Here is a 226,320-nt window from a genome sequence, read left to right on the forward strand (position 1 = left end):
TGGAGGATCGGCGGCATTTCGCGGATGCGGCCTCGGCCGTCCCTCGACAGGTCCCCGGACTTGAGCGCGGCCCTCGGAACCGAGCGGTCGGATGCGGTCGCGGTGCCCATCACGCGTTCCCCTGTCCGGCGGCCCTGATGGCAGCCGTCGCCCCGTAGGCGGCGAAGTCAGCGACGTCCTGGAACAGGCCCGCGATCTCGTGGAACGCGCTGCGGTCCGGCTCGTCAGGCATGAGCTCGTCCAGCTCGCCCAGCAGGGCGAGAACGATCACGATCGCGTCGCGCATCTTCCGCGCATCCGCGAGACCGCCCGCGCGCCGCACGAGTTCTTCTTCCAGGCCTGCCCGGTCGAGCACGTCGTTGGCAGCCTCGCGGCAGTTGCAGTCGAGGCCTGCCTCGGCGAGGCCCCGCCGCAGCCGCTCGACGACGGTTTTGTTGCCCGCAGGCAAGGTTTCGGCGAGCGAGGCCCGCAATCTCGTTCTCATGGCATGTTCCTTCAGGCGGCGTCGTGCATGGCGGAGCGGAAAGCGCCGCGCAGCCAGTTCCTTGCCTTGGCGATCACCGAATCCTCGTCGCGGACGAGACGGAAGCCCAGGTTCTCCGGCGGCGTGCCGACGGCACAGCCGCCGCTCTTTCCGTCGCGGACGAAGTTCGACATGTAGGCGCGGTGCCGTCCCTCGAGCACGTGCACCCCGCAGTTGTCCGTGATGCTTTCGATAGAACCGTCGGCGGAGAGCGTGGTCCGCGCATAACAGGTCGCCGTCCACTCCCAGACGTTGCCGCCGAAGTCCTCGATGCCGCGGGTGTTCGGGCCGTAGTGGCCGCGCGGCTTCGGTTGCGGATCGGCGGGTCGTTTCGCCGCCGCCTCCTCTCGGTAGCGCCGCAGCCACCGCACGGAAGGATTTGCGGCATCGTCGGCCGCCGCCGAAAAGGATTCCCCGCCAAACCGTTCGGCGGCCGCGGCGGCGGCCTCGACCGCCGACGGCAGCCGCCAGGTCTGCCCCGTGGCTTTCGAATACCAGCGGGCATAGGCCTCGGCGTCGAGGAAGCTGACCCCGGTGACGGGCACGTCCGCGTGTGTCGGGACGGCATCCGCCGGATCGCATGCGCCATCGGCGACGCAGACGCCGTAGTCGGCCAGGCTCACCTGCTGCTTCATGATCAGGAATGCCGGGACAGCCTTCTTTTCCACGGGAGCTGCTGCCGGAGTTCCGCCCGCGAGGAACTCGCCGGGCAATGCAAAATCGAGGACCGTCTCCACGATCTCCACCGTGGGGCGCACCTCGTGCAGGGAAAGCCTTTGGGGTTCTGCGCTGATGCCCATGATGGCCGCAGGCACCGCAAGGGCTGCCGCCGCGCCGACGGCCGCTTCGTAGAGATGGAGATGCATGACCTTGTCCTCGATGGGCGGCCCGGACATCCGGACCGCCGCTCGCTTGAGGTTCGGTTGGCGAAGCTCAGTTCACCGGGATCGGCCCGGGCGCTTCGACCTGCTTCATCAGGTCGTCGTTCCACTCGCCTTCGACCAGGAAGTGCGCGGTCGCTCCGAGTTCCACGGCCTCGATGAGGTTGTGGTTCACGTAGGCGTAGACCCCCGGCTGGAGGAAGGTGTAGAGCGCCGCTCCCGCCGAGCCGCCGCGGATGAACCAGGTCTCCAGGTCCTTGGCGGGCGGGTTGGCGAACTTGCCCTCTTCCCAGACATAGTCGCCATGGCCTCCGATCAGGTGGGGCCGCGTGTCGCGGTTGGCCTGGCTGTGGACGATCAGCACCGTCTCTCCGACCTTCGACTTCATGGCATTGTCGCCCGTCAGCGCCCCCTTCGCGCCGTTGAAGACGACGTGGGTGGGGATCAGGCCTTTCATCACCTCGAGCGTGTCGGCGTAAGAGTCGCCGTGGCTCTCGTAGGTCTTGAAGTTGCCGTCCTCGTCGCGGGGCACGTAGAAGTCGTTCTCGCCGATGTAGAACGCCCGGTCGTAGCGGACCGGCTCGCCCTTCTCGTTCTTCAGGCCGTCGCGCGGCAGCACCATGATCGTGCCGCTCATGCCCGACACGACGTGCCAAGGGATCATCGCGCCTTCGGGAGCGCAATGGTAGACGAAGGTGCCGCTGCGGGTCGCCTTGAAGCGAAGCTTCACCTGCTCGCCGGGATTGATCAGCGTCAGCGCTCCGCCGCCGAGCGCGCCTGTGGCGGCATGGAAGTCGATGTTGTGTGGCATCGAGTTCGTCTCAGGGTTAATCAGCGTCAGTTCGACGTAGTCGCCCTCGTGCACGACCATCATCGGGCCGGGCATCGAACCGTTGAAGGTCATGGCCTGGAACTCCGTGCCCTCGTCGTCGATGACGACCTTCTTCTCCACGATCGGCATGGTGAACTCGACCACCTTCGGCCCGCCCGTGGCGACCTGCTCGTGGGCGTGCACGTAAGGCGGCGCGACGAGCGTGACCTTCTCGCGCGGAAGTCCCGCGATCTCCGATTCGTTGGCAGCGGCTGCGAGGGGCGGCATGGCTGCCAGCATCGCGGCGGCGGCCGCTCCCAAGAGTGCCTGGCGACGCGTGAACATGGCGGTTCTCCTTTTCGATCGTTCGTTGTCGATGAGGAGAGGCTACGCCCGGGCAAGCTCGCGATCTTTGCGCTTCCACAAACTGGCCGCACTTTCCAAGTCGGGACGCACTAGGAAGTTGTCGTCGCGTAAGACTTCTTCATATGACGCGGTAGGTTGGACAGGGAAGCCGACGGATCGACTGGGCGCGCGACAGGCGGGAAGCCCCTTCGCCCTGCAACTATTTTTGGAGACCCCATGAACAAGGTAATCTCGCTCGCGGCGATGTGATGCTGGCAACAAGCCTGGCCGCCGTTACCTTCGAAATTGCAACGCCGGTCGATCGAGAAAGTCGTTCCCGCTAGGCGGCAGCGTGGCCTATCTCGCCCGCTCCCGGTTTTGTTTGTCCAAGGAAGTGAGCAAGTGCCGCCTTCCTGGAATCTCTATCGAGCGCATAGGCTGTGTGCGTGAACGCGACGCCGGCCAGCAGACCCTGAATGTAACCAGCGATGCTGTCAGCCGCCATGATGAGAGCAGTGTCCACTGTATGAATATAACGGCTGGTCACCGAGCCTCGTGAATGCCCAATCAGGGCGGCGATGGTTGCCTCGGTGAACCCAAGGTCATTGCCGATGCTGGCGAAGCTGTGCCGCAGAACATGCGGCGTGATGTCGGCCAAGTCAGTGTCCTTGAGCAACTTCGTCCACTGTCTCGGGAAGCTCCCAAATGGAGTGCCATCCTCCCAGCCGGGAAATACGAAGTCCTCAGCATCCTGCTCCTCTTCGCGGCGCGCCTCGAGATATTCCAAGACTGGCAGGCCGGTCGGACGCACCGACGCTCCCTCCTTGCTGTCTGCCAGACGCAGGCAACTGCCCTCGATATCGACCTCGCCCCAACGCAGACCGATGACTTCGCTACGCCGGCAGCCTGTCAGGGCAATCACCCGGATCATTTCTGCAGTAGTCTCGTACTGCCTGTTCTCGAGCGCCTTTCGCAGGACATCACCGAGCGTGCGGTATTCCTGCTCGCTGAGACGGCGGGCGTTGACCTGGTCCTTGGGCTTGCGCACGCCATGCACTGGGTTCTGGTCGATGATGCCGAGTTCCACCGCATAGGTAAGAATGCCGCCGAAAAGACCGATCGTCCGGGCTGCCGTGCCGGCTCCACCGCGAACGATTGCGCGCCCGCGCAACTTGTCGGTCTTGACGTTCGCACGCGTCTTGCCCGCCATGATGTCCTTCATGGCCTGCGTTATGTCGGACTTGGCCAGGTCTCGTACCCTTCGGTTGCCGAGCAGGGGGATGATGTGCCGCACGATGCGTCCCACATCGGTGGAGATCGTCGTGGCCTTCTTCGGTCGCCCTCGCTTGCCGAGCACAAGGCCGTTCCCCAGATCTTCGAGGTAGCGGGTGCATAGCTCCTTGACGGTGATCGCCTCGCGATCCAGCTTGCGTTCCTCGGCGGGATTTCCACCCTTAGCGACCTGACCGAGCAGAACTTTTGCCTCACGCCTGGCTTCCTCGGGCGTCCAAACGCCATGCAGGCCGATCGTGTAGCGACGCGAGCGACCGGCAGCGCGATACTGTACAACATAGCTTCGCCTCCCCGAGGCGAAGACGCGCAACCCGAAACCTGGCAGTTCATCGTCCCAGATGACGTAGTCCGAGGATTTGACTATAGAGGTATCGACGGTTCGTTTGGTCAGCTTCGCCATGCTCGGGCGCCTCCTTGAAAGATTCCGCGCGTAAGCAAAGCGTAAGCACGGCAGGGTAGTGTTTCGGCCACCCCGTCGTAGTCCTTGCGGTAGTCGAATTCAAATTTGCTTTGTAAATTCAGTGACATAGCGCGCAATCGGATAGAATTGGATAGTTTCGGCGGAACCGATTATCCATTCTCCGAAGGCAAAGGTCACAAGTTCGAATCTTGTCGGGTGCGCCACTTCGGAACACATCTGCGAACGTCGGACACGGAACGCTGGTCCGCCAGCGACTGAGCTAAGGCCGAGCGCTCGCCCTCGATGCGGATCGTCTTCTCGCCGACGACCACGCGTGCGATGAGCGTCTTCAGGTAGCGCTTGCGCAGCGAGATCTCGCCCTCCGAGATCTTGCTGCGCATCAGATCCGCGAAGCGCGCGAGAACGTCGTCGGTAAAGGAAAGTTCGGCCGGCGCAGCGTCGAGCAGTCCGGCCAAGCCCGGCGCTATGTCGCGACGATCTTCCTGAAAAGCGGGGAGGAGCGTCTATTGGTGCTTTCGCACATGCTGGTCGACCGTGCCGAGAATTTCTTCGTGTCGCCGGCCCATCTCGAGTGCTGGCCGGCCGCTAAGCGCAGGCAGATCGAAGAAGCGTTCGTCGGCACCGTCATCCGCAGCGAGGCGGTCAATCTGTCACCGAAGCTGATGCTGTTCTGAAGTCGCCATAGGCGCCAGCATGGTGTGGTACGCGACCGCAACTGCGGAAATCGGCCACGTCGTCCGGGCCCGAGAGGCGGATTGCGTCTCGTTCGACCCCAAACGATGTCTTGCGAAGAGGCCACCGCGCGCGCCGTCCACGCTTCTCCATACCACGCAAGTAAAGACGCGATCATTTCGCGTCTTGGGTATCGCTCTTCCTCGTTTCGCGATGCCTGCCCCAACAAACTTTCGTTGGATCGAACAGCTCATGTCAGCCCTGCCGGGAACACGTTAAGTCCGGGTAGTAATGGAGGAGGTGTGCGCATCCCGCAAACCTTTAGGCAGCGCGTCTCGTTCCTGCGCCGTTCGGTGTCGAACTTGGTGAAAAACCCGCCAGGTTCCACGACCCCGCTGCCAAAGTTGTGTTAAGTCAGTTGAGCCCCATATATGTCTGCCTGACGTCCTTGTTGTGCAACAGCGTTTGGGCGCGGTCGGACTTAACGATACGACCATGATCGAGAATATGTGCGCGGTCGGCGATTTCGAGCACTTCGGTCACGCGTTGTTCGACAATCAGGACCGTCAGGTTTTCTTCCTTCGCTAGCCGTGCCACGGTTTCGAGCACACGTTCCGTCATCAGCGGCGACAGGCCGACGGACGGCTCGTCCAGCATCAGCATGCTTGGACTGCTCATCAGGGCCCGGCCGATCGCGCACATCTGCCGCTCGCCTCCCGACAGGCGGCCGGCCAGTTGGTCCCGGCGTTCCTTCAGGATCGGGAAGATTTCACAAATCTCCTCCATGCGGCTGGCAATCGCCCCGCGCGCCTTTGGCGTGTAGGCACCCAGCGTCAGATTTTCGGCGACCGTCATGAACGGGAACAGTTTTCCGCCTTCCGGCACCAGCACCAGCCCGCGTTCCGGCAGATCGTGTGCACGATGGTTTTGTATCTCGGTGCCATCGAATCTGATTTTTCCCGTCGTCGGGCGAACCAACCCGGCGATGGTTCCCAGAAGCGTCGACTTGCCCGCACCATTGGCGCCGACGATTGCTGCGATTTCGCCGGTTTCCACCGCGAACGACATATCGTGGAGCACGCTCGCCGCGCGATAGCCGGCATTGACGCCGGACAATTCCAGATGGACGGTCCCGCTCATGCGCGTCGCTTTCCGACATATGCCTCAACCACTTCCTCGTTGCCGAGAACCTCGTCTGCGCTTCCTTCAGCCAGCATCTTGCCGCGGTTGAGCACGATCACACGGCGCGAAAATGCCCGGACGACCTTCAGATTGTGCTCGACGACCAGAAAGGTCGTGCCGCCCGCATTGAGGCGAATGACGAGGTCGAGAACCTCCTGCACCTCGGTCTGGTTCAGACCGGCCATAACCTCGTCCAGAAGCACCAGCTTCGGGTCCATCGCCAGTGCGCGCGCCACCTCCAGCCTGCGCCGTCCGCCAAGCGTGAGTTCGCCGGATTTGCGCCCGGCATGCTGTTCAAGCCCGACCATTTCGAGCGTCTGGCGTGCACGCTCGGCTGCGTCACGCACACCCCTGTGGTGGAGAAAGCCCCCGACCATCGCGTTTTCGAGGACGGTCATCGACATCAGCGTCTGCGAGATCTGGAACGTGCGGCCGAACCCCAGCCGCGCCCGATGGTGCGGCTTCAGCTGCCCGATATCCTCGCCGAGATACTCGATGCTTCCCGAGGTCGGCACCAATTGCCCCGTCAGGAGATTGAACAGCGTCGTCTTGCCGGCGCCATTCGGCCCGATGATCGATATGATCTCGCCCGGCGACACATCGAAGCTGACGCTGTCGACGGCGCGCAGGCCGCCAAAGGCCTTGGAGACGTCCCGAACCTGCAACAGGGGCGCACTCATTGGCGTTTGCTCCGCCAAGAGCCGACAAGCGATGACGCAGCCCCGAAGACACCCTTCCGCAGGTAGAGCGCCGTGACGACAAGAATCGCACCGAGGACGATGAGATTGCTGCCCGGAAACACGCCACCCATTTCGGCGCGCAGGTAGTTTTCAAGCGGAATGATCAGCAGCGCGCCGAGCAGCGGGCCGTAGGTCGTGCCAATGCCGCCGATCAGCGCGATCAGCGCGATCTTCACTCCGACATCGAAGAGCGAGAACAGCGACGGCGGATCGACCACCCGGACATACATGATGTAGAGGCAGCCGCCTGCCGCGGTCAGCGCAGCGCTGATCGCCATGGCGACAAGCTTGCTGCGCAGCACATCGATACCTGCGGCCTCAGCCGTATCCTCATTGTCGCGGATCGCCTGCAGGGAATAGCCCAGCCGGCTGTGGCGGATGATGGCGAAGACCAAAAGCGTCACAGCAAGGAAACCGAGCATCAGGAACGCGTAGCTCATCCGGTCGCGGAAGATCATGTTGGCGAAGCCGAGCTTGAACGGGATCGACAGTCCGGGCGCGCCTCCGGTGATCGACTCGAAATACATCGCCAGCGCCAGCATGACCTCGGTCAGCGCCATGGTCGCGATGGCGAAGAATGGTCCGCGCAACCGGAACACCGGCCACGACACGGCTGCGCCGAATGCGGCGGCCATCGCCATCCCCGGCACCAGCGCAAGCCATGGCGACAAGGCATAGCCCAGGACGACGTTTCCGGTCGTATAGGCGCCGATGGCGAAGAAGACGCTGTGGCCGAGCGAGAACTGCCCGCCCAGCCCGCCGATGATGTTCCAGGCAGTCGCCAGACCGCCGAAGAGGAAGGCGGTCGCAAGTATGTTGAGGGCGAAACTGTTGCCGGTGAATGCGAATGTCAGCGCGAGGCACCCGGCGACGGCCGCCGCCAGCCATGGCAGTTCGGTCGCCAGCGTAGGCACATTGATGTCGGACGCGCGCGGCGGCGCATGGGCAGCGATGTCAGTGTTGCTCACGGAGGCCCACCTCTTCCGCGCCTGCCACGCCGAACAACCCGGACGGGCGAACGACGAGAACTGTGATGAATACAAAGAACAGGACCGCATGCTTGAGCGCCGGGTCGATGTAATAGCCCGCAAACGCTTCCGTCAGCCCAACGATGAAGCCGCCGACAAACGCGCCGGCGACACTGCCCAGACCGCCCAGCACCACAACGGCGAAGGCCGGCATGATGAAGTTCATGCCGATCTGCGGCGACATCGTATAGAGCGGCGACAGCAGGCAGCCGGCGAGACCCGCCAGTGCGGTTCCGATGCCGAAGGTCAGCACATAGATCCGCTCGACATTGATGCCCATCAGACGCGCGGCTGTGCGGTCTTGCGCGACGGCGCGTATGGCCTTGCCGTTCAGCGCGGACCGCAGATACCAGCCTAGCGCGAAGGTGACGATGGTCGCAGCCGCCAGCACGAGAAGGCGCGGTAGGCCGACGAAGACGGGGCCGATCTCGACCGCTATGCCGGTCACGACCGAATCCACGCTGTAGGTGATGCCGCGGGTCACCGCGAGAATGGTGTTTTCGAGCACCATCAGCAGGCCGAAGGTCGCAAAGACCTGCATCATCGGTTCACCTTGCAACGGGCGCAGGATGACGCCGTAGATCAGGCATCCGAGCAGGAAGAGCAGAGGCACGACGACGATCGGCGCGATATATGGGTCGAGGCCGGCCGCGAGTTGCGCGGCATAGGCCCCATACATGCCCAACATGACGAATTCGCCCTGCGCGAAATTGACGACGCGGATGACGCCGAAGATTAGGTTCAGGCCCACGGCCACGAGGGCATAGATGCCGCCCAGCAGCAGCCCCACGGCCAGGATGTTCAGCAATTCGGTCATTGCGTTCCCACTTCGAACCTCGGCATTCGTTCCGGAAAGGACATGCGCCACGCGGAGGCGGCGCATGTCGAGGTGAGGGTCAAGCCCTTGGGAGATTGACGATCGAGGTTCCTTCCGCCGCCGCTTCGACCGGGTAGATCGCCTTGACGGCCCCGCCCTGCCATTGCGCAATGACCGGCAGCGCGCGAACGTTCTGCATGGTGTCATCGAACTTGACGCCATAGCCCGTCTCGTAGGAGCCAGCCGGCTGGTCCAGTGTCTTCGCCGCTTCGATGATGGCGTCGAACTTAGTCGACTTCGCGGCCTCGATCGATTCGAACAGGATCTTCATGCCGACGAAGGCGTTCATGCCCTGCGGTGCGATCGGGTCGCGGCCATAGGCTTCCTTGTAGAGCTTCAGGAACTCGGCTGCGCCCTTGCCATAGGCCGGATTGACGTCAGGCCGCGCATAGGAGACCAGCAGCACGCCCTCGAGATATTCCGCGCCGAGCGCGTCACGCGTCTCCACCGTGTCGCCAACGCCCATCAGCATGATCACCGGCGGCTTGAAGCCCTGATCGCGCGCCGCGCGAAGCAGAAGGTTGGTATCGCCGACATAGCCGGTGTTGATCCAGATGTCCGGATTGGCGCCCTTGGCGCGCAGGATGCTGTCCGTCACATCGATGGCCTTGGCGCTGTGCGCGCCGACGGTCGGCTTCAGTCCCGCCTCCTCGAACAGACGCACCTGTTCCTTCATGATCGAGGTGCCATAGGCGCTGTCTTCATGCTCGATGAAGATGTTAAGATCCTTCGCCGCCTTTCCGAGCTTTTCAGCGACCAGCTTGCCGACGGCATCGACCGAAACGGCAGCGAACTGGTTGCTCGACGGACCCGAACGCGCATAGTTGGGCAGACCGCGCTCAGTCAGGTTCAACGCAAGAGCGTTGGTCTCCCAGTAGAGCTTCTCATAGATCAGCGCGCTCTCGCTCGCGGCATTGGAAATGGCGCTGACATAGGTGCCGACGAGCATGTCGACCTTGTCGCGACCGACCAACTGCTCGATCGCGCCGATCGCTTCCTGCGCGGACGTGGCGTTGCCGCGAACGATTTCGATCTTCCGCCCAAGCACGCCGCCCTTGGCGTTGACCCAATTGGCGGCGAGTTCATAGCAGCGAGTTACCTCGTCGCCATATTGCGCCATCGCGCCAGAATACGGGTTGACCGCTCCGATCTTGATCGGGCCGTCCTGTGCCAATAGCGCGGTGGGGGCTATGGTGGTTGCGAGACTCGCCAGTGCGAGCCCGCCAAGCTGTCTGCGATTCATTTTCATGCTGTTTCCTCCCGTTAACAACGTAACTTCAATGCATGCTCAAGCTGCGGTGCGTCGGCTCTCCCTGTGCGCACGGGTCGCCTCGCCATCGACGCGGTAAACTGTCCGATCGAGAATTGTTCGGGTGTCGGCAACGACCACGCCGTAGATGTCGCAGGCAGTTTGAAGGTCGATCAGCCCGTCGTTCAAATCGTCCTCGATCAGGCGCGGGTCGCGCAGCATCGGGCTTCCAAAGCCCCCGCCGCCGGGCGAGCCAAGATGCATGGCGTCGCCCTTGTGAAAGTTGACCTTGGTCGCCTTGGAGCGCATCGGCGGAATCCAGGTCTTGCCATCCGTCCGCAGCTCGACCTTGTTCGGTGCCGCTGGTCCCCCGCCCTGCACGCCGAACGGCGCATGATCGACGCGGTCGCCGAGGATTGACACGACCGCGTCCGCGTCTGTCGCAATGCCATAAGCGGTGCCGCAGCCGCCGCGATGCTCGCCATGTCCAGCGGACCCTTCGCGGATCGCGAAATACTCGAAATGCACCGGGTAGCGATGTTCGGACATCTCGACAGACATGAACTTCGCCATCGAGCCGGGCGGCGTTCCATTGACGAGGCCGTCAGACGCGCGCGATCCGCCATAGCCGCCCGGATAGGGATAGACCGCGACGTAGTAGCGGCCGCTGTCAGGATGGTGCCCGGAGACGCTCACAACACCGGTCGTGCCGAACGGAGCCGCCGGCGTCTTGTCGGGAATGGCCTGGGCAAGGGTGCCGAACACGAGATCGACCACACGCTGCGTCACGTCGGTCGTACCGCCGACGGCCGACGGGTAGCTTGCAGCCAGGATCGAACGATCCGGGATGGTGAAGCTTGTCGGTCGGAAGGCACCACCATTGACGGGAACCTCCGGGAAGACGTGCTTCAACGCCACGAAGCAGAGCGAACGCGTCGTCGCGTCGGAGATGTTCATCGGGCCGACGGCCGGACCGACCGTGCCCGTGAAATCGAAATGTAGGTCGGATCCCTCGACGACGAGCTTCAGCTTGACCTCGAGCCGCTGGTCGACGACGCCGTCATTGTCGAAGTAGTCGATCAGTTCATACGAGCCGTCGGGAATCTCGGCGATGTAGGAGCGCATGTCCGCTTCGGACCGCGCCATCATCTCCGCGATGCACACGCGAAGGGTGTCGACGCCATACCGCGCGACAAGATCGTCCAGACCGCGACGGCCGATTGCAAACACATTGATCATTGCCGCCATGTCGCCGAGCAGTTGCTGCGGCAGGCGCACATTGGCGGTAATCATGGCGACGACGCCATCGTTGCGACGCCCGCCCTCCAGCAGCTTCAGCGGCGGGATCACGATCCCCTCCTGATGGATTTCCGTCGCGGTCGGGACCCATCCGCCAGGGGCTGAGCCGCCCATGTCCATCCAGTGCCCGGTATTCGCGAACAGGGCGAACAGTTCGCCGTCGACGAAATGCGGGGAGATCAGGATGACGTCGTTGAGATGGGTTCCCGACAGATATGGATCGTTAGTGATCCAGATATCGCCTGGCTTGAACCCGCCCGCCGCCTCGACCACAGGGATGATACGCTGGACGGTGAACTGCATGTTTGCCAGGAACATCGGCAGGCCGTACCCACCCTGCGCGATCGTCTCGCCGGTCCTGGCGTCATAGAGTCCGTGCGCGCAGTCATTGGTTTCCGAAATGATCGGGGATAGCGCTGCATGGATCAGGTTGAGATCCATCTCGTCTACGATCTGTTCAAGGGCGCCGCGCACGACGGCAAGCGTCACAGCGTCCATCATGCCACCTCCACAAGCACGTTTGAGAAGCGGTCGACGACGGCTGCCATACCTGGCTCGATCACGGTGGTCGTGTCGGCCTGTTCGATGATCGCAGGGCCGGTCAGGGTCATGCCCGGCTGGAAGCTGGCGCGATCATAGATCGGCGTGCGCATCCACTTGCGGAAATGGACATTGCGATGGCCTGTTGGCTCGGCCGGACGCTTTATCTCTGTCTCAGCCACTTGATTTGCGGGCTTATGCCGAATGCCCTCGACCGTCGTCATCGCCCCGACCAGTGCGACCGGAATGTCGCCGAGCGTCGAGCCGTTCTCGGCGCGGTAGGTTTCCTCGAATGCCTCGCGCAGTCTTTCTAGCGACCAATCGGCCTCGACGGCAACCCGCAGGCTGTGAATCTGACCGACATATGACATGTTGACCGCATGGCGGATGACGGTGCTGGCCATGTCGACGCCGCTGTCAGCGATCTGCTTGAGACCTGCCGCTCGCTGTTCGGCAAAGGCCGATCGCAGGGTTGTCGGATCGACTTCAGCCAGCGGACGTTCGACCGTCAGGGACAAATCATAGCGCATGTCGGCGACAGCGCAGCCAAGCGCGCACAGCACGCCGGGATATGGAGGCAGGAGCATGGTCCGGATCCCAACTTCCCGCATCACTGCCGCCCCGTGGAGTGGACCCGCACCGCCGAAGATGACGAGCGCGAAATCACGCGGGTCGAGCCCGCGCTCGATGGTCAGAAGGCGTGTGCGGCGCGCCATCACATGGTTGACCAGCGTCAGCACCGCTTCGGCGGTTTCCTCGACGCCGAGGCCAAGCGGTTCCCCGAGGCGCGCCAAGGCCTTACTCGCCGGCTCGATATCGAGCCGGGAGAGATGCTTGAGACCAATCGGATGATCGGCATTGATGCGGCCGAGCACGGCATTGCAGTCGGTCACCGTCGGCTCGGTGCCACCGCGTCCGAAGCAGATCGGCCCCGGCACGGCGCCCGCGCTGCGCGGGCCAACCTGCAGAATGCCGCCACGGTCGAGATAGGCAATCGACCCACCTCCCGCGCCGATCGTATGGACGTCGATCATCGGCAAGCGGAGCGGAATGCGGAAGTCGAGCTCAGTCATATCCGCGATCTGCGGGACACCATCGACCACGACTGCGACGTCGTAGCTGGTGCCGCCCATATCGCCCGTAATGACCGAGTTGAAACCCGCCTCGCCAGCAATCCTGGCTGCGGCCATCACGCCTGCGGCAGGACCTGACCGGACCATATTCGCAGCCTTTGCCGACAGCTGGCGCAGCGGCACGAGGCCGCCATTGGATTGCATGACGAGGGTCTGCCGGTCGAAGTTCTTCTGCGCCAGCTTGGCGCTGAGATTCTTGGAATAGCGCGACACGAGCGGCTGCAGATAGCCCTGGACCGTCGCCGTGCTGGTCCGCTCGAACTCATAATACTCCCGCACGACCTCATGCGAGGTGATGACTTGCCAGTCCGCGCTTTCCTCAAGGAATATCCGCTTGGCGGTAATTTCGTGCTCGGGATAAGTGTAGGAATGCAGGAAAGAGATGACGACGGCTTCGAGGCCTTCGCCCTTCAATGCACGCGCCAACGCCCGCACTTCGTCGTCGTTCAGTGGTGTGATGACCTCACCGTGATGATTGGTCCGCTCGGAGATCTCCCAGCGCATTCTGCGCGGAATAAGCGGGTCTTGCGTTCCGGTCAGCCCATACATCGCGCGGCGATCACGGCGACCGAGTTCAAGGACATCCCGGAAGCCCTTCGTCGTCACCAATGCGCAGCGTGCTCCGCGCCGCTCGATGACGGCGTTGGTCGCAATCGTCGTTCCGTGCAGGATGACATCCAGGTCGGCGGCAGTCAGGCCCGCCGCATCGATCGCGTCGATCAGGCCTCGCGACGGATCGTCCGGGGTGGAAGGGACCTTAAGCACTGATATGCCGTCCGGCCCTGAAAAGAACAGGTCGGTAAACGTTCCGCCGACATCGATGCCTACGATTCCAGCCATCGATCCAATCCTAGGACTTGCGTGATGCATGCGCGGGGACGGGCAAGTCGCCACCGGCGAATTCCTCGACCACCGCGTCGGTGTCTCGGCCAAGCGCTCGGCTCGGTCTCAGCTCGACCAGCGGCGAGTCGGCGTAGCGCATGGGTGAATGCTGGACGACAATACGACCCAGATCAGGATGGTCCTGCCACTGCAATGCGCCGCGCGCATGCATGTTGGGATCGTTCATGACCTCGTCGAGATTGCGCACGGGCGCGCAGGGCACCTTGTTGTCCATCAGGATACGGAACGCGTCAGCCTTGGTATGGATCGACGTCCAGCCGCTGACGATCGCGTCGACTTCATCCATGGCCGCGACCCGCTGTTTCAGGCCGGCAAATCGTGGATCGGTCGGCAGATCGGGCCGCCCCATCGCATGTGCAAGGTTCGCCCAATGCACGTCGCCGACGCAGATGATGGCGATGTATCCGTCGCTGGTCGGATAGACATTGTAGGGGCTCTCGGCCATGCCGCCGTGCCGGTTTCCTGTGCGCGGCGGCGGCGCATTCTGCTTGCCCTGGTTGCCCCAGTGCATACCGAGGCTGGAGCTCAGCGACGCGTAGACGGCATCCTGCATCGCCACTTCTAGACGCCTGGCGACGCCCGTGCGTTCGCGCTCAAACAAGGCAGTCATGACCGCGCCATAGAGATGTACGCCTGCGAAGAAATCGCATAGAGCGGGCCCGGCCTTGACCGGCGGGCGATCGGGAAAACCGGTCGTGTCCATCACACCCGACATCGCCTGGACGGTCAGGTCCATCGCCGGATATTTTGCATAGGGTCCATCGCTGCCAAAACCCGAGCTCGACGCGTAGATCAGTCGTGGATTGAGGGCCTGAAGCGTCGCCGAACCAAGGCCCAGACGGTCCATCGTGCCCGGGGCGTAGTTCTCGACCAGCACATCGGCCTGACGTACCATCGCCAGCAAGGCGTCCTTGCCCGCCTCGCTCTTGAGGTCCAGCACAACGCACTCCTTACAACCATTCAGCATCGCGAACGGCAGCGCAGCGCCACCGACTACGCCACGACGGCGCAGAGGCTCGCCGCCAGGCGGCTCGATCTTGATCACCCGCGCCCCCGCGGCCGCCATCAGGAACGTCGCGTAAGGTCCGTTGTAGATCTGGCTGAGATCCACAACCGTCACGCCGACCAGCGGCTGGCCCTGGATGTCTGGCATGACGCTCAAGACACGCCTCCCGCCCTGCGCGCGTCGCGGCGCATGGCAGACCATGCGTAGACCGGCCACATGTCTTGGTCCTCGCCATGGCCGGTCTTGCCGTTGATCGACCACTCGATCAGACCGTTGGAATCGATGAAGGAGTGCCGGTTCAGGACGATGCCGGACAACCGCTTGCCGACCGCGTGCAGGTCGCGGCCGAATTCATCGCGTCCTTCGATAGTGATGTAGGTGACATATCCGGTCGCAGGATCGCGCGTCACGCTGCGCTTGCCGGAAACGATGTCGCCGATCTTTCCGTCCCTGATCATGAAGCCGTAGGAGATCGCGTAGTTGGGATCGTTCCATTTGGTGACGGCCAGAAAGGCGTCGTCCGGCGAGGCGATGCCGGTCACATAGGCGCTCTGGCCCGGCCGATGCTCGGGACGTGGACCCCAGCTGCGGTCACGGATCGCATAGCAGTCGATATCGATCACCTCGCCGTGGAGCTTGATCGAGCCGGTCACGCGACCGAACTGGTCGAAATGGCTGAGCTTCTGGAATGACGAGTCCGGCTTGCGCATCGGGCGCGGCGGCATGACGGCATTATAGGTCAGGTCGATCGATAGACGGTCCTCATCCTCGAAGCCGAGCTTGTATTTGGTCAGCGGGACGAGCGTCTTCAGCCTCACGCCCGTCGGCAGCGAGATATCGTTCAGATCGGCATTTTCCGGGATGCGCAGCGCCGTGTAGTTGGCAGAATACGGCACTTCCCACGGCACGCTCGCCGTGTCGTCCCAGACCCACGCTCCCCCGGCGATCGTGCCGATATTCGGCCGGAACATGTTGTAGATCCAGCCGCCGAGCTTCCGCTCTGGATTGCAGAAGGCGAACCACGCGGTCTCCGTGATCCACCAGCGATCGCTCATGTCCGCGAAATGCAAGCCGTCGTCGCGGGCGCTGACACCCGTATCTGCTGCGGCGGTCATGTAGCACTCCTGAGTTTGCTGAGGTCCGGCAGGTGACGCGACGCGAGGCCGCCTGACGCCAGGGCCGCCATCTGATTGTCGCGCGTCACGATATTGTGGAAATAGCTCAAGGCCGCGCCGAACGGGATGTCCTTACCGCGGAGTTTCGCCAGCAACTGCGCCCGCCCTATCGCAACATTCTCGACCGGCTCTCCGAGTGCGGTCTGAAGCGCCGCACGTTCGTTTGTCTCGACCATCGGGCCGAGCCGATCCACTTCCCGCAGATATTTGATGACTTTGGCATTGTTCTTGGCTGCCGATCGCACGGATGCGTCCATGGATACGTCCGCCACGTCATCGCGCAGAGACTGGATCACGCCGTCGTAAAACTCACCCTGTGCTGTCTCCTCGACGTTCAGCGGAGGCAGCTTTGGCAAGTCGGTCTGCATTGCTTCCGCCAGTGCATCGACCAGAAGCCGCCTGTTCAGCGCCCGGGACACGATCGAATTTCCGGGAAGTCCAGTCACGTTGCGGTGGCGGATAATGACGACGCGCGCCGACACGAAGACGCGGTGATAGAGGATGCGCTGCAGATCGACTGATCGCCGCGCCAACTTCTCATACTGGCGCACGCAGGCGATGAAATCAGGCACGGGTTCCATGACACTTCGCATCGAGAACCATGCGAGGTCTTCCATCGGATCGCCCGCATGGGCGAGTTCCCAGTCGATCAGACCGGTCATACGTCCGCCGTCGAACAGGAAGTTTCCGGGACCAGCATCGCCATGGACAAGCACGGGCCGTTCGTCGGGATCAGGCAGATTTCCATAGAGCCAATCGAGCGCGAACTCGGTGAGCGGATCGGGTTGGGCGACTTCCGAATACATGGCCGCCCACACATCGAGTTCCGCGCGGACGCAGTCGCTCATGCTCATCCCCGGCCGGAAACCCGGGATCGGCGACTGGGCCAAGTCAATTCGGTGGATCGCGGCGAGCGCGGCAACAAAGTCAAAGGCGATCGCCTGCTTTTCCCGGTCGTCGCGCAGTGACCGAAAGTCGGCCCGGCCCGGCTTCAGTTCGGTTATGATGGCCTGGTGGCGGTCGTGAACGCCAAGCAGTCGAGGTGCAACCACGTCGGACCCGTTAAGCGCCCTGTAAATCTCAGCCTCGCGCCATACCGTATATGGTTCGGCCGACGGCAGACGCGGCGCCTGGTAACGCAGATAAACCGACGCTGCGCCATTGAGCTTCACTGCCCAGGATCTGGCGCGGTTTCCACCCGAAATCTGATGCCAGTCGGCAATGGTGCCGCCCGTCTCGGCCTCGACCCATGCGGCCAGATCGCGCTCTACAGTGAGCGCAGCCGAACCTGCAGCATCCGAGACACCGGCATCTCTCATCGGTCGTGATTTCCACCCTGATTAAGCTTTGACACCTCATAAACCGCTCGACACGTGGGATCAACTAAAATATTAGACCATTTATTACGTAAGACCGATTGGGAGGATTTTGAATGGCTGGCGTGTATTTTGACGAGCTCGTCGTGGGCCAGACCTTCAAGCATGAGATCCGCCGCACGGTGACAGAGACCGACAATGTCTGGTTCAGCGCGCTGACCCATAATCCAGCCTATCTGCACCTCGACGAGGAATATTGCCGGACTGAGACCGAGTTCGGCCAGCGCATCGTGAACAGCGCCTTCCTCCTTGCACTGATGGTCGGCATTTCGGTCGGCGAAACAACGCTCGGCACGGCGGTCGCCAATCTGGGCTGGGACGAGGTCCGTTTCCCGAAGCCGACATTCCACGGCGACACGATCCGCGTCGAGACGGAGGTCATCGACCTGCGCGAGAGCAAGTCGCGTCCCAACCAGGGCATCGTCACCTTCCTCCATCGCGCCTACAACCAGCGTGGTGAACTGGTCGCGCACTGCAAGCGCAGCGGCCTGCAACTGAAGAGGCCTGCATGACCCTACGTTCGTTCCTGTTTGTCCCCGGTGACAGCGAAAAGAAACTCGCTAAGGGCGCGGGTTCCGGCGCAGACGCGCTGATCCTCGACATCGAGGATTCGGTCGCTGTCGAGCGTAAGCCGCTGGCGCGCAGCATGGTCGCCGACTATCTGGCCGCCAATGGCGGCACGCGCGCGAACGAGCTCTGGGTGCGCGTCAACCCGATGTCCGAAGGCGGCCTCGACGACATCGTCGCGGTCGTCCGCGGCAGGCCCGACGGGCTCGTTGTTCCGAAGGTCGATCATCCGTCCCAACTGGAGCGGCTCAGCGCCATGCTCGACGTGCTCGAACGCCGCGACGACGTCGAAAAGCCGATCCGCCTGATGCCTGTCGCGACTGAGACGCCGCTCGCGCCATTCGGCCTGGCCGACTACGCGAAAGCCGACCTTCCGCGCCTCTACGGAATGACATGGGGCGCAGAGGACCTGTCCACCGCGCTGGGCGCAAGCACGAACAAGGGCCCTGACGGGCGCTGGGCGTTCACTTATCAGATGGTGCGATCGAACTGTCTCATCACCGCCAAGGCGTGCGGCGTCGCGCCGATCGAAACGCTCTATGCCGATTTCAGCGACGATGCGGGCCTGCGGGGTGACTGCATGGCGGCATTGAAGGAGGGTTTTACCGGCCGCATCGCCATCCATCCGGCACAGGTTGCAGGGATCAACGAGTCCTTTACGCCGTCAGCATCCGACATCGAAACTGCGCGCCGGGTCGTCGCCGCGTTCGAGGCTCAACCGGGAACCGGCGTCGTCGGCATCGACGGCAAGATGTACGACATCCCTCACCTGAAGCAAGCACGACAGGTGCTGGCGCGCATGGCCGCGATCGACGAGCGGGCGGCTGCAAAATGACGACAGCGGCGGCGCGCATCATCTCAAGCATCCCGCACGGATCGAGCGTCTTTCTCCCCGGCTCAGCGGCGGAGATACGCTCGCTGTCCACGGCGCTTGTCGCGCCGGACGCGCCACCGCTTCATCTGACCACCAGCTATGTGCCCGGCATCAACCCGACGCTCGCCGGAAAGCTGCCTAATGGCGGGCGACTTGCGGGCCCATTCGCGGCGGGACCACGCGGGGTGCAGGCATCGGGCTCCATGAACCACCTGCCGATGTCCTACGGCACGTTCAGGCGTCATCTCCCGTCAGCGAATTTCGACTGGCTCGTGGTCCACGTCGCGCCGCCTGACGGAAATGGCCGCGCGTCTCTTGGCCCATCGGTGGAATTCACGCCGATCGTTCTGAAGCGCGCGGCAAGGCTAGCTGTCGTCGTCAATCCGAACATTCCGGTGATACCGGGAGCGAGCACCATCGACATCAGCGCCGCTGACGTGGTGACCGAGATCGATGAACCGCTGGTGGAATATGACGTCGGCGCGCCCTCGCCCCAGTCGGACGCGATCGCGCGCGCCGTCGCAAGCCTGATCGACGATGGCGCGGCTTTGCAGATCGGCCTCGGCAAGGTGCCGGATGCGCTGCTGCGCCTGCTTGCTGACAGGCGGTGCCTGCGCCTGCAATCGGGCATGCTGTCCGACGGAACGAGATTGCTGCAAGAAGCTGGCGCCCTCGATGCCGACTTCATACACACCAGCTGCGTGCACGTCGGCACACGCGCCTATTATGACTGGCTGGCGGGGCGCGACGGCCTGGCCGTCCTCGGCTGCGATCACACGCATTCGCCGGCCGTGCTTGGCTCGGTCGATCGGCTGATCACGGTCAATTCCGCCCTGTCGGTCGACCTCTTCGGGCAAGCAAATCTGGAAATGCTCGACGGCCGCGCCATCAGTGGCGTCGGCGGCGCAGCAGATTTTTCCCGTGCGGCGAGCCTCTCGCCCACCGGCATCAGCATTGTCGCATTGCCCTCCGTCTCCAATGACGGAGCGATCTCGCGCGTCGTCGGCTCCATCGATGGAGTTGTCTCGATCCCTCGGCACGACATCGACGTGATCGTCACCGAACACGGCATCGCAGATCTGCGGGGCGCAACCACTATCGAACGCGGCGAGCGGCTTATCTCGGTGGCTGCCCCTCAGCACAGGGCAGACCTCGAAACAGCCTGGCGTCAGATCGCCGGACGACTTTGACCAACAGGGAGTGAATTCGACATGAGACGTGCCGACAAGGTCATCATCAGCTGCGCCATCACGGGCTCGATCCACACGCCCACGATGTCGCCTCACCTCCCGGTGACGCCGGACCAGATCGCCCAGAACGCGATCGGCGCCGCAGAAGCGGGTGCTGCCATCCTGCATCTTCACGCACGCGAGCCGGAGACCGGCCGCCCGACGCAGGACCCGGAGGCCTTCAAGCGCTTCCTGCCGCAGATCAAGGATGGCTGCGACGCCATCGTCAACATCACGACCGGCGGCGGTCTCGGCATGACGATGGATCAGCGGCTGGCCGCCGCGAAATGGGCGGCTCCCGAGATCGCGTCCATGAACATGGGCTCGTTCAACTTCAACATCTCCGGCGCGGCCGGCCGCATCCGCGACTTCAATCACGAATGGGAACAGCCCTACCTCATGATGACGCGCGACTTCATCCTCTCGAACACCTTCACGCAGATCGAGCGCGCGATGACCGAACTCGGTGATTTTGGAACGCGCTTCGAATATGAATGCTACGACGTCGGCCATCTCTACAATCTGGCGCATTTCGCCGACCGGGGCATCGTCAAGCCGCCCTTCTTCGTCCAGTCCATCTTCGGCATTCTGGGCGGCATCGGAGCCGAGCCCGAAAACCTGATGACTATGAAGTCGACCGCCGACCGGCTGTTCGGCAACGACTACTATCTGTCGATCCTAGCCGCCGGGCGGCATCAGTTCCCCTTCGTCACCATGGGCGCGATCCTCGGCGGCAATGTTCGCGTCGGGCTTGAGGACAATCTCTATCTCGGCAAGGGCGAGCTCGCTCCGTCGAATGGCGCTCAGGTCGCGAAGATCAAGCGCATCCTGCAGGAACTCTCGCTCGACATCGCCACGCCGGACGACGCGCGGCGAATGCTCGAGACCAAGGGTCCGAAGAACGTCGGCTTCTGATCGTCAGGGGATCGCCATGGACATCCAGCTCACGCCGGAACATGAGGCCATTGACCAGAGCGTCCGTGACCTGTGCGCCAATTTCGATGACCAGTATTGGACCGACTGCGAAGAAAATGCGCGCTTCCCGGTCGAATATTACGACCTTTTGGCCAAGAATGGCTGGCTGGGCATCACAATGCCCGAGGAGGTCGGCGGCGCAGGACTGGGCGTGACGGAAGCCGCGATCATGATGCATGCGGCGACATCAAGCGGCGGCGGCTATTCAGCCGCCTCCGCCATCCACATCAACCTGTTCGGGCCTCATTCGATCGTCGTTCACGGCTCACCCGAGCAGAAGCAGCGGTGGCTGGTGCCGCTCCTTCAAGGCAAGGAAAAAGCCTGCTTCGGTGTCACCGAACCCGATGCCGGCCTCGACACGACCTCCATCAAGACCTTCGCCCGGAAGGTCGATGGCGGCTACATGGTCCGGGGCCGCAAGATGTGGACGTCGACAGGCCAGGTCGCCAATAAGATCCTGCTCCTGACCCGGACGACCCCGAAGGCGGAGTGTAAGCGCCCAACCGACGGCATGACGCTGTTCTACACCGATCTCGACCGCGAGAAGATCGAGGTGCGCCGCATTCACAAGATGGGCCGCAATGCCGTCGATTCGAACGCTGTGTTCATCGAGGATCTTTTCATCCCCGAAGAGGATCGCATCGGCGACGAGGGCAAGGGCTTCTACTACATCCTCGACAGCCTAAATCCGGAACGCATTCTGGTCGGCATCGAGGCGATCGGCGTGGGCCGCAATGCGATCGACCGCGCCGCCAAATATGCCCGCGAGCGCGTCGTTTTCGGGCGACCCATCGGCCAGAACCAGGGTATCCAGCACCCACTCGCGGAAGCCTGGACCTATCTCGAATCCGCCTACTGGATGTGCCTGCGGGCGGCCTCGCTCTATGACAATGGCAAGTCCTGCGCCGCCGAGGCCAACGCGGCGAAATTCCTGTCGGGGCGCGCGGCGTTCGATGCCTGCACCAAGGCGGTGATGACGCATGGCGGCATGGGCTATGCACGCGAATTCCAGGTCGAGCGGCTGTTCCGCGAATCGATCCTGCCGCGCATCGCACCGGTGACCGAACAGCTCATCCTGTCGTTCATCGCCGAGAAAGTTCTCGGCCAGCCGAAATCATACTGAGCATGGCTCGAACGCCGGACGCTGATACGCGCCACCAGCCCGCCAACCTTTGGCTAGCTATGCGGTCTTTTCGTCCAGCATCCCCTCTGCGCCGCCAACCGCGATCTCGTGATAGGCGGCCACATGCCGGTGCATGCGGCGGAACGCGGACTTCGCGTCACGGCGACGGATGGCATCGAGTATCTTGGTGTGCGCGGCCACGGCCGTCCGGCGCAGTTCGGGCGTCGTGACGTGCTGATAGTCCTGCGCGTCCTTGATCGGCATGGCGATCGCCTCCATCAGCGCAACCAGCGGCTCGTTTCCGCTCGCCCGCGCAATGGCCAGATGCCACTGGAGATTGACGCTCTTGTAGCGCGGGACATCGTCAACCACGGCGACGAACTGCTCATGCAGCGCCTCCATCTCGGCAAGCTGCGCCTCGGTCCGGTTCTCAGCGGCCAGTTCAGCCAGCGTCGGCTCGACGGCGACCCGGCACTTCAAAAGCGAATCCAGCCGGATGCCATGCGTGCGCACGAACAGTTCGAAGGATTTCGCCGCCGCCTCGCGCCCCGGAAGCGTGACCATGGAGCCGCCCGAGCGGCCCACCTTGGTCGTAATCAGGCCTTCCGATTCGAGGATGCGAAGCGCGTCGCGCACCGATGTGCGGCTGAGACCCGAATCGGCGACGAGCTGCCGCTCGGTCGGCAGAAAGCTGCCCTGCAGCAGCTTGCCGCTGACGATCATCTCCCGCAGTTGCGCCGCCAGGATGTCGGCGGCCTTCGGCACCTGGACCGGCGTAATGGTTGGAACATTTCGGTTGTTCATTCAGATGACCAAATCGCGGTATGGAATTATCGCACATCTTATGCCGCGCCATTGAGCAGCGATAGCGGCAATCGCGACAGGTTGGCGTCGCCACCTCTCACAGTTGCAGTTCATCAACAGGAAGCTTCGGCTCAATAACCGTGCTGGCCGCGACTTAGCCGCCAATGTCTACGCATGGAGGAGATTGCGATGACCAATGATGTCCTTTCACTCGAAGGAAAGATTGCTGTGGTTACGGGCGCAGCGAGCGGAATCGGCAGGGCCGGCGCGACCGCCCTTGCTGCCGCCGGTGCTCGCGTGGCGATCCTGGATTGGGACCGGGCTGGCATCGCCAGCCTGGCAGACGAGATCAGCGCGGCCGGCGGTGACGCGCTGGCGCTGGAATGCGATGTGTCGAGCGAGGCCGCCGTCCGGGCAACTGCCGGAGAGGTGGCAAGCCGGCTTGGCCCCTGCGACGTGCTGGTGAACAACGCCGCGATCATCCGCGCAGGCTCGCTCGACGAGCTCACGCTGGCGGACTGGAACCTCCTCTTGTCGATCAATCTGACCGGATATTTCCTGTGCGCCCAGGCTTTCGGCAGGCAGATGCACGCCAGGGGTCGAGGCTCGATCGTCAATGTCGGGTCGGTGGCGGCAAAGCATGCGACGCCTTTCGCGGGCGCCTATTCTGTGGCGAAGGCAGGCGTCCAGATGCTGTCGCGGCAGATCGCCGTCGAATGGGGCGAGCAGGGCATCCGGTCCAACTGCGTCAGCCCCGGCTTGATCCTCACATCCCTATCGGAATCCATGTATGCGCGCCCCGGCATTCGGGAGGCGCGGGAGCAGATGATCCCCTCGCGCCGCATCGGCAAACCGGAGGACATCGCCAAGGCCGTCCTGTTTCTCGCCAGCGATCTCTCCGACTACGTCAACGGCGAGGAACTGACGGTCGATGGCGGTTTCGTGCGCAATCTGCTGCGTCTCGTGCCGCGCGCCGGCTACGAGAAGGACACGTCTTGAGTGCACGGACACGATGGTCCGGCGCTTCGTGCCGGACCTTCGCCTCAGTGCACCGCAGCGAACATGATCCGCTCCTCGGTCGCCTCACGCGGCGTGAATTCCTCGACAACCCGGCCCGAACGCCACACCAGGATTCGGTCCGAGAGATTGAGGATTTCCGGCAGGTAGGACGAGATGACAATGACGGCATGGCCTTCGTCCGCCAGCCCGTTGATCAGCTGATGGATTTCGGCGATCGCGCCGACATCGACGCCGCGTGTCGGCTCGTCGAAGATGATCAGGCTCGGCTTCTGCACAAGGGACTTGGCGATGACGACCTTCTGCTGATTGCCACCTGAAAGCTCGATCACCTTGGCGTTGTTGTTGATCGCGCGGATATTCAGCGCCTTGCTCCATTCGGCGGCAAGGTCCTTCATCTCCTCCATGCTGATCACGCGCGTTGAATCGAAACCTGCCGCGAGCTTGCCCATGTGCACGTTTTCGGCAATCGACATTGTCTCGAATAAGCCCTCGATCTTTCGATCTTCCGTAACGTAGACGATGCCGTCGCGAACCGCCTGTTTCGGCACGCGGTAGCGCACCTGCCGGTCATGGACATGGATCTCGCCGCCATTGAAGAAATTGCGCTTGAGCACGCCGGCGATGATCTTGGCGGTTTCGGTTCGGCCGGACCCGATCAGCCCGAACATGCCCGTCACCTGACCGGAATAGATCGAAAACGACGAGTTGCGCACGACCGATCCCATCGAGACGTTCTGCACGCTCAGCACCTTGCGTCCCGCCTTCCGCAACCCCTGCCCCGTCTGGTGACGGTAGAGTTGGTCTGACAGCGTACGCCCCACCATCGCCCGGATGATCTTGTCACGATCGAAGCTTGAGGTGACGTCGCTGCTCACGAGTTCGCCGTCGCGCAGGATCGTGATCCGGTCGGAGATTTGCAGCGCTTCTTCCAGCGCATGCGAGATGAAGATGATCGATACGCCGCGCAGTTTGAGGCGACGGATCAGCGCGAAGAAATGGTGTTTTTCTTCAGGCGTCAGCGCAGCGGTCGGCTCGTCGAAGATGATGACGCGGACGTTCTTGCGCACGGCCCGCGCAATCTCGACCATCTGCTTGTGCGCAGCGCCCAACGTCGAGACAACTGCCGTCGGCGGAACGTTGAAGTTCAGCGACTGCATGAAAGTCTGCGCCGAGATGTTGATGCCGCGGATGCGGTTGAACCATTTCTCGTCACCGAGATAGAGGTTCTGCGCCACAGTCATCGACGGTACCAGACTGGTCTCCTGAAAGACCATCGCGACGCCATTCTCCAGCGCCTCGGCTGGACTTGAGAAGCTAACTTCCTTGCCGTCCAGCAGCATCGTGCCGTGTGTTGCCTGCGTCACGCCCGCCATCAGTTTTGTCAGCGTGGACTTGCCCGCGCCATTCTCGCCGAGGATCGAGTGGATTTCGCCCTCTTGAAGCGTGAAGTCGACCTTGGAGACCGCGGGAACGCCGCGATATTCCTTGGTCACCTGACGCATTTCGATCAGCGCGGTGCTCATGCGACCTCCGTTGATTCCTCGAGCCGAACAATCGCGTCTGCACCCTTGCAGGCAACCAGCGCGCCGCTTGCATGGTCGACCGCGCTGGTGACGCCATGACGCCGCCCGTCGGCGCGGCTGTGATAGCTCGCGATTGGCGCAAAATCGGCGGCGAGCCGGATCAATAGCCCGTATGAACATGACGGCGCCCATGGCTTGAGAATGCCGAGATGTTTCAGCGCGCCGCCCTGCAAAGGTTCCAGGAACGTCGTCGAGGCCCTGAGACTCGGCGCGATCCAGTGGTCGGGCGATGTCTCGTTCATCATCGCACGCCTGTAGGCCGGTTCGCGCTGCAAGAGTTCGATCAATTGGCTGCGCGGCACAGGAACACACAGCCAATAACCCTCGCCGGCTGCCGGCACGAGCCGCGACGGATATCCGGGGAGGTCGGACAGAACCGGCTCCGCCTTGCCACCTGCGGAAACTGTGATCACACGATGACGCCAGCTCTCCGCGACGGCTACACGCCCGTCTTTCAGTGCCACGATGCCCGCCGGCCAGCCAAGTCCGGATGCGAGCTTTTCCGCGCGTCCGGAGGCTAGGTCGATTTTCCAGACCACGCCATCCGCTCGCCGTTCGAGCAGGTCGCGTTTCCAGTCAGAGAGCGACGCTTTCGATGATCCCTCACAAGCCAGAAGATTGCCGTCGGCATCGAAGGTCAGCGCGGTCAGGCACCTGATCGGCGCAGCCGAGCCGACGATCTCCCGCTCACTGCCATCACCGGCACGCAGCAGGATCGCGCCTGTCTCAAGGCCGATCGCAATCGTCCCGTCGCGCGCCGCCATAGCGGCAATCGGGCTCGAATAGGCTGCGACCTGCACCGCAGGCTTTCCGCTGTCTTCCGAGCGCATCAGCCGCGCACCGCTCGAAAAGTGCACCACGCCACCCGATACCACCAGGTTGTCCGGCGCGGTTTCGCCGGCGACCAGCGCCGCCTCCTCGATCGCCTGATTGGGTCGCAGCACGCCGTCCATTGGCGGCACGGTCACGGCCGCGTCGCCGCTGCCGCGAAATTCGTCCCATTTTCTCCGCAGCGCGCCGATCATGATTTCTTGCCCCAATAGTCTTCGAGGGCGACCCAGTTCTGGTCGGCGCCGGGGATCGTGTAGCGCCCGATCCGATTGTTGTAGGCACCACCGAGGAACAGCTTGCCCTTGTGCTCACGGATGGATGTCAGCATCGGATGCGCCTCGCCGCCGAGATCCCACAGACAGTCGAGCACATTTCCCTGCTCGTCGAAGCGGATGACGCAACCCGTGTTCATGTTCGGGTAGAGCCATTCGTCCGGCGGGATCTTCAACACCATCCGCCGGCGGAATTTCGGGAAGCGCATCGCCACGTCGAATGCGGCTGAACGCATGCCGGTCAGCGCACACCAATAGGTGCCATCGGAACCGCGATTGATGTTGTCCGGATAGCCCGGAAGATTGTCGATGACGATTTCCGACTGACCCTTCTTCGGCCCGTCGAACCACCACCGCGTAATGCGGCAACCCCAAGTCTCGGCAAACAGCAGCGACTGGCCGTTGCGCTCTACGCAGATGCCGTTCGGCAGTTGGAGATTGGACACGACGGTCTTAGTGGAATTGTCGCGCGGGTCGTAGCAGATGATGCGGCCATTGCCCCGCGCTTCGAGCGCGTCCACCATCCACTCGTAGACCTCGTAACGCACGGTCGCTTCCGAGAAGAAAATCCGGCCGTCCGGCGCGATATCGAGATCGTCCGCCAGCCTCAGGCGCGTGTCGTCGATGACCGACAGGCGACTCCGGTTCGTCTCGTCAGTCAGCTTGACCACCTCGCGCGCGGGATCGGGTGTAATCTTGTAGAGCCCCATCCCGGCTACGCAGGAATAGATGTTGCCCTGCGCATCGCAGGCCATGCCGAGCGGCGTTCCGCCGATATGGGCAAACACCTCCCAGCGTTTGTAGTCCGGGGCGAAGAAGCGGATGATGTCGCCGTGGCGGCTGCCGCAATAGACGTTCTCCTCCCAGTCGAGAACCATGTCCTCCGGTCCGTCCAGATCGCCCAGCCCGATTGCCTCCACGCCCTTTAGCTTGTCGTTCATCGCATAAGGCGAACTCGAGCCGAACGCAGTCTCCGGCAATGGCGGCAGGCGGAAATAGGTCGGCGAGACATAGGCGCGCGACAGCACCTTGTGGCGGTTCTTCAGCCAGCGCACGTCGATGGCGACGGCGAGCAGGAGGATGCAGCCAAGGACCGTGGAACTCGCGCCGCTGCGCAGTCCCATGCGGATCAGCGCATTTTGGACGAGCACGACAATGATCGTGCCGAGCACAGCCTTGACAATCGAGCCGCGCCCGCCCCCAAGGCTTACGCCGCCGAGCACCACCGCTGTGAGCACGGTGAATTCGAGCCCCAGCCCGACATCCGAGCCTGCGTTGAGCTGGCGCGCCGCGTAGAAACATGCGGCGATGCCGACCATGACACCAGAGATGACATAGGTCAGGCAGACCGTGCGGCGCACATGGATGCCGGCATTGTAGGCCGAGCGGCGCGATCCGCCGACGGCCATCACGTGCCAGCCGAAGCGGGTGCGTGTCAGCACGACATGCAGGATGACGGCCGCAACTAGCGCGAAAATCAGGACGCCGGGAATGCCGTAGACAATGCCGACCGCCATGAATTCCCATGCGGCTGACTGGTTGAAGCCGCTGGTGAACACGGTCGGATATTTCTGCAGCAGCAGTTCGACCAGCGACCGGACGAAGATGAGTGTCACCAGCGTCGTCAGGAACGCGCGCAAGCGCAGGTAGCCAATGGCGATGCCGTTCACCAGGCCGACCAACCCGCCGATCGCGAGCACGATCGGCAACGCCATAACCAGCGGCATCTCGTAATTGTTGATCAGCGCCAGCGCCGCCAGGTTGCATAATGCCAATGTCGAGCCGATCGACAGATCGATGCCGCCTGCCATGATGACGATTGCGAGGCCGATGGCGATGAACAGGTTCTCGCCGAACACGCGCGACACATCGGACAGACCCGCCGACGTGAAATAGCCCGACATCAGGATCGCGAACGAAACGACCACGATGCCCAGCAGCAGCGTCGGGATGGCATTGTCGATCCACGGCTTTGCCAGGATCTCGCCGACGACATGGTCAGGGACGAGCTTGTAGCGCCAGCGCGAGTAGGATTCCGACAACGACATCTCGACACCTCAGTGAAGGATTTGCCGGCCCCGTTCAGGAGCCGGCAGCGCAGGATTTATGGATCAGCCGCCCGAGCGCTTCAGCTCGTCGAGCGTCCAGCAGGAAGACGGGGCGAGGTTGTCCTTCGCGATGCGCTTGATCGGCGTATAGAGCGCGAACGGCGTCGAGCCGGGCTTCGGTTTGGTCTGCAGCAGCATCTTCACGGCCGCATTCAGGTCGCGCGTCTGGCCAGGCACGTCATAGCTGAAATAGGCGCCGAAATTGCCGTTCTCGACATTGTCACAGGCCGCCGACTTTGCACCACCGCCGGAGGTGACGATGTGCAACTTGTCGAGCATGCCGGCATCGCGCGCAGCGGCCGAAATACCGATATCCTGACCGTCCCAGATGCCCATGACACCGCAGAGATCCGGGTGCTGCTTCAGCAGCGTCGCGGTGATGCCCTGCGCCTTCGTCGCATCATAGTCGGCCATCTGCTCGGCAACGATCGAGATGCTCGAATCTTGCTTGAGCACCTCGTTGTAGGCCGCGATCGAGGTCTCGACCCCTGGCGTGTTCGGGCGGCCGAGCACATAAGCGACCTTGCCGTTCTTGCCGCTGCCCTGCCCGCAGGCCTTGACCATGTCCTCGGCCATCAGTGTCGCGATCTGATACCAGTCGGCCCCGACATAGACGTCGCCGTTCGCAACCGATTTCAGGTTGATCTGGATGACATTGATGCCTTCGGCCATCGCGCGCGGCACGATGCGGTTATAGGCTTGCCGATCGAGCGGGTGCAGAACAAGCACGTCCGGCTTTTCGGCGATGAAACCGTTTGCGGCCTGCGTTGCCGCCTCGGTGCTCCAGTTGGGATCGCGCACCTCGACCGTATAGCCGAGCGCCTCGGCCTGGTTCTGCATGCCCGCAAACCAGCCTTCGGTCAGGTCGAAGCCCATGGCGACGGGCACGAACGCGACCCGTTTGCCCTTGAGCGATTCGTAGTAGGTCGCCGACTGCCCGTCATCCTTGACGTCCTGTGCGACCGCCAGGCCGGCGCAGCCAAGCACGGTCGCGACGGCAAGCGAAATGATCTTCCTCATGCGTACCCCTCCTTGTTCTGGTCGCGGAACGCGCCAGCGTAAAATTGCTAGATGTCGCCGCTCTGCGCGGTCTGCTCATCCCGGGGATTGAGGATCTGGTCGATCACGATCGCCGCCAGAAGGATGAGGCTCTTGAACATGTTCTGGGCCGTGTAGCCGAGGTTCATGATCGTCATGCCGTTGAGCAGCACGCCGATCAGAAGCGTGCCGACGATGACGTTCCGAACCCCGCCCTTGCCGCCGGCCAGACCGACGCCGCCGAGCACCACGACGAGGATCACGTCATAGACCAGCGTCGACAGCGCGACGCGCGTGTTCATGCTCGACACCGCGGTCGCCATGACGAAGCCCGCGATCATCGCAAGCGACGCTGTCATGACATATTGCAGCACGATCAATGGACGCGTTGGCAGGCCTGTGATGCGCGCAGCGAGCGGATTGTCACCCGCGCCATAGAGGAACCGGCCCCATTTGGTGTAGCGCAGGAACAGATAGACGACCGCGCTCACCACGCCGAAGACGATGACAGGCGCGGGAATGCCGAACAGCCGGCCCTGCCCGAGAGCCCATAGCCACCCGCCCTGCGCCGGCAGATAGACGACATCGAGATCGACCATCCAGGTCCGGCCGACGCCATAGACAACGGTGCCCATCGCCAGCGTGGCGAAGATCGCGGGGATTTCGACGTAGGCGATCAGGATACCGTTCGCGATGCCGACAAGCAGGATGAAGCCGATCGCCAGCAGCACCGATGAGGTCACCGGCATTCCGCCATTGACCAGTTGGAACGCCCAGCCGACCGACATGACCATGATGCTGACCATCGACAGATCGATGCCCCGCCCGATGATCGAGATCGCCATACCGACGCCGAGGATGCCGAGGATCGAGACGCTCTGGATCAGCGAGACGATGTTGCCGACCGAGGTGAAGCCCGGAAGCGTCAGCGCGAATGACACGAACAGCACGACCGCGATCGCGGCCACGACGTGCTCCTGGCTGATCCGTTCCAGTCTCATGATCCCCTCCCGTGCTGACTTGGCGCTTGCCCCAGCGGAATCGGAAGTTTTGATCTACCTTATTTATTATGTTGTCAATATAATGGACGACCATTAATACATCTTGATCATGCGGCGCGGATTTTCAGCACATCCGGCTGAATGGCGCGGCGCTATCGCGCCGTGAACCCGCCATCAATCACAAGGTCCGCCCCGGTAACGAAACGGGATTCGTCCGACGCCAGATAAAGCACGCCCCAGGCGATATCGTCCGGCACGCCCATATGCCCGACAGGCTGCAGCGCATCATATTTGCGCCTGAGATCATCCGGGTCCGACGAGCGGGCAAAAGACCGCTGCACCATCGGCGTGTCGGTGAAGCCGGGACAGACCGAATTGACCCGCACCGCCACGCCCTTCTGCGCGCATGACAGCGCGACGGATTTCGTCATCAGGCGAACGCCTCCCTTCGACGCGTTGTAGGGAGAGACATCGGCCAGACCGACCATGCCCATGACGGAGGCAATGTTGATGATGGACCCTTGCGCCGGATCGTTGCGCTCCATCAGGGCGAGCGCGTGCTTCGTCCCGAGAAACACGCCGTCGAGATTGACCGCCATCACGGCGCGCCAGTCTTCGAGAGAGAGTTCGGTCGGATAGATTCTGGGTATGCTGACGCCAGCGCAATTGACCGCGATGTCGAGGTGACCAAACCTCTCGGCGACCTTTTCCATAGCTCGCCGCCACTCCGCTTCTGATGTCGTGTCGAGGCGAATGGCGAGGCCCGTGCCGCCTGCTTGCTCGATCTCCTGCAACTGCTGCTGAGAGCCGGCCTCGTCCAGATCGGCAAGCACAACCCTGGCGCCCTCACTGGCAAGCAATCGCGCGCAGGCCGCGCCGATACCATTGGCTGCACCGGTGACGACTGCCACCTTTCCGTCGACCCGCCCCGGCTTTGTCGTCTCAGGCATTGAGCGTCCCGCCATCGACATTGATCGTTTGTCCCGTGACGTAGGATGAGCCGGGTCCGCACAGGAACGTCACCACCGACGCGACTTCTTCCGCCTCGCCGAACCGCCCCAATGGTATTCCGGCAAGCAGCGCGTCCGACCGATGTTTCAGCACATCCACTGTCATCGATGTGAGGATCGCGCTCGGCGCAACGGCGTTCACCAGCGTATGCGGCGCAAACTGCCGGGACAGGCTGCGGGTCAGGCCGACGATGCCGGCCTTGGCCGACGCGTAGGCGACATAGCCTGCCGTCCCGCGCCTATAGGCGGTCGATGAGCAGAAGACGATTCGCCCGACCTGTGACGTGTCGCGTCGGCTCTGGTAGGCAACCGCCAGATCGTAGGCATTGGTGAGGTTCGCCGCCATGGCGCGGTCCCACACATCGTGCCTATCCGCGTCGAGCGGATCGGGCTCGAAGACGCCTGCCATGTGGACAAGGCCGAACACAGCTCCGCCCGCTGCATCGAGCACGCGCGCCGCTTCGGCCGGGCTGTCGATCGCCGAGACCACAATGTCAGCCGACCCCGTGGGGAAGCCATCGCGCACACGTTCCAGCCGCCCTTTGTCGATGTCGACGAGCGTCACCTTGGCGCCAAGTTCGATCAGCTGCCGCGCACAGGCGCTGCCGATGCCTCCCGCACCACCTGTGATTACAAATCGACGCTCGGCCATTCTCAATTCCATTTATCAACCAAGCATAATGATAAAATGGTTTGACCAATGTGTCGAGCATGCTAGATGCATGGCGTGTTTCATGGTTGAACGCATGTCGCAGCAATCTCCGCAGCCGTCAGATATGGCCGCGCCCTCAGGTCGGGCGATCAGGATCGGTTGTGGCGCGGGTTTCTCCAACGACAGGATCGAGCCCGCCCGCGATCTCGCCGAGCGCGGAGAACTCGACTTCCTCTTCTTCGAGTGCCTTGCCGAGCGAACACTGGCGCACAGCCATCTGGCCAGGCGTCGCAACCCGTCGGCGGGCTACATTCCGATGTTGCGCAAGCGCCTCGAAGCCACGCTGCCGGGCTGTCGCGCAGCCCGCACGCAGATCATCACGAACGCAGGCGCGGCCAATCCCGCCGGCGCCGCCGAATGCGCGGCCGACGTCGCGCGCCAACTGGGCATGACGGGACTGCGCATCGCCGTGGTCGAGGGCGACGACGTGCTGGACCTTCTGGAGCCGGCAACGCCGCTGCTCGAAGGCGGCCGCCTTGGCGACCATACCGGCGAGCCCATCTGCGCCAATGCCTATCTCGGCGCAAATGTCATCGCTGACGCGCTGGACGCGGAGGCCGACATCGTCATCGCGGGCCGTGTGGCCGATCCCTCGCTGGTGCTTGGCCCACTGATCCACGCGCATGGCTGGAGCCAGTCAGACTGGGAAAGGCTCGGCGCCGGCACGCTCGTCGGCCATCTTCTGGAATGCAGCACGCAGGTGACCGGCGGCTATTTCGCCGATCCGGGCGTCAAGGAGGTCAGCAACCTCGCCTTTGTCGGCTTTCCCATCGCCGAGGTCAGCCCGACCGGCGCAGCGACGATCACCAAGCTGAACGGAACCGGTGGCTGTGTCACACGCAGCACGGTCATCGAACAGCTCTTCTACGAGATGCATGACCCGTCTGCCTATCTGACACCCGATGTCTCGGCGGATTTCACCAGGGTCGCCATCACTGACCGGGGCAATGATCGCGTCGACGTCAGCAATGCGGCTGGCCGGCGCGCACCGGACAATTACAAGGTAACAATCGGCTTTGACGGCGGCTTCTTCGCCGAATCCGAAATCGGTTATGCGGGCCATGGGGCTGCCAATCGCGCCCGCTATGCAGCCGAAATCTTGTGCGAACGGATGGCTGTGCTGCATGGCATTCGCGACATGCGCATCGATCTGATTGGCGTCGCTTCACAACACGCAACCGCAAGACCTGACGATTGCAACGCTGATGGGCGTGACGTGCGGATGCGCGCAGCCCTGCGAACGTCCGACAAGGATCTTGCAGAGGCCCTGCTGATGGAAATGGAGACGCTCTGGATCGCAGGGCCGGCCGGCGGCGGCGGCGTTCGCGGACGCGTCTTGCCGTCGATCGTCACGCGATCGGCGCTTGTTCCGCGCGAGCGTGTGAAGCCACGGTTCACCATGATGGTCTCATGACAGAGACCCGGCTCGGTGACATCGCAACCGCGCGCGCAGGCGACAAGGGCGACACCTCCAACATCGCCGTGTTCGTGAGAGACCTTGCGCATTATCCAGCCGTCGAGCGTCAGCTCGACGCGGACCGGGTGGCCGCGTCCTATCCCGATCTCTTTCGCGGACCCGTGACACGCTATTGCGTGCCGCATCTCGGTGTCCTGAATTTCGTTATCGAAAACGGGCTTGAAGGAGGCGTGAATTCCTCCCTCAATCTCGACGCGCATGGAAAGTCGTTCTCCTTCCTGCTGCTCGACTTGACGGTCGACCTGCCGGACGGAGCTGGTTGATCATTTGGGAGGAAATACAATGAGACTCTGGGCCGTCGTCAAGAATGGGCAGCCGCTTGAATGTCTGGAGGTCGCGACCCCCGAGCCGAAGGGCACCGAGGTCGTACTCGAGGTGACGTATTGCGGCGTCTGCCATTCGGATTTGCACTTCTGGAAGGGAACCTACGATCTCGGCGGCGGCAAGGTGATGACGCTCACTGACCGCGGCGTTCAGTTGCCGCGTGCGCCCGGTCATGAACCGGCCGGCCGCGTGGTCGCCGTCGGCCCGGACGCCAAGGGCGTCGCGATCGGCGACCGTTGCGTGATCTTCCCGTGGATGGGTTGCGGCGAGTGCTGGCGCTGCAAGAGCGGCGACGAAAACCTCTGCGACAAGCCGGCCGCAATTGGCGTCATCCGCCACGGCGGCTTCGGCTCACACATCGTCGCGCCGCACCCGCGCTATCTGTTCGACTATGGCAATGTCGATCCGGCCAGCGCGGCGACCTATGCCTGCTCGGGCATCACCGTCTATTCTGCGATCAACAAGTTCCGTCCGCTTCACAAGGACCGCCCGATGCTCCTCATCGGCGCAGGCGGTCTCGGTCTTGCGGCCATGGCCATGCTGCGCGCACTCGACCACACCGGCGACATCATCGTCGTCGACATCGCCGAGGACAAGCGGCAGGCCGCACTCGACGAAGGCGCAGTGGCTGCCATCGACGGCCGGGCGCCGGACGCGGTCGCGCAGGTCCAGGCGGCAGCCGGCGGCGCGCTTCTTCAGGCGATGGACTTCGTCAACAATGGCGCGACGGTGACGATGGCGATGGAGGCGCTCGGGCGCGGAGGCCAGCTCGTGCTCGTCGGCGTCGCGGGCGGCGAGATTCCGCTCTCCGTCTCCAGCCTCATCTTCAGGCCGCGTGCGATCATCGGATCGGCGACCGGAAGCCTGAACGACCTCAAGGCCGTGCTCGATCTCGCCAAGTCGGGCAAGCTCAAGCCGACACCGGTCGAGCGGATGCCGAAGGACAAGGCCAACGAGGCGATGGAAAAACTGCATTCCGGCCATGTCAAGGGTCGGTTGGTACTCGAGGGCGCCTGAGAATGCGTCTTTTGCGGTCGGGCCGAGCTATTCGCTCGACCGCAGGATGGACGAATAGGCGGTGAGATGTTTCTCCATGCCGCGTGCCGCCGCCGCCTCGTCCTGCCGCTCGATCGCCGCCATCACTTCGGCATGCGCCATGACGGCCGCCCTGCGCGTTTCGGGCGTGGTCACGACTTCATAGCCTGTCGCCTCATAGACCGGGGTGGAGATCGCCTCCATCAGTGCCGTCAGCGGCTCGTTCCGGCTCATGCTCGCCACCGCCAGATGCCACTGGAAATTGACGCGCCTGTAGCGCTGGATGTCGTCGGTCGACGCTTCGAATTTTCGATGCAGGTCGCGCAGGATATCCAGTTCCTGCTCGGTGCGGTTCCGCGCGGTCAGCTTGGCGAGCATCGGCTCCACCGCGATGCGGCAGTCGAGCAGCGCCTCGAGACTGACCCCGTTGGTCCGCACGAACAGTTCCGTCGAACGCGCCAGATCGGTGCGCTTCGGCACCGTCACGCGCGCGCCGCCGGAGCGCCCTGCCCTGATCTCGATAAGTCCTTCGGTCTCGAGGATCTTCAGCGCCTCGCGAACCGAACCCCGGCTCAATCCCGATTCGGCGACGAGGTCGCGCTCGGGCGGCAACAGATCGCCGGAGGCGAATTCGCCCTGAATGATGAGGTCGCGAAGCCTAGTTGCAAGCAGGCCCGACGCCTTTGGAACCACGACGCGATCGATCTGATATTCCGAGGTCATCCAACTCTCAGCTTTGCACATTGGGTGTGCGTGGATGTGTCCATACAGCCGCAAGCGGTTGATGCGCAATGGTCTAGCCGAAAACACATTTCCATAACCAGCCGCTCAATCGGTTACAATTTCGGCTTTCCACGAAAAATGGTCCCCAATCGCCGAATCCGACTGGACCTCGCACGGCGCAATGTATTAAATGTCAGACCAACAGCAAAAATAAATCATTTACATATCGTGCCATTCTCTGGGAGGAGCCAATGCACATCGTGAAGACCACCCTGGCGGCGCTTGCTTACGCTGCTTTTGCCACCACAGCGCAGGCTGAAACGCGCCTGTCTCTGACATCAGGTTTCCCGCCCGGATCGATTCCGCCGGTCGCGCATCAGCAACTGGCAGACTGGCTGGCCGCAAACAGCGACCTCAAGCTCGACGTGACGGCCATGACCCTCCTGAGCCTTCCGGAGACGTCGGCAGGCCTTCGCGACGGCATCGCCGACATGGCCTACATGCTCACGCAGTACTATCCAGCCGAGTACAAGGAATCGAACCTTGCCGGCGACATGACCATGCTAACCACGGTTGGCACCAAGACGGACGTGCCGGGCCTCGTCATGTCAGCCGCATTCGCCGAATACGTCGCGCTGAATTGCGATGGCTGCCAGACCGAATTCAAGGCGCAGAACCATGTGTTCCTGGGTTCGGGTGCGAGCTCGGCCTACGCGCTAGTCTGCCGCTTGCCGATCAACACGGTCGCCGATCTCAAGGGCAAGAAGTTCCGCGTAGGCGGTGGCAATTTCGGCCGCTGGGCGGAGTATTTTGGCGGCACGAAGGTAACGATGCCCGGCGCCGAGATGTTCGAGGCACTGAGCCAGGGGGTGGTCGACTGCTCGACACTTTCCACGCCTGAATTGGTCAACTGGCAGCTGTTCGACGTGACCAAGGCGGTCGTTCTCGGCGCACCCGGCGGCGTCTACGGCGCGGTCGCATCCAACAACATCAACCGCGACAAGTGGAAGAGCCTGACCAATGAGGAGCGCACGGCTCTGCTCAAGGGTGCAGGTATCGTCACCGCCGGCGTGGCGATTGGCTACCAGCAGCAGGCGGCAGCCGCCGAGAAGATTGCCAAGGAAAAGGGCATCCCTGTTGAGCCGGCTTCGGCTGAGCTGCAAGCGGCGTCAGACGCATTTGTCACGGAAGACATGAAGGCCGTCGCCAAGCAGTTCACCGACACCTACGGCCTCAAGGAGGTCGACGCGAAGATGAAGACCATCGGCGACCTCATCGAGAAGTGGAAGGGCAAGCTGCAGGGCGTCGATATCTCGACCAACCAACCCTATGCCGACCTCCTCTGGACCGAGATCTACTCGAAGCTCGATCCCGCCACCTACGGCATGGACTGACACGCATTGCCGGGGTGCGCCACCGCACCCCCGCCCACGCCTGCAAATATCAATCGGAACATTGATCATGCGTCGCATCGCCATCACGTCGACCCTCGCCCTGATGACTGCCCTGACCACGTCGGCCATGGCGCAGGACAAGCCGCTGAAGCTTTCGTCCGGCTTCCCGCCGGTTGCCGTGCCGCCGATCGCCTACAAGACGGTTGCGGAATGGCTTGCGGCCAGCTCGGCCTTCAAGGCCGAGGTCTTCTCGATGACGCTGCTCAGCCTGCAAGAAACATCGGCCGGCATCCGCGACGGCATCACAGACGTCGGCTATGTGCTGACGCCCTATTCGCCTGCGGAGTTCTCGGAAATGAACCTCGCGGCCGATATGTCGATGCTGGTCACGACTGGAACGCAGGCGCCGAACATGGCGATGTCAGGAGCGATCGTCGAATATGTCACACTGAATTGTCCGGATTGCCAGGATGAATTCACCGCCCAGAACCAAGTGTTCCTGGGTGGTGGCGCATCGACCGCCTATTCGCTCGTCTGCAAGGATCCCATCAACACGATCGCCGAGATTCGCGGCAAATCGATCCGCGTCGGCGCGCCGGTGTTCGGGCGCTGGGTGGAAAAGTTCGGCGGCACCAAGGCCTCGATACCCGGCTCGGAAATGTTCGAGGCGCTGAGCCAGGGCGTTGTCCAGTGCACCATGGTCGGCACGCCCGATGTCGTAAACTTCCAGCTTCAGGACGTTGTGAAGTCCATCATGGTCGGCGCGCCCGGCGGCGTCTTCGGCGGCACCGCCTCGATGAATGTGAACCTCGACCTGTGGCGCAGCCTTACCGACGAAGAGCGCAGAACGCTCATCCAGGCGGGCTCGCTCATGACGGCTGAAGTCAATGCCGGCTACAACCGCCAGGCAGTCGATGCCGAGAAGTCCATCCGCGACAAAGGTATCGCGATGGTCAACGCCACTGACGAGTTCGTCGCCGCGACGAATGACTTCGTCAGGGAGGACATGAAGACGATCCGGCAGCAGTTCACCTCCCTCTACGGCGTCAACGATGTCGCGAAGAAAATGGCCACTATCACGACGCTGGTCGACAAATGGAAGGTCAAGCTGGAGGGGGTCGATCCCACGGACGGCGAGGCTTACCGCAAGCTCCTTTGGAAGGAGATCTATTCCAAGCTCGATCCCGCCACTTACGGGATGAAGTAGCGATGGAAGACGTCGTTCCCGGCGAAAACACGCCTGAACCGCCACGGCCCGCAGCCTTTCCCGTTCGCATACTCGGTCGCCTCATCGACGTTACGACCGTCGTCGGCGCAGTCGCTGTCGCGCTGATGATGACGCACATCGCAATCGACGTGTTAGCAAAATACGTGTTCGGCATGCCGCTGCCCGGCACGATCACCGTCGTTTCGAACTATTATATGATTGTTGTCGCGTTCCTCCCGTTGGCATTCACGGAGCGGGTCAACGGGCATATCTCCGTCGAAGTCTTGACGGAGCACTTCCCGATGGGGCTCCAGCGCGCGCTCAACATCGCTGCGATGTTGATGGCGGCCTTCATTATTGGCGCCCTCGCGTGGCAATCCTGGCTCGATGCCGAGCGCGCCAGGGACATCGGCACCTTCGAGATCGAACACGACGCGAAGCTGCTGACCTGGCCCGCGCGCTACCTGTTGCCCATCGGCTGCGCCCTGATGGCGCTCACGTTCGTCGCCAAGATTCTGCTGGCGCTGCGGCGTGGCGCGGCCCAGCCGCTCAACAGGCCCTTCTTCTAAATACTATAGTCTCGGACCGGGAGGACGGTTTGACCAACATTGCGATCGGCTATGCCGGGATTGCCGCCCTCCTTGCGCTGATCGCGCTTCGCGTGCCCATCGGCATGTCGCTCATAGGCGTGTCCTTCGTGGGGATATGGTCGATCGTCGGGCCTCGCGCCGCGTTCGGCGCGTTGGGAACGATCCCCTGGAACTTCACTGCGACCTGGCAGATGAGCTCGGTACCGATGTTTCTCCTCATGGGGTTTCTGTGCTTCCACGCGGGGCTGACGAAAGGCCTGTTCAACGCGGCCCGGCTGTGGATGTCGCGCCTGCCGGGTGGAGTTGCGATCGCATCGGTTTTCGGCGCAGCGGGGTTCGCGGCGGTCACCGGCTCGTCGGTTGCCTGCGCCGCAGCGATGGGTCGTATCGCCATCCCCGAAATGATGCGCAACCGCTATGACGCCGCCTTCGCGACAGGCACGCTGGCGGCGGCCGGCACGCTCGGCGCGCTGATTCCGCCGTCGATCCTCTTCATCCTCTACGGCATCATCGCCCAGGTTCCGGTCGGACAGTTGTTCATGGCCGGCGTCGGCGCGGGCCTGCTCACGGCCGCGGGCTATGTCACGGTCATCATCATCCGGGCCAAGCTCAATCCCGCGCTTGCGCCGCCGCTGACGGAGAAGCCCACAGCAGCAGAGCGTCTTGCGGCGCTCGGCGAAACCTGGCCGGTCACAGTGCTGATGGCGGGTGTGCTCGGCGGGCTGTTCTTCGGCATTTTCACGCCGACGGAAGCGGGCGGCGCAGGCGCAGCCTTCTCGCTCATCATCGCTCTGGTTCGCCGCTCGATTAGTTGGCGCGGCTTCTACAATTCGCTTGTCGAGACGATGCAGACATCGGCCGCGTTGTTTATCATCGCCATCGGCGCAAACATGCTTACGCGTTTCATGGCGATCAGCGGCGCCGGCAACGACCTTGCTGCCTTCATCAATGCCCTTGGCGCGGACCCTGCCGTGCTCATGATCGGCATCACCATCGTCTACCTGCTGCTCGGCATGTTCCTGGAGCCGATCGGCGCGATGCTGCTCACGCTGCCGATCCTGCTCCCTGTCCTCAAGAGCGCGAATATCGATCTGCTTTGGTTTGGCGTCATCCTCGCCAAATATCTGGAGATCGGCATGATCACCCCGCCGATCGGTCTGAATGTGTTCGTCATCAAGAGCGTGGTCGGCGACCTCGTATCGACAGGCCGCATCTTCTACGGCATCACCTGGTTCCTGGTGGCAGATCTTGTCGTTATCACGCTGCTGATCGTGTTCCCGGAGATCATTCTCTGGCTACCTTCGATGATGCGCTGATGCTGCCCCTCTTCACCGGCGTCAAACAGGTCTGCGTCGTTGTCGAGGATCTCGACGCGACCATCCGCAGCTATTGGGAAACGGCGGGCATCGGCCCCTGGGCGGTGTGGACGCCCGCGCTGACCGGCATGCGAATCCGCGGCGAGGACACGCCCTATTCGATGAAGCTCGCCATGGCGTGGACCGACGGCTTCATGTGGGAGGTGGTACAGCCGCTCAGCGGACCGTCGATCTATCGCGAGCATCTCGATCGATACGGCGAAGGCATGCATCATGTCCTCGTGCAGACAGGCAATCACGACTACGATGACATGATCGCGGAAGCGAGCCAGCGGGGCTGCGCGCCTCTGATGGAGGGCAACTGGAACGGCACCCAGTTCGCCTATCTCGATACAATCGGGCCGTTGAAGATGGTGCTGGAGGTCTTCCGGCGGCCACCGGCTTACAAACGACCAGAGCCGGACTACTGCTACCCGCGCCGCCCCGAGAACATGCCTCTGTAGGTCTCGACTTTCGGGACCTTGGGCCGCAGCTTATTCCGCTGCGGGCTGGACGCTCGCGGCGGCGCGCTCATCGCGCAGGACAAACCCGCGATAGCCGTCACGCACAATCTCATCGCATTTCTCGCGATAAACATTGACGCCGATATACGGCATGAACACGCGCGGCTTGCCCGGAATGTTGGCGCCCATATACCACGAGGCCGCGCGCGGGTAGAGCGTCTGGCTGGCGACCTCGTTGACATGCGCCACCCATTCGTTCTCGGCCTCCTGCGAGGCGTCGATCCGGTCGATGCCGGCTCTTCTCATATGCTCGAGACAATCGCTGATGAAATCGACATGCTGCTCGATCGAGACGATCACGTTGGACAGCACCGAGGGGCTGCCGGGACCAGTCATCATGAACAGGTTAGGGAAACCCTGGCTGATCAGGCCTAGATATGCGCGCGGTCCCTCAGACCATTTGTCCTTCAGTGTGCGGCCGCCAAGCCCGACAATGTCGATCGACGTCAGCGCGCCTGTGATGGCATCAAAGCCGGTGGCGAAGACGATCGCATCGAAGTCCCGCTCGCCATCGGCCGTGTGGATGCCCGTGGCCGTGATTGTGTCGAGCGGCTTCTTGCGCAGATCGACGAGCTCGACATTATCCCTGTTGTAGGTCTCGAAATACTCGGTATCGACGCAGATGCGCTTGGTGAAGATCGGATAGTCATAGGGAGACAGCGCCTCCGCCACGGCGGGGTCTTTCACGGTCTCGCGAATTTTCGCGCGCACGAAATCGGCCGCCGTCGTGTTGGCGGCTTCACTGATCGCGAGATCGTTGTAGGAATGCATGAAATTGGCGCCGCCCTTTTGCCAGCGCGCCTCGTATTCGCCGGTCCGCTCCTCATCGGACGCATCCAATGCCGACTTCACCGGGAAGTCATAGATCGTGCCAGACCGGGTCTCTTCGCGCGCATATTTGCGCAGCTGTGCATATTGCGATTTCCAGTGATGAATCTGCGCGTCGGTCAGCGGCGCATTGCGGGCCGGCAGCGAGAAATTCGGCGTCCGCTGAAAAACGGTCAGCTGTTTCGCCTGCTTGGCGATTTCGGGGATCGCCTGGATGCCGGACGACCCGGTCCCGATGAGCGCCACGCGCAGCCCGGTGAAGTCGACGCCCTCACGCGGCCAGTCTCCGGTGTGGTAGAACTTGCCCTTGAAATTGCCGAGCCCCGGGAGATCGGGCAGCCGCGGCGTCGACAGGCAACCGGCAGCCGACACGACATACTGCGCATGGAGAAGCTCGCCCTTGTCGGTCTCGACCTCCCAGCGGTTCGATGCATCGTCAAAACGCGCCGCAACGATCCGGGTGTTGAAGGTAATGTCCCGACGCAGGTCGAAGCGGTCTGCGACGTGATTGATGTAGCGCAGGATTTCTGGCTGCGTCGCAAAGCGCTCGCTCCAGTTCCACTCCTGCTGAAGCTCTTCGTCGAAGGAATAGGAATACTGCATGCTTTCGACATCGCAGCGCGCGCCGGGATAGCGATTCCAGTACCACGTGCCGCCGACATTGTCGGCCGCTTCATATGCGTGAGCCTTGAAGCCGGCCTTACGCAGCCTATGCAGCATGTAAAGCCCGCCAAAGCCAGCGCCGATCACGAGGACGTGCAGCGTCCCATCACCCGGCTGGGTCTTTGCAGCTTCGCCTTGCCTCATATCCTGCCTCCCATTCAACGAGCATCGCGTCATAACAATCGATTCTGTTTTGGTCAAACCATTTGACTTGTCTGACATGCAAACTATTTTACATTGCGGAGGAGGAGACTGACATGCCGCTGCACCCGTTCATGATCGAGCTTCTGCAGAAGCTCGCTGGACGCCCCGCCCTATCGGCCGGAACCCCCGAGGACGGTCGACTGATGGTCGCGGCAGGCCGCGCCGGTCTTGGTCGTGGACCGGGCATGCACCACGTGAACGACGTCACTGTCCCCTCACGCCGGCGCAGAACGCCGGGGCGCCTGTTCTATCCGTCTGCCATACCCGACGGTCTGATCCTCTATCTGCACGGCGGCGGCTGGGTGCTCGGCGCGCTGGATGACTACGACACCTATGCGCGCACGCTCGCGGCCGAGACGAACTTCGCCGTCCTCCTGCTCGACTACGCGCTCGCGCCCGAACATCCCTTTCCCGCCGGTCTCGATGATTGTGTTGACGCCATCACCGCCTGCATCGACGGCACCGTGCCCGGCATGACGGTCAACCGCCCGTTGGTCGTGGCCGGCGATAGCGCAGGCGCAAATCTCGCGACCGTCGCGCTCGGCAAGGTCGCGCGCCGAAAAGAGGTCGCGCTGCAGGTTCTCTACTACCCCGTCACCGACTGCGATTTCGGCACCGGGTCCTATGCGGCGCATGGCAAAGGCCTTCCGCTCACCGGCCGCGACATGCGCTGGTTCTTCAAACACTATGCGCCGTCGAACCTCTGGGCATCGCCGGATATATCGCCGCTGAAGTCGAACAATCTTGCCGACATGCCGCCGGCGATCATCGCCACTGCGGAATATGATGTTCTGTGCGATGAGGGCGAAGCCTATGCACAGAAGCTTCGCGATGCGGGCGTTCCGGTCACGCTGCGCCGGCTCGATGGCCTGGCGCATGGCTTTGTCCGCTTGCACAACCTTTTCGACGCGCCAATGGACGAACTGCGCAAGGTGGCTGCAGAAATTCGGGCGACGCGCGCCCCTCAACATATTTCGGGAGATTAGATCGTGACTCAACCAATTCGCGAGATCGAGGCCGTGGGTTTTCTGTCGGACGGCAAGGCCAAGGGCCACCTCATCGGCGGACGTCAGGTGCCGTCCCAGTCGGGCAGGGTCTTCGACACATTCAATCCGGCCAATGGCAAGCGCCTCACCCAGTTGTCGGAAGGCAGCGCTGCAGACGTGGACGCGGCCGTTCGTGTCGCTCGCGCAGCTTTTGAGGGCCCTTGGAGCCGCTGGACGCCCTACCAGCGACAATCCTTGCTAGTGAAGATACGCGACCTGATCGAAGCCAATTTCGACGAACTGGCGATGATCGAGACGCTCGATATGGGCGCTCCGCTCAGCAGGACAAAGAACCTGAAGGGTCCGATCCTTCAGATGATCATGTATTTCTCCAGCCAGACCATGGGCGCGTCGGGCGAAACGCTCGGCAACTCCCTCCCCGGCAATGTCACGACCATGACCATCAAGGCGCCGGTCGGCGTCGTCGGCGGCATTATCCCATGGAACGGCCCGCTCATCAGCCAGTGGTGGATTCTCGGTGCTGCGCTCGCGACCGGCTGCACCGTGGTCATGAAGCCGGCCGAAGACGCCTCGCTCAGCGTGCTGCGTGTCGTCGAGCTGCTGCATGAGGCCGGCATGCCCGAAGGTGTGGTCAACGTGGTCACCGGTTTCGGCGCGGAGGCTGGCGAGGCGCTGGCGCGGCATCCCGACGTCGATCGTGTCGCCTTCACCGGCTCCACGGTGACAGGTCGCAAGATCGTCGAGGCGTCGGCGGTCAACATGAAGAAGCTTCAGCTTGAGCTTGGCGGCAAGTCGCCTGATATTGTCTTCGCCGACGCCGATCTGGACAAGGCCGTGCCCGGCGCGGCTATGGCCGTCTTCACCAATTCCGGCCAGGTCTGCTACGCTGGCACGCGCCTGTTCGTCCAAAGGTCCATCCAGGAGGAGTTCACGGCGCGGCTGGCGGAGTTTTCCAAGACCCTGCGGGTGGGCGATCCGCTCGACGCCAATGTCCAACTCGGCCCGCTGATCTCGCAGAAGCAGCTTGACCGGGTGCTCGGCTATGTCGAAGGCGCGCCCGGCGAAGGCGCCAAGCTCGCTAGCGGCGGCGCCCGAGTGGGCGGAGACCTTTCGTCGGGTTACTTTGTCGAACCCACCATCTTCACTGACGTCACCAACTCTATGCGCATCGCGCGCGAGGAGATTTTTGGTCCTGTTATCTCGGTCATTCCCTTCGACACCGCCGAAGACGTGCTGACCATGGCAAACGACACCGAGTATGGTCTGGGTGGCGCAGTCTGGTCCCGCGACATGTCAACCGCATTGAAGATGGTGCACGGCCTCCACTCGGGCACGGTCTGGGTCAACTGCTACGGTATGGTCGACCCGAATGTCGGCTTCGGTGGCATCAAGATGAGCGGCTACGGCGTCAAGGGCAGCCGAAACCACATCGATGCCTACCTCTACGCAAAAAGCGTTTATATTGCGGGATAGAAAGCTCAGCGGCCATCGTTTGCTCAGGTGCTTCGGCGACCGCTTCGACACGCTCCTGAAGCGGCAGCCGTTGTCGCAGCGGGCCCTGATGGTAATCGCCTTATGTGCGAGGCTCTTGGCCACGTGCATCCGCCCCATGGGCATCCGGCCGCCCGGCATTTAAGCCGTTCCGGCTATTCGAGCCGCGCGTGACCTGTGACGTTGCCCCCTCGATCTAATCCGGATTGAAGTTCGTTTTGGCCCATTGAGGGGACCAGGACATGAAGCGCAGCCGCTTCTCTGAAGAGCAGGTCATCGGGATTTTTGAAGGAACACGAGGCCGGGGTTTCGGTCGCCGACCTGTGCCGCAAGCACGGGGTCAGCGACGCCTCGATTTACAACTGGAAGGCTCGCTTTGGCGGGATGGACGTCTCGGAGGCGCGGCGCCTGAAGGCGCTGGAGGACGAGAACACGCGGCTGAAGCGTCTGCTGGCCGACGCCATGCTCGACAATGCGGCGCTGAAGGATCTCGTGGGAAAGAATGTATGGTCCGCCCCGTCCGTGCAAGGGTTCGCGACATCGTCGACGACGATTCCAGTTGCATAAATGTATCCGGCCTCTCGCGAGTGGACTGCTGTTGCAGCCAGGCCATGATGAGATCCGCGCACGCCGTTCCCAATAAATGGTTCGGGCACGAAGCCCGCTTTTTTGCACAGCGCTTACGGCATGCGGATCCACTGTTTCGTCATCGCTGTTCCCGAGCCTTGCAATCGAGCCGGAAGCTTCAGGCGAATGCAGGATCCCTGCGTTCGTAGAGTGCTCCTGGCTTGGTCAGGACAACCCAGACAATGCGCGCCATCTTGGCGGCGAGTGCGACAACGGCCTTGTTCGGATGCATTCGGCTCTGCAGCCCGTTGAGCCAGCTTCCAAGGCGATCCCGGGTTCGATCAAGATGTCGGAAGCAGGATCGCGCGCCATGAACGAGAAGCTTGCGGACGTAGCGGTTCCCGCGTTTGCTGATGCCGAGGAGCTTCTGCTTGCCTCCGGTGGAGTGTTCCCGCGGAACAAGACCCAGCCAGGCAACCAGATCGCGGGCCTTCTGGAACTGGCGTCCGTTGCCGACGGCCGCAAGAACGGCGGTAGCGCCCAGTGTCCCGATTCCGGGGATCGTCATGAGCCGGCGGGCAACATCTTCCCGGTCCGCAATCGCGGCGATCTCTCTCGTTACCTGGTCGATGCGCTGCTCCAGCCGGCGCAGGTCGGCATGTCCGTCGTCAGGGATTTTGGGACAATTGGCGGTTTGAGCTAACGGAGGCTCTGGTCCATCAGGGTTTTGATATTAGGCGACTGCTTCTCGGTGAAGCAAGTGGCGGTGTCTGATGGTTTCGCGTTTGATCCTTTCCCTTTCCAGGATGATGATGTCGCCGCGCCCGAAGTAGACGTCGGCGGGTGTGAGATTGCCGATGCTCTCGTGGTATCGACGGTAGTTGTAATGATCGACGAAGCCGGCAATCTGCCGCTCGAGATCGCCCGGCAGGAAGTAGTTTTCGAGCAGGATGCGGTTCTTGAGCGTCTGGTGCCAGCGCTCGATCTTGCCCTGGGTCTGGGGATGACAGGGTGCACCGCGGGTGTGATCCATGCCCTTGTCGGAGAGCCATTCGGCAAGGTCGGACGAGACGTATGACGGGCCGTTGTCGGACAACAGCCGCGGCCGCTGCATGACCTTGGCGCTGTCACAGCCGGACGCTTGCAGCGCCATGGTCAGCGTGTCGGTGACGTCCCCGGCCTTCATCGTGGTGCACAGCTTCCAGGCGATGATGTATCGGGAGAAGTCGTCGAGCACGGTCGACAGATAGAACCAACCCAGCCGATGACCTTCAGATATGTGAAGTCGGTCTGCCAGAGCTGGTTGGGCGCTGTGGTCTTGTCGTGGAACTCGTCGGCGGTCTTGATGACGATGAAGGCTGGGCTGGTGATCAGGTCATGGGCCTTGAGCAGGCGATAGACCGAGGATTCCGAGACGAAGTAGCCCTTCGTGTCGGTGAAGGTGACCGCCAGTTCCCGGGGCGACAACTCCGGCTCATTCAGCGCCAGTTCGATGATCTGGTCGCGCGTTTCCTCAGGAATGCGGTTCCAGACCCGGTTGGGTCGGGGTCTGCGATCTTCCAGCGCATCGACGCCGCCGGTGACATAGCGATCATACCAGCGATTGAACGTCGACCGGGGAATGCCGAGCTTCTGCAATGTGCGCCGCGCCGACAGGTGAGAGTTCTCGACCAGCCGGATGATCTCCAGCTTCTCGGATGCGGGATATCTCATTCGTCGTCGCCCCCATCCGCGATCATGCTTTTTTTAAGTATCCGCAGTTCCAGCGCCTGCTCGGCGACGACTTCCTTGAGATCGCGCGTCTCCTTGCGCAGCATCTTCACCTCGTCGCTGGTGGCGGCACGCGCCGTGTCTCCGGCCAGCCGCTTCTTGCCGGCTTCCAGGAATTCCTTCGACCAGTTGTAATACAGGCTCTCGGCGATCCCCTCGCGCCGGCAAAGCGCCGCGATCGATTCCTCGCCGCGAAGGCCTTCCAGCACAATGCGGATCTTCTCCTCCGCTCCATAGTGCTTGCGGGTCGCACGGCGGATGTCCTTGATGACCTGCTCCGCAGGCGCTTTCCCCGTCCCGGATTTCTGTCTCATCTTCGCTCCTTTGAAGGGCTACGATGAACCAGAAATCTTCCGCTCCCAGTTAAGCCTGTTTGGTCCCATTACCGCTGACGCCGAACAGGGATCGCCCTCGGTGCCGGAGGTGTAGAGCAGCAGCGCGTCCGCATCGGGATGCGCGTCGGGCGCGGCGGCATGGCTGCCGAGATGCGGCGAAAGGAAGTCCTCTAACGCGACCGCGCCGTCGCGCGGGCCGCCGCAGGACACGATCGTCGCGGACGGTCCGGCCAGCTCGACCATCATCCGCGCATGCGCGAAGCCGCGATAGGAGGCGGATGCGAAGACGATCGCGGGCCTTGCCTGCGCGACGATGAAGGAGACCTCCTTGCGGCGATAGATCGGGATGACCGGGTTGGCGACCGCGCCGATGCGCAGCGCGGCGAGCGCGACCAGGATAGCCTCGATGCCGTTGGGCAACTGGTAGGAGACGACGTCGCCGGTTTTCACGCCCGTCGCGAGGAGGGCCGCCGCGAGCGCCTCGGCGCGCGCGGCGAGATCGGCATAGGAGAGGCGCGTCGCGCCGTGAACGACGGCGGTGCGGCCGCCCGCCTCCGCCTCCGCCGCGGCGCGCCGCAGATGCGTCCACAGCAGCGGCGCTGCCTCGTTCGCCGCACCGGTCGCGGCGCGCATGATCTCGCGCGGCGTCATGCACCAGTCCTGCTGTCGAACGCCGATCGCGGCATCCGGGCGGTGGTCAATGTCACGCGGGCTCCTCCCCGGCGAATGGCAACCGACCATTCGGTAGGTAAAATAGAACAGCAGTTAGAAACCGGAGTCAACCGCGCCGGCAAGAAATTCTATCAGGTGTTCAGAAGTCGGCCGGATATCTGCGCCGCCGAGGAGGCGCGCATGGCGCGGATCGGCGCGGTGAGGCCGCCGTCGGCGAGGATGACCTGTCCGGTGAGGAACGAGCCCCAGCCCGATGCGAGGAACAGCGCGACCGAGGCGATGTCCGACGGCACGCCAGAGCGCTGCAGCGGCGTGGCATCCTCGATCTCGTCCCATTTGTCGTCGTCGAACCGGTCGAGCATGCGCGGCGTGCGCACATAGCCCGGCGCGACGGCGTTGACGCGCACGCCGAGATGGCCGAGCTCGGCGGCCGACGAGCGGACGAAGTGATGCAGCGCCGCCTTCGCCGCGCCGTAGAGGGCCTGCTTCGGCAGCGCCGAGATGCCGGCGATGGAGCCGACGAGCGTGACGCAGCCGCCGCCGTTCTCGGCCATCAGCCGCGCGCCAACCTGCACCGTCAGGATGGCGTGCCTGAGATTGATGTCGAGGTTCCGGTCGATCAGCTCGTCCGTGGCGTCGAGGACGGTGGAGCCGAGCGAGGCGCCGACGATGTTGACGATGCCGTCTATCCTGCCCAGCTCGCGGCGGGCCTGATCGATCAGGCGCTCGACCTCGGCGCGCTTCGTCACGTCGGCGCTCATGGCGACGCCGTTAAGCTCGGCCGCGACTGTTTTGGCGCGCGAAAGGTCCATGTCGACGCAGACGACGCGCGCGCCGGCCTGCGACAGGGCATGCGCGCATTGCCGGCCGATGCCGCGCCCGGCGCCGATGACCACATGGCCCTGGCCGCCAAGGCGGGCGAGCGCCATGTAGTCGGGCACGGAATCGGGATCGCGGTCCGCAGGGTCGGCCATGGTCATTTATCCGGCAGGAAGCCGCGGATGATCAGGGCGGCATAGGCGGAGGCGATCTCCTCCGCGCTCTGCGGGCCGCCGGGCTTCCACCAGCGCGCCATCCAGTTGAGGCAGGAGATGATGGCGCGCGCGCCGAGCAGCGTGTCGAGGGGCCGGAACTCGCCGGCGTCGATGCCGGCCTGGATGATGTCGCGCAGCTTCTGCTCGTAGCCGGTGCGCAGCGCGCGCGCCTTGCGCTTCACCTCGGGATCGGTGATCGACTTGTAGCCCATCGCGGCCGAGATGTAGAAATCGCCGTCGCTCGCCAGGAACTCCGCATGGGCGCGGCAGAAGGCGTCGACCCTGTCGGTGGCCGTCGCGCGGGCGGCGACGCGCTCGTCGACCAGCCAGCTCAGGCGCTCCAGCGCGATCAGCACGACGGAGGAGTGGATCTCCTCCTTGTCCTTGAAGAAATGGTAGAGCGATGCCTTGGTGATGCCGACGGCCGAGGCGAGGTCCTGCATCGAGGCGCCGGCGAAGCCGCCGGACGCGAACAGCTTGGCCGCGTGCGCGAGGATCTCGGAGTAGCGTCCGCCATCTCCGAAGCGTCCGGCCGCAGCGGACGGCTGGCGCTCCACGGGCTCAGGCTTCTTCGCGGTCTGCGCTGGCAAGGTCCGTCTCCGGTTTCAGGCAGCCCTTGATGACAGCCGCACGCTCGCCGGTCAACGGCAACCGACCGTTTGGTAGGCTGAAATCCCCGCTTTCACTGCGGCGGAGCGGGGATTTCTACCGGAGTGCCTGGTAGAGCGCCGTCCCGCTGCCGGCGGACACGTCGGCGACGGCTCCGAGCCGGACGAGGTGGTTCACGTGCGCCAGCGTCTCGCCGAGCGCGAAGCCCATATTGTCCGGTCCCTCGATGTGCGGGAACATCGACTTCGAGAGATCGAGCGGCACGCGCGGTGTTCGCAGGAACTCGACCGTGGCGGCCAGGCGCTTGTCGTGATGCTCGCGCAGTTCGAGGATGCGTTCGGAGATGCCGTAATAGGGCGTGTCGTGCGACGGCAGCACCAGCGCGTCCGGCCGCACGTCGGAGAAACTGGGGAAGGACTCGAGATAGTCGCCAAGCGGATCGGCCTTCGGCATCATCTCGTAGACGGCGATGACCGGCGTGATCTTCGGCAGGAGGTGGTCGCCGGCGATCAGGATATTGGCCTCCTCGTCGAGGAAGGAGGCGTGTTCGAAGGCGTGGCCGCGCGTGACGATGACCCGCCAGGACCGGCCGCCGAGGCGGACGGTCTCGCCGTCGCGGATCTCGGTGATCCATCCAGGTATCGGCGACGACAGGTTGATGAAACGGTGCCGGCTCTTCACCAGCTTCTGCGCCACCGCATCGTCGAAGCCGTTGCGCACGAGGTAGTAGTGATGCGCATCGTTCGAGCCCGGCACGTCGTGCATGTGGCTGACGCGGGCCCACATCCATTCGGCGAAGGTGCCGACATAGTCGGCGTCGAAGCGCGACACCATCCAGCCGGAGAGACCGATATGGTCGACATGGCCGTGGGTGGCGACCACCCGGCGCACCGGCCTGCCGCGCATCGGCCCTGCGAGCAGTGCTTCCCAGGCGGCGATGATCTCGGGCGTGGCGCAGCCGGTGTCGATGACCGTCCAGCCGTCGTCCTCCTCCAGCAGCCAGACATTGACGTGGTTGAGGCGGAACGGCAGCGGCAGCCGCGCCCAGAAAAGGCCGGGCGCGACCTCGCGCGCCTCGCCGGGCGGAGGCGTGTCCGCCCAGGGAAATTCGAGCTTGCCACGCTTTGCCAGCATCCTGCCTCCCCTCAGCCCGCTCCGCGCGGGACAAGCACCCAATAGTCGAGATCGAGCAGGACCGAGGGCTCCGCGTCGCTGCCGGGCGCCGGATGCGCGGCGCAGGGCAGGTCCCTGGTGGCGATGGTGCGGACGCGCAGCGCCCCGACGTCGGTCCGATGCTCGAAGGCGTGGCGGTCGATTATCTCTGACCATGCGTAGACCGTATCGCCGCCCGCGACCGGATTGACGTGCCGGCCACCATTGATCGCCGCGATGAACGGCGCGTTGGCCAGCCCATTGAAGGAGAGCCCGCGCGCCAGCGAGATGACGTGGCCGCCATAGACGATGCGCCGGCCGAAGCGGCTCGACTTCTGCGCCAGGCCGTCGAAATGGCCCTTGGCGGTGTTCTGGTAGAGGCGCGTGGCGATCTGGTGCTCGGCCTCCTCGATCGTCATGCCGTCGATATGGTCGATCTTCTCGCCGACCTGGTAGTCGTCGAACAGGAACGGGCTGCCGGCAAGCGCCGGGTCGTAGGCGGAGAAGTCCAGGCCTTCGGGAATGACGAGATCGCTTCCGGAAACCGCGGCCGCGGTCTGCGGGATGACGACTTCCGGTGCCGGCGCGGACTGGTCTCGCTTGTTGACCATCACCCAGCGGACGAAGGTAAGCACTGGCTTACCGGACGAGTCGTAGCCCGTCGAGCGGACATAGACGATGCCCGTCTTGCCGTTGGCGTTCTCGCGAAGGCCGATGACCGTCGAGCGCGCGGTGAAACTGTCGCCCGGCCATGCCTGTTCGAGGAAGCGGCACTCGGCATAGCCGAGATTGGCGACCGCGTTGAGCGAGATGTCGGGCACGGTCTTGCCGAAGATGACGTGGAACAGGAGCAGGTTGTCGATCGGCGCGCGCCTCAGCCCGAGCGACTGCGCGAAGGCGCCCGACGACTGGACCGCGAAGCGCATTCCGTAGAGGGCCGAGTAGAGGGACACGTCGCCGGTCGTGACCGTGCGCGGCACGGCGTGGACGATCTCCTGGCCGAGGCGGAAATCCTCGAAGAAATTGCCGGTGGAAGACTTGGCCATCGGTCAGAGTCCGGCCGAGGGCTTCATGCCGGCGAGCTCGGCCCGGTCGATGACGCGCTGGACGAGTCGCACCGTGGCGACGTCGACCATCTGGCCGTCGACCTGGATGGCGCCGAGGCCCTGCGCCTGCGCCTCGCGATAGGCGGCGACGGCCTTGTAGGCGCGGTCGACCTCGGCCTGCGACGGGCTGAACACCTCCTGCGCGATCGCCACCTGGCTGGGATGGATCGCCCACTTGCCGACGGCGCCGAGCTGCTGGGCGCGGATGCATTCGGTGCGAAACCAGTCGCCGTCCTTGAAGTTCACGAACGGCCCGTCGACGGCGTCGAGGCCGTAGGTGCGGGCGGCGACGATCATCTTGTAGCGGGCATAGTGCCAGATATCGCCGGGATAGCCGGAATCGCCGGCGATGGCGCGCGGATCTATGCCCTGCGAGGCGGAATAGTCGCCCATGCCGAAGATCAGCGCCTCCAGCCGGTCGGACGCGCCCGCGATCTCCTCGACACGCATGATCGCCTCGGCCTCCTCGATCAGCACCTCGATGCCGATGCGGCGCGTCAGCCCGAGCTTGCCTTCGATCTGGGAGAGCAGGCGGTCGACGAAGCGCACGTCGCAGGCGGTGCGGACCTTCGGCACCAGGATGGTGTCGACGTTCTGTCCGGCGCCTTCCACGACGGTGATGACGTCCTCGTAGGCGTAGTGCGTGTCGAGGTCGTTGATGCGGACGCAGCGCACGGAGCTGCCGAAGTCGAGCGTGTTGAGGGCGTTGACGATCTGGGCGCGCGCGCCGACCTTCGCGCCGGGCGCGACAGCGTCCTCGAGATCGAGGAAGACGTGGTCGACCTCCATCGCGGCGGCCTTGGCCATCATCTTGTCGCTGGAGCCCGGCACTGCGAGCTGGCAGCGGCGGAGGCGTTTCGGTCTGGCGTCGGCCATGTTCTCTCTCCCTGGCTGCGCGGCGGCGCGACCCTGTCTCGGAGGTCGCCGTGGTCCTGGGAATTGACCGCGCAGCGATGCATCCTATAATCTAACCAACGTTAGAATCCTAGTGAGGCAAGCGTAGAATTTTTCCCTGCCCGGGTCGATGGCGCTTCGAGTGGAGGTCTACGTTTCCCGCGGGGGAAAGACACGCGCCGGTTCGCCTCGCGGCACGTCGGGGATATCGGCGCGGAAGGGGGCCATCGATGGCCTCGGAAGCCCGATCAAAGGGATGTGAGCGGACTGCAATTTCGAACACATGTTCGCTTCTTATATGTGTATTTTCAAACACTTGATTGGCATTTGACGAAATTCCGAGAACGATGGTGACAAACTTTCGAACAAGTGTTAGAGTTTTGAAAATGCTCCGGACGGCAACAGGTCGAACCGAGGGGCGGGAGGAAAAACCGATGTACCCAGCAGGCTCACTGATCGATGTCGCGCGCCCTGAGGGCACGCTCTGATCATGCTGCACGTCGACGACATCCAGCTTGCATTCGGCGGCGTCAAGGCGCTGTCGGGCGTCAGCGTCCACGCCGACAAGGGCAAGATCACGGCGGTGATCGGACCCAACGGGGCGGGCAAGACCAGCCTGTTCAACGTCATCTCAGGTTTCTACCGGCCGCAGAGCGGCAAGGTGACGCTCGACGGCGAGGACATCTCGCCGCTCAAGCCGCATGCGCGCGCCTATCGCGGCATGTCGCGCACCTTCCAGAACATCGCGCTGTTCCACGGCATGACCGTGCTCGACAACATCAAGCTCGGCGCCCACACCAACCTCAGGAGCGGCGTGATCTCCGCCGGCCTGCGCCTGCCGCTGACCCGCAACGAGGAGGCGAAGCTCGACGAGGAGATCCAGCGCGAGGTGGTCGGCCTGCTCGAACTCGACCACGTGCAGCATCATCACGTCGAGGATCTCGCCTACGGCCTGCAGAAGCGGGTGGAACTCGCCCGCGCCCTCGTCATGAAGCCGAAGATCCTGCTGCTCGACGAGCCGGTGGCCGGCATGAACCGCGAGGAGAAGCGCGAGATGAGCCGTTTCGTGCTCGGCGTGAAGAAGGACTGGAACACGACCGTGCTGCTGATCGAGCACGACATGAGCATGGTGATGGGTATCTCCGACCATGTCGTCGTGCTGTCCTTCGGCAAGCCGATCGCCTCGGGCACACCGGACGAGGTCCGCGCCAACCCGGATGTGATCAAGGCCTATCTCGGCGGCGCCGACGAGCCCGCCAGGACTGCGGCGTGAGGTAGACCATGAGCCCGCTGCAGCAGTTCATCGAATACTCCATCGTCGGCATCGCGGCCGGCGGCATCTATGCGCTCATCGCGCTCGGCATCATCCTCATCTTCAAGTCGTCGCGGACGTTCAACTTTGCGATGGGCGAGATGATGATGCTGTCGGCCTATTTCTTCTACGCCGCCGCCGTCACCTTCGCGCTCGGACCCGTGCTCGGCATGATCGTGGCGCTGATCTGCTCGATCGTCGTCGCGCTCGTGATCGAACGCGTGGCGATCCGGCCGATGCTCGGCCGTCCGTTCATCGCGGTGGTGATGGTGACGTTCGGCATCGGCTCGATCATCCGCGGCATCGTCGGCATGATATGGGGACCGAACGACCTGCAGATCCCGGCGATCCTGTCGCGTTCGCCGGTAATGCTCGGCGACATCTTCGTGCCCGGCAAGACGGCGCGGGCCTTCGCCATCGCGGTGGTCATCGTCGTGGGTCTCATTGCCTATCTGCGCTACTCGCGCGCCGGCGTGGCGCTGCGCGCGGCGGCGGCGGACGCGGTGACCGCCTACTCGATGGGCATGGACGTGCGCCGCATCATTTCCTTTACCTGGGTGCTGGCGGCGATCACCGGCTGCATCAGCGGCGTGCTGATGGCCAACGTCAATACGCTCACGCCGCATCTCGGCCTCGTCGCGCTCAATGTGCTGGCGGTCGTCATTCTCGGCGGCATGAACTCGATCGGCGGCGTGCTGATCGCAGGCTTCATCATCGGCTGGCTGGAGGCGGTCACCGGCTTGTTCCTGCCCACCGAGTTCCGCGAGATCACGCCCTACATCCTGGCGCTCGTCGTGCTGCTCGTGCGGCCCACCGGCCTGTTCGGCACCAAGGAAATCGAGAGGATCTGATGGTATCGACCGTGGACACCTCGCGCGTTTCCCTGCCGTCCGGCGCCTCGACCGGCACCTGGATCTGGAACGGCCTGCTGATCGCCGCCCTGCTGGCGCTGCCGCTGGTCGCGCCGCGCTACTGGATCTATTTCGCCGGCCTCCTGGGCATCAACATCATCGCCACGCACGGCCTGAACATCATGATGGGCTATACGGGCCTGTTGTCGCTCGGCCATGCGGCGTTCGTCGGCGTGGGCGCCTATACGGTGGCAATCCTGCAGACCTATTTCGGCCTGCCGTTCTGGATCACCGTGCCGATGGCCGGCGTCTCGGCGGCGGTGATCGGCGTGGCCTTCGGCTTGCCGTCGCTGCGCATCAGGGGGCTCTACCTGGTGATCGCGACGCTGGCCGCGCAGTTCATCCTGACCTTCGTCTTCGTGCACTGGCAGTCGGTGACCAATGGCGACGTCGGCCTGCCGGTGCGGCCGGCGACCGTGTTCGGCTATCCGCTCAACAACGAGACGCGCATCTACTACCTCATCCTTGCCGCGGTGGTGTTCCTGACCATTTTCGCGCGCAACGTCATCAAGTCGCGCGTCGGCCGCGCCTTCATCGCGATCCGCGAACGCGACCTGACGGCGCAGGTGCTGGGCGTCGAGATCGTCACCTACAAGCTGATCGCCTTCGCGCTCGGCTCGTTCTATGCCGGCGTGGCGGGCGGCCTGCTCGCCTATTTCAACCAGTTCGTGAACCCCGAGCAGTTCGGCCTGCTCCTGTCGGTGTTCTTCCTGTCGGCAGTCATCGTCGGCGGCATGGGCTCGATCCTCGGCGCGATCCTGGGCGCGGCGTTCATGACGCTTCTGCCCGAGATCCTGCGCGAGAGTTCGCTGCTGTTCGGCGAGATCCTGAAGGTCGACCTCGGCACCGTTCTGACCCCGCTGCGCGAGACGATCTTCGGCCTGCTGATGGTGGCCTTCCTGATCCTCGAGCCGCGCGGCCTCGCCCAGCTCTGGAAGCGGGCAAGACAAAAGTTTTCATCCGGCAAGTCCGGCTGAGGGACTTCGCCGGCCGCGGGCCGGCGCGGGACGCAACCGCGATCGATCCGATCGCAGAACGTGGAGGAGACTATGTTCAGCAGACGCAAATTCCTGAAGGCGGCCGGCGCCACCGCGGCGGCTGGCGCCGTCAGCGGCTTCAACATCAACATCCTGCGCGCCCAGTCGGCGGGTGACCTCAACTGGAGCATCCACTGCGACCTGACCGGCCCGGCGGCCGAGGGCGGCAAGTTCCAGGGCGAGGGTTTCACCGAATATGCCAAGTGGATCAACGAGCAGGGCGGCATCCGCGGCCGCAAGATCAACCTGACGGTCAACGACACGACCTTCAAGGTGGACGTCGCCGTCGCGAACCTGAAGAAGGCGCTGGCCGCCGGACGCGTCGACTACATGTTCGGTGAATCGACCGGCATGATCCAGGCGATCTCGCCGGAGAACAACTCGACCAACAAGATCTTCATGACCTCCGGCTCCTTCGCCTCCGAACTGGCGGACGAAAAGAACTACCCCTACCACTTCGTGCCGGGCGCGACCTACGGCGCCCAGCTCAAGATGCTGGTCGACTACATCAAGACCTCGAAGGGTTCGAACCCGGCCAAGCTTGCGATCGTCCATTCCTCGACGGGCATGGGCCGCGACGGCATCGAGAACGCGGTCGCATATGCAAAGGAGAACGGGATCGAGGTGGTCCTCGTCCAGCAGACGAAGTTCGTCGAGACCGACGTGTCGGCCTTCGCATTGGCCATCCGCCAGGCGCAGCCGACCCATGTCATCCACCACGGTTATTCCTTCGCTGTGTGGCCGGAGATCGTCCGCCTCGTGCGCGACTACGGCATGGATGATGTCGTCTTCCTCGGCACGATCTGGCAGAGCGAGCGCGAGAAGGTGGTGGCGATGCCGGACGTCGCCGAAGGCCTGATTGGCATCAAGGTGTGGAACGACGACACCAACAAGCCGGCCGGGAAGACGATGGAAACCATCGGCGGCATCCTCAAGGCCAAGGACCCGAACTGGAAAGGCTATGTCCGTCTCGGCTTCCTCGACGCCTGGATCAGCAGCATGATGGCGACGCGCGCCTTCGAGATCGTCATCGACGCCGGCCAGGAGATCAACGGCGACAACCTCGCCGCGGCGCTCCGCACCGTGAAGGACTGGGATACGGGCGGCCTGATCGACGTGCCGGTGACCATCCAGAACCAGCAGATCGGCCTCGGCCGCATCATCCGCTATTCGGCGGCGAACAACTGGGACATGGAACAGGTGACCGACTGGATGAGGGTCTGATCCGATGGCGGCCGCTCTCGAAGTCAAGGATCTCGAAGTCGTCTACCAGGGCGTGATCCAGGCTCTGACCAGCCTGAGCCTCACGGTTCAGGAGGGTGCGATCGTCACGCTGCTCGGTGCCAACGGCGCCGGCAAGACGACGACGCTCAAGGCGATCTCCGGTTTCCTGCCGCTCGAGAACGGCCGCGTCACCCGCGGATCAATCACGATCGGCGGGCAGGACCTGCTCAGGCTCGCGCCGCACCAGATCGTGCGGCGCGGCATCTTCCAGGTGCGGGAGGGACGGCACGTCTTCTCCGAGATGACCGTGGAGGAGAACCTCGTCGCCGCGACCTTCGCGCAGCGCAAGCCGCGCTCGCGCAAGGAGGCCTTCGACGAGGTCTACAACTATTTCCCGATCCTGTCGCAGCGCCGCGGCCAGGCAGCCGGCTATCTTTCCGGCGGCGAGCAGCAGATGCTGGCCATCGGCCGCGCGCTGGTGGCGGACCCGGAGATGATCCTGCTCGACGAACCGTCGCTGGGTCTCGCGCCGCTGATCGTGAAGGAGATCTTCGAGATCATCGCGCGCATCAACCGCGAGAAGGGCGTTTCGATGCTGCTGGTGGAGCAGAACGCCGTGATCGCGCTGAAATATGCCTCGTATGGCTATGTGATCGAAAGCGGCCGCACCGTGCTCGAAGGCACGACGGAAAAGCTCTCGGCGGACCAGGACATTCAGAAGTTCTATCTCGGCGTCGACACGCACGAAGCCGCCTGACCCAACAGCGCCTCCCAAGCGCCAGGGGCGAGCATCGCTGCTCGCCCCTGTTTTTGTTGGTATCTCATTGTATCGCGTAGCGCTACATGCTACATCTTGGCCATGATCCGCTCCATCAGGCACAAGGGGCTCAAGCGCCTCTATGCCGATGGGGATCGCAGCAAGCTGGCTGCGGAGATGGTTAGACGCATCGAGGAAATCCTCGGTGTGCTTGACGTCGCCGCCGATATCCGTGACGTGGACCTTCCGCATTTCCGTCTGCATCCCCTCACGGGCGACCGGAGGGGCCAATGGGCCGTCACCGTTCGCGCGAACTGGCGGATCGTATTTCGTTTCGAGAACGGAGAGGCGAGCGATCTCGACCTCACCGATTACCACTGAGGTACGCCATGACGATGAAGTCTCCTCCCCACCCGGGCCGGCTTGTAAAAGGAGCGATGGAGGAACTGGGGCTCTCCGTGGCCAAGGCCGCGGAAGCGCTCGGAGTGACAAGGTCCGCCCTCAACAGGGTCGTCAACGGCACGAGCTCAGTCTCGCCGGAGATGGCTCTCCGGCTCGAGACGGTCATCGGCAGCAGTGCGGAAGCTTGGCTGCGGCTTCAGGCGGCCTATGACGCCGCGCGTGTCCGCGAGCGCGCTCCCGAGATCACGAAAGGGCTGAAGCGGCTCGTTCTGCCCGACGCCGCCTGAACAGTTCAGTAGATCGAAATCCCCATCGACCGGCCGCCGTCCAGCGTCAGGATCTGGCCGGTGACGTTGCGCGTGCGCGGGCTGGCGAAGAAAGCGATGCCGTTGGCGATGTCCTCGGGCTGGCCGACCTCCTTGGTCGGCTGCTTGGCGATCAGTTCGGCCTGGCGCTCCGGCGTCAGCGAGCGGAACATGTCCGTCTCGATCAGCCCCGGCGCGATCGCATTAACGAAGATGCCCTTCTCGGCGAGGTCGATCGCCATGCCGCGCGTGAGGCCGACGGCGCCGGCTTTCGAGGTGATGTAGGGCGAGTGCGCATAGCCGGCGAGATAGGCGCGGGAGGCAACGTTGACGATGCGGGCGCCGCGTTTCATCACCTTGGCCGCCTCTTGCGCCATCACGAAGGTGCCGACGACGTTGACGTCGTACATCTGGCGGAAGTCGTCCTCGGTGACGGCATCAAACTTGCCGTCCCAGAACACCGCCGCGTTATTCACCAGCACGTCCAGGCGGGGGAGGGAGGCGATCAGCTTCGCCACCGCCGGCCGGTCGGTGATCGACAGCGCATGATGCTCGACGGAATTGCTCGCTGCCTTGAGCGCGGCGGCATTCGTCGCCAGCGGCTCGTCGGCGAGATCGACCATGACGACATGGAACCCGTCCTCCAACAGGCGCTTCGTCGTCGCAAGACCGATGCCGCGACCGGCGCCGGTGACGAGTGCGACTTCCTTTTCGTTTGCCATCTCGGTCTCCTCAGGCCGCGTCGACGGGCAGGACGAAGGTTTCGGTCAGGCCGCCGTCCACCATCAGAACGTGGCCGTTCATGTAGCTCGACGCCTTCGAGACCATGAAGGCGATGACGCCGCCCGCTTCTTCCGGATCGCCCCAGCGGCCGAGCGGGATGCGGCTCGACACGCCCTTCTCGTAGCCGGGGCGTGCGAGGATCGTGGTGTTGATCTCGGTGAGGAAGTAGCCCGGCGCCATCATGTTGACGGTGACGCCTTTTGCGCCGAGCTCCGCAGCCAGAGCGCGGGTCATGCCGGCGAGGCCGTGCTTGCTGGAGACATAGGCCGTGACGTTCTCGCGCCCGACGACGGCGAGCGCCGAGCCGACATTGACGATGCGGCCGTAGCCGCGCGAGACCATGCGGCGTGCGGCCTCGCGGCAAAGCAGGTAGGGCGCGCGCATGTTGGTGCCCATCACCCGGTCCCAGGTGGCGGTGGTGGCCTGCGCGAACGGCTCCCAGGCATTGATGCCCGCATTGTTGACGAGGATGTCGAGTCGGCCTTCCGCATCCGCTATCTCGTTGATGGCGGCCACGCAGGCCGCGCCGTCCGCGAGGTCGAAGGCTTTGACCGCGACGTCGAGACCTTCGGCCCTGAGCTTCGCGGCGGAGTCGTCGAGCTGCTCCTTGCCGCGCGCCGTCATCCAGACCCTTGCTCCGGATTCGGCGACTGCCCGTGCCATCTCGAAGCCGAGACCGCGCGAGGCTCCGGTGACGATGGCAACCTGCCCTTCGAGGGAAAAACGCTTCGTCATCTTTGCCTCACGCAGCGAGCTGGAACTTGAAGGAGGACGACAGGCCGCCGTCGACCATGATGACCTGCCCGGTCACGAAGCTGGAGGCGGCCGAGGAAAGGTAGATGATCGTCCCGACCATCTCCTTCGGATCGCCCCAGCGCTCCATCGGCGTGACGCCGTTGATGGCCTCCATGTAGCCGGGGCGGGACTGGAGACTCTGGTTGATCTCGGTGAGGAAATAGCCGGGACAGACGCAGTTGACGTTGATGTTCTCCCTGCCGAGTTCGGCGGCAAGCGAGCGGGTGAGGCCGATGATGGCGGACTTCGAGCCGCAATAGGCGTGCAGCTTGGCGCGGCCCAGCGGCCCGAGCACCGAGCCGGTGTTGACGATGCGGCCGCCTTCGCCGCCCGCGCGCATCAACGCGGCGCATTCCTGCGCCATGATGAAGGTGGCGCGGACGTTGGTGTCCATCATGTTCTGGAAGTCGTCCTCGTCGCTGTCGAGGAGCGGCTGCCAGTTGATGATACCGGCATTGTTGACGCAGATATCGAGGCGGCCGAGTTCGGCGCCGACCTTGCGCACGCCGTCGCGGATCGCGGCCTCGTCGGCAAGGTCGAGCGGCAGCACTGTCGCCGCGCCACCGTCGCCTTCGATCTCCGCCTTGACCGCTGAGAGCTTCGCCTCGTCGCGGGCGACGAGGATGACGTGCGCTCCGGCGGCGGCGAGCCCCTTGGCGATCGGCTTGCCGAGCCCGCGCGAGGCTCCCGTCACCAGGGCGACCTTGCCCTTCAGCGAAAACAGTTCGAGCATCGGAACCTCCCTATCCATGCAGGCGGCGCGGCTCAGGCCGTGCCGTAGAGCTTGCGCAGGCGCACCTTGTCGATCTTGCCGCTGGGCAGCTTGACGATCTCGTCGACGAACTCGATATGGCGTGGGCGCTTGTAGCTGGCGATGAGCGTGCGGCAGTGATCGATGAGATCCTGCGCGGTGGCGCTCATGCCGGCGCGCAGCACGACCACCGCCTTGACCGCCTCGCCCCATTTCTCGTCGGGAACGCCGATGACGGCGACTTCGGAGACGGCGTCGTGGGTGACGATGGCCTCCTCGACTTCGCGGGAATAGATGTTCTCGCCGCCGGAGATGATCATGTCCTTCTTGCGGTCGACCAGGTAGAGGAAACCCTCACTGTCGAGGCGGCCGACGTCGCCGGTGTGCACCCAGCCGTCGCGCAGCGTGTCGATGGTGGCGGCGGTGTTGTTCCAGTAGCCCTTCATCACGCCGGGGCTGGTCAGCAGGATCTCGCCGACCTCGCCAGACGGCAGATCGTTGCCATTGTCGTCGACGATGCGCACGTTGACACGCGGCGAGGCCTGGCCGACGGAGGTCAGGATCTCGCGGTCGCGGTCGGTGCCGTCGGGCCTGTGCTGGTGGGCGAGCAGCGTGGTGCCGATGCCCTCGGTCTGGCCGAACTGCTGCTGGAAGACGGGGCCGAGCAGCTTGAGGCCCTGCTTCAGCACCGGGATCGGCATGGGGGCCGCCGCATAGACTATCATGCGCAGGCTGGCGAGGTCGGCCTTCTCGATCGCCGGGGATTCCAGCAACGTCTGGATCATCGTCGGCGCCATGTGCGTGACGGTGATCTTCTCGCGCTCGATGCAGTCGACGATCGCAGGCGGGTCGAAGCCCTTCAAGACGTGGACCGTGCCCGCGCGCCAGTGCTGCGCCAGCTGGATGATCTTCGCGCCGATGTGGAACAGCGGCATCATGATGAGAAGGCGGTCGTCCGGCGTGTTGCGCTGGTCGGAGCCGAGGATCTCGGCGGCGTTCACCTCGCCGCCCTGGGAGAGCATCACGCCCTTCGGACGGCCGGTGGTGCCCGACGTGTAGATCAGGAAGGCGATGTCGTCGGGCAGCGGACGGAACGGCACGCCGGAAGCGTCGCCGGATGCGACTAGCGCCTCGTAGTCGTCGCCGAACACGCCGCCATCGAGGCAGACGAAATGCTCGACGGACTTAAGCTGGTCCTTCATCGCCACGACGGTCTCGGCATAGGCCGCCTCGAAGATCAGCACCTTCGGCGCGCCGTCGTTGACGATGTAGACCATCTCGGGAATGGCCAGCCGCCAGTTCACCGTGGCGCAGATGAAGCCCGAGATCTCGCAGGCGCCGTAGACCTCCTGGAATTCCAGCCGGTTCTGGCTGAGGATGCCGACGCGGTCCTGCCGCCTCAGGCCAAGCCGCCGCAGCGCGTTGGCGAGCTTCGAGACGCGGACGTGAAATTCGGCATGCGTCACCCGCCTGTCCTGCCAGACGAAGGCGGTCTGGTCGGGATACTTCCAGGCATTGTTGTCCAGCATGTCCGCAAGGGTCTGCGGAATTCTCACGGCGGGCATGGCGGCCTCAGGCGATGTCGGGATCGAAGCGCGGCTTGCGCTTCTCGCGGAAGGCGGCAAGGCCTTCGCGGAAATCTTCGCTGGCGAAGCAGAGCGGCTGGGCGGTCGCCTCGAAGTCGAGCACGGCTTCCGGGTCGTCGCTGAGCGTCAGCATGCGCTTGGTGAGGGCGGTCGTATGCGAGGAGAACTCGGCAAGCTCGCGGGCGCGTTCCAGCGCCTTCGCCTCGAGGCCGGCGTCGGCGACGACATCGTCGGCAAGGCCGATCGCAAGCGCCTCCGGTCCCTTGTAGGAGCGTGCGTAGAGCAGCGCCTGGCGCGCGCGGGCGAGGCCGATGCGCTGCGGAAGGGTGTGGGCGATGGCGAAGTCGGGGGCGAGGCCGACCTTCGGGAAGGGGAAGCCGATCGAGGCGCTCTCGCCCATCACGATCGTGTCGCAGAACAGCGCAAGGCCGGCGCCCGCGCCGACCGCGTGGCCGCGCACCTCGGCCACCATCGGCTTCTCGGCGGCGAGGAGAACCCGCGCGAGCCGGTGCGCCGAGGTCAGACGCTCGCGGCCCGCCTTGGGGTCGGAGAGCGTGTCCATTCTGGAAAGATCGCCGCCGACGGAGAAATTCTTCAGGGCCGAAGCGAGCACAATGACGCGGCAGGCGCGGTCGTGAAAGAGTTCCTCGAAGGCCGGCAGCAGCATGCCCCGGAATGCCTCTCCGAGCCCGTTTCCGGACTCAGGATGGTTCATCACCAGACGCACGACGCCGCGGCCGTGCCGCTCGATGTCGACGGATCCCACAGGCTCCTCCCGGGCATTCCTTGAACTTCCGGGCACGCTACACCAATCCAAAACCTAACACTAGTTAGAAAATTGGTTTTTTCGGATGAGTGTTAGAAAGCATTCCATCGCGCCGATTCGCAGCGTAAGATACCCGCAGAAGCTGTCACGCAGACATGGGAGTGATGATGACGAAGAAGCTGGCGAAATCGGCGATCTCGCAAAAGCGGGTTCTCGACGCCGCGGCCAGGATCTTCCGCGACTACGGCTATGCCGGCACGACCATGCGTGCGATCGCGGACGAGGCGGATCTCAAGGCCGGCAGCATCTACTACCACTACAAGTCGAAAGACGACCTGATCAGCGCCGTGCTCGACATCGGCATCCGCGCCGTCACGGACAATGTCGACAAGGCGCTGAAGGCCCTGCCGGAGACGGCGACGGGCCGCGACCGCATCGAGGCGGCGATCCGTGCCCACCTGTCGGCGATCATCGAGGTGGGCGACTATACGCTGGCGACGCGGCGCGCGCTTGGCCAGGTGCCGGAGGCGATCCGGGCGAGGAACACCCGGATGCGCGACACCTATGGCTCGGTCTGGCAGGAGATCCTCGCCGACGCGCATGACCGCGGCGAGTTCCGCACCACCGCCAACCTGACGCTTGCCCGCCTCTTCATCCTCGGCGCGCTGAACTGGACCATCGAATGGTTCAAGCCGGGCGGCCGCTCGATCGACGACGTGGCGCGCGAATTCGCCTCCGTCGTGCTGGACGGGCTGTCGGGCAATGGCGGAAGTGCCGCTATGGCCGAGGAGTTGTCGCCGCCGGCCAAGGCCAAGCGCTCGTCGCCGCGCATCCGCGCCGTCTAACCGGCAATCGCCCGCTGGCCGCGTCAGGCGCGGCCGAGGATATGGTCAGAGATGATGCGCATCTGGATCTCCGACGTGCCTTCGAAGATCTTGGTCAGCCGCGCGTCGCGCCAGTGGCGCTCGACCTGGTTGAGCGTGGTGTAGCCACCGCCGCCGAAGATCTGCAGCGCCTCGCTGGTGACGCGCTCCGCCATCTCTGAGGCGAATAGCTTCACCATCGAGGCTTCCTTGTCGCAGCGGACGCCCTGGTCGATCTTTTCGCAGACCGTGTACATCAGCGCCCGCGCCGCTTCGATCTCCGTCGCCATCGAGGCGATCTTGAAGCGGATGGCCTGGAAGGCGCCGATGGCCTGGCCGAACTGTCGGCGCTCCTTGGCATGGCCGATCGCGTCGTCGAGGCCAGCCTGGGCGAGGCCGATGGAGCGGGCGGCGGTATGCGCGCGCGCCGTCTCGAGGCCCGCCGTCGCGAGGTAGAAGCCGCGGCCTTCCTCGCCGATCAGGTTCGCGGCCGGCACGCGGCACTTGTCGAAGGCGAGCTCCCAGGTCGTCCAGCCGAAATAGCCGATCTTGGGGATGACGGTGCCGGCAACGCCCTCCGGCAGCTTGCCGCGCGGCTTCTCGACCATGAAGGCGGAGATGCCCTTGTGCCGCGCCTTCGGGTCGACCTTCGGGTCGGTGCGGGCGAAGACCATGATGAAGTCGGCGCCGTCGGCGAAGGTGCACCAATATTTGTTGCCGGTGATCTCCCACTCGTCGCCGACGCGCTTGGCGCGGCAGGAGATGTTGGCGACGTCGGAACCCGCGTCGGGCTCGGAAAGCGAGAAGGCGCCGAGGAACTCGCCCCTTGCCATGCGCGGCAGGTAGACCTTCTTCTGCTCCGGCGTCATGGCTTTCAGCGAACCGATCAGCGCATTACCGCGCGCGATGAGCGAGGCGACGCTCATCCAGCCGCGCGCCAGCTCTTCCGCGACGAGGCAGTATTCGAACGCGCCGAGGCCCAGCCCGCCATATTCCTCCGGGATCAGGATGCCGAAATAGCCGAGCTCTGCCATCTCCTCCATCAGCTCGCGCGGGATCTCGCCCTTGACCGGATCGAGCCGGTCGGCAGCCGGGCGCACGCGGTCGCGCGTGAAGACCCGCGCCGAGTCCTGGATCATCCGGCGTTCTTCGGAAAGTTCGGTCATAGCGGGGATTCCTCGGGCGGCAGCTGTCCCTGGCCGAGCGAGCGTCCGCCGTCGACGATGAGGACCTGCCCGGTGATGTAGCGGTTTTCGGGTGAGGCGAGGAAGGAGACCGCGCGGGCGATGTCCTCCGGCTGACCGATACGGCCGAGCAGCTGCAGCGACAGCATCATCTTCTGCCGCTCCGGCGTCATGTAGTGCAGCATCTCGGTGTCGACGACGCCGGGCGCGACGGCATTGACGCGGATGTCGCGCGGCGACAGGTCGATTGCCATGGCGCGGGTGAGGCCGACGACGGCCGTCTTCGAGGCGACGTAGTGCGCCATCTGCGGCGCGCCGGCGAAGGAACGCGAGGCGATGTTGACGATGCGGCCGCCGTTCTTCATCCGCCGCGCGCCTTCCTGTGCCACGACGAAGGTGCCGATCGCGTTGATCTCGAAGGCCTCGCGGAAATGCTCCTCGGTCAGCTCCTCGAAGAAATGGCTGCCGGTGACGGCGGCATTGTTCACGATGACGTCGATCGGCGCGTATCTGTCCATGATCGCGGAGATCGCGGCGCGGTCGCGGATGTCGCACACTTCGGAATCGATCCGCGCCCCGGCGGCGCGCAGCGAATCGGCGACGTCGTGAACCGCGTCGAGCCGGTCGAGCGCGACGACGTGGTAGCCTTCGCCGGCGAGCTTCTCGACGATGCCCTTGCCGATGCCGCGCGCGGCTCCGGTGACGATGGCGGTTCCGAGCTGGTCGGTCATTGCGCGCGTCCTGCCAGTTTCATGATTGCCGAAACACCGGCGTCGCCGCCGAGGCCTGTAAGCGCGGCGCGCAGCGTGGCCGTCGCCGCGCCAAGCACGGGCTCGACCAGGGCGTCGAACTTCGCCTCCAGCTTGCGGCCCTGGCGCACAAGGTCGCTGTCGGCGACGCCCGCGTCATGGCTGGCAGTGAAGTGGCGGCCGTCGGCGGTGGTGATGGCGACGTCGGCCTTCGCTTCCGGGTAGCCGTCGACGAACTCGATCGAGGCCATGTCGCGCAGCCGGACGAGCTCCGGCTCGCGGGTGAGCTCGTCGGCATAGGTGGCGATGCCCGACGTGTCGCGGCCGGCGAGCGCCATGGCGACGGTGAGGCGCAGCGAGAATTTTGCTTCCAGCCCGGTCTGCGGTTTCGCGATGTTGCAGACCCGGTCGGCGACGGGGGGCACACGAATCTCGATCGACTGGATCGCGTTGGAGGAAGCCGCGCTCTTCTCGCGCAGCGCCTTGCCGGCCTCGATCGCGCCGTGGGTGAGATAGCAGGCGGCGTGATACTTGAAGAGGTTGTTGGCGATGTGATGGTCGAGCGGCGCGTCCCTCATCGCCTCGTCCGGATTGAAGTCGGCGCTCTGCGTCGCGGCCAGTCCCTGCGGCGCTTCCAGCGCGTCCGGGCGGCTGGTGAATCCCTTGGCGGCGAGCCGCGCGGCGAGCAGGCCGTTCTGCGCCGCCATGCCGGCATGCAGCGGCTTGCACATGGTGCCGAACATCGATTTCAGGCCTGACGCCTTGGTGGCGGCGATGCCGTAGGCGATGGCACTGGTCTCCGCGTCGAGCTTGAGCAGGTGCGCGCAGGCGGCCGCCGCGCCGACGCTGCCGACGGTCGAGGTGGCATGGAAGCCGTGGCCGTAGTGGCTGGGGCTCATCAGCGCGCCGGTGCGGCAGGCGACCTCGTAGCCGGCGACGAAAGCCGCGAGCAGGTCGTCCTGGCTGGCGCCGGTCTCTTCGGCGAGCGCGAGCAGGCCGGGCAGCAGCGCCACTGTCGGATGGCCGAGGATCGCCATGTTGACGTCGTCGAAGTCGAGCGCGTGGGAGGCGGTGCCGTTGATCAGCGCCGCGTTCATCGCGGAGCTGCGTCCGGACTGACCGACAAGCGAGGCGGCCGGCCGCGCGCCGTCCGACAGCAATTCCTCTGAGAGGATCTGCACGGCCGGCTCCGCCGCGCCCGGGATCGTCACCGCGAACCAGTCGAGGATGCACTGCCGCGCGACCGTGACCGCTGCCGGGGGCAGGTCGGCGAAGCGGATCGCCGAGGCGCGCTCGGCGAGCCAGCGGGTGACGGGCGGACGCTCGCTTGCGATCATGTCAGCTCGCCTTCGGCTCGGCTGCGCCGTAGAGCTGGCGCAGGGTGACCTTGTTGATCTTGCCGCTCGGCAGGCGCGGCAGGTCGTCGACAAAGACCACCGACTTGGGCTTCTTGTAGCTGGCGATCTGGGTTTTCGTGTGCTCGATCAGTTCGGCCTCCGTCGCGGAGTGGCCGGGATTGAGCACCGCGATCGCCCGCACCGTCTCGCCCCAGTAGTCGTCCTTCACGCCGATCACCGCAACGTCCATGATCGCAGGATGGCTGGCGACGGCCTCCTCGACTTCGCGGGAATAGATGTTCTCGCCGCCGGAGATGATCATGTCCTTCTTGCGGTCGACCAGATACAGGAAGCCCTGCGGGTCGAGATAGCCGACATCGCCGGTGTGGTACCAGCCTTCCTTGAGCGCTGCGATCGTGGCGGCCGAATTGTTCCAGTAGCCGGCCATGCGGCTGGTGGTGTTGATAAGGATCTCGCCCGGCTCTCCGGCCGGCAGGTCGCGGCCTTCGTCGTCGACGATGCGCAGCCCGACATTGGGCGCGGCCTGGCCGATGGAGCCGAGGCGCTTGATGTCCTCCGGCGTGCCGTCGGGCTTGTGCTGGCGCTTGTGCAGCGTCGTGCCGCCGCCTTCGGTCATGCCGTAGAGCTGCAGGAAGACCGGTCCGAGCAGCTTGAGGCCGCGCTTGAGCAGTGGCACGGGCATGGGGGCGGCCGAATAGCAGATGGTGTGCAGCGACTTGAGATCCCGCTCCTCGATGCCGGGGACGTTGAGCATCGCCTGCACCATGGTGGGGGCCATGTGCGTCATCGTCACGCGCTCGCGCTCGATGGTCTCGACGATCTCGGCCGGCTTGAAGTCGTGGTGCAGGACGACGCTGCCGCCGCGGATGTGGACGCCGAGCTGCAGGAAGCGCGCGCCGACGTGGAAGATCGGCATCATCAGCTGCAGCTTGTCGGAGACGATCAGGCCGAGCTCCGTCGCCATCAGGATGGCGATGGCGATCTCGCCCCGATGGGTGCGAATCACGCCCTTCGGCCGGCCGGTCGTGCCGGACGTGTAGATGAGGTGCATGATCTCGTCGGGCAGGGGACGCGTCGGCGCGCCGTCGGCGTCGCCCGTGGCGAGCACCATCTCGTAGTCCTCGGCCCAGTGCGGCACGTCGCCGCCGAAGCAGAGGAAGAGCTCGATGAAGCCGAGCTTGTCGCGGATCTGCTCGATCGTCGCCGCATACTGCGCCTCGAAGATCAGCACGCGCGGCGTGGAATCGCCGAGGATGTAGGCGATCTCCGGCGCGGCCAGCCGCCAGTTCACCGTCGCCGCGATGTAGCCGGCGAGCTCGCAGGCGGCATAGGACTCCATGAACTCGATCGTGTTCTGCGACAGGATCGAGACGCGGTCCTGCCGGCGGATGCCGCGCTTCCACAGCGCGGACGCCAGGCGGTTGCCACGGTCGAGATGCTCGCCGAAGGTGACGATGCGGCCGTGATAGTTGTAGGCCGTCTCGTTCGGGAACTTGTAGGCGTTGTTGCGCAGGACGTCGCCGAGTGTCTCGATCATCTCGCTTCCTCCCAGAAGCTTCTCAGTCAGGCCTTGGGCAGGCCCATGCGATTGGCGATGTTGTTCTTCTGGATCGCCGTCGACCCGCCGATGATCGGCATGAGCAGCATGTCGCGCACGTGGCGTTCCATGTCGAAGCCCTTGGCATAGCCGTAGGCGCCCATGATCTTCTGGCAGGTCAGCACGATGTCGAGGCCGGTCTCGCAGACGAACATCTTCGCCATCGAGGTCTCGACCGAGCAGGGCAGGTTGTTGTCGGCGAGCCAGCAGCCGCGATAGAGCATCAGGCGGGCGGCGGCGAGCTTGGTCTGCGCGTCGGCCAGCATGTGCCGGATCGACTGGTGCGAGCAGATGCGCTTGCCGAACTGGCTGCGCGTCTGGGAGTATTCCCAGGCGTCGTCGACCGCCTGGGCGGCGATGCCGAGCGCCATGGCGGCGACTTCCAGCTTCTCGACCTCGAGCGCCGGTCCCGCCAGCTTCGACCAGCCCTGGTTCCAGCCCGCCTCCCCGCCGATCACGTCCTCGATCGGAATCTCGACATTGTCGAGCGTGACGTCGTTGGTGTTGAGGCCGCGGGCGCCGAGCGCGGGGATGTGCGTCAGCGTCACGCCCTTCGCCGTCGGCGGGATCAGCACCAGCGACAGGTTCTTGTAGCGCGCGTCGGGATCGCCCGAGCGCACCAGGGCGTAGATGTAGTCGGCGCTTTCCGCGCCCGAGCACCAGCGCTTGTAGCCGTTGATGATGACCTTGTCGCCGCGCCGCTCGGCCCGCGTCTTGACGCTGGCGAGGTCGGAGCCGACGTCGGGCTCCGACAGGCCATAGGCGAAGAGGATTTCGCCATTGGCGAGCTTCGGCAGCAGGCGCTGCTTCTGTTCCTCGCTGCCGGACGCCAGCACGTTCATCGAACCGTAGCAGGAGTTCATCAGGTAGAGCGTGCCGATGACCATCGAGCGGCGGGAGAGTTCCTCGACGGTGACCATGGTGGCGAGGATGTCGCGCCCGAGGCCGCCATATTCCTCCGGCACCGTCATGCCACAGACGCCGAGCGCGCTGATATGCTCCATGAGCGAGCGCGGAACCTTGTCCTGCTCGTCCCACTTCGCCATCATCCCGCGCGTGGCGTGGCGCTCCAGCATCCGGCGGATGCTCTCGCGCAGCATGGTGATGTGTTCGGGCTCGCCGAAATCCATCTCAGATCCTCCCTGGTACCGCCGCCTGCCTCCCCGCGGGGCTCGATCAGAGCCCGGTGAACTTCGGCTTGCGCTTCTCGGTGAAGGCGTTGATCGCCTCGAGATGGTCCTTGCTGCGGTTGGTCAGCGCCTCGTAGGCCATCGAGGTGTCCATCATGGTATGGGCGAGCTGCTTGAGGCCGATATTGATGGTCGTCTTGGTGTATTTGATCGACTTCATCGCGCCGGAGCCGAGCTTCTTCGCCATCGCATCGACCTTGGCGTCGAGTTCCGCCGCCGGCACCGAATAGTTGATCAGGCCCATCGCCTGCGCGTCCGGCGCCGTGATCAGGTCGCCGGTCATCAGATATTCCTTGGCCTTGGCGTAGCCGATCGCCTGCGGCCAGATGACCGCGCCGCCGTCGCCGGCCGCGAGGCCGACCTTGACGTGCGGATCGGCGAAGCGGGCATGGTCGGCGGCGATGATGATGTCGCAGAACAGCGCCATCGTCGCGCCGAGGCCGATCGCGTCGCCGTTCACCCTGGCGATGATGACCTTCTCGCAGTCGAGGATGCCGAAGACGATCTTCTTGGCCTCGTTGATCGAACGGTCGAACAGCTCGGTGTCCTCATAGAGCATCTTCATGCCGACCACGTCACCGCCGGCCGAGAAGGCCTTGCCGGCGCCGGTGAAGATGACGACGTCGATGGAGTGGTCCATGCCGAGATCGTAGAAGATGCGCGAGGCTTCCTCGTGCATGTCCCAGGTCATGGCGTTGAGATGGTCGGGACGGTTCATCGTCACCGTCATGGTGCGGCCTTCCTTCTCGAACAGGAAGTATTTGTAGCCCGAATAATCAACGCTCATGGGATCCTCCGCTTGGTCGACCGCATCGGCGGCCAAAGTTTTCTAACGCTAGTTCGAAAATAGCTTCAGTGCAAGTCCCGCCGCGGCACGACGAGTGCGTCCAGCGCCACTGCGCCTTCGCCCTTCGGCCAGGCGATGACCGGGTTGAGGTCGACCGTCTCGATGTCGTCGGCATGCGCGGCGGCGAACTCGGAGATGCGCACGAGCAGGTCCGCGAGCGCATCGACGTCGGAGGCCGGCGCACCGCGCACGCCCGACAGCAGCGCGCGGCCGCGGATCTCGTCGATCATGCGCATCGCCTCGTCGCGGCCGAACGGCGCGAGGCGGAAGGTGACGTCCTTCAGCACCTCGACATGCACGCCGCCTAGCCCGAACATCACCGCCGGGCCGAACACCGGATCGCGCGAGACGCCGACGATCACCTCGACGCCCTTCTTCGCCATCGGCGCGACGAGCACGCCCTCGATCCTGGCGTCGGGCCGGTGCTTTGCCGCACGTTCGATCAGCGTCGCATAGCCGGCCTCGACCGCCTTGCGGTCGGCGACGCCGACGAGCACGCCGCCGATCTCCGTCTTGTGCTCGACGTCGGGCGAGACGATCTTCAGCACGACCGGGTAGCCGATCGCGTTGGCGGCCGCACCGGCGGAGGCTGCGTCGGTCGCCAGCCGCTCGTCGAGAAACGTGATGCCGGCCTTGCCCAGCAGGTCCTTGGCGGCGCGCTCCGACAGTGCGGACTTACCGATCGGCGCCGCGGGCGCGATGTGTGCCTCGCCGCTGGGGCGCGACAGGCTGCGGCCGAAGCGGGTAAGCGCCGCGAGCGCGGCGACCGCGCGGTCGCTGTCCTCGAAGACGAGGAAGCCGGCCTGCTCGTAGTCCTTCACCACCTCAGGATCGGCGATCATCTGCAATGCGATGAGACGGTCGGGGAAATTGGCGCAACCCTTGGCGATCGCATCGCGCAGCGGCTTCGACAGGGTGCGCGTGTTCGGCACCGTGGTGAAGAAGCCGATCAGCGCGTCGTAGCCGCCCTGCTCGAGGATCACCTCGATGTTCTTCGCGAGCAGGTTCATGTCGTTGAGCGCCTGCGCCGTCGTGTCGACGGGATTCACAACCGTTGCGAACGGCAGCAGATCCTTGAGGATCTTCTGCGCCGCTTCGGGCATGGGGGCGACGTCGAGGCCGTTGCGCTCGGCGGCGTCCGAGATCAGCACGCCGGCGCCGCCGGACAGTGTTACCACGCCGAGCTTGTCACCCTTCGGAAAGATGCCGCGCGCGCAGGCATAGGCGACGTCGATCTGCTCTTCTGTCGTTGTGGCGCGGTGGACGCCGTATTGCCGGAACAGCGCGTCGTAGATGGCGTTGGAGCCGGCGAGCGAAGCCGTGTGGGAGCTCGCCGCCCGCGCGCCGATCTCGGAGCGGCCGACCTTCATCATCACGATCGGCTTGCCGTTCTCACGTGCCAGTCCCAGCGCGCGACGGAAGCGGGCGCCGTCGCGCACGCCCTCGACATAGGCCATGATCACCTTGATGTCGGGCTGGGTCGCCATCCATTCCAGGCTCTCGGCCACATCGACGTCGGCCTCGTTGCCGGTGGTGATCCAGTAGTTGATGCCGATGCCGCGCTTGCGGGCGAGATAGGCGATGTGGGAACCGTAGGCGCCAGACTGGCTGATGATGCCGAGCGGGCCGGGAAAGGGCATCTCCTTGTCGAGCGACTGGGTGAAGGTGCCGTAGAAGCCGATCTGCGGATTGAAGATGCCGAGACAGTTGGGGCCGAGCAGCCTGAGCCCGCCGGCGCGGGCGATGTCGGCGATGCGGGCCTGGATGGCGAGGCCGTCCTCGCCGCTCTCGGCATAGCCGGCCGAGAAGATGACCGCGCCCTTGACGCCCTTCTCGACGCATTCGCGCACGGCCTGCTCGGTCAGCGCGGCAGGAACGGCGAGCAGCGCCACGTCAGGCGTCTCCGGCACGTCGGCCAGCGATTTGTAGGCCTTCAGCCCCTGCACCGTCTCCCGGTTCGGGTTGACGGGAAAGATGCTGCCCTTGAAGTCGCCTTCAATCAGATAGCGCACCGGCCGGCCTGAAATGCGCGTTGCGTCGTCGGACGCGCCCAGGATCGCGACCGAGCGCGGGCGGAACAGGGCGTCGAGGCTGGTCGGGGGCGTGACGTGCTTCATCGTCGGCTCTCAGAAGTTGACGCCGTTGGCGAGGAGGTCGCGCGCGATGGTGCGGCGCTGGATCTCGCTGGTGCCGTCGGGGATGCGCATCGAGCGCGTGAACCGGTAGCCGGCCTCGAGCCGCAGCTCGTTGGTCAGGCCCATGCCGCCATGCACCTGGATGCAGCGGTCGAAGACGCGGTTGGCGGCGTCGGTGCAGTGTAGCTTGACCATCGAGGTTTCGGCCAGCGCCTTCTCGCCGCGCTCCAGCTTCATGGCGCAGTCGACCAGCATCGTCTCGGCGGCATAGATCTCGGCCGCGCTGTCGGCGATCAGGATCTGCACCGCCTGGTGGTCGGCGATCGGCTTGCCGAAGGTCCGACGCACTTTCGCGTATTCGACAGCCTGGTTGAGCGCCCAGCGCGCCATGCCGATGCAGGTGGCGGACAGGCCGAGGCGGCCGGTGTTGACGCCGCGCATCGCGACCTTGAGGCCCTGGTTCACCTCGCCGAGGCGGTGGCTGTCGGGCACGCGCAGGCCGTCGAAGGAGAGGATGCCGATCTCGGCGCCGAGCTGGCCCATGATCGGGATCGTCGAGACGACCTCGAACCCCTTCCACGACGTGTCGACGAAGAAGCCGGTGATGCCGCCCTTGCGCTGCATGACGAGATCGGGATCGGTGATGGCGAAGATCATCGCGTAGTCGGCATAGGGGCCGTTGGTGATCCATTGCTTGGAGCCGGTGATCACCCAGTCGTTGCCGTCGCGAACGGCCCGCGTCTTCATGTTGAAGACGTCGGAGCCGGCGTCGGGTTCGGACAGGCCGAAGCAGAGCGTCTTCTCGCCCGAGCCGAGCTGCGGCAGGTAGGTGTCGCGCAACGACGGATCGAGGAAGGTCAGCACCGGCGACAGGCCGTTGGTGAAGGGGGACGGGATGACCACCGGATGGATCAGCGTCCGGCCCGGCCCGCAATGCATCGACAGCAGCCAGTTGAGATAGACCGACGCCAGTGGCCCGAGCCCGCTGCCGCCGAGCTCCTCGGGGCCGAACATGGTATAGAAGCCGGCCTCGGCGGACTTGGTGCGGACCTGCAGCTTCAGCGCTTCCACTTCCGGTGTAAAGCGGCCCCTCTCGTCGAAAATCGTCCGGTCGGACGACAGCAGCGCCTTGTTGGCGGCCTCGATCGGTACGACCTCCTGCTCGACGAAGCGGATCAGGCTTTCGCCGGTCTGGACGACCTCTTCCGGGATGAGAGCGGTGTTCATCTCAGTCCTTGTCGAGCGTGAATTTCGGCAGGGTGAGCTCGGGCGTCACGTCGTCGAACCTGACCGTCACGCGGTCGCCGATGCGGACCTGCTCGACGTCCTTCGCGATGATGTTGGTCAGCATGCGCGGACCCTCGTCGAGCGCGATCATCGCGATGACGTAGGGCACGTCGGACGCGAAGACCGGACCTGCCGGCTTGCGCGCGATCGTGTAGGAATAGATCTCGCCCTTGCCGCTGGCGTCAGTCCATTCGATGTCGTCGGAATGGCAGTGCGGGCAGAGCTCGCGCGGGTAGAAGTGGTGCTTGCCGCAGGAGCGGCAGCGCGGGATCGACAGCCGATGCTCGCGCGCGGCGTCCCAGAACGGCTTGGTGCCCGGATCGATGACCGGCTGCGGCTTCTCGTAGGCTTGGGTCTCGCTCATCGTGATCGCCTCAGCTGTTCGCCAGAATGACCGTCGCGCCCGACGACAGGGTGCCGCCGGTGCCATGGACGAGGGCGGTGTCGACCTTCTTCACCTGCCGCTCGCCCGCCTCGCCGCGCAGCTGCCGCACCGCTTCGACCAGCAGGAAGATGCCGTACATGCCGGGATGGCAGTAGGAGAGGCCGCCGCCATTGGTGTTGAGCGGGAAGGCGCCGCCCGGTGCGGTGCGCTGGTTCATGACGAACTGGCCGCCCTCGCCACGCTTGCAGAAGCCGAGCGCCTCCAGCGTCATCAGGACGGTGATCGTGAACGAATCGTAGCACTCCACCAGGTCGATCGCGTCGTGGCTGACACCTGCCATCTGGAAGGCGCGCTGCGACGACATTTCCGCCGCCGTCAGCCGCGCCAGATCAGGCATCGCGCCGATCGACCAGTGCGTATGCGCTTCGCCGTAGCCGCGGATATGCGTCATCTTCGCGCCATGCGCCCTGGCGTTCTCCGCCGTCGTCATCACGATGGCGCCCGCACCGTCGGTGACAAGGCAGCAGTCGAGCAACTTCAGCGGATCGGACACCTTGGTCGAATTCATCACGTCGTCGATCGTGATCGGATCGCGCATGGTGGCCGCCGGGTTGAGGGAGGCCCATTTGCGGGTCGCCACGGCGATCTCGGCAAGCTGCTCTTCCTTGGTGCCGAACTCGTGCATGTGGCGGCGGGCGGCGAGGGCATAGCCGCCGACCGGCTGGGGAATGCCCCAGACGTTCTCGAACTGCATGGTAAGGACGGACGGACGGCCGCCGAGCGCGCGGCTGCGCTCGCTCTTCTGCGTCGAGCCGTAGACGATGAGCGCGACGTCGCAATAGCCCTTCTCGATCGCCATCGCGGCATGCGCGACATGCGCCTCGAAGGCCGAGCCGCCGATATTGGTCGTGTCGGCGAAGCGGGGGTGGATGCCGAGATATTCGCCGAGCGTGACCGAGGGAAGCTGGCCGGGACCGGGAACGCCCCACAGGCCCGCGACCAGCAGGCCGTCGACATCTCGCATCGGGATGCGCGCATCGTCGAGCGCGGCCTTGGCCGCACGGGCCTGGACCTGCAGCACCGAGCCGCCGCCGACCACCTTGCCATCCTTCAGGGGGACGTCTCCGACCCCAACGATCACCGCTTCGCGCGCCATGCTCAGGACTTCCCGTTCTCGATTGGCTGGAGGGCATGGCCCGCCAGGATTTGCCGTTCGCCGGCCCGGCACGCCAGCTTCACCCGGGCGCATACGACGCCGTCGCGCTCGACGACGTCCTCCACCGTGCCGCTGACCTCGACCGTGTCGTCTGCGAAGACTGGCCCGACAAAGGCGATGTCGACCTCGCCAGAGGCATCGAACCGGCCATCGCTCCACTCATTGAGCATCTGGGCGACGAAGGCCAGCGTCATCAGTCCATGCGCGATGGGCCGGCCGAAGGGACCGGACTTCGAATATTCGGGATCGACATGGATCGGATTGAAGTCGCCGGAGGCCTCGGCATAGGCGTTGATCATCTCCTGCGTCACGGTGCGGGTGAGCAACGGCAGCGTATCGCCCGGTCGGACGTCATGCGAGGGCCGTCGCGCGAGGGCGGGCGATGCGGAACTCATTGGTCTTTGCCCCAAATCGAAGTGACGCGGCCGGACGACACCAGGGAACCGTCGTCGCCCCGCGCCTCGAAATCAGACACGACGTAGGGCCGCTCCTTGCGGACATATTTCTCGACGACCCTGCCCTGGATCGCGAGCTTCTCGCCGACCGTGATCGGGCGGTGGAAGCGGATCGACTGCTTGGCGTGGATGCCGCCGGGCGGACTGCCGCGGGCGCTCAGGAGATCGATCAGGTAGACCGAGGCGATCATCGAAGGCGCCCGACGCTCCCCGTCGCGGTCGCGATAGAGCGGACCGTCATTGCCCGTCGCCGACAGGAAACCGTCGACGGTCTCCGGGCTGATCCGGAACGTCAGCGGCCGATCGGGGAAGACGTCGCCGATGGCGACGTCGTCATAACGGCGATAGGCGCTCATGGATCAGACCGGCGTCCAGGAGAACACGTCGCGCGACATGTGCAGGGGGATGAAGGAGGGCTTCAGCGTTGGCAGCATGTGGTCGCGCAGGGTCTCCGGCGTCCAGCCTTCAGAACGATGCACCGAGCGTAGCGGGCGCGGCTGGCTCATCAGGAAGACCTCGTTGCCGCGCACGGCGAAGATCTGGCCGTTGACCTCCTTCGAGTCGTCGCTGGCGAGGAACACAGCCACCGGCGCGATCTTGTCGGGGGTGAGCATGCGCAGGCTCTTGAGGCGCTCTTCCTGGTCCGGCGTGTTGGGGATCGAGCCGATCATGCGGCTCCAGGCGAACGGCGAGATGCAGTTGGAGCGGACGTTGAACTTGGCCATGTCCAGCGCCAGCGACTTCGACAGGCCGATGATGCCCATCTTCGCCGCCGAATAGTTCGCCTGACCGGGATTGCCGACGAGGCCGGAGGTCGAGGTCATGTGGACGAAGGTGCCGCTCTCCTGCTTGCGGAAGTGCTCGGCGGCGGCGCGGCTGACATAGTAGCTGCCGTAGAGATGCACCTTGATGACCGAGTCCCAGTCCTCGTCTGTCATCTTGTGGAAGATCACGTCGCGCAGGATGCCGGCATTGTTCACGACCACATCGATCTTGCCGAACGTGTCCATAGCGCGGGTCACCATCGCCTTGGCGGACGCTGAGTCCGACACGCTGCCGTAGTCCGCAACCGCGTCGCCGCCGGCGGCCTTGATGTCGCGCACGACCTCGTTGGCCGGGCCGTCGGTCTCGTCCTTGCCTTCAAGCGAAACGCCCGGGTCGTTGACGACGACCTTGGCGCCGTGCGCCGCCATCATCAGCGCCATCTCGCGGCCGATGCCGCGTCCGGCGCCCGTGACCAGCGCCACCTTGTTCTCCAGCATTCCAGCCATCGTCTCGGTTACCTTCCGGATAGTCTGTCGAGGTTTTTGCGGGGCGATGCCAACGGCATCAGATCATCCAGCGGCCGCCGTCGACGACGACGGACTGGCCGGTCATGTAACGGGCATCGTCGCTGGCGAGGAACGCCGCAGCCGCCGCGATGTCCTCCGGTTCGGCGAAATAGCCGAGCGGGATCTGGGCGCGGATTTTCTCAAGGATGTCCTCGGGGATGCGCTCGATGACGCGGGTCTTGGTGACGCCCGGGCAGACCGCGTTGACGTTCACCTTGAATGGCGCGAGCTCGCGGGCGAGCGAACGGGTGAAGCCGATGACGCCCATCTTGGCGGCGGCGTATTCGGCGATGCCGACCTCGCCGGCCATGCCGGCATTGGAGGCGACGTTGACGATCTTGCCGCGACCGGCCTCACGCATCGATGGCACGACCTGGCGGGAGGCGGTGAGCGTGGAGAACAGCGTGATGTCGATGACGAAGCGCCAGACCTCTGGCTCGGACTTGTAGAACTCGGACGCCCGCTCGCGCGCGCTCTGCCCGACATTGTTCATCAGCACGTCGACGAAGCCGAACTCGTCGTAGATGCGCTTGAAGGAGGGGGCGATAAACTCTTCCTTGGTGCAGTCGCCGGCGATGGCGAGCACCTTCGCGCCGCCGGCTCGGGCTTCCTCGGCGACCTTCTCCAGCCCGCCGGCCTCAAGATCCATGATCGCGAGGTTCGCGCCTTCCGTGGCGAAGCGGAGCGCGGAAGCGCGGCCGATACCATTGGCCGCGCCTGTGACGACGGCGAGTTTTCCTTCAAGACGGCGCATGACCCGCTTCCTCCTGATTGTCCGGCGAGGGTGCGGTCCGCCCTGCCGTCCGAGGCCTGAACGGCCCTTCGATTGTTCCGGCAACACCCATGCGGTTGCCGATAGTCAAAACCTAACATTCGTTCGAAAGTGATGCAAGTGCGGAATCGAACACGTGTAAGCTTTTCCTCAGGGAGACGGCGCCGGCGCGACGACACCGGGTTTGCGGCGCATCGAGGAGATCGCCACCCCGGCCAGCACCAGCGCGACGCCGGCCGCCTTCTGGACGGTGAACGCCTCGCCGAGGAACACGGACCCGCAGGCGACGGCCACGGCCGGCACGAGATAATTGTTCAGCGCCGTGAATGCGGGGCCCGTGCGGCCGACAAGGGCGAAGACCAGCAGGCTGGCGGCCGCCGTGTTGAGCAAGGCGAGGACGACGACAGCGCCGATCACCTGCGATCCGGGAATGGCGGACGGAAGCCCGTCAGAGATAAGGGCAACCGGAAGCGTCCACAGGGCGGCGGAAACCAGTGACGCCGTCGCGACGAGGAGAGGATGGTGCCTGCGCACGAGGCCGGACACGAACAGCGACGAGGCGAAGATCATCGAAGCCGAGATCGCCGCGACAGCCCCCATGGCGCTGTCGCCCAAGCCCATCAGGGCCTGTGGCCCGAACAGGACGACGATACCGGCCAGCCCGACCGCGATGCCCAGAATGTTGCGAGACGTCGGATAGTCGCCGCGGAAGACGGCAAGGACGGCGGTGATCAGCGGCACGAGCGCCATGGTGGTCGCGGTGACGGACGAATCGACGAAGGAGACGGAGATCGCGATCAGACAGAGTGTCGCCGCGTTCACCGTCAGTCCGATGAGTGCGAATACGCCGATGTCGCGCCACGACAGCCTCGTCATGCGACCGCTGAACGCGAGGATTGCCGACATGACGAGGGCGGCGATGCCGGTGCGCAGCACGATCAGCGTGAGCGGCGGGATGGCGGAGACGGCGACCTTGGTGAACATGTAGGACGAGCCCCAGGTGAGGCTGACCGCGGCGAGCAAAGCATATTCGGCGGCGCCGGGCGTTGCCGCCGGGCCGGACCCGTTCGCGCTGGACATGGACAGGCCTCCTCCGCTATGAAAACGAACATCTGTTAGAATTTTTCTCCGGTCAAGCGCCGGTAGCGAACAGCGGATATGCGGGAGGAAGGCATGAGGATTCTGGTGACCGGCGCGACCGGGACGGTGGGCGGCGCGGCGATGGAGCTTCTGCGGCCCGAGGCGGAGGCGGGGCGCATCGAGCTCCTGGGCGCCGCCCGCAGCGAAGACGGCGCGAGCAAGCTGCGGGGCAAGGGCCTGACGCCGGTGGCGCTCGACTACGATTCGCCCGCAACGCTGCGTCCGGCCCTGCGCGGGGTGGATTCGGTCTTCCTCATCACCGGCTACTCGGTCGACATGCTGGTGCATTCCAAGCGGCTGCTCGACGCGGCGAAGGCGGAGGGGGTGCGCCACATCGTCCATCTCGGCGCTCTTGCGGCCGACGACACGCCGTTTGCGCATTTCGCCTGGCACCAGATGGTGGAACGGACCATCGAGGCGATGGGCTTCTCCTGGACGCATCTGCGACCGAACTTCTTCATCGACACGGTCTGGAACGGCTTCCGCCAGCGTCCCGACCGCATCGTGCATTTCGTCGGCGACCGGCGCGTCTCCTTCGTCTGCGCCAAGGACATGGCCGCCGTCGGCGCAGAGGCGCTGAAGCGGCCGGACGCGCATGCCGGCAGGACCTATCCGCTCGCCGTCGAGGCGCTTACCTTTGCCGAGGTGGCGGCGGTGCTGTCCGATGTCACCGGCCGACCGGTGGAATATCGTCCCCGCCCGGCTGCCGACCTGTTCCCGATCATGCAGAAGCAGGGCGCCGAGCCCGTCTATGCTGCGAGCCTCGCCGAGGGCGTGGCGGTCACCGAGCGCGGGGAGATGCCGCTTTCGGGCGCGGTGTTCGACACGGTGGAGAAGGTGACCGGCCGCAAGGGCATTGGCTGGCGCGACTTCGCCGAGGCGCGGAAGGGCGAGCTGCCGGCCTGAACGGCGATCGGGGACGGACGCTACAGCGTCCGCCCGATCAGTTCCTTCATGATCTCGTTGGTGCCGGCATAGATGCGCTGCACGCGCGCGTCGGCGAAGGCGCGGGTGATGGGGTACTCCCACATGAAGCCGTAGCCGCCGTGGAGCTGGAGCAGTTCGTCCAGCACCTTGCCCTGCATCTCGCTGGTCCAGAGCTTCACCATCGCCGCGGTCGTGGTGTCGAGCTTGCCTTCCAGCACCAGTTCGAGGCAGCGGTCGAGGAAGATACGGCCGACCTGGATCTCGGTCTTCATCTCGGCGAGCTTGAAGCGCGAGTTCTGGAAGTCGATGACCGCCTTGCCGAACGCCTTGCGGTTGCGTGTGTAGTCGATCGTCCAGTCGAGTGCGGCCTCGACGCAGGAGACGGCCTGGATGCCGACATGCATGCGCTCCCAGGCAAGCTCGTTCATCATGTAACCGAAGCCCTTGCCCTCCTCGCCGATCAGGTTCGAGACCGGTACCCGCACCTCGTTGAAGAACAGTTCCGACGTGTCCTGCGCCTTGGTGCCGAGCTTCTTCAGGCGTCGGCCGCGCTCGAAGCCGGGACGGTCGGTCTCGACGACGATCAGGCTGATGCCCTTGGCGCCCTGCGTCCGGTCTGTCTTGCAGGCGACCAGGAAGAGGTCGGCGGTCTGCCCATTGGTGATGAAGGTCTTCTGGCCGGATACTACATAGTGGTTGCCGTCGCGGATGGCGGTGGTGCGGATCGCCTGCAGGTCCGAACCGCCGCCGGGCTCGGTCATGGCGATGCCGGCGATGTAGTCGCCCGAGGTCATCTTCGGCAGCCAGCGCTGCTTCTGTTCCGCCGTGCCGTAATGGTCAATGTAGGGCGCGACGATGTCGGAATGGAGCGCGAAGCCGAGGCCGGTGAGGTTCAGCCGGTACTGCTCCTCCATGAGGATGATGGAATAGCGCCTGTCGGCGCCGACGCCACCGGATTCTTCCGGAATCGCCACGCAGAGGAAGCCGTTCTCGCCGGCCTTCTTCCACGCCCAGCGGGGCACCTCGCCCTTTTCCTCCCACTCCTCGTGGTGGGGCGCGAGCTCTTCCATGAAACGCCGGACGGACGCCCGGAACATTTCGTGCTCTTCCGAAAACAGGGTGCGCTCGATCATCGATCCTCCTCCCGCCGCCCGGCGGCGTCATTCCCGGCCATCGCTACAGCACAGGTTCCCGCAAGGCCAGAATTTTTTCTAACATACGTTTGAAATTGATCCCGGTCCGTTCTAGAACGGACGGAACCGCGAAGGGAGAGAGACGTGATCATCGAGAAGCGGACGTATACATTCCACCCCGGCAAGGTGCAGGAGTTCCTCGCGCTCTACGAGAAGGAAGGGCTGGAGATCCATACAAAGTATCTGCCGCTCGTCGGCTACTTCGTCTCCGACATCGGCACGCTCAACCAGGTCATCACCATGTGGGGTTATGAGAGCATGGCCGACCGCGAGGAGAAGCGGGCGCGGCTCTACGCCGATCCAGCCTGGATCGCTTTCGGCCCGAAGACGACGCCCTTCATCCAGAAGATGGAGACGATGATCCTGAAGCCGACCGGCTGGTCCCCCATCAAGTAGGGCGGCCCGTAGTCAGGCAACGACCTTTCGCCCGCGCGACGTCATCCTCGGCCCTGTGCCGAGGATCTGCCGGCATTTCCAATTGCGCGACGACGGTTTCGCCAGCCGGCCGGGGGCAGGCAGATGCTTGGGACAAGCCCAAGCATGACGGAGTGAGAGACCAGCCGTCTTTGCCAGCACCCGACTGGTCGCCTGATCTCAGGCGACGACCTTCCGTGCCTTCAGCTCCGCGATCTCGCCGGCGCCGAGGCCGAGCGCGGCCAGAACCTCGTCCGTGTCCTCGCCGGTCATCGGCGCGCGTCGGCCGACGCCGCCGGGCGTCGCCGTCATGCGGATCGGCGTCGAGGCTATGGTGACGGGCTTCGCGGAGCCGGGATGTTCGACCTCGACCAGCATCTGCCGCGCGGCGACGTGCGGATCGGCATAGATGTCGGCGGCGGTGTTGACCGGCCCGAACGGCACGCGGCCGTCCAGCGCCGCCGCAATCTCCGCCTTGGTCAGGCCGCGCGTCCATTCCTCCACGATCGCCACGGTCTCGGAGGCATGGGCGAGCCGGTCGTTGTTGGTCAGGAATTTCGGGTCGCTGGCGAGTTCCGGCCGACCCATCGCGTCGGCCAGTTCGCGCCAGAACGAGTCGCGCGGGCAGCCGATCGTGACCATGCCGTCCTTGCACGGAAAGACGCCGAAGGGGCAGAGGATCGGATGCTGGTTGCCTTCCGGCACGGGCGACTTGCCGGTGTAGGAATATTGATAAACCAGCCGCTCGCACATGGCGAGGATGCCGTCATACATCGCCACGTCGACGAACTGGCCCTGGCCGGTGCGTTGCGCGTGGTGGACGGCGGCCATGATGCCGAAGGCCGACAGCGCGGCCGGGAAGATGTCGCCGATGCCGGGGCCGATCTTCATCGGCGTCACGGCGTCGGGACCGGTGATGCCCATCGCGCCGCCCATCGCCTGCGCGACCACGTCGAAGGCGGGCCGGTCGACATAGGGGCTGGCGCCGGTGCGCGGATCGCCGAAGCCGCGGATCGCCGCATAGACGAGGCGCGGGTTTTCGGCCGCGAGGCTCTCATAGCCGATGCCGAGGCGATCCATGACGCCGGCGCGGAAGTTCTCGACGACGACGTCCGCGTCCTTCACCAGCCGCCGCAGCAACGCCTTGCCCTCCGGCGATTTGAGGTCCAGCCCGATGCTCTTCTTGTTGCGGTTGGTCGACTGAAAGTAGCCGCCGAAATGATGGTGCTTGTCGTCCGCCCGGAACGGGCCGAAATGCCGGGTAGGGTCGCCCTCGATCGGTTCGATCTTGACGACGTCGGCGCCCTGGTCGGCGAGCAGCATGGTGCAATAGGGACCGGCCAGCATCTGCGTCAGGTCGATGACGCGCAGGCCCGCCAGCGCGCCTCCGGGTGTGATGGACATGCTCTATCCCTTCGGTCGTTCGACGCGGCCTGTGATCGGCTCCATGATCCAGACCATGCGCTTGTCCTGCAGGGCAGGCGAGAGCGGCATCCTGTCCGTGCCCGACACGGCCTTCAATTCGTCCAGTGTGTCGCGGATATTGTCGATCTCGATCTCGTAGACCGCCATGTAGCCATAGTCGAACGGCCCGGGACGGTGCTGCGTGCCGCTCATGTGGTAGCGCTGCGCGGCGATCACGCCGGGCAGCTTCAGCACGTCGGCCAGATGGACGTTGGTGTACCAGTCGTTGAACTCGTCGTCGCGGCCCGCGACAGCATTGGTGAGCGCGATCAGATTGTATTTCGCCATGGTTCCTCCCTGCCACATCGGCTGCGGCAGGAAGGATTTCTAACGATCGTTCGAAAAAATGGCAAGACGAATTCCGCCTCACTGGGCGGTATAGCCTCCGTCGACCAAGAGGTCCGCACCGGTCATGAAGCTCGCGCCCGGCGAGGCGAGGAACCAGATGGCGTCGGCGATGTCGGCCGGTGTGCCGGTGCGCCCGATCGGGTGCAGCGGGGCGAGGTAGTCCTCCGCTGCCTGCTGCGATCCGAACAGCTCCACCAGCCTGTCGGTGGCGATGCCGCCGGGCGAGACGGAGTTGACCCGGATGCCGAGCGGCGCGCAGTCGAGCGCGAGGCTGCGGGTAAAGGCGAGCATGGCGCCCTTGGTGGTGGAATAGGCAACGCGGCCCGGCGAGCCGACATGGGCGAAGGTCGAGGCGAGATTGACGATCCGCCCTCCCTTGCGCATAGCGGGGAGGAAGGAGCGCGTGACGTTGAATGTACCGGTGATGTTCACCGACATGGTCTTCTGCCACTCCTCGGGCGTCAGCTCGGTGATCGGCACGGCCCGCGTCACCGCCGCGGCGTTGTTGACGAGCACGTCGACTTTGCCGATTGCGCCGGCCAGCCGCTCGACGGCGGCGAGGTCGGTGATGTCGCATTCGTGCCGCACGACTCCGTCGTCCGGCCCACCGGACGGAAAGCCGAGATCGACGCTGTGCACGGTCGCTCCTCCCAGCCTGAAGCGGTCGACGACCGCCTTGCCGATGCCCCTGCCGCCTCCGGTCACCACGCAGACGTCACTGTCTGATTGATCACGCATCATCGCTTCGATCTCCTCTCCCAGGCCGGACGGATGTGCCCCGGCGTCCGGCCCTCTGTCCGAAGGGCGGCCTTGGCGCAAGACCCGACTGGTCAGATATGCAGCGCCTGTCCGAGGGCCTTGAGGGCGGCTTCCTGGCTTGCCTCGCCCAGCGTCGGATGGGCGTGGATCGTGCCGGCGATGTCTTCGAGCCGGGCGCCCATTTCGATCGCCAGCCCGAAAGCCGCCGAGAGTTCCGAGACGCCTGCGCCGACGGCCTGGATCCCGAGCACGAGATGGTTGTCCGCGCGCGCGACCACGCGGACGAAGCCCTCTTCGGATTGCAGCGTCATGGCACGGCCGTTGGCGACGAACGGGAACTGGCCGAGCTTGATCTCTCCTGCGACCGCGCGCGCCTCGTCCGGAGAGAGGCCGACGGAAACGATTTCTGGATCGGTGAAGCAGACCGCGGGGATCGCCCGCTTGTCCCAGCTGCGGCGATGGCCTGCGACGATTTCGGCGACCATCTCGCCCTGCGCCATCGCCCGGTGGGCAAGCATCGGTTCGCCGGTCACGTCGCCGATCGCGAAGACGCCGCGCATCGAGGTGCGGCACTGCTCGTCGATGCGGATGAAGGGACCGTCGCGGTCGAGGTCGATCTCCTCCAGCCCCCAACCCTCCACCAGCGGCTTGCGCCCGACGGTGACGAGCACCTTGTCACACGCGATCCTCTCCTCCGAGCCGTCGGCTCGCTCGACCAGCAGGGCATCACCTTCGCTGGTCATCCGCCGCGCCTTGGTCTCGGTCAGGACCGCGATGCCGAGACCGTCCAGCCGCTTCATCACCGGTCGCGTCAGGTCGGCGTCCCAGTTCGGCAGGATGCGGGAGGCCGCCTCGACCACGGTGACGCGGCTTCCGAGCTTCGCGAAGGCCGTGCCGAGCTCGAGGCCGATATAGCCTCCGCCGATGACGGCGAGACCCTTCGGCACCGTCTCAAGCGCGAGCGCCTCGGTCGAGGACATGACCAGGCCCCCGAACGGCAGGAAGGGAAGTTCCACCGGTGTCGAGCCGGTGGCGATCACCACCTGCTCGGCGCGGATCAGCTGCTCGCCCGTCTCCGTCTCGACCACCACCGTCTTGCCATCGCGGAACAGCGCCGTGCCGTGCACCGACTTGACCCCGGCCTTCTTCATCAGCCGGGCGACGCCGGTGGTGAGCCTGCCGACGATGCCGTCCTTCCACCCGACCGTCTGCTTCAGGTCGATCGCGGGCTTGGCCAGACTTATTCCGAGCGGGTCCTTGCCGCCGGCCATGCCGACGATCTTGTGAAACTCGTCCGCGGCATGGATCAGCGCCTTCGAGGGAATGCAGCCGACATTGAGGCATGTGCCGCCAGGCCGGGCCTTCTCGACGATCACCGTGTCGATGCCCAGCTGCCCGGCGCGGATGGCGCAGACATAGCCGCCGGGGCCGGCGCCGATGACGAGCAGCTTGCAGGTCATCTCCTTCATGTCAGCCCTCCACGAACATCAGCGCCGGCGTTTCGAGCAGCGCCTTGATCCGCTGCACGAAGACGGCGGCGTCCCAGCCATCGATCACCCGATGATCGAAGGACGAGGACAAGTTCATCATCTTGCGCGGCACGAATTGCGAGCCGTCCCAGATGGGGCGGACCATGATCTTGTTGACGCCGACGATCGCCACTTCGGGATGGTTGATGACCGGAGTTGTGGCGACGCCGCCCATCGCGCCGAGCGACGTGATCGTGATCGTCGAGCCTCCGAGATCCTCGCGCGTGGCCGCACCGCTGCGCGCCGCCTCCGCCAGGCGGGCGGCCTCCGCCGCGCAGTCGAACAGGCTGCGTGCCTCCGCATGGCGCACGACGGGCACCACGAGGCCGTTCGGGGTCTGCGTCGCGATGCCGATATGGATCGCCGCATGGCGGTGGATGACGCCCGCCTCGTCGTCGAAGGTGGCGTTGAGAGCCGGCTGCTCGCCGATCGCCTTGACCATGGCGCGCATCAGGAACGGCAGCAGCGTGAGCTTCGGCCGATCCGGCTTCTTATCGCCGTTCAGCTTGGCGCGCAGATCCTCCAGCGCGGTAACGTCGATCTCCTCGATATAGGTGATGTGCGGAATGCGGGATTTGGCGACTACCATCTTCTCGGCGATCCGCCGGCGCAGGCCGACCACCTTGATCTCCTCCACCCCGTCCCGGCGCGACAGGCCGGGCGTAGCCGCCGTCGCCGCGCCGCCCCGCGCGAAGGCGTCGAGGTCTTCATGCGTGATGCGGCCGGCGGGGCCGGTGCCAGCCACCTGCCGCAGATCGATCCCGGCCTCCTTCGCGCGCAGGCGCACCGCTGGCGAGGCGACGGGCTTCTCGCCGGCCGCTCGCGGCGGGCCTGCCGGCGCCGAAGGGTGGGCGCGGGCCTGCGGCGCGGCAGCACCTGCCGACGAGTTGTCCTTTGCCTCAGCCGGCCGGCGAGCCGGCGGCGGGGCGGCCGTCTCCGTGGCCTTGGCTATCGCTGGGACCGCCGATTCCTTTGCCGAAACGTCGCCGCCCGAGACGGCCGCGTCTCCCCCGAGGCCGATCTTCACGATCGGCGATCCGATCGGCACGGACTGCCCGACCTCGGCGCCGAGCCAGGTGACGACGCCTTCGACCGGCGACGGGATTTCGACCGTCGCCTTGTCGGTCATCACCGCGGCCAGCACCATATCCTCGTGGACGACGTCGCCCACCTTGACGTGCCACTCGACAAGTTCGGCCTCCGCGATCCCCTCGCCGACGTCCGGCAGCTTGATGACATGTTCGGGCATGGTCAGGCCTCCATCGCGGCGGAAAGCGCCTCGCCGATCCGCGCCGGTCCCGGGAAATAGTCCCACTCCAGGGCGTGCGGATAGGGCGTGTCCCAGCCGGTCACGCGCTGGATCGGCGCTTCGAGATGATAGAAGCAGTGCTCCTGCACCAGCGCGGCAAGCTCCGCCCCGAAGCCGGACGTGAGCGTCGCCTCGTGGACGATGACGCAGCGACCGGTCTTCTTCACCGACGCCACGATCGCATCCAGGTCGAGCGGAATGAGGGTTCGGAGATCGATGATCTCGGCGTCGATGCCTTTCTCCTCCGCTGCGGCCAGCGCCACATGCACCATCGTGCCATAGGCAAGCACGGTCACGGCAGATCCTTCCCGCCGCACCTCGGCCTTGCCGAGCGGCACGGTGAAGTGCCCCTCGGCTACCTCGCCCAGCGCATGTTTGGACCAGGCAGTGACCGGGCGGTCGTGATGCCCGTCGAACGGGCCGTTATAGAGCCGCTTCGGTTCGAGGAAGATCACCGGATCCGGATCCTCGATCGCCGCGATCAGCAGGCCTTTTGCGTCAACCGGGTTGGACGGCACCACGACCTTCAGCCCCGCGACGTGGGTAAACAGGGCCTCGGGGCTCTGGCTATGGGTCTGGCCGCCGAAGATGCCGCCGCCGGTCGGCATGCGGATGACGATCGGGCAGGTAAACTGGCCGGCCGAACGGTAGCGCAGCCGCGCGGCCTCGGACACGATCTGGTCATACGCCGGATAGACATAGTCGGCGAACTGGATCTCGACGCACGGCCGCAGGCCGTAGGCGGCCATGCCCACGGCCACACCGACGATGCCGAGTTCGGAGATCGGCGTGTCGAAGCAGCGCGACGTGCCGTATTTCTTCTGCAGGCCGGCGGTGCACCGGAACACGCCGCCGAAGAAGCCGACGTCCTCGCCGAACACGACCACCTTCTCGTCGCGCTCCATCGACACGTCCATGGCGGAGCGGATGGCCTCGATCATCGTCATGCGCGGCATGGTTCAGACCCCCGCCTGCTGGCGCTGCCGACGCAGGTGCGGCGGCATTTCGGCATAGACGTCCTCGAAGATGTCGCGCACGGAGGGCTTCCCGCCGGCGTGCAGCGTGCCGTGGCGCTCGGCTTCCCTCTGCGCGGCGATCACCTCGTCGGAGATCTCGGCCTCCATCTGGGTATGGCGCTCGTCGGACCAGACGCCGAGCCGGATGAGATGGCTCTTCAGGCGGATCACCGGGTCGCCGAGCGGCCAGGCGTCGGACTCGGTCTTCGGCCGATAGGCCGAGGGGTCATCTGACGTCGAGTGCGCGCCGACCCGATAGGTCACATGCTCGATCAGCGTCGGGCCGAGCCCACGGCGGGCGCGCTCCGCGGCCCATGTCGCGACCGCATGGACTGCCAAATAGTCGTTGCCGTCCACCCTGAGCGAAGGGATGCCGAAGCCGAGGCCACGGGCCGCGAACGTGCCCGCGCCGCCGCGTGCGATTCCCTGGAAGGTCGAGATCGCCCACTGGTTGTTGACGATGTTGAGGACCACCGGCGCCCGATAGGTCGAGGCAAAGACGAGCGCCGCGTGGAAATCGCTCTCGGCGGTCGAGCCGTCGCCGATCCAGCCGGCGGCGATGCGTGTGTCGCCGCTGATCGCCGAGGCCATGGCCCAGCCGACGGCCTGGATGAACTGCGTGCCGAGATTGCCCGAGATCGAGAAGAAGCCGTGCTCGCGTGACGAATACATCACCGGCAGCTGCCTGCCCTTGATCGGATCGGCCTCGTTCGAGAAGATCTGGTTCATCATGTCGACCATGGGGTAGCCGCCGGCGATCAGCAGGCCGGCCTGGCGGTAGGTCGGGAAGTTCATGTCGCCGGGCGCCATCGCCATGCGGAAGGCGCACGACACCGCCTCCTCGCCCATGTGCTGCATGTAGAAGGACGTCTTGCCCTGCCGTTGCGCGGTCAGCATCCGCGCGTCGAAGGCGCGCAGGGTCATCATGTGCCGCAGCCCGGCCATCAGCTCGTCCGGCGTCAACGACCCCGCCCAGGGCCCCACCGCCTCGCCGTCGCGATTGAGGACGCGGATGATCGAGAACGCGTGATCGCGTATCTCCCGGGGATCGACATCCACCGGCGGCCGCGGCACCGAGCCGGCCTTCGGAATCTTCACGCTCGAAAAATCGGGCGTATCGCCCGGACGGACCTCGGGCTCCGGGACATGAAGCGAGAGCGGTGCGTGGGTTTCCATGGTCAGCCCTCCTCAGATGCCAGCAACCACGGAACGAACATAGGTCGCCCGGGTGATGCAAGCAGGGGATCACGGTCGAGAAAGCCGACCTGCCCCTTGATCAACATAACCGTCCCATCGGCGTCGACAATGCCGTTGCTGCTCGACCGTTCGCGAAGAGGTCGAGACCGGGCGGGTCAACGAAGCGCACATTCCGCCCGAAACTTGTCGGCCACGAACTGCGCGATGAACTCGACATCGCCCGACCAGGTCTCGGTGAGCGCTGCGACGGACAGCGTGCGGGCCGGAATGGGAGGGCTGGCTTCAAACCTCAGCACGCGGTCCGCGATGTCGTCGCGCACGATGGCCGGCGTCATCACGGCAAAGCCGAGGCCGGCCGCCACCAGTTCGCTCGTGACGGACAGCGAATTGCATCCGCTCAGCGACTGCGGCTTGCACTGGCCCGCGTCGAACCATTCGCGGATCGTCCGGCCGATGGTCGAGATTTCGGGCTGGGTGAAGATCGCTTCATCGATCAGATCGGCGGGCGTCAGCGTCTTCCCTGCCAAAGGATGCGAGGCGGGACCGACCCAGGCGAGATCGACCTCGCCCATCGGATAGACGGTGATGCCTTCCGAGGCGATCGCATCGGTTGTGATCGCTACATCCAGCTGCCGTTCGTCCAGTTGCTTGAGAAGCATGGCGCCGACATCGACCGCCAGCTCGATGCGCAGTTTCGGCCGGGTCTCGTTGAGCTGGCGGATCAGGCCCGGAAGCGCGATATGCGCGACCGTCTCCACGACGCCGAGGCGCAACAGGCCCCTCAACTTGCTCGAGCTCGTCTCGTCATGGATCTCGCGCGCCAGCGAGAGCATCTGCTCGGCCTGCCGCTGGATCGACTTGCCGGCCTTGGTCAGACGGGCGCGTCCGCCGGTGCGGTCGAACAGGGTGCAGTCGAGGTCGCGCTCCAGTTCGCGGATCCGGCCCGAAACGGATGGCTGTGTCACGCAGAGCTGGCGTGCTGCGGCGTGGAAAGAGCCCAGCCGGGCGATCCAGTAGAAGGTCTCGATCTGCGCGAGGGTAAGCCGCATGATAGCATCAGCCTATCATCGCAGGGCACGAAATCAATTAGAAGTAATCACCTGACCTGTGTAGCCTCCAATCAGCCGTTGCCACCGGCAGCGGGCCAGCAAGGGGAACAACAATGAAGAAGATCACTTCGGCATTCCTATCCCTCGCACTGACCGCCGCGGGCATGGCGGCGGCGCAGGCGCAGGACCTCCAGGAACTTCGATTGAAAGTCATCGGCGGCTGGAGCAACGTCACCATGACGACCGCCGTCGAACAGCCGTTCTGGCAGACCAGGATCGGCGAACTGTCCGGCGGCAAGATCACCGCCGATTTCAACAGCCTAGACACGCTCGGTCTCAAGGGCGACGAGACCCTGCGCCTGCTGCGGCTGAAGATCGCCGACATCGTCACCGGCCCCGTCAGCTTCGTCGCCGGCGATTTCAAGCTCTATGACGGGCTCGACCTTTCCGGCGCCATCCTCGACATCGACACAATGCGCAAGGCGGTCGACGCCTACCGCCCCGTCATCGACAAGAACATGCAGGAGAACTTCAACGCCCATCTGCTGATGATGTGGCCTTCGCCGCCGCAGGTCCTGTTCTGCAAGGGCGAGATCAAGGGTGTCGCCGATCTCAAGGGCAAGAAGATCCGCACCTTCAACCAGACGCTCGCCGACTTCGTCGAGGCCGTTGGCGGCACCCCGGTCAACCTCTCCTTCGCCGAAGTGGTGCCGGCGCTGCAGAACGGCACCGCCGATTGCGGCGTGACCGGCACCGGGCCCGGCAACAGCGCCAAATGGTGGGAGGTTACCGACCACCTCTTCCCGCTCGTGCTCGGCTGGGCGCCCTACTTCAGCGCCATCAACATCGACACCTGGAATGCTCTCGACGAACCGACCAAGGCATTTCTGACGGAGCAGTTCGCCAAGCTGGAAGCGGAGATGTGGTCGCATGTCGCGGCCGCGGCCGAACAGGGCGTCAACTGCAACACCGGCATCGGCGAGTGCACCAAGGGCATCAAGGCCAACATGAAGCTGGTCGAGGTCACCGACGCCGACAAGGCGCTGCTCGCCGGCATGGTGACCGAGACGATCCTGCCGCGCTGGGCGGGCCGCTGCGGCGAGGCCTGCGTTACCGACTGGAACGAGACGGTCGGCAAGACGCTCGGCTTCACCGCCAAGGCCCAGTGACCATGACGGCGCGCAACGCTCCGACCAGCCCGGTGCCGCTGAGCGGATTGCGCGCCGTCTCCCGGTTCGTGCTGCTGGCCGGCGGCTTCCTTATCGTCATCGCCGCCGGCTTGATCGTCATCGAGATCGTGATGCGACAGGTCTTCAGCCATTCGCTGGGCGGGGTCGACGAGCTGGCGGGCTTCGCGCTTGCTGTGGGGAGCGCATGGAGTTTCGGCGCGGTTCTGCTGGACAAGGCCCATGTCCGCATCGACACGGTCTACGCCTGGTTCGGCGAGAAGGGGCGGGCATTGCTCGACATCGCCAGCCTGGCAGGCACCGTCCTGTTCATGTCGACGCTGGTTTACTTCGCCACCGAGGTCCTGATCACCAGCCTGCGCTTCGGCGCATCCTCGCAGAGTTCGCTGGCGATCCCCAAGGCGGTGCCGCAGGCGCTGTGGCTTGCGGGGTTGGGGTGGTTTCTACTGGTCGCGGTCGTTCTGCTCGCCTGCTGCCTGATGGCTCTGGTGCGCGGCGACTGGAAGCAGATCGGAAAGCTGGCGGGGGCTCCCGACATCCAGCAGGAACTGTCCGCAGAGATCGCGGATACCGCTCACCGCAATGCCGACCAGAAGGCCGCGCTGCCATGATCGGTTTCGCCGTCGGCGCGATGATTGTCCTCTTGGCGCTCGGCCTGCCGATCGCCATCGGCCTCGGCCTGGTCGGCATGGGTCTGTCGGAGTTCTACAGCGTCCTGCCGCTGACGCGGGCCATGGGCGAGGTGGCGTGGAGCTCCTCCACCGGCTTCCTGATGGTGTCGATCCCGCTCTTCGTGCTGCTCGGCGAAATCCTTCTGCGTTCAGGCATCGCCGACCGCATGTATGCCGCGGTCGCCGCCTGGCTGTCCTGGATGCCCGGCGGCCTCATGCATGCCAATATCGGCTCGTCGGCGCTCTTCGCGTCCATGTGCGGCTCGAGCGTGGCGACCGCGGCGACGGTCGGCACCACGGCGATGCCGCAGATGACCAAATACGGCTACAACCCCTCCCTGTTCCTCGGCACGCTGGCGGCCGGCGGAACGCTGGGCATCCTGATCCCGCCCTCGATCAACCTGATCGTCTACGGTCTCATCACCAACACGTCGATCCCGCGGCTCTATCTGGCAGGCATCGTCCCGGGCATCCTGCTGGCGCTGATGTTCATGGCGTTTGTGGCGCTCGCCTGCACCCTCCGTCCGAGCCTTGGCGGACGAAACGTCCGTGTCAGCTGGCCCGAACGGGCAGCGTTGCTCGGCGAATTCCTGCCGCCCTTGTTCATTTTCGTCGTGGTGATCGGCTCGATCTATATCGGCTGGGCCACCGCCACCGAATCGGCCGCGCTGGGCGTCGTCGCGGCGCTGTTGCTGACGCTGGTCCGCGGCCGGTTCAGCGTCGCCATGTTCGTCAGCGCCGTCGAGAACACGATGAAGACGACCGGCATGATCATGCTGATCGTGGTCGCCGCCTTCTTCCTCAATTTCGTGATGACCGCAGTCGGGCTGACTACGGCGATCGTCCATCTAGTGACGGCCTACGACCTGCCGCCGCTCGGCCTGATGATCGCGGTCATCGTGTTCTATCTCATCCTCGGCGCCTTCATGGACGAGATGGCGATGATGATCTCGACGGTTCCCGTCATTGCGCCCGTGGTGTTCGCGGCCGGCTTCGACGGGGTCTGGTTCGGGATCATGCTGGTGGTGCTGATGCAGGCCGGGATGATCCTGCCTCCGGTGGGTATCAACCTGTTCGTCATCCAGGGCATCAGACGCACCGGCCGCATCAGCGAGACCGCCTGGGGCGCGATGCCCTTTGTCCTGGCGATGGTGGCGTTGATGGGGCTGCTGATCGTCTATCCCCAACTGGCGCTGTGGCTGCCTGCCGCGCTGAACTGATGACCAACGCTCCAACCCAGACAGGCAAGCGGCGCCTCAACGCGCCTGTCCCTTCTCCGCATGAAGAGCTAGACGCATGACACGCCCCACGTTCCGCATCGGCATCGACATAGGCGGCACCTTCACCGACATCGCTCTGGTCGACGACGCCGGCACGGTCGAAATCCGCAAGGTCGCCTCCACGCCGGACGACTACAGTCGCGGCATTGCGAACGGCCTTGGCGCCTTGATCGGCGATCTCGGTATCGACCCGCTGGCGATCGGCGGCATCGTGCACGCAACCACCGTCGCCACCAACACGATCCTCGAATTCAAGGGCGCGCTGACCGGCCTCATCACCACGGCAGGCTTCCGCGATGTGCTGGAACTGCGCCGGCTACGAATCCCGGTCCTCTACGATCTGCAATACGACAAGCCGCCCCCTCTCGTCCCGCGCAGGCTCCGGCTGGAGGTGCGCGAGCGGCTCGGGCCCGACGGCAAGGTGCGCGTCCCGCTCGACGAGGACGACGTGGTCCGCGCCGCGGAGCGCCTCCGGGCCGAGTGCGTCGAAGCGGTCGCGATCAGCTACCTGCACGCCTACGCGAATGCCGCGCATGAAATCCGCACGGAACAGATCCTGCGCGAGGTTCTGGGAGACGACGTCTACATCTGCCGGGGGTCGGAAATCCTGCCCGAGATCCGCGAGTATGAGCGGACGTCGACGGCGGTGGTGAATGCCTATGTCGGTCCGGTCATCCGCAACTATGCCGATGCGCTTTCCGGCCGGCTGGCGGAGATCGGCATCACGGCGCCGATCGAGATGATGCATTCCGGCGGCGGCATCATGCGGCTGGCCGCATCGGTCAGGCGCGCCGCTTCGCTGGTCGAGTCCGGCCCTGCGGCAGGCGTCATCGCCTGCGCGCGCCTCGTCCGTGGTGAAGGCCGCGGCGCGAACATCATCTCGTTCGACATGGGCGGCACGACCGCCAAGGCGGCGCTGATCGAGAATGGCGAGGCCGCGCGCACAGACGAATATGAGGTGGGCGCCGGCATCAATCTGTCCAGCAAACTGGTCAAGGGTGGCGGCTATCCGATCAAGATGCCCTTCATCGACGTTTCGGAGATCGGCGCCGGTGGCGGCAGCCTGGTGTCGCTCGACAATCTGGGCCGCGTCACGGTCGGCCCCGAAAGTGCCGGCGCAATGCCGGGCCCGGTCTGCTACGGCCGGGGCGGCACGCGCGCGACGCTCACGGATGTGTTCGTCACCCTGGGCTACATCAACGATGTGACGCTGGCCGGCGGCTCGATCCGGGTCGATGCCGAGGCCGGCCGGGCTGCCCTGCGCAGCCAGATTGCCGATCCGCTCGGACAGGATCTGCTGGCCACTGCCCGCGGTGTGCTGACGCTCGCGGTCTCCACCATGACGCGTGCCGTCAAGGCGGTGTCGACCTATCGCGGCCGCGATCCGCGCGACTTCACCCTGGTTGCCTTCGGCGGCAACGGCCCGGTGGTCGCGGCCGACATCGCCGCCGCGCTCGGCATCCGCAGCATCGTGGTGCCGCTGGCAGCCGGTGTGTTCTCCGGCTTCGGCCTGTTGCGCTCGGACGTCGAGCAGGAATTCGTCCAGCCGCTGCTGGCCGACGCTGCCCGGCTCGATGCCGGCCGGCTGCCCTGCCTCGAAGCCGAACTGCGCGCCCGCGCGATCGCGGCGCTGGCGGCCGACGGCTACGACACGACGCTGGCCGAGTTCCGCTTCAGCGCCGACCTGCGCTATTTCGGCCAGGCCTACGAGCTGAATATCGCCGGTGACACACAGGGTGGCGACATCGACGCCCTGGTCGAGGGGTTCCATCGCGAGCACGAGCGCACCTACGGCCACCGCTCCACGGAGGACCCCGTGCAGATCGTCAACGTGCGGATGAACGTGCGTGTGCCGACTGCGTCGAAGATCGCCGGCTTTGCGCCGCCGCCCCGGTTCGAGCGCCGGGACCGGCCGGTCATCTTCGACCGCGAGCCTGTCATGACGCCCGTGATAGGCCGCGAGATGCTCGGGCCGACGTTGCGCCCGGGGCCCTTCATCATCGAGGACTACGACTGCACCTGCGTCGTGCCCCCCACCGCATCGGCCAGGCTCGATGCCGTCGGCAACATCGAGATCGAGGTGAACCCGCGATGAGCCGCGTCGACCCCATCACGCTCGAAGTCATTCGCAACGGTCTGTCGTCGATCGCCGACGAAATGGCGCTGATCATCATGCGCAGCGCCTATTCGCCGGTCGTCCGCGACATCATGGATTACTCCACCGGGCTCTGCGATCCGCAAGGCCGTATCATCGCGCAGGGACTGACGCTGCCTATCCAGCTCTGTTCCTTTCCGCGGGTCATGCGGTTCCTGAAGGAACGCTTCGGCGACGACATGGCGCCGGGCGACATCTTCATCACCAACGACCCCTATGGGTCGGGCGGGCAGCATCTGCCGGACGTCTATGTGCTGAAGCCGATCTTCAACGATGGCGCGCTGGCGGGCTACGCCTGCACGGTTGCCCACCATACCGACCTGGGCGGCATCGTGCCGGGCAGCGTCGCCATCTACGCGACCGAGATCCAGCAGGAAGGGCTTCGCATTCCGCTTGCGAAGCTGCACGAGGCAGGCCGCCCCAACCGGACCCTGCTCGGCTTGATCGAAGCCAACACGCGACAGCCGGTCGAGGTGCTGGGCGACCTCCGGGCCCAGATCGCCGCCTGCGCCACCGCCGAAAAGGGCCTGCTCGCGCTGGTCGACCGATACGGGATCGACTTCCCGGTCTATGTCGAGGCGCTGCACGACCACGCCGAGGCGATGATGCGCGAGACGATCCGCGAACTGCCGAACGGCGTCTATGTCGCCGAGGACTATCTCGACGGTCTTGGCGACAACCCGACCCCGATCCGCATCTGCGCCACGGTGACCATCGCCGACGACACCATCGACATCGACTTCACCGGCACGTCCGCTCAGGTGGCGGCCTCGATCAACTGCCCGATCTCGCTGCCCGAATCCGCCGCCTTCACCGCCATCCGCTGCCTGTCGCGCCGCGACATCCCCAATTGCGACGGCTATCTGAAACCGATCACCGTCCGCGCGCCGGAAGGCAGCCTGCTCAACCCGCTGTTTCCCGCAGCTTGCGGCGCACGGGGCGTCGTCGGCTACCGCGTGTTCGACACGATCATGCAGGCGCTGGCAAAGGTGGTGCCGGAGCGCGCGATCGGCGGATCGGAGGGAGGCCCGTTCCTGATGGCGGCCGGTGGCACCTATCAGGGCCGGCAGTTCGTGCTCAACGAGATGCTGGTCGGCACCTGGGGCGCCCGCGCCGACCGCGACGGCATCGAGGGCATTTCGAACCCGGCCGCCAACATCTCCAACCAGCCGGTCGAGATGATCGAGGCGGAGATGCCGGTCGAGATCGTGCGTTACGGTTTCGTCACAGATTCGGGAGGAGCGGGGCGTAATCGCGGCGGGCTAGCCTTCATCCGCGAATTCCGCTTCCGGCAGGACACCCTCTTCAACCTGCGTGGCGACCGTCGCGACCATCCGCCCTTCGGCATCGACGGCGGCAGGTTCGGCGCCCCGTCCGCGCACATTCTTCTCGCGACGGACGGTAGCCAACGCATGCTGCCCGCGATGCCGATGCATGCTTTCACGGCCCATGCCGGTGATATATTCCGGCTGGTCGGCGCGGGTGGCGGCGGCTTCGGCGAGGCATTCGAACGCGAGCCGGCGCGCGTGCTGGCCGATGTGATCGAGGAGAAGGTGTCGGTCGAAGGCGCGGCGCGGGATTATGGCGTGGTGATCGATCCGATTTCGTTGACTGTGGACCCGTCGGCCACGCTGGCCTTGCGGACGGATAGCCTCGGGAGACATGCCGAATGACCAGAGGTGTCGCCTCGCTGAACCTCGAACTTGTGGGCGTTGCGGGAAGCCGCGCCGCGCTGGAAACGCCCGCACTTCTTCTCGACGCCACTGCCTTCGAACGGAATGTCGCGACCCTGGCCGCGCTGGCAAAAGAGGCGGGAACTGCTTTGCGCCCCCACGCCAAGACCCACAAATGCGCAACCATCGCCAGGGCGCAGCTTGCCGCCGGCGCGATCGGCATCGCCTGCGCCAAATCGGGCGAGCTGCTGGCGCTGTTCGAAGCCGGCGTCACGCCGCTGATGCTGACGGCGCCGGTGGCCAGCCAGCGCAAGATCGAGCGGCTGGCGCAGGCGGCGGCTCGGGGCTGCGACCTCACGGTGGTGGTCGACCGCATCGGACTGGTTGCCGACTTCGGGGCGGCCGCGCGTGCGGCACAAACGACGATCGCCGTGCTGGTCGACTGCGACACGGGCCTCGGCCGCACCGGCGCCACCACGCCGGACGCCGTCGTCGCGCTCGCCCGTGCAACAGCCGCCGAGGACGGCCTGAGCTATGCCGGCGTCCAGGCCTATGCAGGCCATGTGCAGCATGTGCATGACAACGATACCCGCCGCCTCGCCAATCGCATCGCCAACGAGCGGCTCTCAGCCATCCTCGCAGCGCTGGCGGATGCGGGCCTTGCCGCGCGGATCGTCTCCGGCGGCGGCACCGGCAGCCATACGCTCGACTTCGAGGACAAGGTGCTGACGGAGGTGCAGGCAGGCTCCTACATCTTCATGGACGAGGGCTACCGGCCGGTCGACCTGCACGGCGAAAACGGACCCGTCTTCGACTTCGCGATGTATGTCGCCGTCACCGTCATTGCCCACAATTCCATGGGGGAGGCCATTACCGACGCCGGCAGCAAGAGCTTCGCCATCGACGGCCCGCAGCCTCGCGCCTACCTGGACGGCCGGGAGATCGGTACCATCGCCTGGGTCGGCGACGAGTTCGGCAAGCTCGTGCCGCATGAGGGTATTGCCGTTCCACCCGTCGGCACCCGCATCGAATGCACTGTTCCGCACTGCGACCCGACTGCGAATCTCCACGACGTGATCCATCTGGTGCGTGGCGATCGGCTGGAGGCCCTCTGGCCGATCGAAGGCCGCGGCCTGTCGGATTGACGGCACGCGGCGCGACGAGGATTGTATCCCGTCAGCGCACCCCGTAGGCGGCCGCGTGCGCCTCCAGTTCCTTCAGGAACACTGTCTTCGCCGCGTCCGGTATCCAGGCGGCGGAGAAGGCGTTGCGCATGAACTGGAGCAGTTCCGACGCGCTGAACCCGTATTTCGTCAGCTCCTGCATCATGTGGCACATATATCCGCTGGAAAACTCCGCCGGATCGTCCGTGTTCACCGTCACCTTGACGCCCCGCTCGTAGAGCGCGCGCAGGCGCCCGATGCGGCGCGGACGTGAATCGAGGGGTGTCCAGGTCGGGCATATCGTCAGCGGGATGTTCCGCTCGACCAGGGCCTCCACGAGCTTGTCGTCCTCGATGGAGTTGACGCCGTGGTCGATGCGCTCGACGCCCAGGACATGGATGCACTGATAGATGTGCTGCGCCGAATTCTCCATATCGCAGTCGCAATGGGCGGTCAGCCGGTAGCCCTGCCTGCGCGCCTCATCGTAGGCGCGCTTGAACTTGATCGGCGGGTTGCCTTTCTCGTTCGAGCACAGCCCCATGCCGGCGATCATGTCTCGATAGGGCGCGACGGCTTCGAGCATCTTCAGCGCGCTCTCCTCGGAGAATTCCCTGTTGATGCACATCAGCAGCACCGAGGACACGCCGAACTTTTCCTGGCCGTCCTTGCTCGCCTGGTCGAGGGCCTGCATCAGATCGTCGACGCTGATGCCATTGTCGAAATACTGTTGCGGCGCAAATGTGAGTTCGACGTGGCGGATGTTCTCCTCGCGGGCCCGCTCGAGAAAATCCATCGTCGATTCGTAGATGTCCTGCCGGGTGCGCAGCACCTCGAAGCAGGTCATGTGATAGCGGAAGAAGTCCTCCGGCGACTTGTATTGCTGGGCTTCGATGAAGTCGGCTTCCGTCTTGTAGGGAATGTCGACGCCGTTGCGCGCGGCAAGGCGCATCACCGTCTGGGGCGACATCGTGCCCGATATGTGCAGGTGCAGCTCGGCCTTCGGCATCGTGCGGATGAATTCGGCAATGTCCATTTTCTTTCCTCTTCGATGTCAGGCCCGGCGTCGCGACCGGCCGGCACGTCCCAGATCCATCAGCCGAGCTCCTTCAGGCGCGCGTCCTGCCGCTTCAGCAGAAGTTCGATGTCGGCGATGTCGAGCGGCGACAGTTTCGGCCCGGGAGCACGAAGGGCGGCAGACCTGATCGCGCCGCGCGCCGCAAGAACATATTTCCTCACCGCGAGGCCGATGCCCTGCTGCTGCTCATAGCGGGCGAATGGCAGATAGGCGTCGAAGAGATCGTGAGCGCGTGCCGTGTCGCCGGCCGCATGGGCATTCCACACGCCCACCATCATCTCGGGGAAGGCGAAGCCGGTCATGGCGCCGTCGGCGCCGCGCGAAAACTCCTCCGGCAGGAACAGCCCGCCATTGCCGGTCAGGATCGAGATGCGGCGCTTGCCGCCGTCCGAAGCCTTGCGCAGCGCCGTGATCTTCGACAGGCCGGGCCAGTCCTCATGCTTGAGCATCACGCAGCTCGGCAGGTTGTCGATGACGCGCTGGATGACCTGCGGCGCCAGCTGAACGCCGGTCGTCAGCGGATAGTCCTGCAGGACGAAGGGGACATCGGGGCCGAGCGCTTGCGCCACGCCTTCGAAATAGGCGTAGCACTGGTCGTCGGTTCGCAGGCTGGACACCGGCGCGACCATCACGCCGGCGGCACCATCCGCCATCACGTCTTGCGCAAGCTCGCGCATTGGCGCCAGCCCCGGCGCCGAGACACCGACCACGACCGGAACCCGCCCGGCCACGCGCGCGACAACGCGCCTGACGAACAGGCGCGCCTCCTCGGCCGTCAGCTTGGGGGCCTCTCCCATGATGCCGAGCACGGTGAGCCCGGCGGCCCCCCGTTCCAGATAGAAGTCGGTCATCCGGTCGGCGCTCTCCAGATCGAGCGCGCCGTCGTCCCCGAACGGCGTGACGGCGATGATGAAGACGCCTTTTGCAGTTTCGTCGAGCAATGCCATTGTCTGCTTCCGATTGATTGTTCAGGTGGCTCAGCCGGCCATCGCGTGGACATCGCGGTCCATGCGCCATTCGCCGCTGATCACGCCTTCCATATCGAATTTCATGTGGTTTTTCCCGTCGCAGATGCGCGGCCGGCCACCGCCTCGTGATCGAGCGTCGTCCTGAATTTCTCGGAAGCTCCGCCCGGGGAGCCCCAGCCGGTCACCTCCGGTGAGAAGAATTCCGCATTGATCGCGAGGAACGGCTGTTCCGCCGCCGGCAGTTCGTCGTCGGAATAGATCGCGTCGACGGGACAGACCGAGAGGCAGAGCCCGCAATTGATGCATTCGTCGGGATGGATGTACATCATCCGCCCGCCCTCGTAGATGCACTCGACCGGGCACGCCACCTGGCATGCCGCATCCTTGACGTCGATGCAGGCCGAGCCGATGACATAGGTCATCAGCGGCCCTTCCAGTTCGGGGCGCGCTTCTCGCGGAATGCCTGCACGCCCTCGTTCTGGTCCTCGGATTTCAGCGCGGCGACCAGCGCCGGCAGGCGCAGCATCTGGGCTTCCCTTGGCGTCTTCGTCTCGCCGGCCCGAACCATCTGCTTGATCGCGCGCACCGAGAGGGGAGCGCAGGCGAGAATGTCGGCTACCCATCGATCGACGCAGGCGTCGAGGTCGGCCGGTTCGACGACCTCGTTCACCAGCCCGTAGTTCGCTGCCTCGGCGGCATCGATGCGCCTGCCGGAAAGCAGCATTCCCATGGCCAGCGCGTGCGGAATCCGACGAGGCAGGTGGACGATGCCGCCGGAGAGTGCGAGCCGACCGACCCTTGACTCGGGCAGCCCGAACTTCGCGTTGGAGGACGCGACGACGATGTCGCAGCCCAGCACCATCTCCATGCCGCCGCCAAGCGCATAGCCGTTGACCCGGGCGATGACCGGCACGTCCAGCGTGTCGCGCAGCGAGATGCCGCCGAAGCCCGAGGCGGGCAATCCCGCCCAGTAATCGAGCCCGGACGGCTCGGCCTCGCCCTGCATGTCCGCGCCGGCGGAGAAGGCGCGGTCGCCGGCGCCGGTCAGGACCGCGACGCGTATGTCGGGATCGGCCTCGATCGCGTCCCAGATCCGCACCATCTCGTTCTGCGTCGCCTGGTCGATCGCGTTCATCCGCTCGGGGCGGTCGATAGTGATCCGAGCGACATGGTTTTCGACAACAAACGTGACGCTCATGCCAGCACTCCCGAAGCCTGCAGGTCGCAGATGCGCTGGTCGGAATATCCGGCTTCCGTCAGGATTGTCTTGCCGTTCTCGCCCAGCTTCGGCGGCCTGTGGCGCAGCCGGAACGCGTCGGGGGCCAGCATCAGGGGCGAGCCGATCACCGGCCTTGCGGGATCGTCGTCGAGATAGATCAGCGATCCGTTGATTTTCGTCTGCTCGTGCTCGAGCGCCTGCTTGAGGGTCAGGACGGGCGAGCACAGAAGGTCGCGCTCCTCCAGCCGGTCGAGCCAGTGGCGCGTCGAATTGGTGCGGAAGCGTTCCGCGAACAGCTTCTGCAGCTCCGACTTGCGGACCCTCTGCTCGGCGAGCGTCGCATAGCGGGGATCTGCCGAAAGGTCCGGCAGGCCGAGCGCGATGCAGATGTCCTGGAGCGGGTTCAGCTTGAAGGCGCCGACGATCACGACAGCCCCGTCCGTAGTCTCGAACACGCCTGTGAGAGGCATGGCGCCCCAGTTCACCTCGCTCTGCCGCTGCAGGCCCGATGCCACCTCCTGCATCTGCATGGCGAGCATCGATTCGAACAGCGACACCGCGACCTGCTGGCCGCTGCCCGTCCGCTCGCGATGCAGCAGCGCAAGCAGGATGGCCTGCGCAAGGTGCATGCCGGCGGTATAGTCGCACAGCGTGGTCGGATAGATCGTCAGGGGAACGTCTTCGTTCGATTTGCGCGCCATGACCCCGGACATGGCCTGAGCGACCACGTCCTGGCCGCCCTTTCCCGACAGCGGGCCCGCCAGGCCGAATCCCGTGCCGGTGGCGCAGATGATCCGCGGGTTCAATTGCGACAGGGTTTCGTAGCCGAAGCCCATCCGCGCCATCACGCCCGCACGAAAATTGTCGACGACCACGTCGGCGGTCTTCACCAGGTCATAGATGACCTGCTTGCCCTCCGGCTTGCGAAGGTCGAGGGCGATGGAGCGCTTGTTGCGGTTGAGGCTGGCGTAGACCGGATTGTCGAGCCCTTCCGGATCGTTGTCGAGGACGGATCGCGAAAGGTCGCCGCTGCCTGGCCGCTCGACCTTGATGATGTCCGCGCCATAGTCGCCCAGGACCTGCGTGGCGCATGGCCCAAGCATGACCTGGGTGAAGTCGATGACACGGATCCCGGAAAGGGGCTGGACTGTGGTGTTCTGCATTGATGTCTTCTGCCGTCAGCTCGCCATGAGAAGCGCGTTCTCCGCCGGCTGGTCGCCCGGATCCGCGCCTTGTGCCCGCAACCGCTCGCGCAATTTGGCGATGTTGACGGATTCGACGGGAACATTGGCCTCCAGCGCCAGCGCCGCCGCGACGCCTGTCGCCTCGCCCATCGCCATGCAAGGAGGAATCTCGCGTGAGATGCGCTGCGCGGCTGGCTCGGCGGAATAGTGCCGGCCCGCGATCAGGAGATTGGCCACCTCGCGCGGCAGGAAGGATCGGTAGGGGTAATAGTAGTCGCGGCCCCGCGCCACCGTGTCCTCGAAGTAGCGCCGCTGCACGACGTCCTCCTTGGTCATGACGTAGCGGCCGCGCAGCATGCGCGTCTGGCGGATGCCGACCTGCGGCGCAACGTCGACGACCACGGCCTTCTCGAACCCGGGCACCTTTTCGCGCGCATAGGCGACAAGCGCCTCGATCCGCGCCCGCCCGGCATATTCGGCCTTGGTCAGATCCTCTACCTCCAGCCCGTTCAGGTTGGGCATATGCGGGCAGTTGCACCAGACGATTCCCGGCAGCGGCGTCTTCAGCCACCACTTCTCCCAGCAGCCCCCGATCAGCCGCTTCGCCTCCCGGTCTATGGCGGCGAAGGCTTCGGGTTGCTCGTATTCGAACCGCTCCGCCGCGGCGGTATCGACGTTTCCGAGCCGGAAGACCGTGGTGATGATGTATTTGCCCTGCTCGTTCGCCGCACCGGCCGCGGCAGCGACGTCGAGATCGCCCGTCGTGTCGATCACCACCGAACCCATGATTGCCTGGCGGCCGCTCTTGGTCTCGCAGATCACGCCCTTGATCGCGCCGTCCTCGACGATCGCACTGGAGAACCAGCTGTGCAGGCGCAGGTGGACGCCGGATTCGGCAACCATCGCATTTGCCGCCCGCTTGTAGCCGTCGGGATCGAAGGCGGCCGCATAGCAGATGGCCTGCGGCTTCTCGCGCGACTGGAAGTCGAACACGCCCCAGCGGGCCCATTTCCGATAGAGCTGCTCGCTCGACCGCCGCTCGGCCTCGGGCGGAACCACGCACAGGCCCATATGCTCCATGCGTTCGATCATTTCCGTGCACAGGCCGCGCACGCTGATCTCGGAGCCGTTGCACATGTCGTCCAGCACGATCACCATTCCGCCGGAGGCCAGCCCGCCGAGATAGGGATAGCGCTCGAGCAGGACGGTCGAGAGACCGTTGCGCGCGCCGGCCACCGCCGCCGATATGCCCGCCGGACCGCCGCCGACGACGACCAGATCGGCCCTCTTCACCACCGGCACCTGGCCGGCCTCCGTCCTCACCCAGTCCTCGGACTTTGACACTGGCGCGTCTCCCTTGAATGCTTGTGATTTGATGTCAGTTGGAGTTGGAAACGTTCCATTTGAGGAAACGCCGCTCCGCCCATGCGATGAGGCTGAAGAAGGCGACCGAGAAGGCTGAGCCGACGGCGATCGTCGCGTAGAGCAGCGGCGAATCGAAAGCATAGGTCGCCTGGATGATCAGAGCACCGATGCCCCTCGTGGCGCCGATCCACTCGCCCACGATCGCGCCCACCACCGAAGCGGCGGCGGCGATCTTCAAGGCCGAGAACAGGAACGGCAGGGCGTTCATGAGGCGGACCTTGAAGTAGATCTCGCGCGGCGATGCCGACAGCACATGCATCAGCTCCATCTGCTGCGAGCTCACCGACCGCAGGCCGCGCGTCATGTTGACCAGGGTCGGGAAAAAGCAGATCAGCGCCGCGATGATGATCTTGGGCGCCATGCCGTTGCCCAGCAGGAGCACGAGGACGGGAGCCTTCGCGACGATCGGCACGGCATTGATCATGACGACGATCGGGAAGAACGCTTCCTCCACCGTGGGCCGGTAGACGAAGGCGGTGGCGATCAGGATCGCCGCGGCGCTGCCGAGCAGGAATCCGCCGATCGCCTCCATCGCCGTCGGCACCAGATTGCTCATGAGCAGGCCGAACTTGGATTGCAGGACCTGCGCTATCGCGCTCGGCGCCGGCGCCACGTAGGACTTGATGTCGAAGGTCGGCACCGCGATTTCCCAGAGCGCGATCAGCAGGACGAGGGCGATGGTAGGGAGGATGCGCCGCCGCCAGCGCAGCCGGCGCTGGTGCGCGAGGTGCTCGGCAAGCTGCGAGTCCTCCACCGGTTGGGCCGGAATGCTGGCGTCGTTGTGGCCTGCGACGATGTTGGCCATGCTAGCAGGTCTCCAGAATGTTGCGCAGCCGGGCGATGGTGTCCGTGAAGGTCGGAGTATCCCGCATCGCCAGCTTGCGCGGCATGGGAAGCTCGACCGCCACCTTCTCGCGCACGCGTCCAGGGCGGGCGGCAAGCAACAGGACGTCCTGGCCGAGGAAGGCGGCCTCGTAGAGCGAATGCGTCACGAACAGGATCGTCGTGCCCGTGCGCTCCCAGATTCTCAGCAGCTCCTCGTTCAGGCGGTCGCGAGTGATCTCGTCAAGCGCGCCGAACGGCTCGTCCATCAACAGCAGGCGCGGTTCCGAGATCAGCGCGCGCGCGATCGAGACGCGCTGGCGCATGCCGCCCGAAAGTTCGTGCGGCAGCGCGTTTTCCCATCCCTCCAGGCCGACCAGCCTGAGAAGCTCTCGCGGATCGCCGGCACGGTTCTTCGGAATGCCTCCACCCACTTCGAGGGGAAGCATGACGTTGTCGAGCACGCTGCGCCATGGCAGCAGCGCCGCGTCCTGGAAGACGAACCCGATATCCCTGTTCAGCCGTGCTTCGGAAGCCGATTTGTCGAAGACGCTCGCCGTTCCCGACGTCGGCTTGATGATATCGGCCACAACGCGAAGCAAGGTGGACTTGCCGCAGCCGGAGGGGCCGAGAAGGGTGACGAAGCCACCCTTCCGGACCGTCAGGTTGATATCCTGGAGCGCCGTCACCGTTCCGCGGTCGGTGACGAACTGGACACCCACGCCGTTGAGCTGGACTGCCACGGTTCCAGCCTGGGTGAGGGTGTCGCCAAGCATCGCGATTCCCATCTCGCGCCCCTCAGCCGAGCTTGGGGCGGACGGCCTCGGTCGCCTTCAGGATGGCGTCGGTCGAGATCATCTCGACGGTGGGTGCGGCGCCGGTGAACTGCTTGAGGTCGGCCTGCTGCTTGATCTGCTCCTGCCAGATGATCGGATCCATCGTGCCCCAGCCGAGTTCCTTCGTCCGTTCGTTGAAGACGTAGCTGAGCTGGACCTTCGCGGTCTCTATCTCGTTCGCAAGATCGAACCCCATGTCCGGATACTGCGCGATCATCAGTTCGACCGACTTCTCCGGGTTTTCATATGCATAACCCCAGCCGCGGGCCGATGCTCTCAGGAATGCCGCGAGCATTTCGGCCTTGGTTTCGAGTGTCTCGGTCGTCGCATAATAGGGAAGCGCGTAGAGCCGCACGCCGTTTTCCCACAAGCCCATGGTGATGTAGTCGGGGCCGAGCGCCTTGAGACTGCGGATGCTCGTCGCCCAGCCGGAGATCGCATCGACCTGACCCGAGATGAGCGGCACGAAATCGAAGCCGATCGGCACGACCTCGATGTCGTCTTCGGGGATGCCGTTGGCCCGCAGGATGCTGTTGAGCAGAACCTGCCCGCCGGCGATCTGGATGCCGATGCGCTTGCCGACCATGTCTGCCGGGGTGCGCACCGGATTGCTCGGCAAGGAAAAATAGCTGTAGGGATGCTTCTGCCCGCAGACCGCGAAGCAGGAGATCGGGATGTTCTGCGAGCGGGCGAGCATGATGGAGGGGCTCGACGACGTCTGTCCCACCAGCGCCTGTCCGGATGCCACCATGGCCACCCCGTCGATGTTGGGACCGCCGGGCGTGATGACGAGATCCAGCTTCTCTTCCTCGAAGTAGCCGAGGTGCTTGGCGACGATTTCGCCGAGCTGGTTTCCGCCGATCAGCCAGCTGGTCTGGAAGTTGACGGTCTGCGTGCCGCTCTGCGCGGCCGCTGATCTGGAGAAGGCATAGGGCATGGCCAGTGCCCCACCCATGACTGCACCGGATTTCAATAGGTAGCGGCGGCTGACGCCGTTGATTATGCTCATCTTTTTTCCCCTCAGATTTATATCTGATTATGATTGGCTTGCCTGCATAGTGCAGTGCACAAGACAGACTTGTCGGAAAAACGCGAAAAGAAAAGAACAGAATCTCGCCATGGGTGATGCCGAAACGGCATCGATTGCAGGCGAGAAGTCGCATCGGTTAGGATGGGTTTGCGAAGGGACGCCTCTGGCCCTTCGAGCCGAAGGAAATGCCGGTGCACGCGCCCGTACTACGCTATCTCGACGAAGTCGTCCGGCAGGGATCCATCCGCAGGGCCGCCAGCCAGCTCAACGTCGCATCGTCGGCGGTAAACCGGCAGATCCTGAAACTGGAGGCGGAAATCGGCGTGAAGCTCTTCGAGCGCGTCGGCAAGCGCCTGGTTCTCACGCCTGCCGGCGAGAAGCTCACCTTGCACGTGCGCAAGACGATGTCCGAATGGGACAACGCGCTGAGTGAGATCAAGGCGATCTCGGGAGAAAGTTCCGCGGAGGTCGCCATAATCGCTCTTCCCGCCTTCCTGGAGAAGATCGTGCCGGAGGCGATCGAGGAGATTACCGCGCACTACCCCAAGATGCGGTTCAACATATTCTCGACCAGCCCGATCGACACCGTGCGGGAGATGAGGTCGGAGCGCCATGATATCGCGCTGCTGTTCGCAAACCACCACTTCCGGCGCTACCGGCTCGCCGACCGGATAGACAGCAGCCTGGGCGTCGTCATGGGCCCGGGGCATCCTCTGGCGTCCGCCAGGCAGATCGCCCTTGCGGACTGCGCCGAGTATCCCCTGATCCTGCTCAACGATCCCTGGGAACTGGACGCGACCTCGGAGATGGAATTCGTGCGGAACAACGCGCCGTTCGGATCGCGCATCGTCACCAACTCTTTCAACGTCATGAAGGAGATGCTGAAGCGCAATCTCGGCATAGGCTTCTTCGCGCCGATCGGCTTCATCGACGAACTGCTCAGCCGCGAGCTGGTCTATGTGCCGTTCAAGAGTCCGGACGCCTCAGGCAGCACCGGGCTCTTCGTACATGAGGAGCGGGCCCAGGAGCCGCATATCAAGCTTTTCGTGGCGACCCTGAACCGGCGCTTCGCAACCACGCAGGAACGCATCGACGCGCTGCTGCATCGCGGGGCCGAGGGAAGGCGCCGCACCAAGGCGGCGAAGCAGACTTGATCCGGCAGCATCTGCCAGGAGTACGGAATTGCGCCGACTAACTATCTAGCGCGACAGAGCGCTCCCGAGCGCGGAAGCGCCTCCTGAATTCGCGAGTTAATCGAGAATTTGCGCGGAGCCGACCTCCCCAATCCGTCCCGCCTGTCCCTCCTTCTTTGCCGTCACCATTTGGGCCACGGAGCACCGGTCCGTGCTCGACGCCAAATGACGCGCGCACCGTCTGGCCGGTGTTTGAGGAGAAGCTGCAGGGTTGACGTACGATTGGAGTGTATCTTATATTGTAATAGTGTTTCGATATGAGAAACATAAGGGAGGAGTTATCATGAACATTCGCAGCGGCATCATCGCCGCAATTGCCCTGTTGCTGCCGGCCACGGCCTTCGCGCAGGACGTCACCCTGAAGTTCGGCCATGCCGCGACGTCGAAGCACCTGTTCCAGGACGGGCTGGTCATGTTCGCCGACAAGGTCGCCGCCAAGACCGGCGGCAAGGTCAAGATCGAGGTCTATGGCGATCGCCAGCTCGGCGACGACAAGCAGTTGCTGGAGGGTATCCAGCTCGGCACGATCGACGGCGCGCTCGTTTCGGTGCCGACGATGCCGCTGGTTCTGAACTCGCCGGTCTTCGATTCGCTTCAGCTGCCGTTCCTGGTGCCCAGCTATGACAAGATGGCGGAGGTCCTGTCGTCGGACGTCGGCCAGAAGCTGCTGGATTCGCTCGCGACCAGCAACATCAAGGGCCTCGGCTACATCGAGGCCGGCCAGCGTCATTTCCTGTCGCGCACCAAGGCGGTGAAGACCGTCGCCGACTTCGCGGGCCTCAAGACCCGCATCGTTCCCACCCCGCTGCACAAGGCGATCTGGGAAGCGGTCGGCACGGCCCCGATCGGCATGGCCTTCGGCGAGGTCTTCTCGGCGCTTGAGACCGGCACGATCGACGCGGTCGAGATCAACCTCTCCTCCGCCTTCGCCGAGAGCTACTACGAGGCGGCCAAGAACGCGACGCTCACCGGCCACTACTTCTGGCCCGGCGTGCTGATGATGGGCTCGGCCAAGTTCGATGGCCTGACCGACGAGCAGAAGAAGGCGATCGTCGAGGCCGGCCACGAGGTCATCGCAGAGCACTACGCGCTCGCCCGCGACCAGGAGGCCGAGATCACCAAGAAGCTCGAGGAGAAGGGCGTCACCATCTCCAAGCTCGAGGACCTCGCCGAGATGCAGGCGAAGACCAAGCCCGTGCTCGACGCCTGGGTCGCCAAGGATCCGCTGATCCAGGAATTCGTCAGCGCGGTCCAGAAGACCAACTGATTGTCGCGGGGCGGCGCCATCCTGGCTGCCGCCCCGTCCCGACCACCTTTCCGCACCGTGCCTTGCGGCGGCCTTCCGGCCGCGACGGCGGAGGCATGCCGATGACGGGGCCAAACCATGCTCGCCTTGCGACGCTATTTCGACGCGGTGGTGTCCACGATCCTGATCTGGATGCTGATCGTGCTTCTCGCGGTGATGACGCTGCAGATCGTGTTGCGCTACGGCTTCTCCACCTCGCTGATCTGGGCCGAGGAAATCTGCCGCTACCTGCTGGTCTGGGTCTCGTTCCTGGCGGCCGTGCTTGCCTATGAGCGTGGCGAGATCGCCAGCGTGCCGATGCTGCGCGACGCCTTGCCGCCCAATGCCGGCCTGGTGCTCGCGATCGTCGCCAACGTGCTCGGCATCGTGCTGCTCTCGGTGCTCGTCTATTATGGATTCGTCTACGCGAACCGGCTTGGCTCCTCGCCCATACCGGCGATGAAGTTCCTGCTCGGAGATCTGTTCGGCCCCGACTTCCCCGTCCCGAGGGTCTACTGGGTCTACATCGCCCTTCCTGTCGGGCTCACGCTGTTCGCGCTGCGGCTCGCCATGGACATCGTCCTCTACGCCCGCATGATCGGCACCGGCGCGCGCGCCTCCGACCTCAGGCTCGCAACCGAGATCGAGGCGCACGGATGATCCTCTATCTCGCCATCTTCTTCGCGGCGCTGATCATTGGCATGCCGGTGGCGCTTGGCCTCGGCATGGCCTCGCTGGTCTATCTGCTGATCGAGGGCCACGGCCACCTGCTGGTCGCCTTCCCGCAGCGGATGATCGCCGGCATCGACAGCTTTCTCCTGCTGACGATCCCCTTCTTCATCCTGGCCGGAAATTTGATGAGCGCGGCCAACCTGACCGGACACATCGTTCGCGCGGCACAGTTCCTCGTCGGGCGGATCAAGGGTGGGCTGGCGGTCGTGAACGTCCTGTCGAATCTCCTCATGTCCGGGTCGAGCGGCGCGGCCACCTCAGAGGCCGCGGCCGTCGGCGGCATCATGATTCCGCCGATGAAGCGGGACGGCTACGATCCGGCCTATGCGGCAGCCTTGACCGCGTCCGGTTCGCTGCTCGGTCCCCTCATTCCCCCGTCATTGCCCCTTATTCTGTTCGGCGTGTTGACGGGTACGTCCATCGGAGATCTGTTCCTTGCAGGCATCCTTCCGGGTCTCATTCTGAGCGGGCTGCTAGTAGGCTATGCGCTCTGGAAGGGCCGCAGAGAGAACCATCCTGTCTCTACTCCGGTGCCGGCCGAAGAGCGCCGCGGGCTTCTCATCGCGGCCACGCCGGCGATCTTTCTGCCGGTGCTGATCGTCGTCGGTATCCGCACAGGCATCTTCACGCCGACTGAAGCCGCCGGCGTAGCCTGCATCTATGCTCTGGCCATCGGGTTGTTCGTCTACCGCTCGCTATCCTGGCAGAAGCTCAAGCAGTGCTTCTACGATACCGCCACAATGTCGTCGGGGGTGATGCTGGTCGTTGCGATGGCGAGCATGACGGGCTTCGTGCTGGGCATCGAAAGCCTGCCGCAGAAGGTCGCCGCCCTGATCCTGGGCGTGTCTGAAAACCCGGCGGTCCTTGTCATCCTGCTCAACGCGATCCTCCTCATCCTCGGCCTGTTTCTGGAGCCGCTGGCAGCGATGGTTCTTATCATGCCGGTGCTGAACGCGTTGGCGCCGACCATCGGCATGGATCCTGTGCAGATGGGTGTCATGGTGGTCCTGAACCTCATGATCGGCATGATTACGCCGCCCGTCGGGTTGGTGCTGTTCATCGTCTCCTCGATCGCCCGCAGCCCGCTGCAGGCGGTGACGAAGGCTGCGCTTCCGATGCTTGCATTGTGCATCTTGCTGCTTGTGATGGTTGCCGCGATCCCGAGCCTCTCGCTCTGGATCCCCGGCCTGTTCAAGTGAGGATCAGATGACGGTAGAGCTCGACAAATCGGTCAACCAGTCCACCCAGATGGCCTTCATGATCATCGAGGTGATGGCGGAGATCGGCCAGCCCGTTGGGCTGTCGGACCTGGCGCGCCGGATCGGCGTGTCGAAGGTGCGCGTCTTCCGCTTCCTGCGCACGCTTCTCTCTCTCGGCTACGTGCTGCAGGACCCGCAGACCGAGAAATATCGACTCTCCTACAAGCTCTACCATCTCGGCCAGGCGCTCGCCGACTCGACCGACATCCTGCGCGAGGCGCGGCCCGTTATGGTCGAACTGCGCGACGCGACCGGCTTCACCGTCTCCTTCTCGCAGATGGAGCACGGCGGCATGCGCATCCTCGACATGGTGCGCACCGAGCAGCCGGTCGTCATCGTCACGCGCCCGGGCGCGCTGCTCGACTTCCACGCCTCGGCACAGGGCAAGATCGCGCTGGCCTTCGGCGGCGCGAAGCTCGCCGCGACTGCGCTTCGCCAATGGACCAGCGAGACCTCGACCGATCGTTCCGCCGTCGAGGCGGAGGTGGCCGAGGTCCGGACACGCGGTTGGGCCGATGCGCCGAACCAGACCCTGCAGGGTGTCACCGCCGTCTCCGCGCCCGTCTTCGACATGACCGGCGATTTCGTCGCCACGCTGACGATCGCCGGACCCACCAACACCATCGGGACGCCGCCCGACCCTCGCTACGTCGAGGCGTTGACGGCGGCGGCCCGCAAGATCTCCAGGAATCTAGGCAATACGGATCAGATGACATGACCAGATATTCGCTCGCCGTCGACATCGGAGGCACCTTCACCGATGCCGTCCTTCTCGCCGACGACGGCCGCACCTTCGTCGACAAGACCCTGACCACCCATGGCAACCTGCTGGAAGGCTTCTTCCGTGGCGTGGATCTCGTCATGGGCCGCGCCGGCATCGCGCCGCCGGACGTCAACGACGTGGTGGTCCATGCGACCACGGTCGTCACCAACGCGCTGATCGAACGCAAGGGACCGCCGGTCGGGCTGATCCTGACCAAGGGCTTCACCGACATCCTCTACATCCGCGACGAGCATCGCTACGACATGTACGATCCGCAGATCGAGTTCGCCGAGCCGCTGATCCCGCGCGAGCGGACATGGGCGCTCGACGAGCGCGTACTTGCGGACGGTTCGGTCGAGAAAGCGGCAAAGGAAGCCGAGATCGCGGCGATCGCCCGCGACTGCAAGGCGCGCGGCATCCAGTCGGTCGCCGTCAGCCTCATCAACGCCTACCGCAACGGCGTCAACGAGGCGCTGGTCGCCGAGGTCTTCGCCCGCGAGGCGCCGGAGATCTTCGTCTCGCTGTCGTCCGCGATCGCGCCGCAGATGCGCGAGTATCTGCGCACCTCCACCGTCGCCATCAACGCCTACACCGTGCCGATCACGCGCCCCTACCTCGACGCGCTGATCAAGGAACTCGACCGCCAGGGCTTCTCGCAGCAGCCGCTGATCATGCTCTCCAACGGCGGCGTCATCGGTGCCGGCCGCGCCGGCACGCTTCCCGTGCGCATGATCGAAAGCGGCCCGGCGGCCGGCGCGCTGGTCGCTTGCTACTTCTCACGCATGTTCGGTATTCCGGACCTGATCTCCTTCGACATGGGCGGCACCACGGCCAAGGCCTGCATGATCCAGAACCACCAGCCGTTGGTGACGAGCACCTTCGAGGTCGACCGCCGCTACCGCTTCAAGCCGGGCTCCGGCATGCCGATCACCGTGCCGTCGATCGACATGATCGAGATAGGCGCCGGCGGCGGCTCCATCGCCTGGGTCGATGACCTCGGCCTGCTTCGCACCGGCCCGGAAAGCGCCGGCTCCATTCCTGGACCGGTCAGCTACGGCCGCGGCGGCAAGGAACCCTGTGTCACCGACGCCGACGTGGTGCTGGGTATCCTCGATCCCGACCGCTTCCTCGGCGGCGACATGAAGCTCGACGCCGCCGGCGCCCGCGCGGCCGTCGGCAAGCTCGGCGCGAAGATCGGGTTGAGCCCCGAACAGACCGCCTGGGGCATTTACGAGGTCGTCTGTGAGCAGATGGCGGCCGCGGCCCGCACCCACGCCACCGATCGCGGCGTCGACTATCGCGGCCTGCCGATGCTCGCCTTCGGCGGCGCCGGCCCGGTTCATGCCTGCCTCGTCGCCGACCTGATAGAATCGAAGCAGGTGATCTACCCGCCGCTGGCCTCCGTGCTTTCGGCTTTCGGCACGCTGGTGACGCCGGCGCAGATCGACCTGGTGCGCAGCCAGTTGGGCCTGATCGACCGGCTCGACCCGGCCGAGGCGCGCGAACTCGTCGGCCAGATGACGACGGAAGGCACGGCGGCGCTGACGGAAGCCGGCCTCGCACCGTCCGACATTGGCTTCGTCTTCGGCGCCGACCTGCGCTATTTCGGCCAGCAGTCGGAGCTGAGGATCGAGCTGCCCTTCGACCCCCGAGAGACGCTCGACGCCGAGGCGATGCGCGCGATCTTCGACCGCGAATACGTCGCGCAATACGGGCTGAAGCTCGACATGCCGCTGGAGCTGGTCAACTGGCACGTCACCGCGCGCGGCAGCCTGCCCGACCGCGCCGCCGCGACCGTCGCCAAGGGCGGCAACCGTCCGGCGCCCCGCAGCCGCATCGTTCACTTCCGCGGCAAGCCGGTGGAGACCGCTGTCTACGCCCGCACCGAACTGATGGAGGACGACGTGATCGCCGGTCCCGTGATCGTCGAGGAGCGCGAGACCACCATCTTCGTCCTGCCCGGCTGGACGATCCGACTGTACGCAAACGGCAGCCTGATTGCCGACAAGATGACGGAGCACTGAACATGGACGGCGTAGAACTCCAGATCCTCTGGTCGAACATGATCGGGATCGTCTCGGAACAGGCGCGCGCGCTGCAGCGCATCGCCTTCTCGCCGATCGTGCGCGAAGCAGGTGACCTGGCGAACGGCCTGTTCGATGCCCGCGCCCGCATGGTGGCACAGGCCGTCACCGGCACGCCCGGCCACATAAACTCGCTGGCGGCCGCCGCCGCGAACCTGCTCAAGCATGTCGATGCCTCGAGCCTGAAGCCCGGCGACGTGCTGATCACCAACGACCCGTGGATGTCGGCCGGCCACTTCTTCGACATCACCGTTCTGTCGCCGATCTTCCGCGGCCAGAAGCTGATCGGCTATGCCGGCTCGACCATCCACCACACCGACATCGGCGGCTACGGCATCGGCTCCGGCGCGCGCGACATCCACGAGGAAGGGCTCTGGATCCCCGTCCTCAAACTCTACGAGGCGGGCGTGCGCAACGAGACGCTGTTCGCGATGATCACGCGCAACGTCCGCACCCCGGACTCGCTGCTCGGCGACCTCGGCGCTCAGGTCTCCTCCGGCATGATCGCCTCGCAGCGGCTCAACGCGCTCTGCGACCGCTACGGGCTGGACGACATCGAAGCGCTGTCCGACGAGATCATCACCCGCTCGGAAAACGCGACGCGGGACTCGATCCGCACCCTTCCGGGCGGCACTTTCCACGGCGAGTCGACCTTCGACGTGCCCGGCGGCGACCGGATCACGCTGAAAACCGCCGTGACCATCGACAGCGAGGCGGGGGAGATCACGGTCGACTTCGCCGGCTCGTCGGGCCGCAGCCCGCGCGGCATCAACGTGGTGCCGGCCTATACTCAGGCCTATGCGACCTTCGCCATCCGCTCGACGCTCAACCCGGATCTGCCGAACAATGCCGGCTCGCTCGCGCCGATCAAGCTGAAGCTGCCGGACAACTGCATCGTCAACGCGACCTATCCCTCGCCGGTGAATGCCCGCCACGTGGTCGGCATGTATGTGCCGTTCCCGATCCTCAACGCGCTGGCGCAAGTGGTGCCGGACAAGGTGGTGGCCGAAGGGTCGGGCGCGGTGTGGACGGTACAGATCCAGGGCCGCGACGCCGAGGGCCGCCCGTTTACCTCCTCGATGTTCAACTATTCCGGCGGCATGGGCGCGCGTGCCGGCAAGCCCGGCATCTCGGCGGTCTGCTATCCGACAGGTGTCTCTGCCGTCCCGGTCGAGGTGCTGGAGGCGGCCTATCCGATCGTCTTCACCTGCAAGGAGCTCGAGCGCGGCTCCGGCGGCGCGGGCCTGCAGCCGGGCGGCGATGGCCAGCGCATCGGCTTCCGCATGCGCACCACGCAGCCCTGGCTGCTCAACACCGTGCCCAGCCGCCTCAGCGAGGCGCCGCAGGGTCTCGACGGCGGCGCGCCCGGCCGCGCCGGCCAGTTCCTCGTCAACGGCAAGCCGGTCGTGCTTTCGGGCAAGACCGACATGAAGGCCGGCGACGAGATCACAATGATCACGCCCGGCGGCGGCGGCTTCGGCGCGCTGAAGGCGGCCAAGGTCGCCTGACGGATTTCAAGAGAAGTAGGAGGACAAGATGAGCGAATTGCAACCCTTCCGCATGCCGGTCAAATGGGAAGACCTGCCGCGCTTCCCGGTGCGCGACCACATCAGTCGGGCCGGCTTTCGCGGCGAGGACGTGCTGCTGGTGATGAACTGGCTGGAAAAGGGCATGACGCTCGGCATGCACAAGCATCCCTTCGAGCAGATCGCGGTGATCCTGACCGGCCGCATGCGCTGGACCGTCGGCGAGGAGACCTTCGAGGTCGGCGCCGGCGAGGTGCTGCGCGTGCCGCCGGACGTGATGCATGGCGGCATCCCGATCTCGGACGAGGTCGTGATGAACCTCGACATCTTCTGCCCGATCCGGAAGGACTATCTCGAGATCGTCGATCACCAGGCCGCCGACTTCCCGCCCGTGGAGAGCTGAGATGGGCTTTCCCGCGGTCCATGCCGACATCGCCCCGGCCGTGCGCCGGGGCGCGCTGCACCTGTCGACCTTCTGTCAGCTTCCTGATCCGAACGTGATCGAGGCGCTGGCGAAGACGAAGCTCGATTCCTTCATCCTCGACATGCAGCACGGCATGTTCGACGAGGCCGCCGTCGTGGCAAGCGTCGCCGCCGCCGCGCTGGAGGGCAAGCCGGCTTTCGTGCGGCTGCCGGTCGATTGCGGCGGCCTCGCCTCGCGGGTGCTCGACTTCGGCGCGGTTGGCGTCGTCTGCCCGATGGTCAACACGGTGGCGGACGCCGAGCGGCTGGTCTCCTACACCAAGTTCCCGCCGGTCGGTTTCCGCAGTTGGGGCCCCCGCCGCGCGATCCCGCTGTCGGGGCTGAACGGGCCGGGCTACCTCGCCAAGGCCAATGAGCTGAACCTTGCGATTGCCATGATTGAGACCCGGCAGGCGCTGGACAATCTCGATGCGATCCTCGCCGTGCCCGGCATCGACGGTGTCTTCGTCGGCCCCTCGGATCTGTCGGTCTCGCTGTCCGGCGGCGAAACGCTCGACAGCGCGGACGTGGCGCCGGCGCTGGACCATGTCGCCGCCCGCGCCAAGGCGGCGGGCAAGTTCGCGGGCGTCTTCGCGATCAGTTCTGGCTACGCCACCGACTGCATCGCGCGCGGCTATTCCTTCATCGCGCTGATGCAGGATGCGCTGTTCATGCAGCAGGCTGCCGACGCTGCCGTCACCGCCGTGCGGGGCAAGGCATGACGCGCCCGGTCATCCTGACCGCCTGCGTCAACGGTGGGCGGCCCGACGCGGCGGAGCTCAATCCGAACCTGCCGGTGAGTCCTGAAGCCATCGCCGCGGCAGTCGCCGAGGCGGCAAAGCTCGGGGCGGCGGTGGCGCATATCCACGTCCGTGATCCGAAGACGGGCCTGCCCTCCAACGATATCGGCCTCTGGCGCGAGACCGTCGGCCTGATCCGCGCCGCCGGCACCGACATACTGCTCAACCTCAGCGCTTCGATGGACGGTCTGCTTGTGCTCGACGACGCGGCAGGCTTCGTTCCGGCCGATGGCACCACGCTCCGCCCCGCGGCAGGCAGGGCGGACCACGTGCTCGCCTTGACGCCTGAGATCGGCACGATCGACTGCGGCACGTTCGCGCTCGGCCAGGCGATCCACGTCGCGCGCATGGGCGACCTGCGCGAGATGGCGCGGCTCTACGGCGAGAAGGGCGTCCGCGCCGAGGTCGAGTGCTTCGACTTCGGCCATCTGGAGGTCGCCCGCAAGCTTGCAGCCGAGGGTGCGTTCGGGCAACGGCCGTTCATGCAGATCTGCCTCGGCACCGGCTATGGCGGCGCGCCCGCGACGCCGGCAGCACTTGCCGCGATGCGCGAACGCATTCCCGGCGGCACGGTCTGGGCCGCCTTCGCGGCCGGCGAGGACAATCTCTGGGTCATGCGCGAGGCGGTCGCCGGCGGCGGCCATGTCCGCGCCGGTCTGGAAGACGCGCTCTTCGACGCGGCCGGCGAGCCGACCACCAACGCCGCGCTGCTCTCATCCGCCGTGGAGACGGTCTACGCCGCCGGCGGACGCCCCGCGACGCCGGCCGAGGCGCGAGCCATCCTCGGTTTGCCCGCTCGGAGCTGATCGGGGCGTGACGGTCGGCTCAACCGCGGGGGTCAACCGCCGGGCACGAGGAGGGAGGAAGATATGAATCCAGCACGCTGGCTCGAACGTGCCGCCCTGCTCTGGCCCGACCGGCCGGCGCTGTTCAGGGGCACCGAACCGGTTCTCGACTATGCCGGCTTCAACGCCCGCGCCGGATCGCTGGCTGCCGGTCTCGCAGCGGTGGGCGTCGGACCGGGCGACCGCGTCGCGCTCTTCCTCGCCAACCGTACCGACTATCTCGTCGCCATGCAGGCGGTCTGGCGCATCGGCGCGGTGGCGGTGCCGGTCAACGCCAAGCTGCACGAGAAGGAAGCTGCCTACATCCTCGGCCATTCCGGCGCGGCGCTCTGCTTCACCGATGCAGATCACGCCGGCGACCTCGCGGCGCTGGCGCCCGGCACGCGCGTCGTCGACATGGACGGACCCGACTTCGCCGCTCTCTTCTCGGACAACCCGGCGCCCGCGCTCCACCCGACCGGCCAGAACGACCTCGTCTGGCTCTTCTATACGTCCGGCACGACCGGCCGGCCCAAGGGTGTGATGCTGACGCCGGCCAACATCCAGGCGATGATCATGAGCTATTTCGCCGACGTCGATGCGGCGGAGGCCGGCGATGCCAAGGTCTACGCCGCACCCATGTCGCACGGGGCTGGTCTCTACCAGTTCATCTACCTGATCTGCGGCGCGCGCCATGTCGTGCCGGCCTCGGGCGGCTTCGACAGCGACGAGATCCTCGACCTCGCCGGACAGCTCGGGCGGCTCTGCTTCTTTGCCGCCCCCACCATGGTCCGCCGCCTCGTCGCCGCCGCCAGAGCGCGCGGCGACCGGGGCGAGGGCATCCGTACGATCGTCTATGGCGGCGGGCCGATGTATCTCGCCGACATCCGCGACGCGATGGACCAGTTCGGCCCCCGCTTCGCCCAGATCTACGGCCAGGGCGAGACGCCGATGACGATCACAGCGCTGACCCGCGCGGCGCATGTCGAGGCGCTTGCCGCCGGGCCGGAGAGTGTGCAGCATTCGCACCGGCTGGCGTCCGTCGGTGTTGCCCAGGCCGCCTGCGAGGTGGCGGTGCTGGGCCCCGACGCGCGGCCGCTGCCTGCCGGCGAGATCGGCGAGATCGCCGTGCGCGGGCCCTCGGTGATGAAAGGCTACTGGAATGACCAGGCTGCCACCTCCGCCGCGATCCGTGACGTCTGGCTGCACACCGGCGACATGGGCGCAATGGACGAGGCCGGCTTCCTCACCCTGCACGACCGCTCCAAGGACGTGATCATTTCCGGCGGCACCAACATCTATCCGCGCGAGGTCGAGGAGGCACTGCTGACGCATCCGGCCGTGGCGCAGGTCTCGGTCATCGGCCGGCCCGATCCGGAATGGGGAGAAGTCGTCGTCGCCTGCGTGGTGCTGGAACAGGGCGCCACCGCCGACGCGGCCGCACTCGACGCCCACTGCCTGACCCAGATCGCCCGTTTCAAGCGACCCAAGGACTATGTCTGGCTGGATGACCTGCCGAAGAACGCCTACGGCAAGGTGCTCAAGACCGAACTCCGCTCGCGCTTTCAGGCCGTCGGGACGGCTTGAAGCAGCGGGCAGGGCGACCCGCACCGAAGCCTTCAAGGATTGAACGATCGGCCTGCATTCCAGTTATGAAAAGTTCGGCATTGCCACACATCCTTTGTGGGTGGAAAACGCAGCAGCACTCGGCATGGCGACAACCCCGGCCGGTGTGCACCGGCAGGAAAGGCGTTTGCGATGGCAGCAGCGGATATATCTTCCCCCCATCACGTCGTCGTGGTCGGAGCAGGCTTCGGCGGCTTGGAGACGGTTCACCGTCTTTCCGGTGCGCCGGTTCGCATCACGATCATAGACCGGCGCAACCATCACCTGTTCCAGCCGCTGCTCTACCAGGTCGCGACCGCGTCGCTGGCGACCTCCGAGATCGCCTGGCCGATCCGGCATCTGCTGCGCCGGCGCCGCGAGATCACCACGCTGCTGGCCTCGGCGGCCGGTGTCGACACGCAGGCCCGCGCGGTGCGGCTCGACGACGGGTCGACTGTTGCCTACGACACGCTGGTTCTGGCCACCGGCGCGCGGCACGCTTATTTCGGCCATGACGACTGGGAGCCGTTTGCACCCGGCCTCAAGACGCTCGAGGACGCCACGACCATCCGCCGACGCATCCTCGTCGCCTTCGAGAAGGCCGAGCGCGAAACCGATCCCGCACGGCGGGCAGCACTCCTCACTTTCGTGATCATCGGCGCCGGCCCGACCGGCGTCGAGCTTGCGGGCACCATTGCCGAGCTCGCCCGGGTGACGTTGCCGGAAGATTTCCGCAACATCGACACCAGACGGACGCGCGTGGTGCTGATCGAGGGCGGCCCGCGCGTCCTCGCCGCCTTCAGCGACGATCTCTCGGACTATGCGCTGCGCGCGCTGGAGAAGCTCGGCGTCGAGGTGGAGCGTGGCAGTCCGGTCACCGAATGCTCGGCCGACGGCGTGCTCTACGGCGGCAAGCGTCTGGCCGCCGCCACGATCATCTGGGCGGCGGGCGTGCAGGCTTCGCCGGCGGCGGAATGGCTCGCGGCCGCGGCCGATCGCGCCGGGCGCGTCAAGGTCGAGCCCGATCTCACCGTGCCAGGCCATCCCGAGATTTTCGTTATCGGCGACACCGCTGCCATCGACGCTCCGGACGGAAAGCCGGTTCCGGGCATCGCGCCGGCGGCGAAGCAGCAGGGCAGGTATGTCGCGGATACGATCAGGGCGCGGCTCGCGGGGCGACCGACGGGCATACCCTTCCGCTACCGCCACCAGGGCAGCCTCGCCACGATCGGCAAGCGCCTGGCGGTCATCGACTTCGGCCGCGTCAAGCTGCGCGGCGCGCTGGCCTGGTGGATATGGGGCCTCGCCCACATCTACTTCCTGATCGGTGTCCGCAACAGGTTGAGCGTGGCGCTGAGCTGGCTGTGGATCCACACCCGCGACCAGCGCAGCTCGCGCCTGATCACGCAGGGCAGCGCGAGCGCAGCGCCGGATCGGCCGGCCGCCAGATGATCTCTAGCCGGCCTTCGCCGCGAAGCGTTCGCTGAGCCACAGCGCCAGGATGGTGCAGATCGCACCCGAAAGCAGATAGGCGCCGGCCGAGATCAGCCCGAAATTCGCCGACAGGAGAAGGGCCGCCAGCGGCGCGAACCCCGCACCGAACAACCACGCAAGGTCGGAGGTGATGGCCGAGCCGGTGTAGCGGTAGGCCTGCGGGAAGCTGGAGGCGACCGCGCCGGACGACTGGCCGAAGGACAGGCCGAGCAGCACGAAGCCGAGCACCATGAAGATTGCCTCGCCCACCGGGCCCGCATCCAGCAGCTGCGGCGCGAAGCCGCTGAAGGCGGCGATGGCGACCGCCGAGCCGATCAGCAGCGAGCGGCGCCCGATCCGGTCGGCCAGGATGCCGGAAACGAAGACGGCGCCGAGCCCGAAGACGGCGCTGACCGCTTCGATGACGAGGAAGCGCGCAATGCCTTCCGAGGTGAACAGGAACACCCAGGACAGCGGGAACACCGTCACCATGTGGAACAGGGCGAAGCTCGCGAGCGGCGCGAAAGCGCCGAGCGCCACGGTGCGGCTCTCGGCGCGCAGGGTCGCGGAGATGCGCGCCGGCTGCAGCTCGCGATTGTGGAACAGCTCCCGGTATTCCGGCGTGGACACGATCCTGAGCCGAGCGAACAGCGCCACCACGTTGATCGCGAAGGCGACGAAGAACGGATAGCGCCAGCCCCAGCTGAAGAAGTCCTCGGCCGAAAGATTGCCGACGAAGAAGGCGAAGAGCGCGCTGGCGACGATCAGGCCGGCGGGCGCCCCGAGCTGCGGGATCATCGCGTACCAGCCGCGCCGGCCCTCCGGCGCGTTCATCGCGAGCAGTGAGGCAAGCCCGTCCCACGTACCGCCGAGCGCGATGCCCTGCGCGATGCGCGCCAGCGCCAGGAACCAGATCGCCGCCGCGCCGATCCGCTCGTAGCCGGGCAGGAAGGCGATGGCCACGGTGGCCGTCCCCAGCAGGAACAGTGCGATGGTCATCTTCACGCCCTTGCCGTAGGCGCGGTCGACGGCCATGAAGATCGCCGTGCCCACCGGTCGCGCGACGAAGGCCAGCGCGAAGATCGCGAACGACCAGAGCGTCCCCGTCAGCGCGTCCATGTGCGGGAACACCAGCCTCGGGAACACGATCACCGAGGCGATGGCGTAGACGAAGAAGTCGAAGAATTCCGACGTGCGGCCGATGAACACGCCCACCGCGATCTCGCCGGGGGCGACCGCGCCATGGCGAGCCTCGGGCCCGACCGAATCGTCCGCCGTCATTGTCGAAGAGTGCACCATGCTTCCTGACACCTCGCACGCCGTCAGCGGCGCGAGGCTCGTCGCCCGCGCCGCAGGACCGTCATTATGCGTGTGCCGCCGCGCGCGGCATTGGGCAAATTGTCCAATGTGCGGTGCAGCATCTAGCCGTTAGCGAGGCCCTGAAACCTCTCAATTGGCGTGCGGATCCGATCTTGAAGCTGACCAGACTGACCGTGTTGCTCTGCCTTGCCCTCGCGCTCAGCGGGTGCAACCTCGTGGTGCTGGCGCCCGCGGGCGACGTCGCCGCGCAGCAGCGCGACCTCGTCGTCGTCTCGACGCTGCTGATGCTGCTCATCATCGTTCCGGTCATGGCGCTCACCGTCTTCTTTGCGTGGCGATATCGCGCAGGCAACAGGGAGGCGCGCTACGAGCCGGACTGGGATCACTCCACTCACCTCGAACTGGTGATCTGGGCGGTGCCCCTTCTGATCATCATCTGCCTCGGCGCGGTCACCTGGATGGGCACGCACCTGCTCGACCCCTACCGGCCGCTCGGCCGCGTTTCGGAGGGGCGGCCTGTGGACCGGCAGGTCGAGCCGCTCGTGGTCGAAGTCGCCGCGCTCGATTGGAAATGGCTGTTCATCTACCCGGAATACGGCATCGCGACGGTCAACGAGATGGCCGCGCCCGTCGACCGGCCGATCCGCTTCCGGCTCACCTCCACCTCGGTGATGAACTCGTTCTACATCCCCGCGCTCGCCGGCCAGATCTACGCCATGCCCGGCATGGAGACGACGCTCCACGGCGTCATCAACAAGCCCGGCGAATATGTCGGCTTCTCGGCCAACTACAGCGGCGACGGCTTTTCCGGCATGCGTTTCGCCTTCCACGGCCAGTCGCAGGCCGATTTCGACGCATGGGTGGGCGCGGTGCGCCAGGCCGGCGGCTCGCTCGACCGCACCGCCTATCTCGATCTTGCGAAGCCCAGCGAAAACGAGGCCGCGCGCCGCTACGCTTCGGTCGAGCCGAACCTCTTCCGCCTGATCCGCGACCGCTGCGCCGAGCCCGGCCGCATGTGCATGGACGAGATGATGTCGATCGACGCCGCCGGCGGCCTCGGCATCGACGGCATCGTGCTGCTCCAGCCGGTCGAGGAAGGCCGCCCGTCCGCGCTCAGCGCCTTCTTCGGCCGCCAGTCCACCCTCGTCGCCAGTATCTGCACGGCGGAAGAAGCGGCCGCCGCCGCCGCGACCACCTGGTCGGCCTCGCTGCGCCCGTTCGTGGACCCGAAGCCGCTGCTCGGCGCCGGCCTGCCGCGTCCCTCCATGAATCCCTTCGCGTCCCCGCAGGTCGATGCGCGCCTCGATCGGCGCCAGCCCTTCGGCACCTGAGAGTTTGCCATGTTCGACAATCCGGACCTCATCAAGCTGATCTTCGGACGGCTCACCTGGGAAGCGCTGCCGCTGCACGAGCCGATCCTCGTCGGCACCTTCGCGGTGGTGGCGCTCGGCGGCATCGCCTTGGTCGGCGCGCTCACCTGGTTCCGCCTCTGGGGCTATCTGTGGCGCGAGTGGTTCACCACCGTCGACCACAAGCGCATCGGCATCATGTACATGATCCTCGGCATCGTGATGCTGCTGCGCGGCTTCGCCGACGCGATCATGATGCGCATCCAGCAGGCGATCGCCTTCAACGGGTCCGAGGGCTACCTCAACGCCCATCACTACGACCAGATCTTCACCGCCCACGGCGTCATCATGATCTTCTTCGTGGCGATGCCGCTGGTCACCGGCCTGATGAACTACGTCGTGCCGCTGCAGATCGGCGCGCGTGACGTGTCCTTCCCGTTCCTCAACAATTTCAGCTTCTGGATGACCGCGGGCGGCGCGGTGATCCTGATGATGTCGCTGTTCGTCGGCGAGTTCGCGCGCACTGGCTGGCTCGCCTATCCGCCGCTCTCCGGCGCCGAATACAGTCCGGGCGTCGGCATGGACTATTACATCTGGTCGTTGCAGGTCGCGGGCGTCGGCACCACGCTCTCGGGCATCAACCTCATCGCCACCATCGTCAAGATGCGTGCGCCCGGCATGACGATGATGAAGATGCCGGTGTTCACCTGGACGTCGCTTTGCACCAACGTGCTGATCGTCGCCACCTTTCCGATCCTCACCGCGACCCTGGTACTGCTGACGCTCGACCGCTACGTCGGCACCAACTTCTTCACCAGCGACCTCGGCGGCAATCCGATGATGTATGTCAACCTCATCTGGATCTGGGGCCATCCGGAGGTCTACATCCTCGTGCTTCCCGCCTTCGGCATCTTCTCCGAGATCGCCGCGACCTTCTCGGGCAAGCGCCTGTTCGGCTACACCTCGATGGTCTACGCCACGGTGTGCATCACCATCCTGTCGTACCTGGTGTGGCTGCACCACTTCTTCACGATGGGCTCCGGCGCCAGCGTGAACTCGTTCTTCGGCATCACCACGATGATCATCTCGATCCCGACCGGGGCGAAGATCTTCAACTGGCTGTTCACGATGTATCGCGGCCGCATCCGCTTCGAGCTGCCGATGATGTGGACGATTGCCTTCATGCTGGTCTTCGTTCTCGGCGGCATGACCGGCGTGCTGCTCGCCGTGCCTCCGGCCGACTTCGTGCTGCACAACTCGCTGTTCCTCGTCGCCCACTTCCACAACACCATCATCGGCGGCGTGGTCTACGGCCTTTTCGCCGGCATGGCCTACTGGTTCCCCAAGGCCTTCGGCTTCAGGCTCGATCCGTTCTGGGGCAAGGTGTCGTTCTGGGGCTGGGTGCTCGGCTTCTTCTTCGCCTTCATGCCGCTCTACGTGCTCGGCCTGATGGGCGTGACGCGCCGCCTCAGGGTCTTCGACGATCCTTCGCTGCAGATCTGGTTCATCATCGCCGGCTTCGGCGCCTTCCTGATCCTCGTCGGCATCGTCGCCTTCCTGATCCAGATCGCCGTCAGCATCATGCGCCGCGACCAGCTGCGCGACACCACCGGCGACCCGTGGGACGGGCGCACGCTCGAATGGGCGACGTCCTCGCCGCCGCCGGCCTACAACTTCGCCTTCACCCCCGTCGTGCACGACAACGACGCCTGGTGGGACATGAAGAAGCGCGGCTACAAGCGCCCGCTCGAAGGCTTCAGGCCGATCCACATGCCCTCCAACACCGGCACCGGCGTTGTTATCGCCGGGCTCAGCGTCGTCATGTCCGTCGCGCTGATCTGGTACATCTGGTGGCTGGCGATCCTCGCCTTCGTCGCGATGATCGCCGTCGCCATCGCCCACACCTTCAACTATCACCGCGACTTCCACATCCCCGCCGAGGAAGTGACGCAGACCGAGGACGCGCGCACGAAGCTGCTCGCGGTCGGTGGATGACACGATGACGATCGCAGCAGAACACACCGCGGGCAAACAGGAGCCCGTCTTCTACCTCAGGGACGAGCACGGACATGCCGAGGGCGGCAGCACCATGCTCGGCTTCTGGATCTACCTGATGAGCGACTGCCTCATGTTCGCGGTCCTGTTCGCGATCTATGGGGTGCTGGGCGCGAGCTATGCCGCCGGCCCTGCGCCGAAGGACCTCTTCGACCTCGAGCTCGTGGCGCTGAACACCGCCATGCTGCTCTTCTCGTCGATCACCTACGGCTTCGCCATGCTGGCCATGGTCAAGGGCAACGTGCGCGCGACGCTCGCCTGGCTCGCCATTACCGGCCTGTTCGGCCTCGCCTTCCTCGGCATCGAGCTCTACGAGTTCCAGCACCTGATCCATATCGGCGCGACGCCGCAGCGCAGCGCCTTCCTGTCGTCCTTCTTCGTGCTGGTCGGCACGCACGGCCTGCACGTCACCTTCGGCATCGTCTGGCTTGTGACGCTGATGGCGCAGGTGTGGGGGTTCGGGCTGATCGAGGCCAACCGGCGGCGGCTGATGTGCCTGTCGATGTTCTGGCACTTCCTGGACGTCATCTGGATCGGCGTCTTCACCTTCGTCTATCTGATGGGAGTGCTGAGATGAGCGCTACGAACGCGGAATCGCACGCGGCCCACGATGCGGGGCATGGCGAGGACGGTCACGCGCACGGCTCGCTGCGCGGCTACCTGATCGGCTTCTTCCTGTCCGTCGTGCTTACCGCCGTCCCGTTCTGGCTGGTGATGGGCGACGTGCTGGACAGCAAACAGCTGACCGGCTTCATCGTCATGGCGCTCGCGGTCGTGCAGATCGTCGTCCACATGGTCTACTTCCTGCACATGGACACGCGTTCCGAGCAGGGATGGACGATGATGGCGCTGATCTTCACGCTGATCGTCGTCGTCATCGCGCTGTCCGGCTCGCTGTGGGTGATGTACCACCTCAACACCAACACCATGCCGTTCCACGACATGCAGCAGATGCCATGACGGCAAGGCCTCCGGCCAGCGTCCTCCTCATCACGGCCGCCGCGCTCGTCTGCGCGGCGTTGCTGTGCGCGCTCGGCGTCTGGCAGGTGCAGCGGCTCCAGTGGAAGCTGGACCTCATCGCGCGCGTCGACGCGCGGGTCTCTGCGGCGCCCGTCGCACCCCCCGGCTCCGCGGCGTGGGACCGCGTCGACGCAGCCTCTGCCGAATACCTGAGGGTCCGCGCGACCGGCCGCTTCCTCCATGACAGGGAAACGCTCGTCCAGGCCGTGACGGACCTCGGCAGCGGATATTGGGTCATGACGCCGGTGGTTACGGACCAGGGCTTCACCATTCTCGTCAACCGCGGCTTCGTCACGCCGGAATTGCGCGATCCCGAGACGCGTTCCGAAGGCGCGGCCGGCAGCGAAACCACCGTGACCGGCCTTTTGAGGCTGAGCGAGCCGGGCGGCGGGTTCCTGCGCGACAACGATCCCGGCAACGGCCGCTGGTATTCCCGCGACGTGGCGGCGATCGCCGCGGCACAACGTCTCGATCATACCGCCCCCTATTTCATCGACGCCGATGCGACCCCAAATCCGGGCGGCTGGCCGGTGGGCGGGCTGACGCGGATCAGTTTCAGCAACAACCATCTGGTCTACGCGATCACGTGGTTCGGGCTGGCGCTGATGGCGCTTGCCGGCGGCTGGTTCGTCCTGAAGGATTGGAGGCGGCGGGAAAGCGGAAAGCCGATGGAACCGCCGGGAGGAATGGTGTCCGAGCCCGGATCCGCGCCCTGACAGGCCGGCGGGCGCGGGCGTCGACTGGGTGGAGGAGCCCCCGGATGCCGATGCTGGAAATGACCAACCGCAAGAATCTCCTCCTGCTCGTGCAGCTCCGCTGGCTCGCTGTCATCGGCCAGATCGTGACGATCCTCGTCGTCCACTGGGGCATGGGCATCGCCCTGCCGCTGATCCCGATGGCGGCGATCGTGCTGCTGCTGATCATCCTCAACGTCACGACGCTGCTGCGGCTGCGCGACCAGCGCGGCATCGCGCATGCGGAACTGTTCATCGAACTGCTGCTCGACGTCGCGGCACTGACGGCGCAGCTCTATCTCAGCGGCGGCGCGGCCAACCCGTTCGTGCTCCTCTACGTGCTGCAGATCATGCTCGGCGCCACGCTGCTCGACACGCGCTCGACCTGGGCCCTCGTCGCGTTCGCCGGTGCCGGCTACCTCGCGCTGATGGCGTTCAACCGGCCGCTCGCATTCCCCGACGGCGACGCGGACGCATTCTTCGCGCTGCACGTGCAGGGAAGCTTCATCGCCTTCGCGTTGACGACCTGCCTGCTCGTCCTGTTCATCACCCGCATCAACCGCAATCTGCGCGAGCGCGACGCCCATCTCGCCGACCTTCACCGGCAGGCCGCCGAAGAGGACCATATCGTGCGCATGGGCCTTCTGGCCTCGGGTGCCGCGCACGAACTCGGCACGCCGCTCGCCACGCTTTCGGTGATCCTCGGCGACTGGCGGCGCATGCCGGTCTTCCGCAAGGATTCCGAACTCGCCGAGGATATCGTCGAGATGCAGGCGCAACTCGACCGCTGCAAGCAGATCGTGTCGGGCATCCTGATCTCCTCCGGCGAGGCCAGGGGCGAGGGCACGATCCGGACGACCGTGCGTGACTTCGTCGACGCGGTGGTGCTAGAATGGCGTGCCAGCCGGACGCCAGCGACGTTTGACTACGACAACGTCTTCGCGCCGGACGCCGCAATCATCTCCGATGCGGCGCTGAAGCAGGTGTTGTTCAATCTGTTCGACAACGCCCTGGAAGCCTCGCCTTCGTGGATGGGTCTGTCCGTCAGCCGACAGGAGGACAAGCTGGTAATCGCCGTGAAGGATGCCGGGCCCGGGTTCCGGCCCGAAGTGCTCGAATCGTTCGGCAAGCCCTATCAGTCCAGCAAGAACCGGCCCGGAAGCGGCCTCGGCCTGTTCCTGGTGGTCAATGCCGTGCGCAAGCTCGGCGGCATGGTGTCGGCGCGCAACAACGACGGCAAGGGCGCGGCGGTCACCTTGACCCTGCCGCTCGCCGCGCTGTCCGGTGCGGGGTTCGATGGCTAGTGCCCGCTCGCTCCTGATCGTCGAGGACGACGCCGCCTTCGCGCGCGCCCTGCGGCGCTCGTTCCAGCGGCGCGGCTATGCGGTGGAGGTCTGCGAGGGGCTCGAAGCCCTTCCCGACGCACTCGCCCGGATGGAGCACCGCTATGCCGTCGTGGACCTCAAGCTCGGCGTTGGCTCGGGGCTCAAGGCCGTGAAGATGCTGCACGACCACGATCCGGAGATGCGCATCGTCGTTCTCACCGGCTTCGCCAGCATCGTCACGGCCGTCGAGGCGATCAAGCTCGGCGCCAGCCACTATCTCGCCAAGCCCGCCAACACCGACGACATCGAGGCTGCCTTCGGCAGGTCGGACGGCGATACCGAGGTTCCGCTGACAAAGCGCCAGACCTCGCTCAAGACGCTCGAATGGGAGCGCATCCACGAGACGCTGGTGGAGTCCGAGTTCAACATCTCGGAGGCCGCGCGCCGCCTCGGCATGCATCGCCGCACGCTGGCGCGCAAGCTGGAGAAACGCCGGGTCACGTAGCTTCCGCCGGCTCAGCGCTTGCGCACGAACTCCGTGCGCAGGACCAGCCCTTTGATCGCTTCGTGCCGGCAGTCGATCTCTTCCGGATTGTCGGTGAGGCGGATCGACCGGATCACGGTTCCCTGCTTCAGCGTCTGGTTGGCCCCCTTCACCTTGAGGTCCTTCACCAGCACGACCGAATCCCCGTCGGCAAGGACATTGCCGGCGGCGTCGCGCGCCACGGCGCGCCCGGCCTCCACGGCCGCGGCCATCTCCGACGCGGGCCGCCACTCGCCGGTCGCCTCGTCGTAGATGTAGTCGTCATCGTCGCCGGCCATGTCAGCCCCTTCGCTGGAATTGATGCCTCGCCGAATCCGCCACGACGCTCCCGGCGAGGCATTTATGCCGGCGCGGCGCCCGCCTCAACCTTGATACCGTCCGATGCCGAGTTCGGACACGTCGATGTCGGGCGCCTTGCCCGACACGATGTCGGCGAGCACGTGGCCGGAGCCGCACGCCATTGTCCAGCCCAGCGTCCCGTGCCCTGTGTTGAGGTAGAGACCGGCGATCTCGGTCGGCCCGATGATCGGCGGTCCGTCCGGTGTCATCGGCCTCAGCCCGCACCAGAACGTCGCCTGCTCCACCGAGCCGCCCGCGCCGAACAGGCTGGTGAACGAGTGCTCCAGCGGCGCGCGCCGCGAGGGCCTGAGCGACAGGTCGTATCCGGCGATCTCCGCCGTGCCGCCGACCCGGATGCGATCGCCAAGGCGCGTGATCGCCACCTTGTAGGTCTCGTCCATGACGGTCGACATCGGCGCCGCCGCCGCGTCGGTCACCGGCAGCGTCAGCGAATAGCCCTTGACCGGATAGACCGGCACGCGGATGCCGACCGGTCGCAGCAGCCGCGGCGAGTAGCTGCCGAACGCGACGACGACCGCATCCGCGTCGAACGTGCCCTTGTCCGTGCTCACGCCCGTGGCGCGGCGGCCGTCGTGCACGATCTCCTTCACGGTCACGCCATGGCGGAAGTCGACGCCCGCCTTGGCCGCAAGCGCGCCGAGTGCGTTGGTGAACATATGGCAGTCGCCCGTCTCGTCTCCCGGCAGCCTGAGCCCGCCCACGAACGTGTCCGCCACCCGCGCGAGCGCCGGCTCCGCCGCGATGCAGCCGGCGCGGTCCAGCACCTCGAAGGGAACGTCGAAGCGCTTCAGCACCTCGATGTCTCCGCCGATCCCGTCGAGCTGGTACTGCGTGCGGAAGAGCTGCAGCGTGCCGAGGCTGCGCTCGTCATAGGCGATGCCGGTCTCGGTCCTCATGTCGCGCAGGCAGTCGCGGCTGTATTCGGCGATCGGCACCATCCGCGCCTTGTTCACCGCATAGCGCGCCGAGGTGCAGTTGCGCAGCATCTGGACGAGCCAGGTCCACATCGCGGGGTCGAGGCCCGGCCTGACCGCCAGCGGACCGTATTTCATCAGCAGCCATTTCACCGCCTTGACCGGCACGCCCGGCCCGGCCCACGGCGACGAATAGCCCGGTGAGATCTCGCCGGCATTGGCGAAGCTTGTCTCGAGGGCAGGCCCCGCCTGCCGTTCGAGCACGGTCACCTCATGACCGGCCTTCGCGAGATACCACGCGGACGTGACGCCGATGACGCCGCCGCCGAGGACGAGAATTTTCAATCGTGTGCCCCTTTCGTGAACAACAACGCCGCCTCACCTGCAATGCGCGCCGCGTTTGCGACGTCGACGACATCGGCGCGCCGGGCCGTCGCGATGCATGAGCCTTTCGCGATTGTTCAGCCCCTGGCGTGACCGATATACAATTCCCGCAGCCTTGTCGTCTGCGGACGATTGAGCCAACGAAGGCCGTCTAGCGCATCGCGAACAATTCCTGGTGGAAGCGCTGCGCGACGGGGAATCCCTGGGCGGCGAAATCCTTCCGCAGCGCTTCGCCGAAGCCGGGCGGGCCGCAGAACCAGATGCTCGCCTCGCGCCAATGCGGCACCGCCGCGCGGATGCGCTCGCCCGTCAGGCGACCGTCCCGTGCGTCGACCAGCACGTGCAGCGCGACATTGGCATTCTTGGCGTCGGCCGCCAGCTTGGCGAGCGCCTCCTCGTCGACGTCGGCGGTGGTGTGGAAGACGTCCACCGCCTGGGACACTGGCCCGTCGGGCGCGTCCTTCTGCAGCGCCATGTACTTCATGCGGGCGATGAACGGCGTGACCCCGATGCCGCCGCCGATCCAGATTTGCCGCGCACAGTCGTCGTCGAACGTGAAGCAGCCATACGGCCCCTCGACCTTCACGTCCTGGCCGACGCGCAGCTTGTCGCGAAGCTGGTTGGTGTGGTCGCCCAGTTCCTTGGTGATGAAGGTGATCTTCCGATCGTCATCCTTCCAGGCCGAGGCGATTGTGTAGGGATGCGCGCCTTCCGACGCGTCCGACGTGGCGAAGGCAAACTGCCCGGCCTTGTGGCCCGGCCAGCCTTGCGGAACCGCGATCTCGGTCTCCAGCACCTTCACTCCGGAATAGTAGTGCAGCGAGGCGATCGTGCCGGCGGCCTGCCGGCCGGCGCCGACCTGGCGCAGCAGCACCACGCCGGCCGCAAACACGCCGGCGACAAGCAGCGCCTCCGTCAGCCAGGCCACGGGCGAGCTCCAGTAGCTGAACTTGATCAGCACCACCGCATGGAAGGCCAGCATCAGATAGGCGAGCGCAATCAGCCGGTGCGTCTTGAAGAACAGACGGTAAGGGAATGCCTTGATCAGCGCCAGCGCGATCAGCAGGACGGCGGCGTAGAACGCCCACTCGCCAATGCCTTCCGCTGTCCCGCGCAGGCCGGAAAAGAACGCCTCGACCGGATTCTCGATCGGCGGCCGTGCGCCGCGGGCCGGCCGTTCGAGCAGTCCCCAGCCGACCGCCCATTTCGGCCCCTGCGACCAGAGCCAGTGGACGATCGACAGGACGAGCGCCCCGATGCCCAGCCATTTGTGCAGGCGGTACATCTTGTCCAGCCCGCCGAACCAGGCTTCGGGCCATCGCGGCCGCAACGCCAGGATCATCGCCGCGCTCATGCAGACGATGGCGAGGATGCCGGTGACCTGCACCATCGGGTCGCGCATGCCGAAGAGGCTCGATGCCTGGAAGACCGAAGTGTCCGCGAGCAGCCACAAAAGCAAAGGCACGGTGAGCGTGGCCCAGAACACGCGGTTCAGTCTTTGCATCGGTCATTCCTCGCGGGCATCGCCGGACAAGAGCCGTCCGATGAACACCTAGCTCCCGCGAAAGGGGGGCCGCGTTGACCAGGATCAACACGGCATCGGTCGTTGCGGGCCTCAGCCCCGCTTCGCCTCGACCGCGTCCCAGAACAATGCCGCGATATCCGCGCCGCCGAAGCGCTTCACCTCGCGCACGCCCGTCGGCGAGGTCACGTTGATCTCGGTCATGTAGTCACCGATCACGTCGATGCCGACCAGGATGAAGCCGCGTTCCTTCAGCGAGGGGCCGATGCGCTCACAGATCTCGCGCTCGCGTGGCGTCAGTTCGGTCGCTTCCGCGCGGCCGCCGACGTGCATGTTGGAGCGGCTGTCGTGCTCGGCCGGCACACGGTTGATCGCGCCCACCGCCTCGCCGTCGATCAGGATGATGCGCTTGTCTCCCTTGCGCACGTCCTTCAGATACTGCTGCACGATGAACGGCTCGCGGAACATCTGGCCGAACATCTCCAGCAGCGAGGCGAGGTTCCGGTCGTCCTCGCGCATGTGGAAGATGCCAGCGCCGCCATTGCCGTAGAGCGGCTTGACGATGATGTCGCCATGCGCCCTGCGGAAGGCGGCAACCTCCAGCGGGTCGCGGGTGATCAGCGTCGCCGGCATCAGGTCGGGGAACTCGGTGACGAAGATCTTCTCCGGCGAGTTGCGCACCCAGGCGGGGTCGTTCACCACCAGCGTCTTCGGATGGATGCGCTCCAGCATGTGGGTGGTGGTGATGTAGTTCATGTCGAAGGGCGGGTCCTGGCGCAAAAGCACCACGTCCATCTCCGAAAGATCCGTGCGCACCGGCTCTGCGAGCGTGAAGTGGTCCCCCTTGACGTCCCGCACCTCCATCTCCTCGACGCGGGCGAAGATGCGGCCGTCCTCCTGGGTCAGCCGGTCGGGCGTGTAATGGTAGAGGCTATGGCCGCGCCGCTGCGCCTCCAGCGACAGCGCGAACGTCGTGTCGCCCGCGATGTTGACGGTGCGGATATGGTCCATCTGGACGGCGACGCGGAGCTTCATCGAATACCCTCTGGAAACGGGAAGCTGGATGTAGCCCGTCCCGCTGTCACGGTCCAGCGGGGCCGCGTCGCGTTTTCCTGAACGGCCGTTTCGCGCCGCTGATCAGCGGTCGAACACGAGCCGCGAATAGCCTGCGAAGGAAAAGGCCAGCGCCACCACCGAGGCGACGACGAGCGCGACGATGATTGGCACGTCGGGCATGGCCCACAGAAAGGCGGAATAGGCGAGATAGTTGATCGCCGAAGTGGCGATCCCCACGCCGCCATAACGCGCCCCCTCCACCGCGACGGGACGCGACGAGGGGCCGAAAGTGATCAGCCGGTTGAGCAGCCAGGTGACGGCGAGGGCGAAGGCGATCGATACGAGGCGGGCCGAATAGACACCCAGCGGCGTCCACATCAAGAGAGCGCCGAGCATCCCCGCATCGGCGACGAAGCCGATGACGCCGATGACGAGGAAGCGCCCGAAGCGTCTCACGCCGCGCGCGGCTTGGTCGCGCCGCCGGTGCGCAGCTTCACGGTCTCCGAGCGCAGCGGCGGATAGGAGAGATAGACCATGCGCTTCTGCTCGGCGCGGCCGCGCGCCACCGAATCCAGCACCAGTCCCGCGATCGCAAACAGCATCGACATCATCATCAGCGCCATCGACAGTACCCATGTCGGCATGCGCGGCACCAGCCCGGTGGCGAAATACTCGGCCAGCACGGGCGCCATCAGCACCAGGCTGGCGATGAGGCAAACCGCCGAGATCGCGCCGAAGAAGCGGATCGGCTGCGTCTCCTTCATCAGCATCGCGAACATCCAAAGGATCCTCAGCCCATCGCCGTAGGTGGAGAGCTTGGAGGCCGATCCCTCGGGCCGCCGCCCGTAGTCGAGGGCGATCTCCACCACCGGCAGCTTCAGCATCGAGGCGTGCACCGACATTTCCGTCTCGATCTCGAAACCGGCCGAGACCGCCGGGAAGCTCTTGACGTAGCGGCGGGTGAACGCCCGGTAGCCGGAGAAGATGTCGGTGAAGTCGCGGCCGAACAGCCGGTGGTAGAGTGCGTTGAAAAGCCGGTTGCCGAAGGCATGGCCGGCGCGGCCCGCATCGTCGCCGACGCCTCGCCTTGTGCCGACGGCCATGTCGGCATGCTCGGTCATCAGCGTGTTGATCAGAAGAGGCGCGTCCTCCGGCGCATAGGTGCCGTCCCCGTCCGCCATCACGTAGATGTCGGCGTCGATGTCGGCAAACATGCGCCGCACCACATTTCCCTTGCCCTGATGCGGCACCCGCACCACCTGCGCGCCTGCCGAGCGGGCGCGCAGCGCCGTCAGGTCGGTCGAGTTGTTGTCGAACACCACGATGCGCGCCCCGGGCAGCGCCTCGCGGAAGCCGGCGACCACGCCGGCGATCGTCGTTTCCTCGTTGTAGCAGGGCAGAAGCACCGCCACCGACAGGCTGGTCGAGAGGGGTTCGGTCATCGCTGGGCTCCGGGCGCACGCGGGACGCGGCGCTTTACTGTCTATTGACGCGGTTAAGGCTAGGTTTAGGCCCTGGAGCCGGGGACCTCTTTCTTGACCGAAACCGCATCGAAACCGCTGTCGGGCGGCCAGGGAACCCTGCGCGTCGATCTTGCCGTCGCGCTGGCCGTCGTCCTGTTCGGCATTCTTCTCGCCGCCTCGGACGGCTTCGCGCGGCTCTCCGACGCGCAGGGCGACAATGACAGCCTGCTGCGCCTGGTCCAGGTCCGCGATCTGCTCGCCGGCCAGGGTTGGTTCGACCCGATGCAGTATCGCATGGGCCTCGAAGGCGGCTTTCCGATGCACTGGTCGCGGCTGGTCGACGCACCGATCGCGGCAATCGTGCGCCTCGCGTCCGCCCTCACCGGCAGCGCCCCGCTCGGCGAAGCCGTCGCGCTGGTGCTCTGGCCGTCGCTCCTGCTTGGCGCCGGCGCCTTTCTCATCGTCCGCACGGCGCGCATCGCCTACGGGCCGGAGGCGGCGTTTCCGGCCGCCATCGTCGGCGCGATGGCGCTGGTCTCGATCGGCGTCTTCCAGCCCGGCGCGATCGACCACCACAACATCCAGCTCGTGCTGACGCTCGGCGTGGCGCTCGGCCTCGTCGCGGGCGGCTTCGCGTCGGCCGCGGCGGCTGGCGCCTGCGCGGCGCTCACGCTCGCCATCGGCATGGAGACGCTGCCCTACGTCGCCGTCGGCGGCGCGGTCGCCGCCGGGCTGTTCCTCGTCCGGGGCGAAGCCGAGCGCAGCGTGGCCGCCGGCTTCGGTCTCGGCTTCGCCATCGTCGCGGCGGCGGCCTTCCTGGTCACGGTTCCGCCTTCCCGATGGGGCCTGCCCGCCTGCGACGCCTATTCGCTGGCGCAGGGCTCGGTCGCCGTGCTCGCCGGCCTCGGCCTTGCCGCCATCGCGGCGCTGCGCCCGCTCTCCGCGAGCCTTGGCCGTCGCCTGGCGGCGCTTGCGCTGCTCGGTGCCGTGGTGGGCGCGCTCGTCGTCCTTGCCTTCCCGCAATGCCTCGCCGATCCATATGCCAGCCTCGATCCGCGGCTGAAGCGCCTCTGGCTCGACGGCGTCACCGAGGCCCAGCCGCTATTCCAGATCGCCGCCAGCGACCCCGCGATGCTTCTGACCTGGTATGCGACGCCGCTCGTCGCCATGCTGGTCCTTGTGCTGTCGGCACTCCGCCACGGCATCCGGCGCGTCGATACCATCGTCGGCGCGCTGCTCGTCGCGGCCGTGCTGGTCTCGGCCTGGCAGGTGCGTGGCGCGCTGTTCTCGGTGGCGCTGGCCGCCATCCCGCTGTCGGGCTGGATCGCGTCGCGGCGCGAGAGGGCGACCGGCGCGCCGTCTGGCACAGCCACGCTGGCATTGGCTGCCGCCTGGATCCTCTCCTTCAACGCCGTCTGGAGCACGGCCGGCAGCCGCATATTCGCGCCGGCCGCCACGCCGGAGGCTACCCTGGCAGCGGCGCCGCCCGGCGCCTGCTACCGTTCGGAGGATTACGTGGCGCTGGCTGCCCTTGCGCCCACCACCGTCGTGTCGGTCTCCAATCTCGGCTCAGCCATCCTCGCCTGGACGCCGCACCGGGCGCTCGCCGGCTCCTACCATCGCAACGTCGCGGGCAATCTTGCCGCGCTCGACATGCTGCTCGCCGATCCGCAAGCGGCCGAAGCGCTTGCACGCAACGCGAAAGTGGGCGTTGTCGCCGTTTGTCCCGGAAATTCCGAGACCACCCTGCTGGCCGCCGCGGCCCCCGACGGGCTCCTTTCGGCGTTGAATGCGGGCCGCGTGCCCGCCTGGCTTGAGCCGGCCGGAGGCGATCAGGCGCTGCGCCTCTATCGCGTCAGGCCGGACTGACCGTTCGTTCATAACATCGTTATCATCGATACCCTTCTTCAACTGTTTTGCGGCATAGTGAGGCTGAATCATCAGCATGCACGGATAAGATGCCCGGATCGACCGGCACGACAGACACGGGGAGGGAGCCTGCGGATCTCGCATTTACGGATCCGCTGACGGGCCTCGGCAACCAGCGCCGCTTCGTCGACAAGGTCGAGCGGCTGAAGGCGGAGCGCGCGGAGGATCCTGCCCCGTTTGCCATCGGCATCGTCGATCTAGACGGCTTCAAGCCGATCAACGACCTGTTCGGCCGGCGTGCCGGCGACCATATCCTGATGCAGGTCGCCATGCGTCTGCGTGCCGCGATGGACCAGCAGTCGACGGTCACGCGCCTCGGCGCAGACGAGTTCGGCGTCCTCCTGCCGATGACCTTTTCCGAGCAGGCCGCCGACCAGCAGGCGCAGATGCTGATCGAGATTCTGTCCGCCCCCTACGATGTCGGCGACCGCACCGCGCGCCTGTCCGCCTCCGTCGGCTGTGCGCTCTATTTCGGCGACCAGAGCGCGGAAGACCTGATCAGCAAGGCGGAGACGGCACTCTATCACGCCAAGCGCTCCGGCCGCGGCAGGGTCGTGGTCTACACCCACCAGATGGAGGAGGCGGCCAAGCGCGTCACCCGCATCGAGCAGGCGCTGCGCCGCGCCGTCGCCGCCGGTGAGGTGGAGCCCCATTTCCAGCCGATCGTCGACCTGCGCACACGTGATACCATCGGCTTCGAGGCGCTCGCCCGCTGGACCGACCAGGATCTCGGCGTCGTGCCGCCCAACGTCTTCATCCCGATCGCGGAGGAGCGCGGCATCATCGGCGCGCTCTCGCAGCTCGCGCTGCGCAAGGCGACGCTCGCCGCGCGCGACTGGCCGGAGCACCTGTTCCTGTCTTTCAACCTGTCGCCCTCGCAGCTCGTCGACCAGAACACCGGCCTGCACATCCAGTCCATCCTCGCCGAAACGGGCTTCGATCCGCACCGGCTGGAGATCGAGATCACCGAGACCGGCATGATGACCGACCCGATCTCGGCCGAGAAGATCGTCGACGATCTCCGCGCCGTCGGAATCCGCATCTCGCTGGACGATTTCGGCACCGGCCAGTCGTCGCTCGGCCGCCTGCGCGACTTCCACTTCGACAAGCTGAAGATCGACCGCGCCTTCGTCGCCTCGATCCTGGAGGACAGGCCGTCGCAGCACATCATCCGCGCCATCCTCGCCATGTGCGACGGGCTCGGCATGGAGGTCGTGGCCGAAGGCATCGAAGAGGAGGCGCAGGCTTCCAGGCTCATCCAGTTCGGCTGCGGCGGCGGCCAGGGCTACCTGTTCGGCAGGCCGGTCGATGCCGCCGCGACGCTCGAATACCTGCGCAACGCCGGGCCGCGCGCGCTCGCGATCTGAGCATCGTCCGGGGCCTTGCGGCGGCCGCGCCTTTTTCCGATACATTCGGACCGGGAGAAGGAGCTTCACGCATGGCGATCACGGCGGTCTATCCGGACCTGAGGGACAGGCCTGTCCTCATAACGGGCGGCGGTTCCGGCATCGGCGCCGCGCTGACCGAGGGCTTCGTCCGGCAGGGATCGAAGGTCGCCTTCATCGACATCGCCGACGCGCCCAGCAACGCCCTCTGCGACAGGCTGGAAAGGGAAGCGGGCGTCCGGCCGCTGTTCGTCAAGGCTGACCTGCGCGACATCGAGGCGCTCCGGGCCGCCATCCACTATGCCGAGGCCGCGCATGGGCCGGCGCTGGTGCTGATCAACAACGCCGCCCGCGACGACCGGCACGACATCGCCGCCGTCACCTCCGAGTTCTGGGACGCCAACCAGGCGGTCAACCTCAAGCCGCATTTCTTCACCGCGCAGGCGGTCGCCGAGGGCATGAAGAAGGCTGGCACGGGCTCCATCATCAACTTCACCTCCACCTCCTTCATGATCAATCTCGGCACGCTGCCCTCCTATGCCGCGGCCAAGGCCGGCATCATCGGCCTCACCAAGGGGCTGGCCGGCGCGCTCGGCAAGCACGGCATCCGCGTCAATGCGATTGCGCCCGGCTGGGTCATCACCGAGCGCCAGCAGGAGCTATGGGTCACCGAGGAGGGGCTGGCCGCCCATGTCGCCAAGCAGTGCATCCACGAGGTGATGAAGCCCGACGACATCGTCGGCCCTTGCCTCTTCCTCGCCTCCGACAGTTCGCGCATGCTCACCGCCCAGACGATGATCGTCGACGGAGGTTTCCTGTGACCTCGCCGGCCGTGCTCGCCGCCGTCGACTGGGGCACGTCGAACCTGCGCGTCTGGCTGCTCGACGAGGCCGGCGATGTCGTCGGCGAGCGCAAGTCGGGCGAGGGCATGTCGAGCGCCGGCGGCAAGGGCTTCGCGGCGATCCTCGAGGAACATCTGGCGGCCCTCGGCGCGCCGGAAGGCCTGCCCGCGATCGTCTGCGGCATGGCCGGCGCCCGCCAGGGCTGGGTCGAGGCGGGTTATCTCGACGTGCCGGCGCGGATCGCCGATTTCGCGCAGGCAGCGACGACAGCCCCCGGCGCGCGCCGTCCGGTGCGCATCCTGCCCGGCCTCGCCCAGCGCGGCGCGGAGCATCCGGACGTGATGCGCGGCGAGGAGACGCAGCTTGCCGGCGCCGAACTCGCCGAAGGCGCGCATTTCGTCTGCATGCCGGGCACCCATTCCAAATGGGTTGCCGTCGAGGACGGCGTCGTCACCGGCTTCCGCACCGCCATGACCGGCGAGCTGTTCCACCTGCTCGCCAGCCACTCGATCCTGCGTCATTCCCTCGGCGAGACGCCGGATGCCGGTACGCCTAAGGCGCCTGCGTTCCAGAAGGCCTTGAGGGATGCGCTCGCCAATCCAGAGCGTCTCACCTCCGCGCTCTTCGCCATCCGCGCCGGCGGCCTGCTCGACAACGTTCCGTCGGAGGATGCCGCGGCGACGCTGTCCGGCCTCCTCATCGGGGCCGAGATCGCCGGAGCGAAGTCCGCCGCGCCCGCCATGCATGTCGTCACCCTCGTCGCGTCCGGTGGCATGGCGAAGCGCTACGCAGCTGCGCTGGGAACCGCCGGCCTTCTGGTCAATCTCGTCGACGCCGACGACGCCGTGCGAAAAGGCCTGTTCGAGGCCGGTCGCCGCCTTTTCCTGTCCGGAGCCTCCGCATGACCGCCTCCGCCCCCTGGCCGAAGCTGAAGCGCAACATCGTCGCCATCCTGCGCGGCGTGACGCCCGACGAGATCGCCGACATCGGCGATGCGCTCCATGAGGCCGGCGTCGAGGCGATTGAGGTTCCGCTCAACTCGCCCGATCCCTTCCGGTCGATCGAGCTTCTGGCGAAGCGCCTGCCCGATGCGCTCACCGGCGCCGGCACCGTCGTGCGCATCGGCGATGTCGACCGATTGCACCAGGCCGGCGGTCGCCTGCTCGTCGCGCCCAATGTCGATCCGGCAATCCTCGCCCGTGCAGCGGAATTCGGCATGGTCACCATGCCCGGGGTCTTCACCGCGACCGAGGCCTTCCTCGCGCACCACGCGGGCGCCTCGGCGCTGAAGTTCTTCCCGGCCAGCGTGCTCGGCCCGGCCGGCATCTCGGCGCTCAGGGCCGTTCTGCCGCGCGAGGCGGTGGTCGGCGCGGTCGGCGGCGTCTCGGAAGCCGACTTCGCGGCCTATGCCAAGGCCGGCGTCGTGGCTTTCGGCCTCGGCTCCAGCCTCTACAAGCCGGGCCTGGATCGGATCGAAGTCGCGAAACGGGCCAAGGCGGCGGTCACCGCCTATGACGAGGTCTTCGGGAGGACGGCATGAGCGCGACGACACTCTGCGACATCGTCTGCCATCTCGGCGAGGGACCGACCTGGGACACGGCGACGAACACCGTCTACTGGTTCGACATCCTTGAGCGCCGCCTGCTGGAAAAGGCCTGGCCGGACGGCGAGACCGTCGTGCACGACCTGCCCTTCATGGCGAGCGCGCTGTTCCGCATCGACGCGCAGCGCCAGCTCGTCTGGAGCGAGACCGGCTTCCATCTTCGCGACCGTGCCACCGGCAAGCTCGTCCTCCACACCCCGGTCGAGGCCGACAACCCCGTCACGCGCTCCAACGACGCCCGCGCCCATCCTTCCGGCTCGATCTGGGCCGGCACGATGGGCAAGAAGGCCGAGAAACATGCCGGCGCCATCTACTGGTTCCGCACGGGCGAGGTGCGCCGGCTCTTCCCCGACATCAGCATCCCCAACTCGATCTGCTTCTCGCCCGATGGCGCGACCGGCTACTTCGCCGACACGGCCAAGAACATCCTCTTCCGCGTCGCCTGCGACCCCGATACCGGCCTGCCCACGAACGAGCCCGAAGTGCTGCTCGACCATCGCGGCCGGAAAGGCGGCATCGACGGCTCGGTCTGCGACGCCGACGGCGTCATCTGGAACGCCCGCTGGGGCTCGTCATGCGTCGACGCCTACGCGCCCGACGGCACGCATCTGCGCAGCATCCCGGTCCCCGCCACACAGGCTTCATGCCCCGTCTTCGTCGGCCCGGACCTGTCCCGCCTCGCCGTCACCACCGCTTGCGAGGGCATGGACGAAGCCACGCGCCACGCCGATCCGGGTGCCGGCATGCTCTATCTGCTCGACGTCGAGGTGAAAGGCCGCGCCGAGCCCGACGTGCTCGCCTGACGCTTCCCCGATCGCCCGTCGCGCTGTCTGTCGCAACCGCCCGTGTCGTGCGTCGGTTTCGTGCAAGCCCGTCCCGTCCCGCCGCGCTTTTCTGCCGGACAGATCCGCATGTCCGCGGCGCAACCCGGTGAAGCCCGTCCCATGACATCCCTCGGCGAACTGCTCTTCGTCTACGAGCCCGAAGCCGCCTGCCGCGCGCGTCTGGCCGCGCAGGGTTTCTCCGACCGCCATGCGCTGGAGATTTCCTCCTACCTCGCGCAATCGACCGACATCCAGCCGGAGCTCGGCGACTTCGCCGCCGCCTGCGCCGCGCGCGGCATCGTCTTCACGCCGGTCGAGCTCGACAATGCCGTAGCCGCCATCGCCACCCGCGATCCCGCCCGCACGCTGGTCTGGACCATCTCCGACGGCATCGCCTACTACCGGGGCAGCGCCGGCCCGGCCCTCGCCCGCCTCGCCGGCATGCGCACGGTCGGCTCGGACGATTCCCTCTTCGCGCTCTGCCAGGACAAGTTCCGCTCCGGCGCGGTGCTGCGCGCCCTCGGCGTGCCGACGCCCGGCTGCGGACTCGCGCGGAACGGGGCATGGATCGTCGAGCCGCCACCCTCGCCGCAGGGCTGGTTCGTCAAGCCGAACCGCCTCGGCTCCAAGATCGGCATCTGGCCGGATTCGCGCGCCGCCACCCGTGACCACGCGCTCGCCCTCTCTCGCCGCATCTTCGAGGCGTACCGCGACGACGCGGTCGTCCAGCCCTACGTCCCCGGCCGCAACGTCCGGGCGAGCTATCTGGCGGTGGACCGAGACGCCGGCCCCGACGCGCTCGCCGCCGTCTTCGTCGACTCGGGCGCGGACTTCCAGACCATGGCCGACAGCCTCGCCCTCTACGGCGAGACCGGCGACGCGGCGAAGGCGTCAGGCGCCTATGCCGAGCCCGTGCTGGAGCAGGTCGGCGACACGCAGCTGGAGGCCGAACGCCGCATCCGCGCCATCGCCGCCCGCCTCGTCGAAGGACTCGGCCTGCGCGACGTCTTCTCGATGGATTTCCGCGTCGAGCCGGACGACACCGTCCACCTCATCGAATTCGAAGTCTGCCCCGGCCTGCCCTGCTTCGACTTCCGCGACTACCTGCGCCGCCGCTGGACCATGAGCCTCGCCGAGGCGATCGCAGCGACGGCGGCCGACCGGCTGGGTCCAGCTGACTGAGGCGAGGGCGGACCATGCCGGAACCGTTCCCGGGCTAAGCCTTTAACTGAAGCCGCTTCAGTCGGTCGAACCAGGAGGACCGTCCATGACCGATCTCGCCTCGCTCTACCGTGGCTACATCGATTGCCTCAACCGGCAGGACTGGCCGAAGCTCGGCGTCTTCGTGCATGACGACGTGCGCTACAACGACAGGACTGTCGGCCTCGCGGGCTATCGCGCCATGCTCGAGCGCGACTTCGAGCAGATCCCGGACCTTCGCTTCAAGATCAGCCTGCTTGTCGCCGACACGCAGCATGTCGCGAGCCGGCTCGACTTCGCCTGTTCGCCGAAGGGCGTGTTCCTCGGCCTGCCGGTAAACGGCCGCGCCGTCTCGTTCAGCGAGAACGTCTTCTACCGCTTCCGCGATGGCCGGATCGAGAAAGTGTGGTCCGTCATCGACAAGGCGGCGATCGAAGCACAGCTCGCGCAGAGTTGAGGCCAGGTGTCGTCGCGGTCGAGCAACAGCTAATGTGCTTGTGACCTGCCGGCTCTCGATCGCGGAACCCGCCGACCCCTCCGCGCATTGCAATCGCATCTGGAGGAGTTGGTCATGGAACCGATGGGTGGAGATTACGTCAGCTACGGCCTGTTCTTCGCATGCGCCGGATTTGTCGCCCTGGTGTCGCTGGGCGGACTTACGGCTTTCTGAAGCATCAGGCGGCGCCTGCCGCTACGCACCGGGCCAGGTGTCGGACAGCCTGTAGCCGCCCGGCCACGGATCGTCCGGGTCGAGCATCAGCTGGTGCGTGCCGGTGATCCAGGCGCGACCCGAAATCTGCGGCACGATCGCCGGCTTGTCTCCCACGCGCGTCACGCCGGCGATCCGTCCAGTGAAGCGCGAGCCGATCAGCGACACGCCCTCGAATGTGTCGCCTTCCTTCATCATCCCCTTGGCATGCATCACCGCCATGCGGGCCGAGATCGCCGTGCCGGTCGGCGACCGGTCGATCTTGCCCGGCCGGATCGCCACCGCCGATCGCCCCGTCAGCCTGCCGCTCCCGCCGCTCACCGGCCCTGCGAAGGCGCAGAACGAGAAATGATCCCAGTCCGAATTCTCCGGATGCGAAAAACCAATCTGCTCGTCCGCCGCCGCGGTGATCTTCATCCCCACCTCGGCCAGCGCCCGTGCCTCTCCCGGCTCCAGCGCGAATCCCAATCTCTCCGCGTCGACGATCACGAAACTGTCGCCGCCATAGGCGGTGTCCACTGTCAGCGTGCCCAGCCCCTCCACCTCCAGCGGCACGCGCAGCCTGTCCGCGAAGGAAGGCAGGTTGGTCACGGTGATGCGCTCCGCCTTGCCGTTCCGGCAATGAGCCTCCACCGAGACCAGCCCGCCCGGCGCCTCCAGCACCAGTCGCGTCACCGGCTCCGTCATCGGCACGATGCCGCTGTCGAGCAGCACCGTCGACACGCAGATCGAGTTGGAGCCCGACATCGGCGGCGTATCGGCCGGCTCCATGATGATGAACCCCATCTGCGCGCGCGGGTCCTTCGGCGGCACGAGCAAGTTTACATGGCGGAAAACGCCGCCGCGCGGCTCGTTCAGCACGAAATTGCGCAGGGTTCCGTCCCGGTGGATGAACCGGCTCTGCTCCCACAGCGTCTCACCTGGCGGCGGCGCCACGCCCCCCACGATCACATCCCCCACCTCGCCCTCGGCATGGCAGGAAACGACATGGATGGTCTTGGTGGAGCGCATGGAGCCGGAGCCTATCTCCCCCCTGGAGGGGGAGAAAGCAAATTCCTGGGCTTGGCAAAGCCAAGTCCTTGGAATTTGCAAGAGAGGGGGTATTTGGAGCATCCTGACAACAAAAACCCCGGCGGTCGCCCGCCGGGGCTTTTCGTCAATGCATGATCCCGCCCGTCAGTCCTTGTCGTGCAGGTCGGTGCCGAGCGTGTCCTTCACGAACAGCGTGCCGATGACGAAGCTCATCGCTGCGATCGCGATCGGATACCAGAGGCCGTAGTAGATGTCGCCGGCCGCCGCGCTCATCGCGAAGACGGTCGCCGGCAAAAGACCGCCGAACCAGCCGTTGCCGATGTGATAGGGCAGCGACATGCCGGTGTAGCGGATGCGGGTCGGGAACATCTCGACCAGGATCGCCGCGATCGGGCCGTAGACCATGGTCACGTAGATCACGAGCACGAACAGGATCGCGATGATCACCGGCCAGTTCACTGCCGCCGGGTCCGCCACCATGGTGAAGGAGCCGGCGCCGGGGATCGAATAGGCGGTGACCTCGGTGGCCGATCCGGCTTCCTCCGCCGTCACCAGCTTGTCCTTGATCGCCTGCGCGACAGGCACCGTCTTCTTCTCGCCGGCGCGGATGGCGGCGGCGTCGAGCTTCACTTCCGGATTGGCGGCCACGAAGGCGTCGAGCTTCTGGTCCGCAACGGTCGCGGCTCCCCGGTTCAGCGGATAGCCGGCGGCGTGCAGTGCGATGTTGACCGCCTTGTTGAAGGCGTTGCCGAGGCCTGCCGCCTTGTCGCCCGCGGCGATCGCGTCATAGGATTCGATCGTCGTGTCGCCGATCTTGACCGTGGCGGCGGTGCCGGGAGCCGCGGTCTGCACCACGTCGTAGGGCACCGAGTTGCGGGTCAGGAACGACGTCGCGATGTCGCAGGAGGTGGTGAACTTGGCGGTGCCCACCGGGTTGAACTGGAACTTGCAGTCTCCCGGCGCGGCGGTGACCGTGGCGCGCGAGGTCGACTGCGCCGTTGCCAGCGCCGGATTGGCGGCCCAGGTCAGCGCCTTGAACAGCGGGAAGTAGGTCAGGATCGCCAGCAGCAGTCCGGCCATGATGATCGGCTTGCGGCCGATCTTGTCGGAGAGCCAGCCGAACACCACGAAGAAGATGGAACCCAGCGCCAGCGCGACGGCGATCATGATGTTGACCGACACCGCATCCACCTTGAGCACGTTCTGCAGGAAGAACAGCGCGTAGAACTGGCCCGAATACCACACCACGGCCTGGCCGGCGGTGAGGCCGAACAGCGCCAGCAGCGCGATCTTGGCGTTCTTCCATTGGCCGAACGCCTCGGTCAGCGGCGCCTTCGAGCCCTTGCCCTCTTCCTTCATGCGCTTGAAGGTCGGCGATTCGTTGAGCGACAGACGGATCCAGACCGAGACGCCGAGCAGCACGAAGGAGATCAGGAACGGCACGCGCCAGCCCCAGGCCGCGAAGTCCTCCTTGCTGAGCAGGTTCTGCACCGCGAGGATGACGATCAGCGACAGGAACAGGCCGAGCGTCGCGGTCGTCTGGATCCACGACGTGTAGAAGCCGCGGCGGTTGTCCGGCGCGTGCTCCGCGACATAGGTCGCCGCACCACCATATTCGCCGCCGAGCGCCAGGCCCTGCAGCATGCGCAGCGCGATCAGGATGATCGGCGCGGCGATGCCCCAGCTGGCGGAGCCGGGCAGCAGGCCGACCAGGAAGGTCGACATGCCCATGATCAGGATGGTGACGAGGAAGGTGTATTTGCGGCCGACGAGGTCGCCGATGCGGCCGAACACCAGCGCGCCGAACGGACGCACCAGGAAGCCCGCCGCAAACGCCAGCAGCGCGAAGATGTTGCGCGTGGCTTCAGGATAGCTGGAGAAGAAGGTCGCGCCGATGAAGGCCGCGAGCGAACCGTAGAGATAGAAGTCGTACCATTCGAAGACGGTGCCGAGGGAGGAGGCGAAGATGACCTTCTTCTCCTCCCGCGTCATGCCTTGCTGGATTGATCCAGCCGTCGATGCCATTGCCATGTCGTCCTCCCGTTCCGGCGGCGCGGGCTTGTTCGCCCCGCGCAACGCCGTCTTCAAAAAACGGGAAAGTCATACTCCGATCATGTCAAATAGACAGAACGGCTTTGGTTGTATGACTTTTGTATCACGGCAAGTGTATGAGAATTTCAGAACGTGTCTGAAGTTTACCTTAAACTGTCAGGACACTTTTTCCTTCAATTCCTCGCCGATATAACCTTTCTCCTTCAGCCACTTCTCAATCAGGATCTCGGTCAGCGAGGAGACGGAGCGATGATCGTCTTTCGCGGCCCTGACGAGTGCTTCCTTCAGGTGGCGTTCGATGCGGAAGCCGAGCGGATGGGTCTTTGCCATGGGTCTTGCCTTTCGTGATTGCAGCCGCCGCGCTCGGAGAGGGGAGCCGGCCTGCCAGGATGAATAGCGTTAGAATGCGCGAGGCCGGCGCAGCCGGCGTCTTCGCGGATCTGCCTGACGTGTCTCAGGAGTGCGGCGGTGCCCGCGCCCGGAAGTGCCGGTCGATGCCGGCGGCCGCGACGTCGGAAAGGGCGCGCACCGGCAGCGAGCCGGTGTCCTCCGCGACGAGGTCGTCGCTGCGCGCCGGTATTCCGGGCGTGTCGTCGAAAAGCAGTGAGGAGACGGCCGCGTCGTCGCTGCTCCGCAGCGTTTCCGCCACGGCGAGCGCCTCGCCGGCAAGCGTGAAGCGCACCGGCAGGTCGCCCTGCTGCGCCTCGCCTCTCTTGCGTTCGTAGACGTGGCTCTCGGCGGCGAACAGCTCGCCGGTGCCGAGCGGGGTGGCGCACAGCGCCAGGATCGCGAACAGCGCCCAAAGCACGCGCCAGCCCAAGGCGTTCGCCTTGTCCGCTGGTCGCTTGTGCAGAAGATGCCGCATGCTGCCGTTCGTCCTTCCCGGCAACATATTAGCGCTCCCCCCGCGGGGGATCAATCAAACGTTAGTGGAACTCCAACAATCGCCTTCGCGACCGATCGCCGCGCAGTCAGTCCATGTGCACCGCGGCCGATGCTCCGGCCCCCGCCGCCTTTGGCTTGCGCAGCAGCAACGCGAGCGGAATGGCCAGCAGCGTCACCAGCATCATCGCCTTGAAGTCATTGACATAGGAGATCATCAGCGCCTGCTGGTTGACCAGCTGGTCGAACTGGGCCAGCGCGGTCGGGTTGCCGGCCGCCGCCGCAGGCGACAGTGCGCTGAGGTTCGGGTTGAACGGCGAGATCGCCGCCGACAGTTCGGCGTGGTTGATCTGGGTGTTGCGGGTCAAGAGCACCGTCACGATCGAGATGCCGATCGACGAGCCGATGTTGCGCACCAGGCTGAACAGTGCCGCCGCATCGGTGCGGAAGCGCGGCTCCAGCGTCGCAAAGGCGATCGTCGACAGCGGCACGAAGACCAGGCCGAGGCCGAGCCCCTGGATCACGCCCGACCAGATGATCAGCGTATCGTCCATCTGCGGCGAGAAGCCGGCCATGTCGTAGAGCGACCAGGCGGTGAGCGCCAGCCCGGTCACCACCAGCACGCGCGCGTCCACCTTCTGAACCAGCCGGCCGACGAGAATCATCGAGATCATCGTGCCCACCCCGCGCGGCGCCATGATCAGGCCGGTCAGCACGGTCGAGTGGTTGAACAGGCGCGACAGCATCGGCGGCAGCAGCGCCAGGCTCGCCAGCAGGATGATGCCGATCACGAAGATGAAAACCAGCCCGGTGACGAAGTTGCGGTCGGCGAAGATGCGCGGGTCGATGAAGGTGTCCCGCCCGGTGGCGAGATGCACCACAAACACCCAGAAGCCGGTGATGGCGAGTCCCAGCTCGATCCAGATCTCGGCCGCCGAGAACCAGTCCACCTCTCCGCCGCGGTCGAGCATGAGCTGCAGCGCGCCCACGCCCAGCGACAGCATGGCGAAGCCGAAGAAGTCGAAGCCTCTGAGGCGGCGCGGTATCCGCGGCAGGTAGCCGGCGCAGCCGAGGAAGGCGAGGATGCCGACCGGCAGGTTGATGAAGAACACCCAGCGCCAGTTGGCCGCTTCCGTCAGCCATCCGCCGAGCGTCGGGCCGATGATCGGGCCGACCATGATGCCGGCGCCCCAGATCGCCATCGCCGAGCCGTGGCGCTCCTTCGGGTTGATGTCGAGCAGGAAGGTCTGCGACAGCGGCACGATGGCCGCGCCGAACAGGCCCTGCATCACCCGGAAGGCGACCATGCTCTCCAGGCTCCACGACAGGCCGCACAGCATCGAGGTCACGGTGAAGCCCACGATCGACACGAGGAACAGCTCGCGCCGGCCGAACCGGTCCGACAACCATCCCGTCACCGGTGTCATGATCGCGGCTGCCACGATGTAGGAGGTCAGCACCCAGGTGATCGTGTCCTGGCTCGCGCCGAGGTCGCCCGTCATCGTCGGCAGCGCGACGTTGGCGATGGTCGTGTCCAGCACCTGCATGATCGTCGCCAGCATGATGGCGATGGTGATCAGGCCGCGATGCGGCACTTCCTTGAACGGGGCGGGTGTGGTCATGGGAGTCGGCCTGTTTCGACGAACGCACTCGTCGGATACCGTCCGCAAGCACCCCCCTCTGGCCTGCCGGCCATCTCCCCCTCAAAGGGGGAGATCGGCAGCTTCGGCCATCCGCGCAACCCGGCGATGCCGGTGATTGGCGAAGGTCCTGGTGACGTCCAATCTCCCCCCTTGAGGGGGAGATGGCCGGCAGGCCAGAGGGGGGTCCTCATGGCGTTGATTCCTGAAATCCGCCTACTTCTTCGCCGTCCCGGCAAACGCGCTCGGGATCAGGTCGCCGAAGCCGCGGCTCACGCCCGTATCGACGGCCACCGTGGCGCTCATGCCGGTGCGAAGCAGCAGGTCGGCGTCCTCGGACGAGACCTTGAGCCGCACGGGGATGCGCTGCGTCACCTTCACCCAGTTGCCGGTCGCGTTCTGCGCCGGCAGCAGCGAGAATTCCGCGCCGGTGCCCGCGCCGATGCTCTCGATCGTCGCCTTGAGCGGTCGGTCTGGGAAGGTGTCCAGCATCACCTCCGCTTCCTGGCCGACCTTCATGTGCGTGAGCTGCGTTTCCTTGAAATTCGCCTCGACCCAGGTGTCGCTGGTCTCGACGAGCGTGAACAGCGAGGTGCCGGCCGTGACGAACTGCCCGAGCTTGAAGGACGAGGCCTGGCTCACCGTGCCGTCGGCCGGCGCGCGCACCGTGGTCTGCGCCAGCTGGTAGGCCGCCTTGTCGCGCGCGGCAAAGGCGGCGAGCACCGCCGGATGCTTGTCGGTCACGATGTTCGGATCGCCGCCAAGGGCCGCAAGCGCGCTCGAGATCGATTCCGCGGCGGTGGCCGCGGCGTCCTGCGCCTTGAGCAGGTCGCGCTCGGCCGAGTCCAGCGCCGCCTTGGTCGTCACGCCCTTGCCCGACAGTTCCTTCTGCCTGGCCAGCTGGTCGGTGTAGTAGGCGACGTCGCCGGCAGCGGTCTTCGCCTGCGTCTGCGCCTGCCCGTAGGCGGCGCGCAGCTGCTCGACCTGCAGGCGGGCCTGCGCGAGCGCGGCATCTGCCTGGGCGAGCGCGATGCGGTAGGGCTCCGGATCGACGGCGAACAGCACGTCGCCGGCCTTCACCTTCATGTTCTCGGCGACCCGCATGTCGACGATGCGGCCGGCCGTCTCGGAGGAGATCGTCACCCGGGCCTGGCGCAGGTTCGCGTTCTCCGTCTCCTGGATGCGTCCGCCGGTGATCCAGTACCAGCCGCCGCCGGCGGCCAGCGCCAACGGCAGGGCCAGCATGAGCAGGACCCGCCCGCCCCGGCGCGGTCTGGGCGCAGGGGCGGGCGGCGCCAGATTGACCTGCGAAGGGGCCGGCGCGGCAGGGTGCGTCGGGGCCTCGAGGTCAACCTTCACGGCGTCGTCGCCGACGCGCTGTCCATCTTCGATCTTTGTCACTGCGTTCATCGTCATGCTGCCTTCTCGCCGCGCCCGGCGCAGTCCTGCGGCGTCTCGCCGTCGGAAAGATTGTTGATGATCGCTTTCAGGCCGTCGATCGTGGCCTGCCGCGCTTCAGGGGAGAGGCCCGACAGGGCCGCCTCGTAGACCTCGCCGACCATCGACTTCACCTTGCCGTAGGCCTCGCGCGACTTGTCGGTCGGGAAGATCAGCCGCACGCGCCGGTCCGCGGCGTCGCTGCGCCGTTCGATCCAGCCGCCGTCCTCCATGCGGTCGACCAGTCGCGACACGCTGATCGGCTCGATCTCGAGCAGTTCAGCCAGCCGCGCTTGCGGAACGCCCGGTTCCTTGGCGACGCGCACCAGCAGGCGCCATTGCGCCGCCGAAAGGCCGGAGCCGGAAGCCTTCGCCTCGAACCGTCGGCGGATCAGCCGCGCGGCGTCATGGATCAGGAAACCGAGCCTGTCTCTGTCTTCGTTGGTCATGAGCGGCATATATTATAAGCATGCTTAGGAAACAATGGGCACAGGGGCGGATTCCGCCACCCTGTTTGCGCATGGCTGCATCGCAGGGCATGCATGGCTTGCCAGTCAGGCGTCGTCGGTCTTCACCGGCGGCCGCCGCACCTCCAGCCGCTCCTCGACGGTGCGCAGCACCTGCACCGCCGCCCTCAGTGCGGCCGGCTCGATGCCGGAAATCAGATCCTCCCGCATCGGGTCGATGATCTCGTGGATCGCCTGCAGCCGCTCCATGCCGGCCGGCGTCAGCGAGACGATCTTGGCCCTGCGGTCCGTGGAATCCTCGGCTCGCGTCACCAGACCGTCCTCGACCAGCAGGTCCATCAGCCGCACCATCGAAGGGCCTTCCAGTCCGGCCTCCTCCGCGATCACGCCCTGCCGCGCGCGCCCGCCCAGTCGCTTCAGCGCCAGCAGGGGTGCGGCCGTCGCGTGCGACAGGTCGAACTGGTCGAGCTTCTGGTTCGCGGCCCGCCGCCACAACCGGCTGACCGCGAAGACGAGCTCGCCGAAAGCGGCGTGGTCGCTGTCGGGGTGTGGATCGTTTGGTCCAGGCATTGCCGAATGTTCATATACGATCTATTAACATGCAAGCCAAATTAGCAAGCGGCGGCGGGCCTCGTCTGTCACCGCTCCGGGTCCGGACCCTGGCGCTCGCAGTGCCTCGGTCCCGAAAAGAGAACGAGGTTCCTCATGTCTACATCGACACCTTCATCCGCCACGGCGGGCCGGGGCAGGTTGGGCTGGCTGCTGACGCTCGTCGGCATCCTGTTCGTGCTCGCCGCGCTGCCGCTCGTCTGGGGCGGCGTCCAGCTCGTCTCGCTCGGCGGTTCCTGGTACTATCTGCTCGCCGGTCTCGGCGTGGCGCTGTCCGGCATCCTCATTGCGGCCCGGCGCATCGCCGGCATCTGGCTTTATGCGCTGGTGTTCCTCGCCACCGTCGTCTGGGCATTGTGGGAATCCGGCCTCGACTTCTGGCCGCTCGTCCCGCGCCTCGTTGCGCCCGCGGTGCTTGCCCTTGTCGCCGCGCTGATCGCGCCGCTTTTCCCCGCCGCTCCGCGCTCGAAGGCCCTGCCTTTCGCGGCCGCCGCCGTGCTGGTGCTGGGCCTCGCCGCCACCGGTTTCTATGCCTTCCAGCCGCATGGCGTGACCCGGACCAACTTCCAGGCCGCCGCGGGTGCTGCGCCCTCCGCCGTCACCACGGCCTCCGGCAACGACTGGGCCGCCTACGGCCGCACGCCGGCCGGCACGCGTTATGCGCCGTTCGCGGAAATCACGCCCGAAAATGCGAAGGACCTCGAGGTTGCCTGGACCTTCCGGACCGGCACTCCGCCGGCCAAGGGCGCGCAGGACCAGAACACGCCGCTGCTCGTCGGCAACACGCTCTACACCTGTTCCTCGACCAACATCATCAACGCGCTCGACGCGACCACCGGCGAGAAGAAGTGGACCTACGATCCGCAGGCCAAGTCGCCGCTCTGGCAGCGTTGCCGCGGCGTCTCCTATTATGACGCCTCCGCCGCGCCTGCGCAGGCTGCGACTGGTGCGGCTGCGTCCGTGCCGATGGCCACCGTGCCGCTCGGCTCGACCGACAGCGCCCAGGCGCCTGCCGCGCCCGCGCCGGCAGCCCCGGTCGCGGCCGTCTGCCCGAAGCGCATCGTCATGACCACGATCGACGCCCGTCTCATCGAGATCGACGCCGAGACCGGCGAACCCTGCGCCGACTTCGGCACCAACGGCATCGTCGACCTCAAGCAGGGCATGGGCGAGGTCAAGGACGGCTTCTACTTCCAGACGTCCGCCCCCACCGTCATGCGCGACCTCGTCATGGTCGGCGGCTGGGTATGGGACAGTGTCGAGGTCGGCGAGCCTTCGGGCGCCGTGCGCGCCTTCAATGCCCGCACCGGCGAACTCGTCTGGGCCTGGGACCTCGGCAATCCGGCGATCACCAAACTGCCGCCTCCCGGCGAGAGCTACACCCGCGGCACGCCGAACGTCTGGTCGACCCCGGCCTATGACGACGCGCTCGGCCTCGTTTATCTCCCCACCGGCAATGCAACGCCCGACTTCTGGGGCGGCCACCGCTCCAAGGCGGCCGAGGAGTATTCGGCCTCCGTCGTGGCTCTCGACATCGCCACCGGTCGCGAGCGCTGGAAGTTCCAGACCGCCCATCACGACATCTGGGACTACGACGTCCCCGCCCAGCCGTCGCTCTACGACGTGCCGGACGGCAAGGGCGGCACGGTGCCGGCGCTGATCCAGGTCACCAAGCGCGGCCAGATCTTCATGCTCGACCGTCGCGACGGCACGCCGATCGCCGAGGTTCAGGAGAAGCCTGTGCCGCAAGGCACGGAGGAAGGCGACTTCACCGCGCCGACCCAGCCCTACTCCGTCGGCATGCCGGCGATCGGCACCGAGCCGTTCACCGAGGCCCGCATGTGGGGCGCCACGCCCTACGATCAGCTCTACTGCCGCATCGAGTTCAAGAAGATGCGCTACGATGGCGAGTTCACCCCGCCGCGGCTCGACCGCAGCCTGATCTATCCGGGCTACTACGGCGGCATGAACTGGGGCTCGGCCTCGGTTGACGAAGGCCGCGGCCTGCTCATCGTCAACGACATCCGCATGCCGCAGTTCGTGCAGCTCATCCCGCGCGAGAACGTCGACACCTACGGCCCGTCGGCGGCGCATGACGGCCTGTCGAAGCAGCTCGGCACGCCCTACGGCGTCATCAAGGCCGGCTTCTTCTCGCCGCTCAACGTGCCTTGCCACCAGCCGCCCTACGGCACGATCAGCGCCATCGACCTCGCCTCGCGCCAGCTCGTCTGGCAGGTGCCGGCCGGCACGCTGCAGGACACCGGCCCGACCAACCCGGTCACCGGCGGCCTGATCAAGACCGGCCTGCAGATCCCGATCGGCATGCCTTCGCTCGGCGGTCCGATGACGACGGCCGGCGGCGTCACCTTCTACGCCGGCACGCAGGACTACTACCTGCGCGCCATCGACACGACCACCGGCGAGGAGCTCTGGAAGGGCCGCCTGCCGGTCGGCGCGCAGGCCACGCCGATGTCTTATGTCGGCGCGGACGGCCGCCAGTACGTGGTCATCTCCGCCGGCGGCGCCCGCCTGTCGCCCGATGTCGGCGACTACGTCATCGCCTACGCGCTGCCGAAGAAGTAGCCTTCGGCGTCAGGACAATCATCGAGCGGGGCGTCCTCCGGGACGCCCCGCTTGCGTTTGGGGTTATCCTCCCCTGCGAAGCGGGGGAGGGGGACCGCCGAAGGCGGTGGAGGGGGCGCCCGCATATGCGCCCCGCATTTTCCCGCTCCGCGGGAAAGTCGTTGCCCGATTCCGTGCCTACCCGCCGTGCGAGCCGCGGCTATCCTTCCCTTCGACACAGAACGGCTGCGGCGCAGAAGCCGCGGCCGCAGAAGCGGTGAGGAAGCAGCATGAATACCCAGCATGTCGTCGAGCTCCGCGAGAACGGCTACGCCGTCATCCGCGGCTTTCTCAACAAGGACGAGGTCGCCGAGCTGCGGCGCGAGAGCGAGAAGGTCTACGCCGAGGGGCTGAAGCACCACGCGACCTATCGCGACAGGAACCTCTATTTCGAGGTCATCAACGATCCGGGCAACAATCACCGCGCGGTGCCGCAGGCGCACTGGTTCTCGTGGATCAATCCGGTGTTCGAGCAGTATCGCCGCAGCCAGAAGATTTTCGAGGCGCTCGCGCCGCTGCTCGGCCCGGACATCAAGCAGATCGCCAACCAGCTCCACTGGAAGGCGCCCGGCGGCAAATACACCTATTACCGCATGCACCAGGACGTGCGTTTCCGCAGCCGGCCGGAACTGTTCGCCAATCTCGACCGCTACTCGCTCAACCTCGGCCTCGCCCTCAACCGGCAGGACGCGTCCAACGGCGCGCTCAAGGTCGTGCCGGGCCACCACAAGCGCGGCTATCTCGGCCTCGCCGAGGACGGCGGCGGCATCATGGTCGGCTCGACCGAGCAGGGTTCGGAGCTGAAGGCCGTCGGCATCGATCCGTCCGAGGTCGTCCAGCTCGAGATGGAGCCGGGCGACCTTGCGATCTGGACGCTCTACACCATCCACGGCTCCGGCCCCAACGTCTCGACCGAGCCGCGCATTCTCCTCATCGACAACTACGTCCGCGCCGAGGATTCGCCCGATCGCGGCGAATGGGCCTTCCGCGACGGCCGCTCCATCCCGCTCGGCGCCGAGCCGGAGATCTGCAAATACGAACAGCTGCGCGAGAACCCCGGCCCGTTCTATGTCGAGGAGAAATGGACCGACGAGGCGAAGCAGTCGGGAGAGAAACTCAAGGCGGCGGGTTGACGGGAGCCCCGGGGGCTTCTTGAGGCGCGCGCATCGCACACATCCCCCACCCCGTACCCCTCCCCGCAAGGGGGGTCGCCGAGGCCTCAGAATCCCCCTCCCCCTTGCGGGGAGGGGTACGGGGTGGGGGTAAGACGGAAGCGTTACATGAAGCTGGCTGCGCAGCGGGAAGACCACTTCAATCGAGATCAGGGGAGAGCTCTCGCATGAGGAATTCGACGAACACCCGCACCTTCATGGCAACATAGGTCCGGTGCGGATAGAGCGCATAGATCGGGCTCGACGCCGGCTTGAACTCCTCCAGCAGGGTTTCGAGCCGGCCGTCCTCTATTGCGGGCCTCGCCAGCAGGCTCGGCAGGTTGCCGATGCCGAAGCCGGCCATCGTCATCTGGTAGGCGGCCTCGACGCTGTTGGTCGACACGCGTCCCTTCACCGGCGTCGACATGCGCCCCTCCGGTCCCATGAACGGCCATGCGCCCAGCCGTTTGGCGAAGTTCGACAGCACGCAGGAATGGCCGGCCAGCTCGTCCGGATGAAGCGGCCTGCCGTGCCGGTCGAGATAGGCCGGCGTCGCGCAGACGAAATTGCGCACGGTGCCGAGCTGTCGCGAGACGATCTCGGAATCGTTCTGCGCCTCGAAGCGGATCGCCACGTCGTAGCCTTCCTCGACGATGCCCACCACGTGGCGCGAGGTCAGGTTGAACTCCACCGAGACCAGCGGGTTCTCCTCCAGGAAGCGCGGGATCAGCCGCGTGATGCGCGTATAGGCGAGCACGTTGGAGCACGAGAGGCGCAAGAGCCCCCGTGTGCCGCGGTCGAGCCGCCGCGTCTGGTCCTGCAACTCCTCCACCTCGGCCAGCAGCGCCTTCACCCGCTCGGCATAGTCGCGCCCGGCCTCGGTCGGGCTCATCCGCCGCGTCGTGCGGTTCAAGAGCCGCACGCCCAGGTCGTCCTCCAGCTCCTTCAATTGCCGGCTCACCGCCGTCGTCGACATGCCGAGGTCGCGCGCCGCCGCCGACAGGCTGCCGAGGGTGCAGACCCGGTCGTACACCTTCATCGCGATCAACAGGTTCACCGGGACCTCCAGGGGAATCTCGCCAGCCGGCGCGGCCGCGCGCGCCACTGTCGGACGGCTTCAATCGGAAAATCAACAGAGGGAGATACTGAATGACACGTAAGCTTCACCCCGCGATCGCGATGTATGCCCGCGATGCCCGCGAGGGGCGCATGAACCGGCGCGAATTCCTCGCCACCGCCAGCGCGCTCGGCGCCTCGACCGCCGCCGCCTACGGCCTCCTCGGCCTGTCCGCGCCAACCCTCGCTTCCGCGCAGGAGCCGGTGAAGGGCGGCATCGTGCGTGTTTCCATGCAGGTCATGGCGCTGGAAGACCCGCGCCTGTTCAAGACCTCGCAGATGGGCAACATCGCCATGCAGTTCATCGAGCCGCTGGTGCGCTGGAAGCCCGACTTCACCTTCAAGCCGATGCTGCTCGAAAGCTGGGAGGTCAACGAGAACGCCACCGAATACGTCCTGCACGCCCGCAAGGGCGTGAAGTGGTCGAACGGCGACGACTTCACCGCCGAGGACGTCGTCTTCAACATCACCCGCTGGTGCGAGAAGGAGGTCGCCGGCAACTCGATGGCCGGCCGCATGGGTTCGCTCATCGACCCCGACACCAAGAAGGCGCGGGCCGGCGCGATCGAGATGCGCGATCCGCACACGGTCGTGCTCAAGCTCTCCAAGCCGGACATCTCGATCATCCCGGCGATGACCGACTATCCGGCCCTCATCGTCCATCGCGGCTTCAACACGGCCACCGCGACGCTGTCGCAGGCGCCGATCGGCACCGGCCCGTTCGAGCTCACCCATCACGAGGTCGGCGTGCGCGCTTCCGCCCGAAAGCGTCCGGACGGCTCGTGGTGGGGCGGCAACGTCCACCTCGACGGCATCGACTGGGTCGACTACGGCACCGAGACCGCGCCGACGCTGGCCGCGATGGAATCCGGCGAGATCGACCTCACCGCCCAGACCCAGTCCTACGATGTCGGCGCGCTGGACAGCATGGGCATGAAGAAGTCGGAGATCGTCACCGCCGCCACCATCGTGCTGCGCACCAACGTCAACGCCAAGCCCTATGACGACAAGCGCGTCCGCAACGCCATCCAGCTCGCCATCGACAACGAGGCGGTGATGAAGCTCGGCATCGACGGTCAGGGCGAGGTGGCGCAGAACCACCATGTCGGCCCCATGCATCCCGAATATGCCGAACTGCCGCCGATCAAGCGCGACGTCGAGAAGGCGAAGGCGCTGCTCGCGGAAGCCGGCCAGTCCGACCACGAATTCGAGATCATCTCGGTCGAGGCCGACTACCGCAAGGAAAGCTCCGACGCCGCCGCCCAGCAGATGCGCGACGCCGGCTTCAAGGTGAAGCGCACCGTCATCCCGGAAAGCTCGTTCTGGAACGACTGGACCAAATATCCGCTGGCGACCACCAACTGGAACGCGCGGCCGCTCGGTATCCAGACCTATGCGCTCGCCTACAAGACCGGCACCGCCTGGAACGAGACCGGCTTCTCCGATCCCGAGTTCGACGCGCTGATCGAGAAGGCCAATGCGATCGCCGACGCCGACACGCGCCGGCCGCTGATGAAGGAGCTTGAGACCCGCCTGCAGGACTCCGGCATCATCGTCCAGCCCTACTGGCGCAAGCTGTTCTGCCACATGAGCCCCAAGCTCAACGGCTACCAGATGCACCAGGCCTACGAGCAGGACTTCACCGAAGCCTGGCTTGCGGCCTGACGCATACGCCCTGAATCCGGGCGGTCGCGCTCTCACGCGCGGCCGCTCTCGCCCTTGGTGGAGACGAAGGGCGAAAACGGACAGGTCAGCTTCTTCGGGCAGGTGGAGCAATCCCGCCCGCAGGCCGACGCCACCGCCCCTCGTGTCGCGCCGCCCACCGGCACTTGCTTCCCGCTTTCCGCAACAATCGCGTCCATCGCCGTCTTCCTCCTGCGATGGAGACACGATAATCCGCCGTCCGGCGCACGCTAGCCGCCGGCTACGGGAACGACCTTTGCGCCGATCGGGAAAATACCTGGCTCACATCTTCTCGCGGCCAAGGCCGATGAGGCGATCGAGCGACAGCGCGCCGCCGCCGTAGACGGCCAGCGTCAGCGCCATCGCAGCCCAGGGCAGGTGGAAGTTCGCCCAGCCCTCCGGCACGGTGATCTGGATCACCGCCGTCATGATGAGCAGGGCAAGCGCGGCGAAGCGCGTGCCCAAGCCGAGCACCAGGAGCACCGGCAGCACGATCTCCGCCGTTCCCGCGCCATAGGCTGCGGCCGTCGGGAACGGATAGGGATACTGCGCGCCAAAAACGTGCAGCTTGAATTCCTGCCCGAACAGGAACTGCGCGCCGCCTGACAGTTGCAGGAACCCGTCCCACTTGGTCAGCCCCGATTTGTAGAAGGGAACCGCCAGCGCCAGACGCAGCGCCAGCAGGGGCAGCGCCGCCGGCACCGAGGCGAGCCAGCCCTCCGCGCGCCGCACCGGCGCCAGCAGTTTCCATCCGCTGCCGGATGGCGCTTCAACCATGTCCGTCATCCTCGTCTCCCTTGTCGTTCGAAACCGTGCCTGCAAATGCGCCCAGGCCCGTCAATCCGAGCAGTGCGGCGCCGAAATCGAAACCATCGTCGGCCGAGAGCGCCTGCGAGGCCGCTTCACCCAACGCCACGCCGTCGAGCAGTGCGGCGGCAAAGCTCGCGTCGCGCGCCGGCAGGATATGGACGCCGACCTCGAAGCCCGGCCGGACGATCAGCACCGTCTCGCCGCCCGCGGCCGAGATCGGCGCCACGACGTCCGCCTGGTGCGCCTGCCAGATTGTGCCCACGGCAAAACGCGAGCGCACCAGTGCCGCCGCCGGATGCGGCGCAAGCCGCACGTCGCCCAGCGTCTCCGCCGGCAATGCGGCCAGTTGCGCGATGTCGAGCGGCGCGGCGTCTTCGGCGTGGTAGGCGCGCGTCACGGCAGCTTCCAACCGCGCGACATCGGCCAGGTAAGGCACTGACGCCACCGGCGCGAAGCCTCCGATGAAATCGGGCAAGTCGTCGCCATAGGCGAAGAGCAGCGGCGAAGCGGGCCTCGCGCCGGCAATGTAGGCGCGCGCCATCAGCGCGAAGAACTCCTCGCCGACCAGCCGCTCGACGACGCGGAAGCGTGTCGCCAGCGTCTTGCGCAGGCCGACGGCGACATTGTTCCTGTAGACGGCGAAGCGCTTCTCGTCCGGCACGCCGCGCGCTGTCGTCAGACCTCCCGGCGAAGGCAGGGCAGGGTCGAGAAGCGCCGCCGCGAAGGCTGCCTCGGTAGCGGCGTGGCTCATGCAGACGCCCTCCTCGGCAGTGTCGCAAAGCCCCGCCGCTTCGCCTCCTCTGCCAGCACTGCGTCGGCGCGCCGAGCCTCGTCATGGAGGATGGCGAAGCCCGGCACGTCGTTGTCCCATTCGATCAACGTTGCCACCGGACCGCAGCGACGGATCGCGTGGCGGTAGAGCGCAAACACGTCCTCCCTCACGCGCGAGCCGTGTGCGTCGATCAGAAGCCGCTCGCCGGCGCCGTCGACCGTCTCGTCATAGCCGGCGAGGTGAATTTCGCCGACGCGTTCGACCGGGAATCGGTCGACATAGGCGAGGGGGTCGAGCCCATGATTGACGGCCGACACCATCACATTGTTGACGTCGAGCAGCAGGCCGCAGCCGGTGCGTTCTGCGACGGCGTCGAGGAAGTCGATCTCGTCGATGCAGCTCTCCTCGAACAGGACATAGGTCGACGGGTTTTCGAGCAGCATCTGCCGGCCGGTCGCCTGCTGCACCTCGTCGACATGGTCGATGACGCGCGCCAGCGTTTCCGGCGTATAGGGCAGCGGCAGGAGGTCGTTGAGAAAGCCGGTGTCGTGGGTCGACCAGGCGAGATGTTCGGAAAACGATTGCGGCTTGTAGCGGTCGATCAACAGGCGCAGCCGCGCCAGATGCGCCCTGTCCAGCGGCCTCGCCGCGCCGATCGACAGGCCGACGCCGTGCAGCGACAGAGCGTAGCGCGCGGAGAGTTCCGCCAGCATGCGATGCGGCATGCCGCCCTCGCCCATATAGTTCTCGGCATGGACCTCCAGGAAACCGATATCCGGTTCCGTCTCCAAGACGTCGCCATAGTGCTCCGGCTTGAAGCCGATGCCGGCGCGCGGCGGCAGTCTGGAAGCATGGAGGGGTTCATAGGACATGGCGGAATCTCGCTTCTTCGTGCTGGACGCTTCGGGCGATCGCCCCCGGCGAGTGTGGGCGGGGCCGGCGGGCCGATTGGCACGCCGGTCCCGCGCGAGAGGGATCAGCCCTTCATCGGCTCGAGCATGCCCTTGTGACCGTTGACGTCCATCGTGGTGCAGGTGCCGGCCGGCACGGCCTTCCAGGCATTGCCCTGGTAGTCCATGGTCGAAGTGCCGGCGCAGGTGGTGCCTGCGCCCGCGGCGCAGTCGTTCTGGCCCTTCAGCGCGATGCCGTAGCACTTCTCCATGCCCACCATCTTCTCGGCGGGCAGCGGGGCTGCGTAGGCGGCGGTGGCGAAGGCGCTGGCGAGCGAGCCGGCAAGGGCGAGAGCGATGGTCTGGCGGTTCATAGTCTACTCCTCTGGAAGTCTTGGATGGAACGCGACATGCGCTCCATGACGGTGACTTCGCTGCCAAGGGCCGCCGCGTTACACTGCCCGCGAGCACGCTTTCGTGATGCTTGCGTGAGAAGCCCCGTGACATTTCCGCCGCGGCCCGTGTAACAAATGCCGCCGCCCGACGAAGATGGGATGAGAAGGTCTTGACCGAAGCCGACGAAGCGGAACTCGCCCGCATGCTGCGGGCAGCGCTTTCAGGCGACGAGCAGGCCTATGCCGCGTTCCTGGAGCGCGTGGCCGCGCTGGTGCGCGCCGTCACGAGACGCAACGCCGGGAGCGGCGCCGAAGTCGAGGACATCGTGCAGGAAACGCTGCTGGCCATCCATCTCAAGCGCCACACCTGGCGTGCGGACGCGCCGGTCCGCCCGTGGATTTTCGCCATCGCGCGCTACAAGCTGGTCGACAGCCTCCGGCGGCGGGGCCGGCGGATCGAGGTCGACATCGCCGACTACGCCGAAACGCTGGCCGAGCCGGTCGAGGATGCCGCCAGCCCGCGCGAGATCGAGCGGGCGCTCGAACAGCTGCCGCCCGGCCAGCGCCGCGTTGTCTCTGCGGTCAGCGTCGAGGGCCTGTCGATCGGCGAGGCGGCGACGGCGTTCGGCATGAACGAGACCGCCGTGCGCGTCGCCCTGCATCGCGGGCTCGCGGCCATCGCCAGGGGACGCGGCTAGTTGAAGAAGCCTGCCGCATGTCCCAGCGAACGGCGCCTGGCTGGCGGATGGACCCGGCGCGCCATACATCGAGCACATCGGCCGAATGGCCGGGGAAGGATCTGAGCAGTCGAATGGACACGCAAAGCCTCATTCGCGGCCTGTCGCGGGATACCGCCGGCGCCGGCCGGCTGGACCGGCGGCTGGCCGCGGGCTTTGCGCTCGCGGCGGGGCTGGCGGCCCTTGTCTTCCTCGTCCTGCTCGGACCGCGTCCGGACATCGCCGAGGCTGCGGCGACGTTGCGTTTCCCGTTCAAGTTCGTGGTGACGCTGGCCCTGGCCGCCTCCGCCGCTCTTGCCTGGCGCGCCGCCGCACGGCCGGGAACGTCGCTCGCACCCGCGGCCGCCGCGCTGCTCGCCGCGCCTCTTCTGCTCGCCGCGGGCGTGATCGCCGAACTGTTCACCGTGCCCGAGGGGGCGCGGATGGCGCGGCTGATCGGCACCAACTCGACCGTATGCCTCACCTTCATTCCGCTGATCGGCGCCCTGCCGCTCGCCATGCTTCTTGCCGCGCTGCGCAATGGAGCGCCGACCCGGCCGACGCTGGCCGGCGCCCTCAGCGGTCTTGCGGCCGGAGGTCTCGCGGCGACGTTCTACGCCGCCCACTGCATCGACGATTCGCCGCTCTTCGTCGCCGTCTGGTACACGCTCGCGATCGGCATGCTCACGCTCGCCGGCGCACTGGCCGGCCGCCTTGTCCTGCGCTGGTAGTCAGAGGCGCGTTTCAGCGAGCTGGAAACGCGTCCTGGGAATCAGTCCTTGGCGCGCTCGACATAGGAGCCGTCGGCGGTCATTACCACGATGCGGGTGCCCACCTGGATGTGCGGCGGCACGGCCGAGCGCACGCCGTTCGACAGCACGGCCGGCTTGTAGGACGACGACGCCGTCTGGCCCTTGGTCACCGGTTCGGTCTCCACCACTTCCAGCGTCACGCGCTGCGGCAGCTCGATCGCCACCGCCACGCCCTCGTGCACCGACAGCGTCACCTCCATGCCTTCCTGCAGGTAGGGTGCATAGTCGCCCACCACGTCGGGATGCACGGCGATCTGCTCGTAGGTCTCCATCTGCATGAAGTGGAAGCCCTCGCCGTCCTGGTAGAGGTAGTTGTACGGCCGGTCCTCGACATGGGCGCGTTCCACCTGCTCGGTGGTGCGGTAGCGCTCCGACACCTTCACGCCGTCGGAGATGCGACGCATGTCCAGCTGGGTCACCGGCGTGCCCTTGCCGGGGTGGATGTTTTCAGCGAAGAGGATCGAATACAGCTTGCCGTCCTTTTCGACGACATTGCCCTTGCGGAGCGAACTCGCAATCACCTTCACCATGACGAATCCTCAGAATCCCTGTCTCGCGCACCCGCGCGTGCTTTCCCGCGCTCTAACCTATCTTTCGCCGGCATGCCAGCCGGAGCGGGATTTTTCGCCGCCAGCACCTCGCCGCATCGAGTCTGGCCGTCATCCTCGGGCTTGTCCCGAGGATCTGCTGTCGTGCGCGACCATGCGCGGCGCGCCCGCCGTAGAACGCCGCTGCGCCGGTGACGAAGATCGCAACCGTTGGCAGATCCTCGGGGTGAGTTGGTGGTTCGCACTTAGGGCGAATTGCAAGGTCCGGTGGACCTTGCAAAACCTATCGAACGCCCGTAGGGCTCGGCCCGAGGATGACGTCGATCGAGATATTCCCATGACCGCCGCCTCCCCCTGGTGGACACCCCACGTCCACGCCGACCGCCGCCCCCGACTTCTCGCCCGCAACGCCATCGCCGCCGACATTCGCGCCTGGTTCTCGCAACGCGATTTCATCGAGGTCGACACCGCCATCCTGCAGGTCTCGCCCGGCAACGAGGCGCACCTGTCGGCCTTCTCGACCGAGGCGATCACCACCGGCGGCGAGCGCGCGCCGCTCCATCTCCACACCTCGCCGGAATTCTCCTGCAAGAAGCTGCTGGCCGCCGGCGAGCGCCGCATCTTCTCCTTCGGAAAAGTCTTCCGCAACCGCGAGCGCGGCGCGCTGCACTCGCCGGAGTTCACCATGGTCGAGTGGTATCGCGTCGGCGAACCATACGATGTGCTGATGGACGACTGCGCCGCCTTCCTGGCGCTCGCCGCCGCCCGCGCGGGTGCTGCGCGCTTCTGCTTCCGCGGCCGCGAGGCCGATCCGTTTGCACAGCCCGAGCGCGTCACCGTCGCGCAGGCCTTTGCCGGCCATGCCGGCATCGACCTGATGGCCTCGATCCGCCCCGACGGCTCGACCGACCGCGACATCCTCCACGAAGCCGTCTCCGCCGCCGGCATCCGCACCGCGCCCGACGACACCTGGGCCGACCTCTTCTCCCGCGTCATGGTCGAGAAGGTCGAGCCTAATCTCGGCATCGGCGTCGCCACGGTGCTGTGCGAATACCCGACCGCCGAGGCGGCGCTGGCCCGCCCCACCGCGCACGATCCGCGCGTGGCCGAGCGCTTCGAGCTCTACTGCTGCGGCGTCGAACTCGCCAACGGCTTCGGCGAACTCACCGACCCCGCCGAACAGCGCCGCCGCTTCGAAGCCGAGATGGACGAAAAGCAGCGCGTCTACGGCGAGCGCTACCCGATCGACGAAGACTTCCTGTCGGCGCTGTCGATCATGCCCGACGCCTCCGGCGTGGCTCTGGGCTTCGACCGCCTCGTGATGCTGGCCACGGGCGCGCGCCATATCGACGACATCATCTGGACGCCGGTGGCGCAGCTCTGAATCGGTTCAGCTGCCGCTCTTGATCATCGTCGTGGCGACGCCCGAGATCCGCCGCGTCATCGCCTCCGGGTCGCCGTCGATCTCGCCGCGCAGCCAGCGGATCACCAGCCACATGATGCCGCCGGCGAGCACCGCCATCAGGTCGTCCCTGGCCGCCAGCCCCTTGCGCGCCGCGATCTCGAACGCCTCCGGCAGCATGCGCTGCGCCACGAAGGCGACGATCTCCTCGAAGAACGCCACGTTGCCGCCGCCCTCCAGCACGCGCACGTAGAAGTCGCGATGCGCGCGCAGGTGCGTGAGCACCGGCAGCGTGTGCCGCTCGATCTGCCCCCGCATCTCCGCCGTCGCCATCCCGGCCAGCGCCGCCGCCGGCTGCGGGATCGGAAACGCGTCTGCCAGCCGCGCCAGCCCTGCCCGCCGCGCCGCATCCGGCAGGTCGGCGAAGTGCTGGTAGAAGGTCGGCCGCGTCACCCCGGCCGCCTCGACGATCCGCGTGATCGACAGGTCCTGCAGCGGCTCGCGGTCGAGCAGCTCCGACACCGCGTCCACCAGCGCCTTCAGGCTGCGCTGGAAGCGGGGGTCCTCCGCTCTCGGTCTCGCCGACTGCACGATCGCCACTTTACAAGCCTGCCTTGCGCATCTATTTTACGTTTGTAATTTAGTCTGCCGCGCTTGTCCGGTCAAGCGCCTGCCTCTGTCCGAAGGTGCACACCCATGGCCCAAGACACAACGACCCCCCGGATCCCCCAGCCGCCGCTGCGGCCTTTCGTCGGCAACCTGCCCGAGCTCGACACCGATGCTCCGGTGCAGAGCCTGATGCGGCTTGCCCGCACCTACGGCCCGTTCTTCCGCCTGCGCATCCTCGATCGCGAGTTCTACGTCGCGAGCTCGCAGGAACTGGTCAACGAGCTCTGCGACGAGAGCCGCTTCAACAAGCGCGTCCACCCGCCGCTCAAGGAAATCCGCGCCTTTGCCGGCGACGGCCTGTTCACCGCCTACAACAGCGAGCCCAACTGGGCGAAGGCCCACCGGCTGCTGATGCCCGCCTTCGGGCCGATCGGCGTGCGCTCCATGTTCGACCGCATGCTCGACATCGCCGACCAGATGTTCGTCCGCTGGGTGCGCTTCGGCCCCGCCGCCTCGATCGACGTCGCCGACAACATGACGCGGCTCACCCTCGACACGATCGCGCTCTGTGCCTTCGACTACCGCTTCAACAGCTTCTACCGCGACGAGATGCATCCCTTCGTCGGCGCCATGGTCGGCGCCCTGTCGGAATCCGGCCAGCGCGCCCGCCGGCCGAAGCTGATGACCAGCCTGATGCTGTCCACCGCCCGCCGCTTCGACAGCGACGCCGCCCTCATGCGCTCGGTCGCGCAGGAGCTGATCGCCGAGCGCCGCCGCGATCCCAGGGGCGCCGAAAAGCACGACCTGCTCAACATCATGCTCAACGGCGTCGACCCGGTCACCGGCGAGAAGCTCGACGACGAGAACATCGGCTATCAGATGATCACCTTCCTGATCGCCGGCCACGAAACCACCAGCGGCCTGCTGTCCTTCGCCACCTACCTTCTGCTGAAGAACCCGCAGGTGCTGGCAAAGGCCCGCGCGGTCGTGGACGAGGTGCTGGGCGACGAGATGCCCCGCGTCGAGCACCTGGCGCAGCTGCGCTATATCGAACAGGTCCTGATGGAGAGCCTGCGCATCTGGCCGACGGCCTCCGTCTTCGCCGTCAAGCCGCTCGAGGACACGCTGCTTGCCGGCAAATATCCGCTCACGCCCGACGACAGCGTGATGATCCTGGAGCCGATGCTCCACCGCGACCCCGCTGTCTGGGGCGACGATGCCGAGGCTTTCGTCCCCGAGCGCTTCGCCCCGGAAAACGCCGAAAAGCTGCCGCCCAATGCCTGGAAGCCGTTCGGCAATGGCGCGCGTGCCTGCATCGGCCGGCCCTTCGCCATGCAGGAGGCGCAGCTGGTGCTCGCCATGATGCTGCAGCGTTTCGACATCGCCTTCGACGACCCCTCCTATCAGTTGAAGATCCACGAGACGCTGACCATCAAGCCGGAAGGCCTGCGCATCCGCGCCCGCTCGCGCCGCTCTGCCCAGGCGCTGGTGCGCGCGCCTTCGCTCGCCGCCCCGCAGAAGATGCTGGCGCCCGCCGCGCCCGCGCCGCTGCGCGAGGGCGAGGCCGCCACCGCGCTGCTTGTCCTCTACGGCTCCAACACCGGCTCCTCCGAGGCCTTCGCCAACCGCATCGCCGCCGACGCCCCGTCCTACGGCTTCGCGCCCACCGTGGCGCCGATGGACGATTTTGCCGGCCGCCTGCCGACGGACGGCGCGGTCGTCGTCGTCACGGCCTCCTACGAAGGCCAGCCGCCGGACAATGCGCGCCGCTTCGTCGCCGATGTCGAAGCGCTCGCGTCCGGCTCCCTCGAAGACCTGCCCTTCGCCGTCTTCGGCTGCGGCAACCGCCAGTGGGCGCGCACCTTCCAGGCGATCCCCAAGCGCGTCGACGCGGCCCTTGAAAAGGCCGGCGGCCGGCGCGTCGCCCCGCGCGGCGAGGCCGATTCCGGCGGCGACTTCTTCGGCGCCTTCGACGAATGGTATGCCGCGTTCTGGCCGGCGCTTTCCGCCGCCTTCGGCCGGCAGGCCGCCGTACCCGAAGCGCCGGCGGGAATCCATCTCGACTTCGTCAAGGCCGGCCGCGAAAGCGCGTTGCGGCTCGGCGACCTCAAGCAGGGCGTCGTGGTCGAGAACCGCGAGCTGGTCGACATGGCCGCTGCCGGCGCCCGCTCCAAGCGCCATATCGAGTTCGCCCTGCCCGAGGGCATGACCTACCGCGCCGGCGACTATCTCGCCGTGCTCGCCCGCAATCCGGACGCGCTGGTCGACCGCGTGCTGCGCCGCTTCGGCCTTTCCTCCGACACTCTGGTGGTCATCGACCGCGCCGCCGGCTCCACCGGCCTGCCGGTCGGCCATCCGGTCAGCTGCGGCGAGCTCATCGCCAACTATGTCGAGCTCGCCCAGCCCGCCACCCGCGCCCAGGTCGCCGCGCTCGCCGCGGCCACCCGCTGCCCGCCGGAGAAGAAGGAGCTGGAGGCGCTCGCCGGCGACGGCTACGAGAACGAGGTACTCGGCCGCCGCTTCAGCGTCATCGACCTGCTCGACCGCTTCCAGTCCTGCCCGATCGATTTCGCCCGCTTCCTCGACATGCTGCCGCCGATGAAGGCGCGGCAATATTCCATCTCGTCCTCGCCGCTGTGGAACCCGGCCAACGCCACGCTCACCATCGCCGTGGTCGACGCGCCGGCGATGTCAGGCGTCGGCCGCTACCAGGGCGTCGCCTCCTCCTATCTGGCGGGGCTCGAACCCGGCGACCGCGTCTCCATCGCCGTGCGCCCGTCCAATGCGCGCTTCCATCCGCCGGCCGATCCGAAGACGCCGCTGGTGATGATCTGCGCCGGCTCCGGCCTCGCGCCCTTCCGCGGTTTCCTGCAGGAGCGCGCCGCGCAGAAGGCCGCCGGCCAGGAGGTCGGCCCGGCGCTCCTGTTCTTCGGCACCAACCATCCCGATGTCGACTACCTCTACCGCGACGAGCTCGCGGCCTGGCAGAACGACGGCGTCGTCACCGTCCTGCCCGCCTTCTCCGACGCGCCGGAGGGCGACATCCGCTTCGTCCAGCACCGCGTCTGGTCCGACCGCGCCCTGATCGCCGACCTCTTCCGCCGGGGCGGCACCGTCTTCGTCTGCGGCGACGGCAAGCACATGGCGCCTGCCGTGCGCGAAACCCTGGTCAAGATCTACCGCGACACCACCGGCGCCTCGGCAGAAGACGCCGACACCTGGGCTGACACGATCGAGCGCGACCACGGGAGATATGTGGCCGACGTGTTCGCGTGAGGGCGGGATGGCGGCCGATCGGCGTGATCGCTACGCCCGCCGAGGTCACGCCGCCTTTCTCAGGATATGGCGTCCGTCCGGCGCGACATAGCGCCCGTTCGCCAGCGCGCTGGCGCGGCCGTAGAGCGCGAGCGTGCGCAGCACCTGCGCCACCCGCGGCTCGATCCGCCTGCCGCCGCCTCTGAAGCCGCGCGCGAGCGCGGCCACGTCCATCGGCCGGCCGCTTGCGCCGAGCAGCGTCTCGACGGCGAGCGTCTGCTCGCCCTTGTCCTTCGGCCAGGCCGGCAGGCGGCTGTCGATCGCGACCACCGTTTCGCCGAGGTCGAGCTCCCCGGTCTTCACCGGCGCGCCCTTGGCGAAGCGCGGAATCTGGTAGTCGGGCCGCAGCCAGCGCACATGGCCCGCCGCCTCTTCCTTCGCCCGCTCGGCGTTCAGCGCGACCAGCCGCGCGAGGATCTCCTCGCCGGGCAGGTCCGCTGGCCAGCCATAGGCCTGCGCCGTCAGCCGGTCGATCGTCTCGTGCAGCTCCTTCAGGATCAGCACCAGCCCGCGATTCTTGATGTCTTCCTCCTTCGCGGTGAGCGCGGATCCTCCCCCGCCTGCGGGGGAGGGGGACCGCGAAGCGGTGGAGGGGGCGTCGCCCCTCAGCTTCTCCAGCACATTGTAGAGCCCGGTCAGCGTCAGGTCCGGATGCTCGGCCAGCACACGCTTGCGCAGCGCATCGAGCTCTTCTCCGGCCTCGCGCAGTTTTTGGCGGAGCGCTTCGGAGAGTTCGGGAAAGGGGAACGGGTCGAAGCAGCGGGATTTGGAATAGCGGGGATCGTTGCCGTAGCCGAGCCAACCTCCCATTGTCGGCGCCCAGCTTGTATGAATGCGGCTGGATAGAATTGCCAAGATCGCCGCGTCCGGAATAGCTACGACAACGATCATATTGTCGGCCAGAATCGAAGCATCCAAAAACTGAAATACACGATGCTTTGTGGTTTCGACGGTGGCGATGTAACGCGGAAGCCCGTCAAGAGCAGGCCTGAGCTCCCCGCGCGGCTCACCAAATATCCACCAGTTCTGCCGGTAGCTTCCGCGATTGTTCCATTCGCGCCCGAGCTTGCGGCCATCCTTATCCGTGCGTGGTTTACCATGCTCGTCGAGGTCGTATCGCACCCGCTCCGTGAGATGCTGGTACACTTCCGGAAAATCCCGCCGAACAGTCTCGGCCGAAAGGCCGAACAGATCGATGACCATGACATTACGCGGATGCGCGGTGAGATCTCGTCCGTTTCGGTATGATTTGACGTGTTTGACGAGGCCGGGTCTGGTGTGAAGACCGAGATGCTCAGCCTCGGTGCGAGTTACAATAAACCCGGAGCCCATGAGCTGCACACCTCTCGAGCAAAGCCCCTGTGTCGCAAGCAGTGGTGATGCAGTCGCCACGTTCACGCCCGTCGTCAGGTCGGAATTGATCGCTCCGCTCTTGAAACCGAATTCCAGCCTCGGCTCATCCGTATCCAGTCCTGTCTCCTCCATCACCTCATACAGCGTCCCCTCCTTTTTCCCCGCCTCGCCCACCGTCATCGCGATCCGCACCGCCGCGCTGTCCTTGGTCGCCTTGGTCCAGGGATGGTCGGCAATGGCGAAGACCAGGCTCATCGGGTTCTTGGCGTTGAGATGCCGCTCCATCACCCGGCGCTGGAACACCTGGCTGATCGAATTCGTCGTCACCAGGCCGAAGCGACGCAACGGGCTCGCCTTGCGCGTCAAGAGTTCCGCCGCCCGGTCCCACCAGTACATGACGAAATCCGCGCTCTCGTTCATGTGCTTGTGCACCGCCCACAGCGTCTCGACATAGGCCGAGCCCAGCCGCGACCGCATGTCCTTGCCGCCCATGAACGGAGGGTTCCCGACAATGAACTCCGCTTCCGGCCAGTCCGGCCGGCGCGCATTCGGGTAGGTCTCGACACGTTTCCCGTTCTTGTCCGCCACCGTTGGCAGCGGATATCCGTCCCAGGTCAGCACGGCGTCATAGCCGTCGCGGCGGCCGAAATTGATGTTGGCGAAGGCCTTCAGGATCGGCTCGGCCGGATGGCCCGTATGCGTGCGGTAATGCTGCTGCAGGTAGCCGATCCATACGACGAGCTCCGCGATGGCAGCCGCGCGCGGATTGAGCTCCAGCCCGAGGAACTGATGCGGGTCCACCGTTTCCCGCTCCAGGCCGAGGCTCTCGCTGACGCCGAGACGCGCCAGCGTCTCCAGCACCTCGCCTTCTAGCCGTTTCATCAGCTCCAGGCTGACATAGAGGAAATTGCCGGTGCCGCAGGCAGGGTCGAGCACGCGGGTCGTGCAGAGCCCGTGATGAAACGCGCGCACGATCGCGGCCGCGGTCTTTTCCTCGCCGCGCTCCTTGGCGTCCTCCGCCTTGGTCAGTGCCCGTTCCCAGTCCTCGCGCAACGGCTCCATCACCGTCACCTCGACCAGTCGCTGCACATAGGAACGCGGCGTGTAGTGTGCGCCGAGCTTCCTGCGCTCGCCCGGCTCCAGCGCTTGCTCCAGCAGGGTGCCGAAGATCGCCGGGTCGACTTCGGTCCACTTTGCCCTCGCAGCCTCCAGCAACTCGCCGATCTCTTCGCGGCCGAGGGGGACCGCCCGCGCGTCCTTGAACAGATTGCCGTTGAAGTGACGCAGATGCGCGCGGAAGGCCGAGAAGAAGCGCCGCTCGTGTGCAGGGTTGTCCATCTTCGCCCACAATTCCTCGATCAGCGGCACGAAGGCGCCGGGGCTCGAAATGCAGTCCTGCAACAGGTCGGTAAACTTGCCTCTGGGAAGAAGATCGACGTCCTCCGCGAACATGGTGAAGATGCAGCGCATCAGGAAATGCGCCACCTCTTCAGGTGCATGCTTTGCCTCCAGCGCCTTTGACACCTCCGCCAACCGCCGTGCGATCGCCCGCGTCACTCGCGCCGACTCCCGTGCCGGGTCGAGGCTCGCGGGATCGGTCCAGATCTTCGCCAGCAGGTCGCGCGTCTCGGGTCGGCGCAGGTCCTCCATGTAGATGCGAAAGCCCTTGCGGTCGGGAAACTGGCCGTAGGCGCGGCCAGTGCCGGTGAAGTCGGCGAAGATCTCGAAGGCGTGGCCGACATCGCAGGTGACGATGAAGGGCGGCGCCGGCTGGCTCGCATCGAGCAGGAAGACATAGGCCTCCGCCTGCCGGCGCGCATTCTGCATCATCGCGTCCCAGCCGCGCGCCGCCGAGCGCCTGCCCAGGCTCTCGGGCTCCGCGTCCGGCAGCGGCAGCTGCCCGGGTATGGCGTTCTTGGCGCCCGGCATACGCGACTGCTTGGCCTCCAGGATGAAGCAGCCCTTCTTGTAGAGATCGATGCGCTTCGAGGAGGCCACATCGTCGCTGTCGCGGGTGCGCACCGCGCGTTCGAAGACATAGTCGTTGCGCCCGGTCTCGGCCCCCGCCGGCCGTGGCCGGTCGACCGCGATCACGTCGCAGAGCTCCGACAGGAACATCTGATAGTTGGCACGCTCCGCGCCCCCCTCCCGCGCTGTCCAGCGCCGGATGAAATCCTCCGCGTCCACCCCGCTCCCCCCGTCGCGACGCGCGCGGCCGTGGGCGCGGCCCAACGCCACGCCGTCCTCCATTCAACGGACGCGCGAGAAAGCCGGTCTTTTTGCCGGCATCGCACTCTAAAATTGTACAATCCGGATTTGCAATCGCAAAGTTGCATCCGCCGGCGGAGCGATGCCGAGATCTTCCTTCGCCCGGCGGCGAGGCCTCCTGTCCGAATGGTCTTGGGCCGCCATCTTCCGCGAATTCCAGACGCTGGCGTCTTTATGTCTTCCCAACATGACGTAACGTCAACTACACTGCCCTGGGGCATTCGATCTTCCCAGGAGCAATAGGATGCAAGTGCTGAAAGCGATCTGCGTGGCCGCCTGTGCCGCGCTCACCGCGCTAAACCCCGCCGCCGCCCAGGCGCCCGGCGCGGTCTCGACGTCCACGGCGTCCACCCCCTCCGTGACCAGCCTCACCGCGGCCCAGCGCGCCGCGATCACGCGCGAGCTGATCGCCAAGTGGCAAAGCGTGGTCAAGGCCTCGCCGGGCGGCGACGTCGCGCGCTGGTCGGCCAGGCTGACGGCCGCCATCGCCGAGGGAGACGCCGCCAATGTCCTGCGCGCCACAACCGCGCCGACGCTGGAGCTGATGCATGCCGCGCTGACTGGCTACATCCCCACCGCCGTCGAGGTGCAGGCCGCCTCCGGCGCGATCGGCAACGGCCTCGTGGCGCCGCAGGCGCTCGGCGACGTCAATGCCGATTTGACCTTCACGCCGCTGCCCAACGGCCGCTGCCGCATCGCCAATTCCGTCGTGCTCAACAGCCCGCTGCCCGCCGCCACGCCGCGCCACCTGGTCGTCGCACCGGCCGGGAGCTATCAGGGCCAGGGCGGCGTCGGCACCATCGCCGGCGGCAATTCCTCAGCGGACTGCGGCATTCCCGGCACGTATCCTGCCGCCTATGCGCTCTCGATCTCGCTGCTCTCGCCGGCCGGCAACGGCACGTTCAAGGTCTACGCTTACGGCCAGACGCACGAGGCGGGCCCCGGCATCCTGTTCTCTGCCGGCAGCTACGGCGAGGCGGGCAACCTGACCGTCCCCGCCTGCAACACCTGCCTCTGGGACATCACCGTGCGCGCCAGCACCCAGGTGCACTATGTCATCGACGTGATCGGCTATTACATGCGCCCGGTGGCGACCGCGCTCGATTGCGTCACCACGGCGACGGGCGATCTCACCGTCGCGCCGGGGAGCGGTGGCAACGCCGTCGCGCCCGTCTGCGCGGCCGGCTACACCCAGACCTCGACCAACTGCGAATCCTCCACCTGGATGATGCCCATGGTCTTCTTCAAGAGCGGCACCTGTTCGGCACTGAACAACTCCACGGGCCCCGCCACCCTGCGCGCCAGCCGCACCTGCTGCCGCGTGCCCGGCCGCTGAGGCCAGCGCATCTCCGGGCCGCCCGCGCGGCCCGGACCCTTTGCCTTTCAGCACTTCCCTGCTAAAGGCGCGCTCATGACCTTCCCGCTCGACCACATCCGCAATTTCTCGATCGTCGCCCACATCGACCACGGCAAGTCGACGCTCGCCGACCGGCTGATCCAGCTCACCGGCGGGCTCGACGCGCGCGAGATGGAGGGCAAGGAGCAGGTGCTCGACAACATGGACATCGAGCGCGAGCGCGGCATCACCATCAAGGCGCAGACCGTGCGCCTCTCCTACCGGGCCAAGAACGGCGAGGACTACATCCTCAACCTCATCGACACGCCCGGCCATGTCGACTTCGCTTATGAAGTTTCACGCAGCCTCCGCGCCTGCGAGGGCTCGCTGCTGGTCGTCGACGCCTCTCAAGGGGTCGAGGCCCAGACGCTCGCCAATGTCTACCAGGCGATCGACGCCAACCACGAGATCGTCGTGGTGCTCAACAAGGTCGACCTGCCCGCCGCCGAGCCCGAGCGCATCCGCGAGCAGGTGGAGGAGGTAATCGGCATCGACGCCTCCCAGGCCGTGCTGATCTCCGCCAAGACCGGCCTCGGCGTGCCGGACGTGCTCGAAGCCATCGTCCACCAGCTCCCGCCGCCGCGCGAGGGCGACCCGGCCGCGCCCTTGAAGGCGATGCTGGTCGACTCCTGGTACGACGCCTATCTCGGCGTCATCGTGCTGGTGCGCGTCATCGATGGCACGCTGAAGAAGGGCCAGACCATCCGCATGATGGGCACCGGGGCCAAATATCCGGTCGAGCGCACCGGCTTCTTCACGCCGAAGATGATCCAGGCCGAGGAGATCGGCCCCGGCGAGTTCGGCTTCATCACCGCCTCGATCAAGGAGGTGGCCGACACCCGCGTCGGCGACACCATCACCGAGGACCGCCGCCCGACGCCCGAGATGCTGCCGGGCTTCAAGCCGGCGCAGCCGGTCGTCTTCTGCGGCCTCTTCCCGGTCGACGCCGCCGACTTCGAGGACCTGCGCGCCGCCATGGGCAAGCTGCGCCTCAACGACGCCAGCTTCTCCTTCGAGATGGAGACATCGGCCGCGCTCGGCTTCGGCTTCCGCTGCGGCTTCCTCGGCCTTCTCCACCTCGAGATCATCCAGGAGCGGCTGGAGCGCGAGTTCGACCTCGACCTCATCGCCACCGCGCCCTCCGTCGTCTACCGCATGGCGATGACCGACGGCACGGTGAAGGAGCTGCACAACCCGGCCGACATGCCGGACCTGGTCAAGATCGCCCACATCGAGGAGCCGTGGATCCGCGCCACCATCCTCACGCCGGACGACTATCTCGGCTCCATCCTCAAGCTCTGCCAGGACCGGCGCGGCGTCCAGCACGACCTTTCCTATGTGGGAAAACGCGCCATGCTGGTCTACGACCTGCCGCTCAACGAGGTGGTGTTCGACTTCTACGACCGGCTGAAGTCGATCTCCAAGGGCTACGCCTCCTTCGACTACGCGCTCACCGACTATCGCGAGGGCGACCTGGTCAAGATGTCGATCCTGGTCAACGAGGAGCCGGTCGACGCGCTCTCCATGCTGGTCCACCGCTCCGCCGCCGAAAAGCGCGGCCGCGCCATGTGCGAGAAGCTGAAGGAGCTGATCCCGCAGCACATGTTCAAGATCCCGATCCAGGCGGCCATCGGCGGCCGCGTCGTCGCCCGCGAAACCATTTCGGCGCTGCGCAAGGACGTGACCGCCAAATGCTACGGCGGCGACATCACCCGCAAGCGCAAGCTGCTCGACAAGCAGAAAGAGGGCAAGAAGCGCATGCGGCAGTTCGGCAAGGTGGACATCCCGCAGGCGGCGTTTATTGAGGCGCTTAAGATGGGGGACTAAGCGGTCGGGCCTCCGGCCCGACGCATCGATCCGGTGGATCGATGCGAGCGCAAGTCCGGGCGGGGGCTGCCGCAGGCAGCAGGGACCCGCCCCGGGGGGACGTTGAAGCTGCTGCGACCCCTCAACCTATCAGTTTGTGCTACGATCGAGACGTTTCGCAACGCGAGCCGACCCCGCCGCCCCCCCGCGCGGCGCGCCGCCGCATCACTGCACATATTCCCCCGCGATCGAGCACTCGGCGCCGCTCATCCCGTAGGTCACGAAGCTCAGCGACAGTTCGAGGAAGCGGTCGCGGCCGACATAGAAATAGACCGGCTCGTTGATCGTGTAGACATAGGTGCTGTTGACCACGGTCTCGCCCTTGATGGGGATGAACACCTTCTTCTTCGTCGGCCCGCCTTGCACCTCCGTCATGCCGAGCGTCAGCCGGTCCATCCGCACCGACGAATAGATGTAGCAGTTGACGGAGCGGATCAGCACGCGCGTGGTCGACGGCGTCTTCGGGAAGGTTTTCAGGCAGGCGATCCGGGGCGGGTCCATGTTGGTGCAGGTCGCCATCGGGCTGGCGCCGTCGTAGATGCTGGGCGCCGTCTGCGCCCCCGCCGGCGACGCGGCCGCGCAGAGCATCATCAGGGCGGCAAGGCGGCGGGAAAGATATCGCATCCGCAATCTCCGGTCTCCGCCGGCCCGACGCCGGCCCGCCAGACTAGACCCTCGACCTGCCGTTGCGTCAAGTCCGGCCAGTTGCCGCGAAGGGGTGGGATGGCGTGCCGGGATGGCGTTTATTGAAGCGCTGAAGATGGGGGACAACTAGCGCCGCTAATTGGAATCTTAAAATAGATCGGCCGGCACGAAGAACTCAACTCCTTTGTATGAGCCAAGTACCTTCCTATTTTGATTCTGTTCCTTGCAGATAGTAGACGCTTTTATCATATCCCACGATCTGCGAAGAGACATATCGAAATCCCTTTTGTTTCTGGCTAAAGACATATCTATATTCTTCACTAGATCTACTGCTGTCTCACGATCAATCGTACCTGCTTCAAATTCTTGCTCAAACCAGTGCATTAGAGCTGACAGAAGAACCGGATAATTCTCTGCATCCTTCGCCTTGAATATTGATTCCATGTAAAAATGCCGACCGAGTTCCAGATCTCCCTTCTTAAATCTCACAAGCCCTTCGAGACCATCCCTATACATGGCCTCCACTGACTTTGAAGGTGGTTTTATTTTTGACAGAGCAATTTCGGCTTCCTCTACCCTCCCTAGCTTTGCGAGAGCGAATGCCCTGTTGTTCTGCAGCATGAAACTGCTTGGATTGGCGACTAGTCCTCGATCCGCAAAGCCCAATCCAGCTTCATAATCTCTCGCTAAGGCGAGACTAATGAATGATCCGTGCGCTGCTGCTCGCACAGAATAAGGCTCATCCAAGAACCAACGCTCGACACTTTCAACGCCTACAGACACTTCGCCGGTGTCAAGCGAGTGAAGCACTCGTGCCTCGTGCATGTCCTCTCGTTCAAGAAGGTTGTTAGGATAGTCGACCTGCAGTTTGTCGCTTCGATCCATCCATTGCGCTTGAGCAACTGCATTTTCGGTTGGGTTATCTAAGCTTCGCGCGATGAGACGTCGCGCTCGCTTCCGGTTGCCGGAAGAAATCTCCAACATGCCCAACGCTGACGCAAGCTCACTATACTGCCTATTTATTCGCTTTGATCCTGCGATCCCGGCGATCTGCGATATACCCCATCGTGGGCTGCGACCCAAAAGATCTGCCAACGCAACTTCGGTCGACATTATCCACGGATCAACCCGAACTAGGTTTGATTTTGTGATAGCCCTGTAAGCGCGCGCCAAATCTCCCTGATGCACGAAAAAGCGAGCTGCGCTTCGCAATACAAATCTATCCTCTGGCGCTGCTTTTAAGGCACGCTCGGCCGCCTTGGCGGCTGGGGTCAACTGACCTATCAACGTGTAGTTTCGTGCCAGCTCAATTGCCGCAATAGCGTCAAGTGGCTGACGGCGTAGTCGCACCTTGAGCTTACGAATTGTAGAATAAAGCGTATCGTCACCATAGGACGAAGGCAGAGCCGCGTAAGCGATTTTTTGTGTTGAAGAGCTTCGGAAAAACTCAAGTGCAGAGTTTGCCCGAACGTCCTGCCCCGCGAGCGAGACAGCATCTGCTACTTCTGCCGCACTGATTAGATCGGGTTGCGCATGCCACTCTCTCAGACTCCGCTCCAATTCGCGACGGGCGCTTGAGTGAATCTCCGACCTAGCCTGTTCCGACCCCCGCATCTCGGTAGTCGGCGTTAAAGCCAATTTTCGCCACCGCGGCAGAATCCGACGGGGCTTTGTCAACTCGCTTTCGTCCATTATCCAACCTGTGCCAGCCTATCGAACAGTGACACGTATCTTTTTAGCGAGTAATGGGTACCACGTGGATAGATTTCGGCCGGATGGCCGCGTCTGGCCGGGTCTGGCTCACTTAGTTGAAGGACGCAATCGACGATCTGATCGGCATACTTTCGAACGGCGGGGTCCGCAGACGCAGCCAGAGTATCTGCCAAACACTCAATCTCTTCACCAAAGGCAGCGCGCCAATAGGGGAGAACTTCTAGGAATGTGCCACCCCACCCGCCTACAGCAAGCGGGCGGTGGAGAGCACTCATCCGATCGACCAAGGAGGGAGTTAACATTCTCCCACAGAATAGATAGTAGATAAAGCTTCCAAGGAGATATAAATCGCACGCCCGTCGCGACTCATTAGAAAAGATGCGCTGGCCCGGCTTTCCGTCTTTTGCATAAAGCACCTCGGGAGCAGCATAACGCGGATCACCAACTATAGCGTTGCAATCATGCGGAGCTAGAATGTCTTCACGCGTAGCCTGACCTAGATCGGCAACGCGGTGGCCATCGCTGTACACTAGAATGTTGGGGGGCTTTATATCATTGTGGCTTACTAGCGCGCCATGTAGTTGCGATATACCTACGGTGACGTGATGTAGTAGAGAAAATTTCTGCGCAAATGTCCAATTTTTCTCGATCAAGGCGTGTGTTCTTACATCGCCGTCTGCGAGTTCGAATATTAGGTAAAATAGAGGCTCTTTGACGCCATTGTTTTCCAACATAGCGTCGCCGAAATCAATCGTAAGCGATACACGATCCATACTATTACCACGACAGTGCTCTGAAACCCCCGCCTCAAATGAATGGTGCATTAGGACGGCCTGAAGCCGCACCGCTATGGATTCATCGTTGTCGTGGGCAAGATCGGCATCGGACGCCTTTAGGAAGCCCTCTTTGCCACTCTCGTGACGAACCCTGTAACCAAAAGAGCGCTTGCCACCACTGTTGCCGTCCGGGTCCGTTAGTCGGTCCAGGATTGTCCAAAGCCCGGGCATCTTCTTTCCGGGAACCGTTCTCCCTTCCAAGTTTGCTGCAATGCCCATCTCCGCCCCTCAACCCTCATCCAGATTTTGTGCTATTGGAGAACGCAAAGCCGATTGCGCTGCCTACAACGAGAGAAATGAGCCCTGTGGCCCAAGTCTGAAGTTCCCTGTCACCCATTCTTAAGGCGATTGATAGAAACAGAACCCCAACTATTAAAGCAGCTGCAGCTATGATCAGAGCTGCTCTAATCTTCAAGAGATCACCCGGAGTTTCACTTACTGAGGACCTTGGAATAACCTCATCCGACTCGATTTTCTCCGGGTGATTCATCGGAATATCTCAGTTTAGCACGCCAACTATTTCGGCATCAAGTTTGCTTGGGTCCTTTACGAATCCTATATGGCTTCTTCCGCGTTCCTTCTGGTCCTTATAGGCCTTCAAGACCGATAGAGCACGGCGAACTATTTCGGTTTTGGTAGCCCCTTCTTCGTTTGCGAGGCGCTCGATGAAATCAGCCACTTCAGGGCTAACTTCGATGTTCATCCGTATCTTGCTCATTCTCTAACTCCATATGAGCGTTAAATGAGGGATATATGTGCATAAATTGCCCATTGTCAATGTTCTTGATGATTGGAATGGTCTCGCCGCCAACCCGTACTATTCCGCAACTTCCCGTGCGAACGAATCGGTGGCTCTAGGCATCTTGTCCAAATTAGCTAGTTTAGCTAATCGCCTGTTATGAAAACCCTTGCCGCAACCGACGCCAAAAACCGTTTCGACGAACTGATCGACATGGCCCAGGCTGAGCCGGTTCTTGTCCAGCGGCGGGGGTGCGACGTAGCGGTGGCGCTGTCACCGGAAGAGTTCCGCCGCCTCACGGACGCCGCGTCCGGCAAGGTCAGCTCGGCTGTCGAGAGACTGCATGCCGAGAGCGCCAGGCGCTGGGGCAAGGTCTATGAGGCGCTGGCGAGTTAGCGCTCTATCTCCCCCCTGGAGGGGGAGAAAGCAAATTCCTGGGCTTGGCGCAGCCAAGTCCTTGGAATTTGCCAGAGAGGGGTGAGACGCCGGTTCGCCGCAGGCGAATTCGTCATGCCGGTGGCATGACGAAAGGCGTCGAACGGGGGGGTGAGGCAGCGGTTCGCCGCAGGCGAAGCAGAAGGTCCGGTGGACCTTCTGCAGCAGCCGAACGCCCGAAGCCATAGCGGAGGGCCCGAAAGCAGCGGGACCCGCCCCGGCAGGCCGCCGCTACCTCCGGCCGGAGGCTCTCCTGGTGCGATAGGGGCGTGCATCAATTCCCACCAGGGGTGGATCGCCGCCGCCACAATCTCCCCCTCACGTGCGATTTCTAAGACTTGGCCTTCGGCCAAGGTCGTGAAATCGGCCCTTCGGGCGTTCGTCATTTGACAAGCCCATTCAAGGGCTTGTCATCCGCTGCGCGGAACCATTCCTCACTCTCTCCCTCAAGGGGAGAGATCGAGCGGCGTACCCGCCATCGCTTTTTCCATCCACACCCCTTCCCGCCTCCGCGACACTGTCGGCGATGAAAGGAGGCGACGGTGAGTGTCTGGGACAGAAGTGACGGGGAAAGCGGGATCGACTGGGACGGCGTCATCGAGCGCAACGTGCGCCTGCTCGGCCCCATCGTCGCCACGCTGTGCGTCATGGCGGGGCTTTTCGAGCGCCCGAGCGCCCGGAGCCATAGCGAAGGACCTGGTGAGGGGTATCTGCCGTCCCCGACTCTTCCCCGCCGCTGGCACCGCGCCGTCTACCGCTTGCTGCGCGCGGCGGAAGCCGCCGTGCGCCGGCTGATCATCGTCGTCGGCCGCGACATGGTGGCAGCGGAGCCGGTGCTGGCCCCGCTCAAGACCAGGTCCGGCCCGCTGGTCACGCACATCCCCGTCCGCCCCGGCCTGGGGCTCGCCTGCGCCGGTCCCGCCGAGGTTCCCGCCGAAGCGAACCCCCCGCGCAAACTCGCCTTCTCCCTCCTCGACCCGCTGCCCGATCCGACGAGGCCGCCATTCCTCATGCGCAGCTCCGGCGTGCCGCGCATGTCCGTGCCGGGCTGGACGCCGCTCTTTCCCGTCGCGCCCCGCCACGAGCCGTCGCCCAACGACCCGATCGATGCCGGATATCTGCGCCGGCGGGTGGACGCGCTCAGCCGCGCGCTTGCCGACCTGCCGCGCCAGGCGCAGCGGCTCGCCCGCTGGCGGGCGCGCTGCGAGGCGCTGCGCAAGGCACGCCGCGTCCGCCGCCTCTCGACGCTGCGCCCCGGCCGCGCCTACGGGCTGCGCCGGCCCGGCTCGCCGCGGCCCGAGCACCCGATCGACGACATCCTGCGCGACCTGCACTATTTCGCCTGGGAAGCGCAGGAGCCGCGCGACACGTCGTGAGACGGCAATGCCCGCGCAAGCAAGGCCGGCGATGATGGCGCCATGCGAATTTTGGCCGCCGTCCTCGTCGCGCTTGCGCTCAGCACCCCCGCCCATGCCGAGGGCGGCATGACCTTCTACATGAAGAACGAAACCACCCGCGCCATGGTGCTGGAGCTGCACGGCCGCGACACGCAGCGCGTCTGGCCGGGCGACGACCAAGTCTACCTGCTCGAGCCCGGCGAGAAGAAGTCGGTGCTGATCGACTGCCGCGAGGGCGAAAACATCTGCTACGGCGCCTGGGTCAACGGCAACGACCGCATCTCCTACGGCGTCGGGCCGGACGGGAACCGCGCGTGCCGCGACTGCTGCTCGATCTGCGTCGCCAAGACCACCACGACCATCGACATGCCGCGATAGCGGACGTATCACTCCGGGCGCTCAGAGCCGGAGGAAAGCATGGCAGGTCTGTATTTCGACGAACTCTCGGTGGGCCAGGTCTTCCGCCACGAGATCCGCCGCACCATCACCGAGGCCGACAATGTCTGGTTCTCGGCCATCACCCACAACCCGGCCTATCTCCACCTCGACGAGGAATACTGCCGCACCGAGACCGAGTTCGGCACCCGCATCGTCAACTCCTGCTTCACGCTGTCGCTGATGGTCGGCATCTCCGTCGGCGAGACGACGCTCGGCACCGCCATCGCCAATCTCGGCTGGGACGAGGTGCGCTTCCCCAAGCCCGTCTTCCACGGCGACACCATCCGCGTCGAGACCGAGGTCGCCGAGCTGCGCGCCTCGAAGTCGCGGCCCGACCAGGGCATCGTCACCTTCATCCACCGCGCCTACAACCAGAAGAACGAGCTCGTCGCTTCCTGCCGCCGCGCCGGCCTGCAGAAGAAGAGGCCGGCATGATCCCGCGTTCGCTGCTCTTCGTCCCGGCCGATTCCGAAAAGAAGCTCGCCAAGGGTCTCGGCTCCGGCGCCGACGCGCTGATCCTCGACCTGGAAGATTCCGTCTCCCTCGAGCGCAAGCCGGTGGCGCGCGACATGGCCGCGGCCTTTCTCGCGGAGAACCGCGGCGGCGAAGGTCCCGCGCTCTGGGTGCGGGTCAACCCGCTCGCGCAGGGCGGGCTCGACGATCTCGTGGCGATCGTGCGGGCCGCCCCCGCCGGCCTGATCGTGCCCAAGCCCGACGGCCCGTCCGACCTCCTCTCGCTCGGCCTGATGCTCGATGCGCTGGAGCGCCGGGACGGCATCGCCGCGCCCATCCCGCTCATCCCCATCGCCACCGAGACGCCGACGGCCGTGCTGTCGCTTGGCGACTACGCGCAGGTTCCCGTCCCGCGCCTCGCCGCCATCACCTGGGGCGCGGAGGATCTCGCCGCCGCCCTCGGCGCCCGCGCCAACCGCGGGCCCGACGGCGCGCTCGACCTGACCTATCGGCTGGCCCGCTCCTCCTGCCTGCTCGCTGCCAAGGCCGCCGGCGTCGCGGCCATCGACACGGTCTGGACCGACTTCTCCGACGCCGCCGGCTTCGCCGCCGACTGCGCGGCCGCCGCGCGCGAGGGCTTTTCCGGCCGCATGGCCATCCACCCCAACCAGGTCGCCGTCATCAACGCCGCCTTCACCCCCTCGGCCGAGGAGGTCGCGCATGCGCGGGAGGTGGTCGCGGCCTTCGCCGCCGCGCCGGGTGCCGGCGTCGTCAACCTCGGCGGCAGGATGTTCGACGTGCCCCACCTGAAACAGGCCCGCGCCCTCATCGCGCAGGCCGAGGCGTTTGCGGCGCGCGGTTAAGCCGTCACGCCCGCCGCCTTCAGCCGCGCGATCTCGTCCGCCGCGAAGCCGAAGCCCGCGAGAATCTCCGCCGTATCCGCCCCCGGCTCCGTCGCCGGGTGCGAGATCTGCGACGGCGTGCGGCTGAAGCGCGGCGCGGGCGCGGTGTTGACCACGCCGCCGACCGTCGGGTGGATGCCCCGCGCCGCCATGTGCGGATGCGCCTGCGCCTCGTCCAGGTCGAGCACCGGCGCGAAGCAGGCGTCCGAGCCTTCCAGCACCGCGCACCACTCCTCCCGCGTCTTCGTCCGGAACACCTCCTCGAACCGCGCCTTCAGCCTGGGCCAGCCTTTCGTGTCGTATTGCTGCGGCAGATCCTCGCCCGCGAGCCCCAGCTTCTCGATCATCTCGGCATAGAACTTCGGCTCCAGCGCGCCGATCGCCACATGCTTCCCGTCGCCGGTCTCGTAGACGCCGTAGAACGGCGCTCCGCCGTCGAGCAGGTTCGTCCCGCGCCTGGTCTGGAAGCTGCCCATCTGCCGGAAGGCGTGGAACATGGTCATCAGCCCCGCCGTGCCGTCGACGATCGCCGCGTCCACCACCTGCCCCTTGCCCGAGCGCAGCGCCTCTATGTGCGCGGCCAGCACGCCCATCGCCAGATACATCGACCCGCCGCCGAAATCGCCGAGCAGGTTGAGCGGCGGCACCGGCGCCCCGCCCGTCGGCCCGATCGCGGCCAGCGCACCGGTCAGGGCGATATAATTGATGTCGTGGCCGGCCGCCTTCGCCAGCGGCCCCTCCTGTCCCCAGCCGGTCATGCGGCCGAACACCAGCCGCGGATTGGCGGCGAGGCACACCTCCGGCCCGAGCCCGAGCTTCTCCATCACGCCGGGCCTAAACCCCTCGATCAGGATGTCGGCCTGGCTCGTCAGCCTGAGCACCGTAGCCACGCCCTCCGGCGACTTGAGGTCGACGGCGATCGAGCGCTTGTTGCGGTTGAAGAGGTCGTAGCGGACGGGGATCTCGACGCCGAGACCCGACGGCGCGAGCCGGTCGACGCGGACCACGTCGGCGCCCATGTCGGCCAAGAGCATGCCGCAGAACGGCCCCGGGCCGATGCCCGCCATTTCGATGATCCGGATCCCCGCGAGCGGTCCCATGTGTCCTCCCTTTCTTGTCCTCGAAGACGATGGCTCGCCGAGATGCGCGCCGCCGTCAATAGACCGATGCCGGCACACCGGCCGTTGCGCGAAATGTTCTTGTAATGTTCTTGACGCGCAGTTCGCGATATGTTTCGATGGTTTTGCAACCAGACATTGGGGACGCCGGGCGAGGGGTTGAGCGCCGGCAGGTCGCAGCGCACGGGGCGGGCAATGGTTTCGCGGGTGAGCACGGTCGCATTCGAGGGGATCGAGGCGGTTCCGGTCGACGTCCAGGTGATGATCGCGCCGGGCAAGATGAACATCCATATTGTCGGCCTGCCAGACAAGGCGGTGGCCGAGAGCCGCGAGCGCGTGCAGGCCGCGCTCCACGCATCAGGCCTGTCGCTGCCGGCCAAGAAGGTGACGGTGAACCTCGCCCCGGCCGACCTGCCGAAGGAGGGCAGTCACTACGACCTGCCGATCGCACTCGGCCTGATGGCCGCGCTGGGCGCGATCCCTGGCGATGCGATCGCGGACTATGTGGTGCTGGGCGAACTGTCGCTCGACGGCACGATCGCGCCCGTCGCCGGCGCCCTGCCGGCCGCGATCGGGGCGAATGCGATCGGCAAGGGCCTGATCTGCCCGCATGCGTCCGGACCGGAGGCGGCGTGGGCAGGTTCCGACATCGACATCCTGGCGCCGCGCAGCCTGATCGCGATCGCCAATCATTTCCGCGGCACGCAGGTTCTGTCGCGGCCCGAACCTGCGGTGAAGCGCATGGGCGTGGACGCGCTCGACCTCGCCGACATCAAGGGCCAGGAGAGCGCCAAGCGGGCGCTGGAGGTGGCGGCGGCCGGCGGGCACAATCTGCTGATGATCGGGCCTCCGGGCTCAGGCAAGTCGATGTTGGCGCAGCGTTTGCCGTCGATCCTGCCGCCGCTGTCGCCGAAGGAACTGCTGGAAGTGTCGATGATCGCCTCGATCGCCGGCGAGCTGGCCGACGGCAGGCTCACCGATCGGCGGCCGTTCCGCAGCCCCCATCATTCCGCCTCGATGGCGGCGATGGTGGGCGGGGGCCTGCGCGTGCGGCCGGGCGAAGCCTCGCTCGCCCATCATGGCGTGCTCTTCCTCGACGAGTTCCCCGAATTCACGCCGCAGGTGCTGGATGCGCTGCGCCAGCCGCTGGAGAACGGCGAGTGCGTCATCGCGCGGGCAAACCACCGCGTCAGCTACCCGTCTCGAATACAACTCGTGGCCGCGATGAACCCGTGCCGGTGCGGCATGGCGGGGCAGCCGGGCTACAGGTGCCTGCGCGGCCCGCGCTGCCAGGCAGACTATCAGGCGCGCATCTCCGGACCGCTGATGGACCGCATCGACATCCGCGTCGAGGTGCCGGCGGTGTCGGCGGCGGACCTGATCCGGCCGGCGAAGGCCGAGGCGTCCAGCGTGGTTGCGGCCCGCGTCGCCCGCGCCCGCGACATCCAGCGGGCGCGCTTTTCAGCGCTCGGCCTGTCGGCGGCGACCACCAACGCCCATTGCGCGACGGCGATGGTGGAGGAGATCGCCGTGCCGGATGCTGCCGGGACGGCGCTGCTGCGCGACGCGAGCGAGAAGCTCGGCTTTTCCGCGCGGGCCTATCACCGGGTGCTGCGCGTGGCCCGCACGCTGGCCGATCTCGACGGCGAGGAAAAGGTCGGCCGCATCCACCTCGCGGAGTCGATCTCCTGGCGCATGAGCGGCGAGCGGATGGCGCAGGCGGCGTAGTCTCCGCAGGGCTTGGCCGGCGGGCCGCGGATCTCGCTTCGCTGGGAACCGCCCATGGCTGCCGCCGTTGATCCTTCGAGACCAACGGGAGAGCGTCCACATGGCCGGGAATATGTTCAGGCTCGAGCACGATATGTTCGTCGTCGTCGCGGATGGAGAGAAGGCGCTGTTCCTGCGCAACGAGGGCGACGCGCTTTATCCCAACCTCGAGGTCGTGCGCGAGATCAGGGAAGAGAATCCGCCGACGCGCGAGCAGGGCAGCGACAGGCCGGGCCGTTTCAACGACGGGCCGAGCGCCCATCGCAGCGCCGTCGCGGACACCGACTGGCACCGCGCCCAGAAGGAGAAGTTCGCGGACGACATCGCCAGTCGGCTCTACAGGCTGGCCCACCGCGGCGATTTCGACAAGCTGGTGATCGTGGCGCCGCCGCTCGTGCTCGGCGAGATGCGCCGCAAGTTTCACAAGGAGGTCAGCGACCGGATCGTCGGCGAGGTGCCGAAGACGCTGACCAACCACCCGGTCTACGAAATCGAAAAGCTGCTGATGGCCGCCTAGGCCTACTGCATCCCCGAACGCCGAATTGAACTCGGCAGGGCGCGTAGCAAGGAGGTCTCGGATCGTCTTCCGCGCCTTGGCCCGGCCCGCGCCTAACCAGCCAGGAACTGCCGCAGCAGGTCGATCTCCGCGGCCGTCGCCAGCGTCGGCGCGTGGCCGATGCCGGGGAACTCGACCAGGCGAGGCCTCGGGCCGCGCTGCGTCATCGTCGCGGCGACCGGGGCGGCGAGCACGTCGGACGTCTCGCCGCGCAACAGCAGCGTCGGCGCCGTGATCGCGTCGTAGGCGTCCCACACGTCGAGGTCGGCCTTGTGGTGCGTGAACTGGGTGACGATGGCCGGATCGTAATGCACAGTCACCTTGCCGGCGTCGGTGCGGCGCACGGACGTGTCGACCATGCGCTGCCAGAAGGCATCGCTGTTCGGGCCGAAGGGGGCGTAGTTCCGGCGCAGCCACGCGTCCATCTCGGCCACCGTCTCGTAGACCGGCGGGCTGCCGACATAGGTGGCGATGCGCCCCGTTCCGGCTTCGGGGATGTCGGGGCCGATGTCGTTGATGACGAGATGGCTGATGCGCTCCTTCAGCCGGCCAGCCGCGAGCGTGACACCGATCAGCCCGCCCATCGAGGTGCCGATCCAGCGCAGCCGGTCGATGCCGTAATGGTCAAGGATGCCGAGCGCGGTGTCGCCAAAGGAACGATAGGAATAGTCGACCTCCGGCCGCCGCGCCCAGGACGACAGGCCGCGGCCGATCGTGTCCGGGCAGAGGACGAAATAGGTGTCGCTCAGTGCCCGCGCCGCCTCGTCGAAGTCGCGCCCGGTCCGCGCCAGCCCATGCCACATGACGAGCGCAGGATTGTTCGGATTGCCCCATTCGGTGACGTGCACCTCGAAGCCCGCGGCGGTCACATAGGTGGAGCGCGGTCCGGTCATTTGCGCCAATCCTTGTTCATCAGCGTGCCGGCGATCCCGGCGGGGAAGAAGTAGACCAGCAGGATGAAGATCACCCCGAGCCAGAGTAGCCATCGGTCGGGCTCGAGCAGCTGGTGGACCACCGGCACGCCGGCCGTGGCGTCGGCGCCGATCTGCATCAGGTCCTTCAGGTAGAACTGCGCCAGCGTCATCACCACGACGCCGATCACCGCGCCGACCATGGTCCCCATGCCGCCGATGACGACCATCAGCAGGATGTCGATCATGATGCCGAACGACAGCGCCGCGTCCGGTCCCGCATATTTCAGCCACACCGCGCGCAGGATACCGGCCATGGCCGCGATCAGCGCCGCGAGGCAGAAGATGGCGGTGCGGTAGGCGACGACCCGGTAGCCGATAGCCTCGGCGCGCATCTCGTTCTCGCGGATCGCCTTGAGCACCGAGCCGAGCGGCGAGGCGACGACGCGCAGCATGAACAGGAAGAGTGCGAGGCTGGTGAGGAACACGAAATAATAGGCCGCCACGCGCCCGTTGAGCGGCACGTCGAACAGCCGCAGCACCTTGCCGTCGGCGTCCTCGAACAACTTGAAGGCCGGGGAGAACAGGCGCGGCACCTGATAGGTGATGCCGTCCTCGCCACCCGTATATTCGGAGAGCTGCGAAGCGAGCACCAGCATCACCGAGGCCGCGGCCAGCGTGACCATGGCAAAGAAGATCGCCTTCACGCGCAGCGACAAGAGCCCGATCAGCAGAGCCAGCACCAACGTGGCGACCAGCCCCGCGCCGCCGCCGATGGCGATGGCCGTGAAGCTCGGTCCCATCGCCTTCAGCGCGATCGCGGTGCCGTAGGCGCCGAGGCCGAAGAACATCGTATGCGCGAAGGACACGATGCCCGTGTAGCCGATGAGCAGATCGTAGCTCGCCACCAGCACGATGAAGATGCAGATCCGCGCCGCCACCTCCTGCGCCCGCACGTCGGGGAAGAGGAACGGCGCGAAGGCGAGTGCAAGCCCGATGGCAAGCACCACGCCATAGACCGCGAGGCGGCCGGCCGGGACGCGGCGGGGAGCGGTGGTTTCCAGGGCGAGGCTCATGGAGTCATCCCTTCACCGCCGGCTTCAACCCCCACGGCCGCCACAAGAGGATCGCCATCATCAGGATCATGTTGGAGGCGAGCGACAGTTTCGGCGCGAGGAAGGCGACGTAGTTGGCCATCAGCCCGACGAGGATCGCGCCGAGCAGCGAGCCCTGGATCGAACCCAGCCCGCCGATGATGACGACGATGAACACCAGGATCATCAGCTCGCCGCCGATCGCCGGGGTGATCAGGCCCTGGTAGCCGGCCCACATCGCCCCGCCCATCGCGGCGAGCGCCGAGCCGGCCATGAACACGCCGACAAACAGCCGGTCGATGCGGAAGCCGAGCGATTCCACCATTTCACGGTTCTCGACGCCGGCGCGGATGAGCAGCCCGAGCCGGGTGCGGTTGAGCACGAGGTAGAGCGCGACATAGACGGCGAGGCCGAGCAGGAAGGCGAAGACGCGGTAGATCTCGATCGACACGTCGCCGAGGATGATCGAACCGGTGAGGATCGCCGGCCGGTGCACCTGGATCGGCACGCCGCCCCAGATCGCAAGGATGAGCTGCTCGGCGACGATCAGCGCCCCCATGGTGATGAGGATCTGCCGCAGGTGGTCCTTGTAGACCGGCTTGACGATGACGCGCTCGAAGGCCCAGCCGGCGATCGCGCCGAAGGCCGTGGCGGCCCCGATCGCGGCGAACAGCGCGATGAAATTGAGGAACGCGCTGTCGCCGTCGAGCCAGACGCCCAGCGCCGCGAGCACCGTCGCCGCGATGAAGGCGCCGAAGGAGACGAAGGCCGAATGGCCGAAGTTCAACACGTCCATCAGGCCGAACACCAGTGACAGGCCCGACGCCATCAGGAAGATCATCATCCCCATGGAAAGGCCCGCCACCGTCAGCGTCGCCCAGGTGGAGGGCTGGCCGATGAAGACCAGTGCGATCAGCGCCAGGATGACGGGCAGCATGTAGACGCCGCCGATGCGATCGAGATTCAGGCCCACGTTGCGACACTCCAGACGGCGATCGGGAAGGGCGCAGAACGACCGCCCCCTCCACCGCCTTCGGCGGTCCCCCTCCCCCGTGAACGGGGGAGGATAAGGGCGCGGTTGGCGCGACAGCGAATCCTCCCCTGCGAAGCGGGGGAGGGGGACCACGAAGTGGTGGAGGGGGCGTATCCCGACGCAGCCAGATGGTCCATCAATGCCCCTCCACGCTGAGGCTCAGCAGCCGCGTCTGCAGCGCCGTATCGGCGACCAGCTCCGCCATCTGCCCCCGATGGACAATGCGGCCGTCGTCGATAACGCCCACCCCGCGCCCCAGCGCCTTGGCGAAGTGGAAGTTCTGCTCGACCAGCAGGATCGTTGTCTCCTTGCCGATCTCCCGGAAGGCGTCGATCATGTTGCGGATGATCGAGGGCGCCAGGCCCTTGGTCGGCTCGTCGATCAGGATCAGGTCGCGCTTCTCGATGATCGCGCGCGAGATGGCGAGCATCTGCTTTTGCCCGCCCGACAGCGCGTAGGCCTGGTTCTTCCAGAACTTTTCTATAGCCGGGAAGATGGCGAAGATGCGCGCCAGCCGCTCCTTGTCGAAGGTGCCGGTGGCGGCGGCAAGCCGCATGTTCTCCTCGACGGTCAGTCCGCCGAAGATGCCCATGTTCTCAGGCACGTAGGCGATGCCGAGACGCGCGATGTCCGGCGTCTTCATCGCGGTGATGTCATGGTGGCGAAAGACGATCGCACCTTTGCGCGCCCGCCACAGCCCCACGATGGTGCGCAGCGTCGTGGTCTTGCCGGCGCCGTTGCGGCCGAGCAGCACATGGACGCCGCCTTCCGGCACGTCGAAGGACACGCCATGCAGCACGTGATACTGCCCGATGTCGGTGTGGACGTCGTCGAGGCGCAGGATCGCTGTCATGCGACGTCCTCCGCGCCCTGGCCGAGATATATCTCGCGCACGATCGGCATGGCCATCACCTCGTCCGGCTTGCCGTCGGCGACGAGCTCGCCATTGTGCAGCACGATGATGCGGTCGGCGAGCGCGCGCACCACGTCCATCTTGTGCTCGACCAGGAGGATGGTCTTCGACCGGTCCTGCTTGATCGCCGCGATCAGGTCGAGGATCGCCGGCGCTTCGGCCGACGACATGCCGGCGGTCGGCTCGTCGAACATGAAGATGTCGGGCTTCATCGCGATCATCATCGCGACCTCCAGCTTGCGCTGGTCGCCGTGGGGAAGCGCCGAAGCCGGGAGGTCCGCGACGGAAGCCAGTCGGCTCGACGCGAGGTGCTCCTCCGTCTCCGCATTGATGTCCGCAAGGCGTGCGGCGCTGCGAAACACGTCCGGCCCCTTGCCGGCGCGGGCCTGCACGACGAGACGGATATTCTCGCGCACGGAGAGTTTCGGGAACAGGTTCGTAAGCTGGAAAGCGCGGCCGACGCCCGATTTGGCCCGGGCCGACGGCGACAGGCGCGTGATCTCCGTCTCGCCCTTGAAGATCCGGCCGGAGGTCGGCGTCAACTGGCCGGAGACGAGGTTGAACCACGTCGTCTTGCCGGCGCCGTTCGGCCCGACGATGACCGTCAGCTCGCCCGGCTGGAACGCTGCGGTCACATCATTGACCGCGGCGTGCCCGCCGAAGCGGATCGTCAGGTTTTCGGTGCGGAGGGAGGGATTCATAGGGCAGTAGGGCAATAGGGCAGGAAGGCAGTAGGGGATTTCGTGGAGAGACGCGGCTGCCGCGCTTCCCTACTGCCCTATTGCCCTACTGCCCTACTCCCCCTCTCCTTACTGCTGGTTGTTCCGCCCGATCGGGATCTTCATCTCCTCGGGTTTGATCTCGCGGACGAGCTCCGGGATCGCCCAGGCGACGTTCGGATCGACCTTGATCTTGAAGTGATACATCGACTGCAGCGCCTGGTGATCTTCCGTACGGAAGGTCATCGGGCCCTTCGGCGTGTCGAAGCTCATGCCTTCCATCGTCTTGATCAGCGTCTCGGTCTCCCAGTCCGAGGCGGTCTCGAGCGCCTTGGCCACCGCCATCGCGGCGGCGAAACCGCCGGCGGTGAAGAAGTCCGGCGGCGCGTTGAAACGCTTCTGGTGCTCGGCGACGAACCAGTCGTTCACCGGGTTCTTCGGCGCCTCGTAATAGTAGTAGATGGCGCCTTCCATGCCGGGCACCTTCTTGTAGCCGGCGAGTGCCGGCAGGATGTTGCCGCCGGTCGACAGCTCGATGCCGTAGCGGCCCGGATCGGCGGTGACGAGCGGCGTCATGGCGTCGATGCCGGCGACGTAGATGACGATCACCTTGCGGCCCTGCTTGTCCTTGAGCGCGTTGAACAGGCGCTCGATCGGTGCGGTGAAGTCGGTCGTCTGCTGCGGCACGTATTCCTCGTGCACCAAGTTCGCGCCGGTTCCTTCGAGCGCGGTCTTGAAGGCGACGACGCCGTCGCGACCGAACGCATAGTCCTGCGCCAGCGTGGCGATGTAGAGGTTGCTGTCCGGCTTCAGCGCCAGCGCCTGCGCCTGCATGTCCATCGAGGAGTTGCGCGAGGTCTTGAAGACGTAGCGGTTGGAATCCTTGCCTGTCAGGCCGTCGGCGACGGCGGGCTCGACCAGCAGGATCTTCTCGTTTTCGGCAGCGACCGGCAGCATGGCCATCGCGACGCCGGAAGAGGTGTCGCCGACGGCGAACACGACGTCCTCGTCGGCATAAGCCTCGGCGAGCAGCGCACGCGCGATGTCGGGCTTGAACTGCGAGTCCTTCTTCACCAGCTCGATCTTGCGGCCCTTGATCTCGTTCGTGCCCTTGGTTGCATATTCGAGACCCATCTCGAAGCCGGTGTGGGTCTGCTTCGAATAGGCTTCGAGCGGCGAGCCCGACAAGCCGTGGATCAGCGCGATCTTGGCCGGCCCGTCCTGCGCCAGGACCGGTTGCGCGACCATCAGCGCGGAAGCCGCAGCCAGCGCCGTCAGCAATCTTCTCATCGTTGGTTCCTCCACCAGTTCGACCGAACAGAATTCGATGCGCGCCCTCCCCGTCGGCGGGAAGGCAGCGAATTCGTCTGGGAGGGACAATCGTGCCAAGCGGACCGGCAAGCGGTCGCAGCAGGCGCAACATTCTCCTCCCGTCGCGTGCGACGATACTGCTCGCCTCGGCTCTTTGTGGCCCGCTGGCATGACGCAACGCTTTGATTATTATCGTCAGCCAGACACACGGGCGGCAATATCGTATAAATACGCGCAATGCTGACACGCGAAGAGCTCGAACAGATTGCGTTCCACTACTCTCCGGTCGGCATCGTGCTGACCGAAAGCAGGATCATCCGTGCCTGCAACCCCGCCTTCGCCGAGATGTTCGGCTATGTGCCCGAAGAGCTCATCGACCAGTCCTTCGCAATTCTCTATCCGACCCTAGAAGAGTTCGTCGCGATCCGCGACGTCGGCGTCGAGCCGTTGAGGAAGACCAATCGCTACACCGACGAGCGCATCATGGCGCGCCGCGACGGCTCGCTGTTCTGGTGCCGGGTGCGCGGCCATTCGTTGACGCGCCAGGACGATCCGCTGCGCCGCGCGGTGTGGAGCTTCGCCGACCTTTCCGAGTTCCGGCCCGTCTCGCCGCTCACCACCCGCGAGCGGCAGATCGTCATGCATCTGGGCGAAGGGCGGACGTCGAAGGAGATCGCGCGCATGCTGACGATCTCCCCGCGCACGGTGGAAGCCTATCGCGCGCGGCTCATGAAGAAGCACAAGGCGAGCAACGTGGCCGAGCTTCTCGCCCATCTTGGCGGCATGCCGCAGTAGTTTTCTAGCCCCACGCGTCTCTTCGAACATTTGTGCCCGCCGCAAACCTTGCGGTGACGGGAAGGCATCCCCATACTCGGGAAGCGGGCCTCGGCCTGCTCCCTTTTTCGCTGCTCATTTTTTCGAGGCTTGCCGCATGCTGCATGAAATGCCCCTCATCGCCACGATCGTCGCAGGCCTGGGGTTGGCATTCGTGTTCGGCGCCATTGCCAACCGGCTCAAGATTCCGCCTCTGGTCGGATATCTGGTCGCGGGCGTGCTCGTGGGCCCGTATACGCCCGGCTTCGTCGCCGACCAGAGCCTGGCGACGGAACTCGCCGAGCTTGGCGTCATCCTGCTGATGTTCGGCGTCGGCCTGCATTTCTCGCTCAAGGATCTCCTGTCCGTGCGCGCGATCGCGGTGCCGGGCGCCGTGGTACAGATCGGCTTCGCCACCTTGCTCGGCATGGGGCTCGCCTGGCTGATGGGATGGGATCTCGGCGCCGGCCTCGTGTTCGGCCTGGCGCTGTCCGTCGCCTCGACCGTGGTGCTGCTGCGCGCCCTGCAGGAGCGCCGCATCCTTGAGACGGAGCGCGGACGCATCGCCGTCGGCTGGCTGATCGTCGAGGACCTCGCCATGGTGCTGGCGCTCGTGCTGCTGCCGGCGCTGGCGGGCGTGCTGGGCGGCAACGGCGCCACCGCGACGGTTGTGGATCACCCTCCGTCCGTCCTCTCGGATCTGTTTGGAGCGAGCGTCACCGGCGTCATCGCCCTGACCGTCGCCAAGGTCGCCGCCTTCGTGATCCTCATGCTCGTGGTCGGGCGCAAGGTCATTCCGTGGATCCTGCATTACGTCGCCCACACCGGCTCGCGCGAGCTGTTCCGCCTGGCGGTGCTGGCGATCGCGCTGGGCGTCGCCTACGGCGCAGCGCAGCTCTTCGACGTGTCGCTGGCACTCGGTGCCTTCTTCGCCGGCATGATCATGAGCGAGTCGGAACTGTCGCATCAGGCGGCCGAGGAATCGCTGCCGTTGCGCGACGCCTTCTCCGTTCTTTTCTTCGTGTCGGTCGGCATGCTGTTCGACCCATACAGCCTGATGGAGAGCCCGCTGCCGGTGCTGGCGACGTTGTTCATCATCGTCATCGGCAAGTCGGTCGCGGCCTTTCTCATCGTCATCGCTTTCCGCTATCCGATCGGCACCGCGCTGGTGATTTCGGCGAGCCTCGCGCAAATTGGCGAGTTCTCCTTCATCCTGGCCGAGCTCGGGGTTGGGCTGGGCCTGCTGCCGGAACAGGGGCGCGACCTGATCCTCGCCGGAGCCATCCTGTCGATCGTGCTCAACCCTGTGGTGTTCGCCGCCGTCGACTGGCTGAGGCCGCGCCTCGAAAAGCGAGCGGCCGCGGTCCAGCCTGCGCCGCAGCCCGTTGGGCCGCCTGCTCCGGGAACGCCGGAGGAGCCGGCTCCCGCGCCGGCCGAGGTGGTCGATCCCGAGCAGGCGCCCGACACGACGACGCTCACCGACCATACGATCCTCGTCGGCTACGGCCGCGTCGGCAGCCTGACCGGCAGGGCGTTGCGGGATGCCGGCTCGGCCGTTCTGGTGATCGAGGATTCCGACAAGGCCGCCGAAAAGATCCGCAATGACGGCATCGAGGTGATCAACGGCAACGCGGCCCGCGCCGACGTGCTGGCGGCGGCCAACCCCGCCGGGGCCAGGCGCATCATCCTGGCGATCCCCAACGCCTTCGAGGCTGGACCCGTGGTGACGCGCGCCAAGGCGGCGAACCCCGATATCAGGGTGATCGCTCGCGCGCATTCGGATGCCGAGGTGGAGCACCTGAAAGGGCTCGGCGCCGACCATGTCATCATGGGTGAGCGCGAGATCGCGCGCGGCATGGTCGAGCAGGTGCTTGGCACGCCGGCTGCATTGGCGAAGGAGCCGGACAGCGACGTGCTGCCGACGACCAGGCTCGACACGCCTCCGGTCTCGCCGCCGAAGCCCGCGGACGAGGGCGATAAGCCCTGATCAGACGTGCTGACCGCCGTTGATGTGGATCTCGCTGCCCGTTACGTAGGACGCCTGGTTCGAGCACAGGAAGTAAATGATGTCCGCCACTTCCGACGTGGCGCCCAGGCGGCGTAGCGGGATGGTCTCGACGATCTTGTCGGTGCCGGGGGAGAGGATCGCCGTGTCGATCTCGCCCGGCGCGATCGCGTTGACGCGGATGCCGTGCGGGCCGAAGTCGGCTGCCATCTCGCGTGTCAGCGAACCGAGCGCTGCCTTCGACGTCGCATAGGACGTCCCGGCGAAGGGGTGCACTCGCGTGCCGGCGATCGAGGTCACGTTGACGATCGAGCCCTGCGCTGCGGCCAGTTCCTTGAACAGGCCGCGGGCGAGCATGATCGGGGCGAAGAAATTCACCTGGAACACGTCGCGCCAGACATGCATCGGCGTGTCAAGCGAGTTCATCCGCCCGCCGTCCTTGAGCTTGGGTGAGATGCCGGCATTATTGACGAGCGCGTGCAGCTGGCCGCCGTTCGTCTCCAGGCGGTGGCGGATTTCGGAGACGGCGATTCCGACATCCTCCTGGTCCGACAGGTCGACCTTGATGTGGTCGTCGGGGCCTGCGGGCCAGGGACAGTCCTCGGAGAAGGCCTGGCGCGAACAGGTGATGACGCGCCATCCTTCGCGGGAGAAGCGCTTCACCGTCGCATGGCCGATGCCACGGCTGGCGCCGGTCAGGACAAGGGTCTTTCGCATCGCATCCGCCATCGGGAGCCTCCGCTGCGCTATGTAGCGGAGGACTTCGTTCTTAGCGAGAGGGACGGTTCAGTTTCCGAGGATGACGTCGAGGATCGACTTCTCGCGCCGGACCGGCTGGCCGCCGACCTCGCCGGGCGGCACCGGGCGCCGGATCGACGACACCTGCCCTCCGTCGGGGCGCGGATTGAAGCCGCCGGCCATCTCGGGCGCGGCCGTCTCGACCGCGGCCGCCGGTGGAGGCGCCGCCGCCACCGGCTGCTCCTCGCCCGACACGGGCGGCGAGGACGGCGTGTAGAGCTCGATGTCGGGAAGCTGGCGCACCGGAACGCCCTCGTGCGCCGCCTGCATGAACGTCTTCCAGGCAATTGCCGGCAGCGAGCCGCCGGTGATGTTCTTGGTCGGCTTGCCGTCGTCGTTGCCGAACCACACGCCGGTGGTCAGGTTGGACGTGTAGCCGACGAACCAGGCGTCACGCGACTGCTGGCTGGTACCGGTCTTGCCGGCGGCGGGCCAGCCGAACGCTGCCTTCCTCGCGGTGCCGATCGCCAGCGTCTCCGTCATCATCCGGTTCATCATGCCGACGATCTCCGGCTTCACGACGCGCGGAGCGGAGTTGGCCTGGTACTGGTAGAGCACTTTGCCGTTGATGTCGGTGACCCGGCTGATGAAATGCACCTCGGGCCGGTATCCGCCATTGGCGAAGGGCACGAAGGCGGCCGTCAGCTCCAGCGGCGTCACCTCGGACGTGCCGAGCGCGATCGACGTGTTGGCCTGCAGCTTCGATTCGATGCCCAGCCGCTGCGCGGTCTGCACCACCGTCTCGGGACCGACCTCCATGACGAGCTGCGCCGAGACCGAATTGAGCGACTTCGCCAGCGCCTCGGTGAGCGTCACGCGGCCGAGATACTTGCCCTTGTAGTTCTCCGGCGTCCACTTGCCGATCTTGATCGGCGCGTCGTTGCGGATCGAGTCCGGCGTGCGGCCGGCTTCGAGCGCGGCGAGGTAGACGAACGGCTTGAAGGCCGAGCCCGGCTGGCGGCGCGCCTCGGAGGCGCGGTCGAACTGGCTGTTGGCGTAGTCGGCGCCGCCGACCATCGCGCGCACCGCGCCCGAATTGTCGATCGAGACCAGCGCGCCCTGGCTGACCTGCAGCTTCTGGCCGTTCTCCTCGATGAGCTTGCGGATGGACTCCTCGGCGAGCTTCTGCAGCGTGAGGTCCACGGTGGTATCGACCACGATGTCGGTCTGGATTTCGCCGACGAGGCCGGGCAGTTCTTCCATGATCCGGTCGGCGACATAGTTCTCCGCGCCGGTCCAATAGGCGGCCGCGCGGGTGGCGGGCGCGCTCATGGCGAAGGCGAGCTCCTTCGAGCCGATCATGCCTTCTTCGCTCATGGCGGCGAGCACCACCTGGGCGCGCGCCTCGGCGGCCTTCGGGTCGCGGGCGGGCGACAGGCGCGACGGCGCCTTGAGCAGGCCGGCCAGAAGTGCGGCCTCCGACAGCGTCACGTTGCGGGCGGACTTGCCGAAATAGCGCCGGGACGCCGATTCCACGCCATAGGCGCCGGAGCCGAAATAGACCCGGTTGAGGTACATCTCGAGGATCTGGTCCTTGCTGTACTCATGCTCCAGCCAGAAGGCGAGCAGCACCTCCTGCACCTTGCGCTCCAGCGTGCGGTCGGGCTTGAGGAACAGGTTCTTGGCAAGCTGCTGGGTGATCGTTGAGCCGCCCTGCACAAAGCGGCCCTGCATCAGGTTGGTGACGACTGCGCGCCCAAGGCCGAGCGGATCGACGCCGAAATGCGAGCGGAAGCGGCGGTCCTCGATCGCGATCAGCGCCTGGGGAATGTAGGGCGACATCTCCGACAGCGACAGCGCCTCGCCGCCGGTCATGCCGCGATTGGCGAGCAACTGGTCGTCGGCGGAAACGATCTTCACGTTGGGTGGACGGTCGGGCACGGTCCAGGTGATCGCGCTCGGCATTCGCGCGCCGTAATAGGCGACAATACCGGCGACGCCGATACCGCCCCACAGCGCCAGCACCAGCGACCAGTAGACCAGCGAGCCGAACATGCCGAAGCCACGCCGGGCGCGGGAGCGCGAACGGCCCCTGGCGGCGGGTTCGCGCGCTGGCTTTGCCGGCTTCTTCGCGCGTTTGGCCGAGGGAACGACGCGATCGTCCTCGCTCAGCGACAGTCCATCGCCGCCGCCGCGCTTGGGTGCCGGGCCGTCGAAGCTCGGCTCGATCCGCGTGTCACGTCCCCGTTTCGCCATGCCTCGCCGCGCTCGCTCCGTTATCCGTGGCGTTCGGATGGACACTAAATGCGGCGCTTTAAGGGGGGGTTAAGCTGCCAAACGGGAAATCGTAGGCGGCACAGGTAGTTATGAACGATACGGTACCGCCCCCGTCACCGCTCCGTTCCTCCCAGGCCGCCTTTGCCCCGCTGCCCTTGACCGGGCATGGGGGCTTTTTTGCGTTCGCGCCAAAGCGACAGAGGTTGCGGTTTCGTCTTCGGGAGGTTTGTATCGCAATACTCTTCCGCAACGGAAGGATTTGCCAGTCAAACTCAGGAGACACCCATGAAGGCTCTCGTATCTGCTGCCGCCGTCGCAACTCTTCTGGCCCTGCCAGCGTCAGCACAGGACCGACCCGCCACATTGGGCATTGGCGCCGCTCCGATGGCGAGTGTCGATCCTCAGATGATGATCTATCGCGTGGCTGGAGTAACCAATAGCACCCATACGACAGCGGCCGGCATCGCGACTAGCTTCCAATGCTATAACAACAGCTCTGTGACTGAGAATGTTAGAATCAGAATACTAAATTCTAGTGGTATAGTTAAAGCTGATTTGAATTTCTATATACCTCCAAAGAAAACCTATACGGCGTCTACGCACAACACTAGTGTGTTTTATGAAGAAATCATATTGACTTCGGGCACCTCGATTTCGCAAGGCGCTGCGGCGATCATCGCCACTAACAGGGACATTTATTGCTCGGCGATGATTGTGGATGCAGCGGCGACGATCCCCAACGGCATCGCGCTTCACATGGTCCGATTCAATCCTCAGCCCGGTTCTGTCGAATAGGATCGGACGCCGCTTGAACCGGACGTTTCGGTCTCAGATCAGCAGAGGCGGGTCATTTTGCGTTTGGAACCCGCCTTCGCGCCGGCCAGTTGCTGGGGCTGGAAACGTAGCCGGGAACCGGCGGTCGTCTAGACCTGCACGCTCTCCCAGCCGTCATGGGCGCCGGCGCGGAAGACGGCGTCGATCAGCTTCTGGTTCTTCACCGAATCTTCGAGCGTGAAGATCGAGACGTCTTCGCCCTGTGCCTTCTTCGCGAAGGCCTCGACTTCCAGCCTATACTGCTGCGTGCCGGGGAAGCGGAAGACCGTCGCCTCGGTGTGACGCTGGTTGTGCAGTTCCACCTGATGATGCTCGTAGAGCCCGGCATTGAAGGGCGAACGGATCTCGATGAAGCCCTCGTCGCCGTGGAAGACCATGAGCTGGCGCGCCGCCATCTGGGTGGAAAGGTAGAAGGTGAGCTCGAAGGCGCCGAAATCGGCCTTGACCGAGGAGTAGACGTCGGTGCCGAAGGTGGCGTCGCGCGCGACGCGGGCCTGCACGCGCAGTGGCTCCTTGCCGGTCGCGATGCGGGTGGTGACGGTCGGGTAGACGCCGATGTCGGGCAGCGCGCCGCCGCCGAGATCGAGCCTGTTGCGCATGTTGGCGGCGTCCTTGTTGAAATAGGTGAAGGCGCCCTGCACGTGGCGCAGCCGCCCGATCCGTCCCTCCTCGATCAGCTCGCGCACCTTCGCCCACTGCGGATGGTAATGGACCATGAAGGCTTCGGAGACGACGACGCCGTTGCGGTCGCGCGCCGCGATGACCTGCGCGATGTCGTCGGCCTTCAGCGCCAGCGGCTTCTCGACCAGCACGTGCTTGCCGGCATCCGCCGCCTTCACCGCCCATTCGACATGCTTCGAGGTAGGCAGGGGAATGTAGACGCCGTCCACGACGTCGGAAGCCAGCAAATCTTCATAGGAACCGAAGGCGTGCGGAGCGTTGAACCGATCGGCGAGCGCCTCCGCCTTCTCCAGGTCGCGGCTCGCGACGGCGGCGAGCACGCCGTTCTCGGAATCCGCGATCGCCGGCAGCACGTGCTCGCGGCCGATCTTCGCCGTCGACAATACACCCCAGCGGAACATGGCTTGCTCTCCGTGACCGGCCGCGCCGTCGAACCGGCACGGCCTCTTCAGCCGTTCTAGCCAAAGGCGGCGGGCCGGGGAAGCCATTTGCGGGCGTCGTCAGGCTGCCTGCGGGCCGGGATCGTCGCCGTCTGGGGCATCCCTGCCGGAGCGGCGCATCCGCAGCGGCAGGACATTGGAGGCGTGAAGCAGGCCGGCCGGACGCCGCAATGCAAGATTTGCCTCCGCCTCCGGTTGCGACAGCACCGTATCGACATAGAGGCGCTCGCTCTCGGTGTCCGAAACCGGCACGTCCACGCTCTCGCCCTCGGACATGCCGAGCAGCGCGAGGCCGCGCAGCGAGTGGATCGACACGGCGAAGGCCGGCAGGTCCTCGATCTCGCCCTGGACAACGAGGTGTGGGCCGGCGACGGCAGTGCCGACGCTGTAGGCGACGCTGCTGTTGAGCGTCACTGTGTCGGGCGGAATGTCGTCGCGGAGGTAGATCGCGCTCGAATCGACCTTGCGGCGCAGCAGCGCTGCAAAGTGGCGGCACGAGCCGTTGTAGCGCGAAAGCATGGTTTCGAGGATCGCGATATCCTTCGTGGTGATCCTGCTGATCGGTATGCCGGGCATGGCTATTCTCCCCAGGGCGGTCGGGCCGCCGGAACGGTTGCGTGGAGAGTTCCCCTGACCGGCGTTGCCGGCCAGGGGTCAGGAGCCTGCGATCAGCGAACCCGCATGGTCGAGGAAACGCCGCCGCCGCATGGCGCGGACGGGTCTGCGGAGTCCTCGCATTGGGGGGAGAACGGTCACGGCGTCATTCGGCGGCCGGGACGACGGTGTCGATGGTCAGGCGGTGCGACCTGCGGTCGTTGGAGGTCATCTCCATCGTCTGGCCGGCCGACAGGCCGAGCATCGCCACGCCCACCGGCGTGAGCACCGAGATCCGGCCCACGCCGACATCGGCGTCCGCCGGATAGACGAGCGTCACCCGGCGCGGCGCGCCGTCGTCGAGGCGAAATTCCACCGTGCGCCCGATCTGCACGCTGTCGGCCGGAACCGCGCGCTCGTCCCTGACCTTGGCGCGCTCCAGCTCCGCGAGCAGCTCGTCGGCGAGATCGGGATTGCGGTCGATCAGGCCATTCGCCATCTGGACGAGGCGGGTATGGTCGATGCGGTTGACGACGATGGGTGGTTTCTTCATGACGATGCGGTCCGTGTTGCCGAGCGCGCCGGGACGGCCGCGCACTGCAGCCTGCCTCGACGAAATACGATGTGAATGGATGTGAAGAGTTACAGCCCCAGGCCCGGAGCCGTGTCCGAGCTGGGGTCAGCGTCCTGCGATGGGGACGATCCGGAAAACGGTGGTTGCCGTGCGGGTGCTCATATCCTGAACATGGTATGTTCCACGGCAATGTCAAGCCGCAATGGACAGCGGGGCGACCGCCCCCCATATCCGCTCGATCCGCATATCAAGGAGATGACTCTATGAACCGACGCAAGCTGGGCAGTGAACTCGAAGTCTTTCCCGTCGGTCTCGGCTGCATGGGCATGAGCCACGGCTATGGCGGTCAGGAGGAGGCGGACGCGATCCGCACATTGCACCGCGCGGTGGAGCTGGGCGTCGACTTCTTCGACACGGCCGAGGTCTACGGCCCCTTCACCAACGAGGTTCTGGTCGGCAAGGGGCTCAAGCCATTGCGCCACAAGGTCAAGATCGCGACCAAGTTCGGATTCAACGTGGTCGACACTCCGGACGGCCCTGAGGCACGGCCCGGTCTGAACAGTCGGCCCGAACATGTGCGCGCGGTCGCCGAGGCTTCGCTGAAGCGCCTGGGCATCGAGACGATCGACCTGCTCTACCAGCACCGCGTCGATCCGGCGGTGCCGATCGAGGATACGGTCGGCGCGATGGCGGATCTCGTGAAGGAAGGCAAGGTCAGGACGATCGGCCTGTCGGAGGCCAATGCGGCGACAATCCGCCGCGCACATGCCGTGCACCCGGTCGCGGCGGTGCAGAGCGAATATTCGCTGTGGACGCGCGACCCGGAGGCGGAGGTGCTGGCCACCTGCCGCGAGCTCGGCATCGGCTTCGTGCCGTTCAGCCCGCTCGGCCGCGGCTTCCTCACCGGCGCGATCACGTCGGCGGCCCAGCTCGGTCCGAACGACTTCCGCCGCAAGCTGCCGCGCTTCGAGGAGGAGAACATCACGAAGAACCTCGCTGCGGTCGAGAAGCTGAAGGCTCATGCGGCCGCCAAGGGCGTCACCGCCGCGCAGCTTGCCCTCGCCTGGGTGCTCGCTCAGGGCGATTTCATCGTGCCGATCCCCGGCTCGCGCAAGATAGCGAACCTGGAGGCCAACGTGGCCGCCACCTCGATCCCGCTCACCGCGAGCGAGATCGCCGAGATCGGCGCGCTGGTCACGCCGGACCAGGTGTCCGGCGGCCGCTATCCCGAGGAGATGGCGCGGCAGGCGGGACGGTAGCCGTCACGCCTCCTGGATCGCCGAGAGCTTCCAGTCGCCGCCGCGCTCGCGCACGAAGGTCCACAGTTCGGTCGTCTCGGTGAGCTCGTCGTCGCCTTCGACGATCGCGCCGGTGGCACGATCGCGCATGACGTCGACCGACTCGTAGCCGAAGGCCGCGGTCGCATAATCGGTGTCGCCCTCCCGCCAGGCCTCGGCGATGTCGGCGGAGACGAGATGCACGTCGCGCACCTCGTTGCGCAGGCCGCGCTTGGCGTTGTCGGCGAGTTCCTCGGAGAAGTAGGACACCATTTCGGGCGTGCTCAGCCGGCGCAGTGCTGCGTGATCTTCGTCGGCGAACGCCTTCTGCACCTCGGCGAGGCGGCGCTCGAACGTGTCGAGGTCGGCCTTGTCGAGCTGGATGTCCTGCGTGGCAGGAGCGGCGGCACCCCCGCCGATCGGTGGGACGGTGAAGCCCGCGCGGCCGCGCTGCTCAGGTTCCGACGCGTTGCGGGCATGGCCGAAGCCGCCGCCATAGGGCGCGCCGCCGGCGGCCGCCGGCTCGCGGCGCGAGCGCAGCCAGCCGATGACGAAGGAAGCGATCAGCCCGACCAGCAGCAGCTGGACGAGAAAGCCGAGCGCGCCGGCCATGCCGCCGAAACCGTAGCCGAGCAGCATGCCGATCAGGCCGCCGACGAGCAGGCCGCGCATCAGCGAGCCGCCGAAGCCGTTGAACAGGCCTGGACGCTGCTGGCCGACCGTCTGCGGCTGGCGCGTGGCGGTATTGGGCGTCGGCGTCATGGTGCGCTCGACCGGGCCGTTGGGGTTTGGCGCGGTGCGCGTCGGGGCCGGCGCCTGCCAGGTGCGCGTGCCGCGGCTGCCGAACGAGCCGCCGCGACGCGCCTCGGCAAAATCGGTCGAGACGAGCGTGAGGCCCACGAAAAGGCTCATGAAAAGAGCGACGAAGCGAATGCGGCCGAAGCGCACCATGTAACCGTAACCTCCAGTTACCCGCTCCGGATCATGCAAAGCGGGCCCAAGTTCAAACGGTCCGACATCGCGATCGACAGATCGCCAGAGGGGCCCGGCCCGCGACGCTGCATATGGGGAGGTTTGAGAATGTATGCAAGGCGGAACGACGCCTCAGTAGCATTTCCCGGCCGGTGGCGGGCTTCAGCCATGAGCAATGGCGCCCCGATCTCCAGCCCGCCAAGGTCAATCGATCCCGGCTGGCCTTCGGCCGTCGGGATGACGATCGCGAACGGTGTGCGCCGTCTCGAGAGAGCCTCAGCGGTCGGTCCTGGATGCCCATCCGATGGATCGATTTCCGCCCGTTTCCCACTAACCCCTTGTTCCCGTTAGCGCCCCCAGTTTTTCTATCCCCACCCCTCCAGCATGCCCGACACTATGTCCGGTCAAACGGGAGCCGGTGATGGGCTGGAGGGCGAAGGCGGGGAGGAAGCAGGAGGTGTTGGGCCGCATCGTGGCGAGGCTGATCTCGCTCGCCGGGCTTGCCGAACAGGCCGCCGGCCGCTCGCCGTGGGTGCGCTGGCAGGTGCTGTGGGCGCTCTGGCATGCCGATGCCGAGGTCCGGAACCACTTCGCCCATGCCGGCCGCAACGGCACGGGACGGCTCTGGCCGCCGCTGCCCATACTTCGCTACGGCACCGCGCCGGCCGACGCGCTCGACCTCGCCGCGTCGCTGCGCGCGCTGGCGCTGATCGTGCAGGCGATGGCGACGCAGCTCGGCCGCCTGGCGTTTCTGCTCTTCGATCGGACGTCCGGCGACGGCGACCTGTCGCACCTCGCCGGGCTCATGCAAAGGCGTGCAACCGCCGCCGTCTCGCCGGTCGAGCTGCGCGACACGTCCTGAAAGGCGCTTGTCCTGCACTCACGCAAGATAGGTGAATGCCCCAGATCGATCCTGCTTTCGTCCGCGAGAAAGTGCGCTGCGGTCGACGATCTCGCGCGGCCGAAAGAATTGCGTTCCTCTCCCCGTTCACGGGGGTGAGAAGCCGGTCACCGCAGGCGATTCGTCATGCCGGTGGCATGACGAAAGGCTTCGAACGGGTAGGAGCTGCCGCAGGCAGCGGGTCCCGCCTGATGTCCGACAGGACAGTGAGGGGCAGCGTGAACTTTCGAGACATCGCGCTACGCCTCCCATCCGCCGTCCAAGCACCTTTCCCCGCGAGCGGGGAGGAGGAAGGGGTGCCGGCTTATCCCCGCAGCACCCCGCCCGTCTGCTTCTTGACGTTCTCGACGATCCGCCCTGCGAGCGCCTCGAAGTCCTCGTCCGTCAGCGTCTTCTCCACCGGCTGGATGGCGACCTCGATGGCGACCGACTTCTTGCCCTCGCCGATCGCAGCACCCTCGAACACGTCGAAGACGTTGACGCCGGTGATGAGCTTCTTGTCGGCGCCCAGCGCAGCGCGCACCAGCGTGCCGGCCTCGACGGCGCGGTCCACCACGAAGGCAAAGTCGCGCTTTACCGCCTGGAAGGCCGAGAGCTCCAGCTTCGGCTTGGTGCGGGTGGGCTTGGCCTTGGGCTCGGGCACCGCGTCGACGAACACCTCGAAGCCGCACAGCGGTCCGTCGACGTCGAGCGTTTCCAGCGTCTTGGGGTGGAACTCGCCGAAATGGCCGAGCACAGTCTTCGGGCCGAGCTTGATGACGCCAGAGCGGCCGGGGTGATACCAGCCCGGCGCACTGGCCTCGACGGTCAGCCGGTCGATCGGCGCGCCGATGGCTTCGAGCGCGGCGAAGGCGTCCGCCTTGGCGTCGAACACGCCGACAGCGCCGGCATTGCCGGACCAGATGCGGCCCGAACCCTCCAGCTTCGCCGTTCCCCGGCGGATGCCGGCGGCGACGCGGCGCTGCGCGTCGGCCGTATCGCCCTCATAGGTGCCCGACACCTCGAACAGGGCGACGTCGGAGATGCCGCGGTCGGCATTGCGCTGCGCGGCCGCGACCAGCCCCGGCAGCAGCGAGGGGCGCATGTCGGACATGTCGGCGGCGATCGGGTTGGCGAGCTTCAGCGACGGCTGGCCGCCACCGAACGCCTCGGCATGTTTCGCCGGGATGAACGACCAGGTGACCGCCTCCATCATGCCGCGTACGGCAAGCGCCCGGCGCGCGGCGCGGGTGCGGATCTGCAGCGTCGTCAGGATCTTTCCGTTGACGGCGTCGTGGCTGGTCAGCGGCTGCGGCGCGATCTGGTCGACGCCGCGCATGCGCATGACCTCCTCGACGAGATCGGCCTTGCCGTCGATGTCCGGCCGCCACGACGGCGCGGTGACGTCGTAGAAATAGCCGCCGCCTGAGACGACGAAGCCGAGCTTCTCCAGGATCGCCGCACTCTCCTCGCCGGGCACGTCCATGCCGGTGAGGCGCTTGACCTCCAGAACCGGGAACATGATCGGCTTTGGCGAATAGCCGGCATAGCCGACGACTTCCGCATCGGTCGGGGTGCCGCCGCAGATGTCGAGCACGAGCTTGGTCGCGAGATCGAGGCCCGGCACCATGAATTCGGGGTCGACGCCGCGCTCGAACCGGTAGCGCGCATCTGTGATGATGCCGAGCGAGCGTCCGGTGCGGGCGACGTTGAGCGGTGCCCAGAGCGCCGACTCGATCAGCACGTCGGTGGTGTTCTCGTCGCAGCCCGAGTGCTCGCCGCCCATCACGCCGGCGATCGATTCGACGCCGTTGTCGTCGGAGATCACGCACATCTCGGGCGTCAGCTCGTATTCGAACGTGTCGAGCGCGAGCACTTTTTCTCCCGCTGCCGCCCGCCGGACGACGAGGTTGCCGGCGACCTTCTTCGCGTCGAAGACGTGCAGCGGCCGGCCTCGGTCGAAGGTGAGATAGTTGGTGATGTCGACCAGCGCGTTGATGGGGCGCAGCCCGATGGCGATCAGCCGCTGCTGCATCCACTTCGGCGAGGGGCCGTTCTTGACGCCGCGCACCAGCCGCAGCGCGAAGCCGGGGCACAGGTCCGGATCGGCGATCGTCACCTTGACCGGGCATTCGCTGGTGCCGGCGACCGGCGCGACCGGAGGCGTCTTCAGCGTGCCGAGGCCGGAGGCGGCGAGATCGCGGGCAATGCCGTGGATCGAGGTCGCGTCGGGGCGGTTCGGCGTCAGGTTGATCTCGATGACCGGGTCGTCGAGATGCGCGTAGGCGGCGAAAGACTGGCCGACCGGCGCATCCTCAGGCAGGTCGATGATGCCGTTGTGCTCGTCGGAGAGCTGCAGCTCGCGCTCCGAGCACATCATGCCGCGGCTCTCGACGCCGCGGATCTTGCCGACGCCAAGCGTCGTGTCGATGCCGGGGACATAGGTGCCGGGCGCGGCGAACGCGCCAACCAGCCCCGCGCGCGCATTCGGCGCGCCGCAGACGACCTGGATCGGATCGCTCGAGCCGGTATCGACCATCAGCACGCGCAGCTTGTCGGCATCCGGATGTTTCTCGGCGGACAGAACCTTGGCGATCACGAACGGCCTCAGCGCCGCCTTGTCATCGACATGCTCGACCTCGAGGCCGATCGAGGTGAGACGCTCGACGATCTCGGCGAGCGAGGCGTCGGTCTCGAGGTGGTCCTTGAGCCAGGAGAGAGTGAGTTTCATCAGAAGTCTCGATCGTTACTCTGCGGCCACCGACGGGGCGACAGCTCCGCGGGCCTTGCGTCCATTCAGCATTCCGTCGACTGACAGATCTTCGTCCACGTCCGGCCAATGCACCCCATTGAGCATCAGCCTTACATTGTTGCGCTGGGCCGGCGTAGCGTTGAGCAAGCGCGGATACCACCACAACGGTGTCGAAACGTGGCGTCCATCAGACAGCCGAACATGAAGTTCATGAAGATCGCACCATGCCTCCACGGGGCGATCCTTTTCCGGGTAGTCAGGCGAAGAAGTCATTCCATGCCTCCAGAAACTGTCCCTGATGCTCTTCGACTATCGTCATTATACGACGCATGTCCGGTTCGCTGAACCCGCCGCGTTTCGCTATCCGTAGATCCCGAAGCCAGACCTTCGCCTGCGTTCCCTTCCCTTCGACATGAACATGCGGCGGCTCGTTCCAGTCGCCGGAGAAGAAATGGAAGCGAAATCCGGCCTCGATCAGCAGCGTCGGCATAGCTAGCTGCTCAACCCGCCGAACAGCGTCGGCATGTCGAGCGGCCTGAATCCGTAGTGCTGCAGCCAGCGGACGTCGGCGTCGAAGAAGGCGCGCAGATCCGGCATGCCGTATTTCAGCATGGCGATACGGTCGATGCCCATGCCCCAGGCAAAACCCTGGTATTCGTCAGGATCGAGCCCGCCGGCGCGCAGCACGTTGGGGTGGACCATGCCGCAGCCGAGGATCTCCATCCAGTCGGAGCCTTCGCCGAAGCGCACCTCGCCTGGCCGGGAGCGGTCGCACTGGATGTCGACTTCCAGCGACGGCTCGGTGAACGGGAAGAAGGACGGGCGGAAGCGCATCTTCACCTGCGGCACCTCGAAGAAGGCCTTGCAGAACTCCTCCAGCACCCACTTCATGTTGGCGACATTGGCCGACTTGTCGATGACCAGGCCCTCGACCTGGTGGAACATCGGCGAGTGGGTGGCGTCGGAATCCTGCCGGTAGGTCTTGCCCGGGATGACGATGCGGATCGGCGGCTGCTGCGCCTCCATGGTGCGGATCTGCACCGGCGAGGTGTGCGTGCGCAGGAGCTTGCGGTGGCCGTTCTCGTCAGGATTGAAGAAGAACGTGTCGTGCATCTCGCGGGCGGGATGACCGTCGGGGAAGTTGAGCGCGGTGAAGTTGTAGTAGTCGGTCTCGATGTCCGGACCCTCGGCGATCGAGAAGCCGAGGTCGCCGAAGATCGCGGCGATCTCGTCGATCACCTGGCTGATCGGATGGATGCGGCCGCGCTCGGCGGGCGACTGGCGCACCGGCAGCGTCACGTCGACCTTCTCGGCGGCGAGCCGGGCGGTCGTGGCGGCGTCCTTCAACTCAGCCTTGCGGGCGCTCAGCGCCTCGGTGATCCGGTTCTTCAGCCCGTTGATCGCCGGGCCCTTGGTCTGCCGCTCTTCCGGGGTCATCGAACCAAGCGACTTCAGAAGTTCGGAGACCGACCCCTTCTTGCCCATAGCGGCGACCCGCACGGCCTCCAGCGTCGCCTCGTCCGCCGCCTCAGCAATCTGATCGGCGAGCGTCTTTTCGATTGTGTCGATCTCAGTCATGGCTCGATTTCCGCAGTTCGCCGGTCGGGCCCGGCAGGTTCGGATGGGATGCCTCATCCTTGGACAAGGCGGATTTGAGGAAGCTGGTTCCGGCAAGCATGCGCTGCCCGTCACGGCCCAAGAAGCGGCCCGGGATACGCAGCAGCGGGCTGAACAGCGAGAAGAAGCCGACCACGGAGCGCAGCTCGCGGATCACCGCCGGCGGCGCAATCTGGCGATAGGCGGCGAAGGCGCGCTTCGGCGTTTCAGGCCGCAGCGCCTGCCCGGCGATCTGCAGGAACAGCAGCCAGACGTCGCGTGCCTGGGCCGTTTCGAGCGGCATCGAGGCCTCCGGCTCCTCTTCGAAATCGAGGAAGCCGAACATGCGCCCCTTGACCAGCATGTCGCGCGGATGGGGCCTGCCATGGCAGAGGCCCGCGAGATGAACGCGCGCGATGGCTTCGGCGCAGGCGACCAGCATATCGTCGTGGCGCTCGGGGGCGTTGCGCCGAAGGCGGTTGATCTCTTCCTGCACGATCGTTCCGGCATCGCTCATGGCGATCACGTCGCCCTGGCCATAGAAGATCGTCACCGTCGGAAATCCCGCGGCCCGGAAGGCGGCGGCCTTGCGCATCTCGCGCGCGGCGAGACCTGCGGCGGAGGCGGCCGGGGAACTGCGCAGGAAGGGCAGCGGCATGAGCGGCGAGATCACGCGATGCAGCCATTTCGCGGCGCTGCGCGCCTCGACGCCGTAGCGCTTGATCCAGACGGTGCGCCCGTCGACCTCGACGGAGCCGACACGGCTGCGCTCGGACGCGACGACGAGCTTCAGCAGGGCCTCAAGGCCCGCCGGGCTCAGTTCCTCGTCAGTTTCGCTCTGTGTCCTGTCCATCGTTCCGGATATGAAAAAACCCGCGCCAGCCCTGCCAGCGCGGGTTTCCCAATTGGTGTTGCCTGAAGTCCTGGGAAAACGCTGGTCGTTTAAGCGACTGCGCCTTCAAACTCGTTCGGCATGCCGTCCTTGAGGTATTCGAGCGCGGTCTTCGACTTGGCGACCAGCGCGACGAAGGCCTGCGGCTCGTGGATGGCGAGGTCCGACAGAACCTTGCGGTCGATCTCGATGCCCGCCTTGTTGAGGCCGTCGATGAAGCGGCCGTAGGTCAGGCCGTGCTCGCGAACCGCGGCGTTGATGCGCTGGATCCACAGGGCGCGGAAGTTGCGCTTCCGGACCTTGCGGTCGCGGTAGGCATACTGCATCGACTTCTCGACCGCCTGCTTGGCGGTGCGGATGGTGTTCTTGCGGCGGCCGTAGAAGCCCTTCGCGGCGTCCAGGACCTTCTTGTGCTTGGCGTGGGCGGTAACGCCTCTCTTTACGCGTGCCATGTCATGATCTCCTTAAATCTGTTCCAGGTCCGACGCGGCTCAGAGGCCGTTCGGAAGAAAATTCTTGATGACCTTCTTGCCGTCCGGTTCAGCCAGAACCATCGTGCCGCGGGCATTTCGAATGAACTTGTTGGAACGCTTGATCATGCCATGGCGCTTGCCGGCGGCTGCCGACAGCACTTTGCCAGTGCCGGTGATCTTGAACCGCTTCTTGGCGGCCGACTTGGTCTTCATCTTGGGCATTTTGCTATCCTTCTCGGTGCGCTTGATTGCGCTTATTTTTGCTCCGGACGGACCAGTGTCCGGAAAGCATACAAAACCGCCACGGCATGCCCTGCCGGGCGGTTTGGAACGCGGCCTTATACAGATGCGCCCGCAAAAGAGCAATACCGATTCGGCCATATGTCGGGGCTTTGCGGCGCGCGGCCGCCGAAGGATCACTTCGGCGACAGCACCATCATCATCTGGCGGCCTTCGAGCTTCGGCTCTGCCTCGACCTTGGCGATGCCTTCGACCTCGGCCTTGACCTTGTTCAGCAGTTCCATGCCGAGTTCGAGATGCGCCATCTCGCGGCCGCGGAAGCGAAGCGTCAGCTTGACCTTGTCGCCTTCCTCGAAGAAGCGGCGAACCGCCTTCATCTTGGTTTCGTAATCATGGGTGTCGATGTTCGGGCGCATCTTGATCTCCTTGATCTCGATGACCCTCTGATTCTTGCGCGCTTCCGCCGCCTTCTTCTGGCTGGCGTATTTCAGCTTGCCGAGATCGGTGATCTTGCACACCGGCGGCTCGGCATTGGGAGAGATTTCGACGAGGTCCAGGCCGGCGTCCTCGGCAATCTGGAGCGCCTCCTGGATGGAGACGTTGCCGCGATTGGCGCCTGTTTCGTCAATAAGCTGAACCCGGGGAACCCGGATGTCACGGTTGGAGCGTGGTCCCTCCTTCGTGGGGGCCGCTGCCTTGAAAGGTCTGCGAATGGTCGTGATCTCCTCGATCGTTGTCACTAAGGGTGTGCCGGCGCGGGCGTGACGCCGGTGGAAAGGGCAGATGTGTTATCCGCTTCGCGGGTTCAATACCACAATGCGGTGAAAAAAACAGCGGCCGCGTCGGTTCTGGACCAATGTGGAGGCCGTCCGCGACGGCTTTCCTCCCGACATCTCCTATGTCAGAACGCCGGGTCTGACGGAGACCTGCCTTGGATATGGATCTGGAACATATAGGGGTCGCTGGAGATTCAATTGCGGTCCGTCGCCGGGAAGGCCGTGCGCCGGGTCTCGTCTGGCTCGGCGGTTACCGGTCGGATATGCTGGGCACCAAGGCGCAGGCGCTGGACGAATGGGCCGGGCGCACCGGCCATGCCTGCCTGCGCCACGACTATTCCGGCCACGGCGAGTCGGGTGGCCGTTTCGAGGATGGGACGATCTCGCTCTGGCTGGAGCAGAGTCTCGCAGTGTTCCGCCGCTTCACCTCCGGACCGCAGATCTTCGTCGGCTCGTCGATGGGAGCCTGGATCGCGCTGCGGATGATCCAGGAACTGCGCAAGGCAGGCGAGGGCGAAAGGATCGCAGGCCTCATCCTGCTCGCGCCGGCGCCGGACTTCACAGTGGAGCTGATGGAGCCGCAACTGACCGAGGCGCAGAGGCGCGAGATCGAGGAAAAGGGCTACCTGTCAGAACCGTCCGAATATTCGCCGGAACCGAACATCTACACGAAAGGGCTGTTCGAGGACGGTCGGCGCAATCGGGTCCTGGACGGGCTGATCGAAACGGGATGTCCGGTCCATATCCTGCAGGGGATGAACGATCCGGACGTGCCCTACACCCACGCCGAGAAGCTGTTGCGGCACCTGCCCGTCTGCGACGTCACGCTTTCGCTGATCCGCGACGGCGACCACCGCCTCTCCCGCCCGCAGGACATTGACCTCATCCTGCGTTCGGTCGAGGGCATGACCAGGCAGGTGGCTGGCTGATGCGGTTGTCGATTCCCGCTTCGGCTTTCGTCGCCGCGGTCGTCGGCTTCGGCGGCACGCTCGCGCTGATCATCGCCGCCGCGAGGGCCGTCGGCGCGACCGATGCGGAGACGGCCAGCATGGTCACCGCCCTTTGCCTCGCCATGACGGTCGAGACGGCATACCTGTCCTGGAAGACACGGATGCCGGTGATCAGCGCCTGGTCGACGCCGGGCGCCGCCCTCATCGCCGCCTCGACGGACTTCACCATGGCCGAGGCAGTGGGAGCCTTTCTCGTCACCGCGATACTTCTGATCGCGACCGGGCTGTTCGGGCCGCTGACCCGGCTCGTTTCGCGTATCCCGGCCTCCGTGTCGTCGGGCATGCTGGCCGGCATCGTCGTCACTTTCGTTTCGGGCGCGTTCAAGACGGTGGCGGTGGACCCGCTGCTCATCCTGCCCCTGCTCGCGGCCTTCTTCGTCATCCGCCTGTTCAACCCGGCCCTCTCGGTGTTGGCAGTGTTGGTCGGTGGCGGTGTGCTGGCCGTGCTTCTGGGACGTGTCGGCGACCTGCCGACGCCGGAACTGTCGACCATCACGCTGATCGCGCCGCAGTTCACCACCGCGGCACTCGTCGGTCTGGCAATACCACTCTACCTGGTCACCATGGCTTCGCAGAACCTGTCGGGACTTGCCGTTCTCAAGGCCGCCGGCTACGAGCCGCCGGCAGGCGAACTGATCGCGACGACAGGCCTGGTCTCGCTCCTCACCGCCCCTCTGGGCGCTCTTACCACCAACCTCGCGGCGATCTCGGCGGCGATCTGCACCGGTCCGGACGTGCATCCCGACCCGGCCGAACGCTGGAAGACGGGACCGTTCTATGCCTTGTTCTACCTGTTGTTCGCCCTCTTCGGCGCCTCGCTCGTTGCGATCTTCGCTGTGTTGCCCCCGTCGCTGATCGCCCTTGTCGCCGGGCTTGGCCTGATGGCGCCGCTTGTGAACGCCATGAGCATCGCGCTCAAGGAGGAGAGCGAGCGCATTCCGGCGATCACTGCATTCACCGCGACCGCCTCCGGCCTCGTCATGGCGGGCATCGGCTCCGCCTTCTGGGGACTGCTTGCCGGCCTGATCGTATTCGGTATCGGCAAATTGCGCCGCTAAAAGGGATTTGGGGGTTGAAGCTGAGCCCCCGGGCGCTAAGCTTGTGTTGCGATGCAACAAAGCCCGTTTCACCAGATGGGCCTGTTCCTTCCGGATTGGGCCGAAACACTGATCATCGTGGCTCTCGCCCTGGCCGCAGCATGGTTCGCGCACGCGGTCGCTTACCGGATACTCACGCGTCTGCTCGGTGGCTACGCCGTGTTTTTCGACCGGTTGCTGACGAGGATGCGCGGGCCGCTTCGGCTCGTTATGCTCATCTTCGCCCTCTCGGCGGCGTCCACCGTCGCCCCCCTGACACAGACCGAACAGACCTTCATCCGTCACATTCTGCTTGCCGGCTTCATCACAGTGGTCGTCTGGCTCGCGCGCACGGCCCTCAATCTGTGGACCGAACTGCACCTGAAGCGCTTCCAGATCGACGTCGAGGACAACATGCTCGCCCGCAAGCATGTCACGCAGTCCCGCATCCTGCTGCGCGTCGCCGACACGATCCTGCTGGTGATCGGGCTCGCCGCGATCCTGATGACGTTCGACCCCGTGCGCCAGTACGGCGTCAGCCTGCTCGCTTCCGCAGGCGCGGCGGGCATCGTGGTTGGCTTGGCCCTGCAGCCGATGCTCAAGAACCTGTTCGCCGGCGTGCAACTCGCCCTGACGCAGCCGATCCGGATCGACGACGCGGTGATTGTCGAAGGCGAGTGGGGGAACATCGAGGAGATCACGGCCACCTACGTCGTCGTGCGCATCTGGGACCTTCGCCGCCTGATCGTGCCGCTCAACTACTTCATGGAACAGCCATTCCAGAACTGGACGCGCCAGGATGCGCGCCTGTTGGGCAGTGTGATGATCTATCTCGACTATACGACGCCGGTCGATGCCGTCCGCGAAAAGGCGAAGGAGATCGTGGCCGCGTCGAAGAACTGGGACCGCGGGGTATTTGCCGTCCAGGTCACCGATTTTCGTGAGACGGTGATGGAGATCCGCATCCTGGCAAGTGCGCCCAGCGCCGGCAAGGCATTTGACCTCCGCTGCGAAGTCCGTGAGCAACTTGTGTCCTGGTTGGCACAGGACCATCCGCGCGCACTGCCGCGCGTTCGCAATGACTTCCGCGACACCGGGCCGGCACGAGGAACGAAGGACACTGCGGCGGCGCAGTTGCCCTGAGCGCCTGTCCGTAGCGCGGCGCGCGCCGACCGCTTTACGTAACTTTACATTGCAGAGTCTTGAATCGGGGGGTGGCCGGGGCCATTTCGAATTCAAGGCAGCCGGGTGGGTTGCCGGTAAACGAAGGAACAGAAACTGATGAACACGACTGCACTGATCCGTCCGGCCTGGACGCCGGCGACCATTGCTCTCATGGTGATCGGCTTCATGGTGTTCTGGCCGCTGGGCCTGGCCATGCTCGCCTACATCATCTGGGGCGACCGGCTTGACGGCTTCAAGCGCGACGTGAATGGCGCGACGGACCGCATCTTCGGCTCCTGCCGCAAGGCCGGCTCCTGGAAGTCCCACGCCCGCACCGGCAACGTCGCTTTCGACGACTGGCGCGAGAAGGAACTGGAGCGCCTGGCCGAGGAACGTCGCAAGCTCGACGAGACGCTGGCCGAATTCGATGCCTATGCGCGCGAACTGCGCCGCGCGAAGGACCAGCAGGAGTTCGACCGCTTCATGTCGGAGCGCTCGCGCAACACGCCTGCTCCGACTGAGCAGCGTAAGCCTGCGAAGCGTGGCAAGGGTTCGGAAGGTCTTCTCGACGACGTGTAATCGGGGCTTCAGCCCCACCCTAAAGACGGCGCCGCCCAAACGGCGCCGTTTTCATATCCGGCTTCGAGACGACTTCGCCTCGGCGCGGTCAAGTCTTTGAAGGTATTCCCCGAAGACTTCGCTGGTATTCGTGTCGGGGCGGAAGACGGGCAGGCGCGACAGGAACTGACGGTTCCCGGTGTCGTGCAGCTGATCGCGGATCAGCGCCGACAGATCGTCTTCGCCCCCTCTGCCTCTGCTGCCTTTGGTCATGGTCCAAACCTCTCGTTCGGAAAGGTGAACTCATCCTGCGCCCGATCGTTCCGGTAGTGAACGGATCGTTCGAATTAGGGTAAAATTTGAATGAATTGGGAACCGACCGAATCTCGGCTGTGCCCTGAACGACAGCGGGCGGCCGAAGCCGCCCGCGACCATCCTTCCAGCCACCGCGCTCAGCGCACGCCGGCGTTCTGCGAGATCCAATCCGTGTATTTGGCGATCCGCGTGTAGACGCCGTAGGCGTTGCGATGACCGCAAGGCATCTCGGCGTCGAGCGGACCCTCGCCCCAGCTCACGATGCCGATCTGGACCGAACCGGCGGAGCTCTCCGAGAACAGCGGACCGCCGCTGTCGCCCTGGCAGGCGTCGCGCGCGCCGTCGGGCTCGCCGGCGCAGACCATGTTGCCGGTGAGCGGATCGCCCATGGCAGGCTCCAGCGCCGGCCCGAGCTGGTCCAGAGCGTCTTCCGACATGCGGAAGCGGCCGATGTAGCGCGAGAGGACGTATTTCATATCCTCGCCGTAGATCCTCTTGATGCCCGAATTGCAGGTGGCGTTCGGGAACAGCCGCATCTGCGCCTTGAGCAGGTTGCGCGGGAAGCCGCCGTTCTCCATGCGGCCCCAGCCGGTGACGGTGACGTGGCCGTCCTCGACGTCGGCCTTGGTCAGCTTGACCGGCTTCTCGGTCGCCTTGGTCTTGAGCTTCATCAGGCCGATGTCGTTGTCCAGCGCATACGGGTCGTAGCCCTCGTGGACGATGATTTTCTCGACCTCATGCCGGGTGCCTTCGGCGAGATCGGTCGCGCCGGTGAGGACCACGACCGTCTCGGCGCCGATCGGCGCGCCGGCCTGCACGAGGCAGTGCGCGGCGGTGAGCACCCAGTCGGGAGCGATCAGGCTGCCGCCGCAGAACTGGGCGTTGAGCTGCGAATCGGTCGATGCATCCAGCGAGCCGCTGAACAGCAGAGCGACCTGGAAAGGATATTCGCCCTGCTCGGTGGCGTAGCCGCCGACCACGCGGTCGTCTTCCGCCTTGGCGCGCGCCTCGGTGACGCGGCTCATGGGCGAGAGCTCGGGCCGCTCGCCCGCGTTCTGCGCAGCGGCCGGAAAGGCCGCGAGCGCCGTGGTGCCGGCGAGCGCAAGGAGCGCCAGCCCGCGTGTCAGAGTCCTGATCATCTGCAAGTTCGTACCTCCTGAGACGTTTCTTTCCCGCGGGTGCGACCTGCGAAGCCGCCCGCCCTCTGCCGTCAAAGCCCCAAAGCCATCAAATACTCTTCAGGCAAAGTCGCCAAGATTGATTGGCGGCAATGTGGGAATATTTGCGGCACAATCTTCCCTTGGGACACATGATGCCTATGCCCTTGGAAAATCGCGAGGATTTGTATCGGGCGTATGTCGGTAAGAGCGCGTGCGCGGACGCGGCTGCCGCGATCTCGACATGATCGGCATACCGCGCGGAAGGTCAGCCCCGTAGCGCGATATCCATCGCGAAGGCGATCGTATCGCCCGGCGCGATTGGGACGATGCCGGGCCTGGCGAAGATGTCGCCATCGAAGCCTTGCGGATCGGCATGGCCGGCCCACGGCTCGATGCAGAGGAAATCCGCGCCCGGCTTCATCCAGACCCCGAGAAAGGGCAGGTTGCGAAAGCCGATCTCGATCGCGAGCGGCGCGCCGGGCGCCTCGAAGCGGACGCGGCGGCTGTCCAGGGATCTCAGCACCATCGCGCCCTGGTCGAACAGTTGCTCGGAAAGCGCCAAGACGCCACCCCTAACATCGAGAACGGAGCTTTCGGGAAGGATCAGCCCGTTGCGGGCACGGAAGATCTCAAGTCGCTCGTCGGCATCGAAGACGAGGCGATGGCCGTGCTTCGCGGGGCTGGACGGCAGGGGCCAGCGGAAGCCGGGGTGGAAGCCGAAGCTCGCGGGAAGGATCGCACCGCCCGGATTGCGCACCGTCGCCACGACGGTCAGGATCTCCTCCGCGAGACCGTAGGCAATGTCGAGGACGAAGGCGAACGGGTAGTGGAGATGCGTAGCCGGGGAATCCGCGAGCCGCAGCAGGCAACGATCCGCTTCGCGCTCCACCACCTCGAACTCCATCGAATGCGCGAAGCCGTGCAGCGGCATTGGATAGGATGTTTCACCCACCCTGATCCGGTCATTGGCGCTTCGCCCGACCACAGGAAACAAGATCGGGCTCGACCGGTCCCACCACCGGGCATCGCCGCGCCAGAGGAGATCGCCGTGGTCGCGATGGCAAAGGCCGGTCAGCTCCGCGCCGAAGCTTGATATGCGCGCTTCGGTCTGGCCTGACCGGAGCAGGAGTTCTTCCGCCATGGACTGCGCCTTCCGGAGGGGTTTCCTACGTGGCCCGGGAATGTGATATGACGTGGCTCACTATCCGAAGCAGGGCGGGTCACGCAATTTGAAGTCGGTTCCAGCGGTCGAAATGGTGGGTCCTTACCCGCATGTATAGTTTCCTCCAGCCGCTCGAACGAACCGGACGTGGTTCGACAACGGAGCGCGTCTACGGCGCTTTGCGCGACGCGATCGTCCATCGTCATCTGAGGCCCGGCGAATTCGTCGACAAGAACCTCGTCTGCGAGCGCCTGGGCGTGTCGCGCTTTCCTGTGTCGGAGGCGCTTGGCCAGCTGGCGCGGCAGGGCTTCGTCGAGGTGCTGCCCCAGCGCGGCACGCGGGTAAGCCGCATCAGCCTGAAGGACGTCCGGCAGAACCTTTTGATCCGCAGGGCGCTGGAGGCCGAGACCGTGCGAGAGCTCGCGCGACGCACCCCGCCGCCGATGGCCCGGCTGGACGAGAACATCGCCGCGCAACGCGCGGCCCTCGCGGCAGGCGACGACACCGCCTACTACAACCTCGACATCGAGTTCCATTCGATCCTGCAGCAGGAGTTGGGATACCCCTATGTGACCGCGACGATCGACGCCGCTCGGGCTGGCCTCGACCGGGTGCGCCGCATGCTGGGCAGCCTGCACCGGATGGAGCTGACCTTCGAGGAGCACGCCGCCGTGGTAGAGGCGATCCGGGCCGGCAACAGCGAGGGCGCGGCCGACGCGATGCGCCGCCACCTCGACAATGTCGACACGCTGCTCGCGAGCTTCGCGTCCGATAATCCCGACCTTTTCAGCCGGTAGCGGCCGCCTTTGGCGGTGCGGCGCCCCGGAGGTTGAGCAGGTTGCCGAACAGGATCATCGCGGCTCCCGCGACTGTCCAGGCGTCGAGCATTTCGCTGTAGAGCAGGTAACCCAGCGCCGCCGACAGCGGCACGCGCAGGAAATCCATCGGGATGACGACGGTCGCGTCGGCATAGGTCATCGCTTTAGCCATGCAGTAGTGCGAGAAGGTGCCGCAGGCGGCGATCACGGCGATCCAGGCCCAGGTTTCGGCGGACGGCCAACGCCACACCCAGAGCGCCGGCACGATACCGATCAGGCCCTGGATGACCAGCATCCAGAACATGATCCTGACGACGCTGTCATGCCGCGTGAGGCCCTTGACCATCGTTACCGAGATGCCGAAGCCGACGGCCATGACCAGAGCGATCAACTGGCCGGGCGCGACATGGTCGAGGCCGGGCCGGACGATGATGGCAACACCGAGGATGCCGAGCACGATCGAGGCGATCTTCAGCCCACCGATGCGCTCGCCGAGGAAGAGCCCGGCGAAGATCGCGGTCCATACCGGCATGGTGAACTCGATCGAGATCAACTGCGCCAGCGGGATCATCGTCAGCGCGAGAAGCCAGGCATATTGGGCGAAGTAATGCACGACGTTACGGCCGACATGCTGGCCGATGACGCTCGTGCGCATAGCGCGCAGCCCGCCGGCCGCATGAACCAGCGGCCAGAGCAGGACGAGCCCGATGAGGGCCCGCAGCTCCATGATCTGGAACACGTCGATCTCGATCGTCGCAGCCCGCCCGGCGACGCTCATCAGCAGCATCAGGGTCAGCCATCCCGCCATCCACAAGGCGGCCTTCGCGAGCGAAGGGTGTGCACTCATGCCTACGTTTCCTTCCCTTGGCCGGTGGACCGGCCGCCGCTTCCCGGTTCAGACGCCGAGATAGCGATCCTGCACTTGCGCGGTCAGCTCGTCCGGCCGTCCGGTCCACGCGACGGCGCCCTTTTCGAGCACCACGCAGCGGTCGGCGACGGGTAGCAACTCCGACATCGTCTTGTCGACGACCAGAATGGATTCTCCATTGGTCTTGAGCGAACGGATGGCGCGCCAGATGTCCTGCCGGATGACGGGCGCAAGGCCCTCGGTCGCCTCGTCGAGGATCAGCAGGCGGGGATTGGTCATCAGCGCGCGGCCGATGGCGAGCATCTGCTGCTCGCCGCCGGACAGCGTGCGGGCATATTGCCCCTCGCGCTCGCCAAGGCGGGGGAAGAGCCCGGATATTGTGTCGAGCGTCCACTTGCCCGGCCGGGCTGCGGCGAGCAGGTTTTCGCGCACGGTGAGGTTGGCAAAGCAGCGACGGCCTTCCGGCACCAGACCGATGCCGAGGCGGGCGATGCGAAAGGATTTCTCGCGGATCACGTCGCGGCCGGCGAAGGAGATCGCGCCGGAGCGGTTCGGCATCAGGCCGCAGACGGCGCGGATCGTGGTGGTCTTGCCCATGCCGTTGCGCCCCATCAGCGCCACGACCTCGCCCTCGCCGACCGAGAGGTCGACGCCGAACAGCGCCTGGCTCGCGCCGTAGGAGGCTTCGAGGCGCTGGACGGAGAGGAGCGTCATGCGCTGTCTCCCAGATACGCCTCGCGCACGGCCGGATCGGCGCGGATGTCCGCGACGGAACCGCTGGCGATGACACGGCCATAGACCAGCACCGAAACACGGTCGGCGAGCGCGAAGACGGCGTCCATGTCGTGCTCGACCAGAAGGATCGGCGCCTCGGCGCGAAGCCTGTCGAGGAATGTCGTCAGCGCGCGGGAGCCTTCCGGCCCCATGCCGGCCATCGGCTCGTCGAGCAGGAAGGCCTTCGCGCCGAGCGCAATGGCAATGGCGATTTCGAGCTGGCGGCGCTCGCCATGCGAGAGTTCCGCCGCCCGTACAGACGCGCGGGCCGACAGTCCGACGCGGTCCAGCGCAGCGCCCGCGGCGTCGAGCAGGCCGCGGTCGTGCATGACGCTGCGCACGAATCGGAAGCTCGAGCCCTGCCGTGCCTGAACTGCCAGCATGACATTGCGCAGCGCCGAGAATTCCGGGATCAGCGACGACACCTGGAAAGTGCGGCCGAGGCCGAGACGGGCGCGGGCAGCGATACCGAGCGGCAGGATGTCCTGCCCGAGGAAGCGGATCGAGCCGGTGTCGGGCTTCAGCGCGCCGGAAATCTGGTGCATCAGCGTCGTCTTGCCGGCGCCGTTGGGGCCGATCAGCGCGTGGATCTCGCCGGGTTTAAGGTCGAGGGTGACATCGTCGGTCGCCTTGAGCGCGCCGAAACTCTTCGAGAGGTTGCGCAGTTCAAGGACCGGCTCAGTCATGGCGAGCCCTTCCGGCGATCAGGCCGACGATGCCGCCGCGTGCGAAGAGCACGACCCCGAGCAGCATCAGGCCAAGGAAGAACTGCCAGCGCTCGGTGATGGAGCCGAGCCAGTATTCCAGCATGACGTAGAGCATCGCGCCTGCGACCGGCCCCGCGAGCCGGCCCGTGCCGCCGAGAATGATCAGCACGATCAGCTCGCCCGACATCGGCCAGGCGAGCATCGAGGGGCTGGCGAAGCGGTTGAGCTCGGCGAACATCGCACCGGCCACGGCCGTGATCATGGCCGACAGGACGAAGGCGACGAGCCGGATCGGAAACGGTTCGATGCCGACGGCGGCCACCCGCAGCTCGTTCTGCCGCGCCGCCTGGAGAGCCGCGCCGAAACGCGAGACGCGGATGCGCCAGAAAACCAGGAGGCCGGCGAGGAGCAGGCCAAAGGCGATCAGGAAAAGGTCGCGCGGCACGGCGGTATTGAGGCCGGGAAAGCCGTTGCGCAGCGCGATCGACAACCCGTCCTCACCGCCGTACTCTTTCCAGGAGACGGCGAAGTAGAAGATCATCTGCGCGAAGGCGAGCGTGATCATGATGAAGTAGACGCCGGAGGTTCTGAGGCTGATCGCGCCGGTGATGACGGCGACGACGCCGGCGGCGAGGGCTGCGAGAAGCCAGACGAGCGGCATCGAGGCCGGAATGTCCATGCCGAGAAGCGGTTCTGCGTTCATCGCGTGCGTTGCGACAATGCCGGCCGCGTAGCCGCCGATGCCGAAGAACGCGGCATGGCCGAAAGAGACGAGGCCGCCGAGGCCGAGCGCGATGTTGAGGCCGACCGCGGCGAGAGCGAGGATCGCCATGCGGGTGGCCAGCGTGGTGTAGAACGGGTAGCCAGCGGCCTGCGTCGCGAAGGGGAGCGCGAGCAGGGCGGCGAGGAGCGCGAGGGTGAGGAGGCGTTCCCGGGTCATTGCGCCCCCGTCGCGAACAGGCCCTTGGGCCGGAACGCCAGGATTGCCGCCATGACGATGTAGATCAGCATGGAGGACAGCGCGCCGCCGAGGCTCGCGGCCTGGGCGGGGCCGAGCAGGGCCGTCAGCAACTGCGGCAGGAAGATGCGGCCCATCGTGTCGACCAGCCCAACCAGAAGCGCGCCGAGGAAGGCGCCCTTGATCGAGCCGATGCCGCCGATGACGATGACCACGAAGGCCAGGATCAGCACCGGCTCTCCCATGCCGACCTGCACCGACTGCAGCGCTCCCACCATCGCGCCTGCGAGGCCGGCGAGCGCGGCGCCGAGCGCGAAGACCATCGTGTAGAGCGTTCGGATATCGACGCCGAGCGCGCCGATCATCTCGCGGTCGCTCTCGCCGGCGCGGATGCGCATGCCGAGCCGGGTGCGCGAGATGAGCAGGTAGAGCCCAAACGCGACCGCGAGGCCAACGAGGATGATCGCCAGCCGATAGAACGGATAGTGCACGCCGCCCGGCAGCGCGACCGCACCGGTCAGAGCCGGCGGGATGTCGAGATACAGCGGGAACGAGCCGAACAGCCACCGCGTACCCTCGGAAAAGACGAGGATTAGTGCAAAGGTGGCGAGCACTTGGTCGAGATGGTCGCGCTCGTAGAGCTTGCGGATGACCGTCACCTCTACGATCGCGCCCGCGGCGGCTGCCGCCGCGAGGCTGGCGATCAAGCCGAGCCAGAACGAGCCGGACCAGGCCGCGACCGTGGCGCAGGCAAACGCACCGACCATATAGAGCGAGCCGTGCGCGAGGTTGATCAATCCCATGACGCCGAAGATGAGCGTCAGCCCGGCCGCCATCAGGAACAGCATGACGCCGAGCTGCAGGCCGTTCAGGAACTGTTCGATGACGAGGGCCGCGGTCATCGAGGTGGCGCGGCACGGATCATAATGGCGTGGGCGGCGCTTACCAGTGCAGCATTGTCCCTGGCCGGACTGCCGTCCGGTAGCACCAGCACGTCCTCAAAGCCGATACGCGTGTCGCAGCCGCGCCGCGCCGCCTCGCCGACACATGGCCAGGCGCTGCGGCCGGAGCCGTGCAGCAGGATCGGTGCGGCAATCGCCCGGTCGGCCAGGATGCGTAACACCCTGTCCGCTTCGTCGAGCGCCGCCTGCGGCTCGACATCCTGCATCTCGATCAGGATGCGCAGGGGCGGCGGCGGGTCGGGCAGCGCCGTGAAACGTTCCGCGTCCGCCACCGACCAGATTCCAGCCTCGATGCCGATACCGCGCCCGGCCATCATCTCCATGATTTCGGGTGCGTCGTCCTCGTTGAGATTGATCGAGACGTAGTCGGGTAGGGCGGTCCAGCCGGCCATGTCTTCGTGACGCGCCCGGCCGCCCGGTGCGATCCAGGTGCCGGTGCTGATGCCGACGGGCATATGGGGCACGGCCGCGCGGATCGCGACGAGCGCCGCGGCGACGTCGCCTGGTGCAAGGCTTTCGGCGCCCATGGCATTGCGCGGATGAACGTGAAGGGTTTCCGCTCCGGCATCGCGGCATGCCATGGCATCCGCCGCCAGTTCGGACGGTGTCAGGGGAACGCGTGCCGCCGCAGTGCGGACGCGTCCCCCGTTGAGGCAGGCCTGAAGCATCGGGTGCGACTGCCCGGTGCCTTACATCTTGCACTTCTCGGCGTAGGCGTCGCCGTGGTCGGTGAAGGAGGTGCCGACGATCTTGTTGGTCAGCACGCCGTCGCCGTCCTTGTAGACCTCGCGCACGTAGAAGTCCTGGATCGGATGGTTGTTGGTGTTGAACTTGAACTTTCCGCGGACGCTGTCGAACTCGGCTGCCTTGAGCGCGGCGCGGAAGGCGTCGGCGTCCTTGACGCTGGCCTTGCCCTTGGCCGCGATCAGCAGGTTCGCCGTGTCGTAGGCCTGGGCGGCGTAGATCGAGGGCAGGCGGTTGTATTCGGCCTTGAACGCCTCCACGAAAGCCTTGGACGCCGCGTTGTCGAGATCGGGCGCCCAGGAGGCGGTGTTCTTCGCGCCGATCGCCGCGTCGCCGATCGCCGGCAGCACGTCCTGGCTGAAGGAGAAGCCGGGGCCCATGACCGGAATGCCAACGCCCGACTGCGCGTACTGCTTCATGAAAGCGATGCCCATGCCGCCCGGCAAGAAGAAGAATACGGAATCGGCGCCCGAGGCGCGGATCTGAGCGATCTCGGCGGCATAGTCGGTCTGGCCGAGCTGGGTATAGACCTCGCCCGCCAGCTCTCCCTTGTAGTAGCGCTTGAAGCCATTGAGCGAATCCGTGCCCGCCGGATAGTTCGGCGCCAGGATGAACATCTTCTTGATGCCCTGCTGCTGGGCATAGTTGCCGGCGGCCTCGTGGAAGTTGTCGTTCTGGTAGGCGACGTTGAAGTAGTTCTGGTTGCACTTCTCGCCGGCGAGCGGCGACGGGCCGGCATTGACCGACAGGTAGAACTTGCCCTGGGCGACCGCATTGGGAACGACCGCCATTGCGAGGTTCGACCAGATGATGCCGGTCAGAACGTCGACCTGCTCGGCCTGGATCATCTTGTCTGCGATCTGCACCGCGATCTCGGGCTTCATCGCATCGTCCTCGGTGACGACGGTGATCTCCGCATCGTTGGCCTTCTTGATCGCCAGCATGAAGCCATCACGCGCGTCAACGCCGAGGCCGGCACCGCCGCCTGACAATGTGGTGATCATGCCGATCTTCAGCGGCTCGGCCATCGCCAGGCCGGACACGCCGACCGCCAGGCCGAAGGCGATCGCTGCAAGAAGCTTACCCATCTCGATACTCCCGTTGTTTCATTGTCCCGCGGCGGGCCGCCGCCCGGTCTTTTTGCTCCACGACAGCACTTTCCACAGTTCTGCGAAAACTTCCACCTCGACATGCGGATCGGCCAGCGCGTTTCCGGAAAGGGCTGCGATGAATTGTTGCCTACAGACTGAGCGGCGTCAGTCGCGGTAGG

216 protein-coding genes and 3 pseudogenes (2 of these 219 only partly in view) are annotated in these 226,320 nt (G+C 65.7%); 87 read left to right on the forward strand and 132 right to left on the reverse strand.

Features of this window, described 5'->3' with window-relative positions:
* The 6 genes from B9Z03_RS05060 to B9Z03_RS05085 form a co-directional block, all read right to left on the reverse strand.
* Positions 1-110, reverse strand: the 5' end (the start) of a protein-coding gene (locus B9Z03_RS05060; protein ID WP_085463186.1) for an NnrS family protein. It extends 1,126 nt beyond the left edge of the window; only the first 110 of its 1,236 coding nucleotides appear in the window; its start codon is at positions 108-110; the stop codon falls past the left edge of the window.
* The gene (locus B9Z03_RS05065) at positions 110-484 is read right to left on the reverse strand and encodes a hypothetical protein (protein WP_139832172.1); all 375 of its coding nucleotides are present in this window, start codon (positions 482-484) and stop codon (positions 110-112) included. Before B9Z03_RS05065 ends, B9Z03_RS05060 begins: the two co-directional genes overlap by 1 nt.
* A gap of 11 nt (positions 485-495) precedes the next feature.
* Complete coding sequence (locus tag B9Z03_RS05070; RefSeq protein WP_244561666.1) at positions 496-1,419, reverse strand: SUMF1/EgtB/PvdO family nonheme iron enzyme; 924 nt, start codon at positions 1,417-1,419, stop codon at positions 496-498.
* Positions 1,420-1,456: 37 nt separating this feature from the next.
* Positions 1,457-2,560: a copper-containing nitrite reductase gene (gene nirK, locus B9Z03_RS05075; RefSeq protein ID WP_085463188.1), complete on the reverse strand. Its 1,104-nt coding sequence runs from the start codon at positions 2,558-2,560 to the stop codon at positions 1,457-1,459.
* A 340-nt stretch (positions 2,561-2,900) separates the two neighbouring features.
* Positions 2,901-4,253 (reverse strand): tyrosine-type recombinase/integrase, encoded by a 1,353-nt coding sequence (locus B9Z03_RS05080; protein WP_085463189.1) that lies wholly within the window; start codon positions 4,251-4,253, stop codon positions 2,901-2,903.
* 194 nt (positions 4,254-4,447) lie between these two features.
* Positions 4,448-4,729 carry a hypothetical protein gene (locus B9Z03_RS05085; protein ID WP_085463190.1) on the reverse strand — a complete coding sequence of 94 codons (282 nt, stop codon included), beginning with the start codon at positions 4,727-4,729 and terminating at the stop codon, positions 4,448-4,450.
* Between the two features lie 51 nt (positions 4,730-4,780).
* Between B9Z03_RS05085 and B9Z03_RS29745 the strand changes: the two genes are divergently transcribed.
* On the forward strand, positions 4,781-4,948 hold the full coding sequence (locus B9Z03_RS29745) for a hypothetical protein (RefSeq protein ID WP_176247430.1): 168 nt from the start codon (positions 4,781-4,783) through the stop codon (positions 4,946-4,948).
* Between the two features lie 412 nt (positions 4,949-5,360).
* On the opposite strand, the gene B9Z03_RS05090 is transcribed toward B9Z03_RS29745, so the two are convergent.
* The 10 genes from B9Z03_RS05090 to B9Z03_RS05135 all read right to left on the reverse strand — a co-directional run bounded on the left by B9Z03_RS05090 (position 5,361) and on the right by B9Z03_RS05135 (position 17,397).
* A complete protein-coding gene (locus tag B9Z03_RS05090) occupies positions 5,361-6,086 on the reverse strand; it encodes an ABC transporter ATP-binding protein (protein WP_085463191.1) in 726 nt (241 codons plus the stop codon).
* The gene (locus tag B9Z03_RS05095; RefSeq protein WP_085463192.1) at positions 6,083-6,808 is read right to left on the reverse strand and encodes an ABC transporter ATP-binding protein; all 726 of its coding nucleotides are present in this window, start codon (positions 6,806-6,808) and stop codon (positions 6,083-6,085) included. The genes B9Z03_RS05090 and B9Z03_RS05095 overlap by 4 nt, the downstream gene beginning before the upstream one ends.
* The gene (locus B9Z03_RS05100; RefSeq protein ID WP_176247431.1) at positions 6,805-7,836 is read right to left on the reverse strand and encodes a branched-chain amino acid ABC transporter permease; all 1,032 of its coding nucleotides are present in this window, start codon (positions 7,834-7,836) and stop codon (positions 6,805-6,807) included. The genes B9Z03_RS05095 and B9Z03_RS05100 overlap by 4 nt, the downstream gene beginning before the upstream one ends.
* Positions 7,823-8,713, reverse strand: coding sequence for a branched-chain amino acid ABC transporter permease (locus tag B9Z03_RS05105; protein WP_176247432.1), 891 nt, complete (start codon positions 8,711-8,713; stop codon positions 7,823-7,825). Before B9Z03_RS05105 ends, B9Z03_RS05100 begins: the two co-directional genes overlap by 14 nt.
* A 79-nt stretch (positions 8,714-8,792) precedes the next feature.
* Entirely contained in the window at positions 8,793-10,016 is a 1,224-nt protein-coding gene (locus B9Z03_RS05110) for an ABC transporter substrate-binding protein (RefSeq protein ID WP_176247433.1), read from the reverse strand.
* A gap of 45 nt (positions 10,017-10,061) precedes the next feature.
* A complete protein-coding gene (locus B9Z03_RS05115; RefSeq protein WP_085463196.1) occupies positions 10,062-11,822 on the reverse strand; it encodes a hydantoinase B/oxoprolinase family protein in 1,761 nt (586 codons plus the stop codon).
* Complete coding sequence (locus tag B9Z03_RS05120) at positions 11,819-13,864, reverse strand: hydantoinase/oxoprolinase family protein (protein ID WP_085463197.1); 2,046 nt, start codon at positions 13,862-13,864, stop codon at positions 11,819-11,821. Before B9Z03_RS05120 ends, B9Z03_RS05115 begins: the two co-directional genes overlap by 4 nt.
* Positions 13,845-15,050: a CaiB/BaiF CoA transferase family protein gene (locus tag B9Z03_RS05125; RefSeq protein WP_085467507.1), complete on the reverse strand. Its 1,206-nt coding sequence runs from the start codon at positions 15,048-15,050 to the stop codon at positions 13,845-13,847. Before B9Z03_RS05125 ends, B9Z03_RS05120 begins: the two co-directional genes overlap by 20 nt.
* Before the next feature lie 5 nt (positions 15,051-15,055).
* Complete coding sequence (locus B9Z03_RS05130) at positions 15,056-16,018, reverse strand: DUF7065 domain-containing protein (RefSeq protein WP_085463198.1); 963 nt, start codon at positions 16,016-16,018, stop codon at positions 15,056-15,058.
* Positions 16,015-17,397 (reverse strand): phosphotransferase family protein, encoded by a 1,383-nt coding sequence (locus tag B9Z03_RS05135; protein ID WP_085463199.1) that lies wholly within the window; start codon positions 17,395-17,397, stop codon positions 16,015-16,017. Before B9Z03_RS05135 ends, B9Z03_RS05130 begins: the two co-directional genes overlap by 4 nt.
* Positions 17,398-17,510: 113 nt before the next feature.
* On the opposite strand from B9Z03_RS05135, the gene B9Z03_RS05140 reads away from it, so the two are divergent.
* Genes B9Z03_RS05140 through B9Z03_RS05160 form a run of 5 tightly spaced genes read left to right on the forward strand, consistent with a single transcriptional unit; the run spans position 17,511 to position 22,222 of the window.
* A complete protein-coding gene (locus tag B9Z03_RS05140) occupies positions 17,511-17,966 on the forward strand; it encodes a MaoC family dehydratase (RefSeq protein WP_085463200.1) in 456 nt (151 codons plus the stop codon).
* Entirely contained in the window at positions 17,963-18,856 is an 894-nt protein-coding gene (locus tag B9Z03_RS05145) for an HpcH/HpaI aldolase/citrate lyase family protein (protein WP_085463201.1), read from the forward strand. The genes B9Z03_RS05140 and B9Z03_RS05145 overlap by 4 nt, the downstream gene beginning before the upstream one ends.
* Positions 18,853-20,085: an acetyl-CoA hydrolase/transferase family protein gene (locus B9Z03_RS05150; protein ID WP_085463202.1), complete on the forward strand. Its 1,233-nt coding sequence runs from the start codon at positions 18,853-18,855 to the stop codon at positions 20,083-20,085. The genes B9Z03_RS05145 and B9Z03_RS05150 overlap by 4 nt, the downstream gene beginning before the upstream one ends.
* A gap of 21 nt (positions 20,086-20,106) precedes the next feature.
* Positions 20,107-21,039, forward strand: coding sequence for a 3,5-dioxohexanoate:acetyl-CoA acetone transferase (locus B9Z03_RS05155; RefSeq protein ID WP_085463203.1), 933 nt, complete (start codon positions 20,107-20,109; stop codon positions 21,037-21,039).
* A 16-nt stretch (positions 21,040-21,055) separates the two neighbouring features.
* The gene (locus B9Z03_RS05160; protein ID WP_085463204.1) at positions 21,056-22,222 is read left to right on the forward strand and encodes an acyl-CoA dehydrogenase family protein; all 1,167 of its coding nucleotides are present in this window, start codon (positions 21,056-21,058) and stop codon (positions 22,220-22,222) included.
* Between the two features lie 57 nt (positions 22,223-22,279).
* Here B9Z03_RS05160 and B9Z03_RS05165 read toward each other — a convergent pair whose 3' ends face one another.
* Entirely contained in the window at positions 22,280-23,026 is a 747-nt protein-coding gene (locus B9Z03_RS05165) for a FadR/GntR family transcriptional regulator (RefSeq protein WP_085463205.1), read from the reverse strand.
* A 189-nt stretch (positions 23,027-23,215) separates the two neighbouring features.
* Between B9Z03_RS05165 and B9Z03_RS05170 the strand changes: the two genes are divergently transcribed.
* The gene (locus B9Z03_RS05170; protein ID WP_139832173.1) at positions 23,216-24,025 is read left to right on the forward strand and encodes an SDR family NAD(P)-dependent oxidoreductase; all 810 of its coding nucleotides are present in this window, start codon (positions 23,216-23,218) and stop codon (positions 24,023-24,025) included.
* 44 nt (positions 24,026-24,069) lie between these two features.
* Here the strand turns inward: B9Z03_RS05170 and B9Z03_RS05175 are convergent, their stop codons facing one another.
* From B9Z03_RS05175 to B9Z03_RS05205, 7 genes are all read right to left on the reverse strand, one after another.
* A complete protein-coding gene (locus B9Z03_RS05175) occupies positions 24,070-25,569 on the reverse strand; it encodes a sugar ABC transporter ATP-binding protein (protein ID WP_085463207.1) in 1,500 nt (499 codons plus the stop codon).
* Complete coding sequence (locus B9Z03_RS05180) at positions 25,566-26,654, reverse strand: SMP-30/gluconolactonase/LRE family protein (RefSeq protein ID WP_085463208.1); 1,089 nt, start codon at positions 26,652-26,654, stop codon at positions 25,566-25,568. The genes B9Z03_RS05175 and B9Z03_RS05180 overlap by 4 nt, the downstream gene beginning before the upstream one ends.
* Positions 26,651-28,780 (reverse strand): ABC transporter permease, encoded by a 2,130-nt coding sequence (locus tag B9Z03_RS05185; RefSeq protein ID WP_085463209.1) that lies wholly within the window; start codon positions 28,778-28,780, stop codon positions 26,651-26,653. The genes B9Z03_RS05180 and B9Z03_RS05185 overlap by 4 nt, the downstream gene beginning before the upstream one ends.
* 63 nt (positions 28,781-28,843) lie before the next feature.
* On the reverse strand, positions 28,844-29,860 hold the full coding sequence (locus tag B9Z03_RS05190) for a sugar ABC transporter substrate-binding protein (protein ID WP_085463210.1): 1,017 nt from the start codon (positions 29,858-29,860) through the stop codon (positions 28,844-28,846).
* Positions 29,861-29,907: 47 nt separating this feature from the next.
* On the reverse strand, positions 29,908-30,879 hold the full coding sequence (locus B9Z03_RS05195) for an ABC transporter permease (protein ID WP_085463211.1): 972 nt from the start codon (positions 30,877-30,879) through the stop codon (positions 29,908-29,910).
* Between the two features lie 152 nt (positions 30,880-31,031).
* Complete coding sequence (locus B9Z03_RS05200; protein ID WP_085463212.1) at positions 31,032-31,829, reverse strand: SDR family NAD(P)-dependent oxidoreductase; 798 nt, start codon at positions 31,827-31,829, stop codon at positions 31,032-31,034.
* On the reverse strand, positions 31,822-32,541 hold the full coding sequence (locus B9Z03_RS05205) for an SDR family NAD(P)-dependent oxidoreductase (protein ID WP_176247435.1): 720 nt from the start codon (positions 32,539-32,541) through the stop codon (positions 31,822-31,824). Before B9Z03_RS05205 ends, B9Z03_RS05200 begins: the two co-directional genes overlap by 8 nt.
* A 124-nt stretch (positions 32,542-32,665) precedes the next feature.
* On the opposite strand from B9Z03_RS05205, the gene B9Z03_RS05210 reads away from it, so the two are divergent.
* From B9Z03_RS05210 to B9Z03_RS05220, 3 genes are read left to right on the forward strand one after another with little or no spacing between them, the layout of a single operon-like run.
* Positions 32,666-34,015, forward strand: a complete 1,350-nt coding sequence (locus tag B9Z03_RS05210; RefSeq protein ID WP_139832174.1) for an acyclic terpene utilization AtuA family protein — start codon at positions 32,666-32,668, stop codon at positions 34,013-34,015.
* On the forward strand, positions 34,012-34,341 hold the full coding sequence (locus B9Z03_RS05215) for an AtuA-related protein (protein WP_085463215.1): 330 nt from the start codon (positions 34,012-34,014) through the stop codon (positions 34,339-34,341). The genes B9Z03_RS05210 and B9Z03_RS05215 overlap by 4 nt, the downstream gene beginning before the upstream one ends.
* Positions 34,342-34,360: 19 nt before the next feature.
* Positions 34,361-35,419 carry an alcohol dehydrogenase gene (locus B9Z03_RS05220; RefSeq protein WP_085463216.1) on the forward strand — a complete coding sequence of 353 codons (1,059 nt, stop codon included), beginning with the start codon at positions 34,361-34,363 and terminating at the stop codon, positions 35,417-35,419.
* A gap of 27 nt (positions 35,420-35,446) precedes the next feature.
* Here B9Z03_RS05220 and B9Z03_RS05225 read toward each other — a convergent pair whose 3' ends face one another.
* A complete protein-coding gene (locus B9Z03_RS05225) occupies positions 35,447-36,160 on the reverse strand; it encodes a FadR/GntR family transcriptional regulator (RefSeq protein WP_085463217.1) in 714 nt (237 codons plus the stop codon).
* Between the two features lie 251 nt (positions 36,161-36,411).
* On the opposite strand from B9Z03_RS05225, the gene dctP (B9Z03_RS05230) reads away from it, so the two are divergent.
* The 5 genes from dctP (B9Z03_RS05230) (at position 36,412) to B9Z03_RS05250 (ending at position 41,170) form a co-directional block, all read left to right on the forward strand.
* Positions 36,412-37,554, forward strand: a complete 1,143-nt coding sequence (gene dctP, locus B9Z03_RS05230; RefSeq protein WP_085463218.1) for a TRAP transporter substrate-binding protein DctP — start codon at positions 36,412-36,414, stop codon at positions 37,552-37,554.
* 67 nt (positions 37,555-37,621) lie between these two features.
* Positions 37,622-38,761: a TRAP transporter substrate-binding protein DctP gene (gene dctP, locus B9Z03_RS05235; RefSeq protein WP_176247436.1), complete on the forward strand. Its 1,140-nt coding sequence runs from the start codon at positions 37,622-37,624 to the stop codon at positions 38,759-38,761.
* 2 nt (positions 38,762-38,763) lie between these two features.
* Complete coding sequence (locus B9Z03_RS05240) at positions 38,764-39,330, forward strand: TRAP transporter small permease (protein ID WP_176247437.1); 567 nt, start codon at positions 38,764-38,766, stop codon at positions 39,328-39,330.
* A 29-nt stretch (positions 39,331-39,359) separates the two neighbouring features.
* Complete coding sequence (locus tag B9Z03_RS05245; RefSeq protein ID WP_085463220.1) at positions 39,360-40,667, forward strand: TRAP transporter large permease; 1,308 nt, start codon at positions 39,360-39,362, stop codon at positions 40,665-40,667.
* On the forward strand, positions 40,667-41,170 hold the full coding sequence (locus tag B9Z03_RS05250) for a VOC family protein (RefSeq protein WP_085463221.1): 504 nt from the start codon (positions 40,667-40,669) through the stop codon (positions 41,168-41,170). The genes B9Z03_RS05245 and B9Z03_RS05250 overlap by 1 nt, the downstream gene beginning before the upstream one ends.
* 30 nt (positions 41,171-41,200) lie before the next feature.
* Here the strand turns inward: B9Z03_RS05250 and B9Z03_RS05255 are convergent, their stop codons facing one another.
* Entirely contained in the window at positions 41,201-42,865 is a 1,665-nt protein-coding gene (locus B9Z03_RS05255) for a flavin-containing monooxygenase (protein WP_085463222.1), read from the reverse strand.
* Between the two features lie 113 nt (positions 42,866-42,978).
* Here B9Z03_RS05255 and B9Z03_RS05260 point away from each other — a divergent pair, with 113 nt between their 5' ends.
* The 3 genes and pseudogenes from B9Z03_RS05260 to B9Z03_RS05270 all read left to right on the forward strand — a co-directional run.
* Positions 42,979-43,911, forward strand: a complete 933-nt coding sequence (locus tag B9Z03_RS05260) for an alpha/beta hydrolase (protein ID WP_085463223.1) — start codon at positions 42,979-42,981, stop codon at positions 43,909-43,911.
* A gap of 3 nt (positions 43,912-43,914) precedes the next feature.
* Complete coding sequence (locus tag B9Z03_RS05265) at positions 43,915-45,405, forward strand: aldehyde dehydrogenase family protein (protein WP_210191345.1); 1,491 nt, start codon at positions 43,915-43,917, stop codon at positions 45,403-45,405.
* 260 nt (positions 45,406-45,665) lie between these two features.
* Positions 45,666-45,930: pseudogene (locus B9Z03_RS05270) on the forward strand (transposase); the annotation flags it as partial.
* A gap of 238 nt (positions 45,931-46,168) precedes the next feature.
* Here B9Z03_RS05270 and B9Z03_RS05275 read toward each other — a convergent pair.
* From B9Z03_RS05275 to B9Z03_RS05310, 8 genes and pseudogenes are all read right to left on the reverse strand, one after another.
* Positions 46,169-46,648: pseudogene (locus B9Z03_RS05275) on the reverse strand (IS110 family transposase); the annotation flags it as partial.
* 75 nt (positions 46,649-46,723) lie between these two features.
* Positions 46,724-48,074, reverse strand: a pseudogene (locus B9Z03_RS05280) (IS3 family transposase).
* A gap of 18 nt (positions 48,075-48,092) precedes the next feature.
* Positions 48,093-48,746, reverse strand: coding sequence for an AMP-binding protein (locus tag B9Z03_RS05285; protein WP_176247438.1), 654 nt, complete (start codon positions 48,744-48,746; stop codon positions 48,093-48,095).
* A 152-nt stretch (positions 48,747-48,898) separates the two neighbouring features.
* Positions 48,899-49,741: an SDR family NAD(P)-dependent oxidoreductase gene (locus B9Z03_RS05290; RefSeq protein ID WP_176247439.1), complete on the reverse strand. Its 843-nt coding sequence runs from the start codon at positions 49,739-49,741 to the stop codon at positions 48,899-48,901.
* 2 nt (positions 49,742-49,743) lie between these two features.
* Positions 49,744-50,391: a TetR/AcrR family transcriptional regulator gene (locus B9Z03_RS05295; RefSeq protein ID WP_085463226.1), complete on the reverse strand. Its 648-nt coding sequence runs from the start codon at positions 50,389-50,391 to the stop codon at positions 49,744-49,746.
* A 115-nt stretch (positions 50,392-50,506) separates the two neighbouring features.
* Positions 50,507-51,544, reverse strand: coding sequence for an MBL fold metallo-hydrolase (locus B9Z03_RS05300; RefSeq protein ID WP_085463227.1), 1,038 nt, complete (start codon positions 51,542-51,544; stop codon positions 50,507-50,509).
* Between the two features lie 11 nt (positions 51,545-51,555).
* Positions 51,556-52,608 (reverse strand): MaoC family dehydratase, encoded by a 1,053-nt coding sequence (locus B9Z03_RS05305; RefSeq protein WP_085463228.1) that lies wholly within the window; start codon positions 52,606-52,608, stop codon positions 51,556-51,558.
* A 3-nt stretch (positions 52,609-52,611) separates the two neighbouring features.
* Positions 52,612-53,544: an HpcH/HpaI aldolase/citrate lyase family protein gene (locus B9Z03_RS05310; RefSeq protein ID WP_085463229.1), complete on the reverse strand. Its 933-nt coding sequence runs from the start codon at positions 53,542-53,544 to the stop codon at positions 52,612-52,614.
* Between the two features lie 508 nt (positions 53,545-54,052).
* On the opposite strand from B9Z03_RS05310, the gene B9Z03_RS05315 reads away from it, so the two are divergent.
* From B9Z03_RS05315 to B9Z03_RS05345, 7 genes are all read left to right on the forward strand, one after another.
* A complete protein-coding gene (locus B9Z03_RS05315; protein WP_085463230.1) occupies positions 54,053-54,835 on the forward strand; it encodes an ABC transporter ATP-binding protein in 783 nt (260 codons plus the stop codon).
* A gap of 8 nt (positions 54,836-54,843) precedes the next feature.
* Complete coding sequence (locus tag B9Z03_RS05320) at positions 54,844-55,725, forward strand: branched-chain amino acid ABC transporter permease (protein WP_085463231.1); 882 nt, start codon at positions 54,844-54,846, stop codon at positions 55,723-55,725.
* On the forward strand, positions 55,725-56,762 hold the full coding sequence (locus tag B9Z03_RS05325; protein ID WP_085463232.1) for a branched-chain amino acid ABC transporter permease: 1,038 nt from the start codon (positions 55,725-55,727) through the stop codon (positions 56,760-56,762). The genes B9Z03_RS05320 and B9Z03_RS05325 overlap by 1 nt, the downstream gene beginning before the upstream one ends.
* A gap of 72 nt (positions 56,763-56,834) precedes the next feature.
* Positions 56,835-58,046: an ABC transporter substrate-binding protein gene (locus B9Z03_RS05330; protein ID WP_085467510.1), complete on the forward strand. Its 1,212-nt coding sequence runs from the start codon at positions 56,835-56,837 to the stop codon at positions 58,044-58,046.
* A gap of 4 nt (positions 58,047-58,050) precedes the next feature.
* A complete protein-coding gene (locus B9Z03_RS05335) occupies positions 58,051-58,803 on the forward strand; it encodes an ABC transporter ATP-binding protein (protein ID WP_085463233.1) in 753 nt (250 codons plus the stop codon).
* A 102-nt stretch (positions 58,804-58,905) separates the two neighbouring features.
* Positions 58,906-59,184, forward strand: a complete 279-nt coding sequence (locus B9Z03_RS05340; RefSeq protein ID WP_085463234.1) for a type II toxin-antitoxin system RelE/ParE family toxin — start codon at positions 58,906-58,908, stop codon at positions 59,182-59,184.
* Between the two features lie 8 nt (positions 59,185-59,192).
* Positions 59,193-59,492: a HigA family addiction module antitoxin gene (locus B9Z03_RS05345; protein WP_085463235.1), complete on the forward strand. Its 300-nt coding sequence runs from the start codon at positions 59,193-59,195 to the stop codon at positions 59,490-59,492.
* Between the two features lie 5 nt (positions 59,493-59,497).
* On the opposite strand, the gene B9Z03_RS05350 is transcribed toward B9Z03_RS05345, so the two are convergent.
* The 5 genes from B9Z03_RS05350 to B9Z03_RS05370 are packed head-to-tail and all read right to left on the reverse strand — an operon-like array spanning position 59,498 to position 64,191.
* Positions 59,498-60,232 (reverse strand): SDR family NAD(P)-dependent oxidoreductase, encoded by a 735-nt coding sequence (locus tag B9Z03_RS05350; protein ID WP_085463236.1) that lies wholly within the window; start codon positions 60,230-60,232, stop codon positions 59,498-59,500.
* Between the two features lie 10 nt (positions 60,233-60,242).
* On the reverse strand, positions 60,243-61,028 hold the full coding sequence (locus tag B9Z03_RS05355; protein ID WP_085463237.1) for an SDR family NAD(P)-dependent oxidoreductase: 786 nt from the start codon (positions 61,026-61,028) through the stop codon (positions 60,243-60,245).
* Between the two features lie 7 nt (positions 61,029-61,035).
* Complete coding sequence (locus B9Z03_RS05360) at positions 61,036-61,821, reverse strand: SDR family NAD(P)-dependent oxidoreductase (protein WP_176247440.1); 786 nt, start codon at positions 61,819-61,821, stop codon at positions 61,036-61,038.
* 32 nt (positions 61,822-61,853) lie between these two features.
* Positions 61,854-63,404, reverse strand: a complete 1,551-nt coding sequence (locus tag B9Z03_RS05365) for an acyl-CoA synthetase (RefSeq protein WP_085463239.1) — start codon at positions 63,402-63,404, stop codon at positions 61,854-61,856.
* Between the two features lie 7 nt (positions 63,405-63,411).
* The gene (locus tag B9Z03_RS05370) at positions 63,412-64,191 is read right to left on the reverse strand and encodes an enoyl-CoA hydratase/isomerase family protein (RefSeq protein WP_085463240.1); all 780 of its coding nucleotides are present in this window, start codon (positions 64,189-64,191) and stop codon (positions 63,412-63,414) included.
* 167 nt (positions 64,192-64,358) lie between these two features.
* Here B9Z03_RS05370 and B9Z03_RS05375 point away from each other — a divergent pair, with 167 nt between their 5' ends.
* Positions 64,359-65,036: a TetR/AcrR family transcriptional regulator gene (locus B9Z03_RS05375; protein WP_176247441.1), complete on the forward strand. Its 678-nt coding sequence runs from the start codon at positions 64,359-64,361 to the stop codon at positions 65,034-65,036.
* A gap of 23 nt (positions 65,037-65,059) precedes the next feature.
* On the opposite strand, the gene B9Z03_RS05380 is transcribed toward B9Z03_RS05375, so the two are convergent.
* From B9Z03_RS05380 to B9Z03_RS05450, 15 genes are all read right to left on the reverse strand, one after another.
* Positions 65,060-66,220, reverse strand: coding sequence for an acyl-CoA dehydrogenase family protein (locus B9Z03_RS05380; protein ID WP_085463242.1), 1,161 nt, complete (start codon positions 66,218-66,220; stop codon positions 65,060-65,062).
* Positions 66,217-66,969: an SDR family NAD(P)-dependent oxidoreductase gene (locus B9Z03_RS05385; protein ID WP_085463243.1), complete on the reverse strand. Its 753-nt coding sequence runs from the start codon at positions 66,967-66,969 to the stop codon at positions 66,217-66,219. The genes B9Z03_RS05380 and B9Z03_RS05385 overlap by 4 nt, the downstream gene beginning before the upstream one ends.
* Entirely contained in the window at positions 66,966-68,324 is a 1,359-nt protein-coding gene (locus tag B9Z03_RS05390) for an MmgE/PrpD family protein (RefSeq protein ID WP_085463244.1), read from the reverse strand. The genes B9Z03_RS05385 and B9Z03_RS05390 overlap by 4 nt, the downstream gene beginning before the upstream one ends.
* Before the next feature lies 1 nt (position 68,325).
* Positions 68,326-69,882, reverse strand: a complete 1,557-nt coding sequence (locus B9Z03_RS05395; RefSeq protein ID WP_085463245.1) for a class I adenylate-forming enzyme family protein — start codon at positions 69,880-69,882, stop codon at positions 68,326-68,328.
* A 26-nt stretch (positions 69,883-69,908) separates the two neighbouring features.
* The gene (locus tag B9Z03_RS05400) at positions 69,909-71,072 is read right to left on the reverse strand and encodes an acyl-CoA dehydrogenase family protein (RefSeq protein ID WP_085463246.1); all 1,164 of its coding nucleotides are present in this window, start codon (positions 71,070-71,072) and stop codon (positions 69,909-69,911) included.
* Positions 71,073-71,118: 46 nt separating this feature from the next.
* On the reverse strand, positions 71,119-71,919 hold the full coding sequence (locus B9Z03_RS05405) for an enoyl-CoA hydratase/isomerase family protein (protein ID WP_085463247.1): 801 nt from the start codon (positions 71,917-71,919) through the stop codon (positions 71,119-71,121).
* Between the two features lie 65 nt (positions 71,920-71,984).
* Complete coding sequence (locus tag B9Z03_RS05410; protein WP_085463248.1) at positions 71,985-74,096, reverse strand: acetate--CoA ligase family protein; 2,112 nt, start codon at positions 74,094-74,096, stop codon at positions 71,985-71,987.
* A gap of 9 nt (positions 74,097-74,105) precedes the next feature.
* Positions 74,106-75,341, reverse strand: a complete 1,236-nt coding sequence (locus tag B9Z03_RS05415) for an acyl-CoA dehydrogenase family protein (RefSeq protein WP_085463249.1) — start codon at positions 75,339-75,341, stop codon at positions 74,106-74,108.
* Position 75,342: 1 nt separating this feature from the next.
* On the reverse strand, positions 75,343-75,765 hold the full coding sequence (locus B9Z03_RS05420) for a Zn-ribbon domain-containing OB-fold protein (protein WP_085463250.1): 423 nt from the start codon (positions 75,763-75,765) through the stop codon (positions 75,343-75,345).
* A 10-nt stretch (positions 75,766-75,775) separates the two neighbouring features.
* On the reverse strand, positions 75,776-76,942 hold the full coding sequence (locus B9Z03_RS05425; protein ID WP_085463251.1) for an acetyl-CoA acetyltransferase: 1,167 nt from the start codon (positions 76,940-76,942) through the stop codon (positions 75,776-75,778).
* Between the two features lie 2 nt (positions 76,943-76,944).
* The gene (locus B9Z03_RS05430; protein WP_085463252.1) at positions 76,945-77,397 is read right to left on the reverse strand and encodes a MaoC family dehydratase; all 453 of its coding nucleotides are present in this window, start codon (positions 77,395-77,397) and stop codon (positions 76,945-76,947) included.
* Positions 77,394-77,813 carry a MaoC family dehydratase gene (locus B9Z03_RS05435; RefSeq protein WP_085463253.1) on the reverse strand — a complete coding sequence of 140 codons (420 nt, stop codon included), beginning with the start codon at positions 77,811-77,813 and terminating at the stop codon, positions 77,394-77,396. Before B9Z03_RS05435 ends, B9Z03_RS05430 begins: the two co-directional genes overlap by 4 nt.
* A gap of 3 nt (positions 77,814-77,816) precedes the next feature.
* On the reverse strand, positions 77,817-78,728 hold the full coding sequence (locus B9Z03_RS05440; protein ID WP_085463254.1) for an SDR family oxidoreductase: 912 nt from the start codon (positions 78,726-78,728) through the stop codon (positions 77,817-77,819).
* A gap of 58 nt (positions 78,729-78,786) precedes the next feature.
* On the reverse strand, positions 78,787-79,542 hold the full coding sequence (locus tag B9Z03_RS05445; RefSeq protein ID WP_085463255.1) for an SDR family NAD(P)-dependent oxidoreductase: 756 nt from the start codon (positions 79,540-79,542) through the stop codon (positions 78,787-78,789).
* A gap of 168 nt (positions 79,543-79,710) precedes the next feature.
* Complete coding sequence (locus B9Z03_RS05450; protein ID WP_085463256.1) at positions 79,711-80,640, reverse strand: DMT family transporter; 930 nt, start codon at positions 80,638-80,640, stop codon at positions 79,711-79,713.
* 93 nt (positions 80,641-80,733) lie between these two features.
* Between B9Z03_RS05450 and B9Z03_RS05455 the strand changes: the two genes are divergently transcribed.
* Positions 80,734-81,606 carry an NmrA family NAD(P)-binding protein gene (locus B9Z03_RS05455; RefSeq protein WP_176247442.1) on the forward strand — a complete coding sequence of 291 codons (873 nt, stop codon included), beginning with the start codon at positions 80,734-80,736 and terminating at the stop codon, positions 81,604-81,606.
* 20 nt (positions 81,607-81,626) lie between these two features.
* Here B9Z03_RS05455 and B9Z03_RS05460 read toward each other — a convergent pair whose 3' ends face one another.
* A complete protein-coding gene (locus B9Z03_RS05460; RefSeq protein WP_085463258.1) occupies positions 81,627-82,760 on the reverse strand; it encodes an acyl-CoA dehydrogenase family protein in 1,134 nt (377 codons plus the stop codon).
* Positions 82,761-82,904: 144 nt separating this feature from the next.
* On the opposite strand from B9Z03_RS05460, the gene B9Z03_RS05465 reads away from it, so the two are divergent.
* Positions 82,905-83,216, forward strand: a complete 312-nt coding sequence (locus B9Z03_RS05465; protein ID WP_085463259.1) for an NIPSNAP family protein — start codon at positions 82,905-82,907, stop codon at positions 83,214-83,216.
* A 198-nt stretch (positions 83,217-83,414) separates the two neighbouring features.
* Here the strand turns inward: B9Z03_RS05465 and B9Z03_RS05470 are convergent, their stop codons facing one another.
* The 8 genes from B9Z03_RS05470 to B9Z03_RS05505 all read right to left on the reverse strand — a co-directional run bounded on the left by B9Z03_RS05470 (position 83,415) and on the right by B9Z03_RS05505 (position 91,905).
* On the reverse strand, positions 83,415-84,638 hold the full coding sequence (locus B9Z03_RS05470) for a CaiB/BaiF CoA transferase family protein (RefSeq protein ID WP_085463260.1): 1,224 nt from the start codon (positions 84,636-84,638) through the stop codon (positions 83,415-83,417).
* Positions 84,639-84,641: 3 nt separating this feature from the next.
* Positions 84,642-84,986: a DUF4286 family protein gene (locus tag B9Z03_RS05475; RefSeq protein ID WP_085463261.1), complete on the reverse strand. Its 345-nt coding sequence runs from the start codon at positions 84,984-84,986 to the stop codon at positions 84,642-84,644.
* 78 nt (positions 84,987-85,064) lie between these two features.
* A complete protein-coding gene (locus B9Z03_RS05480; protein WP_210191346.1) occupies positions 85,065-85,784 on the reverse strand; it encodes an SDR family NAD(P)-dependent oxidoreductase in 720 nt (239 codons plus the stop codon).
* Positions 85,785-85,876: 92 nt separating this feature from the next.
* Complete coding sequence (gene lpdA, locus B9Z03_RS05485; protein ID WP_085463263.1) at positions 85,877-87,274, reverse strand: dihydrolipoyl dehydrogenase; 1,398 nt, start codon at positions 87,272-87,274, stop codon at positions 85,877-85,879.
* Position 87,275: 1 nt separating this feature from the next.
* On the reverse strand, positions 87,276-88,583 hold the full coding sequence (locus B9Z03_RS05490; protein ID WP_085463264.1) for a dihydrolipoamide acetyltransferase family protein: 1,308 nt from the start codon (positions 88,581-88,583) through the stop codon (positions 87,276-87,278).
* A gap of 2 nt (positions 88,584-88,585) precedes the next feature.
* On the reverse strand, positions 88,586-89,599 hold the full coding sequence (locus B9Z03_RS05495; RefSeq protein WP_085463265.1) for an alpha-ketoacid dehydrogenase subunit beta: 1,014 nt from the start codon (positions 89,597-89,599) through the stop codon (positions 88,586-88,588).
* 3 nt (positions 89,600-89,602) lie between these two features.
* A complete protein-coding gene (locus B9Z03_RS05500; protein WP_085463266.1) occupies positions 89,603-90,835 on the reverse strand; it encodes a 3-methyl-2-oxobutanoate dehydrogenase (2-methylpropanoyl-transferring) subunit alpha in 1,233 nt (410 codons plus the stop codon).
* A gap of 176 nt (positions 90,836-91,011) precedes the next feature.
* Entirely contained in the window at positions 91,012-91,905 is an 894-nt protein-coding gene (locus tag B9Z03_RS05505; protein WP_085463267.1) for a LysR family transcriptional regulator, read from the reverse strand.
* A 113-nt stretch (positions 91,906-92,018) separates the two neighbouring features.
* Between B9Z03_RS05505 and B9Z03_RS05510 the strand changes: the two genes are divergently transcribed.
* The 6 genes from B9Z03_RS05510 to B9Z03_RS05535 all read left to right on the forward strand — a co-directional run bounded on the left by B9Z03_RS05510 (position 92,019) and on the right by B9Z03_RS05535 (position 100,016).
* Positions 92,019-93,074 carry a TRAP transporter substrate-binding protein gene (locus B9Z03_RS05510; RefSeq protein WP_085463268.1) on the forward strand — a complete coding sequence of 352 codons (1,056 nt, stop codon included), beginning with the start codon at positions 92,019-92,021 and terminating at the stop codon, positions 93,072-93,074.
* Positions 93,075-93,076: 2 nt separating this feature from the next.
* Positions 93,077-93,703, forward strand: coding sequence for a TRAP transporter small permease subunit (locus B9Z03_RS05515; protein WP_085463269.1), 627 nt, complete (start codon positions 93,077-93,079; stop codon positions 93,701-93,703).
* Positions 93,700-94,983, forward strand: coding sequence for a TRAP transporter large permease (locus B9Z03_RS05520; RefSeq protein WP_085463270.1), 1,284 nt, complete (start codon positions 93,700-93,702; stop codon positions 94,981-94,983). The genes B9Z03_RS05515 and B9Z03_RS05520 overlap by 4 nt, the downstream gene beginning before the upstream one ends.
* A gap of 76 nt (positions 94,984-95,059) precedes the next feature.
* On the forward strand, positions 95,060-97,138 hold the full coding sequence (locus B9Z03_RS05525) for a hydantoinase/oxoprolinase family protein (protein ID WP_085463271.1): 2,079 nt from the start codon (positions 95,060-95,062) through the stop codon (positions 97,136-97,138).
* Positions 97,135-98,871: a hydantoinase B/oxoprolinase family protein gene (locus B9Z03_RS05530; protein ID WP_085463272.1), complete on the forward strand. Its 1,737-nt coding sequence runs from the start codon at positions 97,135-97,137 to the stop codon at positions 98,869-98,871. The genes B9Z03_RS05525 and B9Z03_RS05530 overlap by 4 nt, the downstream gene beginning before the upstream one ends.
* Entirely contained in the window at positions 98,868-100,016 is a 1,149-nt protein-coding gene (locus B9Z03_RS05535) for an alanine racemase (protein ID WP_085463273.1), read from the forward strand. Before B9Z03_RS05530 ends, B9Z03_RS05535 begins: the two co-directional genes overlap by 4 nt.
* Positions 100,017-100,047: 31 nt before the next feature.
* Here B9Z03_RS05535 and add read toward each other — a convergent pair whose 3' ends face one another.
* The 9 genes from add to B9Z03_RS05580 form a co-directional block, all read right to left on the reverse strand.
* Complete coding sequence (add, locus tag B9Z03_RS05540; RefSeq protein WP_085463274.1) at positions 100,048-101,067, reverse strand: adenosine deaminase; 1,020 nt, start codon at positions 101,065-101,067, stop codon at positions 100,048-100,050.
* Between the two features lie 59 nt (positions 101,068-101,126).
* A complete protein-coding gene (locus B9Z03_RS05545) occupies positions 101,127-102,056 on the reverse strand; it encodes a dihydrodipicolinate synthase family protein (protein WP_085463275.1) in 930 nt (309 codons plus the stop codon).
* Between the two features lie 101 nt (positions 102,057-102,157).
* Positions 102,158-102,499, reverse strand: coding sequence for a ferredoxin (fdxA, locus tag B9Z03_RS05550; protein ID WP_085463276.1), 342 nt, complete (start codon positions 102,497-102,499; stop codon positions 102,158-102,160).
* Positions 102,499-103,275 carry an enoyl-CoA hydratase-related protein gene (locus B9Z03_RS05555; protein ID WP_085463277.1) on the reverse strand — a complete coding sequence of 259 codons (777 nt, stop codon included), beginning with the start codon at positions 103,273-103,275 and terminating at the stop codon, positions 102,499-102,501. Before B9Z03_RS05555 ends, fdxA begins: the two co-directional genes overlap by 1 nt.
* Positions 103,272-104,459 (reverse strand): CaiB/BaiF CoA transferase family protein, encoded by a 1,188-nt coding sequence (locus B9Z03_RS05560; protein WP_085463278.1) that lies wholly within the window; start codon positions 104,457-104,459, stop codon positions 103,272-103,274. The genes B9Z03_RS05555 and B9Z03_RS05560 overlap by 4 nt, the downstream gene beginning before the upstream one ends.
* A 15-nt stretch (positions 104,460-104,474) precedes the next feature.
* Entirely contained in the window at positions 104,475-105,824 is a 1,350-nt protein-coding gene (locus B9Z03_RS05565; RefSeq protein WP_176247405.1) for an FAD-dependent oxidoreductase, read from the reverse strand.
* Between the two features lie 34 nt (positions 105,825-105,858).
* The gene (locus tag B9Z03_RS05570; RefSeq protein ID WP_085463280.1) at positions 105,859-106,710 is read right to left on the reverse strand and encodes an ABC transporter permease; all 852 of its coding nucleotides are present in this window, start codon (positions 106,708-106,710) and stop codon (positions 105,859-105,861) included.
* 1 nt (position 106,711) lies between these two features.
* Positions 106,712-107,503 (reverse strand): ABC transporter ATP-binding protein, encoded by a 792-nt coding sequence (locus tag B9Z03_RS05575; RefSeq protein WP_244561667.1) that lies wholly within the window; start codon positions 107,501-107,503, stop codon positions 106,712-106,714.
* Between the two features lie 22 nt (positions 107,504-107,525).
* Complete coding sequence (locus B9Z03_RS05580) at positions 107,526-108,572, reverse strand: ABC transporter substrate-binding protein (RefSeq protein WP_085463282.1); 1,047 nt, start codon at positions 108,570-108,572, stop codon at positions 107,526-107,528.
* 212 nt (positions 108,573-108,784) lie between these two features.
* Between B9Z03_RS05580 and B9Z03_RS05585 the strand changes: the two genes are divergently transcribed.
* The 12 genes from B9Z03_RS05585 (at position 108,785) to B9Z03_RS05640 (ending at position 122,578) form a co-directional block, all read left to right on the forward strand.
* Positions 108,785-109,747, forward strand: a complete 963-nt coding sequence (locus tag B9Z03_RS05585; protein WP_176247443.1) for a LysR family transcriptional regulator — start codon at positions 108,785-108,787, stop codon at positions 109,745-109,747.
* A gap of 322 nt (positions 109,748-110,069) precedes the next feature.
* On the forward strand, positions 110,070-111,053 hold the full coding sequence (locus tag B9Z03_RS05590; RefSeq protein WP_085463284.1) for a TRAP transporter substrate-binding protein: 984 nt from the start codon (positions 110,070-110,072) through the stop codon (positions 111,051-111,053).
* Positions 111,054-111,170: 117 nt separating this feature from the next.
* Entirely contained in the window at positions 111,171-111,731 is a 561-nt protein-coding gene (locus tag B9Z03_RS05595; RefSeq protein WP_085463285.1) for a TRAP transporter small permease, read from the forward strand.
* Positions 111,728-113,002 carry a TRAP transporter large permease gene (locus B9Z03_RS05600; protein ID WP_085463286.1) on the forward strand — a complete coding sequence of 425 codons (1,275 nt, stop codon included), beginning with the start codon at positions 111,728-111,730 and terminating at the stop codon, positions 113,000-113,002. The genes B9Z03_RS05595 and B9Z03_RS05600 overlap by 4 nt, the downstream gene beginning before the upstream one ends.
* Positions 113,003-113,009: 7 nt before the next feature.
* Entirely contained in the window at positions 113,010-113,780 is a 771-nt protein-coding gene (locus tag B9Z03_RS05605) for an IclR family transcriptional regulator (RefSeq protein WP_085463287.1), read from the forward strand.
* Positions 113,777-115,849: a hydantoinase/oxoprolinase family protein gene (locus B9Z03_RS05610; protein ID WP_085463288.1), complete on the forward strand. Its 2,073-nt coding sequence runs from the start codon at positions 113,777-113,779 to the stop codon at positions 115,847-115,849. Before B9Z03_RS05605 ends, B9Z03_RS05610 begins: the two co-directional genes overlap by 4 nt.
* A 2-nt stretch (positions 115,850-115,851) precedes the next feature.
* A complete protein-coding gene (locus B9Z03_RS05615; protein WP_085463289.1) occupies positions 115,852-117,417 on the forward strand; it encodes a hydantoinase B/oxoprolinase family protein in 1,566 nt (521 codons plus the stop codon).
* Positions 117,418-117,445: 28 nt separating this feature from the next.
* The gene (locus B9Z03_RS05620) at positions 117,446-117,838 is read left to right on the forward strand and encodes a cupin domain-containing protein (RefSeq protein WP_085463290.1); all 393 of its coding nucleotides are present in this window, start codon (positions 117,446-117,448) and stop codon (positions 117,836-117,838) included.
* A gap of 1 nt (position 117,839) precedes the next feature.
* Positions 117,840-118,619, forward strand: coding sequence for an HpcH/HpaI aldolase family protein (locus tag B9Z03_RS05625; protein WP_085463291.1), 780 nt, complete (start codon positions 117,840-117,842; stop codon positions 118,617-118,619).
* Entirely contained in the window at positions 118,616-119,503 is an 888-nt protein-coding gene (locus tag B9Z03_RS05630) for a beta-keto acid cleavage family enzyme (protein ID WP_085463292.1), read from the forward strand. The genes B9Z03_RS05625 and B9Z03_RS05630 overlap by 4 nt, the downstream gene beginning before the upstream one ends.
* Before the next feature lie 63 nt (positions 119,504-119,566).
* Positions 119,567-121,108 (forward strand): AMP-binding protein, encoded by a 1,542-nt coding sequence (locus B9Z03_RS05635; RefSeq protein ID WP_085463293.1) that lies wholly within the window; start codon positions 119,567-119,569, stop codon positions 121,106-121,108.
* A gap of 171 nt (positions 121,109-121,279) precedes the next feature.
* Positions 121,280-122,578: an NAD(P)/FAD-dependent oxidoreductase gene (locus B9Z03_RS05640; RefSeq protein ID WP_085463294.1), complete on the forward strand. Its 1,299-nt coding sequence runs from the start codon at positions 121,280-121,282 to the stop codon at positions 122,576-122,578.
* Between the two features lie 3 nt (positions 122,579-122,581).
* Here the strand turns inward: B9Z03_RS05640 and B9Z03_RS05645 are convergent, their stop codons facing one another.
* On the reverse strand, positions 122,582-123,898 hold the full coding sequence (locus B9Z03_RS05645; RefSeq protein WP_085463295.1) for an MFS transporter: 1,317 nt from the start codon (positions 123,896-123,898) through the stop codon (positions 122,582-122,584).
* 173 nt (positions 123,899-124,071) lie between these two features.
* Here B9Z03_RS05645 and cyoA point away from each other — a divergent pair, with 173 nt between their 5' ends.
* The 7 genes from cyoA to B9Z03_RS05680 are packed head-to-tail and all read left to right on the forward strand — an operon-like array spanning position 124,072 to position 130,907.
* Entirely contained in the window at positions 124,072-125,250 is a 1,179-nt protein-coding gene (gene cyoA, locus B9Z03_RS05650; RefSeq protein ID WP_210191347.1) for a ubiquinol oxidase subunit II, read from the forward strand.
* Positions 125,251-125,259: 9 nt separating this feature from the next.
* Positions 125,260-127,263, forward strand: a complete 2,004-nt coding sequence (gene cyoB, locus B9Z03_RS05655) for a cytochrome o ubiquinol oxidase subunit I (protein WP_085463296.1) — start codon at positions 125,260-125,262, stop codon at positions 127,261-127,263.
* 4 nt (positions 127,264-127,267) lie between these two features.
* Positions 127,268-127,900 (forward strand): cytochrome o ubiquinol oxidase subunit III, encoded by a 633-nt coding sequence (gene cyoC / locus B9Z03_RS05660; protein WP_085463297.1) that lies wholly within the window; start codon positions 127,268-127,270, stop codon positions 127,898-127,900.
* The gene (gene cyoD, locus B9Z03_RS05665; protein WP_085463298.1) at positions 127,897-128,283 is read left to right on the forward strand and encodes a cytochrome o ubiquinol oxidase subunit IV; all 387 of its coding nucleotides are present in this window, start codon (positions 127,897-127,899) and stop codon (positions 128,281-128,283) included. Before cyoC ends, cyoD begins: the two co-directional genes overlap by 4 nt.
* Positions 128,280-129,059, forward strand: a complete 780-nt coding sequence (locus B9Z03_RS05670) for an SURF1 family protein (protein ID WP_085463299.1) — start codon at positions 128,280-128,282, stop codon at positions 129,057-129,059. The genes cyoD and B9Z03_RS05670 overlap by 4 nt, the downstream gene beginning before the upstream one ends.
* A 44-nt stretch (positions 129,060-129,103) precedes the next feature.
* Positions 129,104-130,381, forward strand: coding sequence for an ATP-binding protein (locus B9Z03_RS05675; RefSeq protein WP_210191348.1), 1,278 nt, complete (start codon positions 129,104-129,106; stop codon positions 130,379-130,381).
* The gene (locus B9Z03_RS05680; RefSeq protein ID WP_085463300.1) at positions 130,374-130,907 is read left to right on the forward strand and encodes a response regulator transcription factor; all 534 of its coding nucleotides are present in this window, start codon (positions 130,374-130,376) and stop codon (positions 130,905-130,907) included. The genes B9Z03_RS05675 and B9Z03_RS05680 overlap by 8 nt, the downstream gene beginning before the upstream one ends.
* An 11-nt stretch (positions 130,908-130,918) precedes the next feature.
* Here the strand turns inward: B9Z03_RS05680 and B9Z03_RS05685 are convergent, their stop codons facing one another.
* From B9Z03_RS05685 to B9Z03_RS05710, 6 genes are all read right to left on the reverse strand, one after another.
* Positions 130,919-131,224, reverse strand: coding sequence for an alkylphosphonate utilization protein (locus tag B9Z03_RS05685; RefSeq protein WP_085463301.1), 306 nt, complete (start codon positions 131,222-131,224; stop codon positions 130,919-130,921).
* A gap of 84 nt (positions 131,225-131,308) precedes the next feature.
* Positions 131,309-132,565: a D-amino acid dehydrogenase gene (locus B9Z03_RS05690; RefSeq protein WP_085463302.1), complete on the reverse strand. Its 1,257-nt coding sequence runs from the start codon at positions 132,563-132,565 to the stop codon at positions 131,309-131,311.
* 190 nt (positions 132,566-132,755) lie between these two features.
* Positions 132,756-134,108, reverse strand: a complete 1,353-nt coding sequence (locus tag B9Z03_RS05695; protein ID WP_085463303.1) for a ferredoxin reductase family protein — start codon at positions 134,106-134,108, stop codon at positions 132,756-132,758.
* A 111-nt stretch (positions 134,109-134,219) separates the two neighbouring features.
* A complete protein-coding gene (gene gshB / locus B9Z03_RS05700) occupies positions 134,220-135,161 on the reverse strand; it encodes a glutathione synthase (protein ID WP_085463304.1) in 942 nt (313 codons plus the stop codon).
* Positions 135,162-135,263: 102 nt separating this feature from the next.
* Entirely contained in the window at positions 135,264-135,638 is a 375-nt protein-coding gene (locus B9Z03_RS05705) for a GtrA family protein (RefSeq protein WP_085463305.1), read from the reverse strand.
* Positions 135,635-136,624: a glycosyltransferase gene (locus tag B9Z03_RS05710; RefSeq protein ID WP_085463306.1), complete on the reverse strand. Its 990-nt coding sequence runs from the start codon at positions 136,622-136,624 to the stop codon at positions 135,635-135,637. Before B9Z03_RS05710 ends, B9Z03_RS05705 begins: the two co-directional genes overlap by 4 nt.
* 93 nt (positions 136,625-136,717) lie before the next feature.
* Here B9Z03_RS05710 and B9Z03_RS05715 point away from each other — a divergent pair, with 93 nt between their 5' ends.
* From B9Z03_RS05715 to B9Z03_RS05750, 8 genes are all read left to right on the forward strand, one after another.
* Complete coding sequence (locus B9Z03_RS05715) at positions 136,718-138,514, forward strand: GtrA family protein (RefSeq protein ID WP_139832175.1); 1,797 nt, start codon at positions 136,718-136,720, stop codon at positions 138,512-138,514.
* Positions 138,515-138,603: 89 nt separating this feature from the next.
* A complete protein-coding gene (locus B9Z03_RS05720; protein ID WP_085463308.1) occupies positions 138,604-139,941 on the forward strand; it encodes a putative bifunctional diguanylate cyclase/phosphodiesterase in 1,338 nt (445 codons plus the stop codon).
* Between the two features lie 71 nt (positions 139,942-140,012).
* Positions 140,013-140,780 carry an SDR family NAD(P)-dependent oxidoreductase gene (locus tag B9Z03_RS05725; protein WP_085463309.1) on the forward strand — a complete coding sequence of 256 codons (768 nt, stop codon included), beginning with the start codon at positions 140,013-140,015 and terminating at the stop codon, positions 140,778-140,780.
* Positions 140,777-141,706 carry a 2-dehydro-3-deoxygalactonokinase gene (locus tag B9Z03_RS05730; protein ID WP_085463310.1) on the forward strand — a complete coding sequence of 310 codons (930 nt, stop codon included), beginning with the start codon at positions 140,777-140,779 and terminating at the stop codon, positions 141,704-141,706. Before B9Z03_RS05725 ends, B9Z03_RS05730 begins: the two co-directional genes overlap by 4 nt.
* Positions 141,703-142,341, forward strand: coding sequence for a 2-dehydro-3-deoxy-6-phosphogalactonate aldolase (locus B9Z03_RS05735; protein WP_085463311.1), 639 nt, complete (start codon positions 141,703-141,705; stop codon positions 142,339-142,341). Before B9Z03_RS05730 ends, B9Z03_RS05735 begins: the two co-directional genes overlap by 4 nt.
* The gene (locus B9Z03_RS05740; RefSeq protein WP_085463312.1) at positions 142,338-143,207 is read left to right on the forward strand and encodes an SMP-30/gluconolactonase/LRE family protein; all 870 of its coding nucleotides are present in this window, start codon (positions 142,338-142,340) and stop codon (positions 143,205-143,207) included. The genes B9Z03_RS05735 and B9Z03_RS05740 overlap by 4 nt, the downstream gene beginning before the upstream one ends.
* A gap of 141 nt (positions 143,208-143,348) precedes the next feature.
* Entirely contained in the window at positions 143,349-144,410 is a 1,062-nt protein-coding gene (locus tag B9Z03_RS05745) for a D-alanine--D-alanine ligase family protein (RefSeq protein ID WP_139832176.1), read from the forward strand.
* A gap of 85 nt (positions 144,411-144,495) precedes the next feature.
* Positions 144,496-144,885, forward strand: a complete 390-nt coding sequence (locus B9Z03_RS05750; RefSeq protein WP_085463314.1) for an ester cyclase — start codon at positions 144,496-144,498, stop codon at positions 144,883-144,885.
* 234 nt (positions 144,886-145,119) lie between these two features.
* Here the strand turns inward: B9Z03_RS05750 and B9Z03_RS05755 are convergent, their stop codons facing one another.
* From B9Z03_RS05755 to B9Z03_RS05790, 8 genes are all read right to left on the reverse strand, one after another.
* Positions 145,120-146,148, reverse strand: coding sequence for a trans-3-hydroxy-L-proline dehydratase (locus tag B9Z03_RS05755; protein ID WP_085463315.1), 1,029 nt, complete (start codon positions 146,146-146,148; stop codon positions 145,120-145,122).
* Between the two features lie 165 nt (positions 146,149-146,313).
* Positions 146,314-148,200 carry an MFS transporter gene (locus B9Z03_RS05760; protein WP_085467513.1) on the reverse strand — a complete coding sequence of 629 codons (1,887 nt, stop codon included), beginning with the start codon at positions 148,198-148,200 and terminating at the stop codon, positions 146,314-146,316.
* A gap of 177 nt (positions 148,201-148,377) precedes the next feature.
* Complete coding sequence (locus B9Z03_RS29750) at positions 148,378-148,551, reverse strand: hypothetical protein (protein WP_176247444.1); 174 nt, start codon at positions 148,549-148,551, stop codon at positions 148,378-148,380.
* Between the two features lie 124 nt (positions 148,552-148,675).
* Positions 148,676-149,086: a hypothetical protein gene (locus B9Z03_RS05765; RefSeq protein ID WP_139832177.1), complete on the reverse strand. Its 411-nt coding sequence runs from the start codon at positions 149,084-149,086 to the stop codon at positions 148,676-148,678.
* A 106-nt stretch (positions 149,087-149,192) separates the two neighbouring features.
* Positions 149,193-150,725: a DHA2 family efflux MFS transporter permease subunit gene (locus B9Z03_RS05770; protein ID WP_085463317.1), complete on the reverse strand. Its 1,533-nt coding sequence runs from the start codon at positions 150,723-150,725 to the stop codon at positions 149,193-149,195.
* A 234-nt stretch (positions 150,726-150,959) separates the two neighbouring features.
* Positions 150,960-152,153 (reverse strand): HlyD family secretion protein, encoded by a 1,194-nt coding sequence (locus B9Z03_RS05780; RefSeq protein WP_085467514.1) that lies wholly within the window; start codon positions 152,151-152,153, stop codon positions 150,960-150,962.
* 2 nt (positions 152,154-152,155) lie between these two features.
* Complete coding sequence (locus B9Z03_RS05785) at positions 152,156-152,629, reverse strand: MarR family winged helix-turn-helix transcriptional regulator (RefSeq protein WP_085467515.1); 474 nt, start codon at positions 152,627-152,629, stop codon at positions 152,156-152,158.
* Between the two features lie 105 nt (positions 152,630-152,734).
* Positions 152,735-153,217 carry a MarR family winged helix-turn-helix transcriptional regulator gene (locus B9Z03_RS05790; protein ID WP_085463319.1) on the reverse strand — a complete coding sequence of 161 codons (483 nt, stop codon included), beginning with the start codon at positions 153,215-153,217 and terminating at the stop codon, positions 152,735-152,737.
* A gap of 135 nt (positions 153,218-153,352) precedes the next feature.
* Between B9Z03_RS05790 and B9Z03_RS05795 the strand changes: the two genes are divergently transcribed.
* Together B9Z03_RS05795 and B9Z03_RS05800 are read left to right on the forward strand one after the other, a co-directional pair.
* Positions 153,353-155,839: a membrane-bound PQQ-dependent dehydrogenase, glucose/quinate/shikimate family gene (locus B9Z03_RS05795; RefSeq protein WP_085463320.1), complete on the forward strand. Its 2,487-nt coding sequence runs from the start codon at positions 153,353-153,355 to the stop codon at positions 155,837-155,839.
* A 269-nt stretch (positions 155,840-156,108) separates the two neighbouring features.
* The gene (locus B9Z03_RS05800; protein ID WP_085463321.1) at positions 156,109-157,011 is read left to right on the forward strand and encodes a phytanoyl-CoA dioxygenase family protein; all 903 of its coding nucleotides are present in this window, start codon (positions 156,109-156,111) and stop codon (positions 157,009-157,011) included.
* Between the two features lie 178 nt (positions 157,012-157,189).
* Here B9Z03_RS05800 and B9Z03_RS05805 read toward each other — a convergent pair whose 3' ends face one another.
* The gene (locus B9Z03_RS05805; RefSeq protein ID WP_085467516.1) at positions 157,190-158,086 is read right to left on the reverse strand and encodes a LysR family transcriptional regulator; all 897 of its coding nucleotides are present in this window, start codon (positions 158,084-158,086) and stop codon (positions 157,190-157,192) included.
* Between the two features lie 92 nt (positions 158,087-158,178).
* On the opposite strand from B9Z03_RS05805, the gene B9Z03_RS05810 reads away from it, so the two are divergent.
* Positions 158,179-159,810, forward strand: coding sequence for an ABC transporter substrate-binding protein (locus tag B9Z03_RS05810; protein WP_085463322.1), 1,632 nt, complete (start codon positions 158,179-158,181; stop codon positions 159,808-159,810).
* Positions 159,811-159,842: 32 nt separating this feature from the next.
* Here B9Z03_RS05810 and B9Z03_RS29755 read toward each other — a convergent pair whose 3' ends face one another.
* The 5 genes from B9Z03_RS29755 to B9Z03_RS05830 form a co-directional block, all read right to left on the reverse strand.
* Positions 159,843-160,007: a hypothetical protein gene (locus tag B9Z03_RS29755; protein WP_176247445.1), complete on the reverse strand. Its 165-nt coding sequence runs from the start codon at positions 160,005-160,007 to the stop codon at positions 159,843-159,845.
* 103 nt (positions 160,008-160,110) lie between these two features.
* The gene (locus B9Z03_RS05815) at positions 160,111-160,614 is read right to left on the reverse strand and encodes a DoxX family protein (RefSeq protein WP_085463323.1); all 504 of its coding nucleotides are present in this window, start codon (positions 160,612-160,614) and stop codon (positions 160,111-160,113) included.
* Positions 160,598-161,389, reverse strand: a complete 792-nt coding sequence (locus tag B9Z03_RS05820; RefSeq protein ID WP_085463324.1) for an HvfC/BufC N-terminal domain-containing protein — start codon at positions 161,387-161,389, stop codon at positions 160,598-160,600. The genes B9Z03_RS05815 and B9Z03_RS05820 overlap by 17 nt, the downstream gene beginning before the upstream one ends.
* Positions 161,386-162,282: an MNIO family bufferin maturase gene (gene bufB, locus B9Z03_RS05825; protein ID WP_085463325.1), complete on the reverse strand. Its 897-nt coding sequence runs from the start codon at positions 162,280-162,282 to the stop codon at positions 161,386-161,388. The genes B9Z03_RS05820 and bufB overlap by 4 nt, the downstream gene beginning before the upstream one ends.
* A gap of 104 nt (positions 162,283-162,386) precedes the next feature.
* Positions 162,387-162,674 carry a BufA1 family periplasmic bufferin-type metallophore gene (locus tag B9Z03_RS05830; protein ID WP_085463326.1) on the reverse strand — a complete coding sequence of 96 codons (288 nt, stop codon included), beginning with the start codon at positions 162,672-162,674 and terminating at the stop codon, positions 162,387-162,389.
* 191 nt (positions 162,675-162,865) lie between these two features.
* Between B9Z03_RS05830 and B9Z03_RS05835 the strand changes: the two genes are divergently transcribed.
* Complete coding sequence (locus B9Z03_RS05835) at positions 162,866-163,393, forward strand: sigma-70 family RNA polymerase sigma factor (RefSeq protein ID WP_085463327.1); 528 nt, start codon at positions 162,866-162,868, stop codon at positions 163,391-163,393.
* A gap of 113 nt (positions 163,394-163,506) precedes the next feature.
* Positions 163,507-164,142 (forward strand): NrsF family protein, encoded by a 636-nt coding sequence (locus B9Z03_RS05840; protein ID WP_085463328.1) that lies wholly within the window; start codon positions 163,507-163,509, stop codon positions 164,140-164,142.
* A 41-nt stretch (positions 164,143-164,183) separates the two neighbouring features.
* Here B9Z03_RS05840 and efp read toward each other — a convergent pair whose 3' ends face one another.
* Entirely contained in the window at positions 164,184-164,753 is a 570-nt protein-coding gene (efp, locus tag B9Z03_RS05845) for an elongation factor P (protein WP_139832178.1), read from the reverse strand.
* Positions 164,754-165,108: 355 nt separating this feature from the next.
* Here efp and epmA point away from each other — a divergent pair, with 355 nt between their 5' ends.
* Complete coding sequence (gene epmA / locus B9Z03_RS05850; protein ID WP_085463329.1) at positions 165,109-166,155, forward strand: EF-P lysine aminoacylase EpmA; 1,047 nt, start codon at positions 165,109-165,111, stop codon at positions 166,153-166,155.
* A 6-nt stretch (positions 166,156-166,161) separates the two neighbouring features.
* Here epmA and B9Z03_RS05855 read toward each other — a convergent pair whose 3' ends face one another.
* A complete protein-coding gene (locus B9Z03_RS05855; protein WP_085463330.1) occupies positions 166,162-166,773 on the reverse strand; it encodes a TetR/AcrR family transcriptional regulator in 612 nt (203 codons plus the stop codon).
* 96 nt (positions 166,774-166,869) lie between these two features.
* On the opposite strand from B9Z03_RS05855, the gene B9Z03_RS05860 reads away from it, so the two are divergent.
* Positions 166,870-170,058, forward strand: coding sequence for a bifunctional cytochrome P450/NADPH--P450 reductase (locus B9Z03_RS05860; RefSeq protein ID WP_085463331.1), 3,189 nt, complete (start codon positions 166,870-166,872; stop codon positions 170,056-170,058).
* A 45-nt stretch (positions 170,059-170,103) separates the two neighbouring features.
* Here B9Z03_RS05860 and B9Z03_RS05865 read toward each other — a convergent pair whose 3' ends face one another.
* Positions 170,104-173,688 (reverse strand): class I SAM-dependent DNA methyltransferase, encoded by a 3,585-nt coding sequence (locus tag B9Z03_RS05865; protein ID WP_244561669.1) that lies wholly within the window; start codon positions 173,686-173,688, stop codon positions 170,104-170,106.
* A gap of 274 nt (positions 173,689-173,962) precedes the next feature.
* Here B9Z03_RS05865 and B9Z03_RS05870 point away from each other — a divergent pair, with 274 nt between their 5' ends.
* Positions 173,963-175,054, forward strand: a complete 1,092-nt coding sequence (locus tag B9Z03_RS05870; protein ID WP_085463332.1) for a hypothetical protein — start codon at positions 173,963-173,965, stop codon at positions 175,052-175,054.
* A 75-nt stretch (positions 175,055-175,129) separates the two neighbouring features.
* Complete coding sequence (gene lepA, locus B9Z03_RS05875; protein WP_085463333.1) at positions 175,130-176,941, forward strand: translation elongation factor 4; 1,812 nt, start codon at positions 175,130-175,132, stop codon at positions 176,939-176,941.
* Between the two features lie 204 nt (positions 176,942-177,145).
* Here lepA and B9Z03_RS05880 read toward each other — a convergent pair whose 3' ends face one another.
* From B9Z03_RS05880 to B9Z03_RS29315, 4 genes are all read right to left on the reverse strand, one after another.
* Positions 177,146-177,604 carry a hypothetical protein gene (locus tag B9Z03_RS05880; protein ID WP_085463334.1) on the reverse strand — a complete coding sequence of 153 codons (459 nt, stop codon included), beginning with the start codon at positions 177,602-177,604 and terminating at the stop codon, positions 177,146-177,148.
* A 168-nt stretch (positions 177,605-177,772) separates the two neighbouring features.
* Complete coding sequence (locus B9Z03_RS29310; RefSeq protein WP_139832179.1) at positions 177,773-179,263, reverse strand: tetratricopeptide repeat protein; 1,491 nt, start codon at positions 179,261-179,263, stop codon at positions 177,773-177,775.
* Positions 179,264-179,316: 53 nt separating this feature from the next.
* Positions 179,317-180,393, reverse strand: coding sequence for a protein kinase domain-containing protein (locus B9Z03_RS05885; RefSeq protein WP_085463335.1), 1,077 nt, complete (start codon positions 180,391-180,393; stop codon positions 179,317-179,319).
* A gap of 280 nt (positions 180,394-180,673) precedes the next feature.
* Positions 180,674-180,892 carry a ribbon-helix-helix protein, CopG family gene (locus B9Z03_RS29315; protein WP_139832180.1) on the reverse strand — a complete coding sequence of 73 codons (219 nt, stop codon included), beginning with the start codon at positions 180,890-180,892 and terminating at the stop codon, positions 180,674-180,676.
* A gap of 180 nt (positions 180,893-181,072) precedes the next feature.
* Between B9Z03_RS29315 and B9Z03_RS05890 the strand changes: the two genes are divergently transcribed.
* The 5 genes from B9Z03_RS05890 to B9Z03_RS05910 all read left to right on the forward strand — a co-directional run bounded on the left by B9Z03_RS05890 (position 181,073) and on the right by B9Z03_RS05910 (position 184,499).
* On the forward strand, positions 181,073-181,309 hold the full coding sequence (locus B9Z03_RS05890; protein WP_085463336.1) for a type II toxin-antitoxin system Phd/YefM family antitoxin: 237 nt from the start codon (positions 181,073-181,075) through the stop codon (positions 181,307-181,309).
* A gap of 581 nt (positions 181,310-181,890) precedes the next feature.
* Positions 181,891-182,724 carry a hypothetical protein gene (locus tag B9Z03_RS05895; protein WP_085463337.1) on the forward strand — a complete coding sequence of 278 codons (834 nt, stop codon included), beginning with the start codon at positions 181,891-181,893 and terminating at the stop codon, positions 182,722-182,724.
* A 42-nt stretch (positions 182,725-182,766) separates the two neighbouring features.
* Positions 182,767-183,123, forward strand: coding sequence for a hypothetical protein (locus tag B9Z03_RS05900; RefSeq protein WP_085463338.1), 357 nt, complete (start codon positions 182,767-182,769; stop codon positions 183,121-183,123).
* Positions 183,124-183,162: 39 nt separating this feature from the next.
* Positions 183,163-183,618 (forward strand): MaoC family dehydratase, encoded by a 456-nt coding sequence (locus tag B9Z03_RS05905; RefSeq protein ID WP_085463339.1) that lies wholly within the window; start codon positions 183,163-183,165, stop codon positions 183,616-183,618.
* Positions 183,615-184,499 carry an HpcH/HpaI aldolase/citrate lyase family protein gene (locus tag B9Z03_RS05910; protein WP_085463340.1) on the forward strand — a complete coding sequence of 295 codons (885 nt, stop codon included), beginning with the start codon at positions 183,615-183,617 and terminating at the stop codon, positions 184,497-184,499. Before B9Z03_RS05905 ends, B9Z03_RS05910 begins: the two co-directional genes overlap by 4 nt.
* Here the strand turns inward: B9Z03_RS05910 and B9Z03_RS05915 are convergent.
* On the reverse strand, positions 184,496-185,638 hold the full coding sequence (locus B9Z03_RS05915; RefSeq protein WP_085463341.1) for a CaiB/BaiF CoA transferase family protein: 1,143 nt from the start codon (positions 185,636-185,638) through the stop codon (positions 184,496-184,498). The two genes, B9Z03_RS05910 and B9Z03_RS05915, sit on opposite strands and share 4 nt — an antisense overlap.
* 213 nt (positions 185,639-185,851) lie before the next feature.
* On the opposite strand from B9Z03_RS05915, the gene B9Z03_RS05920 reads away from it, so the two are divergent.
* Both B9Z03_RS05920 and B9Z03_RS05925 read left to right on the forward strand, forming a co-directional pair.
* On the forward strand, positions 185,852-187,384 hold the full coding sequence (locus B9Z03_RS05920) for a YifB family Mg chelatase-like AAA ATPase (RefSeq protein ID WP_085463342.1): 1,533 nt from the start codon (positions 185,852-185,854) through the stop codon (positions 187,382-187,384).
* A gap of 100 nt (positions 187,385-187,484) precedes the next feature.
* The gene (locus B9Z03_RS05925) at positions 187,485-187,940 is read left to right on the forward strand and encodes a host attachment family protein (protein WP_085463343.1); all 456 of its coding nucleotides are present in this window, start codon (positions 187,485-187,487) and stop codon (positions 187,938-187,940) included.
* Between the two features lie 92 nt (positions 187,941-188,032).
* Here the strand turns inward: B9Z03_RS05925 and B9Z03_RS05930 are convergent, their stop codons facing one another.
* From B9Z03_RS05930 to B9Z03_RS05955, 6 genes are all read right to left on the reverse strand, one after another.
* Positions 188,033-188,872 (reverse strand): alpha/beta fold hydrolase, encoded by an 840-nt coding sequence (locus tag B9Z03_RS05930; RefSeq protein WP_085463344.1) that lies wholly within the window; start codon positions 188,870-188,872, stop codon positions 188,033-188,035.
* Positions 188,869-189,966, reverse strand: a complete 1,098-nt coding sequence (locus B9Z03_RS05935; protein ID WP_085463345.1) for a branched-chain amino acid ABC transporter permease — start codon at positions 189,964-189,966, stop codon at positions 188,869-188,871. The genes B9Z03_RS05930 and B9Z03_RS05935 overlap by 4 nt, the downstream gene beginning before the upstream one ends.
* A gap of 4 nt (positions 189,967-189,970) precedes the next feature.
* Entirely contained in the window at positions 189,971-190,921 is a 951-nt protein-coding gene (locus tag B9Z03_RS05940) for a branched-chain amino acid ABC transporter permease (RefSeq protein ID WP_085467519.1), read from the reverse strand.
* A 232-nt stretch (positions 190,922-191,153) separates the two neighbouring features.
* Positions 191,154-191,870 carry an ABC transporter ATP-binding protein gene (locus B9Z03_RS05945; RefSeq protein WP_085463346.1) on the reverse strand — a complete coding sequence of 239 codons (717 nt, stop codon included), beginning with the start codon at positions 191,868-191,870 and terminating at the stop codon, positions 191,154-191,156.
* Positions 191,867-192,631 carry an ABC transporter ATP-binding protein gene (locus tag B9Z03_RS05950; protein WP_085463347.1) on the reverse strand — a complete coding sequence of 255 codons (765 nt, stop codon included), beginning with the start codon at positions 192,629-192,631 and terminating at the stop codon, positions 191,867-191,869. The genes B9Z03_RS05945 and B9Z03_RS05950 overlap by 4 nt, the downstream gene beginning before the upstream one ends.
* A 108-nt stretch (positions 192,632-192,739) precedes the next feature.
* On the reverse strand, positions 192,740-193,939 hold the full coding sequence (locus B9Z03_RS05955; protein ID WP_085463348.1) for a substrate-binding domain-containing protein: 1,200 nt from the start codon (positions 193,937-193,939) through the stop codon (positions 192,740-192,742).
* A gap of 258 nt (positions 193,940-194,197) precedes the next feature.
* On the opposite strand from B9Z03_RS05955, the gene B9Z03_RS05960 reads away from it, so the two are divergent.
* The gene (locus tag B9Z03_RS05960; protein ID WP_085463349.1) at positions 194,198-194,755 is read left to right on the forward strand and encodes a PAS and helix-turn-helix domain-containing protein; all 558 of its coding nucleotides are present in this window, start codon (positions 194,198-194,200) and stop codon (positions 194,753-194,755) included.
* A 136-nt stretch (positions 194,756-194,891) separates the two neighbouring features.
* A complete protein-coding gene (locus B9Z03_RS05965; protein ID WP_085463350.1) occupies positions 194,892-196,760 on the forward strand; it encodes a cation:proton antiporter domain-containing protein in 1,869 nt (622 codons plus the stop codon).
* Here B9Z03_RS05965 and B9Z03_RS05970 read toward each other — a convergent pair whose 3' ends face one another.
* Together B9Z03_RS05970 and B9Z03_RS05975 are read right to left on the reverse strand one after the other, a co-directional pair.
* A complete protein-coding gene (locus tag B9Z03_RS05970) occupies positions 196,761-197,495 on the reverse strand; it encodes an SDR family NAD(P)-dependent oxidoreductase (RefSeq protein ID WP_432416988.1) in 735 nt (244 codons plus the stop codon).
* A 69-nt stretch (positions 197,496-197,564) separates the two neighbouring features.
* Positions 197,565-199,772, reverse strand: coding sequence for a transglycosylase domain-containing protein (locus tag B9Z03_RS05975; RefSeq protein ID WP_085463352.1), 2,208 nt, complete (start codon positions 199,770-199,772; stop codon positions 197,565-197,567).
* A 306-nt stretch (positions 199,773-200,078) separates the two neighbouring features.
* Here B9Z03_RS05975 and B9Z03_RS05980 point away from each other — a divergent pair, with 306 nt between their 5' ends.
* Complete coding sequence (locus tag B9Z03_RS05980; RefSeq protein WP_085463353.1) at positions 200,079-200,588, forward strand: hypothetical protein; 510 nt, start codon at positions 200,079-200,081, stop codon at positions 200,586-200,588.
* 128 nt (positions 200,589-200,716) lie between these two features.
* On the opposite strand, the gene B9Z03_RS05985 is transcribed toward B9Z03_RS05980, so the two are convergent.
* From B9Z03_RS05985 to rnk, 3 genes are all read right to left on the reverse strand, one after another.
* A complete protein-coding gene (locus B9Z03_RS05985; protein ID WP_085463354.1) occupies positions 200,717-201,709 on the reverse strand; it encodes a Gfo/Idh/MocA family protein in 993 nt (330 codons plus the stop codon).
* Between the two features lie 99 nt (positions 201,710-201,808).
* Positions 201,809-202,324, reverse strand: coding sequence for a hypothetical protein (locus B9Z03_RS05990; RefSeq protein ID WP_085463355.1), 516 nt, complete (start codon positions 202,322-202,324; stop codon positions 201,809-201,811).
* Positions 202,325-202,508: 184 nt separating this feature from the next.
* The gene (gene rnk / locus B9Z03_RS05995) at positions 202,509-202,940 is read right to left on the reverse strand and encodes a nucleoside diphosphate kinase regulator (RefSeq protein WP_244561670.1); all 432 of its coding nucleotides are present in this window, start codon (positions 202,938-202,940) and stop codon (positions 202,509-202,511) included.
* Between the two features lie 239 nt (positions 202,941-203,179).
* On the opposite strand from rnk, the gene B9Z03_RS06000 reads away from it, so the two are divergent.
* A complete protein-coding gene (locus B9Z03_RS06000; RefSeq protein WP_085463356.1) occupies positions 203,180-204,175 on the forward strand; it encodes an aldo/keto reductase in 996 nt (331 codons plus the stop codon).
* Between the two features lie 3 nt (positions 204,176-204,178).
* Here B9Z03_RS06000 and B9Z03_RS06005 read toward each other — a convergent pair whose 3' ends face one another.
* Entirely contained in the window at positions 204,179-205,144 is a 966-nt protein-coding gene (locus B9Z03_RS06005; protein WP_085463357.1) for a Tim44 domain-containing protein, read from the reverse strand.
* A gap of 442 nt (positions 205,145-205,586) precedes the next feature.
* On the opposite strand from B9Z03_RS06005, the gene B9Z03_RS06010 reads away from it, so the two are divergent.
* Entirely contained in the window at positions 205,587-206,027 is a 441-nt protein-coding gene (locus B9Z03_RS06010; protein ID WP_085463358.1) for a hypothetical protein, read from the forward strand.
* A 343-nt stretch (positions 206,028-206,370) separates the two neighbouring features.
* Here the strand turns inward: B9Z03_RS06010 and pheT are convergent, their stop codons facing one another.
* The 8 genes from pheT to infC form a co-directional block, all read right to left on the reverse strand.
* Positions 206,371-208,776, reverse strand: a complete 2,406-nt coding sequence (pheT, locus tag B9Z03_RS06015) for a phenylalanine--tRNA ligase subunit beta (protein WP_085463359.1) — start codon at positions 208,774-208,776, stop codon at positions 206,371-206,373.
* A gap of 15 nt (positions 208,777-208,791) precedes the next feature.
* Positions 208,792-209,070 carry a DUF2442 domain-containing protein gene (locus tag B9Z03_RS06020; RefSeq protein ID WP_085463360.1) on the reverse strand — a complete coding sequence of 93 codons (279 nt, stop codon included), beginning with the start codon at positions 209,068-209,070 and terminating at the stop codon, positions 208,792-208,794.
* Complete coding sequence (locus B9Z03_RS06025; RefSeq protein ID WP_085463361.1) at positions 209,054-209,287, reverse strand: DUF4160 domain-containing protein; 234 nt, start codon at positions 209,285-209,287, stop codon at positions 209,054-209,056. The genes B9Z03_RS06020 and B9Z03_RS06025 overlap by 17 nt, the downstream gene beginning before the upstream one ends.
* 2 nt (positions 209,288-209,289) lie before the next feature.
* A complete protein-coding gene (pheS, locus tag B9Z03_RS06030) occupies positions 209,290-210,375 on the reverse strand; it encodes a phenylalanine--tRNA ligase subunit alpha (RefSeq protein WP_085463362.1) in 1,086 nt (361 codons plus the stop codon).
* On the reverse strand, positions 210,368-211,246 hold the full coding sequence (locus B9Z03_RS06035) for a BUD32 family EKC/KEOPS complex subunit (RefSeq protein ID WP_085463363.1): 879 nt from the start codon (positions 211,244-211,246) through the stop codon (positions 210,368-210,370). The genes pheS and B9Z03_RS06035 overlap by 8 nt, the downstream gene beginning before the upstream one ends.
* A gap of 89 nt (positions 211,247-211,335) precedes the next feature.
* Entirely contained in the window at positions 211,336-211,737 is a 402-nt protein-coding gene (gene rplT, locus B9Z03_RS06040; RefSeq protein WP_085463364.1) for a 50S ribosomal protein L20, read from the reverse strand.
* Between the two features lie 39 nt (positions 211,738-211,776).
* Positions 211,777-211,980, reverse strand: a complete 204-nt coding sequence (gene rpmI, locus B9Z03_RS06045) for a 50S ribosomal protein L35 (RefSeq protein ID WP_006201248.1) — start codon at positions 211,978-211,980, stop codon at positions 211,777-211,779.
* A 194-nt stretch (positions 211,981-212,174) separates the two neighbouring features.
* Positions 212,175-212,711, reverse strand: a complete 537-nt coding sequence (gene infC, locus B9Z03_RS06050; RefSeq protein ID WP_085467521.1) for a translation initiation factor IF-3 — start codon at positions 212,709-212,711, stop codon at positions 212,175-212,177.
* A gap of 224 nt (positions 212,712-212,935) precedes the next feature.
* Here infC and B9Z03_RS06055 point away from each other — a divergent pair, with 224 nt between their 5' ends.
* From B9Z03_RS06055 to B9Z03_RS06070, 4 genes are all read left to right on the forward strand, one after another.
* Entirely contained in the window at positions 212,936-213,703 is a 768-nt protein-coding gene (locus tag B9Z03_RS06055; RefSeq protein ID WP_085463365.1) for an alpha/beta hydrolase, read from the forward strand.
* Positions 213,703-214,842, forward strand: coding sequence for a benzoate/H(+) symporter BenE family transporter (locus B9Z03_RS06060; protein ID WP_085463366.1), 1,140 nt, complete (start codon positions 213,703-213,705; stop codon positions 214,840-214,842). The genes B9Z03_RS06055 and B9Z03_RS06060 overlap by 1 nt, the downstream gene beginning before the upstream one ends.
* A 75-nt stretch (positions 214,843-214,917) precedes the next feature.
* Positions 214,918-216,003, forward strand: coding sequence for a mechanosensitive ion channel family protein (locus B9Z03_RS06065; RefSeq protein WP_244561671.1), 1,086 nt, complete (start codon positions 214,918-214,920; stop codon positions 216,001-216,003).
* 138 nt (positions 216,004-216,141) lie between these two features.
* Entirely contained in the window at positions 216,142-216,603 is a 462-nt protein-coding gene (locus B9Z03_RS06070) for a DUF2852 domain-containing protein (protein ID WP_085463368.1), read from the forward strand.
* Between the two features lie 51 nt (positions 216,604-216,654).
* Here B9Z03_RS06070 and B9Z03_RS06075 read toward each other — a convergent pair whose 3' ends face one another.
* From B9Z03_RS06075 to B9Z03_RS06085, 3 genes are all read right to left on the reverse strand, one after another.
* Positions 216,655-216,855 (reverse strand): hypothetical protein, encoded by a 201-nt coding sequence (locus B9Z03_RS06075; RefSeq protein WP_085463369.1) that lies wholly within the window; start codon positions 216,853-216,855, stop codon positions 216,655-216,657.
* A 179-nt stretch (positions 216,856-217,034) separates the two neighbouring features.
* Positions 217,035-218,036, reverse strand: coding sequence for a serine protease (locus tag B9Z03_RS06080; protein ID WP_085463370.1), 1,002 nt, complete (start codon positions 218,034-218,036; stop codon positions 217,035-217,037).
* Positions 218,037-218,322: 286 nt separating this feature from the next.
* Positions 218,323-219,198, reverse strand: coding sequence for an aldose 1-epimerase family protein (locus B9Z03_RS06085; RefSeq protein WP_085463371.1), 876 nt, complete (start codon positions 219,196-219,198; stop codon positions 218,323-218,325).
* 131 nt (positions 219,199-219,329) lie between these two features.
* Between B9Z03_RS06085 and B9Z03_RS06090 the strand changes: the two genes are divergently transcribed.
* Positions 219,330-220,016: a GntR family transcriptional regulator gene (locus tag B9Z03_RS06090; protein WP_085463372.1), complete on the forward strand. Its 687-nt coding sequence runs from the start codon at positions 219,330-219,332 to the stop codon at positions 220,014-220,016.
* Here the strand turns inward: B9Z03_RS06090 and B9Z03_RS06095 are convergent.
* From B9Z03_RS06095 to B9Z03_RS06130, 8 genes are all read right to left on the reverse strand, one after another.
* The gene (locus tag B9Z03_RS06095) at positions 220,006-220,884 is read right to left on the reverse strand and encodes a DMT family transporter (protein WP_085463373.1); all 879 of its coding nucleotides are present in this window, start codon (positions 220,882-220,884) and stop codon (positions 220,006-220,008) included. The genes B9Z03_RS06090 and B9Z03_RS06095 overlap by 11 nt on opposite strands.
* 48 nt (positions 220,885-220,932) lie before the next feature.
* Positions 220,933-221,619, reverse strand: a complete 687-nt coding sequence (locus B9Z03_RS06100; protein WP_085463374.1) for an ABC transporter ATP-binding protein — start codon at positions 221,617-221,619, stop codon at positions 220,933-220,935.
* Complete coding sequence (locus B9Z03_RS06105) at positions 221,616-222,365, reverse strand: ABC transporter ATP-binding protein (protein WP_085463375.1); 750 nt, start codon at positions 222,363-222,365, stop codon at positions 221,616-221,618. Before B9Z03_RS06105 ends, B9Z03_RS06100 begins: the two co-directional genes overlap by 4 nt.
* Positions 222,358-223,326, reverse strand: coding sequence for a branched-chain amino acid ABC transporter permease (locus tag B9Z03_RS06110; protein WP_085463376.1), 969 nt, complete (start codon positions 223,324-223,326; stop codon positions 222,358-222,360). The genes B9Z03_RS06105 and B9Z03_RS06110 overlap by 8 nt, the downstream gene beginning before the upstream one ends.
* Complete coding sequence (locus tag B9Z03_RS06115) at positions 223,323-224,246, reverse strand: branched-chain amino acid ABC transporter permease (protein ID WP_085463377.1); 924 nt, start codon at positions 224,244-224,246, stop codon at positions 223,323-223,325. The genes B9Z03_RS06110 and B9Z03_RS06115 overlap by 4 nt, the downstream gene beginning before the upstream one ends.
* Entirely contained in the window at positions 224,243-224,974 is a 732-nt protein-coding gene (locus B9Z03_RS06120) for a 3-keto-5-aminohexanoate cleavage protein (RefSeq protein WP_085463378.1), read from the reverse strand. Before B9Z03_RS06120 ends, B9Z03_RS06115 begins: the two co-directional genes overlap by 4 nt.
* Positions 224,975-224,995: 21 nt before the next feature.
* Positions 224,996-226,138, reverse strand: coding sequence for an ABC transporter substrate-binding protein (locus B9Z03_RS06125; RefSeq protein WP_085463379.1), 1,143 nt, complete (start codon positions 226,136-226,138; stop codon positions 224,996-224,998).
* A gap of 168 nt (positions 226,139-226,306) precedes the next feature.
* A protein-coding gene (locus B9Z03_RS06130; protein WP_085463380.1) for a class II aldolase and adducin N-terminal domain-containing protein crosses the window boundary here: on the reverse strand, positions 226,307-226,320 show its final stretch. Its footprint extends 751 nt past the window's final position; 14 of the gene's 765 nt are visible here — the last part of the coding sequence; the start codon falls outside the window, past its right edge; it ends in the stop codon at positions 226,307-226,309.

Origin of the sequence: Mesorhizobium australicum (genome assembly GCF_900177325.1) — a bacterium.
GTDB lineage: Bacteria > Pseudomonadota > Alphaproteobacteria > Rhizobiales > Rhizobiaceae > Mesorhizobium_A > Mesorhizobium_A australicum_A.

Bases quoted from the DNA above. Each gene is read 5' to 3' on its own strand.
- B9Z03_RS05065 (WP_139832172.1), bottom strand. From the start codon at position 484: ATGAGAACGAGATTGCGGGCCTCGCTCGCCGAAACCTTGCCTGCGGGC.
- B9Z03_RS05070 (WP_244561666.1), bottom strand. From the start codon at position 1,419: ATGTCCGGGCCGCCCATCGAGGACAAGGTCATGCATCTCCATCTCTAC.
- nirK (WP_085463188.1), bottom strand. From the start codon at position 2,560: ATGTTCACGCGTCGCCAGGCACTCTTGGGAGCGGCCGCCGCCGCGATG.
- B9Z03_RS05080 (WP_085463189.1), bottom strand. From the start codon at position 4,253: ATGGCGAAGCTGACCAAACGAACCGTCGATACCTCTATAGTCAAATCC.
- B9Z03_RS05090 (WP_085463191.1), bottom strand. From the start codon at position 6,086: ATGAGCGGGACCGTCCATCTGGAATTGTCCGGCGTCAATGCCGGCTAT.
- B9Z03_RS05095 (WP_085463192.1), bottom strand. From the start codon at position 6,808: ATGAGTGCGCCCCTGTTGCAGGTTCGGGACGTCTCCAAGGCCTTTGGC.
- B9Z03_RS05105 (WP_176247432.1), bottom strand. From the start codon at position 8,713: ATGACCGAATTGCTGAACATCCTGGCCGTGGGGCTGCTGCTGGGCGGC.
- B9Z03_RS05110 (WP_176247433.1), bottom strand. From the start codon at position 10,016: ATGAATCGCAGACAGCTTGGCGGGCTCGCACTGGCGAGTCTCGCAACC.
- B9Z03_RS05115 (WP_085463196.1), bottom strand. From the start codon at position 11,822: ATGATGGACGCTGTGACGCTTGCCGTCGTGCGCGGCGCCCTTGAACAG.
- B9Z03_RS05120 (WP_085463197.1), bottom strand. From the start codon at position 13,864: ATGCATCACGCAAGTCCTAGGATTGGATCGATGGCTGGAATCGTAGGC.
- B9Z03_RS05125 (WP_085467507.1), bottom strand. From the start codon at position 15,050: ATGCCAGACATCCAGGGCCAGCCGCTGGTCGGCGTGACGGTTGTGGAT.
- B9Z03_RS05130 (WP_085463198.1), bottom strand. From the start codon at position 16,018: ATGACCGCCGCAGCAGATACGGGTGTCAGCGCCCGCGACGACGGCTTG.
- B9Z03_RS05135 (WP_085463199.1), bottom strand. From the start codon at position 17,397: ATGAGAGATGCCGGTGTCTCGGATGCTGCAGGTTCGGCTGCGCTCACT.
- B9Z03_RS05140 (WP_085463200.1), top strand. From the start codon at position 17,511: ATGGCTGGCGTGTATTTTGACGAGCTCGTCGTGGGCCAGACCTTCAAG.
- B9Z03_RS05145 (WP_085463201.1), top strand. From the start codon at position 17,963: ATGACCCTACGTTCGTTCCTGTTTGTCCCCGGTGACAGCGAAAAGAAA.
- B9Z03_RS05150 (WP_085463202.1), top strand. From the start codon at position 18,853: ATGACGACAGCGGCGGCGCGCATCATCTCAAGCATCCCGCACGGATCG.
- B9Z03_RS05155 (WP_085463203.1), top strand. From the start codon at position 20,107: ATGAGACGTGCCGACAAGGTCATCATCAGCTGCGCCATCACGGGCTCG.
- B9Z03_RS05160 (WP_085463204.1), top strand. From the start codon at position 21,056: ATGGACATCCAGCTCACGCCGGAACATGAGGCCATTGACCAGAGCGTC.
- B9Z03_RS05165 (WP_085463205.1), bottom strand. From the start codon at position 23,026: ATGAACAACCGAAATGTTCCAACCATTACGCCGGTCCAGGTGCCGAAG.
- B9Z03_RS05170 (WP_139832173.1), top strand. From the start codon at position 23,216: ATGACCAATGATGTCCTTTCACTCGAAGGAAAGATTGCTGTGGTTACG.
- B9Z03_RS05175 (WP_085463207.1), bottom strand. From the start codon at position 25,569: ATGAGCACCGCGCTGATCGAAATGCGTCAGGTGACCAAGGAATATCGC.
- B9Z03_RS05180 (WP_085463208.1), bottom strand. From the start codon at position 26,654: ATGATCGGCGCGCTGCGGAGAAAATGGGACGAATTTCGCGGCAGCGGC.
- B9Z03_RS05185 (WP_085463209.1), bottom strand. From the start codon at position 28,780: ATGTCGTTGTCGGAATCCTACTCGCGCTGGCGCTACAAGCTCGTCCCT.
- B9Z03_RS05190 (WP_085463210.1), bottom strand. From the start codon at position 29,860: ATGAGGAAGATCATTTCGCTTGCCGTCGCGACCGTGCTTGGCTGCGCC.
- B9Z03_RS05195 (WP_085463211.1), bottom strand. From the start codon at position 30,879: ATGAGACTGGAACGGATCAGCCAGGAGCACGTCGTGGCCGCGATCGCG.
- B9Z03_RS05200 (WP_085463212.1), bottom strand. From the start codon at position 31,829: ATGCCTGAGACGACAAAGCCGGGGCGGGTCGACGGAAAGGTGGCAGTC.
- B9Z03_RS05205 (WP_176247435.1), bottom strand. From the start codon at position 32,541: ATGGCCGAGCGTCGATTTGTAATCACAGGTGGTGCGGGAGGCATCGGC.
- B9Z03_RS05210 (WP_139832174.1), top strand. From the start codon at position 32,666: ATGGCCGCGCCCTCAGGTCGGGCGATCAGGATCGGTTGTGGCGCGGGT.
- B9Z03_RS05215 (WP_085463215.1), top strand. From the start codon at position 34,012: ATGACAGAGACCCGGCTCGGTGACATCGCAACCGCGCGCGCAGGCGAC.
- B9Z03_RS05220 (WP_085463216.1), top strand. From the start codon at position 34,361: ATGAGACTCTGGGCCGTCGTCAAGAATGGGCAGCCGCTTGAATGTCTG.
- B9Z03_RS05225 (WP_085463217.1), bottom strand. From the start codon at position 36,160: ATGACCTCGGAATATCAGATCGATCGCGTCGTGGTTCCAAAGGCGTCG.
- dctP (WP_085463218.1), top strand. From the start codon at position 36,412: ATGCACATCGTGAAGACCACCCTGGCGGCGCTTGCTTACGCTGCTTTT.
- dctP (WP_176247436.1), top strand. From the start codon at position 37,622: ATGCGTCGCATCGCCATCACGTCGACCCTCGCCCTGATGACTGCCCTG.
- B9Z03_RS05240 (WP_176247437.1), top strand. From the start codon at position 38,764: ATGGAAGACGTCGTTCCCGGCGAAAACACGCCTGAACCGCCACGGCCC.
- B9Z03_RS05250 (WP_085463221.1), top strand. From the start codon at position 40,667: ATGCTGCCCCTCTTCACCGGCGTCAAACAGGTCTGCGTCGTTGTCGAG.
- B9Z03_RS05255 (WP_085463222.1), bottom strand. From the start codon at position 42,865: ATGAGGCAAGGCGAAGCTGCAAAGACCCAGCCGGGTGATGGGACGCTG.
- B9Z03_RS05260 (WP_085463223.1), top strand. From the start codon at position 42,979: ATGCCGCTGCACCCGTTCATGATCGAGCTTCTGCAGAAGCTCGCTGGA.
- B9Z03_RS05285 (WP_176247438.1), bottom strand. From the start codon at position 48,746: ATGACGCCGCGCGAGATCATGCGCGCCGCGACCGGTGCGGCGAACGAG.
- B9Z03_RS05290 (WP_176247439.1), bottom strand. From the start codon at position 49,741: ATGGCCGACCCTGCGGACCGCGATCCCGATTCCGTGCCCGACTACATG.
- B9Z03_RS05300 (WP_085463227.1), bottom strand. From the start codon at position 51,544: ATGCTGGCAAAGCGTGGCAAGCTCGAATTTCCCTGGGCGGACACGCCT.
- B9Z03_RS05305 (WP_085463228.1), bottom strand. From the start codon at position 52,608: ATGGCCAAGTCTTCCACCGGCAATTTCTTCGAGGATTTCCGCCTCGGC.
- B9Z03_RS05310 (WP_085463229.1), bottom strand. From the start codon at position 53,544: ATGGCCGACGCCAGACCGAAACGCCTCCGCCGCTGCCAGCTCGCAGTG.
- B9Z03_RS05315 (WP_085463230.1), top strand. From the start codon at position 54,053: ATGCTGCACGTCGACGACATCCAGCTTGCATTCGGCGGCGTCAAGGCG.
- B9Z03_RS05320 (WP_085463231.1), top strand. From the start codon at position 54,844: ATGAGCCCGCTGCAGCAGTTCATCGAATACTCCATCGTCGGCATCGCG.
- B9Z03_RS05325 (WP_085463232.1), top strand. From the start codon at position 55,725: ATGGTATCGACCGTGGACACCTCGCGCGTTTCCCTGCCGTCCGGCGCC.
- B9Z03_RS05330 (WP_085467510.1), top strand. From the start codon at position 56,835: ATGTTCAGCAGACGCAAATTCCTGAAGGCGGCCGGCGCCACCGCGGCG.
- B9Z03_RS05335 (WP_085463233.1), top strand. From the start codon at position 58,051: ATGGCGGCCGCTCTCGAAGTCAAGGATCTCGAAGTCGTCTACCAGGGC.
- B9Z03_RS05340 (WP_085463234.1), top strand. From the start codon at position 58,906: ATGATCCGCTCCATCAGGCACAAGGGGCTCAAGCGCCTCTATGCCGAT.
- B9Z03_RS05345 (WP_085463235.1), top strand. From the start codon at position 59,193: ATGACGATGAAGTCTCCTCCCCACCCGGGCCGGCTTGTAAAAGGAGCG.
- B9Z03_RS05350 (WP_085463236.1), bottom strand. From the start codon at position 60,232: ATGGCAAACGAAAAGGAAGTCGCACTCGTCACCGGCGCCGGTCGCGGC.
- B9Z03_RS05355 (WP_085463237.1), bottom strand. From the start codon at position 61,028: ATGACGAAGCGTTTTTCCCTCGAAGGGCAGGTTGCCATCGTCACCGGA.
- B9Z03_RS05360 (WP_176247440.1), bottom strand. From the start codon at position 61,821: ATGCTCGAACTGTTTTCGCTGAAGGGCAAGGTCGCCCTGGTGACGGGA.
- B9Z03_RS05365 (WP_085463239.1), bottom strand. From the start codon at position 63,404: ATGCCCGCCGTGAGAATTCCGCAGACCCTTGCGGACATGCTGGACAAC.
- B9Z03_RS05375 (WP_176247441.1), top strand. From the start codon at position 64,359: ATGACGAAGAAGCTGGCGAAATCGGCGATCTCGCAAAAGCGGGTTCTC.
- B9Z03_RS05380 (WP_085463242.1), bottom strand. From the start codon at position 66,220: ATGACCGAACTTTCCGAAGAACGCCGGATGATCCAGGACTCGGCGCGG.
- B9Z03_RS05385 (WP_085463243.1), bottom strand. From the start codon at position 66,969: ATGACCGACCAGCTCGGAACCGCCATCGTCACCGGAGCCGCGCGCGGC.
- B9Z03_RS05390 (WP_085463244.1), bottom strand. From the start codon at position 68,324: ATGATCGCAAGCGAGCGTCCGCCCGTCACCCGCTGGCTCGCCGAGCGC.
- B9Z03_RS05395 (WP_085463245.1), bottom strand. From the start codon at position 69,882: ATGATCGAGACACTCGGCGACGTCCTGCGCAACAACGCCTACAAGTTC.
- B9Z03_RS05400 (WP_085463246.1), bottom strand. From the start codon at position 71,072: ATGGATTTCGGCGAGCCCGAACACATCACCATGCTGCGCGAGAGCATC.
- B9Z03_RS05405 (WP_085463247.1), bottom strand. From the start codon at position 71,919: ATGAGCGTTGATTATTCGGGCTACAAATACTTCCTGTTCGAGAAGGAA.
- B9Z03_RS05410 (WP_085463248.1), bottom strand. From the start codon at position 74,096: ATGAAGCACGTCACGCCCCCGACCAGCCTCGACGCCCTGTTCCGCCCG.
- B9Z03_RS05415 (WP_085463249.1), bottom strand. From the start codon at position 75,341: ATGAACACCGCTCTCATCCCGGAAGAGGTCGTCCAGACCGGCGAAAGC.
- B9Z03_RS05420 (WP_085463250.1), bottom strand. From the start codon at position 75,765: ATGAGCGAGACCCAAGCCTACGAGAAGCCGCAGCCGGTCATCGATCCG.
- B9Z03_RS05425 (WP_085463251.1), bottom strand. From the start codon at position 76,942: ATGGCGCGCGAAGCGGTGATCGTTGGGGTCGGAGACGTCCCCCTGAAG.
- B9Z03_RS05430 (WP_085463252.1), bottom strand. From the start codon at position 77,397: ATGAGTTCCGCATCGCCCGCCCTCGCGCGACGGCCCTCGCATGACGTC.
- B9Z03_RS05435 (WP_085463253.1), bottom strand. From the start codon at position 77,813: ATGAGCGCCTATCGCCGTTATGACGACGTCGCCATCGGCGACGTCTTC.
- B9Z03_RS05440 (WP_085463254.1), bottom strand. From the start codon at position 78,728: ATGGCTGGAATGCTGGAGAACAAGGTGGCGCTGGTCACGGGCGCCGGA.
- B9Z03_RS05445 (WP_085463255.1), bottom strand. From the start codon at position 79,542: ATGCGCCGTCTTGAAGGAAAACTCGCCGTCGTCACAGGCGCGGCCAAT.
- B9Z03_RS05450 (WP_085463256.1), bottom strand. From the start codon at position 80,640: ATGTCCAGCGCGAACGGGTCCGGCCCGGCGGCAACGCCCGGCGCCGCC.
- B9Z03_RS05455 (WP_176247442.1), top strand. From the start codon at position 80,734: ATGAGGATTCTGGTGACCGGCGCGACCGGGACGGTGGGCGGCGCGGCG.
- B9Z03_RS05460 (WP_085463258.1), bottom strand. From the start codon at position 82,760: ATGATCGAGCGCACCCTGTTTTCGGAAGAGCACGAAATGTTCCGGGCG.
- B9Z03_RS05470 (WP_085463260.1), bottom strand. From the start codon at position 84,638: ATGTCCATCACACCCGGAGGCGCGCTGGCGGGCCTGCGCGTCATCGAC.
- B9Z03_RS05475 (WP_085463261.1), bottom strand. From the start codon at position 84,986: ATGGCGAAATACAATCTGATCGCGCTCACCAATGCTGTCGCGGGCCGC.
- B9Z03_RS05480 (WP_210191346.1), bottom strand. From the start codon at position 85,784: ATGCGTGATCAATCAGACAGTGACGTCTGCGTGGTGACCGGAGGCGGC.
- lpdA (WP_085463263.1), bottom strand. From the start codon at position 87,274: ATGAAGGAGATGACCTGCAAGCTGCTCGTCATCGGCGCCGGCCCCGGC.
- B9Z03_RS05490 (WP_085463264.1), bottom strand. From the start codon at position 88,583: ATGCCCGAACATGTCATCAAGCTGCCGGACGTCGGCGAGGGGATCGCG.
- B9Z03_RS05495 (WP_085463265.1), bottom strand. From the start codon at position 89,599: ATGCCGCGCATGACGATGATCGAGGCCATCCGCTCCGCCATGGACGTG.
- B9Z03_RS05500 (WP_085463266.1), bottom strand. From the start codon at position 90,835: ATGGAAACCCACGCACCGCTCTCGCTTCATGTCCCGGAGCCCGAGGTC.
- B9Z03_RS05505 (WP_085463267.1), bottom strand. From the start codon at position 91,905: ATGCGGCTTACCCTCGCGCAGATCGAGACCTTCTACTGGATCGCCCGG.
- B9Z03_RS05510 (WP_085463268.1), top strand. From the start codon at position 92,019: ATGAAGAAGATCACTTCGGCATTCCTATCCCTCGCACTGACCGCCGCG.
- B9Z03_RS05515 (WP_085463269.1), top strand. From the start codon at position 93,077: ATGACGGCGCGCAACGCTCCGACCAGCCCGGTGCCGCTGAGCGGATTG.
- B9Z03_RS05520 (WP_085463270.1), top strand. From the start codon at position 93,700: ATGATCGGTTTCGCCGTCGGCGCGATGATTGTCCTCTTGGCGCTCGGC.
- B9Z03_RS05525 (WP_085463271.1), top strand. From the start codon at position 95,060: ATGACACGCCCCACGTTCCGCATCGGCATCGACATAGGCGGCACCTTC.
- B9Z03_RS05530 (WP_085463272.1), top strand. From the start codon at position 97,135: ATGAGCCGCGTCGACCCCATCACGCTCGAAGTCATTCGCAACGGTCTG.
- B9Z03_RS05535 (WP_085463273.1), top strand. From the start codon at position 98,868: ATGACCAGAGGTGTCGCCTCGCTGAACCTCGAACTTGTGGGCGTTGCG.
- add (WP_085463274.1), bottom strand. From the start codon at position 101,067: ATGGACATTGCCGAATTCATCCGCACGATGCCGAAGGCCGAGCTGCAC.
- B9Z03_RS05545 (WP_085463275.1), bottom strand. From the start codon at position 102,056: ATGGCATTGCTCGACGAAACTGCAAAAGGCGTCTTCATCATCGCCGTC.
- fdxA (WP_085463276.1), bottom strand. From the start codon at position 102,499: ATGACCTATGTCATCGGCTCGGCCTGCATCGACGTCAAGGATGCGGCA.
- B9Z03_RS05555 (WP_085463277.1), bottom strand. From the start codon at position 103,275: ATGAGCGTCACGTTTGTTGTCGAAAACCATGTCGCTCGGATCACTATC.
- B9Z03_RS05560 (WP_085463278.1), bottom strand. From the start codon at position 104,459: ATGCAGAACACCACAGTCCAGCCCCTTTCCGGGATCCGTGTCATCGAC.
- B9Z03_RS05570 (WP_085463280.1), bottom strand. From the start codon at position 106,710: ATGGCCAACATCGTCGCAGGCCACAACGACGCCAGCATTCCGGCCCAA.
- B9Z03_RS05575 (WP_244561667.1), bottom strand. From the start codon at position 107,503: ATGCTTGGCGACACCCTCACCCAGGCTGGAACCGTGGCAGTCCAGCTC.
- B9Z03_RS05580 (WP_085463282.1), bottom strand. From the start codon at position 108,572: ATGAGCATAATCAACGGCGTCAGCCGCCGCTACCTATTGAAATCCGGT.
- B9Z03_RS05590 (WP_085463284.1), top strand. From the start codon at position 110,070: ATGAACATTCGCAGCGGCATCATCGCCGCAATTGCCCTGTTGCTGCCG.
- B9Z03_RS05595 (WP_085463285.1), top strand. From the start codon at position 111,171: ATGCTCGCCTTGCGACGCTATTTCGACGCGGTGGTGTCCACGATCCTG.
- B9Z03_RS05600 (WP_085463286.1), top strand. From the start codon at position 111,728: ATGATCCTCTATCTCGCCATCTTCTTCGCGGCGCTGATCATTGGCATG.
- B9Z03_RS05605 (WP_085463287.1), top strand. From the start codon at position 113,010: ATGACGGTAGAGCTCGACAAATCGGTCAACCAGTCCACCCAGATGGCC.
- B9Z03_RS05610 (WP_085463288.1), top strand. From the start codon at position 113,777: ATGACCAGATATTCGCTCGCCGTCGACATCGGAGGCACCTTCACCGAT.
- B9Z03_RS05615 (WP_085463289.1), top strand. From the start codon at position 115,852: ATGGACGGCGTAGAACTCCAGATCCTCTGGTCGAACATGATCGGGATC.
- B9Z03_RS05620 (WP_085463290.1), top strand. From the start codon at position 117,446: ATGAGCGAATTGCAACCCTTCCGCATGCCGGTCAAATGGGAAGACCTG.
- B9Z03_RS05625 (WP_085463291.1), top strand. From the start codon at position 117,840: ATGGGCTTTCCCGCGGTCCATGCCGACATCGCCCCGGCCGTGCGCCGG.
- B9Z03_RS05630 (WP_085463292.1), top strand. From the start codon at position 118,616: ATGACGCGCCCGGTCATCCTGACCGCCTGCGTCAACGGTGGGCGGCCC.
- B9Z03_RS05635 (WP_085463293.1), top strand. From the start codon at position 119,567: ATGAATCCAGCACGCTGGCTCGAACGTGCCGCCCTGCTCTGGCCCGAC.
- B9Z03_RS05640 (WP_085463294.1), top strand. From the start codon at position 121,280: ATGGCAGCAGCGGATATATCTTCCCCCCATCACGTCGTCGTGGTCGGA.
- B9Z03_RS05645 (WP_085463295.1), bottom strand. From the start codon at position 123,898: ATGGTGCACTCTTCGACAATGACGGCGGACGATTCGGTCGGGCCCGAG.
- cyoB (WP_085463296.1), top strand. From the start codon at position 125,260: ATGTTCGACAATCCGGACCTCATCAAGCTGATCTTCGGACGGCTCACC.
- cyoC (WP_085463297.1), top strand. From the start codon at position 127,268: ATGACGATCGCAGCAGAACACACCGCGGGCAAACAGGAGCCCGTCTTC.
- cyoD (WP_085463298.1), top strand. From the start codon at position 127,897: ATGAGCGCTACGAACGCGGAATCGCACGCGGCCCACGATGCGGGGCAT.
- B9Z03_RS05670 (WP_085463299.1), top strand. From the start codon at position 128,280: ATGACGGCAAGGCCTCCGGCCAGCGTCCTCCTCATCACGGCCGCCGCG.
- B9Z03_RS05675 (WP_210191348.1), top strand. From the start codon at position 129,104: ATGCCGATGCTGGAAATGACCAACCGCAAGAATCTCCTCCTGCTCGTG.
- B9Z03_RS05680 (WP_085463300.1), top strand. From the start codon at position 130,374: ATGGCTAGTGCCCGCTCGCTCCTGATCGTCGAGGACGACGCCGCCTTC.
- B9Z03_RS05685 (WP_085463301.1), bottom strand. From the start codon at position 131,224: ATGGCCGGCGACGATGACGACTACATCTACGACGAGGCGACCGGCGAG.
- B9Z03_RS05695 (WP_085463303.1), bottom strand. From the start codon at position 134,108: ATGCAAAGACTGAACCGCGTGTTCTGGGCCACGCTCACCGTGCCTTTG.
- gshB (WP_085463304.1), bottom strand. From the start codon at position 135,161: ATGAAGCTCCGCGTCGCCGTCCAGATGGACCATATCCGCACCGTCAAC.
- B9Z03_RS05710 (WP_085463306.1), bottom strand. From the start codon at position 136,624: ATGACCGAACCCCTCTCGACCAGCCTGTCGGTGGCGGTGCTTCTGCCC.
- B9Z03_RS05720 (WP_085463308.1), top strand. From the start codon at position 138,604: ATGCCCGGATCGACCGGCACGACAGACACGGGGAGGGAGCCTGCGGAT.
- B9Z03_RS05725 (WP_085463309.1), top strand. From the start codon at position 140,013: ATGGCGATCACGGCGGTCTATCCGGACCTGAGGGACAGGCCTGTCCTC.
- B9Z03_RS05735 (WP_085463311.1), top strand. From the start codon at position 141,703: ATGACCGCCTCCGCCCCCTGGCCGAAGCTGAAGCGCAACATCGTCGCC.
- B9Z03_RS05740 (WP_085463312.1), top strand. From the start codon at position 142,338: ATGAGCGCGACGACACTCTGCGACATCGTCTGCCATCTCGGCGAGGGA.
- B9Z03_RS05745 (WP_139832176.1), top strand. From the start codon at position 143,349: ATGACATCCCTCGGCGAACTGCTCTTCGTCTACGAGCCCGAAGCCGCC.
- B9Z03_RS05750 (WP_085463314.1), top strand. From the start codon at position 144,496: ATGACCGATCTCGCCTCGCTCTACCGTGGCTACATCGATTGCCTCAAC.
- B9Z03_RS05755 (WP_085463315.1), bottom strand. From the start codon at position 146,148: ATGCGCTCCACCAAGACCATCCATGTCGTTTCCTGCCATGCCGAGGGC.
- B9Z03_RS05760 (WP_085467513.1), bottom strand. From the start codon at position 148,200: ATGGCAATGGCATCGACGGCTGGATCAATCCAGCAAGGCATGACGCGG.
- B9Z03_RS29750 (WP_176247444.1), bottom strand. From the start codon at position 148,551: ATGGCAAAGACCCATCCGCTCGGCTTCCGCATCGAACGCCACCTGAAG.
- B9Z03_RS05765 (WP_139832177.1), bottom strand. From the start codon at position 149,086: ATGCGGCATCTTCTGCACAAGCGACCAGCGGACAAGGCGAACGCCTTG.
- B9Z03_RS05770 (WP_085463317.1), bottom strand. From the start codon at position 150,725: ATGACCACACCCGCCCCGTTCAAGGAAGTGCCGCATCGCGGCCTGATC.
- B9Z03_RS05780 (WP_085467514.1), bottom strand. From the start codon at position 152,153: ATGAACGCAGTGACAAAGATCGAAGATGGACAGCGCGTCGGCGACGAC.
- B9Z03_RS05785 (WP_085467515.1), bottom strand. From the start codon at position 152,629: ATGACCAACGAAGACAGAGACAGGCTCGGTTTCCTGATCCATGACGCC.
- B9Z03_RS05790 (WP_085463319.1), bottom strand. From the start codon at position 153,217: ATGCCTGGACCAAACGATCCACACCCCGACAGCGACCACGCCGCTTTC.
- B9Z03_RS05795 (WP_085463320.1), top strand. From the start codon at position 153,353: ATGTCTACATCGACACCTTCATCCGCCACGGCGGGCCGGGGCAGGTTG.
- B9Z03_RS05800 (WP_085463321.1), top strand. From the start codon at position 156,109: ATGAATACCCAGCATGTCGTCGAGCTCCGCGAGAACGGCTACGCCGTC.
- B9Z03_RS05810 (WP_085463322.1), top strand. From the start codon at position 158,179: ATGACACGTAAGCTTCACCCCGCGATCGCGATGTATGCCCGCGATGCC.
- B9Z03_RS29755 (WP_176247445.1), bottom strand. From the start codon at position 160,007: ATGGACGCGATTGTTGCGGAAAGCGGGAAGCAAGTGCCGGTGGGCGGC.
- B9Z03_RS05815 (WP_085463323.1), bottom strand. From the start codon at position 160,614: ATGACGGACATGGTTGAAGCGCCATCCGGCAGCGGATGGAAACTGCTG.
- B9Z03_RS05820 (WP_085463324.1), bottom strand. From the start codon at position 161,389: ATGAGCCACGCCGCTACCGAGGCAGCCTTCGCGGCGGCGCTTCTCGAC.
- bufB (WP_085463325.1), bottom strand. From the start codon at position 162,282: ATGTCCTATGAACCCCTCCATGCTTCCAGACTGCCGCCGCGCGCCGGC.
- B9Z03_RS05830 (WP_085463326.1), bottom strand. From the start codon at position 162,674: ATGAACCGCCAGACCATCGCTCTCGCCCTTGCCGGCTCGCTCGCCAGC.
- B9Z03_RS05840 (WP_085463328.1), top strand. From the start codon at position 163,507: ATGGACACGCAAAGCCTCATTCGCGGCCTGTCGCGGGATACCGCCGGC.
- efp (WP_139832178.1), bottom strand. From the start codon at position 164,753: ATGGTGAAGGTGATTGCGAGTTCGCTCCGCAAGGGCAATGTCGTCGAA.
- epmA (WP_085463329.1), top strand. From the start codon at position 165,109: ATGACCGCCGCCTCCCCCTGGTGGACACCCCACGTCCACGCCGACCGC.
- B9Z03_RS05860 (WP_085463331.1), top strand. From the start codon at position 166,870: ATGGCCCAAGACACAACGACCCCCCGGATCCCCCAGCCGCCGCTGCGG.
- B9Z03_RS05870 (WP_085463332.1), top strand. From the start codon at position 173,963: ATGCAAGTGCTGAAAGCGATCTGCGTGGCCGCCTGTGCCGCGCTCACC.
- lepA (WP_085463333.1), top strand. From the start codon at position 175,130: ATGACCTTCCCGCTCGACCACATCCGCAATTTCTCGATCGTCGCCCAC.
- B9Z03_RS05880 (WP_085463334.1), bottom strand. From the start codon at position 177,604: ATGCGATATCTTTCCCGCCGCCTTGCCGCCCTGATGATGCTCTGCGCG.
- B9Z03_RS05885 (WP_085463335.1), bottom strand. From the start codon at position 180,393: ATGGGCATTGCAGCAAACTTGGAAGGGAGAACGGTTCCCGGAAAGAAG.
- B9Z03_RS29315 (WP_139832180.1), bottom strand. From the start codon at position 180,892: ATGAGCAAGATACGGATGAACATCGAAGTTAGCCCTGAAGTGGCTGAT.
- B9Z03_RS05890 (WP_085463336.1), top strand. From the start codon at position 181,073: ATGAAAACCCTTGCCGCAACCGACGCCAAAAACCGTTTCGACGAACTG.
- B9Z03_RS05900 (WP_085463338.1), top strand. From the start codon at position 182,767: ATGCGAATTTTGGCCGCCGTCCTCGTCGCGCTTGCGCTCAGCACCCCC.
- B9Z03_RS05905 (WP_085463339.1), top strand. From the start codon at position 183,163: ATGGCAGGTCTGTATTTCGACGAACTCTCGGTGGGCCAGGTCTTCCGC.
- B9Z03_RS05910 (WP_085463340.1), top strand. From the start codon at position 183,615: ATGATCCCGCGTTCGCTGCTCTTCGTCCCGGCCGATTCCGAAAAGAAG.
- B9Z03_RS05915 (WP_085463341.1), bottom strand. From the start codon at position 185,638: ATGGGACCGCTCGCGGGGATCCGGATCATCGAAATGGCGGGCATCGGC.
- B9Z03_RS05920 (WP_085463342.1), top strand. From the start codon at position 185,852: ATGGTTTCGCGGGTGAGCACGGTCGCATTCGAGGGGATCGAGGCGGTT.
- B9Z03_RS05925 (WP_085463343.1), top strand. From the start codon at position 187,485: ATGGCCGGGAATATGTTCAGGCTCGAGCACGATATGTTCGTCGTCGTC.
- B9Z03_RS05930 (WP_085463344.1), bottom strand. From the start codon at position 188,872: ATGACCGGACCGCGCTCCACCTATGTGACCGCCGCGGGCTTCGAGGTG.
- B9Z03_RS05935 (WP_085463345.1), bottom strand. From the start codon at position 189,966: ATGAGCCTCGCCCTGGAAACCACCGCTCCCCGCCGCGTCCCGGCCGGC.
- B9Z03_RS05940 (WP_085467519.1), bottom strand. From the start codon at position 190,921: ATGCTGCCCGTCATCCTGGCGCTGATCGCACTGGTCTTCATCGGCCAG.
- B9Z03_RS05945 (WP_085463346.1), bottom strand. From the start codon at position 191,870: ATGACAGCGATCCTGCGCCTCGACGACGTCCACACCGACATCGGGCAG.
- B9Z03_RS05950 (WP_085463347.1), bottom strand. From the start codon at position 192,631: ATGAATCCCTCCCTCCGCACCGAAAACCTGACGATCCGCTTCGGCGGG.
- B9Z03_RS05955 (WP_085463348.1), bottom strand. From the start codon at position 193,939: ATGAGAAGATTGCTGACGGCGCTGGCTGCGGCTTCCGCGCTGATGGTC.
- B9Z03_RS05960 (WP_085463349.1), top strand. From the start codon at position 194,198: ATGCTGACACGCGAAGAGCTCGAACAGATTGCGTTCCACTACTCTCCG.
- B9Z03_RS05965 (WP_085463350.1), top strand. From the start codon at position 194,892: ATGCTGCATGAAATGCCCCTCATCGCCACGATCGTCGCAGGCCTGGGG.
- B9Z03_RS05970 (WP_432416988.1), bottom strand. From the start codon at position 197,495: ATGCGAAAGACCCTTGTCCTGACCGGCGCCAGCCGTGGCATCGGCCAT.
- B9Z03_RS05975 (WP_085463352.1), bottom strand. From the start codon at position 199,772: ATGGCGAAACGGGGACGTGACACGCGGATCGAGCCGAGCTTCGACGGC.
- B9Z03_RS05980 (WP_085463353.1), top strand. From the start codon at position 200,079: ATGAAGGCTCTCGTATCTGCTGCCGCCGTCGCAACTCTTCTGGCCCTG.
- B9Z03_RS05985 (WP_085463354.1), bottom strand. From the start codon at position 201,709: ATGTTCCGCTGGGGTGTATTGTCGACGGCGAAGATCGGCCGCGAGCAC.
- B9Z03_RS05990 (WP_085463355.1), bottom strand. From the start codon at position 202,324: ATGCCCGGCATACCGATCAGCAGGATCACCACGAAGGATATCGCGATC.
- B9Z03_RS06000 (WP_085463356.1), top strand. From the start codon at position 203,180: ATGAACCGACGCAAGCTGGGCAGTGAACTCGAAGTCTTTCCCGTCGGT.
- B9Z03_RS06005 (WP_085463357.1), bottom strand. From the start codon at position 205,144: ATGGTGCGCTTCGGCCGCATTCGCTTCGTCGCTCTTTTCATGAGCCTT.
- B9Z03_RS06010 (WP_085463358.1), top strand. From the start codon at position 205,587: ATGGGCTGGAGGGCGAAGGCGGGGAGGAAGCAGGAGGTGTTGGGCCGC.
- pheT (WP_085463359.1), bottom strand. From the start codon at position 208,776: ATGAAACTCACTCTCTCCTGGCTCAAGGACCACCTCGAGACCGACGCC.
- B9Z03_RS06020 (WP_085463360.1), bottom strand. From the start codon at position 209,070: ATGACTTCTTCGCCTGACTACCCGGAAAAGGATCGCCCCGTGGAGGCA.
- B9Z03_RS06025 (WP_085463361.1), bottom strand. From the start codon at position 209,287: ATGCCGACGCTGCTGATCGAGGCCGGATTTCGCTTCCATTTCTTCTCC.
- pheS (WP_085463362.1), bottom strand. From the start codon at position 210,375: ATGACTGAGATCGACACAATCGAAAAGACGCTCGCCGATCAGATTGCT.
- B9Z03_RS06035 (WP_085463363.1), bottom strand. From the start codon at position 211,246: ATGGACAGGACACAGAGCGAAACTGACGAGGAACTGAGCCCGGCGGGC.
- rplT (WP_085463364.1), bottom strand. From the start codon at position 211,737: ATGGCACGCGTAAAGAGAGGCGTTACCGCCCACGCCAAGCACAAGAAG.
- rpmI (WP_006201248.1), bottom strand. From the start codon at position 211,980: ATGCCCAAGATGAAGACCAAGTCGGCCGCCAAGAAGCGGTTCAAGATC.
- B9Z03_RS06055 (WP_085463365.1), top strand. From the start codon at position 212,936: ATGGATCTGGAACATATAGGGGTCGCTGGAGATTCAATTGCGGTCCGT.
- B9Z03_RS06060 (WP_085463366.1), top strand. From the start codon at position 213,703: ATGCGGTTGTCGATTCCCGCTTCGGCTTTCGTCGCCGCGGTCGTCGGC.
- B9Z03_RS06065 (WP_244561671.1), top strand. From the start codon at position 214,918: ATGGGCCTGTTCCTTCCGGATTGGGCCGAAACACTGATCATCGTGGCT.
- B9Z03_RS06070 (WP_085463368.1), top strand. From the start codon at position 216,142: ATGAACACGACTGCACTGATCCGTCCGGCCTGGACGCCGGCGACCATT.
- B9Z03_RS06075 (WP_085463369.1), bottom strand. From the start codon at position 216,855: ATGACCAAAGGCAGCAGAGGCAGAGGGGGCGAAGACGATCTGTCGGCG.
- B9Z03_RS06080 (WP_085463370.1), bottom strand. From the start codon at position 218,036: ATGATCAGGACTCTGACACGCGGGCTGGCGCTCCTTGCGCTCGCCGGC.
- B9Z03_RS06085 (WP_085463371.1), bottom strand. From the start codon at position 219,198: ATGGCGGAAGAACTCCTGCTCCGGTCAGGCCAGACCGAAGCGCGCATA.
- B9Z03_RS06090 (WP_085463372.1), top strand. From the start codon at position 219,330: ATGTATAGTTTCCTCCAGCCGCTCGAACGAACCGGACGTGGTTCGACA.
- B9Z03_RS06095 (WP_085463373.1), bottom strand. From the start codon at position 220,884: ATGAGTGCACACCCTTCGCTCGCGAAGGCCGCCTTGTGGATGGCGGGA.
- B9Z03_RS06100 (WP_085463374.1), bottom strand. From the start codon at position 221,619: ATGACGCTCCTCTCCGTCCAGCGCCTCGAAGCCTCCTACGGCGCGAGC.
- B9Z03_RS06105 (WP_085463375.1), bottom strand. From the start codon at position 222,365: ATGACTGAGCCGGTCCTTGAACTGCGCAACCTCTCGAAGAGTTTCGGC.
- B9Z03_RS06110 (WP_085463376.1), bottom strand. From the start codon at position 223,326: ATGACCCGGGAACGCCTCCTCACCCTCGCGCTCCTCGCCGCCCTGCTC.
- B9Z03_RS06115 (WP_085463377.1), bottom strand. From the start codon at position 224,246: ATGACCGCGGCCCTCGTCATCGAACAGTTCCTGAACGGCCTGCAGCTC.
- B9Z03_RS06120 (WP_085463378.1), bottom strand. From the start codon at position 224,974: ATGCTTCAGGCCTGCCTCAACGGGGGACGCGTCCGCACTGCGGCGGCA.
- B9Z03_RS06125 (WP_085463379.1), bottom strand. From the start codon at position 226,138: ATGGGTAAGCTTCTTGCAGCGATCGCCTTCGGCCTGGCGGTCGGCGTG.